Source organism: Candidatus Thiodiazotropha endoloripes (assembly GCF_001708965.1).
In the GTDB taxonomy this organism is placed as follows: domain Bacteria; phylum Pseudomonadota; class Gammaproteobacteria; order Chromatiales; family Chromatiaceae; genus Thiodiazotropha; species Thiodiazotropha endoloripes.
The window spans coordinates 1,206,932-1,437,617 of sequence record NZ_LVJW01000006.1 but is presented as its reverse complement, the minus strand read 5'-3'; the positions used below and the strand labels follow the sequence as shown (position 1 = coordinate 1,437,617).

Genomic DNA, 230,686 nt, shown 5'->3' with positions numbered 1-230,686 from the left:
CTAACCAGTTGTCAAATTTAAGTCAGTTTACCGAGGCTTCAGGCGCCTCTTGTTTTACAGTTTTCTTATTCTGAGATTTGAGTGTAGCAACCTTTCCGGCAAGTTCAGCCAGTAATCCGTCCATTCCCTTGGTTTTCACCAGGTTTCTGAATGATGTGCGGTAGTTACTGACCAGACTCACTCCATCCACTGCCACATCGTAAGCATACCAGTCATCATTCCGATAGCGTAACTTGTAACTGACCGGCAGCTCTTTGTTCGAGGCCACGATATAGGTCTGAACATTCGCCAGCTTACCCTTCAGACGCTCACGCCCCATGCGCACCTTCTGGTTGTTATAGCTGTCCATAGCGGAATAGTAGGTCTGTTCGAGCAATTCACGAAACAGTGTAATGAACTGTTCTCGCTGCGCTGCCGTGGCCTTACGCCAGTTGGCCGCCAATATCACCTGGGACATCGACTCATAGTCGAAGCGCGAGCGGACGATGCTTTTGACCATGTCGCGACGCTCTCCCTTATCCAGGGCCTCATCCTTAAGGATTTCGAGAACTTTTTCCACCGTCTCCTTGACCCGCTCTGATGGCGTTACCTTGGCTGCAGCAGGCAGACTGGTGGTAAATGTCAGCGTCAGTAGCAATATTGAAATCAATCTCATCATCGATCTTATCCCTTATTATTTGGCTGGTTGTTGAGACAACGGAATTCACGAAAGGTGCTCGGACGATGCTGTCGAGGATGCAAGGCAAATCCCCTCTGCAGGCAGCAAAATAGTGCAAGTTGCCTGACTGTTACCTCTATTCCCCTGTCTCCTCATCAGAAATCGGCACGGTGTTTGGCACAATTGACAATTGTTGACGTTTTGAACTGCCGGTATATTGGTCGATACGCCAACAGATTGAGACCCGCCTGGCATCGTCACTGTCTTCCGCCCCGACAATATGACTGTACTGGAGAAGCACCAATTCTGAGTCGTCAGGCAGTACCAACCGGTAACTGATTTTGCTCGGCTCAATGCTGTTCTCAGCAAACAGGGTTTCGACCATCTCCCTGTCCTGAGGATGCACCAATTGCAGAAAGGATTCGGATGTGGGCGTGAACTCTTCCTCCTGCAGCCCCACGAGCGCAAACATATCCTCTTCCCAAACACATTCACCCTTGGCCGGATCCCAGGTCCAGGTGGCACAGGGTAGCACAGCGTTGGTGAAATCGATCTGTCGTCGCAGACCCTTGGTTCTGTTTCGATAGCGTTTGGTTTTATGCTTGAGCTCCATCAGCTTGTGTTTCAACAACTCTTCGCGCTTGCGCAGCCGTTTGATGGAGCGTCGGGTTTTACTACGGTGGTGTTCCAGGCCGCGCTTCGAACGTTTGTTGACGATCCACATCAGTATCAAACTCCAACTGACCAACAACACGCCCCACAACAGATAGAGAAAAAAGTTGGATGGGTTGGGCAGGGTCCGCTCAACCTCCGGCCAGTGGTTCCAGATCTCATGAAGCTCTTCCAGACTCAATCGATCGATCGCTTTTTGCAGCAGGCTGTTCAATGCCGGGGAGTTGGCATGGGTGACCAGTGCAACATCCATTGTCAGGTCGAGTTGCTGGGCGACTTTCAAACCTTTGAAGCGCCCCTCGGCGAGAAGATAGTCAACACTGGCGGTATCGCCCAAATAGACTGGCATCGTGCCATCGATGACCGATTGCAGGGCACTCTCCAGGGTTGCGAACGATTGAGTTCTAAGACCCGGGAGATAATGGGGCAACAGCTCCTCCCAGATCGTTCCTTCCAATACGGCAACTTCCTGCCCATCCAGACCGGCAAGCTGTTTGACGGTGAGCTTCTGTTTGGCGTAGAGGGCAGTCGGCAGGGTGATATAGGGACGAGAAAAGTGCAGATCGGAAGGGGTTGCGGCAGAGTGCACCATCGCACCGATCAGATCGATTTCACCAACGCGCAGTGCTTCCACCATGGCATCGACAGAGTTATAGCTCACCAGATCCAGATTGAGGCCTAGCTTGGCGGAGAGGGCGCGCAGGTAGTCGGCAGCCAGGCCCATTGCCTGTCCGGCCTCGATAAAGAGTATCGGCGGACTGATCTCGACCACACCGACCTTCAGATTCTGACGATCATCCAGCCAGGCTTTCTCAGCCAGACTGTATCGAGATACCTGAGCAGAACCCTGGCTGACCAGTAACAGCCCCAACAGACCCAGGCACAATTTAACCAATAACTTCCTTGAACTCACCGCGTAATTCACCCCAAAACCCCGACTGCTACAGACTATTTCATGAACAGAGAGCTCTGCCAAGAAGGATTTGCGGTTTTTTCGACTGAAACCCGTAATAACCAGCCGGCAGATGCCACCAGGTTTGCCGAAAAATCGATCGGCCATGCGAGTCACAGGCGCCTTCAGCCACCCGGCCGGATGGCAGCGACGCCTTTCTAAGACTGGCATTACTCCGTACAATAAAGTCTCACCTACAGCTGAATCTAGAACATTTGCAGTGGCACAGTTCATCCATCCCTGGCATCTTCGCCTGGCCCGTAATGTCATTCATGGGGGCGGGTTGATCGCCTACCCAACCGAGGCCGTGTTTGGACTGGGCTGCCACCCCCTGGATGGGGACGCGGTCGCCAGACTGTTGAAGCTGAAGCAGCGCCCACAAGCAAAAGGGCTGATTTTGATCGCCGACAGGCCTGAGGCTCTTACACCCTATCTGGGGGAGATCCCGAAACAGGCCTGGCAGCGGGTTGTTGAAAGCTGGCCAGGTCCGAACACCTGGGTAGTACCCGCTTCGGATACGACGCCTGAGTGGCTGACAGGCAGGCACGATTCGATCGCCGTACGAGTCACCGATCATCCAGTGGCTGCCGCGCTCTGCCGTATAGCCGACACCCCTCTGGTCTCCACCAGCGCCAATCTCAGCCAGCACCCCCCGGCACGGAATCCGTTACAGGTCACTCTGCGTTGTAATCCGGGTGTTGATCTGGTGATTCACGGCAGGACCGGAGGACTATCCCGGCCAACAGCAATCCGGGACGCCCTGAAAGAGACCCTGATTCGAGGTTGAACGGATTTTTAATGGATGCAAGAAAAAAAACCCACCCGGGGGATGGGTGGGTTTAAAGCGCTTATGTTTCAGCGCCGGAGGAGGATCGAAACCATCAAAACTTACCCATAATGACGGCTGCGCGGATAAAATCTTTAGCCATCTCCGGAAGTTAATTACCGAAAAGTGACATAAACCACTAGCTGTTTGTATTTACAACAATTTTTCCTAAACAATTTACTCGAATTTCACTGATTCACGACACCTGGACAACTATTAAGCATCGTCCGGGAGCCCCAGGCACAGAAACGCCTAAAAATCCCCCAGGTGTTCGACGACCCACTCCCTGATCCAGTGGCTGGCCCGGGAGCCGTGAAAACGCCCTTTCTCTTCCCCATCGACAAACAGAATGACGGTTGGAAATCCCCGCAGCCGATAGCGCCCGGCGAGCCGCATGTTGTCATCCACTTCAAGCTTTGCCAGCTGTATCCGACCCTCATATTCGCTGACTACACGCATCAGGGCTGGCGCCAGTGAGATACAGGGGGCACACCATTCGGCCCAGAAATCGACCAATACCGGCCCCTGCTGGGATCGTGTGATCACCTGCTCATCGAAGACCGTCTCATCGACATCGTAGATATAGGGAGGGGTCTGCTTTTTGTTGCTCATGAATACAGCCTGGCGTCTTGGATTTTTACCGTTTCCGGTTCATTACTACGGAAGATTTTCAGCCGATAGTACACTCAGACCGGCATCATAGGTTATCGTAGGGGTTTTTCCCAAACAGTCAGAGTCTCAAACATGACCAGCCAATATCGCCGATCACAATTTCCCGCCACACGAATGAGAAGAATGCGGCGTGATGAATTCTCCCGTCGTTTGATGCGCGAAAACCAATTGACCCCGGCAGATTTCATCTTCCCGGTTTTTGTTCTCGAAGGAGAGCAGCAACGGGAACCTGTGCCCTCGATGCCCGGCGTGGAGCGCATGAGCATCGACCTGTTGGTCGAGGAGGCGAAGACGATCGATGCCCTGGGTATCCCCGCCACGGCGCTGTTTCCAGTAACCCCGATGTCGGCAAAAAGTCTGGACGCCCGTGAAGCCTACAATCCCGACGGTTTGGCACAACGTGCGGTCAGGGCGCTCAAAGCCGCGCTGCCGGATCTGGGAGTGATCACGGATGTGGCGCTCGACCCCTTTACCACCCATGGCCAGGACGGTTTGATCGACGACAGCGGCTATGTAATGAACGATGAGACCAAGGCGGTTCTGGTCAAACAGGCCCTCTCCCACGCCGAAGCGGGCGCGGATGTGGTTGCCCCCTCGGACATGATGGATGGCCGGATCGGAGCAATCCGCGAAATCCTCGAGACCGAAGGACACATCCACACCCGGATTCTGGCTTATGCCGCAAAATATGCGTCGAGTTTTTACGGCCCATTTCGGGATGCCGTGGGCTCGGCTGCAAACCTGGGTGGCGGCAACAAATACAGCTACCAGATGGATCCCGCCAACAGTGACGAGGCGCTGCACGAAGTGGGGCTCGATCTGCAGGAGGGCGCCGATATGGTGATGGTCAAACCGGGCATGCCCTATCTGGACATCGTGCGCCGTGTCAAAGAGACCTATCAGGTACCCACCTTCGCCTACCAGGTCAGTGGTGAATACGCGATGCTCAAGGCCGCCTCACAAAACGGCTGGCTCGATGAGCAGGCGGTGGTGATGGAATCCCTGCTGTGCCTCAAGCGGGCCGGCTGCGACGCGATCCTCACCTACTTTGCCAAGCAGGCAGCACAGTGGCTGCAGGAGTGATTCGGTTCGTGTTAACAGTGCTAGAGCAGTAGATTCCTATGGATAAGTACGCAGTCATCGGCAATCCGATCGCCCACAGCAAGTCTCCGGAGATTCACGCCGCCTTTGCCCGTCAGACCGGCGAAGCTGTGAGCTACGAGCGCCTTCTTGGCGACAAGCAGAATTTTGCCGGTGATGTGCGCCGGTTCATGGCTGAGGGTGGACAGGGTCTGAATGTCACCGTGCCCTTTAAGGAAGAGGCCTGGCGATTGGCAGACGAACTGAGTGACAGAGCCCATACTGCAGGTGCGGTGAATACCCTGATCCGCCTCGACAACAACCTGCTGCGGGGAGATAACACCGACGGAGTGGGTCTGGTTCGCGACCTGACGGTCAATCAAGGGTTCCGCATGGCGGACAAACGTATCCTGATGCTGGGTGCAGGCGGTGCGGTGCGTGGCGTGATGCGCCCACTGCTTGAGCAGAAACCGAAGCGCATCATCATCGCCAACCGTACCGCCAGCAAGGCATACGCCTTAGCCAGTGTGCTTAACAACTATGGACAGGTGGCCGGCTGTGGACTGGAAGAGCTGCAAGGCATGCAGTTCGATCTGATCATCAACGGCACAGCTGCAGGACTCGATGGTGAAGTACCCAACATACCCGATGATGTGCTGGCCAAGGGGGGCTGGTGCTACGACATGCTGTACAGCAATCAGGCTACCCCCTTTCAGATCTGGGGAAAGGCCCATCAGGCCGCCCGTTCACTCGACGGTCTCGGCATGCTGGTGGAGCAGGCGGCGGAATCCTTCCGGCTTTGGCGCAGCATCCTGCCGGAAACCCCGCCGGTGATTACCATGTTACGGGGTTGATACGAGCGCCTGAGCGCCACTCCTGTCGCTGCCTGCTCACCCGGTGGAGCGTTCACCCTCGGGCAGTACGATATTCAGTTCAAGTACCTCGTGATGCTCATCATGCTCCAGGTTGACATTCACGGCGCCCGGTTCGACCGCGACATACTTGCGCAGCACCTTGAGAATATCCCGTTGCAGCTGCGGCAAGTAAGAGGGGGCATCCCGACCTGCACGATCGTGAGCCACCAGGATCTGCAGACGCTCCTTTGCAAGCGATGCTGAACCGGATGCGGATTTGGATTTGAAGTAGCTCAACAGACCCATTGCTTAACCCCCGAACAGCCGGCCCAAAAGACCTTTCTTCTCGATCTCAAGAAAGCGGTGAGGCAACTGCTCTCCCAGATAACGGGCTACCACATCACTGTAGGCCTGTCCCGCCGTACTCTCACCATCCATGATAACTGGCACACCTGAGTTGGAGGCATTGAGCACCGCTTGGGATTCCGGAATCACACCGATCAGATCGAGGGAGAGGATATCCTGCACATCCTCGACACTCAGCATCTCACCACGCTCCACCCGCTCAGGGGAGTAGCGGGTCAACAGCAGATATTCGCGGATCGGCTCCCGGTCCTCTTCGGCCCTTTGGGACTTGCTTGAGAGGATGCCGATCATACGATCCGAGTCGCGCACCGAAGAGACTTCCGGGTTGGTCACAACGAACGCATCATCGGCATAGTACATTGCCATCGTGGCACCCAGCTCAATACCCGCAGGTGAATCACAGACAATGTAATCAAAATCTTCTGACAGATCCGTCAGCACCTTACCCACGCCCTCTTTGGTCAGGGCCTCTTTGTCCCGAGTCTGTGACGCCGGAAGAATAAACAGGTTCTCATTCCGCTTGTCCTTGATCAGCGCCTGATTGAGACGCGCCTCACCGTGAATGACATTGATAAAGTCATACACGACCCGACGCTCACACCCCATGATCAGATCCAGATTTCGCAGGCCCACATCGAAATCGATCACCACTGAGCGTAAGCCACGCTCTGCAAGTCCCATTGCCAATGCTGCCGCAGTAGTGGTCTTACCCACACCCCCTTTTCCGGAAGTGACGACGATGATTCTACTCAACTCAATGCTCCCATTTTCAGCTATATAAACTTTCCAGACCTGTATTCAATCCGACTACAACTTTTTGAAGACCAAGGCATCCCCCAGCAAGGTGACACGCACAAGGCGCCCCATAAAACGGGCTTCAAGATCCTCACTCACTTTGTAGCGACCTGCGATTGAAACCAGTTCTGCTCTGAGGTCCTTGCAAAAAATTGCAGCCTGCTCATCCCCCCTCACCCCTGCCAGCACCCGACCACGAATGGAGGTGTAGGCATGAATGCTGCCGTTTGCCACCACTTCCGCACCACTGCTTACCGGCGCCAGCAGGACCAGATCACCCTGCGCATAGACCCGTTGCCCGGAGCGTACCGGCGTATCGACAACCTTGGTCGCTACAGGCATCGACGATGAGGGGGTACGGGATCTCTTTGTGGACTCTTTTTTTGCAGTGCGGCGGGTATCGGAAAAGACAGCCAGCTCCAGCAATCTCGCCTGTTCCTGAAACTCCTTGGAGCCACCCCGAACACCAACCGGTATCAATCCGTAACCGCGAATCGCCCCGACGGCGACCGCCAGATCGCTACCCGCCATCTCCATCTCACTCTCCGTAAGGTCGATCACTATTGGTGTGTTACGAAAGAAATCGGGCGCTTTGGCAATACGTTCGCAAAGCAGACCATCAATGGCATCGGTATCCAACTCAGGCATGCATAACTTCAACAAAGTGAATGCACCCGCCTTCAATTCGACCTTAGAACTCTCTGCGGTGAAATCTGTTGTTGTCGTCATCCGTCAAACACCTTCAGGAAAAAGGTAGATCTGTTGTCGGATTGAATTTTCATCAACCCGTTATCCAAAGAATTCAGGAATTACCTTATCGCGAAAACCAACCTTAAACCTACAGGCCACGCACAGAGTTGCATATGGTCAGTTATTGCTCAAGGCTACCCGAACACTGTTAAAAAAATAAAAATCATTTTTAACAGGCCCACCAGATCGTAAATGAAATTTCGTGGGACGCCTTATCCCAATCCGGATCCTGTGAACTGGTACTGATTTCAAAAATTTTAATCCTTACCGACCGCAAAAACCGGCGAAAAAATCCAATGCTCCTCGGGTTTTTTTATAACACCGATTAATTACTAGGGCGCCATTACCCCTGAACAGCCTAGACACGAAACATCCGACCCGTCCTGACACATTTGTAAAAAGTAACAAAATTTTAAGATAAAAATGGAACGCCACTGCCAGGGGAACCCCTAGCCAGATATCCCGACCTATCCCCGCTCTTATCCCACTTCATCTAACGAACCGTTTCGAAAAGGAGTTTCGTAAAAAGGTCATAAACCCTGCAGACCAGGCTATAACCCCAAGGTCGAACCGCATACAAATGCCTGCACTTCACGATTCCTGACAATGATAAGAAGTAACGCCATGTTATCTCTATCCCTGAGTCTACTTCTGGTTACTGAAAACGACACACCAACACGATATCTTTGCATCAAACCCAGCACCAATAAAAAGTGTGATAGCTGGGTCTTCTATCAGGGCAACTGCAGTTTGAATCATTCAGTCAACCCCTCATCTTCTGACAAGGGGAGTAAAATCAAGCAGCGAGAACATAGGAGCACAATAGCAAAGCTAACTCTTATCTGTAGGGATAACGCAAAGATGAAGATCATTTCGCCCTCTTCCCTGTAAGAGAGCGAAAAAACTTATAGCATCATCCTATGCCGTTTTGATAACTGACTCGCCACGACATGGTTAGCTTTTTACTCACACCAAGGCGACGAAATCAAAAAACAGGATAGAGATTACTGAACCTTGTTGACTTGATTCCGGTTTTTGCTGGAATGACGAGATTTTAATCAGCCGCCTCCCGCCACTGATTACTACCTTTCAAGTCATACCCAGCAAGTGATTACAAGTAAAATTGATCCGTCAGAACATTCGGTATTTAAAGTCTGCGGGCATCTGTAAGAATCACAAAACTCATTCAGTCATTTCCAGTGATTCGGAAAAACAGACCCTCTTATCATGGTGGCGCTTCGCTTTGTACATGGCGATATCGGCATGCTTCAATAAATCACTTACCTGCTGATGATCTGGATAGAGAGAAACACCGACACTCGCATCCACAGAGCATTGATTACCTTGGATCTGAATCGGCTGATTCACTGCATTGATGATCTTATCGGCAACAGAGTTAACAGCATCAACATCATTCAAATCCCTTAGCACAACAACAAACTCATCACCCCCCAGGCGGGCCACCGTATCTCCCTCACGCACCACTGCCGAAATCCTCTTGGCTACTTCCTGCAGAAGCAGATCACCAACCTCATGACCGAAACTATCATTGACCAACTTGAATTTATCCAGATCAATAAACAGGACGGCAACCATCGAGTCATTTCGCCGTGCATAGCTGCATGACTGCTCAAGTCGATCCTGTAGCAGAAGCCTGTTGGCAAGCCCGGTCAAGGGATCATAAAAAGCAAGTCGCTCCAGTTCCACTTGCTGGTTTTTACGCTGTGTTATTTCAGTAAAGATTCCAACATAATTGGAAAGATCGCCATTCTGATCCAATACAGCACTGATACCCAACCATTCGACAAAGACCGCGCCATCTTTTTTTCGATTCCAGATCTCACCTTGCCAGAAACCTTTGGTTTTGATCTCCGACCACATGGCCTGGTAGAAATCCCCTGGGTGCTTGCCCGATCTCAAAAGGGTCGGTTTCTCACCAATCACCTCCTCAGCAGAGTAACCGGTGATCTCGGTGAAGGCATTATTCACCGAGACAATATTCTCCTGCTGATCAGTTATCATAATTCCTTCCGTTGCACACGCCATCACCTGATGACTCAAGCGTAACTGCTCCTCCGATTTTTTCCGCTCAGTCACATCCCGGATGACACAGACTGAGTGCTTTTGATTCTGCAGTGGCATCGAGGCAATTGACATTTCCAGGGGAAACTCATTTCCCTGCCGATCTATGCCAATCTGCTCGATCACCCCATCGCCAATCTGGGTTTCATTTTTCATAAAACCGATCAGACTCTGATCTCTCTCTTGATGATTACCGGTAGCACGAACAAGATCGTAGATCGTTCGTTCGAGCGCATCACCCTCCAGGTAGCCAAATATACGTGTGGCTGCAGGATTCCAGCTCTCTATTTTTCCCTGTTGATTGGTGGTTATGATGGCATCCTGAGCAGACTCACTCATGGCACGAAGCCTCAACTCTTTCTCTGCCAACTGATCCTGGAATTGCTGCCGCCGCCTGACATCGAATCCCGCTCTGGTTGCAACAATCAACAGCAGGATCAGAATAAATAACGACAGGCCGTGACTCAATGATTTGCCATGCCTGATCAATGTCAGCAGGGCTCGATTGTCATCTGTTATGTCATAGTAGAGTTCGAAGGCGCCAAGAAACTCCTGGCCATTCATCATTGGAACGTAAATTTCCACTACATCCCGGGGAACCGTCTCACCCTCCATGCTCATTGTCTGCTTGGTTACCAGTTTGCTGTAGGTTTCACCAACCGCAACCTTCTCATGAAAATAGCTGTATTTGTTATAGTTACCGATATCTTTAGCCGCTGTTGAGTAGACAGTCAATCCATCGGCATTGAACAGTTTCGCTTTCCACAATAAATAGTCCGCTTCCAACATCTTGATATGGTGTTCAAACATTGGGTCGACCACATCGGGGGCTATGGGATTATTACCCAGGTTCAGCATATTACGCATATGGCCGGCAGACAGCTTGGCATTGCGCTCAACGACCGTGATCAACAACTCAGAAAATTTCGGCTGCAGATATTGAGAGGAGAGAACTGGAAAGGCCAACACGGCGCTCACAGACACAAGCAGGCCATAACGGATGAATGGCACCCGCCAAGCAGCAATTAAGTTGGCCCAAATCTCGCTCACCTGACAGCCCACCGGTATCTATGACAAGTTTCACAAAAGTAGCGTAGCCCCTATAAATTCCTTCAGACGCTTAAAATGATGATCGGCATTTTTTACAGCTACTTGAGAGATATTCGCCACGATCATTCCAGAATGAGAACATGAGCAATCAAAGTGTCACCGCCAACAGAGCTCCAACCATCAAAAACAGTGTAATTTACTAATATTATCAGAAATATAGACTTTTTAGCCGATCACACACAATCGACAGGAGTGACTGCCAACACCAACCGATCATAGATTGCATCGATATGGCATCAGCCCTCTGTAACACCGATGCTTGCTGTTTCAATACCCTGTGAAAACGTGGGTAATGAAATAAATTTAATAGTTTTTATTTCAATAACAGCGTGTAAGAAAGGAGCTTTGGCTGCAGAATCCCATGAAAAAAGGCAAATTACAGGATTTGCCTGACGGCCCGCGTACCGGTTTATCACTGATTTCAGAGCCTGTTGAGAGAAACCCAACCACTCAGCCAACGCCTTCTCGATGCCGTGAAAACCCGACCAGACCCAACAGAGCGGATCCGAACAGCCACATCGCCGCGGGAATCGGTATTGGGGCAACTTCCCTGGAAAAGGTACAACTGGCATCCATACAGGTAGTCCGAAAACCGAACAACTCCTCGACGATGGAGTTACCCGAACCATCCCAACCCTGCACAGAGAGACCCAAACCTGCGGTATGGAGTTCGTAGATTCCAGGTTCAGCGCCATCCGCATCGGGGATTAACTGATAGAGCAGAAAATCCGCTCTATCTCCCGGGTTCATGGTCCCGTCAAACGTGAACCAGGCGTTGGCAGTCGGCACACTGAAACTGTACTGGGAACCGGCATCACCACAATTCAGGGTAAAGGTATCGCTGCAGGTCCGGGTGGTATACAACACAGCCCTTTCGTAGCTGGCAAATGGCGCCCCATTGGCGTCAGTCGGAAAATCAGCCTCCTGCCAGCCATAAAATGGCGGACTCGAACGGTCATAACTCAATGGATCCGAACTCTCCTCCAGGGTGAGGGTAACCCAGACATCGATGATCTCGTTGGCCGCGACAGTCGCTGTCGGCTCGGTAAAAACCAGCGAGCCCATCACCGCCGGATAGGCCGGAGCACTCTGCAGTGCAGCTATAGTCAAGGCGGCCATTCCAATGGAACTGTGTAACTTCATGTTAACACCTCATCTATATTTCAAACGGCCTCGCTCTGTCGAGACCGATTGAAGCTTACACGATCCAGTCTCTCAATATTGCGACAGCTTCCAAAAAGCAGGATAAGCTCCTATCCCGCTGACCCTGCTAGCCAGCATGGCGCTGCGCAAGCGTCACATAGTGTTCAGCGGTATAGGCAATGACCTCGCGCTCTTTCTCTGTCAGAACCCTGACCCGCCTGGCAGGACGACCCAGCCAGAGGTACCCCCCCTCCAGGGTTCGGCCCTGAGGCACCAGTGACCCGGCTCCCAGCATCACACCCCGCTGCAGAACGGCACCATCAAGAATGGTCGATCCCATGCCGATAAAGCAGTCATCGGCAATCTCACAACCATGCAACAGAACCCGATGCCCCACTGTAACGCCTTCGCCAATCACCAGAGTGCGGCCACCGGGCAGATAATAACTGTCGTGGGAGACATGCATAATTGAACCGTCCTGGATATTGGTACGGGCGCCGATTTCGATTTTATGTACGTCTCCCCTGACCACGCTCATTGGCCAAATGGAGGCTTGTGAGGCAATATTGACATTGCCGATGACCACGGCCGTCTCGTCGATCCAGGCATCGTCTGCGATTTGTGGTTGATGGGATTCAAATGGGCGAATATTCGTCATAGCTATTGGAGGTTCCTGAACCGATGGAAATTGCGTTTTTTGTATTGATTGGTGCCGCCGTTGTTATCCTCATATACGGCGTTATGATTTACAACAACCTGGTGCGTCTGAAACACGATGTCAACAAGGCCTGGGCGAATATCGATGTGCTGTTGAAACAGCGCCACGATGAGCTACCCAAGCTGGTTGAGACCTGCAAACAATACATGAAATTCGAGCAGGAGACCCTGGAAAAGGTGATGAACGCCCGTGCTGCAGTCAACCGGGCCATGCAGCAGGGGGATGTGGGCGCGGTTGGTGCTGCCGAGGGGCAGTTGCGGCTGGGCCTGGGCAATCTGTTCGCAGTGGCGGAGAACTATCCGGAGCTGAAAGCCAATGAGACCTTTCTGCACCTGCAGAGCCGTATCACCGGGCTGGAAAACAGCATCGCCGACCGGCGTGAGTTTTATAATGAAAGTGTGAACAATAACAATGTGCGCATCGAGCAGTTTCCCGATATCATTCTAGCCCGACAATTCTCCTTCAAAGCCGCCGAACTGCTGGAGTTCGACGAGTCCGAGAAGAGTGACGTGGATATGGGTACATTATTTAGTTGATGCAGGAAATCGCCAATCTGGGAACAGGGGCTTTTTTCTTCTGGAGCGCCCTGTTGATACTGCTGTCGCTGGCAGCGCTCTATTTCTCTTTCTACCATCTCCATCGAGCCCGCCTGATCGAGGACACCCCAACCTCGCGCATACGCTCCGCCCCCCAGGGCTATGTCGAACTGATCGGTGAGGCCGATATGATGCAGGGTGAAGCGGTGATATCACCTCTCAGTGCGACCCAATGCTGCTGGTGGCGCTACAAAGTCGACCGCAAGGATGACAAGGGCTGGCACGCAGTACGCAGCGAAAAGAGCAACGCCCTTTTTCTGATCAAAGATGAAACCGGCGAATGCATACTCGATCCGGAGGGTGCCACAGTAACCCCCAGTGAACGCAATATCTGGTATGGCCCCAACTCAACCCCCTCAGCAGGCCCTGACCGGGGGATCGGCACCACCCATAGCCAGTTCAACCGCTTCGGCTTGCAGATATCGATCAACACCACTTTCGACGGGGACTATCGATATACCGAGGAGCTGATCATGCCTGGTGACCCGCTGTATGCCATCGGTCTGTTCAGCTCACTGGGCGAAATCGACAGAAAAGCGATGCGTGACGACATGGTCAAAGAGCGTCTGCGTCAATGGAAGAGCGACCATGCCAGTCTACTCGACCGCTTCGATCTGAATGGGGATGGAAAAATTGATCTCGACGAGTGGGAAACCGCCCGCAAAGCGGCCAAACAGGAGGTCACCAGGGAACAGCTCAAGGAGGACCAGCAGCCCCTGCATACACTCAGCACAACCGGTTCTCGCCGTCGCCCGATGCTGATCTCGACCAAGGAGGAGTTTGATCTGGTCAGACGCTTCCGCTACTACTCCTTCTTCACCCTGGCAGCCTTTTTCGCCCTGGGCTCAGGCAGTGTATGGTTCATTGCCGCTCGCATGATATAAGATAACCCCTTCGACTTATTAATCCGGCAGCTTAATAACGATAAGCCCCGGTCTGCCGCCCGGAATGAAACAACAGGAAACCTTCCATGACCCTGAAAACCATTTGGTTGCTACTTTTTGTAGTACTCATTGCCACCCCGGCCCTGGCCAGGGATATTGTCCTGGATGATCCTATCGATGATGAGGAGTACGACGTACCTGACAAGCCTAAATGGCAGGAGGGTGAGATTCAGGTTCCGGACAGCATAAACAGTGGTGATCTGCAGGAGTTTCAGGTTGCCGCCAATGAGTCGGTATTCCGCTACTATGTGGAACGAAATTCGATTCAGCATGACTCAGACGGTGCGGTACGCTTCACCCTGGTGATACGCTCCAGCTCCGGCGCTGCGAATAGCTCCTACGAAGGATTTCGTTGCCGGGAACGCCTTTACAAAGTCTATGCCTATGGCGGAAGCGAGCGCCTGACGCCAATGCCAGGCGGGGAGTGGGAGCCCATACCAAAAGATGAATCGACAGACTATCGAGCCACCCTCTATGACGACCTGCTCTGTAACCTGCAGATTGGCGAACCCAATCCGATAGAGAAGGCCATCGAAGCCATGCGGAACAATAGGAAGGTAGGCAGAGACTAATAAACACGGCTGACATAATCCCTCAGCAACCCAGACAACAGCCTTTGTATCGGCTGACTGATTAACCCTGATTTTTGATCCGGGAAAATTCCCATTGGATGCATTCCAACAACCGCCCATCCAACAGCGGTAGCAACCGATACGCTTTGTACAGAATAAAGACCCAGGAACAGCAAAATGACCAATGCCCTGCTTGACATGACCGGACTGCCACCCTTCAGTCGGATTGAGCCTCCCATGGTGGAACCCGCCATCGACACGCTGCTGCAGGAGAATCGCCAGACCATGGAAAGTCTGCTCAGCACCATCTCCGATCCAGGCTGGCACAATTTTGTCGAGCCCCTGGAAATTGCCGAAGACCGGCTCAGCCGAACCTGGTCACCCGTCAGCCACATGAACTCAGTGGTCAATCACGATGAACTGCGCGAGGTCTACAATGCCTGCCTGCCCAAACTGAGTGACTACGCTACCGAGGTCGGACAGAACAGCCGGCTGTGTGAAGCCTACAAAAAGGTTGCTGAACAGCAAGACCTGGACAATGCGCAAAAAAAGATGCTCGAAAACACCCTGCTGGAGTTTCGACTCTCAGGGGTCGATCTGCCGGAAGACAAAAAACAACGCTTTAAGGAGATCAGTCAGAGCCTCTCCAAACTGACCACCAAATTTGAGGAGAACCTGCTCGACGCGACCAATGCCTGGAGCAAGTTGATCACCGATCCGGAGCAGCTGGCCGGCTTGCCGGAGTCTGCCATGGCACTGGCCAAACAGACCGCGGAGCAGCGCGAGCAACAGGGCTGGCTGCTGACCCTGGAGTTTCCCTCCTACTTTCCGGTGATGACCTATGCGGATCAACGGGAGCTGCGCAGAGAACTCTACGAGGCCTACGCCACCCGGGCGTCGGATTGCGGCCCTCATGCGGGTCAGTGGGACAATAGCGAGGTCATGGAGCAGATCCTGGCGCTGCGCCATGAGCAGGCGCAATTACTCGGCTACGACAACTACGCAGAGCGCTCTCTGGCACGCAAAATGGCCCGCAACACGGAAGAGGTGATGAGTTTTCTGACCGATCTGGCACAGCGCTCCAAGGCCCAGGCGGAACGGGAGCTGGCCGACCTGACACAATTCGCCAGTGAAAACTACGGCATCGATCAGCTGGAGGCCTGGGATATTGGCTACTACTCGGAAAAACTGCGCCAACATCGCCACGCCATCAGCCAGGAAGAGCTGAAGCCCTATTTTCCAGAAACCAGGGTGATACCTGGCATGTTTGCGGTGGTGGAGCGTCTCTATGGGATCCGCATCCAATCCGTTGAAGGGGTCGATACCTGGCATCCGGATGTGCGATTTTATGAGATCCGCGACAAGCAGAACCAGCTACGCGGACAGTTCTATCTCGACCTCTATGCACGCCCGAAGAAACGCGGAGGCGCCTGGATGGACGAGTGCGCAACCCGATTCTTCAGCGATTCAGTGGATCAGGTTCCGGTCGCCTACCTGACCTGTAATTTTTCGCCACCGGTGGGTGACCAGCCGGCGCTCTTCACCCATGATGAAGTGGAAACCTTGTTCCATGAATTCGGTCATGGGCTGCATCACATGCTGACCCGCATCGACTATCCCTCCGTCGCAGGGATCAATGGTGTGGCCTGGGATGCGGTGGAGCTGCCCAGCCAGTTCATGGAAAACTGGTGTTGGGAGCAGCAGGCACTGGAGCTGATCTCCGGTCATGTGGAGAGTGGTGAACCGATCCCCGACGAACTCTATCAGCGACTGCATGGGGCGAAAAATTTCCAATCCGCGATGCAGATGGTGCGTCAACTGGAATTCTCGATCTTCGACTTCCGCATACACCAGGAGTACGACCCGGAACAGGGGGGAAGGATCTATCAGATTCTCGATCAGGTGCGCGAGCAGGTCTCGGTGATCTCACCACCTTCCTGGAACCGTTTCCCACACGGTTTTTCACACATCTTTGCCGGTGGTTATGCCGCAGGTTACTACAGCTACAAATGGGCCGAAGTGCTCTCAGCCGACGCCTTCTCCAGATTCGAGGAACAGGGCATCTTCAGTCAGGAGGCGGGACAGGCCTTTCTGCAGGAGATATTGGAACAGGGTGGCTCGAAGGACGCCATGGAACTGTTTGTCGCCTTCCGCGGCCGGGAACCGCAGATCGAACCTCTGTTGAGACACAGCGGTATCAGCGGATGATTTATATTCAGTCCGCGAATAAACGCGATTAAGATTTGCTAGGGCCTGTTAACACGGATCCAATAGGCCCTGAGTCGAAATTGTTGAGATTGATAATAGGCGATAAAAAAGGCTGGAGAATGAAACACACAAAACAGTTGCGTTTATTCGCGTTCAATTGCGGACAGAAAAAAAACGGGTGACGCAAAGCGTCACCCCGTGGTTGGCAAGTCAGATGCCAAGGGCATCGATACCCCAACCAACACCACCTAGCTCAACTTCAGGATGCTGTTGTCGAATCGAGCGTTCGACTTGTGAAACCCGCCAGCGCGGCAGATCAACCAACAGCAGGAATTCTCCATGTTTCAACGGCACATCAAAATCGTCGATATGGGCTTGTTGCACCTGACCTGAGTAGTAGTAACCCAGTAACGCGGAAGCGAGCAACAGAGTCAGGCAGCCTGCCACAAGCAACCATTCGGATGCCCAAACACCGATCAACAGAATCGCAATTGCCGCGAAAAACAGCAGCAGGTTGATATCCCAGAACCAGCTATCGAGCTGTGCTGTAAAACCGTCTCTTTGACGTATCCTTGCTGCCGGTAGCCCCTTCAGGTACGCAGCCGATCTGGCCACGGTGTGGATGCGTTGTCGATTCACCCTGGCGACCATCAGGTCTCTGACCACTTCCTCCGCATGGTGTCTGGAGGGCACCAACATATAGATACGCCGTAATATCATCGATTAGCCCTCAGCCACATAATCATCCGAATCGTTACCACAGATCACTTTGTGACCTTCAAACTCCATATCCATGTACAACCGTTTCGTCTCTTCATTTTCAAAATAGATCTCAACTCCATTTTCACCATCGCCTTCATAGAGGCAGGGGTGATCATCTGGATTGGTAACATCGCGCAGTGTGATTGGATCCATGGTTGTTCTGATATTCAATGTGCTGTGTGCCTCACTGTTTTAGGGAACCCATCAAGACATGCTCTGATCTTGAGTATGAGCAACCAGCTGTCGCCCGGATTGAAAGCCAGTGAAATCCGTGTCGGCTACTACTCAGAATTCACTGTTACAAGGCTGCACTGAACAGTGATACCTTAAGCTATAGAAATACCTAGCAAAACAATCAAGATTATCGGCCATCTAAATCTGACGAGGAAATTGGGGGATTGTTGCCGAGAGAGGTGGATTTACCCGGCAAAACGCCCCAGGGCCTGATATCACGAATCCAATCTGTCCTGTTGCGAGGGGAGTGTGCCGGCAGCTTAAGCGGTGGTGAAAAGATCAAAAAACAGCCAGTAGACCAGACTGGCGAGGATCAGACCGAAGAACATCACCGGGATGCCGGTTTTCATCCAGATCAGTGGGGTTATCCTCGCCTCAGGCATGCCGCTCTTTTCAGACTCACTGACCGCGATGATATTGGCTGTCGCCCCCAGGTGGGTACCATTCCCCCCCAGACCGACACCAAGTGCCAGAGCCCACCAGAGGGGCGCGATATTCACCCCACTGCTCTCCAGCCCCATAATGATTGGAATCATGGTGACGGTAAAAGGTATGTTGTCCACCACCGCACTGAGAACTGCGGCCACCCACATCAGCAACAAACCGGTGATCAACAGCATTTGCGGATCTCTGGCGAGCCTGGCCAGCTGATTTCCCAACAGATCGAGCAGTCCCGAGGCCTCCACCCCGCCAACGATCATGAACAGGCCGGCAAAGAAGAACAACACCGACCAGTTGACCGTACCGAAAATCTGCTCCATATCGGGCTTCAGCATCAGCAAAGCCAGACAGAGGCCGATAAAAGAGGCATAGGCGGGCAGGATGTGCAGATTGTGGTGGATGAAAAAGAGCACCACCACCACAGCCAGGGAAAACAGGGTGCGCTTCAGCCCCTTGGCATCCTTGATGGCATGGGTATCGACCAGGGTCCGGGGGGCCTCGCCAACATCGGTCAGCTGTTCACGAAACAGAAACAGCATCAGCGCCACCGTGCCGACCCATACCACCAACACCGGAAATCCCATATGCACCAGGAAAGAGTTGAAACTGATATCGGCAGCACTGCCGATCATCAGGTTGGGAGGATCACCCACCAGGGTAGCGGCGCCACCGATATTCGAGAGCATCGCCTCTGCCATCAGATAGGGCATGGGATTGATCTTCAACAAGCGACAGATCAGTACGGTCAACGGTGCAAACACAATAACCGTGGTGACATTATCCAGGATCATGCTGATCAGACTGACCGCCAGACTGAGATAGATCAGCAACAGCTTCGGGCTTCCCTTGGCCCAGCGGGTAATGTGCACAGCCGCATAGTCGAAGGCCCCGGTGGGACGCAACAGTGCAACCAGCATCATCATCGCCGCCAACAACAGAATGGTGTTACCGTCAACCGCCAGCAGCGCCTGCTCCTGACTGTAGAATCCCATCCACATACCCACACCGATCATGGTCAGGGCGCCCAGCATGGCGGCTGTAGTGCGATGCAGTATCTCTGTGAATATCAGGATGTAGGCACACAACAGCAGAAGTGCCGAGACCCACATCTCGGTAGTTATCTGTTCCAACATCAGTCGATGCAACACTCTTTGGTTACAATCGCCGCGGCAACACTCATGCGTGTCACCACCCCCTGATAATCCTCCCCTTCCGTGACAAACAGATACTCCGTGTTGTACTGCTCCATAATGGCCAGCGCCTTGATGGCTTGAAAATTGGCTGACAGACGAACCGTGTCCGGATAGATGAAATCATCCACACTCCGAGCCATTAAATCCTCCGCTTTGATATGGGGAAAATCGAGATGGTCGATATCATCCCCAAGCAGATGGGCGCCTTGAATGATGTCATCGGGAATACAGCAGATACGGAACATATGCCTTACCGAGAAGCGTCCGCTGATCGCACCACTCTGATCGACATAGGGAATACCGGGAACCCTTTTAGTGACACACTCGGTCATCACTTCACCGACACTCATACCCGGACGGGCGACCTTGGTGGGAATTGAGATATGTTTAATTTTCATGGCGGCGCTTCATCCATCATCGGTTTCATGGCATGCAGCATATTGGCGAACAGGTGACGATTGCTGCGCTCCTCCCGGGCCAACAGCTGTTTCATGTAGGCGCGCTGGGTCGGCTTGGTGAAACAGGCCGGACAACTGTCGGGAATGATCGGCAATCCCGCCTTCACGGCAAACTCACCGGTCTGAGTCTCACGACAATAGACCAGCGGTCGTATGATGCGAATATCCCCTGCATCATTCACATAGTGGGCTTTCATGGTACGCATCTGGCCACCATGAAACAGGGACATCATCAGGCTCTCCGCCAGGTCGTCCAGGTGCTGAGCCAATGCCAGAACATTATAGCCCTGGTTGCGGCAGGTGCTGTACATGATGCCCCGTTTCATACGTGCACAATAGGCACAAAACGAGTCACCCGACATATTCTCCCTGGCCTCCTCCATAATCGGCTGTTCGGCGTAGACCCAGGAGACACCCAATGCCTCATAGTAGGCTTTCAGCGGTGCCGGGTCGAATCCCTCGATCTCAGGATCCACGGTAATCACGCCCAGTTCAAATTCGACCGGCGCATAACGTTGCAGATGGGAGAGTACTTGTAACAGGGTAAGGGAGTCCTTACCTCCGGATACGCCGAGCAGGATACGATCCCCATCGCGAATCATCTTGAAATCCGCAATCGCTCTGCCTACTTTGCGCATGATTGACTTCGGGGGTTTGATTGAATCGTTCATAAGGCCATTTTGACACGAAGCCTGTTGCGCACCAATGCCGGAAAAAGCGTAAGCTTGGCCTGATTGGTGGATGTCTCAGCCGCAACCGGGTAACCGCTGAGTTTATATGACTTTTTCAACCACATGCGCAGGGGTTGGTACTGACTCAGGAGATTTCTTCTCATCCCGGACTTGATTCAAAACTGATCTGAGGTCATAAAGGTCTATGCGGGAGTAGATGGAAGCGCTGCTGCCGGAGGAATCAATCACAGTCATGTCATCATGGGGGCATACAAATGGATATTTTTGTTCTGGTTTTTCTTGTTCTTGCTGTGGTACTGGTCGCTCTGGGCGCGAAGCGTGTACCCCAGGGCAATGAGTATACGGTGGAACGATTCGGCCGCTATACCAAAACCCTGCGTCCCGGCCTCAATCTGATTGTTCCGGTGATCGATCAGATCGGCCGGAAGATGAATATGATGGAGCAGGTACTCGATGTCCCCTCGCAGGAGGTCATTACCAAGGACAACGCCATGGTCACCGTGGATGGTGTGATCTTCTTCCAGGTGCTGGACGCCTCACAAGCCGCCTATGAGGTGAATAACCTCTACGGGGCGATTCTCAACCTGACCATGACCAACATCCGTACCGTGATGGGATCGATGGACCTGGATGAATTGCTCTCCCAGCGGGACACGATCAACACCCAGTTGCTCACTGTGGTGGATGACGCCACCACACCCTGGGGAGTCAAAGTCACGCGCATTGAAATCAAGGATATCTCACCACCAAGAGATCTGGTCGATGCCATGGCCAGACAGATGAAGGCCGAACGGGAAAAACGTGCCGCCATCCTCGAAGCGGAAGGCTTGAGACAGGCAGAGATACTCAAAGCGGAAGGTGAAAAACAGGCCGCCATCCTGGAAGCTGAAGGTGATAAGGAGGCTGCATTTCGTGAAGCAGAGGCAAGAGAGAGGCTTGCAGCAGCCGAGAGCAAGGCGACAACCCTGGTATCCGAGGCGATTGCCAAAGGTGATGTAAATGCCATCAACTATTTCGTTGCCCAGAAATATACCGAAGCATTACAAAATATCGCCTCAGCAGATAATCAGAAACTCATCATGATGCCCCTGGAGGCTTCCAGTCTGATCGGTTCGGTAGCCGGTATCGGAGAGATTGCCAAACAGGCCCTTGCGAGCAACAGCAAGGAGAGCAGTCAATGAGTTGGTTATCTCATCTCGACTACTGGCATTGGTTCATCCTGGCGGTTGTATTGATCATCCTTGAGGTTTTTTCTCCAGGTGCTTTTTTAGTCTGGATGGGACTTTCCGCGGCCATTACCGGCCTGGCACTGCTACTCTTTCCGGAACTTGCCTGGCAATTCCAGCTGATCTTTTTCGCGGTCTTCAGTGTCGCCGCGATTGTCCTGGTTCGACTGTTTCTGCAGCATCGCCCCATCGAGACCGACAGCCCCCATCTCAACCGGCGCGGTGAACAGTATATCGACCGGGTTTTCACCCTGCAGGATCCGATCATCAACGGCGTGGGGAAAATCAGTGTCGACGACAGCACCTGGAAAATCCATGGTGACGATTGCCCTGCAGGAACCAAGGTTAAAGTGGTTGGCGTTCAGGGTGTGATACTGATGATCGATCAGGCTGAATGAGCGCAGAACTTTAATTCCGTTTCAATACAATTAACCACAGAGGTACTACACTCTGGTTAAGTCGAAGTAAACACAGAACAAAAAATGATCAGCTTGATAAGCTTCTGTTTGCATCTCCCGTTATCCGGCAGGCGACCAACGGCTCTCAAGAGTCCTTTAGAGGTGATTGGAGCGTCGAAACAAGTGGGCATCACCTCCAATGAAACTATTTGACACAAACCATATTCTGTTCGTTGATAGTGACCGGAATCAGCTTGAAGCTCTAAAAAGAATTCTCAGGGATCACAACGACCAGTGGCAGCTACACTTTTGTGACTCATCCACCAGTGCATTGGAGCTGTTGCAGCAACAGCCCATGGCGATCATTGTCACTGAGACCCGCTTGGGCAGTAAGAGTGGCAGCGAACTCCTGAAGCAGGTACAACAACACTATCCGAGCACCACCCGCCTGCTGTTTTCCGGCCAGGCTCTACGCACACCCGCCCAGGAAATTGTTCATCACGCCCATCAGTTCATTGCCAAACCCTGTGACACCCAGACTCTGATTGTCATATTGGAGCGGGTCATTCAGCTTAGAGATCTACTGAATAATCCCGCCATGACGGAGATGGTTAACAGCCTGGGATCACTTCCCAGTCTGCCCGCCAGCTATCAGCAGATGATCGAGGCGCTGCAATCGGACAACACTTCATTGGCGGAGATCGGTGAGATCGTCGCCAAGGATCTGGGGATGTCCGCCAAACTGCTGCAGATGGTCAACTCCGCCTTTTTCGGCCTACCTCAGCAGATCTCATCGCCGCAACACGCGGTAACCCTGCTCGGTATCGAGACTGTCTCCAATCTGGCACTGGGAGCAGCCATTTTTTCACGTCTCGATCAGACGCTGATCGATGAATTCAAACTTGAGCCCCTGTGGCAACACAGCCAGTCGGTGTCCGGTCTGGTCAGGCAACTGGGCATGGCGATGGGGATGAGCCGCCAGGAGCTGGAAACCCCGGTTATGGCGGGCATGCTGCATGACCTGGGAAAACTGATTCTCGCATCCCAGAACCAGGACGAGTATCGCCGTATCGTCAAACAGGCGAATCAGGAATCCCTGCCTCTATTCGAAGCTGAAGCTGAAGCCCTATGGTGCCATCATGCCGGTATCGGAGCCTATCTGATGGGTTTATGGGGATTACCCTTCTCTGCAGTCGAGGCGGTCGCGCATCATCATAACCATGAATATCAATCGATCGATCGTAAGGATTGCTTGTTGGTCTACGGTGCCAATCTGCTGCTGCACTGGTTAAGCGACAAGGAGTACAAGCAACACTACGATCCCCAGTCTCTACAATCCCTGCTCGGTGATGAAGAGTTCAACCGTTGGCAGAATATTGCCCAGGAGTACCTTGATGGACAAACCACCTGAAAAAGTTTTAATGGTGGACGACGACCGTAACCTGCTCGATTCTTTTCGCCGACAATTTCGTAAACGTCTGAATCTTGAAACAGCCACCAGCGGTGCTGACGGGGTTCAGGCTGTAAGAGATGGAGGCCCATTTGCCCTGGTGGTCTCCGACATGCAGATGCCGAATATGAACGGGGTGGAGTTTCTGTCCAAGGTACGGGAGCTGTCACCCAACACGGTACGCATCATGCTCACCGGCAACGCCAACCTGGATGTAGCCATCGACGCGGTGAACGATGGCAATATCTTCCGTTTTCTGAATAAGCCGGTAGAAACAGAGGTTCTCTATCAGACCATAACAGAGGGTATCAAGCAGTACCGCCTGATCACCAATGAAAAGGTGTTGCTGAACAAAACCCTGAAAGGGGCGGTTGATCTACTGGCGGATGTTCTCAGCATGGTCAATCCGGAAGCATTCAGTCAATCTTCCCGTATCAAACATCATGTCAGAAGCATTGTCCGAAGCCTTTCACTGGAAGATGGCTGGCACTACGACCTTGCGGGTATGCTTTGCCAACTGGGTTACGTCAGCCTACCTGATGATCTGATTCAAAAAGTCATGGCAGGCGATGAAATAAGCAAGACGGAAACGGAGCTCTATAACTCCCACCCAGAGATGGGGAGCCGACTGCTGAAACATATACCCCGGCTCGAAATTGTTGCCGCCATGATCGAGCATCAACTCGACGATATCGGCAAGATTGATATTCAGGGAAAACTGAACAATGAGCAAAAGGCGATACTCGGTGGACAGATTTTAAAGGTCGCTATCAACTACGATAAACTGCTCAACCTGGGAAAATCAGAGGATGAGGCGATCGAATACCTACGGGATAATCCTGAGCACTTCGATCCGGCCCTGGTTGAGATACTCATCCAGGGATCGATGAACCGCAAAGTCGAGATACTGAATCTGCCCCTTGATCAACTCGAACCTGGGATGATTGTCGACCAGCCGATCAAAACCAATGCAGGCGCTCTGCTCCTCGCCAAGGGGCAACCACTGAGTCAAGCCATGGTGTTCAAGTTGAAGGTGGCTTATGAACGGGAAGTACTGCCAGATACCAGTTTCAGAGTGTTCCGGATAACACCGATTGACTAGGCTCTGTTAACTTCAATCACAATCCATTGCGAATTCAGCCAGCTCCGGCCTGCACATCGGACCATACCGCATACTCATTGCCGTTTGGGTCGCAAAAATGGAAACGCCTGCCTCCAGGAAACTCAAACACCGGGACTTTGATACGTCCTCCGGCATCGACAATCTTTGCCTGAGTCTTCTCCAGGTCACGGCTGTAGAAGACGATCAGCGCACTGCCTCGTTCAGCCGCAGTGGTCAGTTCAGAGTGGTAGAATCCGCCATCAAGTCCCGCGTTGGAAAATGCGCAATAGTCCTCACCGTAGTCCACAAAATCCCAACCGAAAACCTGTTTGAAAAACACCTTCACCACTTCCAGATCCGAGGCCGGAAACTCAACATAATCTATGGATTCGTGATATCTCATGCCAGCTTACCTGAAAGATACTCCATGGCTTATCTGTTATAGAGCGTCCGAGCAGCCAAGCCGGTCTGTCAGTGCCGGCTTTCCTTCAGACGCGGAACCTCAGCAACAGCAACCAAAGATATACTCACTGCAAACCCTGTGTCTGTTTCTGCATTTAACTATAGAGCAAACCATTGGTGTACTGCCTGGATAATCGCTTACATTGGATCCGGTTATTGATAATCAAGTCACGCCTCAGAGCTCAACACAAGCTTTCCGATCATTCCACCCTGCTCAATCAGCCGATGAGCCTCCGTGGCTCTCTCAAAGGGCAGAACCTGATTCACTGCGACTTTGAGACAGCCACTGTCGATCATCTCGGCGCAATCACTCAGAATGGCTACCTGATTGATCCTCGCCTGGGGAAGATGACGCAACATGGGTGTCAGCATCAAAGTGAACCCGATACGCAGATTCCGATTGCGCGCCTCTTTCCACTCGATACCGGTTCCTGGATCGAGCAACGTCACCAGATCGCCATAGTGGGCGGTGGCTGCAATGGAATCACTGAACACGGCCCCGCCAACACTATCCAACACCATATCGGCGCCACGACCATCAGTCAGCCGCATAACTTCATCGATAAAACCACCCTGTGTGTAATTGATCACCTCATCGGCACCCAGCTCTGTGACAAACTCCTGCTTCTCCTGATTACTGACCGTGGTCAAAACCCTTATCCCTGCCTGTTTTGCCAGTTGAATCGCCACATGACCCACACCACCTGCCCCGGCGTGTACCAACAGGGTCATGCCATCGGTCATTCGCCCACGGCCGAATATCGCCTCCCAGGCGGTAATCAACACCAGAGGGCCGGCAGCCGCATGGGCGAAGTCCAGAGAAGCGGGTTTTCTGCAACAGACAGTCTCATCCAGTACGGCATACTCTGCATAGTTTCCCTGCAGCCCCCCCAATCCACCATTACAGTACCAGACCTCGTCACCGGGTCGGAAATGGGTCACAGAATCACCACACTCAACGACGATACCTGCACCATCACAACCAAGCACAGCAGGCAGACCACTGTCGGTGAACACTCCTCGCTGACGTATTTTTGTATCGACCGGATTGACTCCGGCCGCCATAATTCTGACTTTGATCTCCGTCGGGTTTTCGATGGCAGGCTCAGGGATATCTTCAACTTTCAACACCTCCGGCTCCCCCAGCTCCCTCAACACCACTGCTCGCATTGAATCCTCCTAATCGGCGGTTTGCCCTCGATAGCAACAAACTAAATACCGATTTATATTTTTGTGATTTGTTTGTATTCGATTGGTACGTCCATATTCAGCCATGCATGGATATGTAATTATAGTTTTTCTGGCTGAAATAACTGTTTGCCACGCTTGAGGCATGTTTATGGTAAAAGTTAAGGCTGGAGATTCATAGTTTATCCAGGGCCTGTTTAGATGACTCAACTCGAACTGCTTCAGGCACACCAGCAAAAACTCAGCGCATGCCGTCTCTGTCAATCCATGGTCGGGCCCGTGGTAATGGGCAACGCCACAACCTCGCCAATACTGCTGATCGGACAAGCACCTGGTGATAAAGAGGGGAGTGCGGGAAAACCCTTTGCCTGGACAGCAGGAAAGACCCTCTTCAAATGGTTTGATTCGATCGGGTTATCCGAATCGCAATTCCGTAATCGGGTATACATGGCAGCCGTCTGTCGTTGCTTTCCAGGTAAGAATCCGAAGGGGGGCGACCGGGTGCCCAGTAAGACGGAAATCGCCAACTGCAGGCGTTGGCTGGATCGGGAAATTGAGCTTTTACAACCCAAGCTTCTGTTACCCGTGGGCAAACTGGCAATCAGTCAGTTTCTCGATGTCGACAAATTGGCTGATATCATCGGCAAACAACATCGTCTCGGCCTGTCTCATGGGGATACGGACCTGATCCCACTGCCTCATCCATCCGGTGCCTCAACCTGGCATAGAACGGAACCGGGTAAATCGTTATTGGCTCAAGCCCTGAATCTGATCCGGCTCCACCCGGCCTGGCAGGTTCTATCTGACTGACAAGGCGATCAGCCGACAGGCTGTTTGCACTCTATTGATGAATCTGGCGGAGAGATAAACAATTTACATCCTATCGGTTTTATTACATTGTGCGTAAACAATAACTCACTGACAGGTTGCATCAGATCCTGTTAGCCCTAAACACACGACGAGGAAAATCCAATGACAGAAGAAGTTGGGCGATTCACCATCCATCTGGAGCAGGAAGAGGATTACGCTTTCCGGGTGAAATTCGATCTTAAGAAAGCAGAGGATGTCATCATGGACGAACCGCCACCCCTCGGAGAGCGCAACGGACCCAACGCCTCGCGTATGCTCGCCGCTGCAGCCGCCAACTGCCTCAGTGCCAGCCTGATGTTCTGCCTGGCCAAAGAGGATGTACCTTCAAACGAAGTTACCACGGAAGTCACCTGCACAATGGTGCGAAACGATAAAAAACGTCTACGGGTCGGTCGGCTTGATGTAAAGATAACGGCTGGAGATGAGCTTTTGAGTTCGAAAAAAAGCGACCGCTGCCTGACGCTGTTTGAAGACTTTTGCGTGGTAACCGCCAGTATCAGAGAGGGTATCCCAGTCGGTGTGGAAGTAGTCAACCAGGCAGGAGATCTATTGCATAAAGCCGAATAGCCACCAACTCAACGGAACAGATGCCACAAGTCGACAGGCTTTCGGTTGACCACAGGTTTAGCTTGTAGCTGACCCGAGCGGTAACGACCCAGGACCAAGACCGCAAACAGCAGCAACAGGGTTAAAACGAGGGCAATGAACAGCCACAGGTTTCGCTGCGGTAACAACAGTGCCTGTTGCTGCTCCTCGGTCATCACCACCACCAACCGGTAACTATGAGTAAAACCACTGGAACCGTAAGTGACCGTGCGAAAGCTGAAAATCCCCTCCGGCCTGCTGATCTGTCCCGATGGGGTCTGCTGCATCATCGCCCACAAATCCGGGTAGCTTTCATTGAACTGCCGTGTTTCAGTGGATGATTCTGGAAACATGAACTGCCACTCCTGATTCCTGCTGAATCCGCGCAGATAGTTCCCCGATTCATCAAGCAGCAGCAGTCCACCATGCACCAGTCTGGCATGCCGCTCCAGGTCGCCAAAGATATGGCTGGCCAGGGCATTCACCACCAGCAGTGCCTTGATCTCACCATCCACATCCAGCGGAGCCACCAGGCGAATCATTGGCTTATAGGGAATCTCTACCTCTCCCTGTTCCACATTCAGATCGATCGGCGAGGCATAGATCGCACCGGCATCTATCGCCAATCCCTGCTGAAAGTAGTAGCGATTGGATTTGTTCTGCAACTGATCGGCGGATACCCGACTCGCACCATGGGAAGTCAGATCGACCCGCAGACGCTCCATACCACTCAGATCGATCAGGCGCACTTGATCATAGAGACGTTTTTCGGAAACAAACAGCTCCCAGTCAGAAGCAATCCGGTTCAATACCAACTCATCGTAGTAGAGGATGGCCCTGATAAGATCCGGATTGGATGCCAGCAGCTTCAAGTCCGCCCTCAAATCGTTGCGCCTTCGTTCCAGGGTATAGAGTGTGCTGTCGGCGGAGAGATCTGTCAGATCCCGCCACACCTCTTTCATGTTGTCAGCACTCAGTCTGTAACCCACCCAGAGCACCAGATTGGCGAATACCAGCATCATTAAAACCAATAATGAGGCTCTGCCAACAAGGTGGATATGCGGGTGATTTTGCCGTGTTAGATTTGAAATTCGCATTCCATGCGCACCAAAGTTGAGAGGTCTCCACTGATTAATTAAATCCCAAAGGCGACTGTCCAGATCTTTTGGAATCCCTATCTATAGACATAGCACATCGAGAGAATATTTAAATCCATGCGGATACGAATATTTGACATTTCCTGCTTGCTGGATCGTCTGGCAGAACGTACACCACTACAATCGGCTTAACGGTCCGAGGCGTACTTTAGCGGTTCAGAATGGGTGATTCTCATGCAGGATAACAGACACCGGTACCACCCAGTCCACAGTATCCGGCAGGATTCTTGGCCAGATATTGCTGATGATAATCCTCGGCATAATAGAACGGTGGCGCATCCATGATCTCTGTGGTGATCGGAGCGGATGTCACCTGTGCCAGTGCATGTTGATAGTGCTCCCGGGTAGCCTGGGCCAGTGCCCGCTGATCATCGTCGAATGTATAGATTCCAGAGCGGTACTGGGTACCCACATCATTCCCCTGTCGCATACCTTCGGTGGGATTATGAGCCTCCCAAAAGGTCTTCAGCAGTGTTTGATAATCGGTTTTTGCTGGATCATAGACCACGAGTACCACTTCATTGTGGCCGGTCATTCCGGTACAGACCTCCTCATAGGTCGGATTGGGCGTGGTTCCCGCCGCATAGCCCACAGCGGTCGTATAGACCCCGTCCAGACTCCAAAAACAGCGCTCCGCCCCCCAAAAACAACCCATTCCAAACATGGCTGTTTTCATACCCTGCGGAAATGGCGGCAAGACCCTGTGACCGTTAACGAAGTGCTCAGCTGTGGGCTGAATCGGTGTTGCACGGCCCGGCAACGCCTCATCTTCTGCAGGCATTTTGGTTTTGCGTCCAAGTCCAAACATGGGAGGCTCCTGTAAACTGTTGCCACAAACCGGCTCTGTCTGTCAGGTAGACAGATGAATCGCCGTTTTGTTTGATCGCACTGACAGCGCTTGCCGGGAATCGTTGAATAGTGATCAATATAACCTCGAACCGGACACTGCCAACCCCACACCCTGTGCGATTTATCGGCTTCAGTTAATAGAGCCCTGTTCAACCGAGCCTGGTTAGGGCCGGTAACCGGTCAGAGCAGATAGTAGGCAGCACCGGCCGAGGCGGCCAGCAAGGCTCCCAACATGACCCATATCGCCTTGCCGGCTGCGGGCTTCTCATTGACGACAGTCTGTTGGGCCAAATGCTGTTCCAGCATCTGCTCAACCGTCTCGGTTGCAACGGAGTTCGCAACCTCCTGGGATACCTGTGTGGCAGTCTCATGCACATGGGCCTCCAGAGATCCTTCTGTGATCACCCTGATATGCTCAATCATGTCGTTCTTTTCAGGAACCTGTTCGAGAATGCGCGCTTCCTGCTGTTTGAGGCGGTCGGAAAACTCATCCCTCGTTTCGTTGATCTGGGTGAAAGTGGTGGCCTGGATCAGCTCTTCAACATTGCGCTGGCTGAGCTGTCTGACAAAATCCTCGATGCTGCTGTTAACCTCCTCGACCACATCCTTTTTCAGCTCCTCCGTATCGATCTCCGCAGGCTTCACACTCTCTGACTGCTGCTGTTTGAGCTCAGCCAGCATCGGTTGCAGCTTCTGCTCCAGATAGTCGTCAACAAGTCCGGCCAGGCGCTGATCGAGGGAGTCGGAAACCGCCTGCTCGACAATCTCGCGGACAACCAGTTCTGCACTCTGAATGGCCGCCTGCTGGGCAATACGCTGTATTTCCGCTTCAGAGAGCCCGACCGGCGCAGCCGGGCCTGGCGTCGCCCCTGCCTCGACCAGATCCACTGGCAGCTCCGCCTGCTGCTCGGCAGCATCAACCTCTGCAGCGGCACTCATCGCCACTTCGCGTTGATGCTCTTCGATCAGGTCAATAATTACGCCAAGACTCTCTTCTGTCGGTGGTTTTGCCAGGATGCCAAGGGCGCCATGATCGACGGCAGCGCGAACATACTCGTCCCCCTCATTGGCGGTACACATTACGATCGGTGTGGCGTCGAAACGGGAATCCTTCTTTATCTCGGTAATGGTCTCCAGCCCATCGATACCCTCCATCAGGAAATCCACAAAAATGGCATCGGGTGTGAGTGTCTTCAGGCGCTCCAAAGCCTCCTCTCCCGATTCCGCCATCTCCACGCCGTCAAAACCGCTTTTTTTCAGCATACGACTGAGAACAATACGTGCAGATTTTGAATCATCTACCAGAAATGCTTGTTTTGACACTATAATTTCCTTTTCAGAGCTTGGTATTCAAGGAGTCGACTGCAAATCAGCTAGTTGTTGTTAATGGCTTTATTTGGCTTTTTATAGATTATCGCCAGGAGAAAGAACAGAAAATCCGCCCCCTCATACGAATCCTATAACCCACCCGTTTCATCCGCAACCGGATCATCGTTCATATATCACAAAATCAAACAACAACCCTTCTGCCGGCTGTCTGAGCAAATGGCAACTCGCCTAGAACCGGCCAGAGTCCTATAATTGGCGACCGTTTACCCTAAAACCTTGAGTAGCTGATGGTCGCCAAAACCCTGAATAACCCTGTTCATCCTATTGAATCCCTGCTGCAGCAACGCATCCTGATCCTCGATGGAGCAATGGGTACGATGATCCAGCGACACAAGCTGAGTGAGCAGGATTATCGCGGCGAGCGCTTTGCCGATTGGCCCTCCGATCTGAAGGGTAATAACGACCTGTTGTGTCTGACCCAGCCGGAACTCATCCATGACATCCATCAGCAGTACCTGGAGGCGGGTGCCGATATCCTCGAGACCAACACCTTCGGTGCCAACAGCGTCTCCATGGCGGACTATGATATGTCCTCCCTCGCCTATGAAATGAGTGAGGCGGGGGCCCACCTGGCCAGACAGGCAGCCGACCAATACAGCTCCCCGGAGAAGCCCCGCTTTGTCGCCGGGGTACTCGGCCCAACCAATCGGACCGCCTCCATCTCCCCGGATGTCAACGATCCAGGTGCGAGAAACATCCATTTTGACGAGCTGGTCAGCTGCTATGCCGAGGCGGCCCGGGGGCTGATTGCCGGCGGCAGTGACCTGCTGCTGATCGAGACCATTTTTGACACCCTGAATGCCAAAGCGGCCGCCTTTGCCTGTGAATTGGTCTTCGAAGAGGATCAGGTCCGTCTGCCGGTGATGATCTCCGGCACCATCACCGACCAATCCGGGCGCACCCTCTCAGGCCAGACCACCGAGGCCTTCTACAACAGCCTGCGTCATATCCGCCCCCTCTCGGTCGGGCTCAACTGCGCGCTGGGCCCGGATATGCTGCGTCAGTATGTGGAGGAGATGTCACAGATATCCGAGTGCTTTGTCTCAGCCCATCCGAACGCAGGTCTGCCCAACGAATTCGGCGAATATGACCTGGATGCCGCCCACATGGCCGAGTATCTGGGCGAATGGGCGGACTCTGGCTTTGTCAACATCGTCGGTGGCTGCTGCGGTACCACACCACAACATATTCAGGCGATTGCCCAGGCCCTGCAGAGTAAGCCACCACGCAACCGCCCGGAGATCGAAAAACAGTGCCGTCTGGCCGGTCTGGAGCCACTCAACATCGGCCCGGACAGCCTCTTCGTCAACATCGGTGAACGGGCCAATGTGACCGGATCGGCCAAGTTCAAGCGCCTGATTCTCAATGAGGAGTATGACGAAGCCCTGGATGTCTGCCGGGAACAGGTGGAAAACGGGGCGCAGGTGGTGGACATCAACATGGACGAGGCGATGCTGGACGGTGTTGCCGCCATGCAGCGCTTTCTCAATCTCTGTGCCGGTGAGCCTGAGATCGCCAAAGTCCCGGTGATGATCGACTCCTCCAAGTGGGAGATCATCGAGGCCGGTTTAAAGTGTGTGCAGGGCAAACCCATCGTCAACTCCATCTCCCTGAAAGAGGGAGAGGAGAAGTTCTTCCAGCAGGCCAAGGCGTGCCGCCGCTATGGCGCGGCCGTGATCGTGATGGCCTTCGATGAGCAGGGACAGGCTGATACCTACAACCGCAAGGTAGAGATCTGCAGCCGCGCCTATCGGCTGTTGACCGAACAGGTCGGCTTCCCCCCGGAAGATATCATCTTCGATCCCAACATCTTCGCCATCGCCACCGGCATCGAAGAGCACAACAACTACGGCGTCGACTTCATCGAGGCGACCCGGCAGATCAAAGCGAGCCTGCCCCACGCCATGGTCTCCGGCGGCGTCTCCAATGTCTCCTTCTCGTTCCGGGGTAACAACCCGGTGCGGGAGGCGATCCATGCGGTCTTTCTCTACCATGCGATTCGTGCCGGTATGGATATGGGCATCGTCAATGCCGGACAGCTGGCCGTCTATGACGACCTGCCTGAACAACTGCGCACCACCGTTGAGGCGGTGGTCCTGAACCAGGATCCGGAGGCGGGTGACCGACTGGTCGACCTGGCCCCGCAATATCTGGGAGACAACAGCCAGACGACGGTCAAGGAAGATGCCGAGTGGCGCTCCTGGCCGGTCAACAAGCGACTGCAGCACGCCCTGGTCAAGGGGATCACCGAATTCATCGAGGCGGATACCGAAGAGGCGCGCCAGCAGGTGAACAAGACCCTGGAGGTGATTGAGGGTCCCCTGATGGACGGCATGAACCAGGTCGGGGACCTGTTTGGCGCCGGCAAGATGTTCCTGCCCCAGGTGGTCAAGTCTGCCCGGGTGATGAAAAAATCGGTAGCCTATCTGGAGCCCTTCCTGGAAGCTGAAAAGGCGGATTGCGATAGCCAGGCCCAGGGAAAGATACTGCTCGCCACGGTCAAAGGGGATGTGCACGATATCGGCAAGAACATCGTCGGTGTGGTACTGCAGTGCAATAACTACGAAGTCATCGATATCGGCGTGATGGTGCCTGCGGATACCATTCTGCAGAAGGCCAAAGAGGAGCAGGTGGATCTGATCGGTCTCTCCGGCCTGATCACCCCCTCCCTGGATGAAATGGTCCATGTCGCCAAGGAGATGCAGCGTCTCGGCATGCGCCAGCCGCTGATGATCGGTGGCGCCACTACCTCCATCGCCCACACGGCGGTAAAAATCGAGCCCCAGTACGATCATCCGGTGGTCTATGTTGCCGACGCCTCCCGGGCGGTGGCCGTTGCCTCCAATCTGCTCTCCGAAGAGCTGCGGGCACCCTATATGGCGCAATTGCGCGAAGAGTACCAACAGGTACGGGATCGCCGTGCCGCGGCGAATCAATCCCGTAATCTGATTCCACTGACCCAGGCGAGAGAGAATCCAACCCCGATTCCGTGGCAAGCGTACCAACCCACCACACCGAACATCTGTAAAGCGGACTATCAACCCGCTGCCGGATGCCGGATTATCCGCCTGGCGGAATCGGACCGGTCGGAACAACATCCGGCGAGTATGGTGCTGCTTGAGGATATCCCCATCGCCGAGCTTATTGACTATATCGACTGGACCTTCTTTTTCCATGCCTGGCAGCTGAAGGGGCGCTATCCGCAGATTCTTGAAGATGAGGTCAAGGGTGAAGAGGCTGGCAAGCTGTTCGCCGATGCCCAGCAGATGCTGAAACAGATCGTGGAAGAGAAGTGGCTACGGGCCTCGGCCCTGGTCGGCCTGTTTCCGGCCAACGCGGATGGAGATGATTTCAATCTCTATCGTGACGATCAACGATCAGAGCCTCTGGCCAGGTTGCACAACCTGAGAAAACAGGGTCGCCAACCGAACGGAAAATATAACGAATGTCTGGCTGATTTCGTCGCCCCGCAGGACTCCGCCGTCAAAGACTACCTGGGGGCCTTTGCCTGTACTGCCGGGATTGGCATCGACGCCAAGCTGGAAGCCTTTGAAAAGGAGCATGACGACTATCGGGGAATCATGCTGAAAGCACTGGCGGATCGCCTGGCAGAAGCGCTGGCCGAGTGGCTGCATCAACGGGTGCGCCGGGATTTCTGGGGCTATGCAGCGGAAGAATCCCTGAGTAACGATCAGTTGATCGCCGAGGAGTATGCGGGGATCCGTCCCGCCGTGGGCTATCCCGCCAGTCCGGACCATACGGAGAAGGATCTGCTCTGGTCCCTGCTCTCAGCAGAGGAGCATACCGGCATCTGGCTGACTGAGAGTATGGCGATGGTACCGACCGCCTCGGTGAGCGGCCTCTATATCGGCCATCCCAGCTCCCGCTATTTCGCAGTCGGCAAGCTGAATCGTGACCAGGTTGAGGACTATGCGGCACGCAAAAAGGTGCCGTTGGACGAGATGGAGCGCTGGCTGGCACCAAACCTGGCCTATACGCCTACTGAAAGCTAGACGACCATTAACCTCGAGTGGATGCCAAGGTTCGCTAATATTTAAGAGAAAACAGTCCGCAAAGGAACGCGAATAAACGCAAATTGTTATTAATCAGATCTGAATGGTGCTTACTCAAAGCCTATTTGATGGGGCATGGCCCCACCCTACGACTGTTAATCGGATTTGAGGGCTCAGCAGTTCTTAGTCCCTTTATTAATAGGCCATTGCTATCTCACTGACTCATAATCAGCCAAGGTGATGCCTAAAAGCCCCTCTCCCTTGATGGGAGAGGGGTTGGGGAGAGGGTGAGCATCAAGCATTTGATGCAATTGAAGTGTGAACTGTACTCACCCGGCAATCTTTGTTTTTGGTGATTGTTGGAATTGGTGAGAGTGCTGATGGGTACTCCCCCTCTCCCCCGGCCCCTCTCCCACAAGGGGAGAGGGGAGCGACTCTCTCCGTCTGTTTGGCACGCTGATGATTCGCGTCCCTATGAGGTTTGAATTATTCACTCCAGTTCTATCCGACACAGCACAACAATTTGCATTCATTCGCGGACTGATTGCTTCATCTAATTACGCGACCTATCTCAGGCCCAACCAGCCCGAAACAGCTCAGCGGTTCAGGTTGAAGCTGCCCTGTCTGTCCAAGGGGATTTTGATATCGCCAATCAATGGGGTATCGCCGCTTGCGTCGAGCATACCGCTCAACTCGTAGGAGAGTCCCCGGCCACCCATCAGGGCGCTATAGAGTCCACTGCCCGCTTTTTGCAGATCGAGGGAGAGGGGCAGACGGACTCTGCCCTTGCCTTGCTTATCAATGTTCAGGCTTTGTGCCGCCGCACCCTGCCCCACATCGATATCGTTAAGTTTAAATTGGTAATCGAGCCGCTGCAGGATCAATGCAAAACGGTTGGGATTCTCAACCTCCAGCTCAAGCATCAGATCAATGGCTTGCAAACTCATTCGCTGCACATCGATCCGACTGACCCTGACATCGGGTAGCTTGGGAACCGGCAGACGCCCCTGATAACTGATCGGTAACCGCACCCGTCCCAACAGAGGCACATCGACACCCAATCCAAGATCCAACTGATAGGGCACATCATCATGTTTACTCAATTCACTGTAGTGCTCGAGCAGCCGCTCAAACTCCATCCTGACCGGCAGTTCGACCTGACTCTTGCCATCCGCAGCCAGACTCATACCCATAGCCTGCTGACCTTTCAGGAAGCTCCGGTTGAGCAGTTTCAGGTCATAATCGAGCCCGTCCAGGGAGATCGCCACCGGATTAGGGTTATCCACCTCCACATCAAACAGCAGATCGATGCCCCTAAGATCAAGGCCTGACAGCTTGACCCCTTTGACTTCACCAGCAGGCTGGATTCCGGTCATCAACTGTTCGGCCTGCTGCAGAGATGAGCAGCCCTGAAACAGCAAGATCAACAGTAGCAGGATGATTGTTTGTCTGTGCATAAGCGTGTTTCCAGGGCCTATTGTTGAGCCGAATCAATCGGGCAAGCAAAACGAACAGTATCATGCTCAAGCCCATTGCGCCGCCACCACCGTGATAGTAATCATCCCCATCACGATAACTGTCCTCGAGGGGGAGCGCACGGAGGTCCCGGTCATCATAGGGTCCGTACTCGACCAAAAAGGCATCATTGTCAGCATCATACAACTCGATCAGGACATCATAATAACCACTTGGGTAACCATCCAGTAAACGGGTGACAACCTCATAGTCATCATCCGAATCGTCCCGATCAATCGGGAAGCTCTCAGTCGTGTAGTAGCGATTCCACGGGCCGCCTTCCAGGCTCAGATAGAGCTCAGCATAGACCCAGGCCCGGCCACTGATTACATCCGCATCAAAACTGACACTCAACCGATGGTAGTAGCCATCGTCATCATCATCACGGCTGATCACGGTTCGGGCATCAAATATTGAAAAATCCGGATCGTGATAAGTACGCACATCGGAACGATTCAGCTGCTTCAGACGACTACCGGTAACAACCATCGGCTGCTGGATATCGATCTCCGCCTGGTCGAGCTGCCCTTTCCAATCCAGTTTGGCTACCGGACCTTCGACAGACTGGGTCAAGCGTTCAACAGACTCATTCGCCTGCAACAGACAAGCAGGTATCAACAGCGCCGAAAAAACCAATATCTGTGTCATCTTCATGAGAAATCTCCCGCAGAGGGCCGAAAGGAATCGAGCCTGCTGATCCTAGCGGTCCCGGTGACGTCGACGCCGGTCATGGTGGTGACGATCACGGTCACGGTCACGATGGCCATGCTTATGCCGGTCACGATGACGGTATCCATGACTGTCACTGTGACGATGACTGGGATAGGAATCACGTCGATGGTCATGGTAGTGGCCATGGTGGAAATGGAGCCCAAGCAACACGCCGCCCAATAGACCATAAGGCAGATCATGGGCCTGCGCGGTTGGAGTCAAGGTTATGGATGTGGCCAGGATTGCACCGAGTGCCAGGGGTTTGAGTCTGTTGTTCATGCTTATGCTCCATAAGGTTGCCTGACCTAAAGCTTATGGAGGCTTTGCTGAACGAAAGCTGAATGGCGCTGAAAGCGGCCTCAAAGAGTAGCAGGTAGTGCACCTGAAAGCGGCGTGTGCGCTTCGGGCTCGGTCAATCCGATGTCATTCGAGCCGAACGGTGATAGTACCGACAGGTTCTAGGCCTGTGCCTCTTCAGGCATCAGCCCATTGCGACGCAGCACAGTAGCGATCTTCCTCGCCTTTCCTGCCAAACGGGAGAGATCGGCAAAACCGGGTACCACACCCTGATCCAGTTTGGCCTCCCACTCATCCAGCTCACTCTCAAGGTAGATAAGCAGCTTGCCGGAACAACCGTGACAGGATTCACCACAGCGCTCCTTTTCGCTTAAATCAAAAGGAATCTGTGTACGGATCTGATCAATCAGCTGCCGCATGGCAACTTGAGTATTGGGTTTACGCTCAACCACCTGACAACAGAACTTCCCTATTTACACTTCTTGCTCAATTCATCACGGCGCTTGGTGCCTTTTTTATGTTGCGCCTGGACGATCTTCAAATCTGTTTTCAGACGCTTGTATTTTTTCGAGTCTTTCTCTCCATCCAACTTCTTTATTAGTCGCTGCTCTTTTTTCTTCAACTGATCCAACAGTTCATCGATCCGATCACACTTGGCCTTATCAGAAAGCTCCGCTTTTTCCAGACGTTTTTTCAGATTCTCAAGCAGGTCATTTATTTTCATGGATCAAACCTTCTGTAAGCAAAACCATTTCATATCGAGCTTTGTAAGTAACGCCAGGCTCCGATGCGCAAACCACTCAGTATTAATCTTCTTCCACCTCTTCGGGAGGAATCACCGTCTTTGCCATGCGTTTTGCAAAATAGTAGATACGTTTCTGTTTTTCGATGATGTCGACCTCAGTGGTGTAGGCCGCAATCCGATTCGGCTCTTCCACAACCAGGCGGGCCGCCTGGTGCTGCGCGGCGGAATCGGCCAGGGAAGTAATCTCATCTTTCATCGCAACCACCGCATGTGCCACTTCGGTGTTGATCTGGGATACGGATTGTACCGCACCATCCACCGCCCGGATAATCACCCGATGAAAGCCCTCCAGTACCTGCTTGGTCGGCTCACTGATCGAAAAACCGATACTGATCCGCTCATGGCCAAGCGAAACCAGATTGGTCTCGATGGTGTCACCGATATTCTCCAGATCACCCACAGCCTCCATCAGACTGAGCAACTCTTCCGTCTGTCGATCGGTCAAGCTCTGCTTACTGATTCTGCCCAGGTAGTCGAGTATCTGCTCATAGAGGATATCCACCTCATCATCGAGTTGCGCCACCGCATTCAGGGATTCATGACTGCCACCGATGATTGCCGGCATGATCTGGTCAAGCATCGCCTGAACCCGCTCACCCATATGCAACACCTCAAGCCGAACCCGGTCCAACGCCAATGAAGGCGTGCTGAGCAGCTCCTCATCCAGATACTTGGCACTGACGGCGATACCCTCCTCCTCGATCAGACGATCGGGCAACAACCACTCCACAATGCGGGCGATATAAGCGGTAAACCAGATAAACACCAGAGTATTGGCGATATTGAAGACGGTATGAGCATTGGCGATCTGCCTGGGTGTCTCAGCCCCCAGGCGCTCAATCCCAGAGAGCTCCGGATGGGATGGGGAGAAAGAGACCACGAAATCCGCCAGATGGGGGATGAACATAATCCACAGCAACACCCCGGAAATATTGAAGATGACATGCACCATGGCGGCCCGGACCGCCTCTCTCGGTTTACCGATGGAGGCAAGCATGGCCGTCACACAGGTACCGATATTGGCGCCAAAGGCGAGTGCGATACCGGCAGGCAGGGTAATGAAGCCCTGACTCGCCATCACGATCACAATACCGGTAGTGGCCGAGGAGGATTGAATCAATCCGGTAAAGGCGGCTGCCACGACAATACCGATCAACGGACTCTCCATGCTGATCATCAGATCGAGAAAAGGCTGATAACTTCTCAGGGGTTTCATGGCATCACTCATGACACTCATGCCGAAGAACACCAGACCCAGCCCCATTATCATGCCGCCATACTGTTTGACACTCTCATTTTTCGAGATGAACAGCATGCTGAAGCCGACACCGATCATCAGCAGTGCCGCTTTGGTCACCTTAAACGCAACAATCTGAGCCGTGATGGTGGTACCGATGTTGGCCCCCATGATGATGCCGATCGATTGGCTGAAGGTCATCAGGCCGGCGGTGATAAAACCGACCACCAGTACGGTGGTTACCGAGGAGGATTGGATCACCGCCGTGACGAAAGCACCGGTCGCCGCTCCCATGAATCGATTACTGGTGAGCTTGGCAAGAATACCTTTCATGCGATCACCGGCAACCGCTTTCAGGGCATCCGCCATCTGTTCCATGCCGAACAGAAACAGGGCAAGTCCGCCAAACAGCTTCATGCCCATCACACCCCATTCGATGCTCTGTTCTGCGGTTGCCCCCAATGCAGGCAAGGTGAAGAGCGCTAGAACACCGCCAAGGCAGAGCAGTATCAAGGGTCTGGTGATAAATTCATTGTTACTGCAGGTAGTCTTAAAAATCATAGTTTTTCTCGTATGGCAGCGAACCTGCAACTGCGATCAGTGATTGATCAGATTACCTAAGAAGACACACTGCAGCGTGTGACTCCATAAGCGATACACCCCCGATTTATATCTACACAGGCTGCCATCGTCAGTTTTATTCAGCCACTGACTTCTAAGGCATGGTTCTGTAGGACCCTGGCCGTGATAATTATTCTAGTCGGTGATGCCCTATGGCACTCAAAAACCATGGGTACAGGCGTAGGGTCCAGATCCAGACATCTTACGATAGACGCTCGATTCTGACTTTGACAACCGAGCGCTCATCCGCTTCAACGACGGTCAGCCGATGCCCCTGTTCCTCAATGCTGTCCCCTTCCACAGGAATATGGCGAATACGACTGATCATCAAGCCGCCGATGGTTAGCGCCTCTTCCACTGGAAACTGTACATGCAGAATGTCGTTGATCTCCGAGATCGGTGTGCGGCCGCTTACCAGATGAGAGTTTTCATTCTCATGCTCGATATAGATCCGCCGTTTCGGATGATACTCATCGAAGTCGTAACCCACATCGATCTCACCCACCACCTCTTCAAAGACATCTTCCATGGTGAGGATACCAACCGCCGAGCCGAACTCGTCCACCACCACCGCCATGTGATCTTCCCGGGCCTGCAACATGGGTAACGCACGATCGATGGTCTGACGCGGAGAGAGGTAGAGCACCGGACTGATGAAATCGGAGATCGGGCGACTGTCCAGATCCGGCTGCATCAGATCCCAGGTATCGAGTGTCAGGATACCCTTCACATTGGTGATATTGCCCCGATAGACCGGCAGCCTGTTGTAGCCATGCTTCATCACCAGCCTGACCGCCTCCTTCATGTGGCGCACTTCATTGAAGCCCACCACATCCGGCAGAGGGATCATCGCCTCACCCACGGTGGTATCGGCGAAACGGATGATGCGTCGGATACGTTTCCGATCAATGGTCTGGGGATCGGAGGTGGTATCGGAAATATCCAGCAGCACTCTCAACTCTTCGCGGGTGATGAACATGTTCTGCGGCACACTGCCGCCGCCGACGATGCGGGTTACCAGACGGGCAATGCGACTGAATATGAAGATCACAGGATAGAAGACATAGGAGAAGAAGCGCAGCACATAGATCAGTCGGCCAACCAGACTGTCCGCCTCCTGCTGAAACACACTCTTCGGCACCACCTCACCGAATATCAGCAGAATCGGGGTCAGGATGATCACTGAGATCAGGTCGCCTGCCGCACCGAAGTGTTCGATACAGACCAGCGCACCCAGAGTGGAGATGATCACGGTAGCCAGATTGGTTCCCACCAGGGTTGTACCCAGGATCACATCGGGGGTCTTGAACAGCTTCAGCACCAACGCCGCGCCCCGATTGCCAAGCTTCGCCAGATGCCTCAACTTCAACTTGTCGGAGTTGACCATGGCGATCTCGGAGCCGGAGAAGAACCCTTTCAGCAACAGGAAGATGACGATGATGAGTAACTCAACGCTCCAGCTCATCTTGCACCTCCTTAGTTAAGGGTCTCTTTTTATCAGCAGCGGAGTCAGCATCCTGCCCACTGGTATCACCATCCGGCTCCAGTTCAGTGCTCTCATCCAGACTGTTAAGGGATTCATCATCCGCCTCGTCTGATTCAGACTGGTCGTCACTTGACTCCTCCGTCCTCGCCTCATTGGCGACGATCTTGCGCACTTGAATCTTGCTGATTCTTAAACCGGTCACTTCCCGTGCAATAAACTCATAACCCTCATAACGGACCTTGTCGCCCTCTTTCGGCAGACAGTCAAACAGACGGAATGCCACACCGGCAATGGTGCTCATGACAGGATCTTCGATATCGAAATTGGTCAGATTGTAGAAGTCGCTCAGCCGCATATCGCCCGGTACGACATAGCTGTTGTCATCCTCCTCCTGATAATACTCAAGCCCAACCATCTTGCCGCTGATCTCGCCGAAGATGAAGGTCAGTACATCCTTCATGGTAACGATACCCAGCACCTCGCCATACTCACCGAGTACGATTGCCACCCGGGTATTGTGGGCCTGGAAGTAGTCGAACATCTCATCGACTTTCTTGGTCGGCGGTACAAAGTGGGCGGGTTTGATGATCATCTCCAGGGTCACCTGTTCCAGGTCTCCGCCACCCTGTATCAGGCGCAGAATATCCTCGGAGTGGATGAAACCGATAACATTGTCCCAATGCCCCTGGTAGACGGGAATTCTGGGGTGCTGGTACTCTCTGAATTTGTCGATCAGTTCAGTGACCGGCAGGTCCGCATCGAGAAACCGAATCCGCGGACCCGGTGTCATGATGCGGGAGATGTCCGTTTCAGAGGCTTCGATGACGTTATCGATCAACACCCGCTCAGTGGCCTCAATGACACCGCTCTCCTCACTCTCCTCCAGCAGGGTTCGCAGCTCATCCGCATGCAGGATGTTCTCCCGGCTGACCGCCTCACCCACCACCAGAGTGGTAATCCGATCGGAAATCTGTCGCACCACTTCCCTGAGCGGGGTAATCAAAACAATCCAGCGCGGTAGGATCCGGGCCGTCAACCGGGTGGCAAATTTGACCGGAAAACTGACGGCAATGGTCTTCGGGGTAACCTCACCAATCAGCAGCAGCAAGGGCACCATAATCAGAATATTGAACCAGCCGACATCCTGCTCGCCAAATAGCAGCAGCAGGATCGCCGCCATGTTTGCCGCAGAGGCGATATTGACCAACTCATTGCCGCACAGAATCGAGATGATCAAACGCCTCGGCTCATCAAGCATGGCGTGGATATTCTCAGAATGCTTGTCGCGGCTGTGTCTGAGTTTTTGCAGATCGATGCGGCTGAGGGAAAAGAGCGCTGTCTCAGAGCCGGAGAAGACAGCCGAGAACCCGAGCAGCACCACCTGCAGGCTGACCCGCAGGATTAGCTCCCAGTTCACGTCCCCCATGCCAAGGGAATCGTATAGTGTTCTCAACTCTTCCATCAATTAAACCCATCTCTCTAACGCGTAAACTGACAGCACTACAGGTCAATACAGAGCTTCTACCATCGAACGGCTATGGACAGTGTCACGTACAATCTACGGCAGCTCTATACAGTATTGGAGCAGCCCGCCAAAACCTGTTTGACGATCTGTTTGTAAAAGCTTTAGTCACGACATGATTGATGACTCAATCAATCTGCAACCGGGCTTTAACCTTCAAATGTCGACGGCAAGGAGAATGAACAGGCCGAAACCGACCAGTGCCATCAAACATCCTAATAGCGAAAACTCCTTTGAGAACAAACAGATTTAAGGCGTAGCAGCAAGCATTGTCGATCTGAATCCGGTCCTCTACGGCCTGGTCATCAGTTACAACAAGCCTTGCGGAATTCCACCACCCATCGTGCGCCAGCCGGTTGGCGCCAATCCAATGAATCCGCCTTGAGGCAACATCAAGAGGATACTGCTCAAACCCTAATTATTACATATAAGATAAGATCTTATAACTTAGGCTATAAATTTAATGACAATAGAATAAACATCGCGTCACTCAACCGGATCTCCCTGAGCCACAGTAGTCCGGTATTGGCGGGCTCAACCATGGCAGCTAAGGGGTGTATGAGATGCCTCCCGAGAAATTGATCGATAAACTGTTTCGTCTACTTGATCCCGGTCGCAAAAAGCTCAAAAGTGAACGTATCAGAGACCTGCTGAAGAAGATGAAAAAGCAGGAAAGGGCGACCAAATCCAAGCTGAAGAAGACCAAGGAGAGAAGTAAACACAAGCGGCTTGCCACTAAAATCAAGATACTGCACACACAGAGAAAAAAGGCCGTCAAACGCTATCGACAGCTTAAGAACAAGTGCTGACCGATCAGTGCGGGTTAATCATCCGATTCACTCTGATCCGCTTCATACTGCGCCACGGCCTGACGCAATCGATCTGCAATCTCAGCTCTCAACTCAGGGGGAGAGACCACCTCCACATCGGCGCCATAACGCATCAGATCCATGATCAGCTCCGCTGTATGGGCATATGGCAGCACAAGCTCATAACGACCATCCTCCAGCCAGCGACTCTGCTGCCGGGGGTGCCAGCTCTCTTTGGCGACCCACCTGGCACGATGCCTGGTGAATCGCAGTATCGCCTGATGACTCGCTGAACCGGAGAAGATGCCATAAGCCTCTGAGAAGTGGGCATCGAGCTGCTCACCCGGCAACTCGATCGCCGCTTGATCGCTGTCACGAACATCGGAGATCGCATCCAGGGCAAAGGTGCGCAAACCCTCGCGCATATGACACCAGGCATCCAGATACCAGTTGTCCCGATAGAGGGTCAGACGTTGCGGGGAGACCTCACGTTCGGTCACTTTATCGCTCCCGCGATTGTAGTATTTCAGGCTGACCCGGTGTCTGGCTGCCAAGGCTGAGGCAAGCTGTGTCAGATAGGGACCGGCGGGACGGGCGGCCGCCCTTAACAGCCGAATGTGGCGTGAGACCGGTTCAACCTGGCCTGGTTGACGACTCAACAGCTGATCGATTTTACGCCTCAGAGGTTGCAGATGACTCTCCAACAGGCCGGGCTGAATCTCAGCCAGCAGCTGTTGAACCGTCAATAAAGCCTGAAGTTCGGAAGCGTTGAACCAGAGCCCGGGAAGCTGATACATCTCCCCTTCTGCGGCGTCATAGTGGTAGCCGTTACGTTTGCGGTCATAGACAACCGGAGCATTGAGATAGAGCCTCATCTCTTCGATCAGACGCTTTACCGTTGCCCTGGAGCACTCCAGCTCCTCTTCCAGACGCTGACGGGAGACCGGATAACGGGCTGACTGAAATATTCGGTTGAGCTCAAAGATCCGATCGAACCGATCCATCAATCAGATCCTAGGGCCTGTTAAATTGAATCCAATACGTCCTGCTGGGCGCAAAAACAGACCCAGCTCCCTGTTTGATATCGTAATGAGGGGTTGCGCCTGAAAAAGCGCCATGAACCGTTGCTCGTCGCTCATTTGGAACAACCAAACTACGCTCCTCGCACCTTGCTTGGCGCTTTTGCGGGCACAACAGGACATATTGGATTCGTGTTAACAGGCCCTATTTTGATTCCTGGCTCTGGCCGCTGTTCGTCACTTCATCCACAGACCAGAGCCGCTCCAGATGATAGAAATCCCTGACTTTCGGTAACATCACATGCACCACCACGCCATTCAGGTCGACCAGCGCCCACTCGCCATCCTCGACGCCCTCGGTTCCCAATGGCATCTCACCGGCTTGTTTGGCTTTGAATTCGACACTTTGTGCAATCGACTTTACATGACGATCCGAGGTGCCGCTGGCGACGATCATGATATCCGTGATGCTGGTCTTGCCACGTACGTCCAGTACCACCACATCCTTCGCTTTCATGTCGTCGAGGATCTCCAGGACGATATCTCTAAGTGCTTCTATCTGCATTGAGTCTCAGTTTGTTTGCTGTAACAGGCTGTGTCCATTTTATCGGGTCTTGCCAACAAGCATAACCCATCATCAGGAATTATTTGTTGAATCACCCTCTTCCGGCTTAATAACGGAGCCAATCAGAGTCGTGATGACTCAGCAAGCATTCAATCCCGATAGAGTCCTTCAGCGTGAATAATCTGCAAAACAGCCTCTGGAAGCAGATATCTCGGGCTTTCATCCTGTTTGATCATTTTCCGGATCAGGCTGGCTGAGATATCGAGCTGGGTAACAGTCTGGATTTGAATTTCCCCACCAATTTCCAGGTTGAATTGACTCTCCACGGGAATCTCATGCCTCTGCAGAAGCTCCCTTGCCGCTTCTGAGAGTTGTGACTCACCCGGACGTTTCATGACGACAAGGTGGGCAAGCTGCAGGATTTCATCCGGTTTGTGCCAATCGGGGAAACCGTTGAATGCATCCATCCCCATCAGCAACAGCAGGGGATGCTCGGGAAAATCGTGATGCAAATCGCGCAGAGTATCCACCGTGTAGGAGTCACCGGCACGTCTCAGCTCCCGCTCATCAGCGACAAAGCCAGGCTGTTCCGCTATGGCGGCCTCAACCATCCTCAGGCGCAGCTCGGCGGAGGCCTGGGGCTGGTCCCGATGAACCGGACCATGCAGTGGAATAAATCTTAGCTGCTCAAGGCCAACCACCTGCATGACATCCAGTGCAGTGCGTAAATGGCCATTGTGTATGGGGTCGAAGGTGCCCCCCAGGATACCGATCATGTTGCGCCTAGCTGGAATGGCACTGACTCACGTGCATTTGCACTGTATCAGTATTGTAATAGCGGACCATTGGTATGTGACGAGCCGCCGAGTGACGCCAACAACCGCTAATCAACGCCAAAAGAGGCTCTATCGTTCGAGCTATTTGGGGCATGTTGCGATGATTGGCGTCCATTTGCGGTCTATTTCTGATAATAGAAGTCGTGATTTAAGCCTAACTGCGGATATGCCCATCCCCAAGCACGATATATTTGACCGACGTGAGTCCCTCCAGGCCAACCGGCCCACGGGCATGGAACTTATCCGTTGAAATTCCGATCTCCGCACCCAGGCCATATTCGAAACCATCCGCAAAACGGGTCGAAGCATTGACCATCACCGAACTGGAGTCCACTTCCGTGAGAAAACGTCTGGCGCGGGTGTAGTTCTCGGTAATAATGGCATCGGTATGTTGGGAACTGTGGGTGTTGATATGATCAATCGCCTCGGCCAGCCCCGGCACAACCCGGATCGACAGGATAGGCGCCAGATATTCGGTATCCCAATCCTCATCCGTGGCACTGGTGCAACCCTCAATCAGCTCGCAGCTGCGAGCACAACCACGTAACTCAACCCCTTTTTCATCCAGTGCCGGAGCCAAACGGACGAGGGCTTGGGCCGCAACATCCTCGGCAACCAGCAGAGTCTCCATGGTGTTACAGGTGCCATAACGTTGGGTTTTGGCATTCATCGCCACGGCATAAGCCTTGTCCAGGTCAGCCTGATCATCGATATAGACATGACAGATGCCGTCCAGATGCTTGATTACCGGCACCCGGGCATCCTGACTGATCCGCTCGATCAATCCCTTACCTCCCCGGGGTATGATCACATCCACATAGTCCGGCATGGTGATCATGGCGCCAACCGCCTGACGGTCCGTGGTGGCAACCACCTGAACAACCGTCTCCGGCAGACCGGCCTTGTTCAAACCGGCAGCGATACACTGGGCGATCGCCTGGTTGGAATAGTAGGCTTCAGAGCCGCCTCTCAACACCGCTGCATTGCCTGATTTGAGACAGAGCGCCGCCGCATCGGCGGTAACATTGGGACGGGATTCATAGATGATCCCCACCACACCCAGAGGGACCCTCATACGCCCGACCTGGATGCCACTGGGCAGATACTTCATATCGAAAATCTCGCCCACCGGATCGGCCAGGGCCGCAATCTGGCGCACCCCTTCGATCATGCTGTCGATACGAGCCGGGGTCAGTTCCAGGCGATCGAGCAGGGCACTGTCCAGGCCTTTCTCGCGCCCCTTCTCCAGATCCAGACTGTTTTCACCCATCAGCTGTTCTCTGGCCCCATCCAGCTCTTCTGCAATCGCTTCGAGTGCCTGGTTTTTCTGGGCCGTCGGCACACCAGCCAGTGTTCGCGAGGCCTGGCGGGCCTGCTGACCGAGCTGTTGCATGTAACCGGCGATATCGGAGATCTTGTCTAACATTGTTTAAATGGTGCTCATCAGAAAATATTACGATTGTTTAACTTTACCAAACCCGAGCTGAAATGGCCCGGATTCCTGGCAACTTGAGGCAATATCTGCATCCAATCCCTGTTTTGACCGTAACTATTCTAAGGGTTTTCATTCACCGGCTTCAAAGTAAAAGGTTTAAAGTTAAACCCATATCTACCGATCTAATAGGCAAGGAATTCACCGAACAGATAACGGTCCGGAAATAATGAACAGACTCATTTTAAGTTTAATCTTATTGATGGCTTGTAGCGGCCAGCTGTGGGCAGAGCCGTCGCTGTTTGATGTTCCGATGCATTCCAAAGGAGCCAATACCTTCTACATCTCCGGAAAGATCGGCAACATGGCGCCAACTGAATTCATGGTCGACACCGGCTCAAGCTATATGACCATCAATGAAAACACCTTGGCTGAACTGCAGGCCGTAGGCAACCCCCGCTATTTGAGAGACCTGAAAGGGGTGCTGGCCAATGGCGCAGAGATGCTGGTACCAGTCTATACCATCACCGATGTACTGATTGGTGAGAAGTGTCTTCTGGAAGAGGTTGAGGTAGCCGTTTTTCCCGGCAAAACCAGACAGATTCTTGGTCTGAGTGCGCTATTGAAAACAGCACCCTTCACTTTCTCCGCCGAACCTCCACAACTGCAGTTGAGCAACTGCAATTTACTGGAGATGGCTACCGACAACCAACAGCAGACACAGCTGGCTGCCGGTATTTCAACCCCTAACTAGGGATACCATCTAAAAGCGGAGCCGGCTTATTTGGTCTCTGCAGGCATCACTTTTGCTTCGAAAGCACTGAATTCAGCTGCGTCAACGCTGCCGTCCTGATTGGCATCAGCAGCTTCCCAGCCTTTATAGAGCGCTTCGTTGGCGGTTGCTTCTTCTGAAGAGATACTGCCATCAGCATTGGTGTCCAATGCAGTGAAGGCATCCTCACCGGCAACTGCAGCCGTAACAAATCCAGCGGTAACCAGTGCCAAAGCGGCCAGTTTAATGGTTTTCGTATTCATCATGTTCTCCTTAACGAATTTTATGGTTATGCCCAGAGATCCCTATCTACAGCCTCGATCATCTGGTGGCCCCTATAAGACACCCCAGACAGAAGAAATGCGGTGATAGGAATCACAGTTCCACTAATTAAATTCCTTTTAGAAACTCAGAAAGTTACTAATGGACCGGCATCTACTATCGCGATCAAGTCCCTGTGATTGGCCAGCGACCAGACCAATCTGGTCACTGGTATTCCACCCAAAACTCATTCAGAGTTGTTCAACTATTTAGCCTCTGGTGCAGCCTCAAAAGCACTGAATTCGGCTGCATCAACCTGGCCGTCAGCATTCGCGTCAACCTTTGCCCAATCCTTGTAGAGTGCTTCATCAGCGGTGGACTCTTCAGCTGAGATGTAGCCATCGGCATTCACATCCAGCTTGGTGAAGGTACCCTCATCCGCTGCGTTGGCCACTGCAAAAAAACCGGCTGCTGCCAAAGCTACAACGCCTTTTTTAATTGTCATGGTTTTCATTGTCATTCTCCTTTCAATGATTTGTTTTAAAAGCAAAGCCCTCTGACTGAGGTCTCTGTAGGCGATAAGACAACGATGAGGAAAAAAATTGGGTGACAGAAGTCACAAATAAAAAGGAACAGCTTTCCCAGGCACTTAGTTACTAATACAGGTTGTGCTGCCGATCACAAGCAGGCAATTCCGGAAACACCTTGCGCAACATTTTTTAAGGCCAGCCAGGGGTCTCCCGAATTCAGACCCTTGATCATACGATCAATATCTGAACACCGTATAAGCAGCTTTCTCCAATATTTGGCCGAACCCTTGGAGAGCGCCTTACTGACCACGGGCTTACGCTTATCCCAAACCCGATAGGCGGCCATTACCTGGTTGCTGTTACGCCCCTTTTCCAGCTCATTGGCCATCTCCGCCAGAGCGCGAATCTCACGGCTCAGAGCCCACAACACCACAGGCGCCGCCACACCCTCCGCCTTCAATGAGGACAACATACGCAAGCCCTTGGCTGTCTGACCACTCATCAGGGTATCGAGCAGGCCAAACACATCGAAACGGGCACTGTCCGCAACGGCCTGCATCAACTGATCCTGGGTCACCACCCCTTCCCCCTGCAGCAGTAACAGCTTCTCTATCTCCTGGTTGGCAGCGAGCAGATTGCCCTCCACCCGATCCATCAGCATCTGCACAACCCCGGCCTCCGGGATCAGTCCGGCCTGGCGCAGTCGCTGCTCGATCCACGGCATCAGCCGATTGCCTTCCACCGGCCAGACCTGAATGACGACTCCCAGCTGATCGATCGACTGCAGCCACTTGCTCTTCATCTGGGACTTTTCCAGCTTCGGCAGGGTGATCAGCAACAGGGTATCTTCGGCAGGACGCTCACAGTAGGCCATCAGCGCCTTTGCCCCCTCATTGCCGAGTTTGGCGCTGTTCAAGCGCAGCTCAAGCAGCCGCCTGTCTCCAAACAGGGAGAGACTCACCGCCGCCTGATTGAGCGCAGACCAGTCGAAGCCGCTGACCTGATCCAACACCTCTCTTTCACTGAACCCCTGCTGTCGTGCAGCCTGGCGTATCTGGTCAGCCGCCTCCATCATCTGCAGCGGCTCATCACCACTGAGCAGATAGAGTGGCGCCAGATCACGTTTCAATTGGGCGCTGAGTTGGTCGTTACGGAGTCTCATGCTTTGCTGTGCGATCTATCTCAGTCCGGCTTCCATTCTGCGAATGATCTGTGCCGCAAGATCGCGGCGCATATCATCCATCATCAAGGCGGTCTCATTCCTTTGACCCAGTTCGTCACTGCCGCTGAAGCTGAGCTGTCGTACCAGTTCCAGTTGCTCTTCATGGGGCTCCATTCCGGTCCGGGCGGTGAGCCGGACTTTGGCCCGCAGACGCAGCTCATTATCCAGCGCCTTGCCATTGGCATCCACGGAGAGCACCCGGCTGGAGAACTTCTCTTCCACTACCTGAAAGAGATATTTCGCCGCCTCCCGATCGGGGGAGAGGATCACCCCACCGCCGAGCAGCTCTCTCTGCAGCACACCGGCAACCGTGTCGATTCGGTCACCCGCAACGATGTAGAGCCCATTCAGCGCCGCCGAGGGCTGAGCATAGCCTTTCAGATGAAAGCCGCAGCCTGACAGCAAAAGCAGCAGGACCAGAGCCAGCCAGGGAGCTGGTAAGCGCCACCGGTGGAGACTATTTGGCAACGACATTGACCAGTTTGTTCGGCACCACGATGACCTTCCTCACCGTCGCCTCACCGATGAAGCGCTGCACATTGTCATTTGCCAAAGCAATCGCCTCGACGGCGGCTCTATCCGCATCCGCGGGCACCTGGATGTTGGCGCGCACCTTACCGTTGACCTGCACCACATAGGGCAGACTCTCCTGTACCAGCGCCGCCTCATCCGGTTGCGGCCAGTCGCTTGCCAGGATCTCATCACCGAAGCCGAGTTGCCGCCAGAGATGATGGGAGACATGGGGCGCGATCGGCGCCAACAGTCTCAACACCAGAGAGAGTCCCTCTTTCATAATCGTCAGATCCTGATCTGAGCCATCCAGTTTATAGAGGATGTTGGTCATCCCCATACTCGCGGAGACCACATTGTTGAAGCGTTGCCTCTTGTAGTCGTAGAGCGCTTTTTTCAACAATTCATGCAGTTCCCGTCGTGCCGCTTTCTGCGCCTCATCAAAGTCAGTCACCTCGGCAAGGGGCTGACTGAGCTGCTGCTGATGGCCATCAGCCAGCGCCCAAAGGCGTTTGATGAACCGGTAAGCCCCTTCCACACCATCATCACTCCACTCCAGGGACTGGTCGGGAGGTGAGGTGAACATGGTATAGAGCCTGACGGTATCGGCGCCGTATCGGTCGATCAGTGTCTGCGGATCGACCCCGTTGTTCTTCGATTTCGACATCTTCTCGATGCCGCCGATCTGCACCGCACTGTTATCCGCTTTGAGCAGTGCAGACAAAGGCCGCCCTTTGTCGTCACTGCTGACATCCACCTCAGTCGGGTTGTACCAGTGCTTACTGCCATCCTCTGCTTCACGGTAATAGGTATCGGCTACCACCATGCCCTGAGTGAGCAGACGGGTGAACGGCTCATTGCTGCTGAGCAGCCCCGCATCCCGCATCAGTTTATGGTAGAAACGGGCATACAGCAGATGCAGCACCGCGTGTTCGATGCCGCCCACATACTGGTCCACCGGCAACCAGTAGTCGGCCCGCTGGTCCAGCATGCTGTCCGCGCCGGGACAGGCATAGCGGGCGTAGTACCAGCTCGACTCCATGAAGGTGTCGAAGGTATCGGTCTCGCGCTGTGCCGCACCGCCGCACTCGGGACAGGTCACATCTGAAAACTGCGGATTGTTTTTGATCGGGTTGATGGTGTTTTCGTCATAGACGATCTCTTCCGGCAGACGCACCGGCAGATCGTCCAGGGGTACCGGCACGATGCCACAGTGGTCACAATGTATCATCGGAATCGGCGTACCCCAGTAGCGTTGCCGGGAGACACCCCAATCCCTGAGCCGGTAGTTCTTTGTCTTACCTCCCTTCTCCCGCGCCTGCAGCCACTCGGCAATGGCGTCGAAGGCTTCTGCAGAGGTTTGGCCGGTAAACGGTCCGGAGTCGATCAGCACACCCTTCTCAATGTACGCCTCAGCCTGAATATCCAGCACTGAACCATCCTCCGGCTGAATCACCTGTTTGATGGGAATACCATATTTTTTGGCAAAGGCGTGGTCCCGCTCATCGTGACCCGGCACCGCCATCACCGCACCTGTGCCATAGGTCATCAGGACAAAATTCGCAGCATAGACCGGCACCGGCTCACCACTGACCGGATGGATCGCGTCGATGCCGAGCGGCATGCCCCGCTTCTCGATCGTCTCCAATTCCGCCTCGGAGGTACCGCCCTGGCGGCACTCCTCGATGAATCCGGCCAGTTCAGGCTTGTCGGCCGAGGCCTCCAGGGCCAATGGATGTTCCGCCGCAACCGCCACGTAGGTCACCCCCATCAGGGTATCCGGGCGGGTTGTATAGATGGTCAGTCCCTGCTCAGCCCCTTCGATGGCGAAATCCATCTGCACGCCATAGGAGCGGCCGATCCAGTTACGCTGCATGGTACGGACCTGCTCCGGCCAGGCCTCAAGCCCGTCGATCTCATCCAGCAGTTCGTCGGCATAATCGGTAATCTTGATGAACCACTGGGGGATCTCACGCCGCTCCACCAGCGCCCCGGAGCGCCAGCCCCGACCATCGATCACCTGCTCATTGGCCAGCACGGTCTGGTCCACCGGGTCCCAGTTGACCTGGGCATTCTTGCGGTAGACCAAGCCCTTTTTGTAGAGTTCGGTGAACAACCACTGCTCCCACTTATAGTATTCGGGTTGACAGGTAGCCAGCTCCCGCTGCCAGTCGTAGCCGAAGCCGAGCCGTTTCAACTGGGCCTTCATGTAGTCGATATTCTGGTAGGTCCAGGCCGCTGGTGCGACCCGGTTTTTCAACGCCGCATTCTCCGCCGGCAGGCCAAACGCATCCCAGCCCATGGGCTGCAGCACATTCTTGCCCAGCATCCGCTGATATCGGGCAATCACGTCACCGATCGTATAGTTACGCACATGCCCCATGTGGAGCTTGCCGCTGGGGTAGGGAAACATGGAGAGGCAATAGAATTTCTCCTTCTGCGGATCCTCCGTGACTTGAAAGATCTTTGCGTTTTCCCAGTATGACTGGACCTCAGCCTCAAGCTGGGCTGGATCGTATTGATTCTGCATATTCAGGCCTGAAATTGTGATTATCTAGGATAATCGCGGAAGCATACCGCAGCAGGCTGCCGACAGAAAGGCTCTCGACTGAAACTCTTCACCCGGCGGCGAAATAGTTCGCTTTCAACCGCGGCAGTGCGGCATCGATACACCGCTGTGGCACTCAGACCGCGAGTTCGCAGCATGAAGTCTTTTGAGGGGATTATTGGGAGGCGGCCATCCCGACCATGGAGCTTTCCGGGTACATGAGGCTGACAACCGTCTCGATCGCCGCCTCCCAGGCCATTTTTACCTCAGCGTCATACTCGTCATCATAGCGCTCGATGGTGCTCAACAGGGCATACTTCCACATCTCAAAGTGACGCTGATCCACTTTCAGACGGGTGTGGATACGACCCAGCATCTCCAGATAGAGCACCACACCTGGTTTGCCCATCAGAGCATCCTCAACCATCTGCAGAGTCTCTTTCAATTTGCCCTTCAGCTGATCCATGTCCCGGGCATGAAAAATCGCGGCGATCTCATCCGATTGAGCGATGAAATGGTCATAGAAGGTATCGTAGAAACCCTGTTTCAGACTGATCCGACGTAGACTCTGTTGAAAGCGCTTTAAGTTGGTTTTAGTGATCGTAGACATATTATTGGCCAATTGCTCGCCCAACTTAACGGCAGATCCGCAGAAAACTTTCAGAACCAGTTAACACTATTCAAACAGTATTCACATAATTCTCGGCACGCAGACTCCTCAGCTGATTCATGCATATGGTTCAACAAGTGGTACTATTAGCCGGTCTGAACCAAAGCTGCAGCGCAACCGCATGTCTTGGCAGGCCTGGAGAGAGCGGAATAAAAACCACCAAGAGCTTAGGCAATGAAGCTGATAATACAGATCCCCTGCTATAACGAAGAAAAAACCCTGGCCGTGGCGTTGGCGGAACTTCCCAGAGAGGTACCGGGATTCGATCAGGTCGAATGGCTGATCATCGATGATGGCAGCACCGACAACACCCGCCAGATTGCACTGGATAACGGTGTTGACCATGTGGTCGGATATACCAAAAACCAGGGACTGGCGAGAGGTTTCATGCTGGGACTGGACGCCTGTGTGAAGCAGGGTGCGGATGTTATCGTCAATACCGATGCGGATAACCAGTACAACGCCAGCTACATTCCTGACCTGACCAAACCCATTGTCGACGGCAAGGCGGACATGGTGATCGGCGCCCGCCCGATTCAGATGATCGAACACTTCTCTCTGACCAAGAAAATGCTGCAACATCTGGGCAGCAGCGTGGTACGCAAAGTCAGCCATACCAATATCCCCGATGCGCCGAGCGGATTCCGCGCTTTCAGCCGGGAAGCGGCGATGAAGCTGAATGTGTTCAACGAATACACCTACACCCTGGAGACCATCATCCAGGCAGGCATGAAACAGATGGCGGTCACCTCGGTGCCGGTGGAGGTCAATGAGGACCTCAGGCCATCCAAGCTGGTGAAGAGCATCAGCAGCTACATCAAGAAATCGATCATCACCATTCTGCGAATCTTCGTGGTCTACAAACCGTTTCGCTTCTTTCTGGCGATCGGTCTCGCGCTGTTCAGTCTGGGTATGGTGTTGGGCTTACGCTTTCTCTACTACTACCTGACCGGGGACGGGCAGGGCCATGTGCAGTCGGTGGTACTCGCCGGCGTGATGATGGGCATCGGCTTCCAGACCTTCCTGGTGGCCTTCATTGCCGACCTGTTGAGCGTCAACAGAAAACTGCTGGAAGAGGTGCAATACCGCCTGAGAAAGCTGGAATCGGAGCCGCGGCCGAAAAAGGAGTGACAGCCGGGGTCTGTTTCAGCCATCGGCCTGCTGACTAACGGTCAGTCCCTGCTCCAACCTGCCACTCGAGATAGGTCAGGGGGAGATAGGCGAGAACAGCCAACACGGCTCCCCAAGCGGAATATTCAGAGGCCAGCCAGGCCAATGGGGTCAACCAGCCGAGATTGATCAGCAGACCAGTCAGCACCACCCAGCGGTGGGCTTTGGCTCGCGCCTTCTCAGCAGACAACCCTTCAGCCTGGAACCGGGCGAGCCGTTGACGGGCGAGGATCTGATAGGCGTGTTTGGCATGAGGGCGATACCACTGCTCACCATTCAGCATCCGTCTCACCAGGGTCCAGCTGGCATCCACCACGAACAGCCCGAGCAGTATCACCCAGCTCCAGAAATCGATCTCGAAGTGCAGGGCGGTAAAACAGGCAAACACCCCCAGACTGAAACCCAGGAAGCCACTGGCCGCATCACCCATGAAGATCTTTGCCGGGGGCCAGTTCCACACCAGGAAACCGGCCACGCCACAGCAGAGCAGGATCTGCCAGAGGACGATCAGCGAACCGGAGTGATTGAGGAGCAGGATCAAGGAGGCGCTGCAAAGCACGCTGATCGCCTGCAGGCTGGCAATCCCATCGATGCCATCCATAAAGTTGTAGAGATTCAACAGCCAAACCAGCAACGGCACAAACAGGATCCCAAGCCACCACCCTTCGGCGGTCAACCAGGGACCGAATGAGACCGCAGGCGTGCCGATCAATCCGACAGCCAAGATCGCCGCAAGCAGATGAACCATGAACCTGAGACGTGCCGACAGATCCCGATGGTCATCGATGAAACCGATCAGCGCCACCAGGCCGCCGCCGATCAGCAACACCCAGGCCAGTGGTTCGATTCCCTGCAGCTGTGCCGGATCGAACAGGGTTGACCACAACAGCAGCCCCAGATAGATCAGCACAAACGCCAGGCCACCCCCCCGGGGGGTGGCCATCAGGTGGGAACTGCGGGCGTTGGGATTGTCCATCAAGCCCCGCTGCAGGGCGTAGTGGCGTAACAGCCAGGTCAGCAGTGCCGAGAGTATCAGAGTCAGTCCGCCCAGGTGGATCCACTGCATGGCTCTAATCCATTCCTCCGATCATATCCCTGAGTCCCGCTGCGACAGTTCGCTTGGGTGTCCAGCCCAACAGACGCCGGTTTTTATCGAGATCCACCTGAAGGTCGCCACACAGCCGGTCGACGGCAGCCGATCTACCACTCAGCCTGCCCAGCAGATGTAACATCATCTCCGGCACGGGGAAGAGTTTCGCCTTCACCCCCATCGCCTCCGCCAGCATGCGGATCAGCTGGGGAGTGGAGAGATCCTCACCATCGGCCACCAGAAACGCTTCTCCGGCGGCCGCAGGATGCTCTATACAGAGCTGCAGAAAATCGAGCAGATTATCGATCCCAACCAGGCTGCGCCGGTTATCCACCCCGGCCAATGGCAGTGGCACACCCTTGCGGATCCAGCGCACCAGGCTCTGCAGATTGCCCTTCACACCAGCTCCGTAGACCAGCACCGGCCGAACGATCACCAGCTCCGTATCACGATCTGCCAAGCAATCCCTGAGGGCCTGCTCTGCCTCCCATTTGGATTGACCATAGGCATCCTCCGGCCTGGCCGGATCATCGGCAGCCAGAGGCCTCACCGAACTGCTCTCCCCGTTGACCTTGATACTGCTCAGGTAGACGAAGCGCCTGACCCCGGCGGCCACCGCCTGTTCCGCCAGCCGCAGACTGCCCGCCACATTGACCTGACGGAACAGACTCAGTGGATCGTCTCTACTCTCCCGCATCACATGGGCACGACCCGCCAGGTGGATCACACTATCCACACTCTGCAGGGCCTGCTGCCAATCGCTGTCGGCGGAGATATCCCCCACCACTGTCTGTTCGCCAACCGGCCACTCCGTTTGTCGGCTGCGTAGCGCAGCGCGCACCGAATAGCCCTGATCGACCAGATAGGGGCAGAGATGCGTGCCGACAAATCCATTCGCGCCGGTAACCAGGATCTTTTTCATGAATCGAGCGCCTGCCTGTAGATCGACATGTGCTGCTCAATCACCTGTTCGATGGAAAACTCGGACTCAGCCATCTGTCGGCCACGCTCACCCATCGATTGACGCAGTGCTTGACGATTGATCAGCTTCTCCAGCGCCTCAGCGAGCGGCTCACTTTGACGAGCTGGCACCAACAGACCATTTTCACCATCAATCACCACTTCGCGACAACCCGGCACATCGGTAGTGACAATCGCCCGGCCGCTGGCTACCGCCTCGAGCAGCACCTTCGGCAATCCCTCACGGTATGAAGGCAGGCAGATGATGTTGGCGCGCCGAAACACAGCGGACATATCCTGGCGGTTTCCCCACCACTCCACATCACTCTCCCGCGCCCATTCAGCCAGTTTTTTAGCCGGCACCGATTTCGGATTACTCGGATCGATGCCGCCGACCAGGGCAAAGCGGGCCTTAACCCCCATGGCGTGCAACTTCTGCGCAGCCGCTACAAATTCACCAACCCCCTTGTCCCAGAGCATCCGCGCCGGCAGGACCACCAACGGCACCTGAGCAGTTTCCGGGGTCATATTGAATTGGGACAGATCGACCCCGGAGCCCCGGATCAGCTCGATCTTCTCCTGGCTCAGGCAACCCTCATCAAGCAGATAGTGGTAGTCATCATTGTTCTGCACAATGACCCACAGGCGATCCCTGGAAAAGAGCCAGCGATAGCTGTTCAATACCGCCACCCGGGCCAGGGAGCTGAACCAGCCACGGGCGAGAAACACAAAGCCAAGTCCGGATATCGCGTTGACAACGGCAGAAACCCCGGCCAGGCGGGCAGCCAGGGTGCCATACAACACCGGCTTGATGGTGACATGGTGAACCAGGGTCGGCTGCAGCTCTTTATAGAGCCTGTAGAGACCGAGAATTGTCTTGATCTCGGCCAGTGGATTGGCACCGCCCCGACTCAGGGGGACGGCGTAGTGCCTGAAACCCTCCGCCTCGACCTGTCCCACTGCATCCGAAGTGGGTGTCGCAACCGCAACCTTATACCCCTGATCCCGCGCCGCCTGGGCCAGGGGTAACCGGTGAGAGAGAAAAAAACCGGCATCGTTGACGACAAATAGTACAAGCTGCTGCTTCATGTATCGGAAACCACTTTCTTAAGATTGCCTATCGCTGAAATCCACATATTCAGAGCCGGCTCAACTACGCGGCTATTGCTCTTTTGCCGATTGTCTGATTGCTGAAACCAGCCGCCCGGTCATCACCGCCAGTGAGTAGTGCTGCTCTACCTTGGCACGGCCTATTCTACCCATCTCCTGCCTGAGTGGCGCACTCTCGATCAGACTGATCAGCGCCGACTCCCAGGCTGCAGCATCCTCAGCCAGATAACCATCCACCCCATGCTCGACGATCTCCCGGTTGACCCCAATCGGTGATGCGATCACCGGCAACGCGCAAGCCATATACTGGATCAGCTTATAGCCACATTTTCCTTTTTCCCAAAGCTGATCCGTCAGCGGCATCACCCCCACATCGAACTGCTGGATCAGCTCTGCCTCTCGCGCTTCCGACCAATCGACACACTCCACCGGCAGACCGGCAATCGGTTCGATCCGGGCACCGACCACCATCAGTCGGACCGGGTGCTTTTCTGCAACCGAACAGAGTGGCTCGCGGAGCAGATCCAGATAGCCGGCAGTGGTGGGAGAACCGATCCAGCCGACGGTAAAAGGTGAATGCTCACTTACTGTCTTAGGCTTATAACGGTCCACATCCAGCACCGTCGGCAGCCGCATCACCCGGGGTGCGCCTGCCGCTTCCGCCCGCTTCGCAAGATAGTCATTACCGGCCGTGACCAGGGCTGCACTGGACATCACCCGATCGATCTTTTGTCCCAGCAGGGTACGCACCAGGGCGGATCCGGATTGATCGTAACGGTGGAAGATTGCATCATCGTAGTCGACCAACAGCTGAAATCCCAAGCGTTTGAGCAGCTGCTCGACAAATGCGGGCATCCAGGGGAACAACTCCTTTTCCACCCATAACAGGTCGAACTCCCGCGCCTTGAACAGCTGTTTCAATCGCACCCAATAGGCCGAGAACAGGGCGGCAGGCCGCTTTTTTCCCGATCGATAGAAATCTTCCAGATAGGCCTCTGAAAAGAGTGGCGAAACAGTCACCTCGATGCCATTGCCGGCCAGTCCCGGCAGATACTGATAGGACCGCAACCGACTGCTGGCACCAAGCCGCGGATACCGACTGAGCAGCAACACCTTCATTGTGCCGGCCTCAGATGCAGCATGCGCAGCAGCCAGTTGCGCTCATTCTGTTGCAGCACCAAGCGCCAGACAAACAGCCCGAACAACAACAGCAACAGGGAACTGAAGAGAAATTTGATCAACAGGCCATCCAACTGGGCGGTGAGCAGAAACAGCATCACGGCGCCCCCCATGGAGAGCATGAAACGGCGGATCGAAGTGCGGCACTCCGGAATCAACAGCAACGCCATCACATACAGGGCGAGCGCATCGACAAAGGCGCGCAAGGTCCAGACCACGGCGGCGCCTAAAATCCCATAGGCCGACAGCGCCCACCACAGGGCCGCCAGATAGAGGGGCAGCTCCAGCAAGTGCAACTTGGCAGACCAATCAGGATGGCCTGCAGACTGCACCAGATTGAACGGCACCAGGGAGAGGCCGTAGAAGAAAACCCCGACCGCCAGCCACTGCATCACCAGATAGCCGTTTTCGGCAAACTCCCCGCCAACCCACAGATTCAACCCGTCATAGGAGAAGGCGATGATCAGGATAATCAGTGGAAACAGGGCGATGGAGATATAACTCAACCCTTTGTTGAAGAGTCGCGCGGAATGCTCCCGGTCTTCGATCCCACCCCTCGCCAGTGTGGTCGATTGGGCAGGCAGCAGTACCGAAACCACCGCAACGGGAATCACCAGCAGGCGGGAGACAATCTCATAGGGCGTGGTATAGAAGGCCACTGCGGTAACCGTCAATACCGCACCGATAACAAAGCGGTCCATCGAGACCATCAGTGGCACCACCATGTTGCTGACCGTCATCCAGCCGCCAAAGCCCAGCAATGGGCGGGTCTGACTCTTGTCGTAGTGATAACCCTGCCGAACCTCGGGCACGATACGAAACAGCAACAGCAGATGGGCAATGGTGGCCAGCAGTCGTCCGGCGACCAGCACCCCGACGATCGGATAGAGACTGTTTGAGAAGGGCAGTACCGCGACTGGGCCAAGAAAGGTCAGAATACCCATCGGAATGCGGATCGCGGTAAGCAGATCGAAACGCTGATAGGCCGCGATCACCCCGCGCAGACCGACCGTGGTGATCACCAGGGGTATGGATGCCGATAACAGGTAGAAGGCCTTGAGGGTTTCGTCTTGCAGCTGAGCAGGCACATTCAATACCGTGCCGACCAGCCAGGGCGAAATGATCAGGATGATGATGAATCCGGCAACACCGAGAATGGCCATCAGGGTCAGTGCGGTCCAGGTCAGGGCCGGGATATCAGCCTCCCGCTCCTCTCCAAGACACTTCGCCACCAGTACCGTCAGCGCACGTCCGAGACCGAAGTCGAACAGGCTGAAATAGCCGACGAACATCCAGCTGATGGCCAACAGACCAAAGCGCTCCTTACCGATCTCATCGATGAGGATTGGAATGGTAACGATAGCGACCAGAAACGGAACCGCCACACTGAGTAGATTCCAGATGACGTTTTTCGCCAACCGGTTACCGCTTGTGAGTTCTTTCTGTCTATCGTTCATAGGGCGCTTGTCGATTTTTTCATTGCCCCGGCTGATCTGCTCATCAACCACAGGGCAAACCGAGCGTACTCGCTCAATCCGGCTTTTTCGCCCACACCGTCATACGCCCGGTCTGACCGAAGATGGCCGCAACACAGGCAAACGGATAGAGCAACTGATACAAACGCACTTTATCAGAGGGACGACCGACAACCCAGCGCTCCAGCCGATGCCAGCCGCGCTCCTGCAGCAGATAGCCCAAGCTGGAGAAGAGACTGCTGAGCACCCGCTGATGGTGCACGGCCTCAACTTCCCAGCCAGCCTGCTGGAGCAGTTTGGTTATGGTCTCAGGGGTGAAGTGGTAGAGATGGTTGGGCAGCTGCAAGGCAAACCAGCGGGATTGAAACAGCTTGAATTCGAGGGATGCCGCATTCGGTACCGAGAGGGCAAGATAGGCGCCGGGTTTTGCCCAGCCATAGAGTTTTTTCAATCCCATGAGAGGATCATGAAGATGTTCGAGCACCATCCAGCCGGTGATCAGGTCAAGTTCTGACGCGTCGAGGTCGACCGATTCCAGGGATCCGGTATGGACCTGATAACCGTTCTCTCTGGCGGATGCCGCTGCCTGTGGTGAATACTCGATGCCTTTTACCTGCCAGCCCTGATTGGCCATTTTATGCAGATAGTTACCGGAAGCGCAGCCCACCTCGAGCATTCTGCCCGGTTGCAATTCAGGGATTGCCTGAGCCTTGGTATCGAGCAGGGATTTTATCCAGCGCTTAAGCCCTCCGGAGCCATTGCGGGATTTTACCTGCGTGCCCAGATAGGGAGGATAATCGTCCGGATAGTAGAAACCCATGCTGGCTGGTGTCGGTCGGGGATCCGTTCTCAACAGGCCGCAGCTGTCACAACGCACCACCTGAAACTCGCCGGGCAGATTGTTGATCCGGTCATGTCCGGTCAACACCGGCTGATCAGCCGAAGGACACCCCAGCGGACAGGGTCTGGACTCCAGTTCGATTGTGTTATTGGCCACCTGAGTCTATCCGGGCCTAAGCCCATCGCCAGCCATGTATGTGGTAGAAAATGAAAGCCGATTTGGCAAACATCAGGATATGCTTCAGCCCCTTCTTCGAGGCATTGCCACCACCGTGCACGATCCGTACTTCGGGCACATAGGCGATGATCGATTGTTTGGCGATCCTGATCGAAAGATCAAAGTCCTCGAAGTAGACAAAGAAATCGGGTGAAAAACCTCTCACCTTATCGAGCACACTGTGGCGCACAAACATGAAGCAACCGCTGGCCATAACCTCCTTACTCAGCGCATGCTGATCCATTTCATAGCGCATCTCATACTCCTGCAGACGCTCTGAAAAATAGCGCTTCACGGTTCGTGGTGCAAAACCGCGCAGGAAAAGATCAAGCACCGCGGGATAGCGCTTGCAAAGATATTGCTTATGCCCATCCGGATCTTCCGAGTAGGGAGACAACAAACCCACTTCCGGGTGTTTTTCCATATAATTGAGGGCTTCACTGAAGGCATCCTGCACAACCTCCACATCCGGATTGATGATCAGATGGTAGTCACTCTCCTGGTTGAGGATCACCAGATTATGCGCTGCCCCATAGCCGATATTGCCACCGGTACCGATTACCATCCATTGATACTTACGTGCTCCGACAACCTGCCCAACCAGCTGTTTGACCTTGCTGAGGATACTACCGTTATCGACCACCACCACCGTCGCTTCAAGATCGCTTCTTTCAGCCAGGGTGTAATCGAGGGCGCTGACGATGCTCTGCAGGGTATCTCTCAAGATATCCAGTCTACTGTCATAATAAACAATGGAGATAACCAGTTTCATATATGAATCGTTCAGTAGAGTTGCATCATTTACCCGACGACAGGGAAAACATTTATACCGACAAAAGCCGGCCTACCCCTGATCTGTCGCTTGCTTCTTTATCTTCTGTATATTTTCAACCTGATTGCTGTAAGTATCGACCAGCTTTTTCACCCCACTGGGCTTCAGATAACCCTCGTTACCCGCATGGATATAGGTAGCATAAGTTGCTGAAGCAGACATCAAGGCCGCATTGACCATTTGCACCGGTTTGCCTTCATCCTTCATCTTATTGGCGAGCTCGACAAAACGGCTGGCCAGTGCTGTAAACTCTTCGATATCGGCTTTTTCAGACATCTCGTTCAATCCTCTTCGACCCCTTTCCAGTTCAGAGAGAAATCCTCTCCACACCGGGTCAGGTTCGGGTTATAGGCTGGATCCCGCTCAAGCAAGGGACCGTACTTATCCAACATGTATTGCGCTTCTCCGGAGAAGCGGCGCTGTTTCTCCGGCGTATCCTCCGCACCACGGGAGGCTGACTCATGGTGGTAAAACTCAGCATAGGGTGTCCAGAGGTTGTTGTACCCCTGCTGATAGATACGGATACAGATATCCACATCGTTGAAGGCAACCGCAAGGTTCTCCTCATCGAAACCGTCAACGGATTCGAAAACCTCTCTTCTGACCAGCATGCAGGCTGCGGTAACCGCGGTGTAGTTCTGCACCAGCACAGAACGCCCCATATAGCCACGATTCTCCTCAAAGGTGTATTTCATGGCATGGCCCGCCACGCCACCCAGACCCAGCACCACACCACCATGCTGCAGGCGGCCATCCGGATACCACAAGCGGGCACCGACGGCGCCGATCTCAGGACGCACACCCTGACTGACCATCTCATCCAGCCAACCGGAGGAAATCACTTCGATATCATCATTCATAAAACAGAGCAGTTCGCCTGTTGTCTGTTTTACCGCAAAATTGTTGATCGCTGAAAAGTTGAAGGGGTGATCGTATCGAATCACCTTCACTCTATCGACCGACGCCAGTTGGGAGAAATATTCCAGGGTCTTGGGATCATCACTCTGATTATCGACGATCACAATTTCATAGTTTTTGTAATCGGTGCGATTTTTGATGCTTTCGATACACTGGCGAACCAGTGCTTCACCATTGCGTGTCGGGATGATAATCGACACCAACGGCTGAACTTCCGGCAACGGATACTCAACTCTTATCATGCCGGCGATCAGTTTTGACTCGCTGACCTTGGCCTCGATACCACGACTCTCAAGATCATCCTTGACCGCATTGATCGCCGCCTTCATGGCATAGGATTTTGCATCGGCACCGGATGCGGTGCTCTCAGGAATGGCACGCCAATGGTAGAGAATCCAGGGTATGTGCCGCACCTCTTTGCGGGTATCCAACTCACGCAGGCAACGCAGCGCAAGATCGTAGTCCTGGGCCCCTTCATAACCTTCCCGAATACCACCCACCTTCTCCAGCAGTGAACGTCGGTAGACTCCGAAATGGCAGATCATGTTATGCGAGCGCATCAGGTCCGGATTGAAATCGGGTTTGAAATAGTGGTCGTATCTCACATCTTCACTATTCAGCTTATCCTCATCCGAATAGAAGACGGAGGCATCCGGATGAAGGATGATCTCCTGGGCAACAAAAAACAGGGCGTGCGGTGCCAATACATCGTCGTGATCCATCAAACCGACGAACTGGCCGGTTGCCAGCTCAAGCGCAGAGTTGGTCGCCGCTGAGATATGCCCATTCTCTTCCCGATAGACTACCTTGATTCGCTTGAAACGGGTTTCATACTCCTTCAATACCCGTTTGATATGGGTTTTCGTCGAAGCGTCATCCGCAATACAGAGCTCCCAGTCATCGTAGGTCTGTGCCAATACGGAATCGATCGCTTCACGTAACCAGGCCTCTTCCACATTGTAGACCGGCATGACAATCGAGATCAGAGGACGACCCTCCCACTCGTTCAGCGCTTCGATCGATTCAAGTTTTGGCAGCCCAACCGGCTCCACATCCTTGATCCATAGGGAGTAGGTATAGGTAGGCGAGGCATGATCGGTCAGCCGATTGCGGATCGCGGTGAGCCCGCCGGCTTTGTAGAGACGCTTGCCCTCTTTGACCCAGGTTGCCAGCATTTTTGGGTTTTTGATCAAGCCGCCAATGGCCGGCTTGAAGCGCCGGAACAGACTCAGCGGCAACATCAGTTTTGTATAGACACGCCAGCCGGTACTGTTGGTCACATCGTGTAGATGCTGCTTAGCGCTCTTCAACCGATGTTCCACCGCATCCTTTTCGTGACCCATCGAGCGAACGGCCCGCTCACTCATTTTATATTGATGGGATAGCTCATCGTTTTTCGCCTGTTCGTCAGTCAGTTTGGCCTGGGTTTCATGAAGAACCCTGTTCAGCTCCTGTTGTTGATTCACCAGCTGATCACGCACCTCGATCAACCCATGCATCTCATCTCGCTGCTGCTGCAACAGCTGATCGCGCTCATTCACCATCTCAAGACGGGTCGCCGCCGTCTCTCCGGTCTGATGCAGTTGATCGTAGAGATTCCGGTAGACCTCGATCGAGGACTCCATCGGTTTGTCAGTCAAAGCCGGAAAATCCTCGATGGATACCAATTCGTCCGGATGAGCCGTGACGATGAACTGAAACGCCGCCGCCTCAGGCGTATGAAACATCCCCAGCGCTTTGTCTGAAGCGCTCAGTCCCAGATTCTCAAGGCGACGAACGATCTCCGTATCCGCCATGTCATGAAATGTGTACGAAAGTTCATCCACCCGGAAACCGCTGCGAACGAACAGCTCTCGCAATGAATGGTAGTTGAAGAGATGAAGATGGGTCCGGTCGAGAAGACCGGTATCCTCGTAACTGAATCGCCCCTCGAGTAACTCAAGTCGCAACGCCGCATGAGCACCATTCGGCAGAGAAGCGAGCAGGCGCCCATCCTCTTTCAGATATTTCGGTAGTTTTTTAAGCAGAGAGATCGGATCTCTCAGATGCTCCAGAATATCCGCACAGGTGATGATGTCGAAGGGTTCGTCACCCAGTGACTTCAACCAGTTATCCTTCTGCACATCACCAACGATCACCTGGTCGCAGTGCTGCTTCGCCTTCTGCGCCATGGCGCGATCATACTCCACACCGACCACATAACAGTCGAGTTCCCGGCGCAGGTATTCAGACATATAGCCGGTCGCACAACCCAGTTCCAGAACTCGACTACCCTTTGGAATTCGCTTGACCAGCTGAGTATGGGAGTTGTTCTCCACATTCAGATCAAGCTTAAAATCGTACTCGGCCACAGAATTTTTAACTCAATTACTCTTTGACAGGTTGCTGCTTATCCAGATCCTCGAGACGCTTGGCAATATACTCTTCTACCAGATCCTCATAGATTGCCGCATCGTTGCTCTCCAACAGCTGATCGAAGTAGGCTTCACGTCTGTTGCGAATATAATCTTTGGTCAACTTCTCAATAATGCCCAATTTCACCTGTTCGAAGTTCTGCTTTTGCGGCGGGAACTTCTTAACCAGCTTGACAATATGAAAGCCAAATTCACTCTCAACTATATCACTGATCTCACCCGGCTTATTCATATTGAAAGCCGCCTGCACCACAGGCTTGACCATGGCGCCCCGCTTGAAAACACCCAGGGTACCCTGGTTGTCCTTGGATCTGGGATCTTCTGAATAGATCGGCACCAGATCTTCAAAAGTTCGCCCCGCATCGAGCTCGGCCTTGACCTTCTTGATAATCTTCAGAGCCTCTTCCCGAGTATGGTGCTGAGCCAGCCGGTCTGTGGTCGAGATCATAATATGTTTAGCATCCACTTTTTCAGGAATACTGTACTCATCCGGATTCCCAAGATACTGCTCCTTGGCCGCATCTGCGAAATCGGGGATCGGCTGTTCGTCAATCTGTTTCAACCGCTCCAAATAGAGCATTCTCTCCTGCTGACGTCTGATTTTCGCCTGTAATAGTTTATTGTCAGCCAATCCCTGCTGTTTGTACTCATCAGCCAGTGCCCTGATCAGATAGGTTTGGCGGAGTAGTTGCAGAATCTGTTTCTTGCTCGCCAGGACATCCTTCTGCGCTTTAGCCGGTCCATCGACAAGCAAGGCGTCCAGATCAATTCGTTCAACCTTGATATCACCACCAAACATTAAAACATCCTCCTCAGCGGAGAGTGCTGGCGCCAAAAGAACGCCCAACAGACCAACAAGGAACAAACGCATTACACACCTCGAGTAACATCAAGCAATCATCAATAAAAAGGAGGCAATTATACTCATCCGTCAGGTTTTCTGCACATACCTGACAATCTGAGTGACTCACCAGAACAAATCTTCAAACATAGAGTATTTAACTGCCGTTAAAGTTCTCTATCCAAGTATCAGAAGTAGACCCAGTGGAAAAAATCGATCAAAAAAAAAGGCAGGCCCGAAGGCCTGCCTCTCTACAAGATCGCCTAAGCGATTTGTATTAGTTGCGGTTTACGCTACGGATCAGGTCAACAGTCTCACCGATCTGAGCAGGACCGACATCAGCAGCCATGGCGGAGAAGCCGATGGCAGGAACGCCAGTGAAGACGCCAGCGCCAGCAGCGTTGATGCCACCAGCAGCTTCAGTCAGGTTGGCGATACGGGTGTCGGTGTTGTAGTCGTAGTTAGACATACCGATCATGACCCAACCAGCCTCGAAACCAGGATCGAGAGTCCAGTTGAAGACGTTCGCGGCAGGTGTACCCAGTACAGAAGCACTGGAACCGTCGTTACGCTGAACACTAATCACGTTTACTTCACGCTCCAGAGCGATGACGGTAGGTGCGTCGATCGGTACAGGAGAGAAGTCATCGCTACCAGCAACTACAGCAGCAGTCTGCTCTTCGTAGTCGTAGTAGGTCAGGCTAACCTGAACGTCAGGAGTGCTGCTAGCAAAACCAGCGTTGGTACAAATGGTGCCAGCACCGTCATTTGGATAGTCGTTACCGGTAGTACCAACGTTAGGAATGGCAACAGATGCACCATCGTCAACACCGTCATTCAGGGTACCGACACAAGCTGCAGCAGTAGCGTCCAGCTGGTTGGTCAGGATACCGCCGTTGTAGACACCATGCTTACGCATTGGGAAGGTCACAACGATGTCGGTACCGCCGTTGATGCCAGCTTCGGTGAAGTATGGCGCAGCAACTGCGTCAGCACTCAGAGCCACAGCAATCGGGAATGGGTTGGAGCCCATTGGGATTGAAGGGTTAGGAGTGATGTCGTTGACAGAACCGGTGTCATACTCGGTCAGGCTCATAACACCAGTGGACTTAACAGCAGTCGCATCAGCGTTCAGCATTTCAGCAGTTAAAACGTCACCAGATGACAGAGAAGGCAGCAGGTAGTTGGCTGGATCGTTTGAACGATAGTGCTGAGGAACAGTGGCATACGCATCGATGTGGGTGCCCTGCTCAACGAAAGCAGCACCGTCAGCGGCGTTGATCATGATAGCGTAAGCATTGATGCCACCGCGATCAGCTGCAGTGTAGACCAGACCGGCGTTGATGCCGCCAGCTTCATATGGGTCAGCTACGTTGGCATCAGCAGCGATGCCTTCAGTAGTCATTGTACCTGGGGTGAAACCGTTGATGCCAGCAGCGCCAGCAGTCCAGGCGTCACTTACAACAGAGCAGTCAGCAGGCATGCCGGTCGCATCATGCAGAATGCCTGCAGGGATGGAGCGATCATTGGTAGCCGCGGTGATAGTACCGTCAGCGTCTACAGCGCCACCGTCGATTTCAGCAGTCTCACCGCCGTCGGTCGCAGGACCAGCACCATCAGCGATGGTACCCATCTCGATAACCTCAACGTAACCTTCGGTCAGGTCTTCGTCGGTAGTAGCATCGTAGATGTTACGGAAGTCAACACCAGCCTGCAGCAGAGCTTTGTCAGGGAAAGTACAAGACTCGTCTTCGGTGATGATGTTGGCAACACCAGAAGCAGCATTCAGACGAATGGTACCGTTCCACACGTCATAAGGAGACATGTAGATGTTGAAGTCGAGCACGTCAGCAGAGATGCGAGACTCACGGAAACGAACCTTGACCACTTTGTAAAGATCAGTGGTGTTGGTGATGTTGATGTTGGTGAGGATATTGTTGTTTACATTGTAGTAAGGAAGCAGCGCAACCTGGCCAGTACCGTCAGTATTGACGAAAGCCGCATTGACTCCGGCTGTAGCAGTAGCCATCAGCATGGCTGCAGCGATCTTAGATTTTCTCAACACAGTTGTGTCTCCTATTTTCTTGCGTGTTAACACTAAAAAACTAACTGAGCCTGTTATGCGGCCAGCTATAAGCCATGAGTCCAGGCACTCCGCAGAGGATTATCGACTCAAACCCATGACCTTTCAAGGGAATGATCATTCCTTTGTGAGGAAAGTCTCAGGCCACAAACAACCCATAAGTCCAATCTCACGCCAGAAGTCTACCATAAATCTGCAAGCTAACAAGCAGAATTGTAGCAAAAAAATGAAAAAATGTTGCATATTTACAAATGATATCGATAACCTATTGTAAATAAAGCAAATATTTATTTCCAATTTTGTCACAAAAATCGAAACGCTTGCACAGTCCAGGTTGCCCACAAGCATTAATTTTCCTGTTAAGTGCTTGCTTTAATGCAAAATAGTAGACAACTCAAGAATAACCCACCATAACATTCTGTAATTATAGGGATTATTTAAAAATGTATCATAAAAACAACAGAAACATTTTTGTTTATCACTTTACCGTGGGAAGAAATCCCCAAACTCCGTCCTTATCCCTAAGCCATTGTTCAATAACAACACTTTCGGTACGAGCCGGCGATCGCATCATCGGATGACGAATCTCCATCTGAATCTTGATATCGGCCTTACAGACATCTTCTTTACAATTAACTTTCTGAACCTCGGCAGATTTCCACAAACCCACCCCTTTTACCGTCTTCATGTAGTGGGAATAGGGTGTGACCAGCCGATATCCAGCGGAAAGATAGTCGTAAGCGGACTCCACACGCCCATCAACCAGCAGATTCCATCGCTCCTGGGCGCGTGTTGCGACAATCTCCTCGTCCTTCTGAGCCTGAATTTCCGGATTGGTGGCGCATGCGCTCAATAACATCACCAGCACAAGCAGAACGCTTTTTCTCACAATCACAGGCTCCTGACACAACTTATGTTCATTAAAAGTCCAAATTCTACGCAATCAGCTGACAGCCATCAATTGACAGATCGATGGTCGGCGACCGATCAGACCTCTCCCCAGTACATGGGCAGTGCCTGCCACTGCCACCAGTTTCCCGGATTTTGGCGAATTCGCTGCTCGATATCACTCACCAGGAGAGCCAACAGCGCTTCGCTGGATCGACCCTCCACCTCCACAGGTTTGTGGAAATTCAACTTAACCCCACGACGATGCTCATCCACACTGAATGGCTGAATCACCGCACCGACCCGCTTCGCAATCTTGATCGGCCCTTCCGGAAAATAGCCATCCTGTCCGAAAAAAGGTACCGATACCAGACCGGGACTCCCCTTTCCGTACGGCACATCGAGAAGAATCGCGATCGGCCGCTCCCGCAGGGCCTCCAGCAGGGGCCGCATATTGGAGACCCCCGGGGTGACAAATTCACTGCGATAGCAATCCCGCAAGCGGGAGAGTTTCAGTCTGCGGTACTGGAACTCCGCTTCCGGCAGCCCCCATGTATTACTCTCTTCATCATCCCGGGCCAGCGCACTGGTCGGAATACCATACGCCGCAGTGGTGACGCCCAGCATCCAGAACCGCCCCAAATGGGCCCCGGCAAAGATGATCGGCCGCCCCTCCCGACGATAGGAGAGCACCGATTCAAAATTCTCCACTTCGATGAAGCGGCCGACCTGCTCCGCACTCATCAGGCCAGGATAGTACCAGGTATCCAGTATTTCACGCTGTTGCATAGCGTAGAAATAGCGGGACCACTGCTGATAGGCCTGATCCGCCAGGCCGGGTATTCCCCGTCGCATCTGATGGGCGATCTGAGTGGCCATCTCTTCATTGCGGCGAAACTCACCCCGGCCATACAGGCTGGCCAGACGATATGAGAGATACCGGGGCAGATGAGACAGAGCGGGGAAAAGCACTCTGTATTTGAACCGGAGATCCCACAGGCTCAATCTCTCAGCCACCTCTATTCAACCTCAACATTCATATCATCACATGCCATCACATCATAACAACTCGCCGGCCCGGTGAAACGGTAATATTCACACTAGGGCCTGTTAACACGAATCCAATTGACCGACCATGGTGTGATTGCGGTTCATGTAATAGGTTCCCACTGATGACTCATTTTGACGATTCCGACCTCACTGGTCTCATGACGCACACGAAATTGACAACAGACCGGACGGGAATCGTAAACATGCAGTCCGCTGCGGTCGATCAGCCAGGCCTCGAGGGCGTAATCCCCGGACATCAGATTGATCGGATCAAAGACCAGCCTAACCCCGTAACGTTTATCCGCGATCGGGTAGAGAGCCAATTGATCGATCAGGGTTGAAACACCGTACACCTGGAGTCCGTCATTACGGATCAACACCAGACCGATATGCACATCATCCGCCGGCCGGGAACCGATATCGGCCTCGACCCGAATCGCAAAATGGTCCCCGGTTTGATAGAGCGGTATGTTTTCCGGTGTGTCGATGCCACCCTCCAGAACCACCTCTGTCAGATAGACATCGCCGGCCGCCTCAGCATCCGGATCGGTACGATCACTGTTACCCGCTTTTTGCCGCTGTCTGACGGAATCCTGGTAGTCATCCACCACCTTGGCAGACTCACCCATACCCATCACCACGCCGTTCTCCAACCAGACCGCCTTTTCACACAGCTCCTTCACTTGATAGAGATTATGAGAGCAGAATACCAGCGTTCTGCCCTGATCCCGAAACCTCATCATTCTGTCCATACTCTTTTTCTGGAACAGGGCATCACCGACGGAGAGGGCTTCGTCCACAATCAACACATCGGGATCGATAGAAGTGATCACGGAAAACGCCAGCCGTACGAACATCCCGGACGAGTAGGATTTGACCGGGCGATGGATGGCGACGCCCAACTCGGAAAACTCAATGATCTGCGGCGTTCTTTCGGCCGTTTCATCCGCAGAGAGCCCCAACAGGGAACAGGCCAGTTGGATATTCTCCAACCCGGAAAACTCCGGATGAAAACCTGATCCCAGCTCAAGGATGGCAGATTTTCTGCCTTCGATATGCAGACTGCCGGTGGTTGGCGTCAATGTCCCCGCAAGTAATTTAAGCAGCGTAGATTTACCCGCCCCGTTATCGCCGATCACACCAAAGGTTGTGCCCTTGGGGATGGTCAAATCGATCGGCGCCAAAGCGTCGACCTGATTATGAAACGGCTTACGCAGCAGCCACTCCTTGAAGAGATCGATCGGTTTGGCGTACTGTCGGTAGCTCTTCGACAGCTGTCGGGCTTCGATCGCAGTCACAGGAAATCCTTCGCCCGATGCTGTAGGCGGCTGAACAGTGCCCCTGTGACAATCATGATGATCATCGCCGAGAGTCCGACGATCAATAGATTATCCACCGGCCAGGACTGCTCAAGAATGACTGAGCGATAGGCCTCAACCAGCCAGGTCAGGGGATTTCCTTCAATCAACGGACGAAAACTCTGCGGGATCATCTCCACCGGATAGATGATCGGGGTGGTGAAAAAGAGCGCCATCATGATCATCGGCAACACCTGACCGACATCCTTGATGAAGACCGACAGGATCGCCACCAGGGGCGCCAGGGAGAAGGTCAACAACAACCGGAGGGCGATCAGTGCAGGAAGCAGTATCAGGGTTTTACCGGGTGGATAGCCCATAATCCAGGCCGCGAAAACCAAAATGACCAACCCCAGAACTTCCTGAATCAAAGTGCCAAAGGCAGCAATTGCCGGAAACACAATCGCCGGCATCTGGGTCTTCAACAACAGATCGCGGTTGTTGGAGAGGCTGCTGCTTGCCTGCTGTAGACCATCCTGCAATGCACTGAAGGGCATCAACGCGGCAAACAGATAGAGCGCAAAATCCCCACTGCCGCCGTCAGGCCGGAAGCTGATTTTCAGAATCCCAGAAAAGACAAAACTGTAGACCAGCAGCAGAAACAGGGGCTGCGCCAGCAGCCACAAGGGCCCCAGCAGGGTACCTTTTATTCTGAGCAGGGTATCGCGCCGCACCATCAGCATGACGCTCTGGCGATGCCGGTAGAGGTCTCGATAGATCTTGAACAAGCGCCTTCAGTTTCCAGTCTAGGGAAGAAAAGGCGCTATGATACATCAGATGCCGATGATTGCCGAGCCAGGCCCACAACTGCCTTTTACAACCCAAAAGTGAGCAGCGAGCATCTGGCCGTGAATGGAGGCTCATCACCGCATATGCTCACCAATGACAAAACCGAATTTACTGTATGGCCCACCAGGGCCTGTCGATTTTGCAGTTCGGTTCATGCTACCGTTCCAGAACTCTATTGATCAGGAACATCCCTTGTCCCTGTCAATACTATCCACAACAGCTAGCAAGGTTGATTTGTGCCGGTTCGACAAAACCTGATCACCGCAGCCCTACTGTTCGGCCTGGTGGCACTGACTTTTTTCCTCAATCAAAGCGCCCTTTCAGGAAACTGGCGTTTCGATGATGGCTGGCTTCTCGACTATGCCAGCCGTTTTTCCCCCTTCGACTATTTTTTCAACCCGGCAATCACCCGGGGTTACTCGCTGAATAACCTGACCCCGACAAATCCACTAATTTTCGATCTCAACCTATGGCTGTTCGGGTTTGATCCAAAGGGATTCTACATCCAACACCTGGCCACCCTGGCTGGTTGTGCAATTGCCAGTTACCTGCTGCTACGCTGCTGGGTGAGTCCCCAGTTTGCCTTCATCGGCGGGGCACTCTTTCTAATCGGCACGCCGACACAGTTCGTCGCCCAGCAACTGATGGTCGGCCACTATGTCAGCGGACTGCTGTTTAGCATACTTGCGATCTATGCGTTTCAGCTCAATCTGAATAGAAGGCACTGGTTACTGACAATCCTGACAACTCTGTTCTATGTGATTGCCACTACCTGCAAGGAAGTCTATTTCCCCCTGCCTTTCGTGTTGTTGCTGCTGCCGGGCCAATCACTCTCAGTCCGACTCAAACTGGCGCTGCCGATGCTGATCTGGTCTGCCGCCTATATGTTCTGGCGACTTGCCGTGCTGGGATCATTTGTCGGTGGATACGATGCAGGTGGTCAGGCATTTTCATTGAGCAAGGCGGTGCAATCCTATGGCGCCATTCCGGAACTGCTGTTTGCCACACCCTACCTGCCTTGGTTACTGAGTCTGATTTTCATTGCACTGATCGCCACCCTGGCACTCAGAAAACGACTCAATATTCCACTGATGGTCGTTGCGCTGCTTGCGGTACTGCTGCCTCTGCTTCCCCTGACCCAGCACCCCGGGATCACCGAGGCCAACCGCTATCTGCTGCTTCCCTGGTGGCTTTTCACGATGACACTGATCATCGCCCTGGCAAACACGGACTCCCTGAACATTGGTTTGAAATCTGTGATCCTGCTGATCTTCATGGCTGCGGCGGGAACTCAGGCATGGCAGGCACAACAGGCCATGCAATCCAGAATCAGTCGGTTCGACGCTGTGTATGGGTTCTTTCTGCAGCCGCCGACCGGCGGGATATTTTACGCCAAGGAGATCAAGGACGCTTACTATCTGGACACGGTACTCAACGGCGCCAGATACGCCCAGGCCAGAGTATCGGGAGAATCGACCGAGAAACTTCCCCTCTTCATGGATTCCCGCAACCTGAGGTCAATCGACACCGAACAGAAAAGCATCTGGCGTTATGACACCGATTGCCAATGTGTACGCAATATTTCGGATCGGATAAAAAGTGGAAAAAAGCCGAAGCCAAAAGCGCCGAAAATCCTCACCGTTGCCATCTCGCCTCCCTATCCCCCACTGTTCGAAGCAGGCCCGGGATCAATCAGTATGAGGTTACCAGGTGAGCAAAGTTTGCAGATTCATGGGCACTCCGTTCACCCGGCCGATGATCTTGAGCATCAGATCATTCTCATCACCCCGCAAAAGCCGAAACGTATCAAAAGCAAGCTCGCAGCCGTTGAAGCTGGGTCGGCAGACCATTATCGCTTTACTCTGACGCTCGACTATGGGGATCGCAACAGCCGGGATCTGGCAGCCGAACAGAGCTGCCTGCTGATCCGCTCCGCCTATTCACCAATCCGCCTGTTGCCCAATCAACAGGCTACCGCCTGCAACGATTTACTGTCTATAAAACCATGACCACCAGTCTCATCAAAACCCTGCTAAACAAGGTATTGAGCCAACAGTTTTTGAGATATCTGCTGGTGGGTGGCGCCTCCTGGTTGGTGGACTTCCTGGTTTTCTTTCTGACCTACGCCCACATCGGTATCGTACCCGCACAGACTGTGGCAAGGATTGTCGGTGCTCTGGTCGCATTCGCCGGGCACAAACTCATTGTTTTCGAGGATCGGCAATTCACCCCCCAGGCGATACGCCAGCAACTCATACAATATCTGATACTGTGGCTTGTTTCGTACACCCTCAGCATCATTCTGCTTTTGGGTTTTATCGATCTGCTGCAGCTCCATCCCGTGGCCGCCAAGCTGATCACCGAGGCTATTATCATAGTGATTAACTTTGTTACGATGAGACGCTACATATTCGCCTCAAAAGCCGGAGCCTGACATGTTGATCTCCTTGGTTGTTCCCATCTATAACGAGCAATCCGCTCTGTCGGGATTCTGGCAAAACCTGGAACAGTGCCTGGCTGGCAGTGACACGCAATTTGAGGCCGTGCTGATCGATGACGGCTCGACAGACAGCAGTTGGGCGGCGATCAAAAGTCTGGCGAACGACAGCACCATTCCGATCAAAGCGATACGATTCAGCCGAAACTTTGGCAAGGAGGCGGCGATACTGGCTGGCCTTCGCGCAACAACTGGTCAGGCTGCTGTCGTGATGGATGCGGATTTGCAGCATCCCCCAGCCCTCATCCCGCAAATGATTGAACACTGGCAGAGTGGAAAAATCAAAGTGGTTGAGGCGGTGAAACGCAAACGCCAGGACGAATCAGCCCTAAGACGCCTGGGTGCACGACTCTACTATCGGCTGTTCAATCTCTCCAGTGGCATGAAACTGGATGGAGCCAGTGACTTCAAACTGCTCGACCGGGCGGCAGTCGATCAATACATCGCACTACCGGAAGTGGGCCGTTACTTTCGCGGCCTGACAACCTGGCTCGGCTTTGAGGCGATCGCTGTCGAATTCGATCCACCATCCCGCAATGCCGGAGAGAGTCATTGGGGTGCGGGACACTTGCTGCGGCTGGCCCGCTCCACCATCATCAGTTTCTCCTCATTACCTCTCAGGATTGTGACCTGGTTTGGATTAGCCGGCCTGATTTTCAGTTTGGCACTGACCATACAGACCTTATGGTATAAATGGCAGGGTTACGCCGAAGCCGGTTTTCCAACAGTCATTCTGCTGATACTGGTGATGGGCAGTATGATTCTGCTTGGGCTGGGACTGATCGGAGAGTACATTGCAGAGATCTACAGAGAGGTTAAACGACGGCCACTCTATATCATTGCCCAATCACTCCCATCCCCAGGAGATATCGACGACACAGACAGAAAACAGGGATGATGGCACTATCGAACTATTGTTATCATCAGACTGTCTGAGTAGACGCTTTATAACCAATGAGCCTCTGAGTATTCCCATTTTCGTCACTCCGACGAATGCCGGAATCCAGGAAAATCAAGCCGATGGATTCCGAAATTCGCCACAATGACAGACTCATCAGAGGATCCTTAAATCCAAACAGGTAAAATTTCAAGACTATGAAAAACAAGTTTCTGATCTTCTTCAGTTTACTACTCTGCTTTGCACAGACCGGATTTGCTGTCGAACTGAACACCCATAAACAGAAGTACAGTTATGCCATTGGACTTCAAATCGGACAGATGCTGACGGCTCAGGACATTCGCGAAGTCGATGCGGATGCTTTTGCCGCAGCCGTAACCGACTTTCTGGAAAAAAAGCAGCCTCAACTCAGCCAGGAAGAGATGCAGGGCGCACTCAGAAAATTCTATGCGGATGCCAAAGCGGCTCGCGCGGAACTGGCCAAGGAGAATCTTGCCAAAGGTGCCAAATTTCGTGAGGAGCACGCCAAGCGTCAGGGTGTGACGGTCCTCAAAAACGGTCTTCAGTATGAGGTAATGTCCCCGGGCAATGGGGCACACCCGAGTGGGGATCAGCGGGTCGAGGTACACTACACAGGCAAACTGATCGACGGCACCGTCTTCGACAGCTCCCACTCAAGAGGAAAACCGACGCAGTTCAATCTCAACAGTGTTGTGCCGGGATTCCGTGAAGCCATCACCAGAATGCAGCCTGGTGGGAAGTGGATTGTTGTGATGCCACCGGAGCTGGCCTATGGCGAGAAAGGTGCCGGCAAAAAGATCGGCCCCAATGAAACCCTGACTTTCGAGATCGAGTATATCGGCCCGGTTGCTGCAGCTCAGCCGAAATAATGACTCAGTCATAATCTATCGGGTTGTACTCAGTGCGTTGTATTTCTCAACGAGCTTTGGCTCACTGACAATACACCACTGAGTACAACCTGGTCGATCAACGGTCAAGTCATCTACAGCCTCTTGCTTACTTAACCGGCACATAGATCGAAGTTACTATTTCATTTGTGTGACCGACTTCGTTTGGATCATTCTCATAGAATTCAAAAGAGGCGGCCTTCTTCTGTGGCTTGATCTTCTGCATCTGCAGGTGGCTATAGGCTTGATACCAAGCCAGCTCAAGAAACTGATAACTCCCTTTCATACTGGTTTTATAATAGCGGCCAGCCGGAAAATGTTTCTGCTTGAACCCGGATTGAGTCACTTCCTGCTTGACCGGCAGAGCCATATCACACTTGAAATAGATCGTCTGCAAGTCAACTTCATGGTAACAGGTGAAGGGACAGCCGCTGATCAACTGCTGATTCTCCGCAGCAAATTCACCCAGCTTCGAGAATCCTTCCGCCATCGCGGTTTTCATCGTCTCCAGGTCACCTTCAAATGGAATGGTCAAGGCCGTTTGTGCAGGCAATTCGACAATACCTTCAAAGCTGAAACTGGGATACTCCGCACCAGGCTCAAGTACGCCACGTAACATCGCCAGGCCGGTATCGTAATCCTTGCCCACATATTCAGCGATTTTTTTTGTCATGAAGCGGAACAGAAAAGGCATACTGCCAGACATATTCCAACGTACCAGTGTGTTGCTATCATCCAGTTGTTCCAGTTCCCACCAGACCTGACTGACCGATTTAAACGGGCGCAGGAACTCAATCTTCTGCTCTATTCTGTTTGAGTCTGAAAACTTCAAATGGGTCAAACGCCCGGCGCCAACCGTCTCGCCATCCCAGCTGTACCAACCACCCTGTTGATTCGGTGCATCTGAATACTCAAGACGGGTCTCAGGTTCATGCATCAACCAGGGACTCCATTCCGGCCAACTTTTGAAGTCTTTTATTTTTTCAAAAACCTGCTCCCGAGCAACCCCGATCGCCAGACTTCGACTCACAATAAATTCACCTTTCAAGGTTGACAGATAGATCAGGGGAACAGCGAGAATAACGACAAATATCACAATCAATACTGTGGCCATAGCGCTCTCCATTAGTGATCATCTTGAGTAACAACTACTACCAGTTAAGCATACGCTCCAGCAGCAAACCCGGTTTAAGTGAGATAGAAGCTCCAACAGCTGCAGACAATGAGCATATCAGTGGCGGCAAATGGGCACCAATCACAGCAAAAACCTGCAAATATCAATGTTGTAGAGGGGGTTGTTTTACGAAAAACAGATACAATGCGTTAAAACGATGAAAGTCGCTCCGCACAATGAGTACAAAGCCAGGAGTCCAGTAATCTGACTGACCATGTCCGGTTATTGGTTGATTCTCTTTTCAACCCGTTTTTTCAGATTGAGTAGATTGACTGTCTCCAGTGTCGGCATGATCTGCAAACCACTGAGACGGATTGATGTCATGTAGATTGGATATTTACTGTCGCTTTTTCTTAAACTGTTGATGTACTCAGCGACTACCGTATAGAGCGCATCACCATACTCCATATGAGTGAACTCCCGTTCACCACAGATCAGTGAGACCAGTTTTGCATCCGCATCGGTGCCGTCAGCCACCAATACAACCTCCATGTAATCATCCGAGCTCTTCAGCGGTACACGGCGCTGATTGATCCGCCACTGACCGCTTTTTCCCAGAATCAACTCATAGAACTCCGGTTCAGCCAGCAGATCACTCTCGCTGCTTAGTACCAGATTTCTGAGCTGTTGCAGGCTATTCAGAAAACGCCGCTGCTGCAACATCAAAAAGCGCGGGCTGTCGGCTTTCAGGGACTGTTTAAACAGAGAGCCTTGCTCATCAAGAATATGGATATCGATGCCATGAGGTGTGACCTGAAAAAAGAGCTGAATCAAATCCGGTTTGTTACATTCATAGAGTAGTGGATAGGGACTCTCCTCAAGCACTTCCGCATCGAACCCCAGAGGGCGGAATACCTGTTGTGGCTGCATCAACTCCTCCAACAGACTCTCAAACGACTCAACACTGCGCCAGATAAACTCTTTCTGTTTTTTCTGAACTATGTAGAAATCCGAACCCATTCTGAAAAGGTAACGACCATAACTGAAAGACTCCTGCCTGAATTTTTTTATGACATGTTCAAACAGTTCATTGACCCGGTAGCCGATCTGACTGCCACGCACACCAGAAAAACTGAAGGCGCTTATTGTTGGCAGTTTATCCATCTCATTGCTCGGCATATTCAACACGCTGCACAGCGCATCCATCAATCCTTCCGGTCCCTCATGCCGGGTTACCAGGATTTCCCCCCAGCTGGTCAACACCATCTTTTCAAGATTGATCACCAGATTGGACCTGGCAGAGGCAAAGCTCAGAGGATCGTGACGCTCACTGGTCAGCTGTTTGCCCTCTCTGGTTAAAAACTCCATGGGATCGGTACCGATATTGAGAAACAATCCTACGGAAACCGCATGGGCAGGCATCGCTAGTGTTTTCATCCCCGCTGAAGGCGGCATCAGGTCAGGAAACAGTTTGGCAATACTGCGTTGCAGAGAGAGCAGTTCTTTTCTTGTCAGCTCGGAGTCTCCTGATACCAGAACAATTCGGGTATGCTTTGACCAGACCTGATTGACATGACTCCACACCAGAATTTCTATCAGATTGGTGGAGATTTTGATCGGCCGCTGTTCAAACAGATGCTCATCTTCGATATTACCGCGATAGAGCATCCAGGCCGTACTGCCATCCCGGGCAGGCCGGTAACTGAGCGTGAGATAATCCTCAGAAAGATTCTTCGAGATACCCGGATTGATATGATCAATTTTACCCGGTCGATGATCCAGGGCTGTATAGAGTTTTCGCCCCAGCAGATTGAGTTCATGGGGGTCAATATGACTCTCTTTGGCAAATTTTCTGGCGAAGTCGGTAAGCAACCGATAGCTGCGGGTCAATACACTGACCAGTGCATTCCGCTCTTTGATCACTCGGTCAATTTTCCATTCCGACCGGGTGTCGAGCATCTGCAGTTGAGTCTGACTCCAGCCCCACTGCCGGGTCAGTTTGAGCATCATGCGACCGCGCCAGTTACCCTGCCCCTTCCTGACCTGACTCAGATGCTCTCCAACCTTGAAATAGAAACAGCGACGGGCCAACTCCAACCTGTCGGTATCTTTGTTAGCCTTTAAAAATTCTTCGACCTTCTGATAGAGCAGGATATAGGCATCCAGCATATCGATATCGGTTTCACCGGCATAGATCGCCTCTTTTGCCTGCTGGGCCAGCCATTTCGGATGGGGATAGTGGTGGCTGTACGCCTCCATGAGAAAAATCTTCAGGATCGATTTGTAGGGAGAATCGATGCCTTTATAGAGCTGCCACAGCGCAGCGCCGAAGAACTCCCCAGCCTGAACCCGATTCAAACCTCCCAGGTCAAACACCTCTGTGGCCTTGACGAAACGATGGGACAGCAGGTACTCGACATAGGTTTGATACTCCTCCTCCTGTTCAGGCGGCACCAGCCACCAGAGTGGGTAACGTCCAGCCAACAGTACCGCACTGCGATAGAACTCTTCGAGTAGCAGGTGGTGCTGGGTTGTACCAGTGCTCTCCCGGGACAAGCGGGACTTCTCGCCGCGCCGGAAACGCTCCGGATCGATCAGAAAGATATGCAGCTCCAGGCTCAGTTCAGCCGCCTCCTTTTCGATCAGCTTTACCTTCTGCTGCAGTTGATCCCGCTGATGTTTATTCAAAGCCGGATCGTGACAGAGCCAGAGATCGAAATCACTGCCAAACGATTGGCCAATGGTCCCGGTGCTGCCCATCAGATAGAGCCCATGGATACGGTAGACCCGCTGGGCCCGCTTTTTGTATTTAAAACTGCGGCTCAGTTTTGCCGCCGCATCCAGGGATTTTTTCGAGGGACTGTAGTCGGGTATGCCGGTTACCGTGTCACTGCTGACAAAACCCGGCAACATGGGATGATTGATGTGGAACAGCAGCGGCAGCAGATCGAGAAACTCCTGCTGACTGGGTCGTAACTCCAGATGAATCCGCCTCAGACGTGCCCGGTGCAGACGCATGAAACGTTGCCGCACCTCATTGAGCTCTTTCCGGCTAATGCCGTTGTCGAAACTGATTGCTTGAGTATCAGGCATTCAACCTCCGTTGCAACCTGCCCTGCCTGAACCCTCAATCACTTAAGGCCCGTCAGTTCACTACCATTCAGATCGATTCAATCGTACGGGTAATCAGGCGTTGCGGATCATCACCCTTCATCCATTCGGAGACACCGAATTTCAAAACCGGCACAGGATGACCGGCCAGATCCTTGAGCGCGCCTTCCTGACACTCCTGGACGATCTGCTGAAGTAGGTTTTCGGCATCTTCAATACTGGTTTCCGGCATCACCAGCAGAAACAGCTGGTTCTCAAAACGACCGATCACGTCAGCCCATCTCAGCCGCTCGCGCAGATATTGTGACATCACCAGTATCGATTGATCCGGTAGAGACTGATCCGCACCATCCGGATGAGTCAAACGCATCGCACTGAGGGTAAGGAGATTGCCATAGCGCCGGCTGCGGGTTACCTGTGCATCCAGAGCCTGAATGATGGCTCTGCGGTTGGACATCCGGGTCAGTTCGTCAGTGATGGTGAGATCCTCGACCTGCTTCCGCAGCTCCTCACTCTCACGTTGGGCCATGACCTGCTGACTGACATCCTGATAGAAATGGAGCCAGAGGGTCGCTTGTGAGCCGTCTTCCACCTGCCGGACATCCCGTCGCAACCATCGCTCACCATCACCGTTGAGAGAGAGATGCAGCATATCTGTCTCATCGAACAGAGCATGCAGCCCCTCGGGCAGCGTGTTTTTATCTTTTCCCACGAGCTCATCAACCGAGAGGTTTAGCATCGTCTCCAACGCAGGATTCATCCAGCGTATACAGACATCCTCATCGATTGCCAACATCCCGGTCGGACAAGCTTCAAAAAGGGCTTGATTGAAACTGATTTCAGCCATTTTTCGATTCCCTAGATTCTCCATGATAGACGCTCTAAAGAGCGACATACCATTATTATCGGTCTCTCTGATGTTTACGATGGCAGAGCCATGCTACAGCCTGTAACAGCGACCGGTTTCACAATTTCTTTAGTGATTTTGCAATTCAGAGGGGGGTAGATAGCGAGCTGGGACAGAGGGACCTCCGTCAGCCCATGACAGAACTGACAAAGCTTCAATATAAACCTAGAAAATCAACACGATAGCGCGCCACCACAAAGAGTGTCAGGGATCAATCTTAGCGCACCCGGGTGGGGCCGATGATGGGTAATAAGGATCAGTTATAGACCGCGGTGATACGCCAGTTGGTACCCTGCAGGCTCAAGTGGGCATGAACCGGGCTCTCATCCAACTCACCGATGCGCAGAAGCAATCTGTCGGGGCCGTCAAAAAAAGCGTATGTCAGCTTATCGTAGACGCCCCCCTTGTCATATCGGGGATTGTGGGTTCGTAACTGCCTGACAACCCAATCCAGATCGACCATTTCATCCACAGCATTTGAACCCAGACGCTGAATCCCGCTCTGCAACCAATCGATGAAGCCGTTGGAGACATCCCCGATATTGCTTTCAACGTTCTTGTTGAGCTTCCGCTTGATCTGCTCCCGTACCGCCGCCACATCGATCATCTGCTGCAGCGCCTGATGGTCATCATGAACCAGTGCCTGTTCCAGACGATAGACCGCCGTGTATGGCCAGGCCAGGAAGACGCCCAGAATCAAAGTGATAAATAGGAGTAACGCTTTCATGATAATACCGATCCAAATCCTGCACGAAAAACTGCAGCGGCTAATTATAGTGCATATGGATCAGTATCTGGCAAGGACGGGGCTCAGACCCAACGAAACCTGCTGCTGGATAATCAACCCGGAAATTGATCAGAGTCGGCTTGCACGCCCCTGAAAACGGACGCAGCATCCACTTGGAGCAAAGCCATAGACTCTTTGCCCAAAAGTCAGCGGATCTAGCGGCTTCAGCGGATCGACACGAATCAACCAGGGCCGAATCAGTGTCACATCAACCGCTGTAATTCACCGAATCCATGAAACCGGCCTGAGCCTGACGAGGCCAGACATCAGGCATTATGTATAACTAATGCTTCTGATGACTGCGCTGAGGTCGTTCCTCACGAGGCTTCGCCTCATTGACGCGCAGACTGCGTCCCCCCATCTCTTTATCGTTCAGCGATTTGATCGCTGTTTCCGCATGGTCTGTATTTGGCATTTCAACAAAACCAAATCCTCTTGAGCGGCCTGAAAACTTATCCATAATGACATTGGCGGCTGAAACATCACCAAACTCTGAGAACAGCGTTCTCAATTCGTCATCCTTAACGCTCCAAGGCAGATTTCCAACATAGATGTTCATCATCAACTCTCAAAAAACGTGCATGTATCAAAATCTACGCGCAGCGGCCATACCATGCACTAAAACAACCGGGGCGTGGGGTCAATCACTGACCATGTTTCTGTCAAAAAAAACCGAGTATTTGAACAGAAACCCTTCCTTTCTGAGTGACACTTTAGTCCTTTTCTTCGCTTTGTACAGCCTCTAATTGCTCACTGGTCTCGAGCCAGCGTTCTTCACAATCGTTCAATTTACTGTCTACATCGCGTTTTTCCGCTAGCCAACGTTTCAATTCCTCTTTACGCGACTCATCGTAGAGCGAATTATCGCCCAACATGAGTTCGATATCCTTTTGCTTTTGTTGCAATTGTTCAATTTGATCTTCATATTTCCCCAAGGCCTGCCTGAGTGGCTGCAACCGCTTACGCTGCTCGGCCTCCTGCCGTTTACGCTCTTTTCGGGTGACGGCGCTGTGATCACTGGATGTGGTCTGTTGCGACCGACTGTTTACTTCCCGCCGCTCTGAAGCCAACCAGTTCGGGTATGCATCCAGGTCACCATCAAACAAGCCGACCCGATTCTGATGTACCAGCCAGAGCTCATCCGTTGTAATTCGCAACAGATGGCGATCATGAGAGACGATCACCATCGCTCCCTGAAAATCCTGCAGTGCCTGCCCAACCGCATGACGCATCTCCAGATCAAGATGGTTGGTGGGTTCATCCAACAGCAGCAGATTCGGCTTTTGATAGACCAACAGAGCCAGCACCAGACGCGCCTTCTCCCCTCCGGAGAATGGGGCCACAGGATCGAGCGCCTGGTCACCGTGAAAACCGAACCCCCCCAGATGGTTCCGCAGTGCCTGTTCACTCGCCGCCGGATCCAGCCGTTGCAGATGCAGCAGTGGGCTGGCTTGTGCATCCAACTGCTCCAACTGGTGCTGAGCGAAATAACCGACACGCAACCCTTGCGCCTGATCATATTCACCACTGAGCGGTTTCAAACTGCCCGCGAGGATTTTAATCAGGGTCGACTTGCCCGCCCCATTGGGCCCCAGCAAGCCGATCCGGTGTCCGGGTTCCAGTATCAGACTGACACCATCCAGAATCGGTCTGTCCGCATAACCGGCAGCGACCAGATTCAACTTGAGTAGCGGATGGGGATTCTTCTCAGGCTCGGCGAACTCGAAATGGAAAGGCGAGTCCACATGGGCCGGACCGATCTGAACCATACGCTGCAGTGCCTTCAATCGACTCTGCGCCTGTCTCGCCTTGGTCGCCTTGGCGCGAAACCGGTTCACATAGCTCTCGATATGGGCAATCTCTCGCTGCTGCTTTTCATAGGCCTGCTGCTGATTCGCCAGTCGGGCCGCCCGAATCTGCTCGAAGCCGCTGTAGTTGCCGTTGTAGAGCTCTGCCTTCTGCTGTTCCAGATGGACAATATGGTCCGTTACCTGATCGAGAAAATCCCGATCATGGGAGATCATCAACAAGGTGCCTTGATAGTTGCGTAACCAGCTCTCCAGCCAGATCACCGCATCAAGATCCAGGTGATTGGTAGGTTCATCCAGCAGCAACAGATCGGAGCGACACATCAAGGCCTGAGCAAGATTGAGTCGTATTCGCCAACCACCGGAAAACTGGCTCACCGGCAGCTCGAAATCCTCACTGGAAAAGCCCAGACCGTGCATCAATTCACCAGCCCTGGAGTTGGCCCGGTAACCATCCACCGCATGCATCGCATCGTGCAGCCTGGCGACCGCCACGCCGTCACCATCAGCCTCGGCCTGATTCAGCTCAGCTTCAAGTTTTCGGTATTCGGAATCCCCATCGATGACATAGTCGATGGCGCTGCGTGAGAGTGCCGGTGTCTCCTGAGCCACATGGGCGATGGCCAGACCTGGCGGCTGGCTCAGATCGCCGTGATCGGCCTGTAGATCACCGATGATCAGGCTGAAAAGAGTCGATTTGCCGGTACCGTTTCCACCGGTGACGCCAACCTTCCAGCCAGCATGCAGGATGAAGTCAGCACCCTCAAACAGCAGCTTGCTGCCCCGCCGTATTGCAAGTTGATTAAAACGCAGCATCTCGTGTCAACAGCCTAATATTTCCGCAGTTGAATCTTCTGCTGCTGATCTTCCCAGCCCAAAAGCAGATGATCCGAGGCGATTGCCTGGATTTTCCACTGACCCAGCTGATCACCGATAACCAACAGCCGGCTCTTTTTGCTCTTCTCTTCCATGATCATTGCGGAAGCTGGCTGACCCTCCGTGAGGATCACTCCAAGCAGTCTGATTTTCGGTACGGCCGGGCGGCTGCGCTGATTGGTTGCCTGCGTCACCTGGGTCTCAAAACCCTGCCGGTCGGAACGGAACAGGGTGTGCTGTGCGATCAGCCGATACTGTTCCGCCTGCTGCCTCAATACCGGTCCACCGTCACGCTCGAGACCCGGCTGACTCTGTATGCCTTCAGCCGCGGTTACCCTCACCGCCTGTTGATGGCGCTCAGGCCAACTGAGCCATGTGTAAGCAATCGAACCGAGCAGAAGTAGCACCAGAGCGCCAGCCAACATTTTCATGACGTCTCTTTCCAGAAGTAGCCGTAAACGTCAAAACGGATATCAAGCTGTTCTGCCTTATCGGACTTGGACTTGGCCGGGGCAGCAATGGTCAGGCGCTCAAAAAACAGCAGAGGATTGCGCTGCTCAATCGCCTGTACCAGCTTCTGCAGGCTGTAGCTGTCACCCTGCATCCGCACTCTGACAATAATTTTTTCCGCCGACTCCTGTTCCGACTGAGGCTCCTGAACCAACTGGGTACTGAGGGCGACACCGCCAGCCGAACCGATGATCTCTTTGATCTGCTGCTGTAACTCCGCATAGGCGATTCCCGGCGCCTCCGCAGTCAGATAGTTCTGCTTGATCAGCGCCGTCAGCTTGGCCGATCCCAACTCCGATCGTGCCGTTGTCTTACGTTCAGCCACCCGCAGATAGTGCGCCGTTCGATGGCGGGCATCCTCCGCCACCTCCTGATAGCGGCTCATCAGACCCTGCCAGCTCAGATAGAGTGTCAGCAGCACCAGCAGCATCAGCAGAAAACTGCCCAGCAACACCAGGTTGCACTGCCTGTTACTCCACACCGGCGGGGTCATGACTCTGGCCCTTGGATCAGATCCATGGTGAGATCGAACTTCTCCTTACCGGATCTTCTGTCCCTCACCACCGGAGATTTAAAGCGTACAGAGACAAACATCGGTGAGGCCTCTAGCCGGGCAATCAGTGCCGAAGCCTGGTCCGACACACCACTGACGATCAGGCTGTCTGAGTTAAGATTGACTCGCTGCAACCAGCTTCCGTCCGGGATCAGACGGGTCAGCTCCAGCAGAATGTCGGATACGGCCAGGTAGTCCTGACGCTGGGCAGAGACCATTCCGATCGCCTTGCGCCGGGCTGTCAGTTGCTCTTCAAGACGCATACTCTGCGCAGCCTGCTCCCGGGCCGCCTGCATTTTATGCTGCAGATCGATGGCAATCTGTCGCTGCTGCCATACAACACCGCCGGCAGTCACCACCGAGAGCAGCAACACAGCCGCCCAGAGCAGCATAGCGGCGCTTCCGCCACTACGGGTGACACCGCTCTGGCGCGGTTTCAGCATCATCGGCAGACTCTCACCGACCAGGCTCACCCGGCCAATCGCCAAGCCCAGCTCTGAGAGCATCCGGTACCAGGGGTCCAGCCGCTGTTTTTGTACCACGGTAAGCTCTCCTGCCAGCCACTCCGTCCCCTGTTGTTCTGTTTGCGGGGTGAAATGGTAATAGACCTGATCCGCCTCAAAGGGTGACAGGCGGTCCATTTCATAACCAAGCACGTCAACAAGATTCCGTTTCGCCGCCGACGGCAATCGAACCTGACGTGACATCACCAGCCGAGGATCGATTTCGATCTGCAGCTCGGGTTTGTCACCAAGGTTGTCGCGATGCAGGAGGGCATTAAGCTTGGCCCCATCCTGTTTTGGTGAAGTGAGCTCGATGGTCAATTCACCATCCGTCGAAAAGAACTCGGCGCCACCGGGTGTCAACCTGAGCTTACCGCCGCTCCTGGCTGCCCCGCCGAAGCGGGCAGCCAGGCAGGATTTCACGGGATCAATGAATTGATCCTGCAATCGCCTGAAAACATCCGCCCCAGCCAGTGCCGCCAAGTCGCTTACTCCTCACTCATCATCAAGCGGCCACGCGGCCGACGAAACCCCGTAGTTTATCTTATCCAGCCTCAGTCTGTCCTTAGATTGTCTGACCAGTGCTTGCGCATAGAAAGGCTGTTTCTCTCTCAGCACTTTTACCAACACCCAGAGCCTACGGCCCTGATTCAGACCGGACGATTTACCGAAACCACTGGAGAGGGGCGAGGCAATCCCTCCCCCTGCAACGCTGCCGACAGAGAGATATGGCAACAGGCTTGTTTTCAGGTCCGCATCGATACCGAGGATCAGACCGATCTCATCCACGCTGCTGAAGGGGGCGTCTTTAGCCCCATAAGGCATTCCGGCCCGCTCATAGTGTTCATCTTCCGCACCATTGAGCCGATGCAGGGAGTCCCTGTCCCGCCAGTCGAGAATGGCATCAACCACATGAGCATAGTGCTCGGTATCCAGTTCGAGCGCTTCCAGAACCGACTTCAGCTGTTGGCCTGTCGCACGGTTCAGGTCGAGTCTGATCCGCTCCTTGAGCAGTCTGATTTCCATCTCGACCCCTTCAAACTGCCACTCATAGGTAATCCCATCGGTGAGCCAGGCGGTCTCCACATCGGGATCGTATCCCCGGGCAGCGCCATAGTGGAATGCCGCATCGGTCAAGGCACGCAAACGGGTCTGATCCAGTTGATGGTGAGCCAGTGTGGTCTCGGTATGCACTGAGGATGAGACCGCAGAGACGATCACCAGTAACAGCACCAGTGCCCAGAGCACCAGTACCAGCACCAATCCCCGCTGTCTGCGCCTCATCGCTGCGCCCCCCGAACCATCACGGTCAACGGCGGGTAGTTCTGTTGCTTGCCGCGCAGAACCAGGCGGATCATCTGCGGCAGTTTTTCACTCTCCTGCCACTCGCTATGCCACTCATCCGGCACCCCGCGTTGAAGCGAGCCATAGTAGGAGAGCTGCAGATCGCTCAATTCAGGCAGCAGCAGATGCTCACTGTAACGGATAGGATCAACCTCCTGATCAGCCGGTTGCCACACCTCCGACAGCGCTGCACGCCAGTCCCGCCCCGCCTCGGGCTCCTGTTCCAGCACCTCCGGATGGTAGAGCCAGCGCTTCAACAGCAACACCTTTTGCTCAGCTTCCCCCAGCAGTTCCAGGCGAAACAGGGAGGCCCCACCCAGACCGGCCTGGGATGCGGTGGGAGCAACCCAGCGGAGCAGCTTTTGATCGCCGTAAAAGAGCGGCTCCGGCCCATCCTCCGTATCGAAGCGTTCATTGAGCATGCCGCCGAGACTCTGCTTCAGATAGTCGAACGCCAGTCTTTGATCGGATTGCCGTGTGGTGGCTTCGGCGGTTGAATGCCAGCTGCGTCGCCCCAGGTCCAGACCGGAGAAGAGCAGCACCATGATCAGGCTCATCAGCACCAGGGCGATGAGCAATTCAACCAGGGTGAACCCGCGACTGGGAGAGCCTGCTGCTGGCCGTTCAGTAGCGCAAACTGGACAACACATAGCGTCTGCCGGTTGCGGTCTCCCCCCAGGAGACCTCAGCTGTAACCAGAAAAGAGGACTCCTGGTAGACACCAGTCTCCAGTGAATTCTCTTCAATCTTAAGTTGCCACTCGTAACCGCTCTCAGAGATACCTTCGGTGCTGGAGACTTGTAACGGGATCGTCACCCCCGCTTGCGCGATCAGCGACTCCGCCAGGGTGGCGGCATGGGAGTGCTGTGCCGCGATCGCCAGACCACGGCTGTTGCTGGAGAGGGTTTGCATCATCACCCCCAGCGTGACCGCCAGCAGGGTGAAGGCGACCAGAACCTCCAGCAGTGAAAAGCCCTTCTGTCGAAAGCTAATGGACAAGAGAGACCCTGCCAGTCAGCCAGTCCACATCGATCCGATGGGATCTACCAGCGTCGCTGAGTGTGATTCTGCCACCGCTGGAGCTACCATCGGGAAAAAAGCGGATGCCGCCCTGTTGCTCGCCATCTGCTTCATCACTGGCGGCAACCAATTTCAACTCGGCATCCTGGGGAATCTCGTAGACCTTCTCTCTGGGTGTGATGGTGTAGTGCTTCTGTTCCAGGTCGAGTAGAAACACGCCCTGCTCACCCTGTGACACAGACCAGCCACGAAGAAATCTGATCGCCGAGGCCATCTCCTGACTGGCCCCTTTCAGCTTCACGCCAGGCAACACTCGATTGATCGCCGGGGGAACCAGCGCCACCAGAGCCGCAGCGATAACCAGCACGATCAGCAACTCCAGCAGGGTGAAGCCTGCCGGTTTCAGGGATGACCCTGCCCGCTCACTCCCAACCATTGATATCCTTGGACTCTCCCTCTCCCCCTTCAACCCCATCCGCACCGAGGGAGTAGAGGTCATAGTCACCATGCTCACCGGGATAGCGATAGATGTAGGCAGCACCCCAGGGATCTTTCGGCAGTTTGGTTTTTTTCAGGTAGGGGCCGTTCCAGTTATCCAGACCGTCCACACGCTGTACCAGCGCTTCCAGCCCCTGCTCGCCCCGGGGGTAGTTACCCGTGTCGAGACGGTAGATATCGAGGGCCGCCGAAAGCTCTTCGATCTGAACCCGGGCGGTTTTACTCTTCGACTCACCGAGTGCACTCATTACCCTGGGCCCCACCAGACCGGCCAGCATGGCAAGAATCGCCATCACCACCAGCAGTTCGATCAGGGTAAAGCCTCTTGCAGAAGCGCGTTGATTCTTAACATTCATCATTCAATTTCTCTTGCGGCCTGTTAACATTTTCTGACAGAGGGATTGAGTCGCTCTGAATCCCCCCACGTTAATCACTATCCACGGGCAGCACAACCATTTGCTGCCTCACATCGATCAGAAAGCCAGATCGTTGACACTCAGCATCGCCAGCAGGATGGAGATGATAATACCCGCGACGATCAATCCCAAGCCGACAATCAGCACAGGCTCGACCAGGGTCAGCAAACGCTGCACGCTCTCGCGCACCTCGCGATCATAGACATCCGCCACATCCGTCAGCATGGTATCGATTTCACCGGACTCCTCACCAACCTGGAGCATTCTTATCGCCAGCTCCGGCAACAGCTTCTGCTCGATCAGCGGCGCCGACAGACCCTTACCCTGCTTCAACTGCTGAGCCGCCTGCTCGATACCCTGGGCAAGATAGCTATTGTTCAGCACCTCCTGGGAGAGCTTTACCGCATTCAGCAGGGTCAGACCATTGTTCAGCAGCGAGGCCAGAGTCCGGGAGAGGCGTGCGGTCTCCACCTTCAGCAGCAGATCGCCAATCAGGGGCAGGCCGAGCAGCCAGCGATCCAGACGGTATTGGTTATCCCCCTTCTCCAGCCAGATACGGAACAGGGCGATGCCGAGGAAAACCAGGGCCAGCAGCAGCCACCAGTAGCTGGTCAGAAACTCTCCTGCAGCTAGTATGATTTGAGTGGCCACCGGGAGTTCCCGCCCCATGTCCTCGAACATCTGACTGAACTGGGGTACCACAAACACCAGCAGCACCATGATGGAGACGACTGCCACCAGCAGCAGAATGGTCGGGTAGATCAGCGCCGACCGGACACTCTCACGCAGCGCCTGAGAGCGCTCCATATAGTCAGTGATGCGCTCCAGGGCCTCCCCCAGCATGCCGCCGGCCTCACCCGCCTTGATCATGCTGACAAACAGCCTGGGGAAGATATCGCGCTGTCTCTCCAACGCCCGGGAGAAGGTGGCGCCGCCTTTGATCGAATCATTCAGCTCATCGATCACATTGGCCATCTTCTGGTCGCTGTTCAAACGGGCCATCAGGGAGAGTGCTCCCTCCAGCGGCATACCTGCCTTGAGCAGGGTTGCCAGCTCTTTGGCAAAGGCAAGAATCTGTTTTTGGCCGACCTTCTTCTCCTGGCCGCTGCGGTAACCAAGCAATCCTCGCAGTCCGGTGACCCGCTTCACCTCAATCGGTATCAGCTGTTCACGCTGCAGCTCGATGATCACCTGGCGGCTCTCTTCAGCCTCCATCTCACCCTGCAGGGTCTCTCCCAGCGAATTACTCGCCCGATAGCTGAACAGCGCCATTACTCATCCTCTTCGCTGACCCGCATCAACTCTTCATAGGAGGTCAGCCCCTGCAGCACCTTGGCCAGACCGTCGCGATACATGGTATCCATCCCCTCCTCGATCCCCTGCTGCTGGATGGTGGATGCGGTGGCCCGTTGAGTCACCAGCTGTCGCACCTGTTCACTGATCAGCAGCACCTCGGCAATATTCATCCGACCGCTGTAGCCGGTTTGCGCACAGCTTTCACAGCCTGTCGGATGATAGAGCGTGACCGGCTCCCCCTCATTGACCAGTCCGGCCTGGATAAAACGTTGCGCCAGGGTCTGATCGGCGAGATAGGATTTTTTACAATGGTTACAGAGTCGCCGGGCGAGACGTTGTGCCACGATGGCATTGACCGTGGAGGCCAGCAGGTAGGGCTCGACCCCCATGTCCAACAACCGGCTGACAGTTCCAGCCGCGTCATTGGTATGCAGGGTGGAGAGCACCAGATGTCCGGTCAGCGCGGCCTGCACCGCAATACGCACCGTCTCCGCATCACGCATCTCACCCACCATGATGATGTCCGGATCCTGCCGTACGATGGCCCGCAGGGCATTGGCAAAATCCATCCCCACCTGCGGTTTGACCTGGATCTGATTGATCCCCTCCAGTTTGTACTCGACCGGATCCTCAACCGTGATGATCTTCACCCCGGGTCGGTTGAGCTGACTGAGGGCGGTGTAGAGCGTGGTGCTCTTACCACTGCCGGTGGGACCGGTAACCAGAATGATGCCATTCGGTTGCTGCAGGGATTGCTGCAGCCGGGTCAACGAAGTGTTACCGAAGCCGAGCCGGTCGAACTCGAAACTGATGCTCTTTTTGTTGAGCAGCCGGATAACCAGACTCTCGCCGTAGAGGGTGGGTACGGTTGAGACACGTAGCTCCAGCTCGTTACCCTGGATCTTTACCGAAATCCGCCCATCCTGAGGCACCCGCTGTTCAGCGATATTGAGCTTGGCCATGATCTTGATCCGGGAGATGATCGCCGCCGTGGAGTGGGCCGGCGGGGATTCGGCCTCGGAGAGAATGCCATCGATCCGATAGCGCACCATCAGGGTCTCCTCGAACGGCTCGATATGGATATCCGAGGCATCCGCCTCAACCGCCCGTTGCAGGATATGGTTCACCAGGCGGATGATCGGCGCTTCACTGGCCAGATCCTTCAAATGCTCGATGCTCTCTTCCGACTCCTGCGCATCGTCCAGGTCATCGACGATCTCACCCATCGCGCTGCGTCCGGCCCCATAGGCCCGCTCCAGGGCCGACTCGATCTCTGACAGGCGCCCCACTTTCAGCGTGACCGGACGGTCGGTGATCAACTGCAGACCTCGACTGATGTAGGACTGTCCGGGGTCGGCCACCGCCACAACCATCCGCTCCGCCTCCACGACAAGGGGTATGGCTTTGGCCTCTTTCAGAAAGCGAAAAGTGATCGCCTGGCTGTGAACCGGCTCTTCCGGGTACTCAGCGGCATCCATGACGGCTGACAGATCATAGATCTCAGTCAGCACCTGCACCAGGTCGCTCTCAGAGATCAAACCCAGATGGATCAATGTCTCGGCTTCACTCTCACCGGTCTCGCGGGAAAAATTCTCAGCCCGGCCATGATCTTGCGGAGTCAGACGACCTGTACCCCTGAGGTAGGTCAATACGCCGGTATCACCAGGCTGAAACTCTTGATCGATTGTGGATAGTGACGACATTGACTCTATGAGACCGGATCAAACTTTAATAATTCTCTGTTACTCAACAATAGTTCACCGGTATTGTGAATTGAGCCGCACCCGGTGATCGATGCTCTATCGCTGCCCGGAATTGTAGCGCTTTTAAAGCAGGCTTCTGGCACTGAGCGGCGTTGACTGAGATTCAATCCAGGGCCTGTACACAGGTTGCTCAGCAAAGCAGTTGGCGCATTCTAAAGAAACCGTAACAGGAATAATAGCCAAAGCTAATCAAACACCCAGGCAGTCTTGATACGACCGACGGATCATCCGCTTGTCCCCCCACAATAGCCCCCACAGCTGCTGACACAATACCGCAAACAAAGAATTTATGCCTTCAAATCAGCTTGTTACATGCTGCCCAACCTGATCAGGCAGGAGCTTGCAGGGGACACAATACCCGATTCTGCCAACTCACTTCGTTCTTCAACCTCAGCACAGCCGGCAGAATGGGTTAGAATGCCCGGCGAACTAGGGCCTGTTAACACTAATCCAGACCCAGCAGGGCGTATTGGATTAGTGTTAACAGGCCCTAAACCAGCAATTTGTGCAGAGGGCCCCAGGAGTGGTTGCATGAGCCGACAGATCTTACCGCGTCATTTACGATCCCAGGGGGTCGCCCTGGCTCATGACGTGCTGATGGTGCCGGTCGCCTGGTTTCTGGCCTTCTGGTTCCGCTACAACCTGGAGGTTGTGCCTGTCTCTTTCTATCAGGATGCACTGCAGGCCCTGCTCTACATACTCCCGGTTCAGCTGGCCGCGTTTCTGCTGTTCGGCCTCTACCGGGGCATCTGGCGATTTGCCTCCCTGCCCGACATCATGCGGATTCTCAAAGCGGTGCTGGTCGGTACCGTGGTCGGGGTGGCGTTACTGTTCGTCTTTACCCGGGCCGGCGGCGTGCCCCGTTCAGTCCCGGTGATTCATGCCATTCTGCTGGTGATGCTGCTGAGCGGACCGCGCTTGATCTATCGTCTGCTCAAGGACAGACACCTGGATCTGGCGCCGGGTAAACGGGTACTGATCGTCGGTTCCGGCAAAGCCGGCGAGATGCTGGCCAGAGACATCCTGCGCAACCGGCGCGGTGACTTCAGACCGGTGGCCTTTGTCGATGACAAACAGCGACGCCAGGGGCGGGAGATTCACGGCCTGCCGGTGGCCGGCACCAGTGAGGATATCCCGGCACTCTGTGAAGAGCTGAGTATCGATATCATCATGCTGGCGATCCCTTCCGCCTCATCCTCACAGATGCGACGGGTGGTCGAGTTTTGTGAATCCGCCGGCGTGCCTTTCCGATCTGTACCCCAGCTCAACGACCTGATGTCGGGGAATGTACAGATCAACCACCTGAGGCAGGTCTCGATCGAGGATCTGCTGGGCCGCAACCCGGTCTCCCTCGACTGGCAGGCGATCGATGCCACACTGGCCGGCAAGGTGATCCTGGTCACCGGCGCCGGTGGCTCGATCGGTTCTGAGCTCTGCAGACAGCTTGCCAAGCTCAAGCCCGCCAAGCTGGTGCTATTGGAAAACAGTGAATTCAACCTCTACTCCATCGAGATGGAGCTATTGAACAGCTATCCGGAGTTGAACCTGGACTGTCATCTCGGCGACATCACCGACCAGGTCTACGTGGAAAACCTGTTCGATGAATACCGGCCTGAAGTGGTGTTTCACGCGGCAGCCTACAAACATGTGCCGATGCTTGAAAACCGGATTCGTCAGGCAGTGCGCAACAATGTGCTCGGTACCCGGGTGGTGGCTGAAATGGCAAACCGATACGCGACGGGCGTGTTCGTCCTGGTCTCCACCGACAAAGCAGTCAATCCGGCCAATGTGATGGGGGCCAGCAAGCGCGGAGCGGAGATCTTTTGCCAGAATCTCAATGCCCATTCAGATACCCGCTTCATTACGGTCCGTTTCGGCAATGTACTGGGCTCTGCAGGGAGTGTGATTCCGCTGTTTCGCAAGCAGATCGAAGAGGGTGGGCCGGTGACCGTCACCGACCCCAGAATGGAGCGCTATTTCATGACCATCCCGGAGGCCTGTCAGCTGATCATGCAGACCGTGGTGATGGGGGATGGGGGCGAGATCTTTGTTCTCGATATGGGAGAGCCGATCAAGATCAGCTACCTGGCCGAGCAGATGATCCACCTCTCGGGGCGCACCCTGGGGCAGGATATTCAAATTGAGTACATCGGCCTGCGACCTGGAGAAAAGCTCTACGAGGAGCTGTTTCACGAGAAGGAAGAGCTCGCCAAGACCAGCCATGAAAAGGTCCTGCTGGCCCACCACCGTCAGGTCGACTGGGAGTGGCTGAACGGTGTCATGCAACAGATGACCACTGCCACAGAGGCGCTCGACAGTCAGCAGTTGCGGGCGTTACTGGGTCTGCTGGTTCCGGAGCATGAAAATCAGAGCAAGCCGGAAGCGTCGAACAAGGCCAGCGCCTGACACAGCACCACTCAGCCATTCAAGTCGGTTACAAGCCAGCCATCCGTTCAGCGCTTGAACTGCATCACCAGATTATCGAGACGCTCAATTGCTTCCGCCATCTCTTCTGTGGCCTGCACACTCTTGTGCGCACCCTCGGAGGTGCTGTCAGCCACCTGGTTGATATTGACGATATTCTGATTGATCTCCTCAGCCACCGAACTCTGCTGCTCTGAAGCGGTGGCGATATGGTGATTCATATCGGTAATGCTATCGATCACCCCGGAGATGCTCTGCAGCGCATCGCCAGCCTTGGCCGCCAACGTGACACAGGACTCTGCCTGCGAACGACTCTGTTCCATCACCCCGACAGCCTGACTGCTGCCAGCCTGCAGACGCTCGATCATCTCTTCGATCTCCTTGGCAGACTGGGTGGTTCTGCTGGCCAGGTTACGCACCTCATCGGCGACTACCGCAAAACCCCGGCCGTTCTCTCCCGCCCGGGCGGCCTCGATCGCTGCATTCAGCGCCAGCAGATTGGTCTGCTCCGCAATGTCTTTGATCACTTCAAGCACACCCACGATATCCGCACTCTGTTTTGAAAGTCGATTGATCACACCCGCCGCCTGCTGAACATCCCCGGAGAGGGCATTGATCGAATCGACCGTCTGCTGCACAACCTCCTGCCCGGAACCACTCTTTTTCTGGCCAGAGCGGGTGGCTTCTGCGGCAAGCACAGTATTGCGGGCAATCTCTTGAACGGTTGCCACCATCTGTGTCATGGCAGTGGCCACCATGGAGAGCTCCTGTTGCTGCTTCTCAACCCCCTGGTTGGCCTGCACCGAAGTACCGTAGTTCACCTGGGCCAGATCCGACAGTTTGGATGTGGTGTCCGAGAGGCGGCCGACAATCGCATTGATCTGTGACGATTGCATTTTCAGTGCCAGCTGAATCTGACCGAACTCATCATCCCGGCCGGTATAGACCTGACGCATGGCTGGCTGATCGTAGACCTCGGCTGCCTGGCTTGCCAGTTTTTGCAGGGGACTCAACAGCAGAGAGTTTACCCCGATCATCAACAGCCCGGTGATGGCAAAACCGAGCAGACCGAGGGCCTCCGTCTCGGCCGACAGGCCAAGCACCAGGGCAGGCAGCAGCGCCAGCAGATTACCCAGAATCAATTTTTGACGCACTCCAATACGCGCCAACAGGCTGGTCTTCAACCCCTTGCCCTGCTGCAGTCGCTGATAGATCCGCTCGGCCCGCTCAATCCACTCACGTTTCGGTTTGTATCTGACCGATTGATACTCGAAGGTCTCACCGCCTTTCAGGATCGGCATCACAAAAGCGTCCACCCAGTAGTGATCACCATTCTTACAACGGTTTTTAACGATTCCCATCCAGGGATTGCCCTTTTTAACCGTATCCCAAAGGCTTTCAAAGGCCACAGGAGGCATATCGGGGTGACGTACAATATTATGATTGTGACCACACAGCTCACCATTGTCGAAGCCGCTGATCTCAATAAAATCCTGATTGACGTAGGTGATGGCGCCTTTCAGGTCGGTGGTCGAGAGAATGTTTTGATGTTGTTGAACTTCCTTTTCCCGGTTGGTCACAGGGTGATTGATCTTCATTACGTTGAGGCCCTCAAAATCTCTGCGAAGTTGGGTTATTGGGACGGGATTTTCACTGAACAATAGAGGTTTTAATGCTCACTACATCGACTGAACTCATCATTTCTGAATCAGAATAAACCATAGGCAGAAAATAGACAGGCTTAAATATACCAGCCATATCGAATAGAGATATGAAACAAAAAGTAATACTCATTATTTGATTACAAGCTGTACAATCAGCTGTAAAGAAATAGCCCCCTCTGTCGATCAACAGTAGAGACAACCAGGGAATCTGATGGAGGCAGGGTGGTTATGAAAAACGGGATACAACCGACGAACAGGGAGGTATTGGTCAGTGAGCGCGATTTTATCGTCTCAAAAACCGATACCAAGGGGAGAATCGTCTACGCGAACAGGCTGTTCATGAAGATCAGTGGCTATCGGGAAGCAGAGTTGCTTGGCAAGCAACACAATCTGTTGCGTCACCCGGATATGCCCCGTGGTGTGTTCCATCTGTTGTGGAGCAAAATCATGCAGGGCCATGAGTGTTTTGCCTATATAAAGAATCTCTGCAAAAACGGCGATCACTACTGGGTACTGGCCAACGTCACACCGGACTACGATCCAATGGATCAGATCATCGGGTATTTTTCGGTACGACGTAAACCGAGCAGAGAGGCGGTGGATTACTTCAACGGACTCTATCAGCAGATGCTGAGCACAGAGACCCGTGCCGGGCCGAAAAACGCGGTTACCGCCTCAACTGAGCTTTTGAACCAAGCCATAAACGACCAAGGCTTCGAGAACTATGAAACGTTTGTATTTGGCCACCAGACTTAAGATCTATGTTCTGATATTTGTTCTGCTGAGCATCGCATCTGTCTTCTCCTCATGGTTGAGCGAGGGTTATCACCACTGGCAGTGGCTGTTCCCCCTGGGCACCCTGATCATTGCCGGCATCATCTCTCAGCGCATGAAAATGCCATTCCGGGTGATGAAACAGACCGAACAGGTACTCGACGAAATGCTCGACGGCCAGTTCACCTCACGCATCACCGAAGTCCCCTGGATGGGGGAAGCCGGACACATCGCCTGGAATCTGAATGAATCCCTGGACCAGCTTGAGACCTTCTTTCGCGAGGTCAAAACCAGTTTCGAACTGGTATCCCGTGGCCGCTACTATCGGCGCACCATGCCCACCGGCCTGCATGGCGAACTGGCGAAAACCCTGGAGCGGATCAATAAATCGCTGGATGCGATGGCAGACAACGCCGCCTATATCATGCGCAACGAAAAGGCGGCCGAGCTGCAGGCGCTCAATACCAGCCAGACCATGAGCAACCTGCTGCTCAGCCAGCACGACCTGACCCGCATCACCGACGAAATGCAGAAGGTCTCCCATATCGCCACCGACAATATGGAGAAGGCCAAGAGCAGTCAGGTCTCCGTATCGCAAGTGGTAGAAGCGCAAAACCGCACCCTGGGGATGATCGAACAGAGCCATCAGACCATGCGGCAGCTCAACACCATGAGCGATGAGATCACCGGTATCCTGGGGATGATCAGCGAGATTGCAGACAAAACCAATCTGCTGGCACTCAACGCTTCGATCGAAGCCGCTCGGGCAGGGGAACATGGCAGAGGCTTTGCGGTGGTGGCGGATGAGGTGAAAAAACTGGCGGAAAGCACAAAAAAAGCCACCGATGAGATTCGCGATGTGGTCAATACCTTCCAGAAGGAGACCGAGGTCATGCAGAGCAACTCCAACGAAATGCTCGACATGGCGAATGACGTTCAGACCTCAGTGGAAGCGATGAGCAGCAACTTCAATCAATTTGCCCAACACGCACAGGACACCTACACCTCCGTCGATTTTGCCCATGACATCTGCTACGCCTCGTTGATCAAGGTCGACCATATGATCTATAAACAGAAGGCCTACAAATCCTTCCATGCCGGCACCGACAACGATGACGCCAGGGCGGTCAAGGTCGATCATCACAGCTGCCGTTTGGGTAAATGGTATTACGAAGGCTTTGGTAAAGAGTCGTTTGGCCATCTGATCGCATTCAGAGAGCTGGAAGAGCCCCATAGCCAGGTTCACAACGCTGGCCATAAAGCACTGGAACTCCTTTCCAAAGACTGGGAGAAAGACCGCACACTGTTACAGAATATTCTCGAAAATTACCGGCATATGGAGGACGCCAGTGACCGCGTGATGGACCGCATAGACGCCATGATCACTGAAAAACATAGCTAGGGCCAGAGTTGACTAACCCGATAACCCCGCTGTGTCTGAAATGCGCCTGACTAGGCGCGGGGAGTTTCCATGAAACCCAATGTCACACCGACGAACAGGGAAATCATCATGGATGAGAACGATTTCATCGTCTCAAAGACAGACCTCAAGGGACGGATCACCTACGCCAACCGGATCTTTATGAAGATCGCCGGTTATGCCGAACATGAGCTGTTGAATGTTCAGCACAATATCATCCGCCATCCCGACATGCCGCGCGGGGTATTCCGGCTGCTCTGGAACGTGATAGAAACGGGCCAGGAGTGCTTCGCCTATGTCAAGAACATGGCCAAGAGCGGTGACTACTATTGGGTGTTTGCCAATGTTACAGCCGACTATGGCCAAGATGGCAAACCCATCGGCTATTTTTCGGTACGCCGCAAACCCAGCCGTTCCGGCATCGAAGTCATCACCCCGATCTACCAGGAAATGATGCGAATCGAGCAGCAGGCAGGCCCCGGTAATGCCCCCGACGCCTCACTGGAGTGGTTGCAGGGAGTATTGCAGAGCAAGGGGACGAGTTATGAGGAGTTCATCCATACTCTAGGCCACTGACAACACAGAACCAGAGACAAAACTGAACAATATTTAATAAATATTTACAAACAAAACAGTTAGTTAATGAGTAGAATGCCGCCTAGGAACGACCCCAAACCATCAAGATTTCACAAACCCAGTCGCTAACCCTGACTGAGCGACAACTCCAATGGGCGCAGGCCAGCCAGGCCTGACTCAGCAGGCAATCACCATGGATAGCCGGATAAACGACATACTCGATAACGATTTGGCTGAAGCCATTCTGCACACCACAGAAGATGGCATCCTGATAACGGACAACTCAGGCCTGGTGGTCAAATACAACCGGCGTTTTACTGAACTGTGGCGCTTACCCTGGGAACTCAGCGAGGAGACAACCCTTGACGATTTTCAGGATCATATGCTGGGTCAGCTAACCGATCAGCAAAGTTTCCTGAACAATCTGGCGCTCTACCGAAATCAACCGGAGACAAAAGGTTTTGAGACCCTCTATCTGAAAGATGGCCGTGTCTACGAACAATTCAGCCAACCGATGTATCGCAATGGGGAGGTCACTGCCCAGGTCTGGAGCTTCAGGGATTTCACCCTGGCTGAACGGCTGCAGAAAGAGCTCTATAAAGAGACCAGTTTTCGTGTTGCGATACTGAATACCCTGCCCGATCTGATCTGGTTGAAAGACACACAAGGTGTCTACCTCGCCTGCAATGACAGATTTGAGGATTTCTTCGGCGCCAAGGAGATCGAGATCATCGGCAAGAGTGATTACGATTTTGTCGATTCGGAATTGGCGGATTTTTTCCGGGCGCATGACAAAAAGTCGATGGAAAAGGGTGGCCCCTCAGTCAATGAGGAGTGGATATCCTTCGCCAATGATGGACACAAAGAGCTGTTGGAGACCACCAAGACGCCGCTCTACGACCACCAGAAAAAACTCATCGGCATCCTCGGTATCGGCCACGACATCACCGAAAGAAGAGCGGCTGAAGAGCGGCTCAGGGAGAGTGAGGAGCGTTTGTCACTCGCCATGCGTGGCACGAATGACGGCCTCTGGGACTGGAACCTGGTCAACGATGAGGCCTACTACTCACCTCGCTGGAAAGAGATGCTCGGTTATCAGAATGATGAATTGCCGAACCACCTGGAGACCTGGAAACAGCTGGTCCATGCCGAGGATAGGGATCGGGTGCTGAAAGAGGTTACAGACTATATCAATGGCAGTTCGGATTCACTGGAGATCGAAATGCGCATGCACCACAAGGCCGGTCATGATGTGCATGTGCTGTCCCGTGCGATTCGTCTCTTCCAGGAGCCTGACGGAAAACCGGTACGCCTGGTCGGTACCCATGTCGACATTACCGAGCGCAAGCGTGTGGAAAGACACGACGAAAGAAACGCCGAAATCCTCGAGATGATCGCAATCGGCAGACCGGCCGCAGAGATCTACGATGCCATCGCGCTGATGTATGAAGCGCGGCATCCGGGGATGCGCTGCTCTCTGCTGGAACTGCACAAAGGCAGACTCCTGCATGGCGGCGCACCAAGCATGCCGAAGGCCTACTGCGATGCGGTGCACGGCCTGGAATTCGGCCCGGACATCGGCTCCTGCGGTACCTCCACCTATACCGGCCATCGGGTCATTGTGGAGAACATTGAAACCGACCCGAAGTGGGCAACCATCAAGGATGCGGCCCTGCCCCATGGTATGCGTTGCTGCTGGTCCGAGCCGATCAAAAGCTCCACCGGAAAGGTATTGGGCGCATTCGGCATGTACTATGACTACCCGGCGACCCCGAATGAGGAAGAGTCCAACGACCTGAAAGCGGCCGCACGGCTCGCCAGTATCGTGATGGAGCGGGACCAGAATCAAAAAAGGATTCATCAACTGGCCTACACCGATGAATTGACCGGCCTGGCCAGCCGACCCCACTTCTTTCAAAGCCTGGATGAATTGATCAAAACATCGAAACGGCATCAGCGTCGTTTCAGTCTGCTCTACATCGACCTGGACAACTTCAAGAATGTCAACGACACCCTGGGGCATGACGTGGGCGACCAGTTACTCAAGGTGATCGCAAAGAGGCTGAAGAAGTTTGGCCGGGATGTGGATTTTGTCGCCCGCCTGAGTGGTGATGAATTCTGCATCCTAATGGATGATGTATCCGATGATTACATCACCGCCAACCTGGCCAAACGCTGCCTGGAGCTGATCGCTCAACCGCTTGAATTATCATCCCGCTGGCATACACCGGCCTGCAGTATCGGTATCGCCCACTATCCGGATGACGGCACAGATGCCTCGCAACTGCTGAAGGCTGCAGACACCTCCCTGTATGCAGCCAAGGAGCATGGAAAGAATCGCTTTGCGTTCTACAATCAGGAGCTGACGCGCAAGGCCGAGTACCGTTTCCAGTTTGAACAGTATCTTCGTGAAGCCATAGAGTCTGAACAACTGACCCTGGTCTATCAGCCACAACTCCATCTGGCCACCGGACAGATCATTGGTGTCGAGGCGCTCTCCCGCTGGCATCACCCGGTCATGGGGCAGGTTCCACCAACCGAGTTCATCCAGGTTGCGGAACAGATCGGCATGATCAAGCCACTCACCAAAACCATCCTCTGCAACGCCTGCAGACAGGCTGTCAGTTGGCAGCAGCAAGGCCTGCCCCTGTTGCGCATGTCCGTCAATATTTCCCCCTCCCACTTTCTCGACGAACAACTGGTGACCCTGATCGATCAGGTGCTGGAAGAGACAGAGATGGATCCCACACTGCTCGAACTGGAGGTCACCGAGACCGCCGTTCAGACAGATCGGAAAAACATCGCCATCTTCAGCCACCTCAAAGAGTCGGGCATTCAGATCGCCATCGATGACTTCGGTACCGGCTACTCCTCCATCGCCTCACTGAAACATCTGAAAGTGGACAGCCTCAAAATCGACAAATACTTCATCAACGATATGCTGCTGGATAAGAAGACCCAGTACCTGGTCAATACGATGATCGAGATGGGTCACAATCTTGGCCACACCATTGTCGCTGAAGGCATCGAGACCAAAGCACAACTGGAGTTGCTGAAACGGCTCAATTGCGACACCGCACAGGGATATCTGTTCAGCAGACCGGTGTCTGCTGAAGCGATACCCAAACTGGTGGTGAACGGCATCCCGACCTGAGCGGCCACAAGCCAGGAGCGACTCGACCCTCCCCCGCCAAACGACCGCTCTTCCGGTCTATTGATGAGGCTCCATGGAGATGATCCTGAAATGGTTGTCCCGTCCCTTCTTGAGGGTGAAATGCACCTGGTCTCCAGCCTTGAACCGAGTCAGATCAACCCGTTTGGTGACCGGCAGATCCATGGTCATCTCCGGCCAGTTCAGTGTCGGGATAGGCTGATGAGTGAGGTTGACCATCTTTTTATCCGCATCCACTTGATGCAGAACACCGCTACCCATCGCCTGATTGGCATCGCCACCCATCATCGAATGGTCATGCATGTTGTGGCCCTGATGGCTGGCCCCATACGCAGCTGCCTGGATCAGCAGCCCGAAGATCAATACAGTAAGTTTTCTAACAGACATTTTCATACCTCTTGTGGTTGTTGGGATAGATCGTTATCCCCAGTGGAATTTTCAGTCGAGAGGGGTAGCCTGCGTGACTCCCAGATCAGATAGATGACCGGAATCACGATCAGGGTCATGACGGTGGTACTGAGCATCCCGCCCACCATCGGCAGGGCAATACGGCGCATCACATCCGAACCGGGCCCCTCGGTAAAGAAGATGGGTAACAGACCGGCGATGATCACCGAAACGGTCATCAGTTTCGGACGCACCCGCCGTACCGCGCCCGCCATGATGGCGGCAAACAGGGTTTTATGGTCGACCGGAGGAAGCTGGCGTACCTGCTGATCGATGTAGATCAACATCACCACCGCCGTCTCCACCGCAATGCCTCCCAGTGCGATGAAACCCACAGCAACGGCGACTGAGAGGTTGTAGCCGGCCAGATAGACCGCCCACAGGCCACCCACCAAGCCGAACGGCAACGCCGTCATCACCATCACCGTTCGGTCGGTGCGGCCAAAATGGATCATCAGCAGCACCAGGATGATCGCAACGGCTGCAGGTATCGCAACCTGCAGTCGTTCCCGCGCTTCAAGCATCTGCTCATACTGCCCGGACCAGGTGATGGCATAGCCCGGTGGCAGGTCGACCTGCTCGGCAACCCGCATTCGCGCCTCATCCACATAACTGCCGATATCCCGCTCGTCGATATCGACAAACACCCAGCCGGTCAATCGGGCATCCTCCGATTTGATCATCGGCGGTCCCGGGGCATATTCGATGGTAGCCACTTCCCCCAGCGGAATGTGCATACCACCCGGGGTTGGTACCAGGATGTCCGAGAGCTGATGTATCGATTCCCGGAATGGCCGGTCGTAGCGCAACATGATGTTGTAACGCTCCCTTCCCTGTACGCTTTCCGCAACCTTCATACCGCCGAGCGCGGTCTGGATAATGGATTGGAACAGACCAAGATCGATATTGCGTCGCGCCAGCTCATCACGGTTGGGGATGATCTCCAGATACTTGCCCCCGGTGACCCGGTCGGCAAAGGCGCTGCGGGTGCCCGGCACCTGCTTCACCACGGCTTCCACATCCAGTGCGATACGTCCGATCTGATTCAGATCCTGACCGGAGATCTTAATCCCCACCGGGGTGCGGATACCGGTTGAGATCATATCCATGCGGATTTTGATCGGATAACCCCAGCTGTTGACCAGCCCGGGCAGATTGACCCGCTCGTCAAGCTGCTTGGTCAGCGACCCCACAGTCATCCCTGGCCGCCACTCAGGCTTCGGTTTCAAGCGTATCCAACTCTCGATCATCGAAATCGGTGCCGGATCAGTCGCCGTATCGGCCCGACCCACCTTGCCGAATACCTGATCGACCTCAGGCAGCGTAAGGATCAACCGGTTGGTCTGGGCCAGAATCTCTTTTGCCTTGGAGATGGAGACTCCCGGCAGGGTGGTGGGCATGTAGAGCAGCTCACCCTCATACAGCGCCGGCATGAACTCGGTACCCAGCTTGTTGTAGGGGTACCAGAGACTGGCGATACCGGCGATGGCAACGGCCAGGGTAAAAACACGCCATTTCATGGAAAACTCCAGAATCGGCTTGTAGAGCGCGACAAAGAAACGATTCAGTGGATTACTCTCCTCGCGGAAGATCCGTCCTCGGATCAGCCACAACATCAGGATCGGCACCAGGGTGACCGAGAGCAGGGAAGCAAAGGCCATCGCATAGGTTTTGGTGTAGGCCAGAGGGGAGAACAACCGATAACTTTCACCGGTGAGCGCAAACACCGGCAGGAAGGATACGGTAATGATCAGCAGGCTGAAAAACAGCCCTGGCCCCACCTCCTTGGCCGACTGCAGGATGGCGGCATTTTGCGCTTTGCGTCCAACCGACCCGGGCATATCGCTCAACCGCCGGTGGGCATTCTCCACCATCACAATGGAGGCATCCACCATCGCCCCGATCGCGATGGCGATACCGCCGAGCGACATGATATTGGCCGTGATACCCTGCGCCGACATCACCATGAACGCCCCCAGCACTCCCAGCGGCAAGGTGATTATGGCGACAAAAGCGGAACGCACATGGAGCAGAAAGATGAAGCAGACCAGGGCTACCACCAACCCCTCTTCCAGCAGTTTATGGTTCAGGTAGTCGACCGCACCCCGGATCAGTGGCGCTCGATCGTAAACGGTCTGAATCTCCACCCCGGCCGGCAGCCCCTGCTGCAGGGCCTGCAGCTTCTGCTCCAGAGCCTTGATCACATTCAGCGCATTCTCACCGGAGCGCATCACCACGATACCGCCGACCACCTCCCCCTCACCATTCAGCTCCACCAGTCCCCGGCGCAGCTCCGGACCTTCGATCACCCGCGCCACATCGGTCAGCAGTACCGGGGTGCCGTTTCTCGCCTGCACCACCACCCGCTGAAGATCCTGCAGCGAAGTGATGTAGCCCCGGGAGCGGATCATCAGCTCGGTCTCGGCCCGTTCGATCACTCGCCCACCGACCTCCATACTGGCTGCCTGAACCGCCTGGCGCACCCGCACCAGGGGAATATCGAAGGCGCGTAGTCTGTTGGGGTCGATCAACACCTGATACTCACGTACGAACCCACCCACCGAAGCCACCTCCGAGACCCCGGCTACCGTCGCCAGCTCAAAGCGCAGAAACCAGTCCTGCAGGGCACGCAGCTCCGCCAGGTCATGTCGGCCGCTACGATCCAGCAGCGCATATTGGTAGATCCAGCCCACCCCGGTGGCATCCGGCCCCAGTCTCGGGGTGGCGTTCTGCGGCAGATCCTTCTGCACCGTGGCCAGCGCTTCAGCAACTCGGCTCCGGGCCCAGTAGTCATCAACCCCATCCTGAAAGATCACATAGACGAAGCTGGTGCCGAACATGGAGAATCCCCTCACCGCCTCGGTTTTCGGCAATCCCAACAAGGTTGCTGAGAGGGGGTAGGTGACCAGGTCTTCAACGATCTGTGGCGCCTGACCGGCAAAGTCGGTGCGAATGATCACCTGGGTATCCGATAGATCGGGTATCGCATCGAGCGGGGTGCGCTGCAGGGCGAGCAGCCCGGCTACCGCCAGACCCGCAGTAAAGATCATTACGATCAACTGATTCCGCACCGACCAGGCGATCACCTTGGCGACAAACGAGCGGGCGGGATCATCCCCGACGATGGATTGCTGTTCAGACATGGGTAATTCCTCTATTCATCTTCAACAACCTCACTCGACCAACTCGCCGTCAGCAGCACCATAGGGGTTGACCGGCTCACCCGCCAGCTGCAGCCAGAGCTGTTGCGCCTGTTGATCCTGATAGAGCCGCACACCCTGCTGTTGATAGTGATCCCGACGACCGTTGAGCACCCAGGGTTGAAGCTCACTCACCAACTGATGCAACGCCTGCTGTAGGGCACTCTCGGTGCGTGCCTGTTGGGCCAGTTCAATTGCCTCGGCAGCACCCTGCATGATTGGACCCAGGCGAGTGGCGCCGAAACCGGGCCATAACAGATCACGAATCTCACGCGCCGGTTGCAGCTGATCCGGGCTGATATCGTAGCCATCCACCAGTGCTTCATGGATGTAGAGCGCCGCATCGATCATGTGATCCAGCATCGCCAGCTGCTGCTGACTCAGGGGCAACTGATCCAAGCCCAACTTGATACGCTGCAACTTTTGAAACGACTCCCTGAGGGCACTTTCGGAGTCGATCAGAAATTGCCCTGAGACAACGATCAGATCCTCACTGTCGACACCTTCAAGGATCTCGGTAAATCCCCCACTGCTCCGTCCGGTTCGAACCGAGCGGGGTTGAAACCGTCCATCACCCAGTGCCACCACCAGATAGGGACCTGTCTCACCAATCAACAGAGCACTCTCCTCAACAGCCAGCCGACGCGCCAGATCGATCTCAAACAGAACATCCGCATAGGCGCCGGGGCGCAGCCGTCCCGCTTGATTCGACAGGGCCAGCCGAACCCGGCCGGTGCGGCTGTCCGGATCGACGGTGGGGTGGATATAGTCGATCTGACTCTCGATCACCTGACCCGGCAGATTTGGCAGAATCACCTGCACCGGTGTTTCCATGCTGACCTCAGACAGATCCTTTTCCGCCACCGCCGCATTGATCCACACGGTGCTGTAGTCCTGTATTACCGCCAACGTCTCACCCGGTCGAACATAGGCCCCCTCTCTGACCCGCAGCTCGCTCAAGGTACCATCGGTCACCGCGTAAAACGGCACCCGGTCGACAACCTTGCCCTGCTTGCGCAGACTCTTTATAAAACCTTTGGAGACTCCCAATGCCTCGAGACGAACCGCGGCAGAACGGATACGTTGTTGGTTGCCACCCTGTAAGGCACTGACATAGTCCCGCTGGGCAGCCACCAGATCGGGACTGAACAGTTGATAGAGCAGATCACCCTTTTTGATCGGATCACCGACGGCCGTGACCGACAATCTCTCCAACCAGCCAGCCACCCGGCTGGAGACTTCACTGCGCAACCGCTCACTCTCTGCCACCACCCCATAGGCTCGCACCCGACTGCCAAAAGCTGTCATCTCCGCCCGGCCGTACCGCACCCCCATGTTCTGTATCGTTTCCGGGGCAATGGTTACCACGACCCGCTCTCCGGCTTCAGTCTCTGCCGACGGCATCGATCCAGCCGTCTCCAGCGCGACCAGATCCATCCCGCAGATTGGGCAACTGCCCATGTCTGTGGCGATGTAGTGGGGGTGCATCGGGCAGGTGTACTGAGTGGCCTCTTCCGCCCAGCTGTAGTGGCTGAACAGAATCAACAGCAGTAATGGATAGATTGCTTTTGTACGGATGGAACTCATCGGTCCTCCTCCACAAACATGGCGTTGATACGTGCTGCGGCGATGGTTCGCTGCAGCTCTGTCCGGGCCAGATCCAGCTCCACTTCAGCCAGTTTCAGGGCCGGTCGGATGACACCGTCAAGATCCAGGTCTCCCGCTTCATAGCGACGCCGGTTGGCAGCTTCCAAGGCCTTAAGGCGCTCCTGACGCCGTGCCATGGCAGCGAGTAGCCGTTGCGCCGTTTGGTAGTTGGACAGGGCACTCTGATAGTCACTGGTGAGCTCCCTCAGCTGCTGCTCCTGCTGGGCCATCAGTTTGGTGACGTTGGCCTCTGCCGCTTTCAGTTTCGGCGTCTGATTGGCAGTGGACCAGAGTGGCAGGGTGGCACTGAATTTCAATGTGAACCAATCATCCCCATCGAAATTCTCACCCGACTCCCGCTGTTGCCAGGCAGCGCTGATCGCATAGTCCGAATCGAAAGCGGCATTCCGCTCCGCCACCTCGGAGTTGGCTACAGCCAGCCTGCCCAGTTCGATCTGAATCTTCAGCAGTGCCTGCGGGTCACCCGACCAGCGTTTCGGTTGAATCTCCGGCAGAATCCCCTCGGGCGGAACCAGATCGATCAACGATCTCAGTTCGGCCTGCCAGCGCTCAGCCTCACCGGCGAGGCTGATTTTCTGTTCATCGATCTCCGCCCGCTTCACATCCAGCTCATCGAACCGGCCGTAGACGGCAGCCCCCGAGGCCATCTCCCCCCTCAACCAGCGCTCCCGCTCCATCAGCAATGCCATCTGCTGATCCAGCGCCTCATTGGCTGCATGGATTCTGCGCCGTTGCGCCAGTGCGGTGACCAACCTCAACTCCAGTTCAGCGAACGCCAGTTGACGCTGCAGATCAGCCAGCGCCGCCCGCGCAAGATGGCTATCCCGCCGTGTTTCTCGAGTGCTCAAACCGGGTATCATCTGCTTGAATTCCAGGCTGCGGCTACTCGGCAGATAGCGGTCGAAGCTGGTCGGTTCATTCACCGGCAGATTATTCAAACCCAGTGTGATGTTGGGATCGGGCAGACCCATTGAGCCATCCGCATTGGCCTGCCAATGGGAACGCTCCGCCATCGATACCCTGAGGGTTGGATGCTGCTGCAGACGAAGCAGCAGATTCTGAAAAGCCGGCGAAGTGATCTGTTCAGTCGCACAGATCTCTCCCAACGCAATTATCCACAACGGTAAGAGTCGCCCGGTAAATGACCGGACGCTCCCAACTAATCGGCGAACCATGAAAAAACTCCCACAGCCAGATCAACGGCCTAGACCAAGGCCGATGCAAATAAAAAATATCCAATCAGGCCGGAAACGGCCTAAACGAGGAGGGAGTTGATGGGAGGTTGTAATTCAACCGGCTGTTCAGGCCTTGGGGGGGCTGGAACCCGACCCTCACCGATATAGAGGATGTGAGAGACGGTAAAGGTGACAGGCTGCACCTGGAGCTGGACGGTAAAACCGCAGAACATGCAGTGCATCGACTCACAATCGGCCAGTTCGACAGCAGCATCCATATCATGACAGTGGTGCTGCATCGTCTCACTCATCCCGCTCATCGGGGAATCACCCGATTTCGCACAGGCCATTGACCAGGCCATCACCAGCGGCGCCTGGATCAGCAACAGGACCAGCATCAGGATTTTGACGGTGTTATGCCTTTGAGCCATCTGGTTAAGCGTACGGGTTAGCTATCGGAACGTCGTTAAAACATTTAAACAATCCACGAGATAGACTGCAAACTCGGCGTTGCGTTCATTCATTTTTAGCAGACAGCCCACATTAGATCAATTCAAAGCCCCTTTTGACTAATCCTTTAGGCGCGGGATGCCGTTCGCCTATCGACCTATCCAGAGGGACAGACCGATCACTCCGTGGCCCAGACCATCTCGGTCAGATAGGCCCGGTATTGTACGACCCAGATCACCAACGGCAATACGGATGGCAGAATCAGATAGCCCAGCTGATAGCCAAGGGCGACACCATCCATCGCCAAGGGGGTAAACGCCAGCTGTGCCGAAACGTCCGGTCCCAGGGTGAAGAGCAGTGTCTTCAGGCCATCGAAACAGACGCCCCACACCTGGAACAGAAACAGCAGCGGCAATCCCCACAGCCATTTGTTCCATTTGAGATCCTCATCCCTGGCATCTCCGGGTGTTGCAATCGAAAGCGCGGTATAGAGGGGTAGACCGTAGCTGTAGAGCAGTGGATTGACGGTAAAGACCAGGTCACCGCTGACCCCGGGCTGCTGACCTCTCAGCAGCTCAGCCGGCATCGCCAGCAGGGTGACGAAGTCGAGACGATCCCCCTGCTGCTCGACCCCCTGGAAGATCTGCGGAAACAGTACAGTCAGAATCCAGTCGCTGAGTAGCCCCACAGGCCAGACCAGACTCGGCGCCAGATAGTACCAGCCCGCCAGGCAGACCGGCAGCCAGAACACCACCTTGATAATGAAGGCGGCGACCGGGTTGATCGAGCTAAGCCGAAGCATGCTCAGGCCCGTGATGCGGCTTCACTCTCGGCAGGTAGCGCAACCAGATCAGAAACACCACCAGCACATCGAGTATGATCAGTGACTGCCAGATGTAGAGATGGGCCCACTCAAACGCGGTCTGATTCCACTGCCCCAGATAGAAGAGACTGATGATTCTGAGCAGGTTCATCGCCTGGATTGCCAGGATTCCGATCGCGATCCCGATCAGTTTCATCCGCAAACTCGCTGGGAAGGCGAACATCGCCGCAATCAGTACGATACTCGCCTCGATACCATTGCATCCCGCCTCGATGGAGACCGCAAAACCACTCGCCTTGTCCAGCAGCACAATCCCGTAGGCGTGCACCCCATGATCAAACAGCTGAATCAGCCAGGCACTGATTTTCGCAATAAAGGCGGTGAAGGGAATGACCACCCACTGCTGCCCGAAAGGCATCAGTTCCAAGGTAAACAGGCCGATGAGAATGGCGGTAAAAAGCAGTGCAAATCGAAGCATTATTCAAATGCCTTCATCGAATGAAGGTATTAACATGTACTCTATTCAATGTCAGTCCGGCCATCCGGGAGACAAGCCATACTAGCGGGTTCTGTCATGACTAGCTGATCACATTGTTAGCGAATGAAGCAAGACCATGAATGCCGGTCTGTTCAGTTTCAACCGATCAGGGGTTCAACACAAGAGTGCCACGATCGGCAAGCCGAAAACAATTTACAATTTTAAGCTTTTGCAAACCACTCTTACGATGTTTAATATTGCTCGATTAGCATGTTGCTTGCACGGTAAATCGAGGGACTGGGACGCTCACAAGCATCAATACCAAATAACGATCTATAGCAGGGATGTTCAAATGAGTATCCTGTATGAATCTAAACACCCTGTCTTTCGTCTCTGCCCTGATAGATCGCCTCAGAACATCCCATAACAGATACCGCGCCCAGATACCCCCAGCCTACTTGGCACTCACTCTGTTGATGCTGCCTGGTCTGGCAACCGCCACCACCACCATCAACCATCTGTTCAACCCGGCGACCATCAATCCGGGCGACACGCCGACCTACCGCATCGAGATTGCCAACGACGCCCTGGTCAGCCTGACCGAGGCGGAAGTCACTTCGCTGCTGCTGCCCCAGATCACCATCGCCAACCCGGCCAACATCACCAACACCTGTGGTTTTACCGGGATCACCGCCGTGCCAGGCACTTCGAGCATCGTCTTGACCAACGGCACCATCCCGGCACGGGTGGGACTGACCGATGGCCAGTGCTTTTTCGAACTCTCCGTTACCTCCACCACGCCAGGCACCTACATCAACAATATTCCCGCGCTGCTGCCGCCAGCCAGACCCGATGCGGTGACCGCCGGCTATTCGGCACTTGAAAATGGCGTGCGGGTCTCCAATGCGACTCCGGCCAACGCCACCCTGGTGGTCAGCACACTGCTCAACCCCACCGGCAACAAGACATTCAGCCCATCTCCGGCCATCGCCGGTGATGCCACGACCCTGAGCATCGTACTGAGCAATCCCAATGCCGGCGCAACCCTGCCACTGACCACATTTACCGACACCTTGCCTGCCGGCATGGTGGTGGCCACGCCGGCCAATACCTCGATCGCCTGCAGCGGTACCGGGGCTTCCAATGGTGCGGTTACCGCAACACCGGGGACGGACACGGTAACCCTGACCGGCGGAATCATCGGAGAATCGGGCAACTGCACCATCGGGGTGGATGTGGTGGTGCCCACCATCGCCGGCACCAGCCAGTTGTTCAGCAATACCCTGCCGCTGGGATCGATCGGCAATACCCGTGGCCTGACCAGCCCTGCTTTCAACCGGGACCTGACCGTCAACACCCCGATTTCGCTCTCGAAAACCTTCAACCCGGATACCATTCCAGCCGGGCAGCCCTCTCTGCTGACCATCGTCATCAACAACAACAGCACCGACAACACACTGCCGATCACCAGCTTTCTCGACGACCTCACCGCCACCACCTTGTCGATTGTCGATACCTCCACCGTTGCACCGGCAGACCCAACGGTGGTCTGTGATGGGACCGGTTCCGTCAATGGCAGCTTGACCGATGCGGGCAGCAACCCCCTGGATCAGGGCGACACCGGCATTCTGCTGAGTGGCGCCGTGGCGGGTGTGCGCTCCGGGGTCAACGGCAAATGTACGATCACTGCCTATGTGACCTCCACCACCGATGGCGCCCACACCAACACCATCCCGGCTGATGCAGTGGTCAATCCAACCGGCCACGCGAGTCCGACAGCCAGTGATGTGATCAACATCAATGCTCAGCTGACGGTGGATAAAACCGTATCCATCAACGAGGTTGCACCGGGTCAGTGGACCGATTTCAGTGTCACCGTCAACAACTGGTCCGGTGCGGATGTCACCAACCTGAGTTTCCGCGACACCCTGCCCAACAACGCGGGCAACCAGATGGTACTCGACGATTCGGCCGGCATACCAGTCTCCAACACCTGTGCCGGCGGTGTCTACACCGGTGTGGACGGAGACAGCGAACTGCTCTGGAGCGGCGGCACGGTACCCGCCGGTGTCGGCGCCACACCGGGTACCTGTACCCTGGTCTTCCGGGCACGACTGCCGGTCACCGCCACCCTGGGCATGATCTTCACCAACCAGATCCCCAGTTGGGACGGCGTCAACGGGGTTGGCGGAACGGGTAATGGCCCAGGCGGCAATGTGGTCAATCCATCCCCCAGCCCGGCGGTCAATGTGGCGACACTCGATTCTGTGGAGGTGACCAAAAATTTCCTCCAGAACCCCATTGCTGAGGGCCAGACATCCACCCTCAGACTGCGTATCCGCAACCGTACCCTGAATCCGCTTACTGCAGTCAATCTGACAGACAACCTACCCGCCGGTCTCGCCCTGGCGGCCAATCCGGCCGCCGTCAATGAGTGCGGCGGCACGTTGCAGGCTTTCCCCGGGGATACGACACTGATCCTCACCGGCGGCAGCCTCAGTCCGCGACCCGATGACCAGATTCAGGCCACCTGTCAGATCCGCGTGCAAGTCACCGGCTCCACCCCAAACACTTACCTGAACACCATCAATCCGGCAGATTTCAGCAGCAGTGGCGGCACCATTCCTTCTGCGGTATCCGATACCCTGACCATCACGGCGGGGATCACTGGCAGCAAGAGTTTCAGTCCGACCAGCGTGAGCTCCGGAGGCCGCTCCCGGGTCACCATCAACGTGGTCAATATCTCCTCCGGTGAGCTGACCAACGTCAGCATCGACGACAGCACCTTCTCCGCCGGTCTGAGCGTGGCCAATCCGGCCAATGCCAGCACCTCCTGTGGCGGCGCCACCACCCTGATCGTCAATCCGGGCGCCAGCAGCGCTCAGCTGCAGGGCGTTACCCTGCCGGCCGGGGCCAACTGTGACTTTGCCTTCGATGTCACCACCAGTGGTGCTGGTCCCTGGAGCAACACCATTCCGGCCGGCAACATAAGTAGTGCGGAAGGCTCGTCCAACAGTTCACCGATCACCGCCACGCTGACCTCGGCGGTTGCCGATATCGGCATCAACAAGGCCTTCAATCCAATCATCGTCACCGGCGGTCAGCCCTCACTACTGACCATCGATGTGATCAACAGCTCCGGCGCAACCATCCACGATGTGGCCTTTACCGACATCTTCCCCGAAGGCATCGTGGTCTATCCGGTACCGGATGCCAGCACCAACTGTCTCGGCGGCACGGTGACTGCGGTCGCTGGTGCGGGCAGCGTCTCCATGGTAGGCGCCACCCTGCAGCCCAATGACATCTGTCAGGTGTTTGTCACCACCACATCGTTACGCTTTCTCAATCTGACCAACTTCATTCCCGCCGGGGTGATCTCCAGTGAAGAGGGCTATACCAATGCCCTGGGAACCCAGGCCTCCCTCTCCACCCTGCAGGGCCTGGGACTGACCAAAGGCTTCGCGCCTGCCTATATCCCGCCAGGCGGCACGGCCCGTCTGATCCTGGAACTGATCAGTACCTTCGATCCGAATGCGGTCTCGCCGGTCACCCTGACCAGCGTCAGTTTTACCGATCCATTGCCAGCAGGCCTGGAGTTCGCGGCTGTACCCAATGCCGCCACCACCTGTGCCGATGCCACACTGACAGTCAACACCACCACCCAGGCACTGACCATCTCCGGCGGCACCCTGCTGCCAGGTACCGCCTGTCTGATCGAAGTGGATGTCACTGCACCTCTGGTGGGTGTCTATGACAATCTGATTCTGCAGAATGCGATCACCACCGATCAGGGCGTGACCAATGGCGAGGATGTCTCTGCGGAATTGAATGTGATTCTTGAGCCGACGGTGGCAAAAGCCTTTGCTCCGGCTACGGTGACGATCGGTGAACGCTCCACCCTGACGGTGACGATCACCAACAACTCGGCGATCGATCTCACCGGTACGTCACTCACCGATACGCTACCCACCGGTGTAACAGTCTATTCAGCCCCGAGTACGGCGACCACCTGTGCCGATGCCAGCGTACTGGCCACCGCGGGTGACAACGAAATTACCATCACCGGCGCCACCATACCCGCCAGTGGCAGCTGTACCTTCAGTGCCGATGTGGCTGCGAATACCACCGGCACGTTGACCAATACGGTTGGCGCCAATGCCATCACCACCGATCAGGGCGTGAGCAATCCGGCACCGGCCAATGCGGACCTGGAAGTACTCTCGGCACCGTCTGTCAGCAAGGCTTTCGCACCTGCATCGATCAATACCAACGGCACTTCGACCCTGACCATCTCTCTGGGTAACGCCAACACCGACCCGATCACCCTCACCAGTGAACTGGTGGATGCGCTACCCGGGGATGTGTTGGTGGAGACCCCGAACGGCCTGGTCACCACCTGTCCGGGTGTGGTCACCGCCACCCCGGGAGACATCCAGATCAGTTATGCCAATGGCGCCACGATTCCGGCCGGAGGCTGTACCATTTCGGTGGATGTCACCTCGGCACTGGATGGTAGCTACGTCAACACCATCGCCGCCGGGCAGATGACGACTTCCGCCGGCAACAACCCTCAGCCTGCGGTCGCTACCCTCGGGGTCGGCGCGCTGTTCGATGCCGCACCGGGAATCACCAAAGCCTTTGCACCGACCACCATCGACGTCAACGGCATCTCCACCCTGACCCTGACCCTGGAGAACCCGAACGCCACCGATCTGACCCTGGATGCGGATTTCACCGACAACCTGCCAGCCGGCGTAGTGATCGCCAATCCCAACAACCTGGCAGGCAGTTGTGTGCTGGGCAGTGTCACCGCCACACCCGGCAGCAGTCAGGTCATCTACGCCAATGGTGCCCTCATCCCTCCGGTCAGCTGTAGCATCGTGGTGGATGTCACTTCGGCCAGCGCGGGCAGCTACAACAACACCATCGCGGCAGGGGACCTCTCCACGGCCACCGGTGGCAGCAATCCCCAACCGGCAACCGCCAGCCTGATTGTCACTGCACCGATGCCACCCACCCTGAGCAAATCGATCACGCCGATCACCATCAATCCGGGTGAGGCCTCGAGACTGACCATCACCCTGGGTAACGACAACGCCATGGCGGCAACCCTGGGGGCCGACCTGGTCGACAACCTGCCGGCCAACACCGAGCTGGCCACCCCGGTCAATCTGCTCACCGACTGCCCGGGAACGGTTCAGACCACCGTCAGCAGCGTTACCTATACCAATGGCTCGACAATACCTTCCGGCGGCTGTTCGATTGCGGTGGATATCTCCTCAAGTGTCTCCGGCGGCCCCTGGACCAACACATTCGCTGCGGGTGACCTGCAGACCGATCTGGGTAACAACGGAGCGCCCAGCAGCGCCGATCTGTTCGTCAATCCGCCCCAGCCGCCGAGTGTCAGTAAGCAGTTCTCACCGACCACCATCTCTTCCGGCGGCCTGTCGACCCTGTCGATCGCCTTCGGCAACGGCAATGCAACGGTGGCCACCTTGACCGCCGATCTGGTAGATAACCTGCCGGCTGGGGTGGAGATCGCCGCCACCCCCAATATCCAGGCATCCGCCGGTTGCGATCTGGGCAGTGTGGTGGCTGCACCGGGCGGCAATACCCTGACCTATCTCAGTGGTGCAACCATTCCCGCCAACGGCGGTTGTTCGATCAGTGTGGACGTCACCTCCGTTGCACTGGCCACTCACACCAACACGATTCCGATCAATGGTCTGCAGACCGATATTGGCAACAACATTGTCGCCAGCTCCAGCGATCTGACGGTGACACCGATACTGCCGGGACTGAGCAAGAGCATCACACCGAACAGCATCAGACCGGATGGGATCGCTACTCTGACCATCACGCTGAGCAACAGCAATGCGGTCGCGGCCGTATTGACCGGTGATCTGACCGATAGCTTTCCTGCGGATCTGCTGGTGGCTCCGGTACCCAACATACAGGTCAGTGCAGGCTGCACCCTGGCCAACGTGGTGGCGATTGCCGGTGGCAACAGCCTGGTCTATCAGAATGGGGCAAGTATACAGCCCGGCGGCTGCACCATCGCTGTCGATGTCACCTCGAGCGTGGTCAACCTCTATACCAACACCATCCCGGTTGGCGGGCTGACCACCGATCTCGGCAGTAATCCAACTCCCGGTACGGCGGATCTGAATGTCACCTACGAACCGGTCGCGATCCCGGTGATGCCTCACTGGGGTCTGCTGTTGATGGCTGCGCTGCTGGGGATGATTGCCGCATCAAGACTTGTTGTTAACCGGCCATAAGTGAAGACAACCACAAAAGAGTGCCAATCACCGCGAATTGAGGCAAATTGCTTTAGCAATAAAGCCTCTTTTGCGGCGATTGGCGGGCTTATTTCCACTTCCACAAATAGGGATGTCTCGCCAGGTTCTCCCGGATGGCGGTTTTGTGCAGCGCCTTGGCCTCTTTGATATTCAGATAGGAGCCGATTGAGACAACAAAACTCTCCTCGTCTTTCACATCCGGCACCACCCTTGCGTTGTAGCCCCGTTTCTTAAGGCCCTCCGCCTGTCTTACCGCATCCCTTTGTTGATCATGGGAACCGACAATCACAAACCAGGCGTTTGAGATCTTTCCGGAGATTCCGTACCAGATCAGGTTGCCGGTGGAGGGGCTGTCGTGTCTACCGATCATCATGTGTTCATCGGCGTGGGCGCTGCCGATAAAGAATGACAGTACGCCCTCAATCATGGAGGAGGTGCTCTGTGGCGGCTCGATGGCAACCGACTCACGCTCACCCAGCTCAGTCTGCAGTTCATTGATCTCCAGATTCGCCTCGTTGAAATTATTCGCATTCAATGCACCGACCACCAGGGCCGGGGCCATCAGACCCAGCTGAAAGGCCTTCTTGTAATCACGCTCTGAATTGACAAACACCACAAACGCCCCCAACGCCATCAGACCGGCCGCCTTGATCACATATCCGATAATAATCGCCGGAACAAGCACCTTGACGATCAGCGAGGCATCCACACTGACCAGACTCACCAGCAACGGTGTGATTCCTGCGAGTGCACCAATGGTGCAACCAATTTTTTGTTCCCGAGTCATTGCAGTTCTCCGTATCAGATGGACAGAGGTAAACCGGTGTAAAAATCCATTTATGGTTCTACTGCTTCAAAACTTTTTTATTTTTCAGCCCAGGTTGCCTGATAAAGGCAAACATCGACTCTTTACCGTCCTCATGACTATAGAATTAGAATAGTTTTTTAGTTCCTACCAGAGAATTATTCACATCGACACCTGGCCTGTAAAATGCTAGATAAAGCACGACAACCACCTGGGCCACCCGATATAGCCAACTGATTTTCCTAGAGTTTCGAATCAATCAGGGAGTCTAAATCGAATTCTATGCTATGATCACGCGCTTCGATCCCAACAGGTGCAACAACCCCTTTTTATCAACCGACATGCTCAATCAACTGACCGACAGATTGCTGAAAAAAGAATGGTCTGAAGAGACGATAGAGCAGCTCGTCGGTGATTATCTCCATCTCTATCACGCCTATGCCGAAGATCCACAAGTACGGCGCAACGCGGCATCCGGAGGGGTTGGATCCGCCCTGCTGATCGAACTGATCAAGGCCGGAGAGATCGACGGTGCTCTGGTCTGCAATAGCCGCATCGAGGCCGGCAAGGTAAGGGCGCATTTCACCATCGCCACCACCGAACAGGAGATACTCGAGGCCCAAGGCAGCAAGTATGTGGAAACCGCCTTCATGAAAGAGGCGCTACCCCTGATCCGCGAGTTCGATGGCAGGGTGGCCGTGGTCGGACTGCCCTGCGACATCACCAACCTGCGCCGCTGGCTGCAGAAGGACGAGGTTTTGGCCGTCAAGGTCAGACTCACCATCGCCCTGGTCTGCGGACACAATTCGAGAACCCAACTGGTCGACGGCATTACCGTCAAGCTGGAGAATCTGGCCGGTGGAAAACTGCAAAGCTATCGCTTCCGCCGCGGCCACTGGCGTGGCCAGCTGGAGGCCGCTTTCGACAACGGCGCAACCATTCAGAAACCCTTCTCCTATTTCAGCCTCTATCAGAATCTGTTCTTCTATTCCGAAAAGAAGTGCCTGGTCTGTCATGACCATTTCGGTTATCAGGCCGACATCTCACTGGGGGATGTCTGGGCCTACCGTTTCAAAGACGATCCGATCAAAAAGACCGGCGTGATCGTTCGCACCGCCGCCGGGGAAGAGGCCTGGTCCGCCGCTCTGCAGAGCCAGCAGATCAACAGCACAGATCTCGACATTACCGACATCCTTGACGGTCAGGCCAGAGCAGCCCCATACCACTACAACGTCAGTGCACGAAGCCGGGTGGCCCACCTGCTTGGCTACAAGGTGCCGGACAAGACAAACAGCCAGGTCTCCTGGCACCAGTGGCTCAGTGCCTTCATGGCACTGTTCAACATGCGCTGGAGTGAAAACAAACGCTGGCAGGGTCTAATTTTCAAACTGCCCAGACCGATTCTCAAACTCCTGCTCTACTTTCGCAAAGGACTCGAATCCCTACCATGAAGTCTGTTTCAATCATCGCCGCCACAATCAGTGGTAACCGCGGCGCCGAAGCCATGCTGTGCACCACCATCGGAGAGATACGCCAGCGTTATCCTTACTGCCGATTCAATGTCTTCTCTTACTATCCCGAACAGGACAGGCACCTCAACCGGGATGAACGGGTAACGGTCTACAGTGCCACACCCCTCTCCATCGTCGTCCTGCTGTTTCCGTTTTCGATTCTGTTTGCGCTGTTCAAACTGCCTTTGCTCAACAAGCTGTTAGGTTTGTTTCCTGCCCCCCTGCAGGCACTCAACCAATCCGATGTCTTGATCGATCTCGCCGGAGTTGCCTTCATAGACGGACGGGAGAAATTTCTCCCCTACAATGTACTGACTCTGGTGCCCGCATTTCTATTGAATACACCAGTTGTAAAATTTTCCCAGGCACTCGGCCCGTTCGAAAATCCACTCAACCGGATTCTGGCACTGGCCACCTTGAAACAGTGCAAGCAGATCTTCGCCAGGGGTCAGGGGACACATCAACACTTGCAGAAGCTGAAGCTGAGCAATCTGTTTGCCTCACCGGTTGCCGACGTGGCCTTCCGCCATCAGTCCGACTACACTCTCTCCGAAGAGAGTGAGCGTGATGTGGCGGAGCTGGGCGAACAGCTCAAAGCAGAACAGCGGCCATTGATCGGCGTCTGCCCCAGCAGTGTACTGGCTGCAAAACAGGCCCCAGATGAAGCCGACTATACGCAGAGCCTGACCGATCTCTGTCAACAGCTTCTGGATAGAGGTTACGCAATCCTGCTGTTTCCGAATGCCACCCGCAAGCAACAGGGAGAAAAACTGAGGAACAACGATCTACCGGTGATTCAGCGCATCGCCCAACAGCTTGCCCACAACAGTAATCGGGCCGGGTCTCTCTATGCAGTGGATTTCGATATCAATACCAATGGCATCAAATGTCTGATGTCCGCCTGCCGGATCGTACTGGTTTCAAGATTTCATGCCATGATCGCGGCACTCTCAGCGAAACAGCCGGTTATCGTGATCGGCTGGAGCCACAAATATAAGGAAGTGATGGACTCATTCGAGTTGGGCGATCAGGTGTATGACTTCAAACAGGCAGAGATGGCCAGGATTTTACAATCGATCGTCACGATTACGGAAGATGACGGGGAGGTCAGAGAGAAGCTTCACCAACACCTGCCCGGCATCACTGAATCTTCAGCACAACAGTTCGAGTATCTGTTTACCCATCTGGACTAAGGCTGTGCAACAGAGAGTCAAATCCCTATTGAAGTTGATCTGGTGGCTTCTGGTACTCACCTTTGTCAGCCTGTTTCTTTATAAGAACCTCAACGCCACCTTGGAGATTGTCAGCAAATTGCCACTGATGGTTATCACGGTTGCATTCCTGGCCATTGTTGTTGCTAAGGTGCTACTGGTCCTGGTGATGCATCTGGCACTCTCCCGCTATCGGATCGACCTCGGCTATCTTCGCTGCTTCACCATCTATAACATCACCCAGCTGGGAAAATATATTCCCGGCTCCATCTGGCAGTATGTTGGCCGGATCACACTCTACAAAGAGGCGAAGATCGATAATGCCGATATCCGAGACACCTTGCTGCTCGAGACTTTCTGGGTGGTATTCAGTGCATTGATGATCGGCGTCTGCCTGATACTGCTTACCCAGCACAGTCTGATCATCGAGTTGATCGAAAAACTGCCGGGATATCTGACCCATCCGCTAACCCTCGGTTTGTTTGCCGCACTGATCATCTTGCTGGCTGCGTCGTTTCGGAAAACAGTACAGCACTATGCAAAACAGTTCATGTTCAGCCCCATCGCCGCTCTGGTGGTCAGTACTCTCTGGTTATGTCTCGGCTTCTCCTTCTGGATTACCCTGTTACCCTACACCTCGCAGGAAATCTCTTTCATCTATATTGTCGGCCTCTATGCCTTGAGTTATGCACTCGGTTTCGCAGTACCCTTTGCACCGGCCGGCATCGGTGTCAGAGAAGCACTTCTGGTGATGGGACTTCTACCCTATCTCGATGCCAATACGGCCATTGTTCTGGCAACGATCAATCGCCTCTTCTATATCATTTCGGAAATCCTGCTGGTGTTGATATCCAATCACCTGACGGCCCGTATAACTAAGGAAGGTTTGACTTCATGAGCAGTATCTCCCAAAAGCTGGCACCCTATCTTTTCCTGATCATCAGTTCGGTGGTGATTCTGGGCGCCAATCCATTTGCCGGCGAAACTGTCGCTCCGACGGATATACTAACCAATCAACCGGGCTGGCAGAATCTCGATATCCGGGTACCAACAAGACACCCGGCACGAACCGACATTCTCGACGCCAGAATGCCCAGATGGATACATGCCAAGCAGGAGCTACGAAACGGTAACCTGCCAATCTGGAACCCAAGTCCGATCAATGGTATTCCCGGCATGCAATGGCTTCCTGCTGCGATCATCACCCCGGCGTTCGCCGTGTTCGCCTCCATTGAAGACAACGCAACTGGCTACTATTTCGCCATGCTCACCAATCTGGTGATTGCGGCAATCGGCATGTACCTGCTACTGGTGTCGATGACAAAGCATCGATTGGCCGCAATCTTTGGCGCCATGGTTTTTGCCTACTCCGGCTTTCATGCCGCCTGGTTCTTTTGGGCTCATGTAACGACAAGTATATGGATACCATGGCTTCTTTGGTTAAGTTACAACTATCTGACGAACCACAAACTCGTCTATCTGCCCTGGCTCTCGATTATTGCCGCACTGATGATATTTGGTGGATTTCCAAGTATTGCCGTGTATGGCTTTATGGCTATGGCAATTCTGTTTGCCGTGCATACCCCATGGAAGCAGAGCATCGCCACGGCTACCCGCCAGGCAGTACACCTGGGACTGGCAATAGTGATGGCTTTTCTGATCAGCTCATTTGCCACCCATTCACTCTATGAAATGCTGCAGTTCACTCAGAGCATGGAGACCCGCCATGGCGGTACACCGCTTAGACCCCACCACATTCTCAACTATATAAAACCAATATTCAGAGACTATGCGGATGTGGAAAGGTCAACCTATATCGGCGTTCTTCCATTAGTGTTTTTAACGCTCTCCATATTGCTTCTTATCTGGCGTAAATCCACCACAAACCTGATCTATGCCATCGTCCTGCTGGCTCTCTCAACCTTGATAGCTTTTGCCATACTCCCCAAGGGCCTGATCACCATCATACCGACATTCAGCAGCAACAACTGGGGAAGAATGACCATCTTGTCCGCACTGGCATTTGCTGTGATTTCAGCCGAATTGATCTCCCTGCTTTTGCGTTCCGAGATTGGCAAGCAAAAATCGAAACTGATTGGCAGCCTGGTTGTGCTGTTCATTGTGATTCAGCTATTCGACATGAGATGGTTCTTCCGTGAATTCAACGGACCGGTACCGGCAGAGTCATTTTTTGCCTCCACACCCACCATTGAATATCTTCAGGATAATCTGCAACCGATGCAAAGTACCATTGCCGATCGCTCCTACATGGTTTCCGGTATATTCAGCAACTATGGTATTCCGGAGTGGTTCGCCCATGGCTTCAAGACGCAATCCGAACGCGCGCTGATGGAAAGCAAACTGGCTCCCAATGCGCACCGCAGCAGAACTGCAGCTGCCGTCTATTGCGAAGACATCTTTATTGACTCCAATATACTCAACCTGCTTGCTATCAAATACATTGCCTGTCATAAACCCATTTCCACAGGCGGTATGCAACGGACCGTGCTGGCCACCTCAGGACCAAGGCCCAAAGCTTCCGGCTTAATCACACCCGAGAAACCTCTGATACAACACTTCGCACTACCCAAGGTTCTGCAGTTCGATGTGATTTCACTCAAACTGGCCACACATGGTCGTGCAGAAGGACACACAGATTTAAAACTGCGTCTCTATCATGACGATCAACTGCTGGCAGAATCAATGGTTAAATCAACAGCTATTTCCGACAACAGTTGGGTGGAGTTCTTCTTTCCCAGAATGATTGAACTGGAGACACAAAACAATCGCCTTGAGCTGCATGCCGAAACAACTGAACAAAAGGGTAAACTCAGCGCCTGGCTCTATCCGATACAGGCTGATGACGTATTCATTGAGCATAATGGGAATCATCGGTCTGCCATGATGGCAGCAAAGTTTTTCAGAACAATACAACTGCCGGATTCGATTGTATCTCATCGAATCGAAGCCAATCTGGTCCTACTTGAAAACAACAATATCATTGGCAGCGGCTACACTCTTCCCAGCCTGGATGAAGATCTGCAACCGGATTTCAGTCAAGTGAATCTGCTGGCTGGCAGTGCCACTTCCTACGAGCTTGAATATACCGGCCGTGAACCCGCCTGGATGGTGTTACCGATCCGCTACTACCCTTATTGGCAGGCAACCATCGACAACCAACCCGTTGAGGTTGAAACTTTCATGGATATGCTCCCTGCGATAAAGGTCACCCCTGGGGCAAAGGTCAGCTATCGATATAAACCACGACCGTTCTATCTATTATCACTTTTAAGCCTGACATCCCTGGGTCTGGTTCTGTTTCTCGCCTACCGTTACAGAAAACAGTGAGGCCTGGTCGATCGACAGCCTCTATTCCGGCAAACACAAATAACAGCTCACCTTTGGGCTGTTGTTTGATATAGTGCAATTTGCCTCGAATCTTCGGGCCAGCCGTGGTGTGCGATTGTAATTGAATGACGATTCAACTCATCAACATATGAAATTAGGACTAACCCAGCCAACCCTGATGGCACTGCTTATCATTCTGACCCTCTCCGCCTGCGGTCAGAAAGGTCCGCTGCATCACCCGGCTGATCAATCATCACAACCTTCTGCTGAGAACGGGTCATCATGATAATCAAATTCACCAAAATGCATGGCCTCGGCAATGATTTTGTGGTTATCGATGCGGTTAACCAGCAATTTACTTTAAGCGAGGATATCTGCCGCCATTTTGCCGACAGACGCTTTGGCATAGGTTGCGATCAGATTCTGTTGGTGGAACCGGCAAAACTGCCCGAAACCGATTTTCATTTTCGCATCTTCAATGCCGACGGCAGCGAGGCCGGCGCCTGTGGCAATGGCGCCCGATGCTTTGCCCAGTTCATCAGACGCAAAGGGCTCAGCGAGTTACAATCTGTCCGTGTCGGCACCAGCACGGCAATCATCATTCTGCGGTATTTGGATGACAATCAGATCGAGGTCGATATGGGCGTACCCTCATTCGATCCGGCGACCATCCCGTTTGTCGCAGAACAGCAGGCTGATCAATACCCACTGCAGATCAATGGCGAACAATACGCCATCTGCGCCGTGTCGATGGGTAATCCCCACGCCGTGCTGATGGTCGGTGATACCGATCTCGCCCCGGTGGAGCGGCTCGGTCCATTGATCGAGAGACACGAACGATTTCCCCAACGCACCAATGTTGGATTTCTTCAGGTGATCAGTCCCAACGAGACCAAACTGCGGGTTTTCGAACGGGGCAGCGGTGAAACCCTGGCCTGCGGCAGTGGCGCCTGCGCGGCTGTTGCCGCAGGTCGTCTGCTCGGGCTGCTGGAGGAGGAGGTGGTTGTGCACCTACGCGGAGGCGATCTTGTGATAAAGTGGAGCGGACAAGGCAGCACCGTACTCATGCGAGGTCCAGCGGAAACTGTGTATGAAGGAGCCATCGAAATATGAGCCATAAAGCCCCTAACGACCCCATCAAGGTTGATGGCACCGATCAGCAGATTGCTGACTATCTACGTGACAATCCAGGTTTTCTGCTGCGCCACCCCGAGCTACTGGCTGAGATGGAGATCCCTCATGCAAGTGGTGATGCCGTCTCGCTGATCGAGCGCCAGGTGGATGCGTTACGCAAGCAGCTGAAAGATACCCAGCAGCAACTGGCCAATCTGGTCGAGGTCGCCAGAACCAACGATCAACTGCAGGCCCGCATGCATCGATTGACCCTGGAACTGATCGATGCCGCCACCTTTGAGGAGGTGCTGAATGCCCTGGAGGACGAGCTGCATGATGACTTCAAGGCTGACGCCGTGGAGTTGAGACTCTTCTCCTCAAGCCAGCTCGATGACCACCTGCAGGACTCCCTCAACGGGCAGGTCGCCACATTTGAGCAGTTTTTCAATCAGAACCAGCCGATCTGCGGCAAGATGGATCAGCAGCAGCTTGACTATATCTTCGGCACCGAAGGTGATCGCATCGCTTCGACCGCGCTGATCCCGTTGAAGAGCGAAGGGGTACTCGGACTGCTGGCAATCGGTAGCTGTGATCCTGAACGGTTTGCTCCGGACCATGGTACAGAGTTCCTCACCCGCCTGGGTGAGATCATCAGCAGGACGCTTCAGGCAGTATCCCTGCCCGGAATCTGAGCCCGCATGGCTGTGCCGAATAGCCAGCAGATAAGCGAATCGGTCGAGTCGTTTCTCGACCACCTGACTCACGAGCGCCGTCTCTCTCCCCGAACCCGTGAAAGCTATGCCCGGGATCTGCGTGCTGCCGCAGCCTGGCTGGCACAGCAGAAGATCGCCAGCTGGGGTCACTTCACCCAGCAGCAGGTACGCCACTATATCGCCAGCCGGCATCGCCAGGGGTACTCCCCCAAGAGCCTGCATCGGGAGCTCTCCAGTCTGAGATCCTTGTACAACTATCTGCTCAGGGAGAATCGGGTAGAGGCCAATCCCGCACTGGGCGTCAGGGCCCCCAAGGTACGCCGCAAGCTGCCCACCACCCTGGATGTTGACCAGCTCAACCAGCTGCTGTCCATTGATGACAACTCACCCATCGGCCTCAGGGATCTGGCGATCATGGAGCTGTTCTACTCTTCCGGGGTGAGGCTTGCCGAACTGATTGCACTGGATATCAACCATCTCGACCTGAATGAACAGATCGTGGAGGTGACCGGCAAGGGGGCGAAAACACGTCTGCTGCCAGTGGGCCGAAAGGCAGTCGAGGCAATTCGCGCGTGGCTGAAAGTGCGTGGCGAGCTTGCCAGGGATGAGGAGACCGCCCTGTTCGTCGGTGTACGGGGCAGACGCATCAGCCGCAGCACCATCCAGAAGCAGCTGCATGAGTGGTCGGTTCGTCAGGGAGCGCCGAGAAACGTCCACCCCCACCTGCTGCGCCACTCTTTTGCCAGCCATCTTTTGGAATCCTCAGGGGATCTGCGCGCAGTACAGGAGCTGCTGGGCCATGCCAATATCAGCACCACCCAGATCTACACACACCTGGATTTTCAGCATCTGAGTGAGGTCTATGACAAGGCCCACCCAAGGGCTAAAAAGCGCTCAGACTGAATCAATCACGGTCTTCAGTCCGGGTTTGCGAATCAGTCTTGAAGACAAAATCGGGTCTCAACCAGTAGACCACCAGAGGCAACACCATCAAGGCGATCAGCACGTCCATGATCAACGCCTCTGAGATATAGAGACTGACCGACCAGAGATTGGCCAGCTCGGTATTCATCAGCGGGATGAAACTGCCCAGCAGCACCACCATGGAGATCACAATCGCAGAGCCTGTGGTCTCCAGGGTTTTCTGCAGAGCCTGCTGCCAGTCCCTGGCCGATGCCTGAACCTCCTCCCGCAGGCGGGAGACCATGTAGACCCCGTAATCCACCCCGAGCCCCATGGCGATACTCAATGCGACCTGGACATGGAAGGCAAGATTGGCCGACCACTCCTTGATCGAGGTCATGTAGGCCCCCAGGCCATACTGGGTCATCAGGGTGATAAAGCAGAGACTGATCAGAATCAGGGCGATGGTCCAGGAGCGAAACATGATCAGGGTCATCAGAAACACCGTCAGCGAAGTGGCAACCGGAGCGTTCAGCCACTCTTTGAACGCCACGTCACGGGTCGCTTCAGTTACCCCGAGAAAACCGCCTATGGGCGCTTTGTCGGACATGGAACGATCGGTCACAACCCGCTCCTCCGGTTGATCCCCGCTACCCTTCAGGACAACCTCTTCCCCGGGCTTCACACCGACGGTAATCAGCGCCATCCCCGGATCATCCTGGTGCCTCTTCAGGTAGCCCTGTATATCGAGGATGGTCTGATGGGTCAGTTTCGGATCCATGGTATTAACAAATCCAACGATGATCCCCTCATCCCAGGTACGGGTGTTGACGAAGGCATCCAGCTCACCGGTCGCCGCACTCACCTGCAGCATGCCGTTATAGAGGGGGATGATCTCCTGTGGATCCGGCAGACGACCATCCGGCCCGGCCCGGTAGGCATAGCGGTTCTGCTGCATATGCTGCAGATCAGGGATCGCATAGAGATTCATATGCGCCATCGGCAGCGCCCCGAACGGGGCATTCAGCATCATGTTCAGGGTTTTCACGAACTGCACATAGGAGGTGGTATAACCGATATGGGGATGGGCACGCAGCCAATCCTCGAACTCCGACAGGGCCCGCACCACTTCCGCATTATTGAAAATACCCTGGGGCGGATCGATCATCTCATCGTAGCAGCGGTCAGGCCCGATCACCCGTTCACCCCGTAGATTCCAGGCATCCAGGCCACAATGGGGCAGAGTTCCCGCCTTCGAGCGAATCACGATATTGGCGGTAATCACCCCGGGCATCATCTGCGACAGGATCTGCAGATCGGAGATCGCTTCAACCTCACCCCCCGCTTCCGTCAGCTCACCAAGCAGGTAGTAATCCTTGTAGGCCGCCCTGGGGTAGTGAATGCCCTTCTCAACCCCCGGCATGATATCGAACTCATCCTGAATGCGGGCCACTTCCGGATCGGCCCGGCCCGCCTCACCGGACAACAGAGCTGAGAAGCCTTTGTCGAGCTCAGCCATCGATGCGGATGCCAGCCAGAGCCCGATCACACCCACCAGCGGCAGCCATTTCATTGGTCCGGTGAGCAGGCCGGTTACTCCTTTGGCCAGCCGCAGCTCCCAACCCCGCTCATGTTTTCTGTCACGCAGCTTGGGCGGGAAACTCACCATCATCAGGGGAATCAGAGTGGTGGTGGTGAGAATCAGGGTCGACATACCGAAGATGCCGAAGTAGGCATAGGCTTTGTAGAAAGAGATATCGATGAATGAGATGGCAAAGAAACCGTGCAGATCGGTACCGATGGAGAGCACTGCCGGCACCACGGTATGGCGGATCGAGGTGAATGCCGCCTGCTCCGGGTCCTGGGTGGCGTGCAGCTCCTGCATGAAGCGTCGGGTGATCTGCATCGAGTGGCCGATGCCGATCGCCAGCAACAGCATCGGCGTCAGGGCCATCATGGTGGTGAGCTTGAACTGGGTATAGCCCATCAGTCCGAGGGTCAGAATGATGGTCATCCCCACCCCCACCAGTGGCAGTACGGCACAACTCCAATGGCGGAACTCATACCAGAGCACCAGCAGAATGATCAGCAGGGAAATGGCGAACAGCCAGGCCTTGTCCCACAACTCCTCGACCATCGAGGCCAGAAAGTAGGGCTCACCCGAGATGTAGAACTCCACCCGCTCCCCATAACGGGTCTCGTAATCCTCCATCAGCTGGCGAACGTCGGCAATCCAATCGAGATGGTATTGTTTCAACTGATTGCTGAAATCACCGATGATAAAGGTACCCGTTGCCCGGCAGCGCTCATGTACCCGGCCGATCGAGGCGTTCGAGATCAGGCCGTCCTCACCGAGGATGTCGCACTTCCGACCCTGGCCATCCTGGTAGTAGACCAGCAGTGGCTCGAGCACAATGTGTTTCTCAAGACCGGCACGCAGATAGTTGATCTGGTGCTGCTGCAGTCGCGGATCATCCGATAAACCGGCCGCCGGCAGCAGCCGACTGAAATCGAGACTGCCGTTTGGGGTGATGCCCAGATTGCGCAGTTTGGATGAGGGCAGGCCGACAAAGTTGGCCACATTGGCAAACGGCAGTTCGCTGACATCCCGATAGAAGTCCTCAACCATCTTGATGAACCAGGGCTGATAGATATCCCCCTGTTTCAGCTTCATACCCCAGACCATCAGATTGCCCATGCCATAGGTCTGATCGCTGTAGAGATTGGTCGCGATATAGGGATTGGAGAGGGGCAGCAGTGAATCCGGGTCGTTGCGCAGATTGACCTGATCGACATAAAACAGGGCTGTCAGGGTTGCCGCAAACAGCAGCAGAATGGTCAAACGGCGATGTCTGAGCACGAACCTGGCGTAGTCTGCAGCGTAGTCCCGCCGCCTGGCACTCATCGACTCACAACCTCTCGCATTGCTGCAGCCCGGTAGCCGCTCGATCCAAGACTATTTTGCATAACCCTGCAGGGTCTCTTCAGACCAGTAGCTGTCGTCCAGCTCAACATTCAGGGAGATGGTGTTGCGCGGAACGAAGACCATACTGTCCTTGCCATCCTGATGGCTGATGGCATAGATATAACGGGGATAGCTGATACGTGGATCCGGCTGATCAAGCGATTGCCAATCCACCGAGACGGTTTTTATCTTTTCGCCCTTCTTGTAATAGACCGTGCGATAGACCGCAAAGGTTCGCTGATCGATATCGCTGATGTGGTAGTCGTACCACCAGTTCTTGAACCGGGTTGTGCTTTTCAATCGATAGACCGGTTTGCCGATGTGGGCGCACTGGGGTCCGGGCAGTCTCAGGGTGTAGCGGCTCCTCTCCCAGGGCTCCAGCTGCATCACCTCCAGGCAGTTCTCAATCCTGCCCAGCCCGAGCAGTTCATGAATCTCATCCTCCGGGGTGCGCAAAACCAGCTCACCATAGGTCAGGTTGGTGCCGAACCAGACGTCTTCATAGGAGGGCTCATTGATGCGCCGGATCTTGCGCAATGCGGGCAGCCACATCGACAGAGTCGCACTCTTCTGCGGGTCTGCATAGCGGGTCAACAGCACACCGGTCCCCTTGGTCTTGCCGGAGGTCAATATCGCCATCTGCAGGGATTTGATCGCCGGATCGGAAGGCGAATTGTTGACATAGGTATCGAAGGTCTGGACGCCGGGCTTGCGTCCCTGGGTACGCATCGCCAGTGGTGCCCGATTGACCACCACGGAAACATCCCGGCCCTGACGCCGGCTGAGGGCATTGTCCAGCAGGCCACCATGGGCGGCGGTATAGGCCTGCTGCGCAATCTCATCCGCATCGTTCAGCGGCTCCGATTGAGGCACGAAATCAGCAGCCAAGAGTCGATCACCAAACAGCCAGATCAGACCTGCCAGAAGACAATATGGGCATTTTCGATACATGGTCCTGACTCTGCCATGGATGACCACAGCAGACAAGCGAGTGAAATCCCTAATCATGTTGCTTCCCTCTAACAATCCATTGCACAGCCGAAAGGTAGACCTTGAATCCCGCCAGAGCGTGGATAGAAACAAACCGAACAGCGATCACGCAATGGCTAATCACAATTGAAACCGATTTTTCACCGGCCCGCCCCTCAGGTACAATTGCCGGCTCTCTAGTCAAGCATTCAGGATAGAAGTGGAAAATTTCAGAGGCACCACAATTCTCTCCGTCAGACGCGGCGGTAAAGTCGTGATCGGCGGTGACGGCCAGGTCTCCCTGGGCAATACGGTCATGAAGGGCAATGCCCGCAAAGTCCGTCAGCTGCACAAAGGCCAGGTGATTGCCGGGTTCGCCGGCGCCACGGCTGATGCATTCACCCTGTTTGAGCGGTTTGAGGGTAAACTGGAGAAACACCAGGGCCATCTGACCCGTGCAGCGGTTGAAATGGCCAAGGATTGGCGAACCGACCGGGCACTGCGTCGATTGGAGGCACTGCTCTGCGTGGCAGACACCAAGGCCTCTCTGATCATCTCGGGCACCGGCGACGTGATTGAACCGGAACAGAGTCTGATGGCGATCGGTTCCGGCGGCAGCTTTGCCCAGGCAGCCGCCCGTGCCTTATTGGAAAACACGGAACTCAGTGCCCGTGAGATCGTCGAAAAAGGGCTTGGTATAGCCGCTGACATCTGCATCTATACCAACCACAACCGGGTGCTCGAAGAGCTGGATAGCGAAACTTAATCCAGATGAGCCCGAACCGAGCTGCGTGGTCGGCAGAATCAAGCACACCCCTGTCGACAGGCAGCGGGGCGGAAACTGTGTTGATCAGCCGCGACAGCGCTTAAAAACCATATTCGATAAGTCGCCTTGAGGATACTGTAGATAAACCAAGGCGGAGTAAAAACAGGCTTTATTTCATGTCGCAAATCACACCCCAACAGATTGTTGCCGAACTGGATAAACATATCATCGGCCAGAACGATGCCAAGCGCGCGGTAGCTATTGCGCTGCGTAACCGCTGGCGCAGGGCCCAGGTGGATGAGGCCCTGCGGAATGAAATCACACCCAAGAACATCCTCATGATCGGCCCTACCGGGGTAGGAAAAACCGAGATTGCCCGCCGCCTGGCGAAACTGGCCAATGCACCTTTCATCAAGGTGGAAGCGACCAAATTCACCGAAGTGGGCTATGTGGGTCGTGAAGTGGATTCAATCATTCGCGAGCTGGCCGATTCGGCGGTGAAAATGGTCCGCGAAGGGGAGATGGATAAGGTCTCCGAAGAGGCCAGCCATGCCGCGGAAGAGCGCATACTCGATGTGCTGTTACCGGCCCCCAAACCCACTGGGTGGGACGACAACGAGAGCGGCAGCAGCGTCTCCAGCTCAACCCGGGAGAAGTTCCGCGATAAGCTGCACAGCGGCTCGATGGACGACAAAGAGATCGAAATCGAGGTCAACACCACACCGGTGGGTGTTGAGATCATGGCGCCTCCCGGCATGGAAGAGATGACCAGCCAGCTGCAGGGAATGTTCCAGAATCTGGGTAGCGGCAGAACCCGTCGGCGCAAGTTACGAATCAAAGACGCCTTCAAGGTGCTCAGCGACGAAGAGGCGGCAAAGCGGATCAATGAGGAGGACCTCAAGCTACGCGCCCTGGAGACCGTGGAGCAGCATGGCATCGTGTTCATCGACGAGCTGGACAAGGTCACCAGCCGGGCAGAGGCCAGTGGCGCCGACGTATCCCGTGAGGGGGTACAGCGGGACCTGCTGCCGCTGGTGGAAGGCTGCACCATCTCCACCAAGCACGGCATGGTGAAGACCGATCATATCCTGTTCATCGCTTCCGGCGCTTTCCACCTCAGCAAGCCCTCGGACCTGATTCCGGAGCTGCAGGGACGGTTGCCGATCCGGGTGGAACTGTCGGCCCTCAACACCGATGACTTCACCCGCATTCTGACCGAACCCGATGCCTCGCTCACCGAACAGTACCAGGCCCTGCTGGATACGGAACAGGTACGCCTGGAGTTCACCGAGGGAGGAATCAAGCGGATCGCGGAGACCGCCTGGCAGGTCAATGAGCGAACCGAGAACATCGGCGCCCGGCGATTGCACACGGTCATGGAGCGACTGCTGGAGAGCATCTCCTATGAAGCTTCGGAGCAGTGCGGCAAAACCATCGTCATCGATGAGGCCTATGTCGACAGTCAGCTCTCCCAGCTGGTGGCGGATGAGGACCTGAGCCAATATATCCTTTAGCGACCAGCAACAGGCGATCGACAGCTGCTTGACTGGGACAAACCCTGTTTAAAGCCTGCTTATGGGTCACCGGATCCGATATAAAGTGGCCGCGCCCAACAATTGAATAACAGATGAATTGAGAGAAAACCATGTCACACCCCAATCCGACAGAGATCCACCTGCATAAGCAGTCCCGTGTCCTGGAAATCAGTTTCGATGACGGTAACAAATACAGCTATCCCGCTGAGTATCTGCGGGTCTTCTCCCCCTCAGCAGAGGTTCAGGGCCATGGTCCGGGACAAGAAGTGTTGCAGGTTGGCAAGGAAGAGGTGAATATTGCCCATATTGAACCTGTGGGAAATTATGCCATCTGCCTCCATTTCGACGATGAGCACAACACCGGAATCTATTCCTGGGATACCTTGTATCAGTTGGGCGTCAACTACGAGCGCTACTGGCAGGACTATCTGCAACGACTGCAGGCGGCAGGTTACCAGCGCAAGGAGCCATCGGCTTAAGGCGCTCTTTGATTGAAACAATTGGTGATGCCATGAAGGATGAGAAGACGACACATTTCGGCTATCAGGATGTGCCGGTCAGCGAAAAAGCGGGACGGGTTCGGCAGGTATTCGATTCCGTCGCCAACAAATATGACCTGATGAACGACCTGATGTCATTCGGCATTCACCGGCTGTGGAAACGCCAAACCATCGAAATGTCCGGTGTCCGTCAGGGACAGCGGGTTCTCGACCTGGCCGCCGGCACCGGCGATCTGTCAGCCCGCTTCAGTGGCCTGGTCGGCAATGAGGGGGAGGTGGTCTTCTCCGACATCAACGCCGCCATGCTCTCCCAGGGCCGGGACCGGATGATCGACGAGGGCCGGGTAGCCAATGTCCGATATGTTCAGGCGGATGCCCAATACCTGCCGTTTCCCGACGACCACTTCGATTGTGTCACCATCGGCTTCGGTCTGCGTAACGTCACCAACAAGCAGCTGGCGTTGAATGCCATATTCCGGGTGGTCAAGCCCGGCGGACGTCTGCTGGTACTGGAGTTTTCCAAACCGGTCCTTCAGCCACTGCAGAAAGTCTACGACCTCTACTCCTTCACGCTGCTGCCGAAGATCGGCAAATTGGTCACTCAGGATGAGGAGAGCTACCGCTACCTGGCGGAATCGATACGCATGCACCCGGACCAGGAGACCCTCAAAGGTATGCTGGAACATGCCGGCTTCGAGCGATGCGACTACTTCAACCTGACCGGTGGGGTGGTCGCCATACACCGGGGCTATAAAGTCTAACGCCATGACCATCACAGCCGCCCTGTTCGCCAGCCTGGAGCAACTGCTCAACCAAGCCATCAACCTCGACCCTGAGGCCGCCAATCGACTGGCCCCGATGCAGGGCCGGGTCATCCAGCTGGACCTGCTGGGAACCGGGCTGAATCTCTATATGATCCCCGAACCTCAGGGATTCCAGGTCCTTAGCCATTTCGAAGGCGAAGCGGACTGCCTGCTGCGCGGCACCCTGCTCGACCTGGCAGGCATGCGCAACTCCAGCAACAGTGCCGATCAGTTATTCAACGGTTCGGTCACCATCGAGGGGGATACTGCCCTGGCACAACGTTTCGGTGAGTTCTTCCGCAGCCTCGATATCGACTGGGAAGAGCAGCTCTCCCGACTCACCGGTGACATCGCCGCCCATCAGATCGGTAGCATGGCACGGGGCTTCCTGGGGTGGGGTAAAGAGCTCAATGATACCGCCAGCCTCAACCTGAAAGAGTATCTTGAGGAGGAGTTACGGCTGATTCCCGGACGCTACGAGATGCAACCCTTTCTGCAGGACGTGGATCGCCTGCGTGACGATGTGGAACGTCTTGAAGCCCGCGTTCAGAGGCTCTCCCGCCGTGACGACCAAGAGGACAAAACCTCGTGATTCGTCCCTCTCAAGCAATCCGTCTGATCCATATCAATCTGGTGCTGCTGCGCCACGGTCTGGATGAGGTGATCCTTGCCACACACCTGTTCCGGCCAATCCGATTTCTGATCTATCTCTCTCCCTGGTACTGGTTTCGCAAGGACCGTGGAAGCTACCCGGTGCGGATACGCCGGGCACTGGAAGATCTGGGGCCGATCTTTGTAAAATTCGGCCAGATCCTCTCCACCCGCCGCGACCTGCTGCCAGACGACCTGGCCAATGAACTGGCCAAACTTCAGGATCGGGTCCCCCCCTTCCCTGGTAGCCAGGCGAGAAAAATCATCGAAAAGGCGTTCGGAAAGCCGATCGATGAGTTGCTTGAGGCATTCGATGAAAAACCACTTGCCTCGGCCTCCATCGCCCAGGTGCACACCGCCCAATTGAAGGATGGGCGCAAGGTGGTGGTGAAGGTTTTGCGACCGAACATCGAAAAGACCATCCGCCGGGATGTGGATCTGCTCTTCACCATCGCCCATCTGGCGGAAAAGTACTGGAAGGAGGGGCGCAGACTCAGGCCGGTGGAGGTTGTACAGGAGTATGAGAAGACCATTTTCGATGAACTGGATCTGATGCGGGAAGCGGCCAACGCCTCCCAGTTGCGGCGTAACTTCCTCGACAGCGAAACCCTCTATGTACCTGAGGTCTATTGGGACCTGACCCGGCAGAATGTGTTCGTCATGGAACGCATCAGCGGTACTCCCGTCGGGGATATCGACACACTGCGCCAGCAGGGCATCAGTATGAAACTGCTTGGAGAACGGGGCGTCGAGATCTTTTTCACCCAGGTCTTCAAGTACAACTTTTTTCATGCCGACATGCATCCGGGCAATATTTTCGTCGAACCCGACGGACGTTATATCGCGGTGGATTTCGGCATCATGGGAACGCTCACCGAAGAGGATAAGCGCTACCTGGCTGAGAACCTGCTCGCCTTCTTCAACCGGGACTACAAACGGGTCGCCCAGCTCCATGTGGCCTCCGGCTGGGTACCCAAGGGAACCCGGGTGGAAGAGTTCGAATCGGCGATCCGCACCGTCAGCGAGCCGATCTTCGAAAAACCCCTTAGCGAGATCTCCTTCGGTCACTTTCTGTTGCGCCTGTTCCAGACCGCACGGCGCTTCGATATGGAGGTCCAGCCACAACTGGTGCTGCTGCAGAAGACCCTGTTGAATATTGAGGGTCTGGGTCGTCAGCTCTATCCACAACTCGATCTCTGGACCACCGCGAAACCCTTCCTCGAACGCTGGATGAGTGAACAGATTGGACGTCGGGCATTTGTCGGCAAACTGAGAAAGAACCTTCCCCAGATCGCGGAAAACCTGCCGGATCTGCCCAATAAACTGAATAAGATCATCGATGACGCAGCGGCAGGCAAGCTGACCCTCAACTGGGAGTCGCAAGAGCTGCAGAAACTGCGCCAGCAGATGCAACACAACCACCTCAATACTCTGACCACCATCTCCGGCAGCGCACTGCTGCTCAGCGGTTCATTGCTACTGGTGTTCGGCAGCGGCGGACTGATTCCGGTCACCCTGGCCACCGCGCTCGGCTTCGGCCTGGGCAGCGGCGGCGGTATCCTGCTGCTGAGGAGCTGGATCAAAGCCTCCGGTTAAGAAGAATAATCAGTCCACGAATGAAAGCGAAGAGTATCAGGTCTGAATGGTACTTACTGAAGTACCAAGACACTCATTGCGCTTAGTATAAGCAAAGGCTGTTGGTGGGGCAGGGCCCCACCCTACACCCTCAATTTACAGTAGGGTGGGGCCTTGCCCCACCAAATACTGCTTAAGCTAAGTGCCATCCATATCAGGCCATGGTTTGCTTTGTTGCAATATGAAGCGCCTGCACTTGTAACACGATACTCTCATAACATTTGCGGACTTTATTCACATCCTGCGACTCCGCTTGGCGCAACTGAAAAATTGATCCATGATTAAACTATGGTTCAGCGTAGGAGAGAAGCATGACAGAGACCCCCCAAGATCCGATGGAACGCCTGGCGAAAGCCTACGACAAGATGTTGCACGAAGTACACGAAGCCGTCGAATCGGCCCGGGAGAACACCCTGCCCGGCCTCAAGGATTATCTTGAAGAGGCACGGGAAAAGATGATCGAACTGGGTGAATTGAGCCGGGAAGAGGCTGAAAAGGTCTCCACCTATGTGGAGCGGGATATGAAAGATGCAGCCAACTATCTGTTGGAGACCGGTGAACAGCTCTCAGCCTGGTGGCGCTTCGATGTACAGCAGGTGGAAGAGCGGATGCTGGAGATGTTCACCAGCGTCGCCGATCAGACCAAACTGGAGTTGGCCAAACTGGCCCAGCGGGCCAATACCGCATCCCTCTACCATACCGGCGAGGTTACCGGACCGGGTACCCTGATCTGTGCCGCATGCGGCAAAGAGATGCACTTCAAGAAAACCGGCCACATCCCACCCTGCTCAGGCTGCAAGGGAACCGACTTTCAACGTTCCGGCAGTTAAACTCCAGGCTGGGGATATGGCGAATTTGCGGATTGATGAAAGCGCCATCAGACAGATGGCGCTCAATATATGGGAGTCAACCACAAATAGAGTGTGAAAAGAACAAAGTCCACTAGGTTGTACCCCCAACTTCATCCGCAAAGTTGGGGGGTACATGTTATCGCTACGCAGCATAGCGGGCCTTGGCCTCCCTGGCCGCTTTCGCCTCTTCCTCACTGTAGGCCTTGCCCGACCACAGCATCTCATAGGCGATCTCCTCGTTACCGTTCTCACAAATCGCCACGACCCGTTTGAACAGGGGCTGAAAGGTCTCACTGCGATGCGACAGCTCATGCTCTTCAAAGCTTCGCCAGAAAGTCACGATCAAGGCTTCCCGGGCTTTCAGCTCACTTGATACCGGCTGACCGATGGTCGACCCCTCATTGGAGATCTGGCCGCTGTTCAGTGCTACAAAGCCGCCGATGAAACCGCTCTCGGAGTGATAGGTCTTGACGTTCTCACACAGCTCGGCAACCCGCTCCTGCAGATCATCCACCGTATAACCCGGCTTGAGGATCACACGATTCACTGTCACCACACCATCATAAGGAAAGTCAGCAATCAAACCGTTCATGGCTACCTCCAGTATTTCCTAATATTCTAAATATCTGACTTAAATACTCGGAAATAGTTCTGGACCGATATCCTTATGTTTTATATAGAATTTCCAACATTCAGATCAGGCCGGCTCAGGGAATCACCCAATATTGGACATCCTGGTTCTGCAGAAACTCTTCTGCATCTGGCCCCTGCAACAGCGCCATCGTGGCCAATAATCCGGCTTCGGTACAGCTTGCCGCCGCAACGGTAACCGAACGTAAGCCCCCCTCAACAGGCCAGCCGTTTTTGGGATTCAGCACATGACCATAGCGCTTTCCCTGATGCAGTAAATAGCGTCGGGTATCACCACTGGTTGCCAGGCCTCCTCGACGGATCCTCAGCACACCCTTTGGTGAGTCGGGGTGACTGGGGTGCTCAAGGCCGACCGACCAGGGCAGATTGGACTGCCTTGCCCCGCCTGCACAGATATCGCCACCGTAGTTGATCAACAGGGCCTGATCGGTCTGTTGCTGCAACAGTTGTAACGTTCTGTCCACCGCATACTCTTTACCGATGCCGCCAAAGTCGACCTGCATGCCTGGGGGAAGGGTCAGGTAGGGCCTTTCCCAAGTCAGTTTATGCCAACCCACCAAGGGCAGAATTTGATCCACCTGCTGCTGACTGGGCAGTCGATGTCCACCATCAAAGTGCCAGATCCGCCTCAACACACCGGAAGTGATATCGAACATCCCCTCGCTCAGCTGCCAACAGGCCTGAGCAAAATCGAGCAACTGGCCAACCTCCTCATCAACCTCAACCGCTTGCCCACCACTGTTGTTGATCCGATCTACCGGATTATCACTCACATAGCGACTGAACTTGGACTCTATGCGCCAGGCTTCTCTGGCCGCGATGTTAAGCAGCCTGTTTGCCAACGTCTCATCATCGACCTCCATGAACAGCTCACAGGGGCTTGCCATGGCCTCAAACGAACCGACCCAATAACCATCTGCAGCATTCAGTTTGACTGGACGATCAATCACTGTTGCGACGCCAGATCAGCAGCATCTCGATTGCTTAAAACTTATAGCTGAACTGGACAATGATCGCCTCTACATCGGGATAGAGTTCCATATCATTGAGTATCCCAGGAATCACCGACTCGGTGTTGTGGTTGCTTTGCAGATAGTATTCCAGACGCAGGCTCAGCTGCTGCTCATTACTCAAAGCCATACCATATTTCATACCAATGGTCAGCGCACTCATACTCCCCAGCCGATAATCGGCAGAGACCTGGTCGGGCAGACTTTCACCCTGAATGAAAAACCGCCGATAGAAGTCCGCTTCACTCTGATCATAGTAGCGGATATGGGGCTCCAGATATTGCCGTCCACCCAGCATCCAACGATATCGCAGGTCGATGGTGTGGGATGTGATCCCCCAGTCATCCCAGAAATAGCGATACGAGAGGTCGATGATATCCGCTTCAAACTGGTGTTTCGCCTGCCAGTAGAGGCTCTGTTTATTGCGTGAATCCGGTCGCTGTTCGTAGCGATACTCAAACGGACGCCCATCATCACCGACAATGCTGACGATTTTATAGGGATCGGTCAGATAACCGGAGACATCACTGTATGCGTAGCTCACCTGCATGATGGTATTGCGGTCGATCACCTGAGTAAGGCCAAAGATCAGATCCAGGGTATCCTTGTTATCCTCACCCTCACCCCGGGTCGTGTTGAACTCAGACCGATAATCCGCTTGACCGGTATTGATGACCATGCTCGACAGACCAACCGGTATATCGCCCTCCGGACTGATCGTATCGTAGGCAACCGAGAGGCCTGCATTCAATGTGGTGTTACGCTTGTTGAAATCCCTGGACAGGTTGGCATTGGCGCTCAATGAGCTGTAGTCATATTCTGTAGAGAAATTGATACCGAACCCTGTCCGGTATTCCCGGTTGACGGCTTGTTCCCACTGGGAGCTGAGTGCGAATCGATTGTCTTTGAATGTGTCATCCAGAGGCGTCTCTTGCGCCTCACTGGCGTAGCTGCCCCGACCCGAAGGGCGGGTGAAAGTCTGCGGCTGATCACTCGGCGTTGCACCGTTTGCCGAGGCCCCGGTCAAGGTATCGAAAACCAGTTTCAGGTTCAGCGCCTTCTCATCACCAAAATCCCGCGTGGCGCTGATTACCGGTTCCACGGCGCTCACTCTGTCCACCTCGGAGTAGTAGAGTACCGCGCTATCGAATGTCCAGTCCCCCTCCTCGCCCAAACTCTCACTACTGTTTATCCCAAGCAGACTGCAGGTTGCCGCAGTCAGTGCATGGCTTATCTTTTTCTGTTTCTTCAATTGCACCCACAACCCCCTCCGGCAAAACCCCGGCCACCACTCGATGCCTCTTTACTGAAATAGATATGATCATCAAGACCGGAACTGACCGGATCCTCAATCAACTGCATCTCCGGTTTCGCGAGAATATTGCGCTCCCAGGGCTCTACTCCCAGATTCGCGCAACCTGACAGTAACAACACGACAAATAGTGTTACCAGGTGCAACTTGACTGACATACGTTGTTCATCCTCAGCGTGCTGGACCAAAGCCAGAAACACTCATTATGATATAGTTTTCTTTCACCAAGCTTAATACTGAAGAGAGATTTAGCATTTTAGCTAGAGTCTAAGCGCCTGTCTGATCTCCAACTCTCGCTGGTGTGTCTCGGATTTAAAGAACCCGGTATGAGTGATCAGAAGCCTGCCCTTCCTGTCGAACAGATAGGAAGCTGGCATACCCTGAAGATCGTAACGTTTTGCCAACATGCCTTCAGGGTCATAGTGAAGCGTAAATTCAGCCGGCGTGTTGGCTAAAAATTGATCCGCCTCTTCACGGGACAGATCGAGATTGATGCCAATGACCTCCAGACCAAGCCCCTGATATTTTCGCTGCATCGCATTCAGCCAGGGAAAAGCTTCACGGCAGGGGCCACACCAGGAGGCCCAAAAATCGAGCAGCACCACCTTGCCTCGATACGCTTCGAGATTGAATTCAGCTTTCCCGCCCCCTTCAACGGACCGTTGCTCAGCGCTTGTCTCAGCCGTAAATAAAAACAGGACTGGGGTCAGTATGACGGCAATAAGAAGTATTTTGATCTGTTTCATATTCAAGGCCCAGAGTGCTGCTACATCAATATACGAACAAGATGATTCAGGTTTCCACATAAAAAATAGTCTAACCGATACAAACGGTCTTGTTGATTACTGTCAATCCATATCCCAATCACCCATCTGCCAAATCTTAGCAACTGTTGCAAAGCACTTAGTCCAGTGAGATTTGAACAGGAGAGATTGAGCTGTAGGCAAATAACAATGTTTACAAAGTTTCTTTAAAGAGAACTTGATAAACGCTGCATAGAAACAGCCCAGTTATATGACACTGTTTGACTTGACGAAATAAAACAATGACCAGTAACTACTCATCACGAACAACAAACGCTTTATGGTGGTGAACCTCGAAACCCTGCTATATACTCCAGTGAAGATAATTCACATCCAGATAGCCACAATCGTTCAATTGTCTCATGTCGATAAAGGAGTATTGTCATGCTTAAAAGGCTCTCCATCCATTTTTCAAAACTCGCTTTCGTTGTTGGACTGGGCCTCTGGTTTAGTGCCGCTTCCGCAGCCCTTCTTTCCCCTGGCACCACCATCACGCTCAATGGTACAACATCCACCATTGACGCGGATCTCGCGGGCACGGTGATGCATGAAAACCTAATTGGATTTGAAGTGACAGATCCCAGTGGCGCCACACTACTAACCGGCCACTACCTGGATAGAGTCGTCAGGTCCACCAATACCAATCAACTTATATTTTCAGGACGCATCCATGACCTGGCTGTCACCAGTGAGAGCAATCTCGGGATATATGATTGGTCGGTAACAGGATTCAGCGGCTATCTGACCGATGTAGAATATCGCCTTGATGGCCTTGGCGATTTAGGTCCTGATCTGGCAACCAGATCAAATGATGGGAATGATCTGATATTCGATTTCCCCACCGAACTGGAGCCACCCGAATCCAGCCGATTCTCATCGATTACTACCGATGCCGCTCTGTTTGATCTGACAGGCACAGCATTTTTTGGCATTGAGGATTTCATTAATGGCGAGGATTATCTTGTCGAGCTCGATGGTATCGCCGCCCCCTCTCCTGTTCCACTGCCAGCCGCTTTCTGGATGTTCGGTTCGGGATTGATTGGCCTGATCGGATTTCAGAGGCAACACCGTAAGGGCTGATGGATTTATGGCCGCTTGAACAGCGGCCTGATCCGTTAATCACTTTTTCAATTTTTTCTTAAGCGTCTGTTTGGAGGCGCTTCTCTTCTTCCTGGTTGCAGCCTTTTTCACCAACGACTTTTTCCCTAATTGTTTCTTAGCTCTCTTTGCCGATACCTTTTTAACCTGAGAGGCCTTGGCCTTTTTCGTTGAGATTTTTTTCTTGGCGGCAATAGTTTTTTTGCTTGCCGAGCTCCTGGCTGTTTTTGCAACCTGCTTTTTCACTGTTTTCTTGGCAGCAGACTTTTTCTTAAGCAGTTTTTTTCTACTGCTCGTGTTCGCTGCCTGAAGCTGTTTTTTCACAACCTTCTTGTTTGATGACGCGGCTTTTTTCCGGCTTGCAGATGGTTTGCTTTGCTTGACGCTCTTTGCAGCGGATCTGGTCTTTACACTGACCTTTTTCTTCGATGGCGTTGTCGGTTTACGCTTCTTGGCAACAGACTTTTTCACAACCTTTGCCGTAGAACGGCGCTTGGTTGTGATCTTTTTCTTCGTTCGAGCGATTTTTTTGCGGCTTGCTACCGGCTTACCTTTCTTGCTGGTTGATTTTTTGGCAACTTTTGCCTTACTGCTGATTTTTTTCTTTTTCTTTACCTGAGCTGACTTTTCAGATGAGGGTTTTGCACGCTTCATAGCCGGCTTGGCACTTCCCTTGGATTTGCTCTTCGGCTTGCTCGTTTTGGCCTTTGTTGTCCCGCTCGGTTTGGCACTCTTCTGTGGGGGATTTTTCGAAGCTTTGGCCGCTTTAGCGGCTCTCTTTTTCTGGGTAGTCTTTTTTGAGGCCTGTTTGGATGGGCGCTTATCTGATTTCACCGGTTCGCTAGCCCGCTTCTCATCCCTCGCTTGGATTTGCTCCCCGGGTTCGGCCTGAGACACTGCCTCAGCCTGCGTCACGGCCTGGGAACCTGACATCTGCGCAGGGGGTTCAATTCCATTGTTTGCCGTGTCTGATGTTGCAGCTGTGGAACTCTGGGCATCTTCAATCGCCTGGATCAAGTGCCCGAAAACCGCCTCAAGGCTACCATTGCCATCCACCCGAGCCAACCGGCGACTCTTTTCATAATGAGTGATGAGCGGCGCGATCAGATGATCGAAAACATGAATCCGGCTGCTGACAGTCTCCTCATTGTCATCTGAACGTTGGTGCAGTCGGCCACCGCAGCTATCACAGACCCCATCGACAATGGGTGGATTGCGGTAGACATTATAGAGCTGGCCGCAGCTGCGACAGGTCCGCCTGCCAACCAGGCGCTCCATCAGGTGGTCATTATCGATATCGATCAACAACACCAGATCCAGTGGCTGGCCGATCTCCTGCAAAAGCTCATCCAGGGTAAGTGCCTGTAACAGGTTTCTGGGAAATCCGTCGAGAATGAATCCATCCGCCATGGCAGGAAGCAGCAGTTGCTCCCGTAGCAGTCCAAGAATGATATCTTCCGTTACAATCCGTCCCGCATCCTGCAGCGCCTTCACCTCCAGGCCCAATTGGCTCTCTTCAGCGATCGCCTGCTTGAGTAAATCACCCGTGGTTACGATGGCAAGACCAAGCTTTTCTGCCAACAGAGCGGACTGGGTTCTCTTACCGGCTCCAGGCGCCCCGAGTATCACGATACGCATTCCTTACAATTCCCCCTTGGCCAGATCACATTATCGTAAAATCCCTTGCTAAACAGCAATTTAGCCAGCCTGACCCCGTTTGAATCAGGATCAAGGCAGATGCCTGATTAGCTGCACTGTACATAGAATTTTTAGTTTTGTATTCAGGTTGTTAGTTAAACCTTGGCCCTGGGCACAAAGGATGTCTACTGCATGATACATAGGCTCTACGAATCGAAATGTACGAATTGCCGGGTTGCGTTCACTGATTTCAACTGACTAACAATTAAGAAATTCCATGGCTCCATCCAACTTTTGGATTAGCCGAATCTGGTTCGCTTGGTTAAGCTAATCCAAGATTTCCTGTAAAGTCAACGGACTTTACCAACCAGACATAAGGATCCTGACACTCTGGGCTACAGCAAAGACTCAGATAGAGACGTAACTCGCAGTTAATAGGCGGCCCCCGGTCTGCCGCCGTCCCAACAGGTTGAGCCATTCATCAATCCCCAATCCTTGGGTATAGAGTGACAGCCCGCCGGGTGTAGAACCCGGACTGCGTGACTAAAACCGGCATTGCCCGTGCGATGGCGCCATCTTGATGGCTCGCCGTGCGCCAATACCCGGGGCATGATCGGGATACCATGGTCTGGTCAGTATGTACTAAAAGGGTCGATTAGATTATTCTTCTCTGCCTCAGGAAGTGACTGTATGCAGAGTAACCTCATGTCTGAAATACCAGACATTACAGATTCTGAGCTCTGGATCATCGAAACCACTTTGACCGAGCGATATGGTTACAAGGTGGAGACGCAGATCGCAGACGCTGAGATCCGTCTGATGCCTTCGGACCGGGAGCTGAGCAGCTGCCCGGCCGTCTATTGGAATCAGGAGGGGTGTAACTTCATCATTTTCAAAACCGGCAGCCGAAAATACCGCTGCCAGTTCTTTTACCGTGGGTATCAGCAGTACGGTACCGGGGTGCGCGAATACGACGACCTGACAGAATGTGTGGTGTCACTGCTGCAGACCCAAGCGGATCATTCGGCTCGGGAAAAAGGTGATATCCAAGCGACCGAATAAATTTATAAAATATTTCAATATCAATAACATAAGGGGATCATCAATGACAGCAAAAAATGCTTTCTATGCACAATCAGGAGGCGTAACCGCAGTAATCAACGCTTCCGCCAGCGGTGTGATCGAAACAGCCCGTAAACATCCTGACCAGATTGCCAATGTCTACGCCGGCCGTAACGGCATCATCGGCGCACTCACCGAAGATCTGATCGATACCAGTCAGGAGTCTGCAGAAGATATCGCGGCACTCAAGCACACCCCCTCCGGCGGCTTCGGCTCCTGCCGTTTCAAACTGAAGAGCCTGGAAGACAACAAGCGTGAATATGAGCGCCTGATCGAGATCTTCAAAGCTCACAACATCGGCTACTTCTTCTACAACGGTGGCGGCGACTCTGCGGATACCTGCTACAAGGTCTCCCAACTCTCTGAAAAAATGGGATTTCCTGTACAAGCCATCCATGTCCCGAAAACCGTCGACAACGATCTGCCGATCACCGACAACTGCCCGGGTTTCGGCTCCGTGGCCAAATATATCGCCGTCTCCACTCTGGAGGCCTCCTACGATGTTCGCTCCATGGCAGCCACCTCCACCAAGATCTTCGTCATCGAAGTGATGGGGCGCCATGCGGGCTGGATTGCCGCCGCAGGTGGATTGGTCGAAGACCAGGGCATCCCGGTTGTGGTACTGTTTCCTGAAATCGAGTTCGATCAGGAGAAGTTCCTTGCCAATGTGGATGCCAAGGTTAAGGAGTTCGGATACTGCACCATCGTGGTATCCGAGGGTTGTCACTGGCCCGACGGAAAATTCCTCGCCGAACAGGGTACCCGGGATGCCTTCGGCCACGCTCAGCTGGGCGGTGCCGCTCCCGTTGTCGCCAATATGATCAAAGATGCCCTGGGACACAAATTCCACTGGGCGGTTGCAGACTACCTGCAACGGGCAGCTCGCCATCTCGCTTCTGAATCTGACGTGGAACAGGCCTATGCCCTGGGTCAGGCCGCTGTGGAGAAGGCACTGCAGGGTAAAAACTCCATCATGCCCACCGTGGTTCGTGAATCCTCCAATCCTTATAAATGGTCCATCGGTGAAGCGCCGCTCAGCGAAGTCGCCAATGTGGAAAAAATGATGCCAATGGAGTTCATCACTGAGGATGGCTTCGGTATCACAGAGGCCTGCAAAGAGTACCTCTACCCATTGATCAAAGGGGAGGCCTACCCCCCATACCTGGATAACGGCATGCCTGACTATGTCACCATGAAAGGGGCAGCAGTACCGAAAAAACTAGACGTTTTCGAACTATAGATAACGACAAACAGGGGCTGCTTCAGCCCCTTTTTTTGTGCTCAGCAACCGGTAACGATTGCCCCGGAGAATCAATCGTAGTGGAGGTCGGTCAAAGCTGGGCAAACGAAATGCATCAAGTTTTATTTTTTTAATATCTCAGGAGGATCTATAAAGTGAATACAGAACTGATCTTTGCCCTAGCCTGTGCCGCAGCTGCACTGGCTTACGGCTTCATATCCGTCAAATGGATTCTCGCGCAGCCGGAAGGCAACGAAAGAATGCGTGAGATTGCCGGCGCTGTGCAGGAAGGCGCTCAAGCCTATTTGAACCGCCAGTACACGGCGATCGGCTTTGTCGGTATCGTGGTTTTGGTGGTGATCTACTTCGGCCTGGATAGTGCCACCGCCATCGGGTTTGCGATTGGCGCCATCTTCTCCGGCCTGGCGGGCTATATCGGCATGAACATCTCGGTTCGCGCCAACCTGCGTACCGCTGAAGCGGCCCACGACGGCATCAATGCGGCACTGCAGGTCGCCTTCCGTGGCGGCGCCATCACCGGTATGCTGGTGGTTGGCCTGGCATTGCTGGGTGTTGCCGGATACTACTACGTCCTGAACATGATGGGTGTCTCCGACAGCCAGGCCCTGCACGCCCTGGTCGGTCTCGCCTTCGGCGGTTCACTGATCTCCATTTTCGCCCGACTGGGTGGCGGCATCTTCACCAAAGGTGCGGATGTGGGCGCCGATATCGTGGGCAAGGTAGAGGCCGGTATCCCGGAGGATGATCCACGCAACCCCGCGGTCATCGCCGACAACGTAGGTGACAACGTGGGTGACTGTGCCGGTATGGCCGCTGATCTGTTCGAGACCTATGCGGTAACCGTGGTTGCCACCATGCTGCTCGGCAGTCTGCTGGTTACGGGCGCCAGCAATGAAGCCGTCATCTATCCGCTGGTGCTGGGTGGAGTCTCTATCATAGCCTCTGTCATCGGCACCTACTTCGTCAGGGCCAAGGACAGCGATACCAACGTGATGCCTGCCCTCTACAAGGGACTGATTGTCGCCGGGGTACTGGCCGCTGTCGCCTTCTACTACGTCACAGACTACATGATGGGCAGTGTGGTGCTGACCGCAGGTGACACCACGGTTTCCGATCCAGTCATGGCGCTGTTCGGCTCTGCCATGATCGGCCTGGTTTTGACCGCTGCCATGGTGGTCATCACCGAGTACTACACCTCCACAGAGTACAATCCGGTGCGTTACATCGCGGAAGCCTCCACCACCGGTGACGGCACCAATGTCATTGCCGGCCTGGGTATCTCGATGAAATCCACCGCTGCCCCGGTACTGGTGATCTGTGCGGCGATCTGGGGTGCCTATGATATGGCTGGCCTCTACGGTATCGCTGTGGCAGCCACCTCAATGCTCTCCATGACCGGCATCATCGTTGCACTCGATGCTTACGGTCCAATCACCGACAACGCCGGTGGTATCGCTGAGATGGCCGAGCTGGACGAGAAGATCCGCAACATCACCGATCCACTGGATGCGGTTGGCAATACCACCAAAGCGGTCACCAAAGGCTATGCCATCGGCTCTGCCGGTCTGGCTGCGCTGGTACTGTTTGCCGACTACACCCACAGCCTTGAGAGCCATACCGGTACAGCGATCAGCTTCGATCTCTCCAATCACATGGTCCTGATCGGCCTGTTGATCGGTGGCTTGGTGCCCTTCCTGTTCGGCGCCATGGCGATGGAAGCCGTGGGTCGTGCGGCCGGCGGTATCGTCAACGAGGTACGTCGTCAGTTTCGTGAGAAACCGGGCATCATGGACCACAGCGAGAAACCGGAGTACGGCAATGCCGTGGACATGCTGACCAAAGCCGCGATCAGGGAGATGATCATCCCGTCACTGCTACCGATTGCCGTACCAATACTGGTCGGTCTGTTCCTCGGCGCACAAGCCCTGGGTGGTCTGCTGATCGGCACCATTGTCACCGGCCTGTTCGTGGCCATCTCAATGACCGCTGGCGGCGGCGCCTGGGACAATGCGAAAAAGTACATCGAAGATGGTAATTTCGGTGGTAAAGGATCTGATGCCCATAAAGCGGCTGTCACCGGCGACACCGTCGGCGACCCCTACAAAGACACCGCTGGTCCTGCGATCAATCCGTTGATCAAGATCATCAACATTGTCGCCCTGTTGATAGTGCCACTTCTCTAAAAGAGCACAGCAACAAAACTTCAAGGGGAGCCTCGGCTCCCCTTTTTTATAGCCTAAGACCATTTTGTAACTATGGTTTTAGCTCAAATCCTTCAAGCAGACAGATCTGAATCAGACGACCTGAATACATATCATTGAAAAATCAAGGTTTATCAAGGTCTCTACAGAAATGCAGACGACCCCTTACCGGGCGCTTGACCACGCCAAATAGGGCATTCCAACAACCCCCTCGCCGTTGTCAGGATAATCTACGCAACGATACGACTCTCGGGTCAAGCCATCAGGCCGGCTCATACTGGACACCCGCTCTGGTAATCCGTACCCTTCACATCTCACACCACCGGCCTACTGGCTGGATTCGATCACCGCTGTTTTTCACTGCAAGGTAAGACAAATGAACCTAGACCGTGTCTCTTCAGGAAAGAGTATTCCTGACGAAATCAACGTCATAATTGAAATTCCCTCGAACGCCGACCCTGTCAAGTATGAAGTGGACAAGGAGACCGGCGCGATGTTCGTCGACCGCATCCTGCGCACAGCTATGCACTACCCGGCCAACTACGGTTACATTCCCCATACCTTGTCAGACGACGGTGATCCCTGTGATGTGATGGTCCCCACGGCATTTCCACTGATTCCCGGTTCCGTGATCCGCTGTCGTCCTGTCGCGGTATTGAAAATGACGGACGAATCGGGCGACGATGCCAAAGTGGTTGCCGTACCTGTGGACGATGTCTCCAGCCGCTGGACCCACGTGAAATCCTATGATGACATGCCGGAAGAGCTGATGGAGCGTATTGCTCATTTTTTCGAACACTACAAGGATCTCGATGAGGGCAAATGGGTTCGTGTATCCGGCTGGGAAGGGGCTGAAGCGGCTAAAGAAGAGGTCAGCAACTCGGTACAGATGTTCCAGGATGCACCGGAAAAACCACACTTTTAAATCGGTCAGGGTGCCAAGCTGTCTGGCCAGGAGTGAAGTATGAAGGTCTGTATCGTATCTGACAGTCATGACCATATTCCGCTGCTGGATGCGGCAGTGGAATCGGCCAAGGCCGATGGCGCTGAGGCGGTACTTCATTGTGGTGACGTCGTCGCCCCAAGCACCCTCCACTGCCTGCAGAAATATGGCCTGCCTGTACATGTGATTCACGGCAATAACAGCGGTGATCTCTATACCCTGGCGCGGTTGGCCAACAATGATGACAGCCATATCCACTACCACGGTATGGATGCCGGGGTGGAGCTGGCCGGGCGGAAGATCTTCCTGGTCCACTACCCCCACTACGCAAGGGCCATGGCGGCTACCGGTGACTGGGATCTGGTCTGTTGCGGACACAGCCATAAGCTGAGTTTCGAACAATTCACCAATATCAAAGGGGGCACCACTCATCTGGTCAACCCCGGAACAATCGGTGGTGTTGGAAAATCACCGGCCACCTTTATCATGGCAAATCTGCAAGAGATGACCTTCGAAGCCCGGGAGGTTTCCAAACAAATTGAGCGGGAGGCGGGTTACTGATGGCGGAATTCACCCATTTCAACGCCTCCGGCGAGGCCCATATGGTGGATGTGGGCGACAAGGCCTCAACCCGAAGAAAAGCGGTGACCGAGGGCCACATCTCCATGCAGCCGGAAACGCTCGAAATGATCGTTGAGGGTCGCCATAAAAAGGGGGATGTCCTGGGAATCGCCCGGGTTGCCGGCATCATGGCGGCGAAAAAGGCGCCGGATCTGATTCCCCTATGCCACCCGCTGGCGATCACCAAGGTCGAAATCGATCTGCAAGCCGACGCCGAAACCAATACCATCCACTGTCGCGCCCATGTTGAGACCATTGGTCAGACCGGGGTCGAGATTGAAGCCCTCTGTGCCACTCAGGTCACCCTGCTGACCATCTACGACATGTGCAAGGCGGTGGACCGGGGAATGGCGATCCACCAGGTCCGCTTATTGGAGAAGAGTGGTGGAAAATCGGGAACCTGGGAAAGGGTCGATTAAAGTTTATTTTAGGCCTGCCGTTTAAGTTTGTGCATTTACGTGAAGCCTGTCACAATCTAACGCCGCTAAGTTGACAGACTATTAGTAACTTTCTGAGTAGTAAGGATGCACAAATGGGTAAATTCGTAGAGTGGTCCGATGCCTTGAGCGTCGGTATCGAAGAGATCGATGAACAGCATAAGATGCTGGTCGATCTGGTCAACAAAATGCATGAGGCGATACATCAGCGCCACGGCAGTGATGTGGTCAAAAGCATCCTGACCGATCTCGCAGATTACACTCGTATCCATTTTGCCGTGGAAGAGAGCCTGATGCGCATCCTCAACTATCCTGGCTATGAAGAGCATAAGGAGGTGCACGAGGAGTTGCTAGGGTCTGTCGCGGATCTGCTGGATAAAGTAGCGGCTGGCAAGACCGCCATCGGTTTTGAGCTGATGCACTTCCTCAAGACCTGGCTGACCAAACACATCATGGAAGAGGATATGCAGTACAGCGGCTTCTTCCTGCAGGCAGGCGCCCAACCGAAACTGGGTAAAAAATCCTGGATTCAACGACTCTGGGGCTAGTTGCCTAATACCCATACAGGCTAAAATCGAGGGTTCATTGAGCTTAGGAAGACCATGAACCCTTATTACCACCGGGCCCACTTTCTCAAAAGTGCCGCCAAACTCTCCCAATCCCCCATCGACGAGGGCTACGAAGTCGCTTTTGCCGGCCGCTCCAATGCTGGCAAATCGAGCGCTTTGAATACCCTATGCAGCCAGAAGTCCTTGGCGCGTACCAGTAAAACGCCAGGTAGAACCCAGCTGTTGAACTTCTTTGAACTGGATGAACAGCGCAGACTCGTTGACCTGCCCGGTTACGGTTATGCAAAGGTCGCAGAAGCGGTGAAAAAGCAGTGGCAAAGGAGCCTGGCAAACTATATTGAGCATCGCCAGTGCCTCAGAGGGTTGATCCTGTTAATGGATATTCGGCATCCACTCACCCAATATGACTTGCAAATGCTGCAGTGGAATACCCACCACGGCCTTCCCACCCATATTCTCCTGACCAAGGCGGACAAACTTAAAACCGGAGCGGCAAAGAGCACTCAGCTACAGGTGCAGCGAAGCCTGAGCGATCACCCAGAAATTTCCGTTCAACGCTTCTCTTCTCTGAAAAAAGAGGGCATAGAGACATGTCATCAGGTTCTGGACAGTTGGTTCGAATTGCCAGATCTGCCTCATACGTGAGTGCATTTAAAACCCTCTCGAATTCACAAAAGCCTTAAGCCCGGTTGAGGAACCCTCGCCATTGCCATACGTTCTTAGGATTGATCTCCACAATCAGCTTAACCTCGAACCACTTTGCGAAGGTCATGCAGTGACAAATTGTCAGACAATTAATTCGTAAACAGGATAAGGACTTATCCAAAATAAGAGTGGCTCAACCTGTCAGATTGACAGTCATCTGAATCTGCAGGCAGGCATCCTGAGAAGCATTCCTGAGCACGTTCTCATCCCATCACACGCTTATCAGCAACCAGCTAACCCCTTGATAAATTGATATAAGTAGCGTTCTACCAAGACAATTCCTGACCCGCTCACGCCTCTCAGCCTAAAAGTTGGTGCACTTATTGTATGGAGAGTCTGTTTACTGCGACTTATAAAAAAACTATTGAGGGAGTAAATCACCATGAAACTCAAAAAAACAGCCCAAGCCATGATTCTCGTACTAACCAGTGGAATGTTGAGTATTCCTCACGTGCACGCACAAATGAGTAATAACCAAATGTCCGGCATGAGCGGGATGTCCGGCATGGGTGGCATGAGCGGGATGTCCGGCATGGGCGGCATGAGCGGGATGTCCGGCATGGGTGGCATGAGCGGGATGTCCGGCATGGGCGGAACGTATGGAACTTACCGTGTGACACCTCAAGGAGTTCAACTCTATCCAGCCGGCATGAGCGGAATGTCCGGTATGGGTGGCATGAGCGGAATGTCCGGTATGGGCGGCATGAGTGGAATGTCCGGTATGGGCGGAATGTCCGGCATGGGCGGAATGTCCGGCATGGGCGGGATGTCCGGCATGGGTGGCATGAGCGGAATGTCCGGTATGGGTGGCATGGGCGGAATGTCCGGTATGGGCGGCATGAGCGGAATGTCCGGTATGGGTGGCATGAGCGGAATGTCCGGCATGGGTGGCATGAGCGGAATGTCCGGTATGGGCGGCATGAGCGGGATGTCCGGTATGGGCGGAATGGGTGGCATGAGCGGGATGTCCGGAATGGGTGGCATGAGCGGGATGTCCGGAATGGGTGGCATGAGCGGGATGTCCGGAATGGGCGGTATGAGCGGGATGTCCGGTATGGGCGGCATGAGTGGAATGTCCGGGATGTCCGGAATGGGTGGCATGAGCGGGATGTCCGGCATGAGCGGCATGAACGGGATGTCCGGAATGGGTGGCATGAGCGGGATGTCCGGTATGGATGGAATGAGCGGCATGGGCGGCCAGCAGAGTCGCGCCTGGTATCGGTTCTGGTGATAGGGCGGAACGCTCCCTACTGAGTTACTGAAACAACATGGCTGCCATCGGATTTACGATGGCAGCCTATTCATTCCAATAGCACTAAACAGTGCAATCTTTTGGCGGACTTATCGACAATAGAATGTTAGATAGCTCAAAAGAGAAGCAAAAAAGCGAGACTCAATGTGAGGCCTGCCCGATCCGCAGCATGGCTTTATTTAAACGCGTTCCTCAGGATCAACTTGGACATACTCAGAATCACCGCTCTTCGCAACTCACCTATGAGGCAAAATCACATCTCTACCATGAAGGAGAAACCAGCACTCACGTTTACACGCTTTTCAGTGGTTGCGTGAAATTATACAAGACACTAAAAAACGGCAAGATCCAGGGACTGCGGTTTGCTACACCAGGGGATTTTTTAGGTTTCCAGGGCGACCTGGAAGGTACGATGCATCATGGTGCTGTTGCCCTTACAGATATCACGGTGTGTGCGTTTTCAAAGGATGAAGTTTACAGAATGATCTGTGAGCATAAAGATATCGCTTCAGAATTAATTATGAAAAACGCCAAGATGATGGCTTTCTGTCAGGAGCATTTAGCCAGCACCGGAGCCAAAAGCGCTGTAGAGAGCATTGCTTTTACACTGGTTGAATTCAACCATCGGCTTAAACAACTCAATAGAACCAACACACCACCCTATGACAACCGTCCGATCGACTTACCTATCACCCAAGAAGACCTTGCAGATGCAGTTGGTTTGACGGCTATCCATGTAAACAGAACACTCAGACAACTCAAACAGGACAATTTAATTGCTTGTGGCAAAGGAAAGATACAGGTTCTGAATGAAGAAAAACTCAAATCATTGGCTCATTTTGATCCAAATTGCCTGCATGTAAGCAACATTCTTTAATCACTTTAAGTTCAGCCCACGTCATTGCACAAACCACTCCTGTTATCCTCAATTTAGGTTTTGTAGCACTTCGATTGAAAACCTACTTAAGTAACAAGCCAACCATCAAAACACTTTTAATAGTGTGGCCATATCGCCATCATATTTTCGAAAATCATTAACATAAGTTAATTACAACCAGCGCACAGAACAATAGCATTCACTCGTGTCAGAAAAGTCTCGCACTATGAGAACCTCACAAAAATAAGCTGACCCATCGTTTCACAAGCATTATTAATACTTTCAACAGCAGCTTGGTTGTCTGGTTATACAGTATCTACTGAATACTGATGATCATTGCGTTACCGACAACCGGCACAATAACGAAATCGCTGTTACTTATACATTGTATGAGTAGATGAGGAGATTGCTATGAAACAAAGCCAAACGGCACTGATATTGCTGCTCATGAGTTTGATGCTTTGTGTTACACAGATCCAGGCAAATGAAGTAGAAGACCCGGAGCATGACTATCTTGGCTCCCGCTGGGACCCAATTCACTTCAAACCCGCCATCGACCAGGCCAGTGATGAGCAGTGCCTCAACTGTCACCAGGAAATTATTCAGAGAAAGTCTCGTAGCGAATCGCCAGCAGGAATCAAATCAGAAGAGAGTATTGCCTGGTATCAGGCAAATCCGAACTATACCGGCCCTCAAGAGACATTTCATCGTCGCCACCTTATAACCCCTGAAGCCAGACGCTTCATGCAATTCAAATGCATCACCTGTCACCAAGGACATGACCCAAAAGATGAAGTTTCAGGCAGCTCAGAAACATCACAATCCGGATTGATTTTGCGTAAGGCCGTTGATCCCGACATCTGCCTTATGTGCCATGGGAGATTCGATTACAAAGTGATGTCAGGTCTATCCGGCGATTGGCCTGAAGTCGCAGAAAAATTTGAAAATGATTGTGTTACTTGTCACAAGGAATACAGGACAGTCCGTCATAAATTGAACTTTCTTAATGAATATGAAATTGAAAACCTGCAAGCCAACGAAAGTGATCTTTGTTACGGCTGCCATGGTGGACGCGCCTGGTATGCCATTCCCTATCCCTACGTAAGACGTCCCTGGTTGCAAAGAATGCCAGGTGCATTACCTGAGTGGGCAAAAAATCGTCCAACGGAATACGATTCTCGTTTCACGAATTAGTCTCTTTTGCCAACACTTACAGAGACAAAAACCGGAACAGTGACGATGATAAAGAAACATGCACTAACAAAGCTGATCAACAACTCCCTGAATCAGGAACGCAGAAATTTTCTCAAGGTATCAGCAACTGGTTTTGCAACATTGGCCGCAGGCGGGCTTGTCAAAATCAATAAAGCTACTGCACAAGCTTATCAACCCTATCCTACCGACAACCAATTGGAAACGGTTGTCACCAGTTGCGCCCATAACTGTGGTTCACGTCATATGCTGGTAGCTCATAAACAGAATGATGTGATTGTGCGACTCTCTTCGGATGATGGACGCTACCAACGGGATGGTTGCTATGGCAAGGATACGGATGAGGAACCGCAACTCAGAGCCTGTCTTCGCGGCAGAGCCTATCGAGAACGCATCTATTGCGCCGAAAGATTACTCTATCCGATGATGCGTGTTGGCGAAAGAGGTTCAGGTAAATTCAAACGTGTCTCCTGGGATGAAGCACTGGATTTCATCGCCAATAAGCTCATCGAAATAAAAGCCCAGTATGGATCACAAGCCATACTCGATCAGAGCTATGCTGGGGCCTCTTATGGTGTCTTACATAAATCAGATCAAATCGAAGGTTTGCAAGGGCGTTTTCTGGGAATGTTTGCCTGTCGCACGAGTTGCTGGTCCGTTCCCTCCTATCAGGGTACTACCACAAGTTCACGTTGGACCTTCGGTACCATTGAAGACGGCAATGAAGATGATACTTTCGCCCATTCGAAACTATTGATCATGTGGGGCTGGAATCCAGCCTACACATTTCATGGCGGAAATACCATCTACTACATGCGTAAGGCGAAACAGAATGGCTGTAAGTTCGTCGTAATCGATCCCTTATACACCGATACAGCAGCCACCTTCGATGCTTGGTGGATTCCAATCAAGCCCAATACCGATGCAGCAATGATGGCTGGTATGGCACATTACATCTTTACCAACAATCTACAGGACCAGGCATTCATCAATAAATTTGTACAAGGTATGGATGCAGACACCATGCCTGAATGGTCAAAAAATTCACCCAACGGCACAGAAAATTTCAAAGATTATATTCTGGGCAAGTATGACGGTCAGCCTAAAACACCGGAGTGGGCTGAAAAGATCTGTGGCGTCAAGGCAGCAGATATCAGAAAACTTGCTGATATGTATGCCACAACGAAACCAGCCGCACTCAAAGCGTGCTGGGGCCCTGGACGAAACGACTACGGTGAACAGTATAATCGAATGGCAGCCGCACTACAGGCTATGACCGGTAATATCGGCATACTCGGCGGCTGTGCCGAAGGTGTAGGTAAGGCCTGGCATGCAGAAGGGGTGGCCCACCCATATGATGATTATTCCAATATCTGGTTCTCCTCGATCAAATCGGATCGTTGGGCTCATATTGTCAACAACTACCCCAACGTAACCCGCCAGGAAGCTGGTCTCTGGCCACGCGATGACAATCTTGACGGTGTGATCCCGAATATCCGTGGCATATTCTATCAAGGATCAAACTGGTTCAACCAACTCACCAATATCAATGCAGAAATCGAAGCCATCAACAAGTTGGATCTGGTGGTTTGCCTCGACCAGACGATTACAACCTCCGGTCTCTATTCTGACGTATTGTTACCGATCTGCACACACTTCGAAAGACATGATGTAGCCCTTCCCTGGTACAAGGGTCATTACTATATACACAGACCTAAAGTGATCGAACCATTGGGTGAAAGCAAGTCTGACTTTCAGGTGTTTACGGAACTTGCCTACCGCTTAGGTAACATGACAGGTATCGGCGATAAGTTTGGCCAGGCATACAACCCGAAAGCCACGCGTGACTATTGGAACAACCCAGACCCGGTCGATGAGGAGTATCTGCGTACCTGGTGGGAAGAGCGGGTAATGCATCACCAACATGTGGAAATGCCCTGGACGGAGTTTAAAAAGCACGGTGTCTACAAAGTAAAACTTGAGCGTCCGCACATCGCCTTTCAGGATCAGGTGGAACTTGGCCTACCGTTTCAGACACCTTCAGGAAAAATTGAAATCCTGTGTGACGAACTGGCTCGCATCAACGACTGGACCAAAACACGTTATGGCTACCATATTCCTTCAATTCCAAAATGGATTGAACCTTTCGAATCCCTGAACCACCCAACCAAAACAGAAAAGTATCCATTTCATTTGATCACGCCACATCCAAGACATAGAACACATTCAATTTTCAATAACAGCGCCATCCTGCGAGAAACCTATGATCAGGAGATTACAATCAATGCCGGTGACGCGAAAAAGCTCGGTATCTCTACAGGAGACAAAATTGAAGTATGGAACGATCGTGGCAGATTGGTGGTTCCGGCTTATGTGACCCAAAGATGTCTGCCTGGCGTTGTCGCCATCCCCGAAGGGGCATGGATCGATTTGGACAGCAAAGGCATCGATCGTGCCGGTAATCCCAATATGCTCAGCGCTGACACACCGAGTCCAGCAGGATCTTTTGCCTACAACACCATTCTCGTAAACATACGTAAAACAACACTACAACATCGTGCAGGCTGGGATGAAACATCCATATCCAGAACCCATGTCTTTGGCCGCGACATCTAGTCGATCAACTGGAGTTCATTCGTATGAGCAAAACCATGGACAAATCAAAAATAAAAGCAGCGGTCAAACGGCGTAAACAACAGGTTTACACACCTGTTGATCCTGATCAACAATTAGGCTTCATACATCATAATGTTGATTGTATTGGCTGCCGTGCCTGTGAAATAGCATGTAAAGACAAAAACGGGCTTGCGCCGGGACCACGCTTTCGCCGAGTAAGCTACATTGAGGGAGGTGATTTTCCCGATGTCTATGCTTACAAGGTCAACATGTCTTGCAACCACTGTGCACAACCTGCCTGCCTGCCGACCTGCCCAACAGGCGCCATCTTCAAACGTAAGCAAGACGGCATTGTCGACATTGACTCCTCACTTTGTATCGGTTGCAGACGTTGTGAAGCCGCCTGTCCATACGGCGCACCTCAATTCGATCCCAGTGATAATCTGGTTAAAAAATGCAACATGTGCGTCGATGAGATCGATGCCGGACGCAAACCATACTGTGTTATGGCCTGTATGATGCGCGTGTTGGATATCGGCCCAATCGATCAACTCGATAGCGGCAATTTCGATACAACAGCGATTGGACCAAATGAACAGCCTGTCAAACAGGTCAAGAACATGGCTGATCCAAAACTAACCAATCCCTCGATTCGTTTCATTGCCCACTCTAAAGGCAACGTAGATAACGATAATTCTTAACATAAAAGTTGAACCGATAACCCAGGAGTCAATGAATGCTGCTTAAAACTGTATTGATACTCTTACTATTACTACCAAATCTATGTCAGGCTTTGAATATCGAGAATGGCAAACGGATTAACAGGAGCTGTGCACTCTGCCACGGTGACTATGGTCAGGGAACTCCTGGCACCATGTCTCCCAGATTGGCCGGCTTACCCGCCGACTATCTGGAAAAGGAACTCAAATTCTATCGTTCCGGTGAACGAAGTTATGCTCCTATGGTTATCGCTTCGTCCATCAAAAAAATGACCGATGACGATATCAGGGACATTTCGGAATACCTCGCAGGGGTCAACTTACGCAATCTCAACCTGCCAAAAATCCCTGAATACCCTAATGGCAAACCCGACAAAGGCAAAGAAATATTCAATGATGTGTGCAAATCCTGCCACAAGAAATCAGGTTTGGGAAAACCTAAAAAGGACATACCACCGGTAGCAGGGCAATACGGCAGTTACATCTTTAGCCAAATCAAAAAATTTCAGGATAAACAACGTCACCATGACGACGATCCTGAAGACGAAACATTCGATGACTATGCTGACTCTGAAATCGATGACATTATCGCCTATGTCACAACTCTACCTGCTCATCCACCTCTTCCTGAAACAAATGACTTCTCGGTAGGCATGTCCAGCATGATGGACAGTATGAGTATGGTCGGTATGGTACAGGGAGGCGATCAGGACGATCTCAATATATCCGGCCAATTCAGAGTCACACCTTCCGGCGATATTGTTCTCAAGCCGCTCAATCAGGATATGCGTTCTATCGCTGGTCTATCCGGCAACTTCAGAATCACCCCAACAGGAATACTGTTCATGCCCAATTAATGCAAATCACCTTTCCATCAGGCAGATAACTAGTAAAACTATTTCGGAAGCGAAATGATCTGCCTGCATATTCATCGACTATGGGGAGACGATCATGAAATTATCTACCAAATATAATCTCTGCTTCTTAGCTTTCTTACTCCTTACATTCAACCTGTCCGCCGGTGAAGATCCTGAGGTAGAGATTGCTGACATCTATCAATCAGTCATTAAAATGAGCCTTGCCAGCGGTGTCAGCCTAGCCGACGCAGGTGACGCCATGACATCCAAAGCGGCAGAATTGAACCTGCGCCTGGTTGGACGTCAGAAGGTGCATGAAGAGGTACGAGCCCGAGGTTTGAAATCCCCCCATCTCGAGATTCTGCAGTTCTGCGATCCGGAAGACGCCGTACAGATGGTAGTCAGTGATCCTCTCTATTCAGCCTACATGCCATGCCGTATATCTCTGGTGGAAGATCAGCATGGAAAAGCCTGGCTCTATATGCTCAACCTCGACATGTTGATCAACAGCACCTCCCTATCGCCGGAACTGCAGACCATCGCAATTCGTGTCAACCAGGCCATGCTTGCAGTAATGACGGCGGGTGCCACTGGAGATTTCTAAATAACAACAACAGACAAATTGGCCAGTGCCTCAGTCAACGTAGAAGACCGATACCAGGAACGCCTGAACAGATACCGGATTACTCGATGGAACAATGGATAAAAATAGTCGCTCAGCAGTTAGCCAACAAAACGGAGTGGTATGGACTGATTGTCGCTTTTCCCGAATATCGCCCAGATCTATTCAAAACCCTGGCACATGAACTGAACTATTCATTTTACGATTATCGTGAAACCGAGATGGCACCTCTCGGCATGAAGGCTGCAGACCTGACCCTTGCTGAACTCGATCGCACTCTGTTCGAGACGATGCAGGCAGGACCAACAGTACTACATAATATTGAATCGTTGCTGGTCTCAAAACAGAATCAGTCAGTGATAACCTGGCTAACAGAATTCAGCACCAAACCCTGGGGACATAATGTGGTGCTGCCCGTTGTCATTCTGGCCGATGCAGCACTCAAGCTACAACCGGATGCAGTCGTCGATCTCACTCAAACCACATTCCCTGAACAGTCACTGATCTCACGCCTCATGCACTGATTTGGGTTATCACAGAGAGCTCTCGACAGATGCAACAGATCCGTGCGCTTACAAATACCTTACAAAATATGCGTATTGGAACAGGGCAATCCTGTCCGTAAGAGATCTAAGAAAATCAATACCATATAAAAAAGTGGCCCCATCAGCCTAAGGGGAGAGACTGACGGGGCCGGATCTTCCCGGATGGGGTCACCGGGAAGGGGTGGGTCGCAAAGGGAGGAAAAGCGACCCGTGCCGTACGACTTACAGAACCTCTGACTGGGCTGCCCGGAAAAAGTTCAGCAACCTACTCAACTATTTTGCATCTGCCTCAATGGGCCTCGTCCCAATTGTCACCCACACCGACATCCACCAGGAGTGGGACATCGAGTAGAGCCGCCCCCTGCATACGCTCCGTCAGCACTGTCGTGGCCTCTTGCAGATACTCCGGTTCGACCTCGAAGACCAACTCATCGTGTACCTGCATCAGCATCTGCACTGGCGGTTTCTCCCCTTCAATCCACTGATCGACCGAGAGCATGGCCCGTTTAATGATATCCGCCGCTGTACCCTGCATGGGCGCATTGATGGCGGTGCGCTCAGCGGCTGTACGGCGCTGATGATTGCGGGCATTGATATCGGGCAGATAGAGGCGACGACCGTACAGGGTCTCCACATAGCCCTGCTGATGGGCCTGCTCACGGATTCGATCCATAAACTCAGCCACGCCGGGGTAGCGATCGAAATAGAGGTCGACATACTCCTGGGCTGCCTTCCGCTCGATACCCAGCTGTCGTGCCAGACCGAAGGCCGACATTCCGTAGATCAAGCCGAAATTGATCGCTTTGGCAGAACGGCGCTGCTCTGAACTCACCTGCTCCAGCTCGGTGCCGAAAACCTCTGCTGCGGTAGCGGTATGGATGTCCTTACCCTCTGAGAAGGCCTGTAACAGCCCCTGATCCTGTGACAGATGGGCCATGATGCGCAGTTCAATCTGGGAATAGTCGGCTGCCACCATTTTCCAGCCGGCTTGAGGCACAAAGGCCTGTCGGATACGACGCCCCTCCTCGCTGCGAATCGGGATATTCTGCAGATTCGGGTCGGTTGAGGAGAGTCTGCCGGTGGCGGCGACAGCCTGATGATAGGAGGTATGCACCCTTCCTGTGGTCGGATTGACCATCTCGGGCAGCTTATCGGTGTAGGTGGATTTCAGTTTAGCCAATCCCCGGTGTTGCAGGATCACCGACGGCAGTTCATGCCCCTGATGGGCCAATTCGACCAACACCGACTCGGCGGTGGATGGGGCCCCTTTCGGGGTTTTGCTGATCACCGGCAACTGCAGCTCATTGAAAAAAACCTCACCGATCTGTTTCGGCGAGCCCAGATTGAAGTTGTGGCCGGCCAGGCTGTAGGCCTGCTGCTCCAGCTCATGAAGCTGCCGGGCAAAAGCGTCACTCTGCTGACGCAGCATCGTGCTATCGACGCTGACCCCGTTACGCTCAATGCGAGAAAGCACCGGAACCAGAGCCACTTCCAGTTCATTGAAGAGCTTTGTTAGTGAAGACTCACTTTCTAGTTTCGGCCAGATTTCCTGGTGCAACCTTAAGGTTATATCCGCATCTTCGGCAGCGTATGGCGAGGCCTGATCCAGCTCGATCTGATTGAACGTGAGCTGTTTTTTGCCCTTCCCGGCGATATCCTCAAAGTGGATCGTGGCGTGGTTCAGATAGTTTTTCGCCAACGAATCCATATCGTGGCGGGTTGCCGTGGAATTGAGCACATAGGACTCCAGCATGGTGTCAAAGGCGATACCCTGCATCTGGATGCCATAGCGGGCCAGCACGCTCATGTCGTATTTCAGATTCTGACCCACCTTTTTCTGCTCAGGGTCTTCCAGCAGGGGCTTGAACTGCTCCAACACCCACTCCAGAGAGAGCTGTTCCGGAGCCCCCGGATAGTCATGGGCTAGGGGCACATAGGCCGCCTCACCGGGCGAGATGGCAAAGGAGATACCCACCAGTTCGGCCTGCATGTAATCGAGGCTGGTGGTCTCCGTGTCAAAGGCGAACAGTTCACTGGAACTGAGTCGTTTCAGCCACTTGAGCAGCTCCGCCTGGCTGAGAATGGTCTGATAATCTGCCTCGACAGCGGCCTCTGCCTCCGCTTGCGGCGCCTCCTGGTCGGTACCCTCAAGGCTCGCCAGCAGCCGATTGGACTCCATGCGCTGAAAATGGCTTCCCAGCAGTGACGTGTTCTGGTCTCCGATGCTGTGATCCTTGGGCGCCTGATCGAGCGCCACATCCAGCTTAATTGTCGCCAATTTTCTCGATAATGGTAGCTGTTCAAGACTGGATCGAAGATTTTCGCCTATTTTACCACCAATTTCGTCTGCATGACTGATCAGCTCATCCAGCGTTTCGTAGCTTTTAAGCCATTTTGCTGCGGTTTTCGGACCACATTTCGGTACCCCCGGTATATTGTCCGCACTGTCACCCACCAGGGCCAGATAGTCGATAATCTGGTCCGGTCTGACACCGAATTTGTCCATTACCCCCTGCTCATCCGTGGTGGTCTCGGACATGGTATTGACCAGGCTTACCGAGGGATTGACCAGCTGAGCCATATCCTTGTCTCCCGTGGAGATCACCGTCTCCAGGCCGGCTTCCGTCGCCTGCACAGCCAGGGTGCCAATCACATCATCCGCCTCAACACCGGCCACCATAACCAGCGGCAGCCCCATGGCCTGAACGATTTCATGCAGGGGTTCGATCTGACAGCGCAGATCCTCCGGCATCGGCGGCCGATTGGCCTTGTAGTCGGGATAGAGTTCATTGCGGAAACTACCGCCCGGCGCATCGAAGACCACCGCCATATAGTGCGGCTGATAATCACCGATCAGACGACGCAGCATGTTGAGCACCCCGACGATCGCTCCTGTCGGCTCCCCCTGTGAGTTACTGAGGTCCGGTAGGGCGTGGTAGGCCCGAAACAGGTAGGATGATCCATCAACCAGAACAAATGGCGGCTTTTCTGACATAACTTATTGTTTATCCTATGAATACTTTACCATGGAAGGCGATCCAGGCTGCTCATGTTAGCGGAAAACAGGCGGCTTTGTCGCCTTTCCACAAGGTTTGAACAAGCCTAAACAACATTCCTTACTATTTTTCTTGGTCTTTATCCAGATCTGATCTATCTTTAAATGCGTGGGGCACAAAAACCCAATAATACGACCACGAAAAATACAACCACCACCACTGGAGAATACCAATGCCTGAGATGAATCCTATGGCTGTGGAGAACAGCAATACGCCCGAGGGCTTCGAGGATTGGACTGAGGAACAAGCCATTCAGCTTGCTGCCGAAGAGAATATCGAACTGACCGATGCCCATTGGGAAGTGATCCACTTCCTACGCAGTCACTGCGAACAGAATGGCGCCACCTGTAGCGCCAGACTGGTACTCAAAGCCATGACCGGACAGGTCAAAGACCGGGGTGGCAAGAAATATCTCTATAGCCTCTTCCCAAGAGGACCGGTTGTTCAGGCCTGCAAGATTGCCGGCATTCCCCTGCCACCCTACTCGCTCGATCTCTCATTTGGCAGCGTGCACTGATCGATCAATCTCTCGTGAGGGGCTGCTACAGCCCCTCCCCACTCCCTATTTTCTACCCACAACAGCCCAACAGCTAGGGCTGGACTCAAGACCATTCGCTCTGGTACCAGGCTGAACAATGCCGCTACAATAAAACAGAGCTGATCTCTCCGGCAAAAGAGAGGGTGTTCAACAATGCCTGAAGTTTCTCGCCAGTGTGCTGGAGAGATCAGAGATCAAAGCCTGTTCGTTTGCACTGGAGCGCATTGATTTCGAGATGCGTGGACTTTCACATAGGGAAACCTGAAGCTGATCGATACCAATGCAGTGCGCCTAATAACCTCCCTATCCCGTGTATCCATATCGACGGTAAAAGTCATCGCCTGTTCAATCCTGCTGATTGGTATCGGACTGCAGGCGGATGCGGCAACAGCAACCCAGCCTCTCGACCGCCCGGTGATCGGTCTTGTGCTAAGTGGAGGCGGCGCACGGGGAGCTTCACATATTGGGGTACTGAAAGTACTCGAAGCGCTCCACATCCCCATCGATGTGATAACCGGCACCAGCATGGGCGCCATCGTCGGTGGCCTGTATGCCTATGGCTATACGGTGGAGGAGATTGAGCAACTGCTGGCTGAAACCGATTGGGATGCCGCATTTCAAGATCAACCCCCCAGGCAGAACCGGAGCTTTCGCCGCAAACACGATGATTACGATTTTCTCATCAAGCAGGAAGCCGGGATTGAAGACTGGAACCTCGTCATACCGAAAGGACTGCTACAGGGTCAGCAACTTAGCCTCAGACTTAAATCACTGACTCTGCTGGCGCCAGATGATTTCGATCTGCTGCCAATCAGATTTCGTGCCGTAGGCGCCGATATAGAGACCGGTGAAGCGGTCACACTGGCTAACGGCCCTCTCTCAACCGCCATGCTTGCGAGCATGGCGATCCCTGGCGTTTTTGCACCAGTCGATTGGCACGGCCGGTTACTGGTCGACGGCGGATTCGCCAATAACCTGCCAGTTCAGCAAGCCCTTGATCTGGGTGCCGACAGATTGATCGTGGTTGATCTCAGTACCAAGCCACAAAGTCGGGAAGGGCTTTCATCGCCACTGAGCATACTCAACCAGATTCTGGGCTTTTCCACATTGAGCAATACGCAACAGCAACTGGAAAAACTCACTGACAAGGATATTTTGATAAAGCCGGACCTAGGCAACCACTCGTCCACTGACTTCTGGCGTGCCGCTGAAATGATCGACAACGGTATGACCGCAGCAAACCAAATGGCGCAGCAGCTGGCACAACTCTCTCTATCGGAAGAGTTGTATGCCGCACACATGACCTCACTCCGACAAAGGGAGAGCGCAACGCCGCTTATCGACCAGATCAGCTTCGAAAACCATTCGCCTCTGAGCACGGATGTACTGCAGGCAAACATTTCGGCAAGCGAGGGCGAAAAACTCAATATCGCGAAACTGGAGGAGGAGATCAATCAGCTGTATGGCATGAACATCTTTGAACGGGTCGATTACAATCTTCTGCAGAAGGATCACCAAAACGAATTGAAGATTCGTGCAACAGAAAAGGAGTGGGGGCCTAACTACTTAAGATTCGGCCTGACCATGGAGACCAATTTTGATGGATCCGGGATTTTCAACCTGGCCTCAAGCCATACCATGACACCCATCAACAGTATGGGGGGAGAATGGCGTACAGAAGTGCAGATCGGCCATGATCAGCGGATCACCACAGAGCTGTATCAACCCATCGACTATAACCTCAGATACTATTTTCGAACTTTGCTGGGTTACTACGAAACCCATGCCGGGGTATTTGAATCCGGTCGCCAGGTGGCTGACCTGAATGTGAACTACTCCAATTTTTTACTCGCCGGTGGACGTCAATTTGGCAATTGGGGCCAGCTCGAGATCGGCGCGTATGCAGGCTCAGGTGATGTCAGTCCATACATTGGCGATCTGTCGACCTCCTCGGAAGAGATCAAATTCGGCACTTGGGTCGTAACCTTTACTTACGACCAATTGGATAGCATCAATTTTCCCCGTCACGGGCTGATGGCAAACCTATCCTGGTCGGCCAGCAGAGATGAGCTTGGGGCTGAGGAAGAGTATGACACATTCAATATCAATGGCCTGTGGGCAAATACCTGGAACAAGAATACCCTTATGCTGTGGGCTGGCGCTGCCGGAGTGACCAATACAGATGGACCGGTAAACACTGGATTTTCCATCGGTGGTCTGTTCAATCTCTCCGGCTATCAGGAATCAGAACTCGCCGGGCGTTACGCCGGACTCATACGATTGATCTATTTAAGAGAACTGGGCGACAGTCGATCGGTTTTAAAAATACCGGTCTATGCGGGAGTCTCGTTAGAAGCTGGCAATGTCTGGGATGAGCGGGATGATATCGCCATGGATAGATTAAGAACGGCAGGCAGTATCACCCTATCGATGGATTCACCACTTGGCCCAATATACCTGGCACGGGGTTTTGCAGAAAATGGCCGCACTGAAAATTACCTATACCTGGGTCGTACCTTTTCATTTTTCTGAATCGCTTGCTTGCCGATTTCGAATTTCGGATTTCTTGGCAGAAAATGGTTAAAGACAACAGATGCCCGGCGGCATGACCCGCCGAGCTCAGTCCGGCTTGAGCCTCGATTGAATTCTCGACATTTGCGTTTTTAAACGCCACCGGTTGCCGGGATTACCATACTCCCTGCACTTGGTCGTTTACGGATTGCTGGCGGCCCCGCCTCCAGACTCGCCAGTGTCATCGGACCGACGATGCCATCGACCGCCAATCTACGGCTTGCCTGATATTGTCTGACCCGACTATCCGTCTTAGGCCCGAAGATACCGTCGACCCAAAGCGGGGGAGGGGGCATTCGTGCATTTAACAGATTCTGCACATAGGCAACGGCCAGGCCTGAAGTACCTTTTTGCGGATATTTTTTTCTACCGTAGTGCTGGTTACCTTTATCCCCCAGGTCCGGTAGATCTGCCTTTTCCATCGTTTGTCTCCTTGCGGGTATCGATTTTATTAGCCAGCCAGCAATGCTTTGAGCCAAAACAAGCAGATGTGTTATAGCGGCAATAATTCTCTTCTTGTGTGATTCAAGCTGAATATCCTTTCAGCAATACAGGGCACTTTGTCAGCCTATTGAACATAAGAATATATGATAGTGTTCAATAAAAAAGGTGAATAAGACACCAAGGAAAATGCGTAATATTTACTTGTTAGAATAGCAATCCAGAAGCGCGTACCGATCAGACCATGAATTTCAATATGCTCAGCCTTTAGTGCTGCAGACGATCATAGGTTGATCGTTTTCAGGCTGACTACCCGTTCGATCCAAGGCAAAGTGGTGTTGCTTCTCTCCTAGGGTCTGTTTGGGCGGGAAAATTATCGGCCGTCCACTACTTGCACCAGCGATCAACATCCGCCTTTAACCGCTGCATATGGCTTTTACGTTCAGCCTCGCTGAGATAACTCCTATCCCCATCCTTCTTATAGTTGTAAATTCCACGAGCCCTGTTATGCGAGTTATATCGGTCTTTGGCATAGATACACTTTTTCTTTCTTTTTTCCCGCTCTTGTTTTGCTTTCTGCTTGGCCTCTTTCTTTTCGCTACGCTCCTCTTCAAACGCATCGAGCATTTTGCGCATCTTCTGCTGTCGTTGCTGAGGGGAGTCGCCAGTGGAACCGGAGGAGGGGGTCTGTTTGATCTTCACCTCAGTGGAAGATTCGGAAACAGGGCGATCACTGAAATGGACCCGTCCATGCTCATCGGTCCACTTATAGACACCCGCATAGAGACTGTGCGAGAAAATGGCGCTGATCACGACTGCCCGAAGCAAAACATTCATTGTCAAATCCTTGAAATGTAATTAAGTATCCATCACTAAACCATTCCCGCCAAGCCGCTCGCTGTTGCGGCTCATGGGGGGCCATTCATCCAAACAACCACTGATTGAATACTAATTCAGACAGATGTTGCTATCCAGCCGCCTGACTCTCTGAACGGGTCACTTCGCACTTTAGTCCAGCATGCGCCGGGATGTTGTAGAGAGGAATAATCAGTTGTTCCTGAAATAGACTATCAAAAAAACAGCGTAGAAAATATTCGGGCGTATTGGATTAGTGTTAACAGGCCCTAACAGACCTGATAGGCATTCATTGGCTGACCTGAAGAACAAAAAAAAGGGCGCCGAAGCGCCCTTTTTACCTTGTAGTCAATCCCATCAATATGAGATTAGAGTCCGGACCCCCTATTACCAGTGAATTCCGGATAGGCTTCCATGCCGCATTCCCCGAGGTCGACGCCTTCGTACTCCTCCTCTTCGCTCACACGGATACCCATGATCGCTTTGAGGACCAGCCATACGATGAAGCTGGCGATGAAAGTCCAGGCGAAGATCACGCCGAGACCCAGGAACTGTGCACCAAAGGCGGCATCGGTATTGGAGAAGGGCACGGCAATCAGGCCCCACATGCCAACCACACCATGCACCGAGATCGCACCAACAGGATCGTCGATCTTGATCTTATCCATGGTGATGATGGAGAAGACCACCAGGATACCGCCGATGGCGCCAACAATGGTTGCCCAGAGTGGGGTCGGTGCCAAAGGCTCAGCAGTGATCGCCACCAGGCCAGCCAGTGCGCCATTCAATGCCATGGTCAGATCAGCCTTGCCGAACAGGGCGCGGGCGGTCAACAGGGCCGCAATCACACCACCGGCAGCTGCCGCATTGGTGTTGACGAATACGGCAGCTACCGCATTGGCCTCACCGATGTCAGAGACTTTCAGTTCGGATCCACCGTTGAAGCCGAACCAGCCCAACCAGAGAATGAATGTACCCAGGGTCGCCAGAGGCATGTTGGCACCAGGAATGGCGTTAACCCGACCGTCAGCGGAGTATTTACCCTTACGAGCGCCGAGCAGGATGACACCGGCCAGAGCGGCAGATGCACCACACAGATGCACCACACCGGAACCGGCAAAGTCATTGAAGCCGGCCGCATCCAGGAAACCGCCGCCCCACTTCCAGTAGCCCTGCAGGGGATAGATCACACCGGTCATCGCCACAGCGAAGACCAGGAATGCCCACAGCTTCATACGCTCAGCCACGGCACCGGATACGATCGACATGGCGGTAGCCACGAAGACCACCTGGAAGAAGAAGTCTGACATACCGGAATAGTAGGTATCGCCATTGCTGGCCAGCACGTCTTCAACACTGTTGTCGCCACCGAACATGAAGCTCAGATCCAGCGCAGGGATGATGCCGTTGCCGTCAGCCGGGTACATGATGTTGTAACCCATCAGCATGTACATGATACAGGCGATGGCAAACAGGGCGACGTTTTTGGTAAGGATTTCGGCAGTGTTCTTAGCTCGGACCAGACCGGCCTCGAGCATGGCGAAACCTGCCGCCATCCACATTACGAGTGCACCAGACACCAGAAAATAGAAGGTGTCCAGTGCGTAGCTTAAATGTGTAATCGCTTCCACGATACTCTCCAGAAAGTAGTTACAAATCGGTTACAGTGCTTCAGAACCGGTTTCACCAGTACGCACACGGACCACCTGTTCCAGCGTGGTGACAAAGATCTTGCCGTCACCAATCTTGCCGGTCTTGGAGGCATTGGTAATGGCTTCGACGACCTGGTCGACAATGCTGTCATCCACCGCGATCTCAACTTTGATCTTGGGGAGAAAATCGACCACGTACTCGGCGCCACGGTAGAGTTCGGTATGACCCTTCTGCCGTCCGAATCCCTTCACCTCGGTGACGGTTATGCCGGCCACACCGACGTCAGAGAGCGCTTCTCTGACATCATCAAGCTTGAATGGCTTGATGATTGCGGAAATCATTTTCATGCTGTTACTCCTCAGTTATCGAGTCCGCCCGTAGGCGGACGTATGATTAGTCACGAAAAAAGGTCGCTTAGAACTCTTTTGAGTAAGAGACGAAGAAACGCATATCGGAGTCTTCACCCGGAGCGTCGGTATCATCCAGGTCGGTGTCAGAGAGACTGAAGGTCACATCACCAAAGTCACCGGCTGACTTGCTCAGGTCGATCTGATAGTGGGTGTAGTCATCCGCATCGGCATCATCATCGCCATCAGGTTCGACAAAACCAACGGTCAGGCCAATAGAGAAGTCTTCGGGAAGATCGAAGCCTGCGCCGATGTAGAAATAGAGATCCTCTTCAACTGCCTCCACGGCATCTTCAGCAGAAATCACATAGGCAACACCTGCTGAGAGGAAATTCCATCCCACATTGGCATTGACTTCAGCAAAGTCAGACTCCGAATCACTTGAGTAGGAGTAGTAGATCAGACCAGCGTCATAGCTGACGCCAGAAATTTCACCACCGTAGCCGCCATAGAAATCCAACTCGTAATCATCCCAAGCCTCAGAGATCCAGGTACCGGCATAGAGGCCACTTTCGTGAGAATAATCAATACCACCGGAGAAAGCGGTACTGTTGGCAGACTGGGTCAGACCACGCCAGACGTAGTTACTGGTGACACCGATGTTGGCACTGATATCAGCGGCAGCGATAGATGACAGCCCCAGCATAGCAATACCACAGGCCAGAGCGATTTTGTTCATTTTCATGGTTTTCAATTCCTCTACTAAACGATCATGACAAAGTTGAAATATTGGGTTCAGCTATTTCATGTAATAAGCCGAATGTGGCATTTACTAATCAGACTTCGTGCCAACCATTGCAACCCTCTGTTTATCAAATAAATTTCCTAATAATTCACTTTTTTGTTACAGCCAGGTAAAAAAGCTATGCCTTATTTGGATTCACAAAAAGCGGGCATGCACTGCTCTGGTGCACCAAAGCAGTGCATATATTTCAAACTGGGAGCGGGTTCACAACAGCGTCTCGTCAGAACCACATAGAGCGAAACCGTTGTAATAAAGCGACACTAAATCCGACTCAGAGGGCCTCTGGACAAGCGGACCAACACTGGCTATTGTCTGCTGCATGATAGATTCAAAACTGATTGACGACCTGGCCCAACGGCTCTCAAACACTCTGCCTGCAGGCATTCAAAGCATGCAGGGGGATGTGATGAAAAACCTGCGTGCCGGACTCGAGTCCGGACTGGCCAGGCTCGACCTGGTGAGCCGAGAGGAGTTCGAGGTGCAGGCCGCTGTCTTATCCCGCACACGGGAGAAGCTGAAACGCCTGGAGGAACAGGTCAAAGCGTTGGAAGAACAACAACGCTGAATTGCCCGATTCTGTCGCCCTGTCAAACCGACAGGGAAACTCGGAAAAGATTAACGCACCATTATTGTCACGTCGATACCGGAACCATCGACCTGCTACACCATGGAAGGAAGCCATGTCACTCGCCATCCTCTATTCCCGCGCCCAGGAGGGCATCAACTCACCCCTGGTGACCGTTGAGGTTCATCTTGCCAACGGACTCCCTGCACTCTCCATCGTCGGCCTGCCGGAGATGGCAGTACGGGAGAGCAAGGATCGTGTCAGGGGCGCACTGATCAACAGTCAGTTCGAATTTCCCGCCCGCCGAATCACCATCAATCTGGCTCCGGCCGACCTGCCGAAAGAGGGGGGGCGTTTCGATCTGCCGATCGCCCTGGGCATTCTCGCCGCCTCAGGGCAGATCCCGAAACAGGCCCTGGATCAGTATGAGTTTGCCGGCGAGCTGGCACTCTCGGGGCAGTTGCGCCGGGTACACGGCATCCTACCCGCCGCCCTGGCAGCCCGGGATGCGAAGCGGGCACTGATTCTGGCCGAAGATAACGCGGCGGAAGCCGCTCTGGTCGAGGGTCTGACCTGCCAGCCCGCCGACCATCTGTTACAGGTCTGCGCTCACCTAAAAGGCCTGGAGACCCTGCCGACCCAGCAAAAGGCCCTCGTCGAGTCGACACCCGAGCAGCCCGATATGGCTGACGTTATCGGTCAGCAGCAAGCGAAACGGGCGCTGGAGATCTCAGCGGCGGGTGCTCACTCTCTACTCTATATCGGTCCGCCCGGAACCGGGAAATCGATGCTGGCCGCCCGACTGCCCGGCATCCTGCCACCGCTGACCGAACAGGAGGCCCTGGAGAGTGCGGCGATACGCTCACTCGCCCAGCAACAGCCGTTTGATTCAAGCTGCTGGAGCCAGCGACCTTTCCGGGCTCCGCACCACACAGCCTCTGCGGTGGCGCTGGTCGGTGGTGGCAGTCATCCAAAACCGGGCGAAATCTCCCTGGCCCACCATGGGGTACTGTTTCTCGATGAGCTGCCCGAGTATGACCGGCATGTACTGGAGGTGCTGCGTGAACCGATGGAGAATGGCTCGATCACCATCTCCCGGGCCAATCGTCAGGCCGACTACCCGGCCCGCTTCCAGCTGCTCGCCGCCATGAACCCCTGCCCCTGCGGCCATCTGGGAGACGGCAGCAACCGCTGCCACTGCACCATCGAACAGATCAGCCGCTACCGCAACCGCATATCAGGCCCGCTGCTGGACCGCATCGATATGCATGTGGAAGTCCCCAGACAACCGATCCCGATCGGTGGTAGACAGAGCAACAGCCGGGAGGAGGGGAGTGAGCAGATTCAAGCCCGCATCCTTGCCGCCAGGAGACGCCAGTATCAGAGGCAGGGAAAGACCAATCAGGCCCTTGCCGGGCGTGATATCGAGACCTATATCCAGATCGACGGGGCGGGGCAGAAACTGCTGCAGAAGGCGGTCGATCAACTGGGGCTCTCGATGCGCGCCTATCACCGCATCATCAAAGTGGCCCGCACCATTGCCGATCTCGAAGCCAGCCCGGAGATCCTCACCCAGCATCTGAGTGAGGCGATTGGTTATCGGCGGCTGGACCGAAGACAGGAATACTGAGCAGCCACTTAGAAAGAGCCTTTCAAACCCTGTAGCTTGGCTCGGAAGGATTCAACCACCTGGCGATTGTCAGTTGAATCGAATACAACGGTCGGGACAAGCACCACCACCAGTTCTGTTCGTTTACTGAAACTCGACTCCTGACCAAACAGCCAGCCAATCAACGGCAGCTTGCTTAAAAACGGCAGACCGGAGGTGCCTTCGTTATCCCGATCTGTGATCAGTCCTCCGAGTACCAGAACTTCTCCATTTTTCACCGCTACGGTACTGTTGATCTTGCGGGTCGAGATGGTCGGCGAGCCCGATGTGCTGGAGGCCACCACGTCAGAGACATCACTCACCTCCTGAGTCACATCCAGAGTCACCAGGCCACCGGGATTGACCCGCGGTGTTACTTCCAGCATCACACCGGTTTCACGATAACTGATGCTGTTGATAATGGGTGAATCGGAATCTGTGGTGGACTGACGCTGCTGATCGACAATCGGGACTTCATCACCCACCTGGATCGAGGCGGTTTCATTATCCAGCACCATCACAGAGGGCGAAGAGAGCACCCGGATCAGAGAATCTTCGGCCAGGGCATTGAATACCGCCCTGACATCCGACGCTGAACGCAGAACAGAAAAGTTGAAGCCGGGCAATGTATTGCCCAATAGAGTGGATGTGCCACTGCTTAGCACCCCTTCACCAAGATAATTTGAACCCACATCCGAATTGAAAGCCCACTGTAATCCATATTTGAACTCATCCTGCAGGGCCACTTCGATGATGGTCGCCTCCACCATCACCTGAAGCTGGCGCACATCCAGTTTCTCCAGAGCATCCAGCATGTTGGCATATTGTGAGGGGGTTGCTGTGATCACCAGGGAGTTATGTTTATCATCTGCGACAACCCGGATCTCGCTCTTGCTCTCATTACCCCCGGCACCAAAAAAGGTCATGCGAGCCACTGAGGTTGTGGATAGGCTCTTCGACTCACTTTCGGTTGAACTGCTGAGAGTCTTTTTCGTCTTGCCTGGAGCTACCTGAGCGGATTTGCTCTTTTTCTGAGTTGCCCCTGAAGCTGAGAAGAGCTGTTGCAGCATATCCGCAAGCTCCACAGCTTCCCCATTCTGTACCCGATAGACATAGAGCTTCTGCCCAGTTCCCGACTCCTGGCTGTCGACCCGGTCGAGCCTCGGTATCCACTCCGCCACCCGATCCAGATAGCGCTTCTGCGGGGTAACCACCAGAATCCCGCCGGCTTCATCCACGGGCACCACCCGGAACATACCCTCGAGGGGGTTGGTATCGATGCTGCCGACGATCGCCTGCAGCTCCTTGGTCACGCTGGAGACTTTGGCGTATTTGAGAGGGAAAAAACCGACCGACAAACCCTCCATCCAATCCACGTCGAACAGCTGAATGGTCTCCAGCAGTCCGGCCAGTTCACCGCCGGTTCCACCCAACACCAGCAGGTTACGGGTGGCATCGACCCGGATCACACTGTTGGCTGGTGCCAGGGGCTGGAGAATCTGGGCCATCTCCCGTACACCGATATATTTCAACGGCACCACCTGCAGAGCGTAACCCGCCGGTATCGGTGCGCTGCCATCCGCCAGCCTGGGAACCTGCTGACCCTGGATCGCTTTGCTCAGAGGCAGGATCCGGTAGATCCCGTCCACCAGCACCATCGCAGCCCCATTCATTCGCAGCAGGGTCTCGAGGGTTGGCAGCAGATCGGCTCGACGCAGGGATTTTCCTGTCTGGATGGTCACCTTACCCTTTACTGCCGGATCGAGAATATAGCTCTCGTTGAGTAACTCACCAAGTACGGTCTGCACCACTTCCCGCAGATCCGCCTGCTCGAAATTCAGGGTGATATCACCGGCCGCTGACTCTGCAATACCCTTGCGACCGCTGGCCCGGCCCTGTTTGACAAACCTTCCGGTACCGTAATAGAGCTCCGGTTTCTCTGCTTTGGGGCTGGCCTGTGATGGCCGCTCCCGGCCAAATGCCTCAACACCGGTATCCTTATCCTCCTTTGGCCTGCCAGGAATCAAATGGCCGGGGGGGACTTCACTTTTACCGAGGGTCGGATCTTCACTGTCGGAGCGACTGTTGAGGTTGGCACAACCGGTAACGAAGACCAGCAGCAGAACGGGGAAGATGGTGTTAATTGACATCAGATGGTGTTTGTCTGCAAAAGATTACTCTTGGAAATAGTCTGCCAGGATAGGCTAACTACCGGGCAATCGGACATTTTAGCCTGAATGGGCCCGCCGGTCACTTGAGAGTGTAAATCCTGCTGGAGAGTTCCATCCGAACCGGGGCTGGTGCAGGTTGTGAGCCTGCACCAGCTGATGTTCCGCCTGGTGTTTTTTGACAGTGATCGATTGCAACGATGGAGGCTTATCGGCAAAGCCCCCGTTCCACTTCATTACGAATCTCCCGGCCCTTCAACTGCTCGATCAATTCCAGGGCAAAATCCATGGCGGTTCCCGGCCCCCGGGAGGTGATCACCTTATCGTCGCTGATCACGGCATCCGACATCACAGCAACCTGCGGCAGGTTCATACCGTCGAGCACGCCCGGATAGCTGGTCGCCTGGCGCCCATCCAGTAGACCCGCACCGGCCAATACCTTCGGTGCAGCACAGATCGCAGCGGTATATTTACCCTGCTGATGCAGCTGCTTGAGGATTGCATGAATCCTCGGATCCGCATCGAGATAGTCGGCGCCAGGCAAGCCGCCAGGCAGCACCACCATATCGAATTCATCGGCATTCACATCGTCAAGAGTGGTATCGGGTAGCAGTGTCACGCCACGTGACGCCTTGACCGGATTCTCATCGAGCCCGGCGGTGACCACCGTCACACCGGCCCGGGTCAGCAGGTCGGTGATGGTGACAGCTTCCAGCTCTTCACACCCTTGCGCTAGGGGGACGAGGACGCGTGCCATTTCAGTACTCCAACAGGCTAATATTGATAGACTCAGAGCCACCCAAAGAGGCCCAGTCATGGCGCCGTCCGCAGGCAATGGCTATCCCATTGTCAAGGACGGCAACGCCGAATGGGCCTATTTGGGGGGCTCCCTTCGGGCGAGGCGAGAAGCGGAAATCTGCGTTGTTGTGCTCCTTTGAATTAGCGACTGCTAGTCCTGCGCTCGCACGCCTAGCAGCTTACCGCTTCTCGCCTCGCTGAGTCTATCAATTTTAGCCTGTTGGATTACGAAACTCCTGTGTTTGATGATTTCAGAAACCGGGACCAGTTCGATCCCCTGCTGTTTAAGTTTAGGCAATTCTTCCTGCAATACAGCCAGGGTCGCCCCATAGGGGTGACCGATTCCAATCGCTTCACCCCGCTCCCGGGCGATCGCCACCAACTTCTGGAGCTGCAACCTGATGAGTGACTTTTCCGGCACATTGTCGAGAAACACATCCCGACGTCCATTACTGATCAGATGGCGCTGCGCCACCCTTTCGGCCACGGTCAGTTCGGTAGTGCGGCTGTCGATGAAATAGAGCCCCTGACGACGTAACTCCGACATGATCCAGCGCATCGCCGTGGGATCCCGGGTGAGCAGGCTCCCCATATGGTTGTTGACTCCGGCAACATAGGGCACCGAGGCGAGATTGCGCTTCAGGGTTGCGACAAAGTGGGATTTGGGCATCGCCAGTGTCAGCGCCCCATTCCCCAGAGGATTACCCAGATCGGACTCCATGGGCAGATGCAGCATCACCTCTTTGTTGAGCTCATGGGCGCGGGTCGCCAAATGCCAGGTAAAGGGGGTTTGCGGCAAAAAAGCGTAAGTCACCGGGCCCGGTAGATTGATCGCCCGTTCTCCCGCGGCTTTCTGGTTGCCCAGATCATCGATGATCAGGCCGATCCTGACCGGGTGTTCCAGTTGAGGATTCTGCTGAAGCTCAGCCTTGAGGGTAGGGGAGAAGGCGATAACTATCCATAGCCCGATCAGAAACAGTCTGCTCATCGGATGTTTGGCAAAGGCCGGCCGTCACCGCTGCAGTACACCCTGACCTGGGTGCTGTGCGAGCCTCTGATGTCACGCTTTAGAATCGGATAGTGCACAAGTTATCGGTATTTTACCCCGCCCCTTTTCTGGCATTCAGAATGGCAAGACCCTTCAGCAGATTCAACGCCTCACCCAGTTGATAATCTTTAGCGGCCACCGACTCATCCCCTTGATCCGAATCGGATGGCTGGTTTTCCTCACTCTCCTCGTTGCCGTTCTCCAGGTGACCGGTCAGATTCGACTCCTTGATCGGTCCAACCTGATCTTTCTTCACCTTTGAGAGGGTAAAGTCCTCCAACTCGATATCCGGTTTGATCCCTTCCGCCTGAATCGAACGACCGGATGGGGTGAAGTAACGTGCCGTGGTCAGCTTCACTGCGGCGGTATCGGTGATCGGAATGATGGTCTGGACAGAACCCTTACCGAAGGTCTGGCTGCCCATGATGACGGCGCGCCCATGATCCTGCAGCGCACCCGCCACAATCTCCGAAGCGGAGGCGGAGCCTTCATTCACCAGCACCACAATCGGCGCCCCTTCGAGCACATCATCCGGCGCCGCTTCGAAACGCAGCTGGGAGTCGGTCTCACGGCCCTTGGTATAGACAATCAGGCCATCTTCGAGAAAGGCGTCACTGACCGAGACGGCGGCATTCAACACCCCGCCCGGATTGTTGCGCAGATCCAGCACCATGCCCTGCAGATCCCCCTCGGATTCACCTTTCAACTTGCGCAGCACTTTCAGCATGTCTCTGGCGGTATGGGTTTGAAACTGAGAGATCCGTAAGTAGGCAAATCGATCATCCAGCAGGCGGCTCTTGACGCTGGCAACCCGGATCACGTCCCGCACCACGGTGATTTTGATTGGCTTCTCTTCCCCTTCACGGATGATGGTCAGCTCCAGGGGCGTACCCGGTTTGCCGCGCATCAGGGCAACCGCCTCATTCAGGCTCATGCCCTTCACCGGTGTCTCATCGAGGCGCACAATCAGATCACCGCTGCGGACACCGGCCCTGGCCGCCGGCGTGTCATCGATCGGCGCGATCACTTTGACAAAGCCGTCTTCCATGCCCACCTCGATGCCCAGGCCACCGAACTCACCTTTGGTTCCGACCTGCAGATCCTTGTAGTCTTCCGCATCCAGATAGTTGGAGTGTGGATCGAGCCCGGAAACCATGCCGCGGATGGCATTTTCCAGCAGTACCTCATCATCCACCGGTTCCACGTAGTTTGCTTTGATACGCCCGAAAATGTCCGCAAAGGTTCTCAACTGCTGCAGCGGCAGGTTGTTCTTGGACTCCCCATCCTCTTCCGCGGGCAGTGCAAAAGGTATCAGCATTACAGCCATCACTATCAGGCTGAAACCCAGTCGGTTATTCCGCATAACGGCTTTCATCATCTGCTTTTCCTACATTCGTGCCGCTACTTGAGTAGCAGGCTCATGATTCGATGCGGCCGGATCATCTCCAGAGGGCCAGCCAATGCTCAACCCGCCGCTTGAAACGCGCTGCTGACCGATCTCCATCCGAGATCCTCAGCGTGACGCCAATCTGTCGCTCTTTGTGTTGTGAGTAACTGGATAAAAAGATAGTTCCTTCACAGCCTTACCCGCAATCACCCGCCCCCGGATCCGACGACACCATTGGGTTGGGTTTTTCGGCTTTCCGTTATGCCGAATGCCAAAATAGACCCCCGATGAGGCGCGACCCCCACTGTTACCCACCTGAGCAACCACCTCTCCAGGCTCCACCCACTCACCGGTCTCTTTGAAGAGGCTCTGATTGTGCCCGTAAAGACTCATAAAGCCTTCACCGTGATCAATGATCAACAACAAGCCAAAGCCTCGTAACCAGTCGGCAAACGCCACTCTGCCGTGGTGAATCGCTCGCACCTCCTGTCCTTCCGGTGCGGAGATCAGCACCCCGTCCCATTTCAATTTACCCACCTCCCGGGTGGAACCGAAACGGGCCTCCAGCTTGCCGCTGGATGGCCAGGGCAACTTACCTTTGCGCTTTTGGAACGAGACATGGGCCGTTGGATTGATCGGGATATCCACCAGCGCCTGTTGAATCTCCTCCAGCAGAGACTGCAGCTGTTTCTCGTCTGTTTTCAGACTCTCTAACTCCTGACCTTTGTTTTTCAATCGGCTGTTGAGACTGGCGATGATCCTTTTACGCCCGGACTGAGCCGCTTCGAGCTGTTTTTTCTGCGTCAGGTTTTTCGATTGGAGTTGTTGCAGGCGTTGCTCCTCCCGAGCAATTTGCTGTTCAATCTTGTTCAATTTCTGCAGATTCACCCGAATCTGCTCCATCTGTTTCAGGCGGGCCGTATTAAAGTAATCGTAATACACCATCACCCGACTGACTACTGCTGGATCTTGTTGATTGAGCAGGATTTTCATTTTTTCCTGCCGCCCCATGGCGTAGGCGGCGCGAAGCTGTCTTTCAAGCGATGAGCGGTGTTGATCCAGACGCAGTCGGGCATCGGCCCGTTCCCCTTCCAGCTCCGACAGACGACGCTGTTGACGTTTCAAACTCTGCCTGGTGACCCGAATCCGGCGGGCCAGCGTACCGATCTGCGTTTCCATCTCCTGCAGCGCATGACTCTGCTCCTGCCGTTTGCCTTCGGTGTTGCGTAACTGCTGCTGCAGCGTCTGAATCTTGCGTTTGACCTGTTCGAGTTTTGTCTTTGCCTCCTCTTCAGAGGCCTCCGCTGCTACCTGCATCGCCATCAAGGCGAGACAGCATCCAACACAGAGCGCCGCAAGGCGACTCAGACACAACACAGATTAGGCCTCATCGAACTCAATCAGAGACCGCCCCTTCATCTCATCCGGTTGTGACAACCCCATGATCTTCAGCAGGGTTGGGGAGATATCGCAGAGTGCGCCGCCCTCAAGCAGCTGGGCATTGTGCCTACCGACATAGACCAGAGGCACCGGATTGGTGGTGTGAGCCGTATGAGGTTGATGGTTGATATGATCCTCCATCTGTTCCGCATTGCCGTGATCGGCGGTGACCAGCATCTCGCCATCGACCAGATGGAGCGCCTTGAGCACCCGGCCCAGACAGTGGTCCAGGGTTTCGATGGCCAGCTTGGCCGCCTCGAACTTGCCGGTATGCCCCACCATGTCACTGTTGGCGAAATTACAGATGATGGCGTCGTATTTACCGCTCTCGATGGCCTCGACAAGATGGTCCGTCACCTCCTCCGCGCTCATCTCCGGCTTCAGATCGTAGGTCGCCACCTGGGGTGAGGGCACCAGAATCCGGTCTTCACCTTCAAACGGTTTCTCTCGCCCGCCATTGAAGAAAAAGGTCACATGGGCATACTTCTCCGTCTCTGCGAGACGCAGCTGCAGCAGACCCTGTTTGGCGATGTATTCACCGAATACATTGCGCAATTTCTCGGGAGGAAAGGCGACCGGGATATCAAACTGCTTATGGTAACGGGTCAGGCTGACAAACTCCGCCAACGCCGGAACCCGCTCTCGCTTGAACGCGTCAAAGTCAGTCTCAACGAAGGATTTGGTCAGCTGTCGTGCCCGATCCGCCCGGTAGTTGAGGAACAGCATCACATCCCCATCTTCCACTCTGGCTGGGGATGCGCCGGGCGGGGTTACCGAGGTTGAAGCCACAAACTCATCGGTCTCACCCCGTTGATAGGCATCCTGCAGTCCGCTAATCGCATCTTCCACCTGATAAGCCGCTTTACCGTCCACCAACAGATTGTAGGCCTGCTCCACCCGCTCCCAGCGGTTGTCCCTGTCCATCGCAAAGTAACGTCCGATCAGGCTGGCGATGCGGCCCACACCCAGAGATTCGAACACCTCAGTCAGGGCGACCAGGGATGCTTCGGCACTTTTCGGCGGAGTATCCCGACCATCCAGGAATGCATGGAAATAGACCTGTTTGGCGCCACGCTCGACCGCCAGTTTGGCCATTGCATGGATATGCTCCTCATGACTGTGCACCCCGCCGGGAGAGAGCAGCCCGAGCAGATGCACGGTCTTGCCGTTCTCGACCGCCTTATCGACGGCTGTGGTCAAAGTCTCATTGGTGAAGAACGAACCGGTGCGGATTGACCGGGAGACCCGGGTAAACTCCTGGTAGACGACTCTGCCGGCCCCCAGATTGAGATGACCCACTTCAGAGTTGCCCATCTGGCCACCAGGCAGCCCCACGGCAGCCCCCGCCGTGGTAATCAGGGTATGCGGATGCTCACGCCACAATCGATCCCAAACCGGAGTACGGGCTTCTGTGATGGCATTTACTTCTGTGTCTTCACTATAACCCCAACCATCCAGAATGGTCAGGACGACCGGTTTAGGTCTGTCGCTCATGTTGATTCTCTTCAATAAAGACTATTTAGCGCGGTAAGCGGTGATAAAGGGTGGTCAAAAAAACTGTCTGACATTCAGTCGCCAATTAAATCACCAAATACCTGACCAGACCAGAAAACCAGTACCATTTCATCAATCTGAAATAAAGATTGATGGTTTTTCTTTCAGTATGTGTGATAAATGGATATTCCCTTTATACTGCAAGGCTTTTAATGGCTACCGAACCCCATTGAAAGCAAAAAATGGATAAAAAGTAACCAGATTAAATAAAGGGGTTCTCATTGCCACGAAAAACAGCGTATTATTGTATTAGTTACTAGTAAAAGGCTGGACGTATATGGAACACAAGTACAGTAAAAGCGCCCAACCCCTGGAGTTGAATGAACCCGAGGGCATGAATAATCTGTTTGCCACAGATGACGATGTTGACCGCGCCTCCCGCTCTCTGAAGGCCATGTCACATCCTCTGAGGTTGAAGATTCTATGCACCCTTGGCGCTCAGGAAGTCAGCGTCCAGGAGATTGTCGAACAGGTGGGCACCTCTCAGAGCAATATCTCGCAGCATCTTGCGATTTTGCGGGATAAAGGCATTCTCGCTTCACGCAAGGATGCCAACCGGGTCTACTATCGGGTCAGCGATTTCCGCACCTTGAAGTTGATCGGCATGATGCGGGAAGTCTTCTGTACCCACACGCCCTGAGAGCTCAGCAGCAAAACCACCTTCTGCTGCTGCCCCGTAGAATCAAATAAACTCTCCCATGGCTGTGCTCTGCACAGCCAAATTCACCAGCTCTGGCCACACACCCCTTAACCATTGCTGCTGGCTGGTATAAACTCCGCTCCCTGTAGAACAATCAGCTGCACATGAGGCGCCGAATGGAACAACTCATCGAATTTGCGATGAATCACTGGGTACTCGTCACGTCCTTTTCACTGGTCACGGGCCTTTTGATCTTCAATCTCTCTCACACTGACAGGAGCGCTGTCGGGCCCTCTGCCGCAACAGAATTGATCAACAACCGTGAAGCGGTGGTGGTCGATGTCAGACCGGCAGCGGACTTCAACAAAGGCCATATCATCAATGCCATCAATATTCCCAGCAATGGCTTCGCCAGCCAGATCGGGGCGTTGAACAAATATAAGGACAAACCGATCATCGTCAGCTGTCGGTCCGGTGCCCAGTCATCCGCCGCCTGCCAACATCTGAAGAAAGCCGGGTTTGAAGAGGTGTTCAACCTAAAAGGCGGTATACTCGCCTGGCAGAGTGACAACCTGCCTGTCACACGTAAGAAAAAGTAGTCTCACCACCAGGAAACCAACATGACCGAAGAAGCCAAGCAAGACGCGCCGAACCGAGAATTTGCCGTTCAACGCATCTATACCAAGGATATCTCTTTTGAGACCCCAAACTCTCCGGCTGTTTTCCAGCAGGAGTGGAAGCCGGAAACCGGGGTCAATCTGAATACCGAAGTCAATAAACTCAACGATGATGTTTTCGAGGTGACCCTGACGGTCACGGTCACCACCAAACTGGGGGAGCAGACCGCCTATCTGGCGGAGGTCAAACAGGCCGGGATCTTCACCGCCAAGGGCTTTCCGGAGCAAGAGATGGGCCCCCTGCTCGGCGCCTTCTGCCCCAACCAGCTGTTTCCCTATGTGAGGGAAGTGGTCTCTGACCTGATCACCAAGGGCAGTTTTCCACAGATGGTATTGCAGCCGGTCAATTTCGACATGATCTACGCTCAACATCAGCAGGAGCGGGCGAAACGCGCAGAGACAGAGGCTGAAGGCCAAAGTCAGCATTAATGGGTGACGCCAGGGAACAAGCCGTTGCGGTTCTGGGTGCCGGTTCCTGGGGAACCGCACTCGCCATACTGCTGAGTAGCGAGGGACAACCGGTACGGCTTTGGGGGCATCTCAAAGCCGAAGTCGATGCACTGCTCGAAGATCGGGAGAATCGACAGTTTCTACCTGGCGTCCCGCTGCCCCCCTCACTCACCCCGGAAGCTGACCTGCAGCGAACCCTGGAGCAGGCTTCGGAGGTGATCATCGCAGTACCCAGCCACGCCTTCAGCGCCGTTACCAAGGCCATCGAACCTCTGCTCGACGGCAATCCCGGAATAGCCTGGGCCACCAAAGGGTTTGAACCGGGCAGTCAGCGACTGCTCAGCGAAGTGGCCGCCAGCCATCTGCCTGGCCGGGATCTGGCCGTGATCTCAGGTCCCACCTTTGCCGGTGAGGTGGCCCGAGGATTGCCGACTGCCATTACGGTTGCCTCTACCAACCCGGCACATGCCGATCGCCTGGCCAACAGGCTGCATACCTCATGGTTTCGCGCCTATACCAGCAGCGACATGATTGGTGTGCAGGTAGGCGGTGCAAGCAAAAACGTGCTGGCGATCGCCGCCGGCATCGCCGATGGGCTTGGATTCGGCGCCAATACCCGTTCCGCACTGATCACCCGTGGCCTCACCGAAATCATGCGACTGGGGCTGAAACTTGGTGGAAAATCGGAAACCTTCATGGGGCTGGCTGGATTGGGCGACCTGCTGCTGACCTGTACCGACAATCAATCCCGCAACCGCCGTATGGGCCTTGCCCTGGCCGAGGGCCAGACACTCGAGAGCGCGAGAGCGAAGATCGGTCAGGAGGTTGAGGGTGTGCATACCGCCAAAGAGGTTTACGCCCTGGCTCAGCGGCTGCAGGTCGAGATGCCGATTTCAGAGCAGGTCTACCGGGTGTTGTATGAGGATCTGAATCCGAAAACAGCCGTCCACAACCTGCTGGACAGAAGCCAGAAAGCAGAGGGTCTCTGAGCTACGCCCCAACCGGGGCATACTGAGACCGAATGGTGCGGACTTAACCAGTCATTGGTGGGGCATGGCCCCACCCTACACTCTGAATTCAACAGTAGGGTGGGGCCATGCCCCACCAAAAACCCTTTGATACGCTCAATGCAATGTGTCTCTTGGCGCTTAAGTAAGTGCCAATCGTGCTGAGACCCAATTAATCATTTACCACCGAGATAGTCACACTGCCGCCAGGCCTCATACAGGATCAATGCCACAGCGTTGGAGAGATTGAGACTGCGACTGTGAGGCTTCATCGGAATGCGGATACGCTGCTGGGGATCCAGCGCCTGTAGGACTTCTGCCGGTAGACCCCGGCTCTCAGGGCCGAATAGCAGGGCATCGCCAGGCTGATAGTCGACGGCAGCATAGCCACGTTGGCCCTTGGTTGTACAGGCAAACAGCCGCTCTGGCCTCACATCGGCAAGAAACTCATCGAGCGAAGCATATTCCCCAACATCGGCCCATTCATGATAGTCGAGACCTGCCCGCCTTAAACGTTTATCATCCAGCTTGAAACCCAGGGGGTGAATCAAATGCAATTTGCTGCCACTATTGGCACACAGGCGTATGATATTACCTGTATTCGGTGGGATCTCCGGCTCATAGAGTACGATATGAAACACCCCACCCTCCTAACTGAAGATTATATAAAGGTTCATGAGCAGCAATAGCCAGCCAACATTGAATACCGATTTTTGTGGTATGTCGTTCAACAGCCCCATTGTTCTCCTCTCCGGGTGCGTCGGATTTGGTGAAGAGTACACAAGGGTAAACGGGTTTAGCAATCGGGATGTGGGGGCTGTCTGCCTCAAAGGAACCACCCAGGATGCCCGTCTCGGCAATCAACCCCACCGGGTCTACGAAACACCCCAGGGCATGCTCAACGCCATCGGGCTGCAAAACCCCGGGGTCGACCACGTAGTCAATCAAATACTGCCCAACCTGGACTTTACCGAGACCCGCTTCATAGCCAATGTCTCAGGATCGAGTGTGGAGGAGTATTACGAGGTAACCCGCCGCTTCGATGACTCACCCATCGATGCCATCGAGATCAATATCTCCTGCCCGAATGTGAAAGAGGGGGGGGTGGCCTTCGGCAACGATCCTGCCATGTCCGCCAAGGTGGTTGAGACCTGTCGTAAAGCGACAGACAAACCATTGATAACCAAACTCTCCCCCAATCAAACCGACATAGCGTCCAATGCAAAGGGGTGTATTGAAGCCGGGAGTGATGCCTTTTCAGTGATCAACACCCTGATGGGCATGGCGATCGATATCGAGAGCAGAACGCCCATCATCGGCAATAACCAGGGAGGATTGTCAGGTCCTGCAATCAAGCCTGTAGCACTGCTCAAGGTTCATCAGGTCTACCAGGTCTGCAAAACCCATCAGATCCCGATCATCGGCCAAGGCGGCATCACTTCGGCTGAGGATGCTCTGGAATTCATCATTGCAGGCGCCAGTGCTGTCGGTATCGGAACCGCACTGTTCTACGATCCTTTGGTGTGCAAATCGATCAATACGGGTATTACTGAGTATCTTAAATCCCATCAGCTCTCCTCTGTGGATCAGCTGGTTGGAACACTCCAGATGAATCAATCAAAACCCAGCAAGTGTGGCTGTTGATCATCGAGAAAGGAACAATGAGTGAGACTATGAGCCATCCATCACCTGAAATCCTAAAACAACTTAATCCACTGCATCATCTGTCCGATGATCAGCTCGAACTCCTGAGTCGCTCGCTCAAGACCTATACAGCCGGCAAAGGATTGATGATCATAGAGCTGGGTGACACAACGGAATTCAGCCTCTACCTGCTGAAAGGCAGAGTGCAGCTCTATTCAGAGGATGGACGCATCAGTGAAATCAGTGCAGATACGCCTAAAGCGCAAAATCCCATCGCCAGTCTGATTCCCCGTCGCTACAGTGTCGAGGCGATCTCTCCAGTTGAATATCTGATGGTGGACAACGCCCTGATCAAAGGACTCATCTCTGATGATGAGGAGGGGATAACCGCCACCGAAATCGATGGGGAGATCAAACCCTACGACAAAGACAGTGCGGAGAACAGTCTGACCGAGGCACTGTTGGCGGATCTCGATGAGGATAAACTTGTACTGCCCAGTCTGCCGGATGTTGCGGTGCGTGTCGGCAGGGCGATGCGGGACGAAAACACCAACGCACGTAAACTGGCAGAAATCGTACAGACAGATCCCGCCATCACCACCAAACTGATCCGCGCGGCAAACAGCCCGCTGTATGCCGGCGTCACGCCGGTTGACTCCTGTGCTGCCGCGATTGTCCGGCTCGGCGCCGACACCACTCATAAACTGGTGCTGACCTTTGCGCTGCGCGATCTGTTCAATACCCGCTCCAGTATCTTGAAGGATCACATGCGAGATCTATGGACACACAGTGTCAAGGTCAGTGCCGTCTGCTACATCCTCTCCAAGGTCACCAAACGCTTCAATCCGGAGCATGCCATGCTGGCCGGACTGCTACATGACATTGGTAACGTGGCGATTCTCAGTTATGCCGAACGCTTTCCCGAAGTTGCCAATGATGCTGAAAAGCTCGATCAGGTTGTAGCGGATATGCGTGGCAGAATCGGCAGTGTCATCCTGCGTAACTGGGGTTTTATCGAGGACTTGATTGAAGTCACCATACATGCGGAAAACTGGCTTCGTGAAATCGAGGGCGAGGCAGATTACGCCGATCTTGTGATCGTGGCGCAGCTGCATACATTCATCGGCAGCCCCGCGATGAGCAGCCTGCCAAGTCTCGATCAGGTACCGGCCTTTGGACGGCTCAATCTGGGTGAATTAACACCCAAACTAAGCTTGAAGATTCTTGATAAGGCCGATGAAAAAATCGCCCACGCTGAAGCGATGCTGATGGGCTGATTGCACGCAGGGATTCAATTCAAAACGTCCCCCGGATAGCCGCTGGTCATCAAATACCAGCGATTACCGGGATGCGATCACTCAAATGGGTCTACCCACCATTTGAGTTAGGGCCAGTGATGACTGCTGATTCAAGCTGACTTGAGATAGCGTCTCGCACCGATACCCAGCAGACCCAGCCCCATCAACAGGAATGTCGAAGGCTCAGGCACTGAAACACGGGGCAGACCTCCTTCTGTACCAGGCCCTCCTGAGATACCTGAAACCAGAGATGAATCCGAAGCAGCAGCCGGGTTAACCGATGAAACTGCGGTCAATAACAATTCAGATCTGAACGAGGAGGACCGGTCGCCTGGCTGATGCCCGTTTAATCTCGTCACATTGTCCGCTGACAGGGTGGTACCAATTTCCCATTTCGACATGTCACTGTAGATATAGAGGCCGCTGGAGCCGAGAGAGTCAGAGCTGCCGAACAGGGAGACTTCACCAAAACCCTCGTCCAACAGACCATTCCGATAGGCTGAGTTTGAATAGCCACTACCGCTCCATGGATCGTCACTACCCCGGCCCGGATAGAGGCCCTGCACCAGGTCAAACACGGATGACTCTACCAGTTCGACATGAAAGCTATCGTGGAGGATGTAATTCTCGAGTGCGCCAGGAGCGTTCTGCATGCCGGGAAAAATCCTGTCCTGATCTTCAACGATCTCACCATTCGGCCCGGTACGGGTACCCTGCCGGTCTTTGTCGATCATGAAAGTGAATGACACACTGTCACCTGCACCCAGGCCTACATCCCCTAAGAAACCCGACTGATCGGAAATTGGATAAGCGGCTACAGTGCCTTCAAAAGAGTAATAGAGAGGAATCGCCTGTGCCGATCCGAGATAGAGCAGTGATGCTAGGCCCGTGGCAATGAGGTGTGGAATTCCAAATTTCATGAGTAATACTCCCTTTTGTAATGATCGTATCCTTGAGCAAAAAATGGGCCAAACGCTTTTATTTGCCAAAAACAATGAGATAGAAAAAACCGACTAATGCGTTGTGTAAATTATCCCGACACTCTTCAGGACAACTAAACAGCGCCTAATTAATTTGCCTCTGACTAGACCCTGTTTAGTCGGATCGATCCGGTGCAAGGAAGAGCCAATCAGGCCCGTCTATCCTGGCTCAATTCACAGAATTGCAACACACAGGATAAAGCGCCGTCAATTAAAAAAAATTAAACAACACCTTAATAAATAGCCCTTTACCACACCAATCACTGTAGGAATTGAGATCCGTTTTTCAACCAACCTGACCATATCAGCTTCTCAACGTGAAGCCTTTTAGATCGCCATTTCAAACATCCCGAGAGGATACAGCGACAGCCTAAGCGCCATTTAGAACATCAATATCCCAAGCCGCAACATGTCATGGTCATCTTTCACACTTGTTCGGGATACTACTCAACTGAATGAGAGACTTTGGTTTCTCGATAACGACCTTTTTCCTCTACCCATGGATTAAGCCGGCTCTGTAACATGATGGAAATAGAGCAGAGAGCCAGACGCCACCTCCCCTGAGGCAGTCTACGCAGAGGATGATACATTGCACAGAGCTTGAGATCTTGATCAACTGAAAACTGATGAACTTCACTAATCAAAGCTTTACAAATATAATGAGTCTTTATAGGTGTAGACAGATCACAACTCTGGTACACATCTCAACAGCGACATCAAAGTTGCCAAAACCCTATGCTGTTATACATATTTCTTTTCCTCATTGCAGCAGACTATGCTGGTCTAGGTACCTTCGTACCTGCCTTTAAAGCACTTCCGTTTACACTGGTCATTTCGACCCTTTTGTTTCTCTATCTGATATCTAAAAACAAGATTTCAGAACTGTTTCAATATAAGACGGTCATCTACACCTTCATCTTTGTCCTGTTAACAGCATTTGCCGGTATCCACGGCTTGATAAAGAACTATGCCATTGAACCGCTGAAGGTACAGATCGGCTATTTTATTTTCATGTTCATCTGTATCTATCTGGTGACCAACCTCAAGCAGTTCAGGTTGTTCACTCTGGTATTCACTCTCGTTCACGCGGCACTGGTCGTATTGAATCTTGACAAAGTCGGAGGCGAACGGGTCGGCTTCTACATCGGTGGTTTCTTTCTCGGTGACGGCAATGATTTCGGCTGGTCTCAGAATGTTGCCTTTCCACTGGCCATTCACCTCGCCTTCACGACCAAGAACACCCTATTCAAATATGGCTATGTCGCACTCGCTTTAATCATTCTGATCGGAATCGTCGGCACCCAGTCAAGAGGGGCTTCACTTGCGCTCGCAGCGGGAATGCTCTACTACCTCAGTTTCATATCAAATAAAAGGGTCGCCGGGTTTATTCTCATCGGCATCATAGGCATTGGGGTTATCGCATTTTCCCCGACAAGTTATTTCTCAAGGATGGGGACCATTGTCGACTATCAGGAGGACTCTTCTGCAATGGGACGTCTCAAGGCCTGGCGTACGGCCACAGAGATGGCGATCGACAATCCTATACTGGGAGTCGGCGCAGGCAGTTTCAATTCAGCCTACGGTCGGTTTTATAAAAAGCCGGATGATCCGGCGAGATGGATCTCAACCCACAGTGTCTATTTCAAGGTACTGGCAGAGTATGGCTTTCCCGGAATCATCATATACATACTGAGTATCCTGCATAATCTGAAGATCAATCGGGAAACCCAAAAACTGATCGCAGAGAATCAGCAGCGGCTCGAAATAACACCTTTTTGGCCGCAGGCCCTCAACTGGGCGACCATCTCCTGGGCTGTCTGCGCCATGTTCCTTACCGGATATGTTTACCCACATCTGTTTCTGCTGATGGGACTCACGATTGCTGTGCATCGAATCGTAGTGAAAGAGTTGGAAAACAGTGCTGAGCCCACCGAAGAGGAGTCGGCACCGGCCCGACCACGATATTTCTAATAGGTTTTATTCACGTCAACCGGCACGGCTAATCTCAAGGGCGAAAAGCTTGAAAGGATTGTCGGTAGATAAACCGGATTACGACTCCATCATTGAGTTGTATAACTTTTCATAGTTGTCTGCCATCTGCTGAACGGTAAAGTTATCAGCAAACCGCTGTTTTGCATTTTCACCAAATGTGCGTCTCAATTCACCATCCAACAGCAATCTCTCCATGGCATCAGCGAGCATCTCTGCTTGATTGGGAGGTACGATCAAGCCACAGGAATCGTGCTCGATCACAACACCGTTTTCACCAACTTCCGTAGCGACAATCGGCTTTCCAGCAGACATGGCTTCAAGAATCACCATCGACATGGCTTCCCATTTTGAGCTTTGTACAAAGACATCAAACTTGGGTAGCAGATTGACATTGGCATCCCTTACCCAACCGGTAAACTCAATGATCTCAGAAAGATTTTTCTGCTCACACAGCTGGAGCAATTCATCCATCATGTAGCCATCACCGGCAATGATGAACTTGGATCGACCGGGGTGCCTCTTCTCCAATATTTCAACAGCATCGATCAGTACAGGTATGCCTTTCTGTTCAATCAGCGTACTCAGTGAACCGAACAGGATGGGGCGATCCGGGTCTTGTTGTTCAACCTTTGCAGGTTGAGAATCCAATGCATGTACACCGTTGTAGATTACCTGTAATCGATCTGCCGGATATTTATAGGTATCTCTTATTGCGTTTGCCTGTTTGGTTCCAACAGCGATCAGGACATCAATGAACTTGGTAAACAGTTTCTCAAAATAGTAAATCTTCTTGTCGATATTGGGGTAGTTGCCGAAATGAAATGTATAGACAACTTTGACACTCGGCATCAGTAACTTGACCTGTGATGCATTCATCATCGAGTGGATATCATGGGCATGAATCAGGTCAATATTGTGCTCCTTCACAAACTTTCTCAGATCGAGGAAATTGAGATAGTTTCGATTTTTTCGCTCGGCATTTTTGATTTTAACAACCTTGATGCCTTTCTCCTTCAACGCTTCACCGCGATCGCCACACTCCTTGTAATAACCACAAATGACCTCATATTTTTCCCCCAGCAGCTCGCACAAATGTTCTACGACGTGCTCAGCACCACCACCTGTAATCGAGGATATTGTTATCAGAACTCTCTTTTTGTTGGGCATGCTTTAATTATCCCTCGTTACATAAAGGGCCAGTCAACTCAGAACCAATCTTCGATAAGCGCTTTTCTGGAGCATCTTGGCTGAATGGCTCTGTGCTATCAGACCCTAGATCATTCTACGGTTACCGATTTGGCCAGATTCCTGGGCTGATCCACATCCGTACCTTTCAAAATCGCAACATGATAGGCAAGCAGTTGCAGTGGAATACTGTAGACAATGGGTGATGTGGATGGATAGATATCAGAAAGCGTCAGATTTTGATAATGATCCAGCCCGATCTTCACACTGTGATCACTGAAGAGAAATAGCTCACCGCCACGGGCGCGAACCTCCTGTAAGTTGGAGATGACCTTCTCCAGTAACGGGTCATCCGGCAGGGCACAGATCACCGGCATTTCTGCATCAACCAGCGCAAGCGGACCATGTTTCAGTTCACCGGCCGGGTAGGCTTCGGCGTGAATATAGGAGATCTCCTTAAGCTTCAGCGCACCTTCCATCGCAATCGGATAGAAACAGCCCCGGCCAAGAAACAGGGCATGATGGCGTTCCGCAAAGGCATTCGCCATCGACTTGATCTCGTCGTTCAGTTTAAGAATCACTTCTACCTGACGGGGTAGGGCATGCAGTTCGTTGACCAGTTCCTGTTCTCTCTCATCTGACATACCACGACGTTTGGCCAAGGCCAGGGTGAACAACCTCAAGGCAACCAGCTGGGTGGTAAAGGCCTTGGTCGAGGCCACCCCGATCTCCGGCCCGGCACGGGTCATCAGGGCAACATTTGATTCACGCACTAGTGAGCTTTCCGGTACGTTACAGATCACCATACTACCCAGATAACCTTTCGACTCCGATCCTCTCAAGGCCGCCAGAGTATCTGCCGTTTCACCGGACTGGGAGATGGTGACAAACAGGGTGTCGTCCGGAACAACAACCTCCCGGTAGCGAAATTCACTCGCCACTTCGACACTACAGTGAATACCGATCTCTTCAAGCCAGTATCTGGCAACCAGGCCGGCATGAAAGCTGGTTCCGCAGGCTACGATATGAACGTTGCGGGTTTTATCGAGTAATGTTTTCGCTTCATGCCCGAATGACTCTTCCAGCAGACGACCCTTGTGAATCCGCCCCTCGAGCGTCTCGGCTATGACAGCTGGTTGCTCAAAAATCTCCTTCAGCATGTAGTGGCGATAGGGACCTTTTTCAGCTTTCGCGGCGGAAACCTGTGAGGTACGGACTTCGCGCTCAACCGGTTGACCATGGAGATCGGCAATCGCCACTTTTTCGCGGGTGATATGGGCCAAATCGCCCTCTTCCAGAAAGATGAACTGCTGGGTAACAGGTAGCAGGGCAAACACATCGGAAGCAATGAAGTTCTCATCATCACCCAAACCAATTACCAAAGGGCTACCGGCACGGATCACCACCATCTGGTCCGGATCTTCAGGGCTGACCACAGCCAGGGCATAGGCACCAATCAGTTTGTTTGAAGCCAGACGTACCGCCTCGACAATATCTGTCTGACTTTTCATGATATCGGCCAGCAGATGTGCGATTACTTCCGTGTCCGTTTCTGAGGTGAAAACAAAGCCTTTATCGGTAAGCTCTTCTCGGAGGTCGGCGTAGTTTTCAATAATGCCATTGTGCACTATGGCAACCTGCTCACCACTCATATGTGGATGAGCATTACGCTCAGATGGCATACCGTGGGTGGCCCAGCGGGTATGGGCTATGCCCAGTTTGCTGCTCAAATCAGCCTGATCGATCAAACCTTTCAGACTGGAAACCTTGCCAACCGAGCGGATCCGTTGCAGATGCTGATTCTCATCGAGCACCGCCACACCTGCTGAATCATAGCCGCGATATTCCAAGCGCTTCAGCCCTTCCATGAGGACCGGTACAACATCCCTGTGTGCGATACCGCCTACAATGCCACACATAATGAAATCTCCCGTTCCTTGCTTAATCTTTCGCTTTTTTGACTGGTCGTACCCAATTATCGATGCTGAACTGCATGGCACGACTCAGGGTCAGTTGTTCCGCCGGGGTGTCCTTGGTAATCGTTGAACCTGCTCCAATGGTTGCACCCTCTCCAACGGTTACCGGCGCAATCAGCTGGGTATCGGAACCGATAAAGGCCCGATCGCCGATCACCGTGCGAAACTTGTTCGCACCATCATAATTACAGGTGATCGTACCCGCACCAATATTGACCTTGCTACCAACCTCAGAATCGCCAATATAACTGAGATGGTTGATTTTACTACCATCTGCAACCTGGCTCTTTTTGATTTCAACAAAATTACCGACATGAACCTGATCGGCAAGCTGAGTTTCCGGTCTCAAGCGGGCAAAAGGACCAATCCGACAGCCACTACCGACTTCACAATCCTCCAGCACACTGTTTGCGAGAATCTCCGTATCTACTCCAATGGCACAGTTTTTCAGCACAACGTTAGGCCCGATAGAGACCCCGTCTGCCAGACTGACGCTACCCTCGGTAATGACGTTACAGTCGATGAATACATCCTGTCCCGTCTTCAATTCACCACGGATATCAATTCTGCCGGGATCGGCCAGGGTAACACCCGACTGCATCAACTCATCGGCCCGGTTCCTGTGATAAAAGCGTTCAAGATAGGCGAGCTGCTTGCGGTCGTTGACACCCATTACCTCTTCTTCGTTGTGAGGATGTACTGCCTGGATGTTTACCCCGTCAGCAACAGCCAGAGCGATGATATCGGTCAGATAGTACTCATTTTGTGCATTGTTATTGTCGACCCGTGACAACCAGGTCTCCAGTTTGTCCCGGTTCACCGCCATGATGCCCGTGTTGATTTCACTGATCTCAAGCTCCCGTGCAGAAGCGTCTTTCTGCTCAACAATCCGGGTAATACGATCGTCACGGTCTCTTACGATCCGGCCATAACCTGTGGGGTCTTGCAGATCCACCGTCAGCAGTGCCAGGTCACTGCTATGCAGACAACTCAAGAGACTCACCAGCGTGGGTCCACTGATCAGGGGTACATCTCCATAAAGAATCAACACCTGATCCACCTGCTGAAGATGGGGCAGGGCCTGAATCACGGCATGGCCGGTACCAAGCCTCTCCTTCTGTTCGATCCAGTTCAGATCGTCCGCCGCCAGATGGTTTTTAACCGCTTCTCCCCCATGACCATAGATCACCGAGATTTCATCCGGATTGATTGTTCGCGAGGTCTCGATTACATGGGAAAGTAGTGGCTTTCCAGCCAATGAGTGCAGCACTTTCGGAAGCTTGGAGCGCATTCGCGTCCCTTCCCCGGCAGCTAGAATCAGTGCACCAAGATGCATCCCTATCTCCCCTTAATGATAAAAGTATTTACGGTTTACCCGGCCCTGACAGCCGTTATACAAACCGTATTTCAGCTCACGACGACGCATAGACTGACTAAATGTCCAGCCTACAACAGTCTTACCAAACTTAAAACTTCGAAAAAGAGATTTTCCCTGGAATCTTCCCTGATAGATCTTGCAGATTAGTTGATGGTTTGTGACTGGCCCGGCATGCCAACTTGCAACACATCTTCCTGGGTGGCATCCCTGACTTGCAGAATCTTAACTTTCACCTGTAGCGACTTTCCAGCCAGAGGATGATTACCATCAACCGTCAGCAAACCAGCTTCAATTTTAGTCACATAGAAACTTTTAACATCACCGGCATCATTCTGCATCTGAACCTCGGCACCAAGTTGGCGAAGTTCGGCAGGTACATTTTCAATTTCATCGGTAATGATCAAATTGGGATCGTAATCACCAAAACCGTTTTCCGGTGAAATGGTCATGGTCACCTCTTCACCCTGAGCCTTGCCGAGTACAGCCTGGTCCATTCCGCCAATCAGCTCGGTCTCTCCACCATGGATATAGCTGACCGGTAGGTCACTCTGCTCGAGCACATTGCCATCCATATCCTGGATCGTGTAGGCAAGCGATACAAATTTACCCGACTTGATCGTCTCTTTTGACATGATGGATAGGGTAGTGGGTCTGTCTCTACAGACCCACTATAAGTAGGAGGGATTAACCGCGCTTGCCTTTGCGAATGCGTTCTATCGCGCGTAACTGGGCTACTGCCTCGGCAAGTTCCGACTGGGCTTTTGCATATTCAAACTCTGCACTGCGATCAGCCATTGCCTCTTCGGCACGTCGCTTGGCTTCCTGAGCTGCAGCTTCATCAAGATCGGCTGCACGAATCGCAGTATCTGCAAGCACAGTCACCACATGAGGCTGAATTTCCAGAATGCCACCTGAGACATAGAAGTGCTGCATATCCTTGCCGCTGCCGGTATCGACCCGGACTTCACCCGGCTTCAGCTGAGTAACCAGGGGGGTATGACGGGGCGCAATACCCACCTCACCCATGACAGCCGGAGCATAGACCATTTCAGCTACACCACTGAAGATCTCGCCTTCCGCACTGACGATGTCCACATGAATGGTCATGGCCATCTTTAATCTCCCGGGCTATTAGCCCTTGCCGCCTTGCTCAGCTGCCTCATCGATGCCGCCCACCATATAGAAGGCTTGCTCTGGCAGATGATCGTACTCACCTTCAACAATTGCCTTGAAACCGGCAACGGTGTCCTTCAGAGAGACGTATTTACCTGGGGAGCCGGTAAATACTTCAGCGACGAAGAAGGGCTGAGAGAGAAAACGCTGGATCTTACGAGCACGTTGTACAACCAGCTTATCCTCTTCGGAGAGTTCGTCCATACCCAGAATCGCGATGATATCCTTCAGCTCTTTATAGCGCTGCAGGGTTCCCTGAACATTCCGCGCCACACTGTAGTGCTCCTGACCAACCACGTTGGGATCAAGAATACGGGAGGTGGAATCGAGGGGATCAACCGCCGGATAGATACCCAGCTCGGCGATCTGACGGGAGAGTACCAGAGTCGCGTCCAGATGGGCGAAGGTGGTGGCCGGTGAGGGGTCGGTCAAGTCATCCGCCGGTACGTATACCGCCTGGAATGAGGTGATCGAGCCGGTCTTGGTGGAGGTGATACGCTCCTGCAGAGCACCCATCTCCTCAGCCAGGGTCGGCTGGTAACCTACCGCTGAAGGCATACGACCCAGCAGCGCGGATACCTCGGTTCCCGCCAGGGTGTAACGATAGATGTTGTCAACGAACATCAACACGTCACGACCTTCGTCACGGAAGTTCTCGGCGATGGTCAGACCGGTCAGTGCCACACGCAGACGGTTGCCCGGGGGCTCGTTCATCTGACCGTAAACCAGGGCCACTTTATCGAGTACGCCACCCTCTTCCATCTCGTGGTAGAAGTCGTTACCTTCACGGGTACGCTCACCAACACCGGCAAATACCGAGAAGCCGGAGTGCTCAACCGCGATGTTACGAATCAGCTCCATCAGGGTTACGGTCTTGCCTACGCCGGCGCCGCCGAACAGGCCGATCTTACCACCCTTGGCGATGGGCATGATCAGATCGATAACCTTGATACCGGTTTCGAGAATCTCTGTGGTAGCCGCCTGATCTTCCAGCTTGGGGGCCTCACGATGGATCGGCATCAGCTTATCAGCCTTGACTTCACCAGCCTCGTCAACAGGATTACCCAGTACGTCCATGATGCGACCTAGCGTGCCCTGACCTACAGGAATACTGATCGGCGCACCGGTGGCCTCTACCGCGACACCGCGTTTAAGTCCGTCGGTCGAACCCATGGCGATGGCTCTTGCCACACCGTCACCCAGTTGCTGCTGTACTTCCAGGGTGAGGTTCGCCTCGTCGATCTTCAGTGCCTCGTAGACCTTAGGCATCTCGCCACGGGGAAATTCCACGTCCACCACAGCGCCGATGATTTCAACTACTTTGCCCGAACTCATTTCTGGTTCCTCTTGCCGCTCGAGGCGACTCTCAAAAAGATAAAAAACAAAATTCTGTTACTGATCCTGCCATCAAACGGCTGCTGCACCACCCACGATCTCGGAGATCTCCTGGGTAATCGCTGCCTGACGGGCCTTGTTGTAGATCAGCTGCAATTCGTCAATCAGGTTCTTCGCATTGTCGGATGCGGATTTCATCGCAACCATTCGTGCCGACTGCTCACAGGCGCCATTCTCAACCACCGCCTGATAAACCAGAGACTCGACATATCTACCCAGTAGGTTGTCGAGCACTTCCTTCGAATCAGGCTCGTAGATATAGTCCCAGTGATGTTTCAGATCCTCTTCCATCGTGGATGGAATGGGTACCAACTGTTCAAAGGTGGGACTCTGCGTCATGGTGTTGACGAAGTTGTTGTAGGCGATGTAGATACGGTCGATCTTACCTTCCGCATAAGCATCCAGCATGACCTTCACGGTACCGATCAGATCCTCGATGTGCGGCATGTCACCCAGGTGTGTTGCCTGACTGACAATGTTGCCACCGAAGCGCCCGAAGAAACCCAATGCCTTATTCCCGATGGTACAAAAATCGACCTCGGTGCCGGCATCCCGGTGTTCCTTCAACTCTTTCACTAGCTTGCGGAACAGGTTGTTGTTCAGACCGCCGCACAGACCCCGGTCTGAAGAGACGATGATGTAGCCAACCCGTTTCGCTTCACGCTCAATCATGAACGTGTGCTTGTATTCCGGATGAGCATGAAAAAGGTGACCGATAACATTACGCATTTTTTCCGCGTAGGGGCGTGTCGCCGCCATGCGGTTCTGCGCCTTACGCATCTTGGAAGCGGCCACCATCTCCATAGCCTTGGTGATCTTGCTCGTATTCTTGATACTGCCGATCTGTGTCCGGATCTCTTTTGCACCCGCCATAGCTTAAACCCTATTTCGTGATTGCCCGACGTTTACCAAGTGTGGTTGGCCTTGAAGTCTTTCAGAGCATCGTGAAGTGCCTGCTCGATCTCGGCATTGTAGTCGCCGGACTCATCGATCTTGTCCATCAGCTCTTTCTGATTACTCTTCATATAGCCCTGAAGCGATGCTTCGAAGTCCACAACTTTGTTCGCATCAACGTCATCCAGGTAGCCTTCGTTGGCGGCAAACAGTGAGACACCCATGCCAGATACGGAGAGTGGTGAATATTGCGCCTGCTTCATCAACTCAGTTACACGCTCACCACGTTCCAGCTGCTTACGGGTCGCTTCGTCAAGATCGGAAGCAAACTGAGAGAATGCCGCCAGCTCACGATACTGTGCCAGGGCCAGACGAACACCGCCACCAAGCTTCTTGATGATCTTAGTCTGAGCAGAGCCACCCACACGGGATACGGAGAGACCCGCGTTGATCGCAGGTCGGATACCCGCGTTGAACAGATCCGCCTCAAGGAAGATCTGGCCATCGGTAATCGAGATTACGTTGGTTGGTACAAATGCGGATACGTCACCAGCCTGAGTTTCGATGATCGGCAGCGCGGTCAGTGAACCGGTCTGTCCTTTCACCTTACCGCCGGTGTGTTTCTCCACATAGGCGGCGTTGACTCGTGCCGCACGCTCCAGCAGACGGGAGTGGAGATAGAAAACGTCACCCGGATAGGCTTCACGACCTGGCGGACGACGCAGCAGCAGGGATACCTGACGATAGGCCCAAGCCTGCTTGGTCAGATCGTCATAGATGATCAGTGCATCTTCACCCTTGTCGCGGAAGTATTCACCCATGGTGCAACCGGAGTAGGGGGCGATGAACTGCATGGCTGCAGATTCTGCCGCCGGGGCTGCCACGATGATGGTGTGGTCCATGGCGTCATGCTCTTCGAGCTTGCGCACCACCTGGGCGATGGTTGAGTTCTTCTGGCCAACCGCCACGTAGATACATTTTACGCCGGTACCCTTCTGATTGATGATCGCATCGATGGCTACCGCAGACTTACCGGTCTGACGGTCACCGATGATCAACTCACGCTGACCACGACCGATCGGCACCATGGCGTCGATCGCCTTGATACCGGTCTGTACCGGCTGGTCAACCGATTTACGCTCGATAACGCCTGGGGCTACCTTCTCAATGGGTGAGGACTCATCGGCCTTGATGTCGCCTTTGCCGTCCATCGGATTACCCAGGGAGTCGACAACACGTCCCAGCAAACCTTCACCAACCGGGACTTCCAGAACACGACCGGTACATTTTACTGCATCGCCTTCACTCAGGTGCTTGTAATCACCCAGCACCACGGCACCGACTGAGTCACGCTCCAGGTTTAGTGCCAGACCGTAAGTGTTACCCGGGAACTCCAGCATCTCGTAAGACATGACATCTTCGAGACCGTGGATGCGGGCAATACCATCAGTCAGACTGATGATCGTACCCTCGTTACGGGCTTCGGTTTTAAGATCGAATTTTTCGATCTTGCTTTTGATCAGTTCGCTGATCTCGGATGGATTGAGTTGCATGATGGCTTCTCGCTTAGATTCCCAATTCGTTAGCCAGTTGCTGAAGTTGACCACGGACGGAGCCGTCGATCACCATATCCCCGGCGCGGATGTGAACACCACCGATCAGGTCGGTGTCCTTCTCGCTGGTGATGGTGATATCGCGTCCCAACTTGGCCTTCAAGGCATCGGCAATAAGTTTTTCCTGCGCGGGCTTGAGCGCATAAGCAGTGGTGACGTGGACATTCATCACCTTCTCTTTATCTGCTTTGAGCTCAGCAAAGAGTGCATTGATCTCAGGTAAAACCTGAAGACGGCGGTTCTGAACCAGTACACGGATCAGGTTACTGCCTTCATCGGTTACCCGGCCGCCGGCAATTTCCAGCAGCAGCTCAGTCAATGCCGGCTGATCGATCAGTGGGTTGCCGACAACTTTGGCAACCGCTTCATCCTCTACGACAGAGGAAAGAAAGGTCAGCATCTCATGCCACAGCTCGAGCTTGCCCTGCTCATCGGCATGAGCAAACACGGCTTCCGCGTAGGGGCGGGCGATTGTGGTAGCTTCACCGGCCATAGTCCTGCCCTAAATCTCTTCGGCCAAGGCCGCGACTATGTCCTGATGTGCGTCGGCGCTGATCTCTTTCTTGAGAATCTTTTCAGCACCGGCCACAGCAAGCATTCCGACCTTTTCGCGCAGCTGTTCGCGTGCGCGATTGGCTTCCTGCTCGATTTCAGACTGTGCAGCGGTGAGGATACGGTCGCCTTCTACGCGAGCTGTATCCTTGGACTCATCGACGATTTCGGCTGCGCGCTTTTGAGCCTGGGCTACGATCTCCGCAGCCTGTGCCTTGGCTTCATGCAGCACATCCTTGGCCCGTTCCTTGGCAAGCTCCTGCTCGTGCTGGCCTCGCTCGGCTGCTGCCAGTCCGTCGGCTATCTCCTTTTTACGGGTTTCCAGCGCTCCCATGATCGGGGTCCAGACATACTTCATGGTGAACCACACGAACACCGCGAAAGAGAGCAGCTGACCTATAAGAGTCAGATTGATGTTCATCCCGGAATTACCTCTCGTTGGACGAGATGAGAGAGAGTTCGCTCAAGGCTTATTAAGCTACAGCGAACAATACGTACATGGCCAGACCCACAGCAATCATGGGTACGGCGTCTACCAGACCCATGACGATGAAGAACTGGGTACGCAACATGGGGATGAGTTCAGGTTGACGAGCAGCGCCCTCGAGAAAGCGGCCACCCAAAACGCCGATGCCTACCGCAGCGCCCAGGGCACCCAGGCCCATCATGATCGCGCCGGCAATGTACAGCAGTGCTTGTTCCATTATTGGTCTCCCGTTTAATGAACTAGATAGTTAAGAAAAAAGTGATCAGTGTTCGTTGTGCGCCATATCCAGGTACACAATGGTCAGGGTCATAAAGATGAACGCCTGCAGTGTGATGATCAAGATATGGAATATGGCCCAACCCAGCTGTAGAACGCCACCGAACAGACCGAGAATCAGCCCGGCATTGTACATGATGGCGATCAAAATAAAGATCATCTCGCCAGCGTACATGTTACCGAACAGACGCAGGGCAAGAGAGATTGGTTTGGCAATCAGACTGACAAACTCAAGAATGAAGTTGATCGGGATGAACAGCAGATTGACCACAGGATTCGTGGAAGAGAAGGGCTGCAGAGTCAGCTCACCGGCGAAACCGCCGACACCTTTAATCTTAATACTGTAGAAGAGAACCAGCAGGAAGACCCCGATAGCCATACCGAAGGTGGCGTTGGGATCGGTTGAAGGCACGACCTTCATATAGTGTATACCGAGCAGTTTGGCGAGCTCGGGAATGACATCAACCGGCACCAGGTCCATCAGGTTCTGCAGGAAAATCCAGACAAAGATGGTCAGCGCCAGCGGGGCGACCAGAGCGTTTCTTGATGAGAAGGATCCCCGCACACTGGTGTCGATGAACTCGACAATCCATTCGACGAAATTCTGTAGACCACCAGGTACACCCTGGGTGGCGGTTTTTGCCGCTTTGGCAAAGAAGAAGAGAAACAGCACACCAAGGGCTATGGACCAGAACATGGTATCCACATGAATTGCCCAGAAACCCATCTCTTTGGCTTCAGCAGCACTATGTGCAATACCCCAACTGCCGTCGGGATGCTGACCAAAGGTCAGATTGGTCAGGTGATGTTTGATGTACTCACCAGAGGTAAGGGCGTCGCCAGCCATATTTCCTGTACCTATGAATGCTGTCTGTCTTGATAAATCAACACTATCAATGGAACCGCTACTTGTACGATCAGATAGCAGCCCAATAATAAACCGATATTGACTGAATCGAAGTTGACAATTGTCAACCCGAACAAAATACCGGTCATGACCATCTTCTGGATTTCGGCGCCAAACAGTCGCCCGGCTATTTTTTCCGGCTGCTGCGCACGATAGTGCACAAAAGACCTGAAGGCGAAATAGCCATTTGCAGTCGCGGCGATAAAAGCGCCAATGAAGCCTGACAATGCGGCGTTTTTACCGAAATACAACAAACCCAGACCGAGGATTAGCGATGCTCCTATTTGGAGCACTACGATGGTGCGAATCTGGCTGTTTCCGGTAAGCTGCATGCCGGTTTCCCGGAACCCCTATACGAGCCTATCCAGCAAGGAGGGAGGAGTATAAGGGGTCTGGAATATAAGGTCAAAGGATAGATGCATAAATTTTTTAATAGACAATATCTATAAATGGCTATTTTTTGCTTTTGAACGGTGCTTTTTGGTTTAAAACAGCGGCTTACGGGCACTGCTCACGATCAACCACCCCGCGAGCGGGTTGCGCGTCTCAGAGATGGGGATCAATCTCAGTCAGACAATTCCTAACGGCGCCAGAATAACCGGTCAAGTGACGCCTGGCCAGCACCGTGACGGATCAGATAGAGCAGTGCGATAGCCCACCACATATGCACATTCCAGGCATCCGGATAGACAAACAGCTGAATCACTACCGTCATGCCCAACAGGGAGAGGGCGGCGAAGCGGGTGAACAGGCCGAAAACCAACAGGATGGGAAACAGATGTTCCGCATAAGTCGCCAGGTGGGCGGCCAGCTCATGGGGGATCAGCGGTACCTTGTACTCATGCTCAAAAAGGAAGTAGGTCGATTGGGAGATGTCGAGAAATCCTGACACCTTGGTGCGGCCCGAACTCCAGAAGGTATAGGCAACGGCCCCCCGGGCAAGCAGGGCGATCAGCCAGTCGGGAACCAGCTTTGCAATCAAGTCGAAAAGAGAGATCAGACCGTTAACTATTGTATTCATAATGTCACTACTTGGTATCGTTATTGATTAGGGAACCTCTGGATAAACCACCGGCTGCTGAAGGCGGTCGTGCATCGGTTCAAAACGCCCGCTATACCGGGATGGCGGTCGTCGAATCGATCCGAGCTTCCCGAGTTGTACTCACATGGCAGAAAAAGTCCCATCAAACAGATGACGGGCGAAAAACTGCCCCAAATCGAATTGTGGATCCATCTGATTCGCCGCTTCGAAGGCCTCACCAATGGTTGCCGAGGCATGAAGCCTTTTGACAAACTCGAACTCACCTTCCTGGACAACCCGTACCTGGACCTCATTGTCCGGTCTTACCACAATCAACCAACAGGCTCCCTCATCCAGCGAGATCAGCTCATCCTGATCATCGGTCTGATTGACCGACCAGATCCGTTGGATGGGAAAATCGGAGGCCAGAAGCTGCAGCGAAGGGTGGGGGCGAAGCGGCAGCCTGGCAAACGCCTCTTCAGACAGATTCTGCAGCTGATCCGGCTGCAGAGGGAGGGCATCCTCCGCGTGATAGGCCGCAGTCCAGGCAAACTCAAGCCGGGCAACATCACTCAGGTAGGGCAGACCCGACAGCTCGGGTATCGTCTGCAGAAAGCCGGCAAACAGGTCGCCATACAACAACAGCGTTCGATCCCTGGGGGGATGCTGCCGTACATAGGCGGTTGCCAGCATACGAAAAGCTTCATCTCCCACCAGACGTTTCACTACCGGGAACATATCCGCCAATGCATCACCATTGAGCACGATGAAATTGTTTCGGTAGACCTGGAATCTCTGCAGTGCCAAATCGTCATCCTGCAACATTTCCAACAGGGCGCCGTCCGGCGCATCGGCGGTTCTCAGGGCGTCACAAAAGCTTCTTTGCAATTCAGCCAGTAACGACATGCCGGACCTCCGATTCAGCAACACGATCCATCAGACTCTGAGCTGAAGATACCTCCTCCAGCAGTTGTGGAAACTGGGGAATGTTGCTGTCCCACTCAATCAGGGTTGGTGCCAAACCGAACTGGGATATGAACTGCTGATAGAGACTCCATACCTCGGAACAGACCGGTGAACCGTGATCGTCGATCCTCAAGGTGCGGCCTTCGACCTGCTGTACCGAATGCCCTGAGAGGTGGATCTCCCCGATCAGCGGGATCGGTATCTCTGACAAATAGTCATCGATGTTCCAGCCATGATTGGTGCAGGAAACAAAAACATTGTTTACATCTACCAGCAGGCCGGCGCCGCTCCGTTTGGCCGCTTCCACATAGAATACCTGCTCAGGCATTTCACTGGCCTTGAACTGCAGATAGCTGGAGGGATTCTCGATCAGTATCGGCCTCTGCAGATACTCCTGAACCTGATCGATGTGTTCAACCATGAGCTGCAGACTCTCTTCCGTATAGACCAGAGGCATCAGATCGTGGGTATACCATTCGTAACCATGGCTCCAGGAGAGATGCTCTGAAACCAGACCGGGTTCAAACCTCTCCACCAGGGCCTTCAACTGCTGCAGATGCTGCATATCCAAGGGCAGATGACTGCCAAGGGAGGTACCGACACTGTGCAGCGAGATGGGATAGTCCTGGCGTATCTTTTCCAGATAGCGCAAAGGTGGTCCACCCCGACCCATATAGTTTTCAGGATGAATCTCGAACCAACCGATGTCTGGCTGATCCTCGATCACGGATTGATAGTGCTGCGGCTTCAGACCCGCCCCGGCCCTGATCGGTACCGGGGTGGGTTTTCTACCGGACTTGTGGATCGTTTCCATATCAGGTCCAGCAGCTCAGCTTACTTGGCAGTCAGGCTGCCACCGACGATCTTTTCGCAGGTACCCTCAAGCACCAGCATCCAGGCATTACCCTGTGCGTCACTGGTAGAAGTACCTGCACAGCTGGTACCCGGACCAGCGGCACAATCGTTTTTACCTGCCTTGGCTACGCCGAAACACTTTTCAGTATCAGCCGCGTTAGCCACGCCGACAGGAGAGAGTGCCAAAGCAGTGGTAATTGCGCCGGCGACGAGTGCAGAAGTGGTCGTTTTTTTCATGATTAACTCCTCCGAGAGAGTGTTGTTTTAAAAAATCGATAGTGATGCGATTACCGCATTTCGTTAAATCGAGCATGGAGAATGAATCCCTTGTGTGTGTAATTACGTCTTCAACACTTTTTCGGATTCACTTTTCCATCTCTTTTTTACAAATCCCTTCGTTTAATTCATCAGTGAAATTGTGGTTAAACATGAAGCCTCAATCCGACCTTTCAATTAAACGGCGGTAACACAACAGAGATCAGATATCTGCTTGTGTTGTTTACAACATAGCATCTGTCGCTGGGATAGATATTAACGAAAGTATCACAGTGTATAGGGGCTTTATGCGGCGTAATCCCTTTCAATCAGACAACTCAGTGACTGGTTTCGGAGATCAGGGAATGGACTAACACATTGATAAAATGACAACTCATCCACAAGCTGCTGTTAAGGCCAACAACCCATGGTGTGTCAATTCATGTGATTTGCAATTCGCCGTTTCCTAATTTTTCTATCACACGACAGATGAAACGGCAGCTCTACCGCTCTTAAGCGCAAAGAAGATGATGAATATGGCTGAGCGCCATAGGTGTTTGGTCATCCAGTAGGTCGGTTCAATCGGCCGACAAATAAGCTGGGTTAGCTTATCATCCAAAATATTGAAGCCCGGCCAGCAGGCGCTGCTGACCTCATGGTTAAGTGGCGAAGATTGGATTTGATTTAAGGCCTGCTGACAGGCCCTAGGCAAATGACCACTATTTTATATGGTCCAGGATTCCTTCCAACTCATCCAGACTGTTGTAACCGATCACCAGTTTGCCTTTACCCTTGGAACCCTGTTGCAGATCCACGTTGGCACCCAGCTTCTCCGACAGATCGGTGACCAGGCGCTTGATGTCCGGATCGACCTGCTGGGCGGCACGCTTGGGTTTTGGGTTTTCAGCCTCATTCTGCATCCGTCGCACCAGACGTTCGGTCTCCCGCACCGACAGCCCCTGGCTGACCACCTGGTTGGCGGCTCTGGTCTGATCATCACCTTTCAATCCGAGCAGGGTGCGGGCATGGCCCATCTCGAGTCGGCCCGATTCGACCAGCCCTTTGACCTCTTCATTGAGCTCCAGCAGACGCAACAGGTTGGTTACCGTGGTACGCGATTTACCCACTGCTTTGGCCACTTCCTGGTGGGTCAGTCCGAACTCATGCAGCAAGCGGCTCAGGGCATTCGCCTCTTCCAATGGATTGAGATCCTCCCGCTGGATATTCTCAATCAGCCCCATCGCCATGGCGGCCTCTTCGGTGACCTCTTTGATCACCACCGGGATCTCATCCAAACCGGCCTGCTGGGCGGCCCGCCAGCGTCGTTCACCGGCAATCAGTTCGTAGCGATCATTCTCCACGGCACGAACTACCACCGGCTGAATCACCCCTTGAGCGGCAATCGAGTCGGCCAGCTCGCGCAGACTGTCCGGATCGAACTCACGCCGCGGTTGATAGCGACCACGTTGAATCAGATCCACAGGCAGCCGAGACAGGTTGTCCCGCTTGCTCTCTTGACCACTGCCACTTTTACCGCTCTCGGTTGATGCAACTTCCTTTTCCGTGTCAGCCTGCATGCCACCTAACAGGGCATCCAGTCCACGTCCTAATCCTCTTTTCTTTGCCGCCATGTCTCTTTTCCGTTAATAACTATTTAGAACAGTCCTAAAAAGTGCGATTTTTAGGACTGACCAAAGGGGAGAGTAAGACTTCTCCCCTTTGGAAACCCCAAAAGCTGGGGTGTAACCATTCAGTTGGCCCTAAATACAGGGCCTCCTGAATAGGTACTTCTGTTATACCATTTGGGCTTCGCTTTGACGCATGCGATGCCGGCGTATCAACTCACTGGCCAGAGCCAGATAGGAGGTTGCGCCTCGGGATTGTTTATCATAGATCAACACCGGCAAACCGTGACTCGGCGCCTCGGCCACCCTGACATTGCGTGGAATGATGGTGTTGAACACGGCGTCCTTGAAATGGGCCAGCAGTTGACCGGACACATCAATGGCAAGATTGTTTCGAGGGTCGTGCATGGTGCGCAGGAATCCTTCGATCTGCAGATTGCGATTGAGGTGGGAGCGTATCTGCTCAACGGTATTCATCAGTGCCGACAACCCTTCCAGTGCGTAGTACTCCGTCTGAATGGGGATCAACACACCATTGGCTGCAACCAGGGCGTTGAGGGTCAGCATATTCAATGAAGGGGGACAGTCGACCAGAATATAGTCGTAGTCCTGCTTGGCAGGAGCGAGGGCGATATCAAGACGCTTTTCCCGCATCGAAATGTTCATCAATCCCACTTCGGCCGCCGTCAGATCCGCATTCGAGGGTATGACGTCGAACCCCCCTTCAGGGGAGGTCATCAGGGTTTCTCGCAGGGTGGCATCCCCGAGCAACAGCTCACAGCTGGTGTTTTCCAGATTGTGTTTGTCGATACCACTCCCCATACTGGCGTTGCCCTGGGGATCCAGGTCCACCAACAGGACACGCTTTTTCATGGCGGCCAGGGAGGCGGCCAGATTCACCGTGGTGGTCGTCTTGCCGACGCCGCCCTTCTGGTTGGCAATGGAGATGATGTAACCCATGTTGGTCTACTTGATTCCACAGTTGCAGGAAGGGCCTATCATAACGGCACAGCCGCCGAAGGTGGTAACTTTCTTGGCAAAGTGCCCCTTGAAAGCTCCGTCAAAGGGAATTTTCCACCTTCTCTGGCTCTCTGACTGAGACCAGACAGCGCTCCCCGTCGGTAAAGGGCACACTCAGGGGCATCACATGGCACACGTAATCGGCTGAAAGCTCATCGAGCTCCTGCTGCGGATTTCGCCCTTTCATCGCCAGCAGCAGACTCTCGCGATCGCGCAGGTGCCGACTCACATCAAGCAACTCGGAAAGGGTACTCACCGCACGGGCCGTCAACACTTGAAACGGGGCTTGCGACCGATAGGCCTCGAGTCGACTGTGCAGCGGATGACAGTGATCCAGCCCCAGCTCCATCACCACCTGGCGTAGAAAGCGAACCTTTTTACTGTTGCTGTCGAGCAGGGTGAACTGCATATCCGGGCGCATGATTGCCAGTGGAATACCCGGCAGACCTGGGCCTGTACCCATATCGAGACAGCGCTCCCCCTGCAGGTAGGGCAATAAAACCAGGCTGTCGAGCAGATGTCTGGAGACCATCTCCAGTGGATCGCGCACTGCGGTCAGATTGAAGGCCTTGTTCCATTTATGCATCAACGCCAGATAGTCGAGCAGTTGTTGCTGTTTGTCGTCCTCCAACACCAGGCCCATCAATACGGCACCTTCCGCAAGTCGCCGGCCACAAGCGGCTCTGTCGAATCCGGCCATGATCAGGCGGAACGCTTTTTCAGATGGATCAGCAGCAGTGAGATTGCGGCAGGGGTGACACCGGGTATCCGGCCCGCCTGTCCCAAGGTCTCGGGCCGATGCCGCTGGAATTTCTCCCGCACTTCGGAGGAGAGACCCCGGACATTGGTATAGTCCAGATCCTCAGGCAGCAGGACCGATTCGTTGGCGCGCTGCTTTTCGATCTCTCCCTGCTGACGGGCGATATAGCCGGCATACTTTGCCTGCACCTCCAGTTGCTCCACCTCTTGCGGCTCCTGCAGGCCCGGGCCGAGCCTGGGTATGGTCATCAGCTGCCGGTAGCTGACATTCGGTCTTGCCAGCAGATTGTGGGCACTGGCCTCTTTCGACAGGTTGCCTCCCAGGATGCTCTCCGCCTGCTGCGAATCCACATCGGTGGGGCGCAGCCAGATATCCTTCAACCGCTGCTGCTCCCGTTCGATATTCTCCCGTTTACGACAGAAGACCTCCCAACGCTGGTCGTCGACAACCCCCAGCTGGCGTCCGGTTTCGGTCAGCCGCAGGTCCGCATTGTCTTCTCTCAGCAGCAGCCGATACTCAGCCCGGCTGGTAAACATCCGGTAGGGCTCCTGAGTTCCCTGGGTGATCAGGTCATCGACCAGAACACCCAGATAGGCCTCATCCCTTCTCGGCGACCAGGGCTCCAGCTGTTTGCTGAAGCGTACCGCATTGATACCGGCCAACAATCCCTGGGCTGCCGCCTCTTCATAACCGGTGGTGCCGTTGATCTGTCCGGCAAAAAAGAGCCCCTCGATGTATTTTGTCTGCAGCGAGGATGTCAAATCTCTCGGATCGAAAAAGTCATATTCGATGGCGTAGCCGGGACGGGTGATATGGGCGTTTTCAAAACCCTTCATCGAGCGCACCAGCTGATACTGGATATCGAACGGCAGACTGGTGGAGATACCGTTTGGGTAGATTTCGTGGGTATCGAGACCTTCAGGTTCGATAAAGATCTGGTGCGAATCCTTGTCGGCGAAGCGTACGATCTTGTCCTCGATGGAGGGGCAATATCTGGGGCCGACCCCCTCGATCACACCCGCATACATGGGCGAGCGGGCGAGCCCGCCGCGAATGATTTCATGGGTCTGCTGATTGGTATGGGTGATATGACAGCTGACCTGTGGGGGATGCTGTTCACGTTTGCCAAGAAAAGAGAATACCGGTGTCGGAGTATCGCCGGGCTGGGCCTGCAGTTGAGTGTAATCAATGGTGCGGCCATCAATTCTCGGCGGGGTTCCGGTCTTCAGCCGTTCCACCCGAAACGGCAGATCCCTAAGACGCTGTGAAAGTGCATTCGAAGGAGGATCACCGGCCCGGCCACCCTCATAGTTGGAAAGCCCGATGTGGATCCGGCCACCGAGAAAGGTACCCACGGTCAGCACCACCGCATCGGCTCGGAATTTCAGGCCCATCTGGGTCACCACCCCGGTGACGCTATCCTGCTCGACCAGCAGATCGTCCACCGCCTGTTGGAACAGTTGAAGATTGGCCTGATTCTCCAGCCGATGACGAATCGCAGCTTTATATCGCACCCGGTCCGCCTGGGCTCTGGTGGCTCTCACCGCGGCCCCTTTACGGGAGTTGAGAATACGGAACTGGATACCGCCGAGATCGGCTGCCTGGGCCATGGCACCGCCCAGTGCATCCACCTCTTTCACCAGGTGTCCTTTACCGATCCCGCCAATTGCCGGATTGCAGCTCATCTGGCCCAGGGTTTCGATATTGTGGGTCAGTAGCAGCGTCCGGGCACCCATCCGTGCCGCCGCGAGGGCCGCTTCCGTACCGGCATGGCCACCACCCACCACAATCACATCAAACTTATCGGTAAACAACATTGTCATAACTATTCGCGGATCCGCCGCTTGCCTGTGTAGCCGATCATCGAACCGCTGCAGCGGCAAGCAAGCTGAAACTAATGTATCGAACCCGGCATTTTAACTGATTCATCCCGCTAATGAGACGATTTATCAAACGCCATCGGCTTCACTATAGTCATATATCACTCGGGAATCGCAAATTCCCCCCAATTTATACAGACATCTTTGGAATGATGATCCCTAAATCAGTCAATAGACCGAACAAGCGGGCCAATGGGCCATAAGCTGATATATGTACAATCGTTTCTAAACCTGAAGTGGCAGCCTGCCGATCAAGTAGGCTGATACTTTTTTAAAATCTACAATCAGCCCGATACAACAAGAGGAACAACCATGGGTCCTGAATTAGCTGAGGCAATCAAAGCGGCGGGGAATATCCTGCTGGGCAAACAGGAGGTGGTGAAACTCTCCCTGACCTGTCTGCTCGCCAGAGGACACCTGTTGATCGAAGATGTCCCCGGTGTGGGTAAAACCACCCTGGCCCATACCCTGGCACATCTGTTGGGACTCAACTATCAGCGGATTCAGTTCACCAGTGATCTGCTGCCTTCGGACATCATCGGGGTTTCGGTGTTCGATACCAATCAGCAGAACTTTCAGTTTCACCGGGGACCGATCTTCGCTCAGGTGGTGCTCGCCGATGAGATCAATCGGGCCACACCCAAGGCTCAGAGTGCCCTGCTCGAAGCCATGGAAGAGCGGCAGGTCACCACCGACGGAGCAACCTACAACCTGCCGGAACCCTTCTTTGTCATCGCCACACAGAATCCGAGCCATCAGGTCGGTACCTTTCCCCTGCCCGAATCCCAACTCGATCGCTTTTTGATGCGCATCAGCATCGGCTACCCCGGTCGAAGTGCGGAGCGTGATCTGTTGGCCGGAGGAGATCGCCGGGCCGTACTGGGAGATCACCCGGTGGTTCTCGACAGTCAGCGACTCTCCGAATATCAGCAACAGGTGACCAAGGTACATGTGGCCGATGCCCTGATCGAATATTGTCAGGATATCCTGGCACATACCAGAAACATGCCCGACTACCGCCTCGGTCTCTCCCCCCGTGCCGGACTGGCACTGCTGCAGGCCGCTCGGGCCTGGGCCTTCCTCGAGGATCGCGACCTGGTGTTGCCCGAGGACCTGCAGGCGATTCTGCCGGCAACCATTGGTCACAGATTACAGACCTCCGGTGAGAAGATGTCGATTTCCGGAGATGGTCTGGTCAAAGATCTGTTGAACAAAATACCGCTACCCTGATCGGCTACATGACCCGCTCATCACTCTATCGTTGGTTAAGACAGTTCCGCCGCCAGGCCAGGCCCGATACCCAGGGTGGTGTCACCGTCAAGGCCAGGAGTATCTATATACTGCCCACCAAACAGGGACTTCTGCTGGCGGTGGTGCTGTTGGCGATGCTGGTTGGTTCGATCAACTACGGCAGTAATCTTGGCCACCTGGCGACCTTTCTCCTAGGTGGCATCTGGATCACCAGCATTCTGCATACCTGGCGTAATCTGTTGGGCCTGAGACTTCAGCCGCATCATGTGGATTCGGTGTTTGCCGGAGAGTCGGCGGATTTCTGCCTCTCACTGATCAATCCTTCGAACCTCGACCGTTTTGCGATCACCCTGAAACAGAAAAAAAATTTTGGTGACAGTCTCGATATTCCAAACAATGAGCAGCTACCGATCCATCTCCCTCTGGTAAGTAAAAAGCGCGGTCTTTTCAAACTACCGCAAATCACTCTGCACACCACCTATCCGCTGGGTCTGTTTCATGCCTGGACCTATGCCGAAATCGATCTCGGCTGTCTGGTCTATCCAAAACCGGCGGAACGGGGTGAACCGCCTGTTACCGAGAGTTACACCAAAAGCAGCAGTGGTGATCGGGGAGTTGGCAGCGATGACTTTGTCGGACTGCGAACCTTTCGCACCGGTGACTCACCGAAACAGATCGATTGGAAGGCCTATGCCCGACAGCAGGGTTTGTTGAGTAAACAGTTTGGTGGCGACCGTCATCTGGAGATCACTCTCGATTGGGATCTGATACCGGAGCAGGAACCTGAACGACGGCTCAGTCTGTTATGCCGATTCATTCTACAGCAGGAGGAGTTAAGACACGCCTATGCAATGAAAATACCTGGTCTCTCCATCGCCAGTGGTCTTGGCAGCGGCCATATGCAGAAGTGCCTCAGCGCCTTGGCCCGATACGGAATAGCCAATGCAGATCGCTGATCACAGTCTGACGGCACGGCAGCATCTGATGGTTACTCTCTGTGCCGGGCTGGCGATCGTGCCGCATGCCCTACACGTGCCACTTCCGATCTCTCTGTTTCTGATCGTACTCTTCGTCTGGCGACTTGTTGCGCTTCGCTATCCACAATTCCAACCAGGTCGATGGTTGCTGGTAGTGGCAACCCTGGGTGGTGTGATCCTCACATTCAGCCAATACCACACGCTGATCGGCCGGGATGCAGGCGTAGGTCTGCTGACGGTAATGATGATGTTAAAAATACTGGAGGTGCAAAAACGTCAAGACCTCTATGTCGCCGTCTTCATCTCCTACTTTGTGATCATTACCCACTTTCTGTTTGATCAATCGATGATGATGGCGCTCTATCTGTTGTCGGTGATGGTCTGTTTGACCGCGTTGCTGATTGAGATCAATCGCATCAAGCCATCCGCCACCACACTGGATCCCTTCGTCAGAACCGCAATCATCACTCTGCAGGCGATTCCGATAGCCATCGTGCTGTTTGTTATTTTTCCCCGTTTGAACCAACCCCTTTGGAATCTGGGCATCGGCAGCAGTGGAACCACCGGTCTCAGTGACCGGGTAACACCGGGGCAGATAGCCGAGCTGATCGAATCACCGGAGGTTGCCTTCCGGGTCAGCTTCGACAGAGAGGTACCACCGGTAGAACAACGTTATTGGCGTGGCCTGGTGATCTGGGATACGGACGGCCTTAGCTGGTTCAACCGAAAGGAGCAGGTGGTTGAACGACACATTCAACTGAAAGCCCATGGCGAACACAGTTACGAGGTATTTCTCGAAGCACATCAGAAGCGCTGGTTGTATGCCCTCGATCTGCCGGTCAGTAGCAAGCAGAATTTCAGGCTTTCACAGGATCTTATCCTGCAGAGAAGAGAGCCGGTGAGACAATCATTGACCTATCAGGTTCGTTCCACCACCGAGCAGCAGAACAGGGTCGTTCTACCCGGTATGCTGCAACGGGCATTGGAGCTGCCGGACAATGTCACCCAACGGCAATTCGAGTTGGTTGAAGGGTGGCGCAGAAGTGCCACGACATCCAGAGAAATTGTCGATCTTGCATTGGCCCACTTCAATAACCAACCTTTTGTCTACACCCTCACACCTCCCCGTTATCTGGATAACCCCATCGATCAGTTTCTTTTCGATACTCAAGAGGGATTTTGTGAACACTATGCAACCAGCTTTGCTCAACTGATGCGCATCGCCGGCATACCCACCCGTCTGGTGTTGGGTTATCAGGGGGGGGAATTCAATGAGTTGGGTGACTACTACATCATCCGGCAATACGATGCCCACGCCTGGACGGAAGTCTGGTTGGAAGAGAGCGGATGGTTGCGCGTCGACCCAACAGCAGCCGTTGCGCCGGAACGCATACGCTTTCAACTGAGAAATGATTTTGGCGCAGAGGGTTCGCCGGCAATGTTTCAGCTCGATGAACTGGGAATGGTCGGTTCAAGCCTGCGGCGATTCGCCCATATGCTGGATAATGCCAATATCCAGTGGCGGCGCTGGATCATCGGTTACAGCCGTGAACACCAGTTTTCAATGATGCGTAATTTTGGCTTCGATAGGCTGACGCCACTCCAGTGGAGTCTGATAACCATCGGACTGATCGCGATACCGCTGCTGCTGGTTGCTCTGCGACTGGTGCTGTCGGGAAGAAAACAACCGCTTGCTGAGATTGTTGCCTACAACCAGTATTGCAAAAAACTCGCCCGTCTGGGCATCAGCAGGAAAACCTATGAAGGTCCGATGGACTACGCGAAACGGGCAATTGCCGAACGGCCCGATCTGACCGCACCGATCAGCAGAATTACGGCACTCTACATCAAATTGCGATATGGACCCGATGCCGACAAAAGCCAGCTCAAAAAGCTGCTTCAACAGGTCAGGCAGTTTCGTCCAGGCCGGCAGAAACCTGGTGCCTGAACGAATTTAATAACCCGGCGACTCAATCGTGGAGTATGGCGTACAACTTGTCTTTCAGTAACAGACGCCTTTTTTTCATCTCTTCGATATGAAAATCGGAGACCGGTGTACTCAACTCCTCCAGATTACGAATATGGGCGTCCAGCCAATCGTACTCATCCATCAGATTGTGAAACACCTCATTACTCTTCCGCAGATCCGCAATTTTTTCTGCGTACTCGGGAAATTCATGCAACAGATCGTGTGACTCACCCAGCATCATTCTCTCCTCTTATTCGGAATCTCTATTTCAACACCTTAAGGCGACTCTGGCTACGGCAACAATGTACTGAATCAAAAAAAGTTATGATTTTTTGCAACCTCAGCCGTTTGTCTATGAACTTGATTGATCGGATAGCCAATATCCAACGGATATCCATAAAGCTACTTGCCAATACAAAAACTTGAAAAAATCCGGCCCAATAGATCGTCTGCGGTAAACTCCCCGGTGATCTCCGAGAGGGCAAGCTGGGCAACTCTGAGATCTTCAGCCAGCAGTTCACCAGCCTGGTCCCGTAGCAGACTCTGTTGACCATGCTCAAGATATTGCATGCCCCGCTGAAGCGCATCGAGATGACGACGCCGGGCGATAAATTCGCCTTCATGCTGATCATGATATCCGGCACACTGCTTCAAGTGGTCATTCAACAGAGACATTCCCTCACCCTGTTTTGCAGACAGACAAATCTCCACCCCATCCTCAATCTGATGGAGTCCCGGCGATTTTCCGGTCAGGTCGATCTTGTTGCGTATCAGGGTTACCGGTACCCCCTCGGGCAGGGTGCTTCTGTCCAGCGCCATTGGATCCGGGTCGCTTCGATCATCAAACACCCAGAGCACTCTGTCAGCCTCAGCCATCTGTTCTCTTGCCCGGCGTACACCCTCAGCTTCGATCGGATCATCACTCTCACGCAGACCCGCCGTATCGATGATATGGAGAGGAATGCCTTCAATGGTGATACGCTCCTTGAGCAGATCCCGGGTTGTGCCCGGGATCTCGGTGACAATCGCGGATTCACTGCCCGCCAGAGCATTGAGCAGGCTCGATTTCCCTGCATTGGGTCTGCCGGCGATCACCAGCGTCAAACCATCCCGCAACACTCTGCCGCTTTGCGCGGATTGAAAAGTCTTTTCAACCAGTGACATTATCGAGAGTAAACGCTCACTTACGTGGCCGTCATTGAGAAAATCGATCTCCTCTTCCGGGAAGTCGATTGCCGCCTCAACATAGAGCCGCAACTCAATCAGCTGCTCAACCAGTGTGTGAATACGTTGGGAAAAGTGGCCCTGCAGGGTGCGGCTGGCCAGTCGGGCCGCTGCATGACTCTGGGCATCGATCAGATCGGCGATGGCCTCAGCCTGTACCAGATCGAGTTTGTCATTCAAAAAAGCCCGCTCACTGAACTCACCCGCATGAGCTACTCTGGCTCCGGCCTGCAGTGCTGCCTGGAGCAACAGATCCATCACCAGCGGACCACCATGACCCTGGAGTTCCAGTACATCCTCACCGGTGAATGAGTGGGGTGCTGGAAAGTAGAGTGCGATTCCCTGGTCGATGAGCTGCTGTTGCTGATCGGTGAAGTCGACCAGCTTGGCGACTCTCGGGGGTGGAAGGCTGCCGATCAGGGATTCAGCAATCTGCGGACAATTGGCGCCACTGATTCGCACAATCCCAACCCCACCGCGACCGGGTGGGGTTGCGACTGCGGCGATGGTATCCCGCGCTGCCATTCAGCCTCAGGTTGCAGCTTTCTCAATCTGTCGGGTGATATACCACTGCTGGGCAATGGAGATCAGATTGTTGACCACCCAGTAGAGTACCAACCCGGCCGGGAAGAAGGCGAAGAAGATGGTAAACACAAACGGCAGACTCATCATGATCTTCGCCTGCATCGGATCAGGTGGAGCCGGATTGAGCTTCTGCTGGACAAACATGGAGACACCCATGATCAGCGGCAGAATGAAATAGGGATCTTTCTCCGACAGACTCTCTATCCAGAGAATCCAGGGTGCATGGCGCAACTCCACACTCTCCAACAGCACCCAGTAGAGGGCGATGAATACAGGAATCTGGACCAGAATCGGCAGACAACCGCCTAGTGGATTGATCTTTTCTGTCTTATAGAGCTCCATCATGGCCTGCTGGAACCGCTGCTTGTCATCCCCGTAACGATCCTTCAGCGCCTGGACTCTGGGCGTGAATTTACGCATGTTGGCCATCGATTTATAACTGGTCTCGGAGAGTTTGTAGAACACCGCCTTGATCAGAATGGTCAGCAGGATGATTGCCCAACCCCAGTTACCCACCATATTGTGAATGGTCTTCAGCAACCAGAAAATCGGTTTCGCAATTACGGTAAGCCAGCCGTAATCGACGGTCAGCTCCAAACCTTCCGCAATCTTCTCCAACTGATCCTGTAGTTTTGGGCCAACATAGAGCTGACGACTGATCTTTTCGGTATGTCCATTTTCAACCGTAATCGATGGGGAATAGCTGCCAAGCAGATACTTACCGCCACTCAGTGCATTTGTGTAGTAGTGCTCAACCTGATCCTTGGGTGGGATCCAGGCACTCAGAAAGTAGTGCTGAATCATCGCCAGCCAGCCCCGATTCGTATCGATATCGAGCTTTTTACTCGCCATATCGTCGAAGTCGACCTTCTCGTATTTGTCCTTCGGGTTGTAATAGACACCACCAGTGTAGGTATAGGTTGTGAAACCATTACCGTCACCATCCGGCTCCACCCGTTGCAACTGGCCATAGTCACGGGCGGCCCAGCTCTCACCAGACTGGTTTTCGATCAGGTAGTCCACATCGATCAGATAACTGCCGCGATTCAGGGTGAACTGTTTGGTGACAGTCACACCATCACTGCTTTTCCACACCATGGGAATAATCAGCTGATCCTGATTCTCACCCATCTCGTAGCGAGTCTGCTCACTCTGATAGAGAGCCTCATGGCTCGGAGCCTGACCTTCCTCAGATCCGATCAGCCCGGATTGGGCAATATAGAGGTCGGCTCCGTAAGGGGAGAATAGTTCCACCTTCAGATCAGGGGTATCCAGGGTCTCAAAATATTCCAGCAGGTTAGCCCGCTGGACCGTACCGCCTTGAGTGGAGATCTCCAACTTCAGCAGATCGGTCACCACATGGACCACCTGTCCATTGAGGCCACTCTGCATATCACCGGGTACCGCACTGCCCGCCGCCGCCTTAGGCAGATCCGCTTTAACCGCTGCAGTCGGTACCCCGGAATCCTCGCCGCCCTGAGGTGTGGCTGGCGTACCGCTCTGTCTGGCCGCCTGCTCAGCTTCCAGTTGCGCGGGTACTCCATAATCCTGTTGCCAGGCTTGATAGATCAACAGCCCGAGAAAGGCCAGAGTAAAGAAGAGAATCAGTCTTAGATTATCCATGGAACTGCTTTTTTTGAGGTTCGGGTACCGGGTCCACCCCACCTTCATGCCAGGGGTGACAACGTGAAATTCGTTTCAGAGCCAGCCAGAATCCGCGCAACGCCCCATGCTTCTCAATCGCCTCGAGAGAATAGGCTGAGCAGCTGGGATAAAAACGGCAGTGCTGGCCGACAAAGGGGCTTAGTATAGTTTGGTAGAGCCTGATCAGAAAGATCATTATTTGGCGCATTGCTCTGCAATCCTATGCCAATGGTGCTGTAGTGAATTGAGACAAACTCGATTATCCGCACGTGCTGCGCCATGTCTGGCGACGACTACTAGATCCAAACCAGCCAATTGCGTCTGGTTGAGCCGGAAACTCTCGCGAATGATACGCTTGATACGATTTCTGTCCACTGCTTTTCGGCAATGCTTTTTGGCAACCGCCAGGCCTAAGCGTCCATGAACACATTGGTTCGGATAGGCCAGTACCAAAAAGAAGCGATCACTGGAACGCCGACCTTCACTAAAAACCCGACGAAATTCGTCGGGTTTAAGTAATCTTCGGCTTCGGGGGAAAGCCCCTTCAGATATTGGCAATGAACCCTGGCTCAGAGAGCAATACGGGCACGACCTTTGGCGCGACGCGCCTTCAACACTTTACGGCCATTGCGAGTTGCCATGCGCGCACGAAAACCATGGGTGCGGGCTCGTTTTAAATTACTGGGCTGAAATGTTCTTTTCATAGCTGCTTACCGGTAAATCCGCCAATGAAGTATGGACGAAAAAAAGACGCGTAGCCTAGACCTAAACACCACTACTTGTCAATAGAAAACAGCTGTAAACCGGCAAAACAAATTCGTTTTTAACTGTGGATAACTCTGGCCACCCAGAGTAGACTTGCATGTTCCAGCCATTACCGATATTTCCACATGGCCTTGTCAGTGGAAGCTGGAATTTCTTCTGATTTAAATACCAAGCTGATATTAGACCCTCGCTGGAGAGTGAAATTGGACCTTTGGCACCGCTGCACCGAGCACCTGGAGCAAGTACTCTCACCACAGCAATACAACACCTGGATCCGACCACTGCAAATCATTGAAGATGCCAAGCTGCTGCGACTGCTCGCACCGAATCGGTTTGTGCTCGACTGGGTCCGCAATCACTACCTGGACATGATCCAGAACCATCTCAATGTGGTGTGCAACGGGGAGGCACCCAAGGTTCTCATAGAGATCGGTTCAAAAATCCGGCCACAGAAGAAACAGCAGATTACGCCACCTCAACCGATTACCGTCACCTCCGGTGGTGAGAATACCACGCCGATTCAGAGCAATCTCAACCAGAGCTTTATATTCGATACCTTTGTCGAAGGTAAATCCAATCAGATTGCCCGTGCCGCCTCCATACAGATCGGCGAGAACCCGGGTAAAGCCTACAACCCACTATTTATATATGGTGGAGTGGGTCTGGGCAAAACCCACCTGATGCACGCCGTCGGCAACATGATGCTGAAAAAGAATCCACAGGCGCGTGTTGTCTATCTACACTCGGAGCGATTCGTTGCTGAGATGGTCAAGGCACTTCAGCACAACACCATTGAACAGTTCAAAAAGAAGTACCGCTCCGTGAATGCTCTGTTGATCGATGATATTCAGTTTTTCGCAGGTAAGGAGCGCTCACAGGAAGAGTTCTTTCACACCTTCAATGCACTGTTCGAATCCCAGCAGCAGATCATTCTATCCAGTGACCGTTTCCCGAAAGAGGTAACCGGCCTTGAAGAGCGACTAAAATCGAGATTCGGCTGGGGACTGACGGTTGCCATCGAACCACCGGATCTGGAGACCAGAGTCGCCATCCTGCAGAGTAAGGCGCTACAACTGAATGCTGAGTTACCCACGGAAGTTGCCTTCTTTATGGGCAAGCGTATCCGATCCAACATTCGTGAACTGGAAGGCGCATTGAGACGGGTTATCGCCAACGCAACCTTCACCGGTCGGGAGATCAGTCTGGATTTCGCCAAGAATGCACTTCGGGATATGCTTGCTGCACACGACAAACAGATTACCATTGAGAATATTCAAAAGACGGTGGCTGAATATTTTCAGATCAGAACATCAGATCTGGTCTCTTCAAAACGAAGTCGATCGATCGCAAGACCGAGACAGATTGCCATGACTCTGGCAAAAGAGTTGACCAATCACAGTCTTCCGGAAATAGGCAGCGCCTTTGGTGGCAGAGATCACACGACTGTGATACACGCTAACCGAAAGGTTAAAGAGTTAAGAGAGAGTGACCCGAGAATATCGGAAGATTATTCCAATCTGTTAAGAACACTGAGTAGTTAGTGTGGATAAAATGTTTAAAAAAAGCGCAAAATTTAGTCTGCTTAGTTATCCACAATCCGTTAACACCTATTCAGCAGGATTCGAGGCGTTCAAGACAGCGAAAATAACCAGAAAATTCTCTTAAAAAACAAATAGATATGAAAAATATACTTAGATATCTACAGGCCTAATAATAATAACAGGTCTATATATCTAAAAATATACTATTAAGATACTGAGTGGATAACATGAAAATCAGCACCGAACGAGAAAACTTGCTTGGACCACTACAGAAGATTGCAGGTGTTGTCGAACGCAGACAGACACTACCCATATTGGCAAATATTCTGGTAAACGCTAACAATGGCCAATTAAACCTCACTGCAACAGATTTGGAAGTTGAACTGAAAACAGAGACTGAGGCGGAATGTGACGGAGATGCTGACTTCACCATACCGGCAAGAAAACTGCTCGATATCTGTAAAGCGCTACCTGAATCAGCCAAAGTGACTTTGGATATCAGTGAAGACAAAGTGAAACTGCAATCGGGAAGAAGTCGGTTCTCACTCAGTGTACTACCAGCTCGTGACTACCCGGTCATTGAACCAACACCCAGTAGCACCGTATTTACAATCAAAGAATCCATACTCAATACACTGATCGAAAATACCCAATTTGCCATGGCGCAACAGGATGTTCGCTACTACCTCAATGGCATGTTGCTGGAACTCACCGGTGGTGACATAAGAACTGTTGCGACAGATGGACATCGACTGGCCATGAGCCAATCACTGAAAACCATTGATGAGAAAACTAACCTCCAGGTTATCCTGCCAAGAAAGGCGGTCATTGAACTCAGTCGACTGCTTGGTGACAACGATAATGACATTAAGGTTGAACTCAGTAACAACTACATCAAGGTTCTCTTGGAAAATACTGTCTTCACTTCCAAACTGATCGATGGAAGATTTCCAGAGTATCAACGTGTCATGCCGACAGGATCAGACAAAGAAGTCGAAGCCGAAAAGAGTGCCATCAAACAATCACTCACAAGAGCCTCCATACTTTCAAATGAAAAATACCGAGGCATAAGATTTCATCTCTCGAATAACCTACTAGAGCTACAGGCACACAACCCGGAACAAGAGGAGTCTGAGGAAGAGTTGGAAGTAAACTACCAGGGAGATGAACTCAAAATCGGTTTCAACGTTGGTTACATCCTCGATGCTATTTCAGCGATTAAAGAGGAGACGATTATCATCGAATTGAAAGACACCAACAGCAGTGCACTGATCTACGGTAAGGACAACAAAGACAGTAAATATGTTGTCATGCCAATGAGAATATAGTAGCTAAAAAAGCACATTGCATCTGCAAAGACTCAAGATACAAAATCTCCGCAATATTTCGGATGCGGAGATATTTCCATCAGAAAATCTCAATATCATTACCGGAGCTAACGGAGCTGGTAAAACCACCCTCCTTGAATCCATCTACCTGTTGGCACGTACCCGCTCATTCAGACAGAGTCAAAATAGAACACTCATCAAGACAGGTGAACCATCACTGACAATATTTTCTGAACTACAAAGTCAATCAGGAACAAAGTACAGAATTGGTCTCAGTAAAAGTAGAGAGGGAACCACAGTACATAAAGATAGAAAAAAAATAACAAAATTGTCAGAACTGGCAAAATCAATTCCGCTCACCATTATCACCCCAAATATCCAGAGACTCGTAGAAGAAGGTCCAGTACACAGAAGAAAACTTCTGAATTGGGGAATGTTCCACGTGGAACCTTTTTATGCACAATTGGCTCAACGTTACAACCAAACTATCGCCCAAAGAAATCGAGCGCTCTCAGGAAATCGTGTTGATCTGAAAGTCTGGACAAGTCAGTTGGTTGATTTGGGTAATCAACTAAACCGTCTACAAAGAGACTATCTCGAGGAGTGGAATAAGGCGATTGCAGAGTTATTTGCGAGTCAGCAGAGTGGATACCATTGTAGACTAGAGCTCTACAATGGGTGGAGAAAGGGAGTCAGTTTCGAAGATGCATTGGATGAACTTACCCAGACGGATCGCGAAAGAGGTTTCACCTCAGCTGGCCCACATAGACTGGACGTGAGAATTGTAGTGGATGAGCGGGGAGTGAAAAACTACTTCTCCAGGGGACAGAATAAATTGTTGGCATTGAATCTGATGCTGGCTCAAACGAAGCTACTACAGACAAAACAACAGGAGAGGCCGATTCTTCTGGTAGACGATATTCAATCAGAACTTGACCATTCACATTATCTCCAGGTTCTTAAAGCCATGGCAGACTTAAACATACAAACCTTCATCACGGACCTCACAAAAAATATTGGTGAAACCTTCGAAAAGGATGAATTTAAAATGTTCCACGTGGAACATGGTCAGTTCGCTGAGATTTAAATCGGTCGTATATCTGGTGAAAGTGTAGGTATAATAGGCACTTTTAACCAATATAGGTTTTCTCCACGGAAAAATTAATGAGTTACGATTCCTCGAATATCAAAGTGCTGAAGGGTCTTGATGCTGTCAGAAAGCGTCCAGGTATGTACATCGGTGATACAGATGATGGTACAGGGCTTCATCACATGGTTTTCGAGGTGGTGGATAACTCAATCGACGAGGCACTCGCGGGTTACTGTGATGAGATCAAAGTGACCATCCACTCTGATCAGAGCGTTACGGTGAGTGATAACGGTCGAGGCATTCCGGTAGATGAGCATCCTGAGGAGAAAAGATCCGCTGCAGAAGTGATCATGACCGTTCTCCACGCGGGCGGTAAATTCGATGACAACTCCTACAAAGTATCAGGTGGTTTGCACGGTGTAGGTGTTTCTGTGGTCAATGCCCTGTCTGAAGAGCTCAAACTCAAGATCAGAAGGCAGGGGAAGGTTTGGGAGCAGACCTATAAACATGGTGTACCCGTCTCAGATCTTGCCCCGGTCGGTGATACTCAAAGGAGTGGTACCAGCGTAACGTTCATGCCGAGCAGCGAAACTTTCAGTAATATCGTATTTCATTACGATATTTTGGCAAAAAGATTAAGAGAGCTCTCATTTCTGAACTCTGGTATCAAGATTATCTTGAAGGAAGAGTCTACAGGGAGAGAGGATATCTTTGAGTATGTTGGCGGAATACTTGCCTTCGTCGAGCACCTGAATCGCAACAAATCACCACTGCATGAGAGAGTGTTCAGCTTTTCTGATGAGCGTAATGACATTGCCGTGGAGATTGCCATGCAGTGGAATGAGTCCTATCAGGAGAGTATTTTCTGCTATACCAACAACATCCCTCAGCGGGATGGCGGTACCCACCTTGCCGGTTTTCGTGCTGCACTGACGCGCACTCTGAATCAATATATCGAGCAATCAGGCTTATCAAAAAAGCAGAAGGTCAATACATCCGGGGATGATGCCCGGGAGGGCCTTACCGCTGTATTGTCCGTCAAGGTTCCGGATCCCAAGTTCTCCTCTCAGACTAAAGACAAACTGGTCTCTTCTGAGGTGAAAGGGGTTGTCGAGAATCTGTTAACCGAAAACCTGAACTCTTTCCTGCTGGAGAATCCGGGGGATGCCAAGAATATTGCGGGTAAAATGATTGAGGCGGCCAGAGCCAGGGAAGCGGCACGCAAGGCGAGGGAGATGACCCGTCGTAAAGGTGCACTGGATATCGCCGGCCTACCCGGAAAACTGGCCGACTGTCAGGAGAAAGATCCTGCACTCTCTGAACTCTACCTGGTGGAGGGTGACTCAGCCGGGGGCTCTGCCAAGCAGGGTAGGGATCGAAAGTTTCAGGCGATATTGCCGCTGAAGGGTAAGATTCTCAACGTTGAGAAGGCACGCTTCGACAAGATGCTATCCTCTGCGGAAGTCGGAACCCTGATTACAGCACTGGGTTGTGGTATCGGTCGGGAGGAGTTCAATCCGGACAAATTGAGATACCACCGCATTATCATCATGACCGATGCGGATGTGGATGGTGCGCACATCAGAACCCTGCTGCTGACATTCTTCTATCGGCAGATGCCTGAGCTGATCGACCGGGGGCACGTCTATATTGCTCAACCGCCACTCTACAAAGTGAAGAAGGGTAAACAAGAGCAGTACCTGAAGGATGATCAGGATCTGAATAACTACTTCCTGCAATCGGCCCTGGATAACGCAGCGCTGATCGTTACCTCTGGGGCACCACCACTCTCCGGTGAAAGTCTTGAGACCATGGCCAGATCTTTCCTTGCGGTGATGGCCAGTATCGGTCGTCTTTCGCTTCGTTACGATGGCGATCTGTTGGAAAAGCTGATCTATATGCCAAAGCTGGATGAGCAGATGATTGAGGACAAGAGCGGTATCGAATCCTGGATCAAAGAGCTTGAATCGAGATTGAATACGGACCTGGGCATTTCAGAGTCCTGCACTCTGGCGCTGCTGGATGAGAACAATGTTGAGGATGCCGGACTGTTGTTGACCAGAAAAGTGCATGGTATCGGTAATGAAAAAGTGATTCCCTTCGACTTTTTCAACAGCGTTGAATATAGAAAGATCGTTGAGCTGGGCAGTCAGCTCAGCGGTCTGTTGAGTGACGATGCAGTGATCAAAAGAGGTGAAAAGGAGCAGCCGGTCAGCAGCTTCAAACAGGCTCTCGATTGGCTGATGGATGACGCCAAACGCGGACAGCATGTTCAGCGCTATAAAGGTCTGGGTGAGATGAACCCGGAACAGCTTTGGGAGACCACCATGAATGCGGACAGCCGTCGCCTGCTACAGGTCAGTATCGAGGATGCGGTGGCTGCAGATCAGATCTTTGCAACCCTCATGGGGGATCAGGTAGAACCCCGTCGGGACTTCATCGAGACCCACGCTCTGACGGTTGAAAACCTCGATGTGTAGTCTTGAAATTGGCGATGTAAGTGAGTGTTTACTTTCTCTGTAAGGGTTGCTGTTAAAGAACCTTAGCTTTTTTCATTCGGTAAGCTGTCGACGGTTGATTCGATCCACTCTTCAACCTCCTTGTTGATTTCTGTGGATGATTTTCCCGCTGTCTCGATGAGTGGACCGATCACGACATCGATCACCCCTGGGTATTTGCGCAGATCCCGTCGGCGCCAGAAAACCCCCGCATTGTGTGCGACCGGGAGCACCGGATAGCCTGATTTCTCTGCCAGAATTGCACCGCCGATTCCATAGCGTTTACGGGTGCCCGGAGCTACCCGGGTACCTTCGGGAAAGACGAATACGTGGTTGCCGGATTTGAGTCGCTCAATACCCTGTTCGATAATCTGTTCCACGGCTTTACGACCGGATTTGCGGTCGATGGCGATGGGTCGGAAGTAGACCATGATCCAGCCAAAGAATGGTACGAACAGTAACTCCCTTTTCAAAACCCAGGATTTGGCACCGGGTATGACACTGATCAGGGCAATGGTCTCCCAGGCTGATTGATGCTTGGCAAAGATGATGCAGTTGTTTTCCGGCAGATTCTCCATACCTGTGACCCGATAGGTCAAGCCACAAAAGAATTTCAGTGCCCAGAGATTGAGACGGCTCCAAGTGGTATCGAAAAAATGAACATATTTTCTCGGTAATGCCCAGGCGACCAGACTGCCAACGGTGGCAATGACGATGGTGGTAATCACCAGAAAAGTGAAATAGAGAATCGATCTAAGCAGGATCATTGGGGGTCCATCTCATTGATGAGTTGTAGCGCGTAGCTGTTTAGGTTTTCGTAGACTGGTGTTTGTGCCAGCTTACCTGAAAGTTGTTTGACGGTTTTCTCGCCATTGCCGCTTCGTACCAGTATGGGCTGCGCGCCGACTTTGGCGGCAGCTTCAAGATCTCTCAGAGAATCACCGACTATCGGCACATCCCTCAATCCTGTCTGGCTGCGCTCAGCGATAGCCTCATAGAGTCCGCTACCGGGCTTGCGGCAGTCACATCCCTCATCCGGTCCATGGGGGCAGAAAACAATAGCTTCGATATGTCCTCCGACCTGCTGTACCGCGTCGACCATTTTCTGATGAATCCGATTCAACGTCTCAATATCGAACAGACCCCGGGCCAGACCAGACTGATTGGTTGCGACAAATACCCGGTAACCAGCACGGCTCAGCCTGGCGATGGCATCGAGGCTGCCGTCAATTGGCTGCCACTCGTCCGGATGTTTGATGTAAGCGTCGGAATCCTGATTGATCACCCCATCCCTGTCTAGAATTATCAGTTTCATGAAGTAAGTGCTTACTAGCAGTCTTGATCTCTGAATTCAGAGACTCGCACTCGTCCGTTGATCATTCGGGAATCCCGTTTATCGAGCTTAGCGAGCTTCTCCCAGAACGCCTTGTTGAGGTCAAAATCCTGGGCAATGGCAGTACCCATTACCAGGATCAGCAGATCGGCTACCTCTTCTGCCAGCTCGCTTTTCGGTTTCCCCTTGGTGACACAGGCGGAGACCTCCCCCAGCTCTTCAGCCATCAGCGCTACCCGGTAGTTCATCTCTTCACCACCAGTTTCACGAAATCGATGTTTGTCGTGAAAGGCCTGTACCGCTGCCAGCATCTGCTGGTAGGAGTCCTCATTCATGACTGGTTTTCCTGTACCTGCAGACGGGTGATGTCTGCGACAGAGAGAAACAGTCTCTCCAGTTGGGAGAGCAGTGACAAACGGTTGGTACGTATCTTCTGATCATCGGTCATGACCATCACCTGATCGAAGAAGTTGTCCACCGGTTCTCTCAAACCCGCGAGTATCTGCAGCCCTTTGGCATACTCACCTTTTTCGAAAAGCGGTTGTGCCAAGGGTGCCAGTTCATCCATTTTTTGAGCGAGCTGATGCTCGGCCTGATCCTCATAGAGGGCTGGGTCAGCTCTATCCGCCAGCGGATCATTGCTCTTCTTCAGAATATTGCGTATACGTTTGTTTGCCGCTGACAGACTTTCCGCCTCCGGCAACTTGCTGAAGGCCTCGATGGCCCACACCCGTTGATCGAAATCGGCGAGGGTCTTGGGCGAGACGTCGGCAACGGATTGAAACAGATCCACGCTGATACCCAACTCACTGTAGATGCCTTTGAGACGCTCCAACATGAACTGATAGACGGATGCGGCCAGCTTCTCCTCAGTCAGCTTGTCACCTAATGATTCTACGACTGATTCAAGTAGTGCTGGCAGGTCCAGTTTAAGTGAGTGCTCACGTATGATACGCAGTGCACCGAGTGCAGCGCGTCGCAGGGCGAACGGATCCTTGTCGCCGGTAGGCTTTTGGCCGATGCCGAAGATACCCACCAGGGTATCGAGTTTTTCGGCTAATGAGATGGCGATGCCTGTTGCAGTCTGCGGTAGTTGATCTCCGGAAAATCTCGGCATGTAGAACTCGTCCAGCGCCTGTGCCAGCTCATCGGGTTCCCCATCACGCTGAGCCTGATATCGACCCATGATGCCCTGCATCTCGGGGAACTCGTAGACCATGTTGGTCATCAGATCGCAACGGCTCAGCAGTCCGGCACGATAGGCCAGCTCACTGTCACCACCACTCTCCTCAGCAATGCGTTTTGCCAGTTCGGCAACCCGCTGTGATTTGTCGTACATGCTGCCCAGCTGATTCTGAAAGACCACATGTTTGAGGGATTCCTGGTGATCTGCGAGGGATTTTTTGCCATCCTGTTCCCAGAAAAACATGGCATCCGCCAGGCGCGGTCTGATTACCCTTTCGTTACCCTCCCGGATCAGTTCCGGTTGAGGGCTGTCGATATTGGCGATGGTGATGAAATGGTTCATCAGCTGGCCGTCACCGGTGAACAGTGGAAAGTACTTCTGGTTGCCTTTCATGGTGGCGACCAGGGCCTCCTGAGGTACCGCCAGAAACCGCTCTTCGAAGCTGGCGGTAATCGGTAGTGGCCACTCATTGAGTGCGGTGACTTCATCCAGAAGATCGGTATCCAGATCGGCCACGCCATCAAGCTCGGATGCACTCTGCTGTACAGATTCCGAGATTTTCTGTTTACGGAGTTCGAAATCCGCGATTACGTAGCCCAGATCTTGCAGTACGGAGGCGTAATCCTGAGGGTTGTAGATGGTGATTGCATTGGGATGGTGAAAGCGATGACCATAGGTCAAGCGGTCCGCTTCTGCATCGAGCAGTGTGCAGGGTACCACCTGATCTCCGAGCA

General features: G+C 53.5%; 208 protein-coding genes and 1 pseudogene (1 of these 209 only partly in view). 78 read left to right on the top strand and 131 right to left on the bottom strand.

The features are described 5' to 3' along the window. Nucleotides 1-22: 22 nt before the first annotated feature. Entirely contained in the window at nt 23-658 is a 636-nt protein-coding gene (locus A3193_RS17130) for an MlaC/ttg2D family ABC transporter substrate-binding protein (RefSeq protein ID WP_069003035.1), read from the bottom strand. Nucleotides 659-794: 136 nt separating this feature from the next. Then, the gene (locus A3193_RS17125) at nt 795-2,225 is read right to left on the bottom strand and encodes a transporter substrate-binding domain-containing protein (RefSeq protein WP_162273663.1); all 1,431 of its coding nucleotides are present in this window, start codon (nt 2,223-2,225) and stop codon (nt 795-797) included. Between the two features lie 277 nt (nt 2,226-2,502). Between A3193_RS17125 and tsaC the strand changes: the two genes are divergently transcribed. Further along, nucleotides 2,503-3,069, top strand: a complete 567-nt coding sequence (tsaC, locus tag A3193_RS17120; protein WP_235615025.1) for an L-threonylcarbamoyladenylate synthase type 1 TsaC — start codon at nt 2,503-2,505, stop codon at nt 3,067-3,069. A gap of 291 nt (nt 3,070-3,360) precedes the next feature. On the opposite strand, the gene A3193_RS17115 is transcribed toward tsaC, so the two are convergent. Further along, nucleotides 3,361-3,720, bottom strand: a complete 360-nt coding sequence (locus tag A3193_RS17115) for a thioredoxin family protein (RefSeq protein WP_069015364.1) — start codon at nt 3,718-3,720, stop codon at nt 3,361-3,363. 132 nt (nt 3,721-3,852) lie between these two features. Between A3193_RS17115 and hemB the strand changes: the two genes are divergently transcribed. Next, entirely contained in the window at nt 3,853-4,863 is a 1,011-nt protein-coding gene (gene hemB, locus A3193_RS17110; protein WP_069015363.1) for a porphobilinogen synthase, read from the top strand. Between the two features lie 38 nt (nt 4,864-4,901). Then, nucleotides 4,902-5,714, top strand: coding sequence for a shikimate dehydrogenase (gene aroE, locus A3193_RS17105; protein ID WP_069003039.1), 813 nt, complete (start codon nt 4,902-4,904; stop codon nt 5,712-5,714). A 36-nt stretch (nt 5,715-5,750) separates the two neighbouring features. Here aroE and minE read toward each other — a convergent pair whose 3' ends face one another. The 6 genes from minE to A3193_RS17075 form a co-directional block, all read right to left on the bottom strand. Beyond that, a complete protein-coding gene (gene minE / locus A3193_RS17100) occupies nt 5,751-6,020 on the bottom strand; it encodes a cell division topological specificity factor MinE (RefSeq protein WP_069003040.1) in 270 nt (89 codons plus the stop codon). A 3-nt stretch (nt 6,021-6,023) separates the two neighbouring features. Beyond that, nucleotides 6,024-6,833: a septum site-determining protein MinD gene (gene minD, locus A3193_RS17095; RefSeq protein WP_071938102.1), complete on the bottom strand. Its 810-nt coding sequence runs from the start codon at nt 6,831-6,833 to the stop codon at nt 6,024-6,026. Nucleotides 6,834-6,887: 54 nt separating this feature from the next. Further along, complete coding sequence (gene minC, locus A3193_RS17090; protein WP_069015361.1) at nt 6,888-7,604, bottom strand: septum site-determining protein MinC; 717 nt, start codon at nt 7,602-7,604, stop codon at nt 6,888-6,890. Nucleotides 7,605-8,807: 1,203 nt separating this feature from the next. Further along, the gene (locus A3193_RS17085) at nt 8,808-10,757 is read right to left on the bottom strand and encodes a diguanylate cyclase domain-containing protein (protein ID WP_141694798.1); all 1,950 of its coding nucleotides are present in this window, start codon (nt 10,755-10,757) and stop codon (nt 8,808-8,810) included. Between the two features lie 510 nt (nt 10,758-11,267). Then, nucleotides 11,268-11,960, bottom strand: coding sequence for a hypothetical protein (locus A3193_RS17080; RefSeq protein WP_069015359.1), 693 nt, complete (start codon nt 11,958-11,960; stop codon nt 11,268-11,270). A gap of 127 nt (nt 11,961-12,087) precedes the next feature. After that, entirely contained in the window at nt 12,088-12,618 is a 531-nt protein-coding gene (locus tag A3193_RS17075) for a gamma carbonic anhydrase family protein (protein ID WP_069015358.1), read from the bottom strand. 23 nt (nt 12,619-12,641) lie between these two features. On the opposite strand from A3193_RS17075, the gene A3193_RS17070 reads away from it, so the two are divergent. From A3193_RS17070 to prlC, 4 genes are all read left to right on the top strand, one after another. Further along, complete coding sequence (locus A3193_RS17070; protein ID WP_069003046.1) at nt 12,642-13,214, top strand: LemA family protein; 573 nt, start codon at nt 12,642-12,644, stop codon at nt 13,212-13,214. Continuing rightward, on the top strand, nt 13,214-14,158 hold the full coding sequence (locus tag A3193_RS17065) for a GIDE domain-containing protein (protein WP_069003047.1): 945 nt from the start codon (nt 13,214-13,216) through the stop codon (nt 14,156-14,158). Before A3193_RS17070 ends, A3193_RS17065 begins: the two co-directional genes overlap by 1 nt. 86 nt (nt 14,159-14,244) lie before the next feature. Next, nucleotides 14,245-14,790, top strand: coding sequence for a CNP1-like family protein (locus A3193_RS17060; RefSeq protein WP_069003048.1), 546 nt, complete (start codon nt 14,245-14,247; stop codon nt 14,788-14,790). A gap of 177 nt (nt 14,791-14,967) precedes the next feature. Further along, nucleotides 14,968-16,998, top strand: coding sequence for an oligopeptidase A (gene prlC, locus A3193_RS17055; protein ID WP_069015357.1), 2,031 nt, complete (start codon nt 14,968-14,970; stop codon nt 16,996-16,998). A gap of 210 nt (nt 16,999-17,208) precedes the next feature. On the opposite strand, the gene A3193_RS17050 is transcribed toward prlC, so the two are convergent. The 6 genes from A3193_RS17050 to A3193_RS20605 all read right to left on the bottom strand — a co-directional run bounded on the left by A3193_RS17050 (nt 17,209) and on the right by A3193_RS20605 (nt 20,921). Next, entirely contained in the window at nt 17,209-17,718 is a 510-nt protein-coding gene (locus A3193_RS17050) for a hypothetical protein (RefSeq protein WP_069003050.1), read from the bottom strand. Nucleotides 17,719-17,721: 3 nt separating this feature from the next. After that, entirely contained in the window at nt 17,722-17,913 is a 192-nt protein-coding gene (locus A3193_RS17045; RefSeq protein WP_235615024.1) for a hypothetical protein, read from the bottom strand. Between the two features lie 341 nt (nt 17,914-18,254). Continuing rightward, nucleotides 18,255-19,568, bottom strand: coding sequence for an ArsB/NhaD family transporter (locus A3193_RS17040; protein WP_069003052.1), 1,314 nt, complete (start codon nt 19,566-19,568; stop codon nt 18,255-18,257). After that, nucleotides 19,568-20,026 (bottom strand): CBS domain-containing protein, encoded by a 459-nt coding sequence (locus tag A3193_RS17035; protein ID WP_069003053.1) that lies wholly within the window; start codon nt 20,024-20,026, stop codon nt 19,568-19,570. The genes A3193_RS17040 and A3193_RS17035 overlap by 1 nt, the downstream gene beginning before the upstream one ends. Beyond that, a complete protein-coding gene (locus A3193_RS17030) occupies nt 20,023-20,724 on the bottom strand; it encodes a tRNA 2-thiocytidine biosynthesis TtcA family protein (protein ID WP_235615023.1) in 702 nt (233 codons plus the stop codon). Before A3193_RS17030 ends, A3193_RS17035 begins: the two co-directional genes overlap by 4 nt. A 29-nt stretch (nt 20,725-20,753) precedes the next feature. Continuing rightward, a complete protein-coding gene (locus A3193_RS20605; protein ID WP_155523060.1) occupies nt 20,754-20,921 on the bottom strand; it encodes a hypothetical protein in 168 nt (55 codons plus the stop codon). A 111-nt stretch (nt 20,922-21,032) separates the two neighbouring features. Between A3193_RS20605 and A3193_RS17025 the strand changes: the two genes are divergently transcribed. The 5 genes and pseudogenes from A3193_RS17025 to A3193_RS17010 all read left to right on the top strand — a co-directional run bounded on the left by A3193_RS17025 (nt 21,033) and on the right by A3193_RS17010 (nt 24,954). Then, the gene (locus A3193_RS17025) at nt 21,033-21,959 is read left to right on the top strand and encodes an SPFH domain-containing protein (RefSeq protein ID WP_069003055.1); all 927 of its coding nucleotides are present in this window, start codon (nt 21,033-21,035) and stop codon (nt 21,957-21,959) included. After that, nucleotides 21,956-22,402, top strand: coding sequence for an NfeD family protein (locus tag A3193_RS17020; RefSeq protein ID WP_069003056.1), 447 nt, complete (start codon nt 21,956-21,958; stop codon nt 22,400-22,402). Before A3193_RS17025 ends, A3193_RS17020 begins: the two co-directional genes overlap by 4 nt. 199 nt (nt 22,403-22,601) lie before the next feature. Further along, entirely contained in the window at nt 22,602-23,813 is a 1,212-nt protein-coding gene (locus A3193_RS17015) for a response regulator (protein WP_069003057.1), read from the top strand. Beyond that, nucleotides 23,752-24,138, top strand: a pseudogene (locus tag A3193_RS21130) (response regulator); the annotation flags it as partial. The gene A3193_RS17015 and the pseudogene A3193_RS21130, both read left to right, overlap by 62 nt. Nucleotides 24,139-24,192: 54 nt before the next feature. After that, a complete protein-coding gene (locus tag A3193_RS17010) occupies nt 24,193-24,954 on the top strand; it encodes an HD domain-containing phosphohydrolase (RefSeq protein WP_414630420.1) in 762 nt (253 codons plus the stop codon). Between the two features lie 34 nt (nt 24,955-24,988). Here A3193_RS17010 and A3193_RS17005 read toward each other — a convergent pair whose 3' ends face one another. Together A3193_RS17005 and A3193_RS17000 are read right to left on the bottom strand one after the other, a co-directional pair. After that, nucleotides 24,989-25,357: a VOC family protein gene (locus A3193_RS17005; RefSeq protein WP_069003059.1), complete on the bottom strand. Its 369-nt coding sequence runs from the start codon at nt 25,355-25,357 to the stop codon at nt 24,989-24,991. Between the two features lie 227 nt (nt 25,358-25,584). Continuing rightward, on the bottom strand, nt 25,585-26,586 hold the full coding sequence (locus tag A3193_RS17000; protein ID WP_069015355.1) for a zinc-dependent alcohol dehydrogenase family protein: 1,002 nt from the start codon (nt 26,584-26,586) through the stop codon (nt 25,585-25,587). Nucleotides 26,587-26,805: 219 nt separating this feature from the next. Here A3193_RS17000 and A3193_RS16995 point away from each other — a divergent pair, with 219 nt between their 5' ends. Next, nucleotides 26,806-27,414 (top strand): uracil-DNA glycosylase family protein, encoded by a 609-nt coding sequence (locus A3193_RS16995; RefSeq protein WP_235615022.1) that lies wholly within the window; start codon nt 26,806-26,808, stop codon nt 27,412-27,414. A 162-nt stretch (nt 27,415-27,576) separates the two neighbouring features. Next, nucleotides 27,577-28,041, top strand: a complete 465-nt coding sequence (locus A3193_RS16990) for an OsmC family protein (RefSeq protein ID WP_069003061.1) — start codon at nt 27,577-27,579, stop codon at nt 28,039-28,041. Between the two features lie 8 nt (nt 28,042-28,049). Here A3193_RS16990 and A3193_RS16985 read toward each other — a convergent pair whose 3' ends face one another. From A3193_RS16985 to A3193_RS16975, 3 genes are all read right to left on the bottom strand, one after another. Next, entirely contained in the window at nt 28,050-29,078 is a 1,029-nt protein-coding gene (locus A3193_RS16985) for a cache domain-containing protein (RefSeq protein WP_069003062.1), read from the bottom strand. 310 nt (nt 29,079-29,388) lie between these two features. After that, entirely contained in the window at nt 29,389-30,024 is a 636-nt protein-coding gene (msrA, locus tag A3193_RS16980) for a peptide-methionine (S)-S-oxide reductase MsrA (RefSeq protein WP_069015354.1), read from the bottom strand. Between the two features lie 221 nt (nt 30,025-30,245). Further along, a complete protein-coding gene (locus A3193_RS16975) occupies nt 30,246-31,388 on the bottom strand; it encodes a response regulator (protein ID WP_069003064.1) in 1,143 nt (380 codons plus the stop codon). A 293-nt stretch (nt 31,389-31,681) separates the two neighbouring features. Here A3193_RS16975 and metH point away from each other — a divergent pair, with 293 nt between their 5' ends. Further along, entirely contained in the window at nt 31,682-35,467 is a 3,786-nt protein-coding gene (gene metH / locus A3193_RS16970; RefSeq protein WP_069015353.1) for a methionine synthase, read from the top strand. Nucleotides 35,468-36,063: 596 nt separating this feature from the next. On the opposite strand, the gene A3193_RS16965 is transcribed toward metH, so the two are convergent. The 8 genes from A3193_RS16965 to A3193_RS16930 form a co-directional block, all read right to left on the bottom strand. Further along, nucleotides 36,064-36,924 (bottom strand): LEA/WHy family protein, encoded by an 861-nt coding sequence (locus tag A3193_RS16965; protein ID WP_083218826.1) that lies wholly within the window; start codon nt 36,922-36,924, stop codon nt 36,064-36,066. Next, entirely contained in the window at nt 36,818-37,636 is an 819-nt protein-coding gene (locus A3193_RS16960; RefSeq protein ID WP_069015351.1) for a choice-of-anchor H family protein, read from the bottom strand. The genes A3193_RS16965 and A3193_RS16960 overlap by 107 nt, the downstream gene beginning before the upstream one ends. Nucleotides 37,637-37,681: 45 nt before the next feature. Continuing rightward, a complete protein-coding gene (locus tag A3193_RS16955; RefSeq protein ID WP_139116874.1) occupies nt 37,682-37,972 on the bottom strand; it encodes a hypothetical protein in 291 nt (96 codons plus the stop codon). Between the two features lie 179 nt (nt 37,973-38,151). Beyond that, nucleotides 38,152-38,442 (bottom strand): hypothetical protein, encoded by a 291-nt coding sequence (locus tag A3193_RS16950; protein ID WP_235615021.1) that lies wholly within the window; start codon nt 38,440-38,442, stop codon nt 38,152-38,154. A 17-nt stretch (nt 38,443-38,459) separates the two neighbouring features. Then, entirely contained in the window at nt 38,460-38,714 is a 255-nt protein-coding gene (locus A3193_RS16945) for a hypothetical protein (RefSeq protein ID WP_069003070.1), read from the bottom strand. A gap of 82 nt (nt 38,715-38,796) precedes the next feature. Continuing rightward, nucleotides 38,797-40,593 carry a Na/Pi cotransporter family protein gene (locus tag A3193_RS16940; RefSeq protein WP_083218824.1) on the bottom strand — a complete coding sequence of 599 codons (1,797 nt, stop codon included), beginning with the start codon at nt 40,591-40,593 and terminating at the stop codon, nt 38,797-38,799. A gap of 262 nt (nt 40,594-40,855) precedes the next feature. After that, nucleotides 40,856-42,118, bottom strand: a complete 1,263-nt coding sequence (locus A3193_RS16935) for a hemolysin family protein (protein ID WP_069015350.1) — start codon at nt 42,116-42,118, stop codon at nt 40,856-40,858. Beyond that, nucleotides 42,102-43,601: a hemolysin family protein gene (locus A3193_RS16930; RefSeq protein ID WP_083218822.1), complete on the bottom strand. Its 1,500-nt coding sequence runs from the start codon at nt 43,599-43,601 to the stop codon at nt 42,102-42,104. Before A3193_RS16930 ends, A3193_RS16935 begins: the two co-directional genes overlap by 17 nt. A gap of 623 nt (nt 43,602-44,224) precedes the next feature. Here A3193_RS16930 and A3193_RS16925 point away from each other — a divergent pair. After that, entirely contained in the window at nt 44,225-44,470 is a 246-nt protein-coding gene (locus tag A3193_RS16925; RefSeq protein ID WP_069003073.1) for a hypothetical protein, read from the top strand. A gap of 14 nt (nt 44,471-44,484) precedes the next feature. Here A3193_RS16925 and A3193_RS16920 read toward each other — a convergent pair whose 3' ends face one another. From A3193_RS16920 to A3193_RS16900, 4 genes are all read right to left on the bottom strand, one after another. After that, nucleotides 44,485-45,474, bottom strand: a complete 990-nt coding sequence (locus A3193_RS16920) for a helix-turn-helix transcriptional regulator (RefSeq protein WP_069015348.1) — start codon at nt 45,472-45,474, stop codon at nt 44,485-44,487. Nucleotides 45,475-45,694: 220 nt separating this feature from the next. Continuing rightward, complete coding sequence (gene rsfS, locus A3193_RS16910; protein ID WP_069003076.1) at nt 45,695-46,054, bottom strand: ribosome silencing factor; 360 nt, start codon at nt 46,052-46,054, stop codon at nt 45,695-45,697. Between the two features lie 149 nt (nt 46,055-46,203). Then, on the bottom strand, nt 46,204-46,830 hold the full coding sequence (gene nadD / locus A3193_RS16905; RefSeq protein ID WP_069003077.1) for a nicotinate-nucleotide adenylyltransferase: 627 nt from the start codon (nt 46,828-46,830) through the stop codon (nt 46,204-46,206). 214 nt (nt 46,831-47,044) lie between these two features. Further along, complete coding sequence (locus tag A3193_RS16900) at nt 47,045-48,316, bottom strand: glutamate-5-semialdehyde dehydrogenase (protein WP_069003078.1); 1,272 nt, start codon at nt 48,314-48,316, stop codon at nt 47,045-47,047. Between the two features lie 319 nt (nt 48,317-48,635). On the opposite strand from A3193_RS16900, the gene A3193_RS16895 reads away from it, so the two are divergent. Continuing rightward, nucleotides 48,636-49,076: a retropepsin-like aspartic protease gene (locus A3193_RS16895; protein WP_235615020.1), complete on the top strand. Its 441-nt coding sequence runs from the start codon at nt 48,636-48,638 to the stop codon at nt 49,074-49,076. Between the two features lie 26 nt (nt 49,077-49,102). Here the strand turns inward: A3193_RS16895 and A3193_RS16890 are convergent, their stop codons facing one another. The 6 genes from A3193_RS16890 to A3193_RS16865 all read right to left on the bottom strand — a co-directional run bounded on the left by A3193_RS16890 (nt 49,103) and on the right by A3193_RS16865 (nt 54,775). Further along, on the bottom strand, nt 49,103-49,357 hold the full coding sequence (locus A3193_RS16890) for an EF-hand domain-containing protein (protein ID WP_069003080.1): 255 nt from the start codon (nt 49,355-49,357) through the stop codon (nt 49,103-49,105). A 263-nt stretch (nt 49,358-49,620) separates the two neighbouring features. Beyond that, on the bottom strand, nt 49,621-49,869 hold the full coding sequence (locus A3193_RS16885) for a hypothetical protein (protein WP_069015346.1): 249 nt from the start codon (nt 49,867-49,869) through the stop codon (nt 49,621-49,623). Nucleotides 49,870-50,033: 164 nt separating this feature from the next. Then, nucleotides 50,034-51,047, bottom strand: coding sequence for a DNA polymerase III subunit delta (gene holA, locus A3193_RS16880; RefSeq protein ID WP_069015345.1), 1,014 nt, complete (start codon nt 51,045-51,047; stop codon nt 50,034-50,036). A 15-nt stretch (nt 51,048-51,062) separates the two neighbouring features. Beyond that, on the bottom strand, nt 51,063-51,575 hold the full coding sequence (locus A3193_RS16875; protein ID WP_162272447.1) for an LPS-assembly lipoprotein LptE: 513 nt from the start codon (nt 51,573-51,575) through the stop codon (nt 51,063-51,065). Continuing rightward, nucleotides 51,565-54,147 (bottom strand): leucine--tRNA ligase, encoded by a 2,583-nt coding sequence (leuS, locus tag A3193_RS16870; RefSeq protein WP_069003084.1) that lies wholly within the window; start codon nt 54,145-54,147, stop codon nt 51,565-51,567. The genes A3193_RS16875 and leuS overlap by 11 nt, the downstream gene beginning before the upstream one ends. Before the next feature lie 193 nt (nt 54,148-54,340). Beyond that, nucleotides 54,341-54,775 (bottom strand): globin domain-containing protein, encoded by a 435-nt coding sequence (locus tag A3193_RS16865; protein WP_069004074.1) that lies wholly within the window; start codon nt 54,773-54,775, stop codon nt 54,341-54,343. Between the two features lie 234 nt (nt 54,776-55,009). On the opposite strand from A3193_RS16865, the gene A3193_RS16860 reads away from it, so the two are divergent. Next, the gene (locus A3193_RS16860) at nt 55,010-55,966 is read left to right on the top strand and encodes a glycosyltransferase family 2 protein (RefSeq protein ID WP_069015343.1); all 957 of its coding nucleotides are present in this window, start codon (nt 55,010-55,012) and stop codon (nt 55,964-55,966) included. A gap of 34 nt (nt 55,967-56,000) precedes the next feature. Here the strand turns inward: A3193_RS16860 and A3193_RS16855 are convergent, their stop codons facing one another. The 15 genes from A3193_RS16855 to A3193_RS16780 form a co-directional block, all read right to left on the bottom strand. Then, entirely contained in the window at nt 56,001-57,071 is a 1,071-nt protein-coding gene (locus A3193_RS16855; protein WP_069015342.1) for an MraY family glycosyltransferase, read from the bottom strand. A 4-nt stretch (nt 57,072-57,075) separates the two neighbouring features. Next, complete coding sequence (locus A3193_RS16850) at nt 57,076-58,017, bottom strand: UDP-glucose 4-epimerase family protein (protein ID WP_069015341.1); 942 nt, start codon at nt 58,015-58,017, stop codon at nt 57,076-57,078. Further along, nucleotides 58,014-59,144, bottom strand: coding sequence for a glycosyltransferase family 4 protein (locus A3193_RS16845; protein WP_069003088.1), 1,131 nt, complete (start codon nt 59,142-59,144; stop codon nt 58,014-58,016). The genes A3193_RS16850 and A3193_RS16845 overlap by 4 nt, the downstream gene beginning before the upstream one ends. A gap of 72 nt (nt 59,145-59,216) precedes the next feature. Further along, nucleotides 59,217-60,284 (bottom strand): glycosyltransferase family 4 protein, encoded by a 1,068-nt coding sequence (locus A3193_RS16840; protein WP_069003089.1) that lies wholly within the window; start codon nt 60,282-60,284, stop codon nt 59,217-59,219. Then, nucleotides 60,281-61,801: a flippase gene (locus A3193_RS16835; protein WP_141694796.1), complete on the bottom strand. Its 1,521-nt coding sequence runs from the start codon at nt 61,799-61,801 to the stop codon at nt 60,281-60,283. The genes A3193_RS16840 and A3193_RS16835 overlap by 4 nt, the downstream gene beginning before the upstream one ends. Before the next feature lie 73 nt (nt 61,802-61,874). Beyond that, nucleotides 61,875-62,816 carry a class I SAM-dependent methyltransferase gene (locus A3193_RS16830; protein ID WP_069003091.1) on the bottom strand — a complete coding sequence of 314 codons (942 nt, stop codon included), beginning with the start codon at nt 62,814-62,816 and terminating at the stop codon, nt 61,875-61,877. 16 nt (nt 62,817-62,832) lie between these two features. Beyond that, the gene (locus A3193_RS16825; protein WP_069015339.1) at nt 62,833-63,648 is read right to left on the bottom strand and encodes a glycosyltransferase family 2 protein; all 816 of its coding nucleotides are present in this window, start codon (nt 63,646-63,648) and stop codon (nt 62,833-62,835) included. Between the two features lie 72 nt (nt 63,649-63,720). Then, entirely contained in the window at nt 63,721-63,984 is a 264-nt protein-coding gene (locus tag A3193_RS16820; protein ID WP_069003093.1) for a DUF3144 domain-containing protein, read from the bottom strand. Between the two features lie 5 nt (nt 63,985-63,989). Then, nucleotides 63,990-66,977, bottom strand: a complete 2,988-nt coding sequence (locus A3193_RS16815) for a glycosyltransferase (RefSeq protein WP_069015338.1) — start codon at nt 66,975-66,977, stop codon at nt 63,990-63,992. Nucleotides 66,978-66,993: 16 nt separating this feature from the next. Next, the gene (locus A3193_RS16810) at nt 66,994-67,911 is read right to left on the bottom strand and encodes a peptidylprolyl isomerase (protein ID WP_083218131.1); all 918 of its coding nucleotides are present in this window, start codon (nt 67,909-67,911) and stop codon (nt 66,994-66,996) included. A 247-nt stretch (nt 67,912-68,158) separates the two neighbouring features. Then, nucleotides 68,159-69,943 (bottom strand): hypothetical protein, encoded by a 1,785-nt coding sequence (locus A3193_RS16805; protein WP_141694795.1) that lies wholly within the window; start codon nt 69,941-69,943, stop codon nt 68,159-68,161. Between the two features lie 499 nt (nt 69,944-70,442). After that, the gene (locus A3193_RS16795) at nt 70,443-70,853 is read right to left on the bottom strand and encodes a hypothetical protein (protein WP_069003098.1); all 411 of its coding nucleotides are present in this window, start codon (nt 70,851-70,853) and stop codon (nt 70,443-70,445) included. A gap of 98 nt (nt 70,854-70,951) precedes the next feature. Next, a complete protein-coding gene (locus tag A3193_RS16790) occupies nt 70,952-71,869 on the bottom strand; it encodes a lysophospholipid acyltransferase family protein (RefSeq protein WP_069015335.1) in 918 nt (305 codons plus the stop codon). Nucleotides 71,870-72,003: 134 nt separating this feature from the next. Further along, a complete protein-coding gene (locus tag A3193_RS16785) occupies nt 72,004-73,200 on the bottom strand; it encodes an ABC transporter ATP-binding protein (protein WP_069003100.1) in 1,197 nt (398 codons plus the stop codon). Beyond that, nucleotides 73,197-73,988, bottom strand: a complete 792-nt coding sequence (locus A3193_RS16780; protein WP_069003101.1) for an ABC transporter permease — start codon at nt 73,986-73,988, stop codon at nt 73,197-73,199. The genes A3193_RS16785 and A3193_RS16780 overlap by 4 nt, the downstream gene beginning before the upstream one ends. Nucleotides 73,989-74,285: 297 nt before the next feature. Between A3193_RS16780 and A3193_RS16775 the strand changes: the two genes are divergently transcribed. The 4 genes from A3193_RS16775 to A3193_RS16760 all read left to right on the top strand — a co-directional run bounded on the left by A3193_RS16775 (nt 74,286) and on the right by A3193_RS16760 (nt 78,334). Continuing rightward, complete coding sequence (locus tag A3193_RS16775; RefSeq protein ID WP_069015334.1) at nt 74,286-76,058, top strand: hypothetical protein; 1,773 nt, start codon at nt 74,286-74,288, stop codon at nt 76,056-76,058. Continuing rightward, on the top strand, nt 76,055-76,483 hold the full coding sequence (locus tag A3193_RS16770) for a GtrA family protein (RefSeq protein WP_069003103.1): 429 nt from the start codon (nt 76,055-76,057) through the stop codon (nt 76,481-76,483). Before A3193_RS16775 ends, A3193_RS16770 begins: the two co-directional genes overlap by 4 nt. A gap of 1 nt (nt 76,484) precedes the next feature. Beyond that, entirely contained in the window at nt 76,485-77,444 is a 960-nt protein-coding gene (locus tag A3193_RS16765) for a glycosyltransferase family 2 protein (RefSeq protein ID WP_083218816.1), read from the top strand. Nucleotides 77,445-77,641: 197 nt separating this feature from the next. Beyond that, nucleotides 77,642-78,334, top strand: a complete 693-nt coding sequence (locus tag A3193_RS16760; protein WP_083218134.1) for an FKBP-type peptidyl-prolyl cis-trans isomerase — start codon at nt 77,642-77,644, stop codon at nt 78,332-78,334. Between the two features lie 127 nt (nt 78,335-78,461). Here the strand turns inward: A3193_RS16760 and A3193_RS16755 are convergent, their stop codons facing one another. From A3193_RS16755 to gspE, 16 genes are all read right to left on the bottom strand, one after another. Then, nucleotides 78,462-79,466: an SRPBCC family protein gene (locus A3193_RS16755; RefSeq protein ID WP_069015333.1), complete on the bottom strand. Its 1,005-nt coding sequence runs from the start codon at nt 79,464-79,466 to the stop codon at nt 78,462-78,464. A 282-nt stretch (nt 79,467-79,748) separates the two neighbouring features. After that, nucleotides 79,749-82,559: a class I adenylate cyclase gene (locus tag A3193_RS16750; RefSeq protein ID WP_069003105.1), complete on the bottom strand. Its 2,811-nt coding sequence runs from the start codon at nt 82,557-82,559 to the stop codon at nt 79,749-79,751. Nucleotides 82,560-82,626: 67 nt separating this feature from the next. Continuing rightward, entirely contained in the window at nt 82,627-83,424 is a 798-nt protein-coding gene (locus A3193_RS16745; protein WP_069015332.1) for a sensor domain-containing diguanylate cyclase, read from the bottom strand. A gap of 316 nt (nt 83,425-83,740) precedes the next feature. Continuing rightward, nucleotides 83,741-84,211: a DUF2939 domain-containing protein gene (locus A3193_RS16740; RefSeq protein WP_069003107.1), complete on the bottom strand. Its 471-nt coding sequence runs from the start codon at nt 84,209-84,211 to the stop codon at nt 83,741-83,743. A 343-nt stretch (nt 84,212-84,554) separates the two neighbouring features. After that, nucleotides 84,555-84,830 (bottom strand): RNA recognition motif domain-containing protein, encoded by a 276-nt coding sequence (locus tag A3193_RS16735; protein WP_069003108.1) that lies wholly within the window; start codon nt 84,828-84,830, stop codon nt 84,555-84,557. 154 nt (nt 84,831-84,984) lie between these two features. Further along, complete coding sequence (locus tag A3193_RS16730; protein WP_069003109.1) at nt 84,985-86,895, bottom strand: ATP-binding cassette domain-containing protein; 1,911 nt, start codon at nt 86,893-86,895, stop codon at nt 84,985-84,987. Between the two features lie 14 nt (nt 86,896-86,909). Then, on the bottom strand, nt 86,910-87,386 hold the full coding sequence (locus A3193_RS16725; protein ID WP_069003110.1) for a type II secretion system protein N: 477 nt from the start codon (nt 87,384-87,386) through the stop codon (nt 86,910-86,912). Then, complete coding sequence (gspM, locus tag A3193_RS16720; protein WP_069003111.1) at nt 87,383-87,958, bottom strand: type II secretion system protein GspM; 576 nt, start codon at nt 87,956-87,958, stop codon at nt 87,383-87,385. Before gspM ends, A3193_RS16725 begins: the two co-directional genes overlap by 4 nt. Next, nucleotides 87,955-89,004, bottom strand: a complete 1,050-nt coding sequence (locus A3193_RS16715) for a PilN domain-containing protein (protein WP_069003112.1) — start codon at nt 89,002-89,004, stop codon at nt 87,955-87,957. Before A3193_RS16715 ends, gspM begins: the two co-directional genes overlap by 4 nt. A gap of 12 nt (nt 89,005-89,016) precedes the next feature. Continuing rightward, nucleotides 89,017-89,805 (bottom strand): type II secretion system minor pseudopilin, encoded by a 789-nt coding sequence (locus A3193_RS16710; RefSeq protein WP_069015331.1) that lies wholly within the window; start codon nt 89,803-89,805, stop codon nt 89,017-89,019. After that, on the bottom strand, nt 89,802-90,515 hold the full coding sequence (locus tag A3193_RS16705; protein ID WP_071932351.1) for a prepilin-type N-terminal cleavage/methylation domain-containing protein: 714 nt from the start codon (nt 90,513-90,515) through the stop codon (nt 89,802-89,804). Before A3193_RS16705 ends, A3193_RS16710 begins: the two co-directional genes overlap by 4 nt. Next, nucleotides 90,490-90,864: a type IV pilus modification PilV family protein gene (locus tag A3193_RS16700; RefSeq protein WP_162272448.1), complete on the bottom strand. Its 375-nt coding sequence runs from the start codon at nt 90,862-90,864 to the stop codon at nt 90,490-90,492. The genes A3193_RS16705 and A3193_RS16700 overlap by 26 nt, the downstream gene beginning before the upstream one ends. Beyond that, nucleotides 90,854-91,321, bottom strand: coding sequence for a GspH/FimT family pseudopilin (locus A3193_RS16695; protein ID WP_069003116.1), 468 nt, complete (start codon nt 91,319-91,321; stop codon nt 90,854-90,856). The genes A3193_RS16700 and A3193_RS16695 overlap by 11 nt, the downstream gene beginning before the upstream one ends. Then, nucleotides 91,308-91,742, bottom strand: a complete 435-nt coding sequence (gene gspG, locus A3193_RS16690) for a type II secretion system major pseudopilin GspG (protein ID WP_162272449.1) — start codon at nt 91,740-91,742, stop codon at nt 91,308-91,310. Before gspG ends, A3193_RS16695 begins: the two co-directional genes overlap by 14 nt. 114 nt (nt 91,743-91,856) lie before the next feature. Beyond that, on the bottom strand, nt 91,857-93,071 hold the full coding sequence (locus A3193_RS16685) for a type II secretion system F family protein (RefSeq protein ID WP_069015330.1): 1,215 nt from the start codon (nt 93,069-93,071) through the stop codon (nt 91,857-91,859). Further along, nucleotides 93,071-94,798 (bottom strand): type II secretion system ATPase GspE, encoded by a 1,728-nt coding sequence (gene gspE / locus A3193_RS16680; RefSeq protein WP_069003118.1) that lies wholly within the window; start codon nt 94,796-94,798, stop codon nt 93,071-93,073. Before gspE ends, A3193_RS16685 begins: the two co-directional genes overlap by 1 nt. A gap of 591 nt (nt 94,799-95,389) precedes the next feature. Here gspE and A3193_RS16675 point away from each other — a divergent pair. After that, the gene (locus A3193_RS16675) at nt 95,390-97,264 is read left to right on the top strand and encodes a polysaccharide biosynthesis protein (protein ID WP_069015329.1); all 1,875 of its coding nucleotides are present in this window, start codon (nt 95,390-95,392) and stop codon (nt 97,262-97,264) included. A gap of 47 nt (nt 97,265-97,311) precedes the next feature. On the opposite strand, the gene A3193_RS16670 is transcribed toward A3193_RS16675, so the two are convergent. Then, a complete protein-coding gene (locus A3193_RS16670) occupies nt 97,312-98,880 on the bottom strand; it encodes a methyl-accepting chemotaxis protein (protein WP_069015328.1) in 1,569 nt (522 codons plus the stop codon). A gap of 294 nt (nt 98,881-99,174) precedes the next feature. Here A3193_RS16670 and A3193_RS16665 point away from each other — a divergent pair, with 294 nt between their 5' ends. The 4 genes from A3193_RS16665 to A3193_RS16650 all read left to right on the top strand — a co-directional run bounded on the left by A3193_RS16665 (nt 99,175) and on the right by A3193_RS16650 (nt 104,870). Continuing rightward, nucleotides 99,175-99,702, top strand: a complete 528-nt coding sequence (locus A3193_RS16665) for a PAS domain-containing protein (RefSeq protein WP_069015327.1) — start codon at nt 99,175-99,177, stop codon at nt 99,700-99,702. After that, nucleotides 99,671-101,122 carry a methyl-accepting chemotaxis protein gene (locus A3193_RS20975; RefSeq protein ID WP_069015326.1) on the top strand — a complete coding sequence of 484 codons (1,452 nt, stop codon included), beginning with the start codon at nt 99,671-99,673 and terminating at the stop codon, nt 101,120-101,122. Before A3193_RS16665 ends, A3193_RS20975 begins: the two co-directional genes overlap by 32 nt. 69 nt (nt 101,123-101,191) lie before the next feature. Continuing rightward, on the top strand, nt 101,192-101,716 hold the full coding sequence (locus tag A3193_RS16655; protein ID WP_069015325.1) for a PAS domain-containing protein: 525 nt from the start codon (nt 101,192-101,194) through the stop codon (nt 101,714-101,716). A 193-nt stretch (nt 101,717-101,909) separates the two neighbouring features. Then, the gene (locus tag A3193_RS16650) at nt 101,910-104,870 is read left to right on the top strand and encodes a bifunctional diguanylate cyclase/phosphodiesterase (protein WP_071934337.1); all 2,961 of its coding nucleotides are present in this window, start codon (nt 101,910-101,912) and stop codon (nt 104,868-104,870) included. A 57-nt stretch (nt 104,871-104,927) separates the two neighbouring features. Here the strand turns inward: A3193_RS16650 and A3193_RS16645 are convergent, their stop codons facing one another. From A3193_RS16645 to xrtH, 7 genes are all read right to left on the bottom strand, one after another. Further along, entirely contained in the window at nt 104,928-105,275 is a 348-nt protein-coding gene (locus tag A3193_RS16645) for a copper-binding protein (protein WP_069015324.1), read from the bottom strand. 2 nt (nt 105,276-105,277) lie between these two features. Next, a complete protein-coding gene (locus A3193_RS16640) occupies nt 105,278-108,478 on the bottom strand; it encodes an efflux RND transporter permease subunit (protein WP_069003125.1) in 3,201 nt (1,066 codons plus the stop codon). A 30-nt stretch (nt 108,479-108,508) separates the two neighbouring features. Further along, on the bottom strand, nt 108,509-110,122 hold the full coding sequence (locus A3193_RS16635; protein ID WP_069015323.1) for an efflux RND transporter periplasmic adaptor subunit: 1,614 nt from the start codon (nt 110,120-110,122) through the stop codon (nt 108,509-108,511). Next, nucleotides 110,119-111,309 (bottom strand): TolC family protein, encoded by a 1,191-nt coding sequence (locus tag A3193_RS16630; protein ID WP_069015322.1) that lies wholly within the window; start codon nt 111,307-111,309, stop codon nt 110,119-110,121. Before A3193_RS16630 ends, A3193_RS16635 begins: the two co-directional genes overlap by 4 nt. A gap of 149 nt (nt 111,310-111,458) precedes the next feature. Continuing rightward, on the bottom strand, nt 111,459-111,809 hold the full coding sequence (locus A3193_RS16625) for a hypothetical protein (protein ID WP_139116876.1): 351 nt from the start codon (nt 111,807-111,809) through the stop codon (nt 111,459-111,461). A 197-nt stretch (nt 111,810-112,006) separates the two neighbouring features. After that, nucleotides 112,007-112,630 (bottom strand): exosortase H-associated membrane protein, encoded by a 624-nt coding sequence (locus A3193_RS20305; RefSeq protein WP_083218138.1) that lies wholly within the window; start codon nt 112,628-112,630, stop codon nt 112,007-112,009. Then, nucleotides 112,617-113,129, bottom strand: coding sequence for an exosortase H (xrtH, locus tag A3193_RS16615; RefSeq protein ID WP_069003129.1), 513 nt, complete (start codon nt 113,127-113,129; stop codon nt 112,617-112,619). The genes A3193_RS20305 and xrtH overlap by 14 nt, the downstream gene beginning before the upstream one ends. 365 nt (nt 113,130-113,494) lie before the next feature. Here xrtH and A3193_RS16610 point away from each other — a divergent pair, with 365 nt between their 5' ends. Further along, complete coding sequence (locus tag A3193_RS16610) at nt 113,495-119,410, top strand: beta strand repeat-containing protein (protein ID WP_069015321.1); 5,916 nt, start codon at nt 113,495-113,497, stop codon at nt 119,408-119,410. A gap of 88 nt (nt 119,411-119,498) precedes the next feature. On the opposite strand, the gene A3193_RS16605 is transcribed toward A3193_RS16610, so the two are convergent. Next, nucleotides 119,499-120,218, bottom strand: coding sequence for an SPOR domain-containing protein (locus A3193_RS16605; protein WP_069003131.1), 720 nt, complete (start codon nt 120,216-120,218; stop codon nt 119,499-119,501). A gap of 305 nt (nt 120,219-120,523) precedes the next feature. On the opposite strand from A3193_RS16605, the gene A3193_RS16600 reads away from it, so the two are divergent. From A3193_RS16600 to xerC, 8 genes are all read left to right on the top strand, one after another. Continuing rightward, complete coding sequence (locus tag A3193_RS16600; RefSeq protein WP_083218139.1) at nt 120,524-121,687, top strand: Coenzyme F420 hydrogenase/dehydrogenase, beta subunit C-terminal domain; 1,164 nt, start codon at nt 120,524-120,526, stop codon at nt 121,685-121,687. Continuing rightward, nucleotides 121,684-122,940 carry a polysaccharide pyruvyl transferase family protein gene (locus A3193_RS16595; protein WP_069015320.1) on the top strand — a complete coding sequence of 419 codons (1,257 nt, stop codon included), beginning with the start codon at nt 121,684-121,686 and terminating at the stop codon, nt 122,938-122,940. The genes A3193_RS16600 and A3193_RS16595 overlap by 4 nt, the downstream gene beginning before the upstream one ends. A gap of 4 nt (nt 122,941-122,944) precedes the next feature. Further along, the gene (locus A3193_RS16590; protein ID WP_069015319.1) at nt 122,945-123,856 is read left to right on the top strand and encodes a lysylphosphatidylglycerol synthase domain-containing protein; all 912 of its coding nucleotides are present in this window, start codon (nt 122,945-122,947) and stop codon (nt 123,854-123,856) included. Further along, on the top strand, nt 123,853-126,306 hold the full coding sequence (locus A3193_RS16585; protein WP_069015318.1) for a glycosyltransferase family protein: 2,454 nt from the start codon (nt 123,853-123,855) through the stop codon (nt 126,304-126,306). Before A3193_RS16590 ends, A3193_RS16585 begins: the two co-directional genes overlap by 4 nt. A 148-nt stretch (nt 126,307-126,454) precedes the next feature. Next, nucleotides 126,455-126,592, top strand: coding sequence for an LPS translocon maturation chaperone LptM (gene lptM / locus A3193_RS21050; RefSeq protein WP_083218140.1), 138 nt, complete (start codon nt 126,455-126,457; stop codon nt 126,590-126,592). Then, a complete protein-coding gene (gene dapF, locus A3193_RS16580) occupies nt 126,589-127,419 on the top strand; it encodes a diaminopimelate epimerase (RefSeq protein ID WP_069015317.1) in 831 nt (276 codons plus the stop codon). Before lptM ends, dapF begins: the two co-directional genes overlap by 4 nt. Further along, a complete protein-coding gene (locus A3193_RS16575) occupies nt 127,416-128,111 on the top strand; it encodes a DUF484 family protein (RefSeq protein WP_069003137.1) in 696 nt (231 codons plus the stop codon). Before dapF ends, A3193_RS16575 begins: the two co-directional genes overlap by 4 nt. A gap of 6 nt (nt 128,112-128,117) precedes the next feature. After that, the gene (xerC, locus tag A3193_RS16570) at nt 128,118-129,035 is read left to right on the top strand and encodes a tyrosine recombinase XerC (RefSeq protein ID WP_139116878.1); all 918 of its coding nucleotides are present in this window, start codon (nt 128,118-128,120) and stop codon (nt 129,033-129,035) included. Between the two features lies 1 nt (nt 129,036). On the opposite strand, the gene A3193_RS16565 is transcribed toward xerC, so the two are convergent. Together A3193_RS16565 and A3193_RS16560 are read right to left on the bottom strand one after the other, a co-directional pair. Further along, nucleotides 129,037-131,940 carry an efflux RND transporter permease subunit gene (locus tag A3193_RS16565; RefSeq protein ID WP_069015316.1) on the bottom strand — a complete coding sequence of 968 codons (2,904 nt, stop codon included), beginning with the start codon at nt 131,938-131,940 and terminating at the stop codon, nt 129,037-129,039. Nucleotides 131,941-131,991: 51 nt separating this feature from the next. Beyond that, nucleotides 131,992-133,008 carry an outer membrane lipoprotein-sorting protein gene (locus A3193_RS16560; RefSeq protein ID WP_083218141.1) on the bottom strand — a complete coding sequence of 339 codons (1,017 nt, stop codon included), beginning with the start codon at nt 133,006-133,008 and terminating at the stop codon, nt 131,992-131,994. A 181-nt stretch (nt 133,009-133,189) separates the two neighbouring features. On the opposite strand from A3193_RS16560, the gene hslV reads away from it, so the two are divergent. From hslV to A3193_RS16525, 7 genes are all read left to right on the top strand, one after another. Then, a complete protein-coding gene (gene hslV, locus A3193_RS16555) occupies nt 133,190-133,735 on the top strand; it encodes an ATP-dependent protease subunit HslV (protein WP_068994662.1) in 546 nt (181 codons plus the stop codon). 176 nt (nt 133,736-133,911) lie between these two features. Beyond that, nucleotides 133,912-135,249: an ATP-dependent protease ATPase subunit HslU gene (gene hslU, locus A3193_RS16550; RefSeq protein WP_069003140.1), complete on the top strand. Its 1,338-nt coding sequence runs from the start codon at nt 133,912-133,914 to the stop codon at nt 135,247-135,249. A 131-nt stretch (nt 135,250-135,380) separates the two neighbouring features. Then, nucleotides 135,381-135,749, top strand: coding sequence for a gamma-butyrobetaine hydroxylase family protein (locus A3193_RS16545; RefSeq protein ID WP_069003141.1), 369 nt, complete (start codon nt 135,381-135,383; stop codon nt 135,747-135,749). 32 nt (nt 135,750-135,781) lie between these two features. Beyond that, entirely contained in the window at nt 135,782-136,531 is a 750-nt protein-coding gene (ubiE, locus tag A3193_RS16540) for a bifunctional demethylmenaquinone methyltransferase/2-methoxy-6-polyprenyl-1,4-benzoquinol methylase UbiE (protein WP_069015517.1), read from the top strand. A 4-nt stretch (nt 136,532-136,535) separates the two neighbouring features. After that, nucleotides 136,536-137,165 (top strand): ubiquinone biosynthesis accessory factor UbiJ, encoded by a 630-nt coding sequence (locus tag A3193_RS16535; RefSeq protein WP_069003142.1) that lies wholly within the window; start codon nt 136,536-136,538, stop codon nt 137,163-137,165. Next, a complete protein-coding gene (ubiB, locus tag A3193_RS16530) occupies nt 137,162-138,820 on the top strand; it encodes a ubiquinone biosynthesis regulatory protein kinase UbiB (protein WP_069015315.1) in 1,659 nt (552 codons plus the stop codon). Before A3193_RS16535 ends, ubiB begins: the two co-directional genes overlap by 4 nt. A 350-nt stretch (nt 138,821-139,170) precedes the next feature. Then, entirely contained in the window at nt 139,171-139,689 is a 519-nt protein-coding gene (locus tag A3193_RS16525) for a zinc ribbon-containing protein (RefSeq protein ID WP_069003144.1), read from the top strand. A 163-nt stretch (nt 139,690-139,852) separates the two neighbouring features. Here A3193_RS16525 and A3193_RS16520 read toward each other — a convergent pair whose 3' ends face one another. The 5 genes from A3193_RS16520 to A3193_RS16500 all read right to left on the bottom strand — a co-directional run bounded on the left by A3193_RS16520 (nt 139,853) and on the right by A3193_RS16500 (nt 143,429). Beyond that, a complete protein-coding gene (locus A3193_RS16520; protein WP_069003145.1) occupies nt 139,853-140,302 on the bottom strand; it encodes a ligand-binding protein SH3 in 450 nt (149 codons plus the stop codon). A gap of 115 nt (nt 140,303-140,417) precedes the next feature. Continuing rightward, complete coding sequence (locus A3193_RS16515; RefSeq protein WP_069015314.1) at nt 140,418-141,311, bottom strand: FAD:protein FMN transferase; 894 nt, start codon at nt 141,309-141,311, stop codon at nt 140,418-140,420. 34 nt (nt 141,312-141,345) lie between these two features. Beyond that, on the bottom strand, nt 141,346-142,629 hold the full coding sequence (locus A3193_RS16510; protein WP_069015313.1) for a DUF3570 domain-containing protein: 1,284 nt from the start codon (nt 142,627-142,629) through the stop codon (nt 141,346-141,348). Beyond that, entirely contained in the window at nt 142,620-142,841 is a 222-nt protein-coding gene (locus A3193_RS16505) for a DUF4266 domain-containing protein (protein ID WP_069004083.1), read from the bottom strand. Before A3193_RS16505 ends, A3193_RS16510 begins: the two co-directional genes overlap by 10 nt. A 102-nt stretch (nt 142,842-142,943) precedes the next feature. Further along, nucleotides 142,944-143,429, bottom strand: a complete 486-nt coding sequence (locus A3193_RS16500; protein ID WP_069015312.1) for a TlpA disulfide reductase family protein — start codon at nt 143,427-143,429, stop codon at nt 142,944-142,946. A gap of 441 nt (nt 143,430-143,870) precedes the next feature. On the opposite strand from A3193_RS16500, the gene A3193_RS16495 reads away from it, so the two are divergent. Continuing rightward, nucleotides 143,871-144,566 (top strand): VPLPA-CTERM sorting domain-containing protein, encoded by a 696-nt coding sequence (locus A3193_RS16495; protein WP_069003149.1) that lies wholly within the window; start codon nt 143,871-143,873, stop codon nt 144,564-144,566. Between the two features lie 39 nt (nt 144,567-144,605). On the opposite strand, the gene A3193_RS16490 is transcribed toward A3193_RS16495, so the two are convergent. Continuing rightward, a complete protein-coding gene (locus A3193_RS16490; RefSeq protein WP_069015311.1) occupies nt 144,606-146,222 on the bottom strand; it encodes an adenylate kinase family protein in 1,617 nt (538 codons plus the stop codon). A 705-nt stretch (nt 146,223-146,927) separates the two neighbouring features. Here A3193_RS16490 and A3193_RS16485 point away from each other — a divergent pair. The 16 genes from A3193_RS16485 to A3193_RS16410 all read left to right on the top strand — a co-directional run bounded on the left by A3193_RS16485 (nt 146,928) and on the right by A3193_RS16410 (nt 162,760). Then, nucleotides 146,928-147,284: a hypothetical protein gene (locus A3193_RS16485; protein ID WP_069015516.1), complete on the top strand. Its 357-nt coding sequence runs from the start codon at nt 146,928-146,930 to the stop codon at nt 147,282-147,284. Nucleotides 147,285-147,327: 43 nt separating this feature from the next. Next, entirely contained in the window at nt 147,328-148,584 is a 1,257-nt protein-coding gene (locus A3193_RS16480) for a 6-phosphofructokinase (RefSeq protein ID WP_069003151.1), read from the top strand. Nucleotides 148,585-148,739: 155 nt separating this feature from the next. After that, nucleotides 148,740-150,788 (top strand): sodium-translocating pyrophosphatase, encoded by a 2,049-nt coding sequence (locus tag A3193_RS16475; RefSeq protein WP_069015310.1) that lies wholly within the window; start codon nt 148,740-148,742, stop codon nt 150,786-150,788. A gap of 394 nt (nt 150,789-151,182) precedes the next feature. Then, nucleotides 151,183-151,731 carry an inorganic diphosphatase gene (gene ppa / locus A3193_RS16470; RefSeq protein ID WP_069003153.1) on the top strand — a complete coding sequence of 183 codons (549 nt, stop codon included), beginning with the start codon at nt 151,183-151,185 and terminating at the stop codon, nt 151,729-151,731. A 39-nt stretch (nt 151,732-151,770) separates the two neighbouring features. Further along, entirely contained in the window at nt 151,771-152,310 is a 540-nt protein-coding gene (locus tag A3193_RS16465; RefSeq protein WP_069003154.1) for a metallophosphoesterase family protein, read from the top strand. Continuing rightward, nucleotides 152,310-152,789: a cyclic pyranopterin monophosphate synthase MoaC gene (gene moaC, locus A3193_RS16460; RefSeq protein ID WP_069003155.1), complete on the top strand. Its 480-nt coding sequence runs from the start codon at nt 152,310-152,312 to the stop codon at nt 152,787-152,789. The genes A3193_RS16465 and moaC overlap by 1 nt, the downstream gene beginning before the upstream one ends. A gap of 113 nt (nt 152,790-152,902) precedes the next feature. Beyond that, complete coding sequence (locus A3193_RS16455) at nt 152,903-153,355, top strand: bacteriohemerythrin (RefSeq protein ID WP_069003156.1); 453 nt, start codon at nt 152,903-152,905, stop codon at nt 153,353-153,355. Nucleotides 153,356-153,409: 54 nt separating this feature from the next. Next, on the top strand, nt 153,410-154,021 hold the full coding sequence (yihA, locus tag A3193_RS16450; RefSeq protein WP_069003157.1) for a ribosome biogenesis GTP-binding protein YihA/YsxC: 612 nt from the start codon (nt 153,410-153,412) through the stop codon (nt 154,019-154,021). A gap of 523 nt (nt 154,022-154,544) precedes the next feature. Then, the gene (locus tag A3193_RS20825) at nt 154,545-155,312 is read left to right on the top strand and encodes a hypothetical protein (protein WP_235615019.1); all 768 of its coding nucleotides are present in this window, start codon (nt 154,545-154,547) and stop codon (nt 155,310-155,312) included. A gap of 124 nt (nt 155,313-155,436) precedes the next feature. Then, on the top strand, nt 155,437-156,210 hold the full coding sequence (locus A3193_RS16440; RefSeq protein ID WP_069003158.1) for a Crp/Fnr family transcriptional regulator: 774 nt from the start codon (nt 155,437-155,439) through the stop codon (nt 156,208-156,210). 411 nt (nt 156,211-156,621) lie between these two features. Beyond that, entirely contained in the window at nt 156,622-157,404 is a 783-nt protein-coding gene (locus tag A3193_RS16435) for a cytochrome c3 family protein (RefSeq protein WP_069003159.1), read from the top strand. A 45-nt stretch (nt 157,405-157,449) separates the two neighbouring features. Next, nucleotides 157,450-160,038, top strand: coding sequence for a molybdopterin-containing oxidoreductase family protein (locus A3193_RS16430; RefSeq protein WP_069015309.1), 2,589 nt, complete (start codon nt 157,450-157,452; stop codon nt 160,036-160,038). 23 nt (nt 160,039-160,061) lie between these two features. After that, nucleotides 160,062-160,739, top strand: a complete 678-nt coding sequence (locus tag A3193_RS16425; protein ID WP_069015308.1) for a 4Fe-4S dicluster domain-containing protein — start codon at nt 160,062-160,064, stop codon at nt 160,737-160,739. A 35-nt stretch (nt 160,740-160,774) separates the two neighbouring features. Further along, nucleotides 160,775-161,614 (top strand): c-type cytochrome, encoded by an 840-nt coding sequence (locus A3193_RS16420; RefSeq protein WP_069003162.1) that lies wholly within the window; start codon nt 160,775-160,777, stop codon nt 161,612-161,614. Nucleotides 161,615-161,708: 94 nt separating this feature from the next. After that, nucleotides 161,709-162,218 (top strand): DUF302 domain-containing protein, encoded by a 510-nt coding sequence (locus A3193_RS16415; RefSeq protein ID WP_069003163.1) that lies wholly within the window; start codon nt 161,709-161,711, stop codon nt 162,216-162,218. Nucleotides 162,219-162,304: 86 nt separating this feature from the next. After that, nucleotides 162,305-162,760 (top strand): hypothetical protein, encoded by a 456-nt coding sequence (locus A3193_RS16410; RefSeq protein ID WP_069003164.1) that lies wholly within the window; start codon nt 162,305-162,307, stop codon nt 162,758-162,760. Between the two features lie 310 nt (nt 162,761-163,070). On the opposite strand, the gene polA is transcribed toward A3193_RS16410, so the two are convergent. Beyond that, nucleotides 163,071-165,776: a DNA polymerase I gene (gene polA, locus A3193_RS16405; protein ID WP_069015307.1), complete on the bottom strand. Its 2,706-nt coding sequence runs from the start codon at nt 165,774-165,776 to the stop codon at nt 163,071-163,073. 233 nt (nt 165,777-166,009) lie between these two features. On the opposite strand from polA, the gene A3193_RS16400 reads away from it, so the two are divergent. Continuing rightward, nucleotides 166,010-166,354 (top strand): TusE/DsrC/DsvC family sulfur relay protein, encoded by a 345-nt coding sequence (locus tag A3193_RS16400; RefSeq protein ID WP_069003166.1) that lies wholly within the window; start codon nt 166,010-166,012, stop codon nt 166,352-166,354. A gap of 306 nt (nt 166,355-166,660) precedes the next feature. Further along, nucleotides 166,661-168,907 (top strand): patatin-like phospholipase family protein, encoded by a 2,247-nt coding sequence (locus tag A3193_RS16395; RefSeq protein WP_141694553.1) that lies wholly within the window; start codon nt 166,661-166,663, stop codon nt 168,905-168,907. A 131-nt stretch (nt 168,908-169,038) separates the two neighbouring features. Here the strand turns inward: A3193_RS16395 and A3193_RS16390 are convergent, their stop codons facing one another. The 5 genes from A3193_RS16390 to A3193_RS16370 form a co-directional block, all read right to left on the bottom strand. Next, a complete protein-coding gene (locus tag A3193_RS16390) occupies nt 169,039-169,368 on the bottom strand; it encodes a peptidoglycan-binding domain-containing protein (RefSeq protein ID WP_069003167.1) in 330 nt (109 codons plus the stop codon). Nucleotides 169,369-169,774: 406 nt separating this feature from the next. Further along, on the bottom strand, nt 169,775-170,224 hold the full coding sequence (locus A3193_RS16385; RefSeq protein WP_068994685.1) for a DUF4124 domain-containing protein: 450 nt from the start codon (nt 170,222-170,224) through the stop codon (nt 169,775-169,777). Between the two features lie 386 nt (nt 170,225-170,610). Beyond that, nucleotides 170,611-171,873 carry an ammonium transporter gene (locus tag A3193_RS16380; protein WP_069015306.1) on the bottom strand — a complete coding sequence of 421 codons (1,263 nt, stop codon included), beginning with the start codon at nt 171,871-171,873 and terminating at the stop codon, nt 170,611-170,613. A gap of 30 nt (nt 171,874-171,903) precedes the next feature. After that, on the bottom strand, nt 171,904-172,242 hold the full coding sequence (locus tag A3193_RS16375) for a P-II family nitrogen regulator (protein WP_069003169.1): 339 nt from the start codon (nt 172,240-172,242) through the stop codon (nt 171,904-171,906). 67 nt (nt 172,243-172,309) lie between these two features. Then, nucleotides 172,310-172,987: a TorF family putative porin gene (locus tag A3193_RS16370; RefSeq protein ID WP_069003170.1), complete on the bottom strand. Its 678-nt coding sequence runs from the start codon at nt 172,985-172,987 to the stop codon at nt 172,310-172,312. A gap of 379 nt (nt 172,988-173,366) precedes the next feature. Between A3193_RS16370 and ubiK the strand changes: the two genes are divergently transcribed. Both ubiK and A3193_RS16360 read left to right on the top strand, forming a co-directional pair. Next, a complete protein-coding gene (ubiK, locus tag A3193_RS16365; RefSeq protein WP_068994689.1) occupies nt 173,367-173,612 on the top strand; it encodes a ubiquinone biosynthesis accessory factor UbiK in 246 nt (81 codons plus the stop codon). 115 nt (nt 173,613-173,727) lie between these two features. Next, nucleotides 173,728-175,242 (top strand): YifB family Mg chelatase-like AAA ATPase, encoded by a 1,515-nt coding sequence (locus A3193_RS16360; RefSeq protein ID WP_069003171.1) that lies wholly within the window; start codon nt 173,728-173,730, stop codon nt 175,240-175,242. 8 nt (nt 175,243-175,250) lie between these two features. Here the strand turns inward: A3193_RS16360 and gspD are convergent, their stop codons facing one another. The 6 genes from gspD to gpmI form a co-directional block, all read right to left on the bottom strand. Further along, the gene (gene gspD, locus A3193_RS16355; protein ID WP_069003172.1) at nt 175,251-177,410 is read right to left on the bottom strand and encodes a type II secretion system secretin GspD; all 2,160 of its coding nucleotides are present in this window, start codon (nt 177,408-177,410) and stop codon (nt 175,251-175,253) included. A 226-nt stretch (nt 177,411-177,636) separates the two neighbouring features. After that, on the bottom strand, nt 177,637-178,185 hold the full coding sequence (locus A3193_RS16350; protein ID WP_069003173.1) for a DJ-1 family glyoxalase III: 549 nt from the start codon (nt 178,183-178,185) through the stop codon (nt 177,637-177,639). 192 nt (nt 178,186-178,377) lie between these two features. Then, entirely contained in the window at nt 178,378-179,214 is an 837-nt protein-coding gene (locus A3193_RS16345; protein ID WP_069003174.1) for a divergent polysaccharide deacetylase family protein, read from the bottom strand. 112 nt (nt 179,215-179,326) lie between these two features. Then, a complete protein-coding gene (locus tag A3193_RS16340) occupies nt 179,327-180,652 on the bottom strand; it encodes a S41 family peptidase (protein ID WP_069003175.1) in 1,326 nt (441 codons plus the stop codon). Nucleotides 180,653-180,787: 135 nt separating this feature from the next. Then, nucleotides 180,788-182,038, bottom strand: a complete 1,251-nt coding sequence (locus tag A3193_RS16335; protein WP_071932352.1) for a murein hydrolase activator EnvC family protein — start codon at nt 182,036-182,038, stop codon at nt 180,788-180,790. A gap of 3 nt (nt 182,039-182,041) precedes the next feature. Further along, complete coding sequence (gene gpmI, locus A3193_RS16330) at nt 182,042-183,595, bottom strand: 2,3-bisphosphoglycerate-independent phosphoglycerate mutase (RefSeq protein ID WP_069003177.1); 1,554 nt, start codon at nt 183,593-183,595, stop codon at nt 182,042-182,044. A 394-nt stretch (nt 183,596-183,989) separates the two neighbouring features. Here gpmI and A3193_RS16325 point away from each other — a divergent pair, with 394 nt between their 5' ends. The 4 genes from A3193_RS16325 to A3193_RS16310 all read left to right on the top strand — a co-directional run bounded on the left by A3193_RS16325 (nt 183,990) and on the right by A3193_RS16310 (nt 186,411). Continuing rightward, the gene (locus A3193_RS16325; RefSeq protein ID WP_069004087.1) at nt 183,990-184,295 is read left to right on the top strand and encodes an ArsR/SmtB family transcription factor; all 306 of its coding nucleotides are present in this window, start codon (nt 183,990-183,992) and stop codon (nt 184,293-184,295) included. A 176-nt stretch (nt 184,296-184,471) separates the two neighbouring features. After that, nucleotides 184,472-184,894 (top strand): rhodanese-like domain-containing protein, encoded by a 423-nt coding sequence (locus tag A3193_RS16320; protein ID WP_069003178.1) that lies wholly within the window; start codon nt 184,472-184,474, stop codon nt 184,892-184,894. 21 nt (nt 184,895-184,915) lie between these two features. Next, nucleotides 184,916-185,401 (top strand): protein-export chaperone SecB, encoded by a 486-nt coding sequence (gene secB / locus A3193_RS16315; RefSeq protein ID WP_069003179.1) that lies wholly within the window; start codon nt 184,916-184,918, stop codon nt 185,399-185,401. Continuing rightward, entirely contained in the window at nt 185,401-186,411 is a 1,011-nt protein-coding gene (locus A3193_RS16310; protein ID WP_069003180.1) for an NAD(P)H-dependent glycerol-3-phosphate dehydrogenase, read from the top strand. Before secB ends, A3193_RS16310 begins: the two co-directional genes overlap by 1 nt. A 194-nt stretch (nt 186,412-186,605) precedes the next feature. Here A3193_RS16310 and trmL read toward each other — a convergent pair whose 3' ends face one another. Continuing rightward, the gene (gene trmL, locus A3193_RS16305; RefSeq protein ID WP_069003181.1) at nt 186,606-187,070 is read right to left on the bottom strand and encodes a tRNA (uridine(34)/cytosine(34)/5-carboxymethylaminomethyluridine(34)-2'-O)-methyltransferase TrmL; all 465 of its coding nucleotides are present in this window, start codon (nt 187,068-187,070) and stop codon (nt 186,606-186,608) included. Between the two features lie 34 nt (nt 187,071-187,104). Between trmL and A3193_RS16300 the strand changes: the two genes are divergently transcribed. Both A3193_RS16300 and A3193_RS16295 read left to right on the top strand, forming a co-directional pair. Beyond that, the gene (locus A3193_RS16300) at nt 187,105-188,073 is read left to right on the top strand and encodes a dihydroorotate dehydrogenase (RefSeq protein WP_069003182.1); all 969 of its coding nucleotides are present in this window, start codon (nt 187,105-187,107) and stop codon (nt 188,071-188,073) included. 29 nt (nt 188,074-188,102) lie between these two features. Next, a complete protein-coding gene (locus A3193_RS16295; RefSeq protein WP_235615018.1) occupies nt 188,103-189,350 on the top strand; it encodes an HDOD domain-containing protein in 1,248 nt (415 codons plus the stop codon). 131 nt (nt 189,351-189,481) lie between these two features. Here the strand turns inward: A3193_RS16295 and A3193_RS16290 are convergent, their stop codons facing one another. After that, the gene (locus A3193_RS16290; RefSeq protein WP_069003183.1) at nt 189,482-190,291 is read right to left on the bottom strand and encodes a PEP-CTERM sorting domain-containing protein; all 810 of its coding nucleotides are present in this window, start codon (nt 190,289-190,291) and stop codon (nt 189,482-189,484) included. Nucleotides 190,292-191,086: 795 nt separating this feature from the next. Between A3193_RS16290 and A3193_RS16285 the strand changes: the two genes are divergently transcribed. Further along, nucleotides 191,087-192,322, top strand: coding sequence for an O-antigen ligase family protein (locus A3193_RS16285; RefSeq protein WP_069003184.1), 1,236 nt, complete (start codon nt 191,087-191,089; stop codon nt 192,320-192,322). A 78-nt stretch (nt 192,323-192,400) separates the two neighbouring features. On the opposite strand, the gene A3193_RS16280 is transcribed toward A3193_RS16285, so the two are convergent. From A3193_RS16280 to mnmG, 21 genes are all read right to left on the bottom strand, one after another. Beyond that, nucleotides 192,401-193,510, bottom strand: a complete 1,110-nt coding sequence (locus A3193_RS16280; RefSeq protein ID WP_069019575.1) for a glycosyltransferase family 4 protein — start codon at nt 193,508-193,510, stop codon at nt 192,401-192,403. Between the two features lie 110 nt (nt 193,511-193,620). Then, nucleotides 193,621-195,447 (bottom strand): glutamine--fructose-6-phosphate transaminase (isomerizing), encoded by a 1,827-nt coding sequence (gene glmS, locus A3193_RS16275; protein ID WP_069003186.1) that lies wholly within the window; start codon nt 195,445-195,447, stop codon nt 193,621-193,623. 22 nt (nt 195,448-195,469) lie between these two features. After that, a complete protein-coding gene (gene glmU, locus A3193_RS16270) occupies nt 195,470-196,840 on the bottom strand; it encodes a bifunctional UDP-N-acetylglucosamine diphosphorylase/glucosamine-1-phosphate N-acetyltransferase GlmU (protein WP_069015304.1) in 1,371 nt (456 codons plus the stop codon). A gap of 185 nt (nt 196,841-197,025) precedes the next feature. Continuing rightward, nucleotides 197,026-197,514, bottom strand: a complete 489-nt coding sequence (locus A3193_RS16265) for an FKBP-type peptidyl-prolyl cis-trans isomerase (protein WP_069003188.1) — start codon at nt 197,512-197,514, stop codon at nt 197,026-197,028. A 52-nt stretch (nt 197,515-197,566) separates the two neighbouring features. After that, nucleotides 197,567-197,995: a F0F1 ATP synthase subunit epsilon gene (locus A3193_RS16260; protein WP_069003189.1), complete on the bottom strand. Its 429-nt coding sequence runs from the start codon at nt 197,993-197,995 to the stop codon at nt 197,567-197,569. Nucleotides 197,996-198,013: 18 nt separating this feature from the next. Beyond that, a complete protein-coding gene (gene atpD, locus A3193_RS16255; protein ID WP_069003190.1) occupies nt 198,014-199,390 on the bottom strand; it encodes a F0F1 ATP synthase subunit beta in 1,377 nt (458 codons plus the stop codon). Nucleotides 199,391-199,462: 72 nt separating this feature from the next. Beyond that, nucleotides 199,463-200,323, bottom strand: coding sequence for a F0F1 ATP synthase subunit gamma (gene atpG, locus A3193_RS16250; protein WP_069003191.1), 861 nt, complete (start codon nt 200,321-200,323; stop codon nt 199,463-199,465). Nucleotides 200,324-200,355: 32 nt separating this feature from the next. Further along, entirely contained in the window at nt 200,356-201,897 is a 1,542-nt protein-coding gene (gene atpA / locus A3193_RS16245) for a F0F1 ATP synthase subunit alpha (protein ID WP_069015303.1), read from the bottom strand. A 13-nt stretch (nt 201,898-201,910) separates the two neighbouring features. Further along, nucleotides 201,911-202,450, bottom strand: coding sequence for a F0F1 ATP synthase subunit delta (locus A3193_RS16240; protein WP_069003193.1), 540 nt, complete (start codon nt 202,448-202,450; stop codon nt 201,911-201,913). A gap of 9 nt (nt 202,451-202,459) precedes the next feature. After that, nucleotides 202,460-202,930, bottom strand: a complete 471-nt coding sequence (locus A3193_RS16235) for a F0F1 ATP synthase subunit B (protein WP_068994712.1) — start codon at nt 202,928-202,930, stop codon at nt 202,460-202,462. Between the two features lie 52 nt (nt 202,931-202,982). Beyond that, nucleotides 202,983-203,213, bottom strand: coding sequence for a F0F1 ATP synthase subunit C (atpE, locus tag A3193_RS16230; protein WP_068994713.1), 231 nt, complete (start codon nt 203,211-203,213; stop codon nt 202,983-202,985). 45 nt (nt 203,214-203,258) lie between these two features. Continuing rightward, on the bottom strand, nt 203,259-204,119 hold the full coding sequence (gene atpB / locus A3193_RS16225; protein WP_069003194.1) for a F0F1 ATP synthase subunit A: 861 nt from the start codon (nt 204,117-204,119) through the stop codon (nt 203,259-203,261). 11 nt (nt 204,120-204,130) lie between these two features. Beyond that, a complete protein-coding gene (locus tag A3193_RS16220) occupies nt 204,131-204,511 on the bottom strand; it encodes an ATP synthase subunit I (protein WP_069003195.1) in 381 nt (126 codons plus the stop codon). 248 nt (nt 204,512-204,759) lie between these two features. Continuing rightward, the gene (locus A3193_RS16215) at nt 204,760-205,200 is read right to left on the bottom strand and encodes a DoxX family protein (protein ID WP_069015302.1); all 441 of its coding nucleotides are present in this window, start codon (nt 205,198-205,200) and stop codon (nt 204,760-204,762) included. 141 nt (nt 205,201-205,341) lie between these two features. Continuing rightward, nucleotides 205,342-206,106 carry an HvfC/BufC N-terminal domain-containing protein gene (locus A3193_RS16210; protein ID WP_069015301.1) on the bottom strand — a complete coding sequence of 255 codons (765 nt, stop codon included), beginning with the start codon at nt 206,104-206,106 and terminating at the stop codon, nt 205,342-205,344. Then, nucleotides 206,090-206,980 (bottom strand): MNIO family bufferin maturase, encoded by an 891-nt coding sequence (gene bufB, locus A3193_RS16205; RefSeq protein ID WP_069015300.1) that lies wholly within the window; start codon nt 206,978-206,980, stop codon nt 206,090-206,092. Before bufB ends, A3193_RS16210 begins: the two co-directional genes overlap by 17 nt. A gap of 20 nt (nt 206,981-207,000) precedes the next feature. After that, a complete protein-coding gene (locus A3193_RS16200) occupies nt 207,001-207,258 on the bottom strand; it encodes a BufA1 family periplasmic bufferin-type metallophore (protein ID WP_083218144.1) in 258 nt (85 codons plus the stop codon). Nucleotides 207,259-207,995: 737 nt separating this feature from the next. Continuing rightward, nucleotides 207,996-208,907: a ParB/RepB/Spo0J family partition protein gene (locus A3193_RS16195; protein WP_069003199.1), complete on the bottom strand. Its 912-nt coding sequence runs from the start codon at nt 208,905-208,907 to the stop codon at nt 207,996-207,998. A 162-nt stretch (nt 208,908-209,069) separates the two neighbouring features. Next, nucleotides 209,070-209,861 carry a ParA family protein gene (locus A3193_RS16190; RefSeq protein WP_069003200.1) on the bottom strand — a complete coding sequence of 264 codons (792 nt, stop codon included), beginning with the start codon at nt 209,859-209,861 and terminating at the stop codon, nt 209,070-209,072. Nucleotides 209,862-209,961: 100 nt separating this feature from the next. Further along, nucleotides 209,962-210,621: a 16S rRNA (guanine(527)-N(7))-methyltransferase RsmG gene (rsmG, locus tag A3193_RS16185; RefSeq protein ID WP_069015299.1), complete on the bottom strand. Its 660-nt coding sequence runs from the start codon at nt 210,619-210,621 to the stop codon at nt 209,962-209,964. A 2-nt stretch (nt 210,622-210,623) separates the two neighbouring features. Next, a complete protein-coding gene (mnmG, locus tag A3193_RS16180) occupies nt 210,624-212,498 on the bottom strand; it encodes a tRNA uridine-5-carboxymethylaminomethyl(34) synthesis enzyme MnmG (protein WP_069015298.1) in 1,875 nt (624 codons plus the stop codon). Between the two features lie 375 nt (nt 212,499-212,873). On the opposite strand from mnmG, the gene A3193_RS16175 reads away from it, so the two are divergent. The 3 genes from A3193_RS16175 to A3193_RS16165 are packed head-to-tail and all read left to right on the top strand — an operon-like array spanning nt 212,874 to nt 216,737. Next, nucleotides 212,874-213,791: an AAA family ATPase gene (locus A3193_RS16175; RefSeq protein ID WP_069015297.1), complete on the top strand. Its 918-nt coding sequence runs from the start codon at nt 212,874-212,876 to the stop codon at nt 213,789-213,791. 8 nt (nt 213,792-213,799) lie between these two features. Further along, nucleotides 213,800-214,768 (top strand): DUF58 domain-containing protein, encoded by a 969-nt coding sequence (locus A3193_RS16170; RefSeq protein WP_069015296.1) that lies wholly within the window; start codon nt 213,800-213,802, stop codon nt 214,766-214,768. Next, entirely contained in the window at nt 214,755-216,737 is a 1,983-nt protein-coding gene (locus A3193_RS16165) for a transglutaminase TgpA family protein (RefSeq protein ID WP_069015295.1), read from the top strand. Before A3193_RS16170 ends, A3193_RS16165 begins: the two co-directional genes overlap by 14 nt. A 22-nt stretch (nt 216,738-216,759) precedes the next feature. On the opposite strand, the gene A3193_RS16160 is transcribed toward A3193_RS16165, so the two are convergent. The 6 genes from A3193_RS16160 to rpmH all read right to left on the bottom strand — a co-directional run bounded on the left by A3193_RS16160 (nt 216,760) and on the right by rpmH (nt 220,915). Continuing rightward, nucleotides 216,760-216,996 carry an HP1242/YdcH family protein gene (locus A3193_RS16160; protein WP_069003206.1) on the bottom strand — a complete coding sequence of 79 codons (237 nt, stop codon included), beginning with the start codon at nt 216,994-216,996 and terminating at the stop codon, nt 216,760-216,762. Nucleotides 216,997-217,160: 164 nt separating this feature from the next. Then, nucleotides 217,161-218,507, bottom strand: a complete 1,347-nt coding sequence (mnmE, locus tag A3193_RS16155) for a tRNA uridine-5-carboxymethylaminomethyl(34) synthesis GTPase MnmE (protein WP_069015294.1) — start codon at nt 218,505-218,507, stop codon at nt 217,161-217,163. 6 nt (nt 218,508-218,513) lie between these two features. Further along, nucleotides 218,514-220,190 (bottom strand): membrane protein insertase YidC, encoded by a 1,677-nt coding sequence (yidC, locus tag A3193_RS16150; RefSeq protein ID WP_069015293.1) that lies wholly within the window; start codon nt 220,188-220,190, stop codon nt 218,514-218,516. Then, nucleotides 220,183-220,419, bottom strand: a complete 237-nt coding sequence (yidD, locus tag A3193_RS16145) for a membrane protein insertion efficiency factor YidD (RefSeq protein ID WP_069003209.1) — start codon at nt 220,417-220,419, stop codon at nt 220,183-220,185. The genes yidC and yidD overlap by 8 nt, the downstream gene beginning before the upstream one ends. Next, nucleotides 220,407-220,769, bottom strand: a complete 363-nt coding sequence (gene rnpA, locus A3193_RS20155; RefSeq protein ID WP_071932353.1) for a ribonuclease P protein component — start codon at nt 220,767-220,769, stop codon at nt 220,407-220,409. Before rnpA ends, yidD begins: the two co-directional genes overlap by 13 nt. Nucleotides 220,770-220,780: 11 nt before the next feature. Then, on the bottom strand, nt 220,781-220,915 hold the full coding sequence (rpmH, locus tag A3193_RS20150; RefSeq protein WP_071892818.1) for a 50S ribosomal protein L34: 135 nt from the start codon (nt 220,913-220,915) through the stop codon (nt 220,781-220,783). 264 nt (nt 220,916-221,179) lie between these two features. Between rpmH and dnaA the strand changes: the two genes are divergently transcribed. The 4 genes from dnaA (at nt 221,180) to gyrB (ending at nt 227,415) form a co-directional block, all read left to right on the top strand. After that, the gene (gene dnaA / locus A3193_RS16140; RefSeq protein ID WP_069015292.1) at nt 221,180-222,517 is read left to right on the top strand and encodes a chromosomal replication initiator protein DnaA; all 1,338 of its coding nucleotides are present in this window, start codon (nt 221,180-221,182) and stop codon (nt 222,515-222,517) included. A gap of 227 nt (nt 222,518-222,744) precedes the next feature. Continuing rightward, the gene (dnaN, locus tag A3193_RS16135) at nt 222,745-223,845 is read left to right on the top strand and encodes a DNA polymerase III subunit beta (protein ID WP_069003211.1); all 1,101 of its coding nucleotides are present in this window, start codon (nt 222,745-222,747) and stop codon (nt 223,843-223,845) included. A gap of 16 nt (nt 223,846-223,861) precedes the next feature. Further along, entirely contained in the window at nt 223,862-224,932 is a 1,071-nt protein-coding gene (gene recF / locus A3193_RS16130) for a DNA replication/repair protein RecF (RefSeq protein WP_069015291.1), read from the top strand. Between the two features lie 77 nt (nt 224,933-225,009). Next, nucleotides 225,010-227,415 carry a DNA topoisomerase (ATP-hydrolyzing) subunit B gene (gene gyrB / locus A3193_RS16125; RefSeq protein WP_069003213.1) on the top strand — a complete coding sequence of 802 codons (2,406 nt, stop codon included), beginning with the start codon at nt 225,010-225,012 and terminating at the stop codon, nt 227,413-227,415. 62 nt (nt 227,416-227,477) lie between these two features. On the opposite strand, the gene A3193_RS16120 is transcribed toward gyrB, so the two are convergent. The 4 genes in view from A3193_RS16120 to glyS are tightly spaced (at most 14 nt apart) and all read right to left on the bottom strand, a layout consistent with a single transcriptional unit that may run on beyond the window. Beyond that, nucleotides 227,478-228,200, bottom strand: coding sequence for a lysophospholipid acyltransferase family protein (locus A3193_RS16120; protein WP_069015290.1), 723 nt, complete (start codon nt 228,198-228,200; stop codon nt 227,478-227,480). Continuing rightward, nucleotides 228,197-228,748 carry a D-glycero-beta-D-manno-heptose 1,7-bisphosphate 7-phosphatase gene (gmhB, locus tag A3193_RS16115; RefSeq protein WP_069015289.1) on the bottom strand — a complete coding sequence of 184 codons (552 nt, stop codon included), beginning with the start codon at nt 228,746-228,748 and terminating at the stop codon, nt 228,197-228,199. Before gmhB ends, A3193_RS16120 begins: the two co-directional genes overlap by 4 nt. A 14-nt stretch (nt 228,749-228,762) precedes the next feature. Beyond that, a complete protein-coding gene (locus tag A3193_RS16110; RefSeq protein WP_069015288.1) occupies nt 228,763-229,101 on the bottom strand; it encodes a nucleoside triphosphate pyrophosphohydrolase family protein in 339 nt (112 codons plus the stop codon). Then, on the bottom strand, nt 229,098-230,686 hold the 3' portion of the coding sequence (gene glyS, locus A3193_RS16105; RefSeq protein WP_069015287.1) for a glycine--tRNA ligase subunit beta. Its footprint extends 502 nt past the window's final position; the window shows 1,589 of its 2,091 coding nt (coding positions 503-2,091); its start codon lies off the right edge, out of view — the gene reads right to left on this strand; its stop codon occupies nt 229,098-229,100. Before glyS ends, A3193_RS16110 begins: the two co-directional genes overlap by 4 nt.

Bases quoted from the DNA above. Each gene is read 5' to 3' on its own strand.
- A3193_RS17130 (WP_069003035.1), bottom strand. From the start codon at position 658: ATGATGAGATTGATTTCAATATTGCTACTGACGCTGACATTTACCACC.
- A3193_RS17115 (WP_069015364.1), bottom strand. From the start codon at position 3,720: ATGAGCAACAAAAAGCAGACCCCTCCCTATATCTACGATGTCGATGAG.
- hemB (WP_069015363.1), top strand. From the start codon at position 3,853: ATGACCAGCCAATATCGCCGATCACAATTTCCCGCCACACGAATGAGA.
- aroE (WP_069003039.1), top strand. From the start codon at position 4,902: ATGGATAAGTACGCAGTCATCGGCAATCCGATCGCCCACAGCAAGTCT.
- minE (WP_069003040.1), bottom strand. From the start codon at position 6,020: ATGGGTCTGTTGAGCTACTTCAAATCCAAATCCGCATCCGGTTCAGCA.
- minC (WP_069015361.1), bottom strand. From the start codon at position 7,604: ATGACGACAACAACAGATTTCACCGCAGAGAGTTCTAAGGTCGAATTG.
- A3193_RS17080 (WP_069015359.1), bottom strand. From the start codon at position 11,960: ATGAAGTTACACAGTTCCATTGGAATGGCCGCCTTGACTATAGCTGCA.
- A3193_RS17075 (WP_069015358.1), bottom strand. From the start codon at position 12,618: ATGACGAATATTCGCCCATTTGAATCCCATCAACCACAAATCGCAGAC.
- A3193_RS17070 (WP_069003046.1), top strand. From the start codon at position 12,642: ATGGAAATTGCGTTTTTTGTATTGATTGGTGCCGCCGTTGTTATCCTC.
- A3193_RS17065 (WP_069003047.1), top strand. From the start codon at position 13,214: ATGCAGGAAATCGCCAATCTGGGAACAGGGGCTTTTTTCTTCTGGAGC.
- A3193_RS17060 (WP_069003048.1), top strand. From the start codon at position 14,245: ATGACCCTGAAAACCATTTGGTTGCTACTTTTTGTAGTACTCATTGCC.
- prlC (WP_069015357.1), top strand. From the start codon at position 14,968: ATGACCAATGCCCTGCTTGACATGACCGGACTGCCACCCTTCAGTCGG.
- A3193_RS17050 (WP_069003050.1), bottom strand. From the start codon at position 17,718: ATGATATTACGGCGTATCTATATGTTGGTGCCCTCCAGACACCATGCG.
- A3193_RS17045 (WP_235615024.1), bottom strand. From the start codon at position 17,913: ATGGATCCAATCACACTGCGCGATGTTACCAATCCAGATGATCACCCC.
- A3193_RS17040 (WP_069003052.1), bottom strand. From the start codon at position 19,568: ATGTTGGAACAGATAACTACCGAGATGTGGGTCTCGGCACTTCTGCTG.
- A3193_RS17035 (WP_069003053.1), bottom strand. From the start codon at position 20,026: ATGAAAATTAAACATATCTCAATTCCCACCAAGGTCGCCCGTCCGGGT.
- A3193_RS17030 (WP_235615023.1), bottom strand. From the start codon at position 20,724: ATGCGCAAAGTAGGCAGAGCGATTGCGGATTTCAAGATGATTCGCGAT.
- A3193_RS20605 (WP_155523060.1), bottom strand. From the start codon at position 20,921: ATGAGAAGAAATCTCCTGAGTCAGTACCAACCCCTGCGCATGTGGTTG.
- A3193_RS17025 (WP_069003055.1), top strand. From the start codon at position 21,033: ATGGATATTTTTGTTCTGGTTTTTCTTGTTCTTGCTGTGGTACTGGTC.
- A3193_RS17020 (WP_069003056.1), top strand. From the start codon at position 21,956: ATGAGTTGGTTATCTCATCTCGACTACTGGCATTGGTTCATCCTGGCG.
- A3193_RS17015 (WP_069003057.1), top strand. From the start codon at position 22,602: ATGAAACTATTTGACACAAACCATATTCTGTTCGTTGATAGTGACCGG.
- A3193_RS17005 (WP_069003059.1), bottom strand. From the start codon at position 25,357: ATGAGATATCACGAATCCATAGATTATGTTGAGTTTCCGGCCTCGGAT.
- A3193_RS17000 (WP_069015355.1), bottom strand. From the start codon at position 26,586: ATGCGAGCAGTGGTGTTGAGGGAGCTGGGGGAGCCGGAGGTGTTGAAA.
- A3193_RS16995 (WP_235615022.1), top strand. From the start codon at position 26,806: ATGACTCAACTCGAACTGCTTCAGGCACACCAGCAAAAACTCAGCGCA.
- A3193_RS16990 (WP_069003061.1), top strand. From the start codon at position 27,577: ATGACAGAAGAAGTTGGGCGATTCACCATCCATCTGGAGCAGGAAGAG.
- A3193_RS16985 (WP_069003062.1), bottom strand. From the start codon at position 29,078: ATGCTGGTATTCGCCAATCTGGTGCTCTGGGTGGGTTACAGACTGAGT.
- msrA (WP_069015354.1), bottom strand. From the start codon at position 30,024: ATGTTTGGACTTGGACGCAAAACCAAAATGCCTGCAGAAGATGAGGCG.
- metH (WP_069015353.1), top strand. From the start codon at position 31,682: ATGGTCGCCAAAACCCTGAATAACCCTGTTCATCCTATTGAATCCCTG.
- A3193_RS16965 (WP_083218826.1), bottom strand. From the start codon at position 36,924: ATGCACAGACAAACAATCATCCTGCTACTGTTGATCTTGCTGTTTCAG.
- A3193_RS16960 (WP_069015351.1), bottom strand. From the start codon at position 37,636: ATGAAGATGACACAGATATTGGTTTTTTCGGCGCTGTTGATACCTGCT.
- A3193_RS16955 (WP_139116874.1), bottom strand. From the start codon at position 37,972: ATGAACAACAGACTCAAACCCCTGGCACTCGGTGCAATCCTGGCCACA.
- A3193_RS16945 (WP_069003070.1), bottom strand. From the start codon at position 38,714: ATGAAAATAAATGACCTGCTTGAGAATCTGAAAAAACGTCTGGAAAAA.
- A3193_RS16940 (WP_083218824.1), bottom strand. From the start codon at position 40,593: ATGATTTTTAAGACTACCTGCAGTAACAATGAATTTATCACCAGACCC.
- A3193_RS16935 (WP_069015350.1), bottom strand. From the start codon at position 42,118: ATGAGCTGGAGCGTTGAGTTACTCATCATCGTCATCTTCCTGTTGCTG.
- A3193_RS16930 (WP_083218822.1), bottom strand. From the start codon at position 43,601: ATGGAAGAGTTGAGAACACTATACGATTCCCTTGGCATGGGGGACGTG.
- A3193_RS16925 (WP_069003073.1), top strand. From the start codon at position 44,225: ATGCCTCCCGAGAAATTGATCGATAAACTGTTTCGTCTACTTGATCCC.
- A3193_RS16920 (WP_069015348.1), bottom strand. From the start codon at position 45,474: ATGGATCGGTTCGATCGGATCTTTGAGCTCAACCGAATATTTCAGTCA.
- rsfS (WP_069003076.1), bottom strand. From the start codon at position 46,054: ATGCAGATAGAAGCACTTAGAGATATCGTCCTGGAGATCCTCGACGAC.
- nadD (WP_069003077.1), bottom strand. From the start codon at position 46,830: ATGATCGGTATCCTGGGGGGCACCTTCGACCCCATACACAATGGCCAT.
- A3193_RS16900 (WP_069003078.1), bottom strand. From the start codon at position 48,316: ATGTTAGACAAGATCTCCGATATCGCCGGTTACATGCAACAGCTCGGT.
- A3193_RS16895 (WP_235615020.1), top strand. From the start codon at position 48,636: ATGCATTCCAAAGGAGCCAATACCTTCTACATCTCCGGAAAGATCGGC.
- A3193_RS16890 (WP_069003080.1), bottom strand. From the start codon at position 49,357: ATGAATACGAAAACCATTAAACTGGCCGCTTTGGCACTGGTTACCGCT.
- A3193_RS16885 (WP_069015346.1), bottom strand. From the start codon at position 49,869: ATGAAAACCATGACAATTAAAAAAGGCGTTGTAGCTTTGGCAGCAGCC.
- holA (WP_069015345.1), bottom strand. From the start codon at position 51,047: ATGAGACTCCGTAACGACCAACTCAGCGCCCAATTGAAACGTGATCTG.
- leuS (WP_069003084.1), bottom strand. From the start codon at position 54,147: ATGCAGAATCAATACGATCCAGCCCAGCTTGAGGCTGAGGTCCAGTCA.
- A3193_RS16865 (WP_069004074.1), bottom strand. From the start codon at position 54,775: ATGTCTACGATCACTAAAACCAACTTAAAGCGCTTTCAACAGAGTCTA.
- A3193_RS16860 (WP_069015343.1), top strand. From the start codon at position 55,010: ATGAAGCTGATAATACAGATCCCCTGCTATAACGAAGAAAAAACCCTG.
- A3193_RS16855 (WP_069015342.1), bottom strand. From the start codon at position 57,071: ATGCAGTGGATCCACCTGGGCGGACTGACTCTGATACTCTCGGCACTG.
- A3193_RS16850 (WP_069015341.1), bottom strand. From the start codon at position 58,017: ATGAAAAAGATCCTGGTTACCGGCGCGAATGGATTTGTCGGCACGCAT.
- A3193_RS16845 (WP_069003088.1), bottom strand. From the start codon at position 59,144: ATGAAGCAGCAGCTTGTACTATTTGTCGTCAACGATGCCGGTTTTTTT.
- A3193_RS16840 (WP_069003089.1), bottom strand. From the start codon at position 60,284: ATGAAGGTGTTGCTGCTCAGTCGGTATCCGCGGCTTGGTGCCAGCAGT.
- A3193_RS16835 (WP_141694796.1), bottom strand. From the start codon at position 61,801: ATGAACGATAGACAGAAAGAACTCACAAGCGGTAACCGGTTGGCGAAA.
- A3193_RS16825 (WP_069015339.1), bottom strand. From the start codon at position 63,648: ATGAAACTGGTTATCTCCATTGTTTATTATGACAGTAGACTGGATATC.
- A3193_RS16820 (WP_069003093.1), bottom strand. From the start codon at position 63,984: ATGTCTGAAAAAGCCGATATCGAAGAGTTTACAGCACTGGCCAGCCGT.
- A3193_RS16810 (WP_083218131.1), bottom strand. From the start codon at position 67,911: ATGCGTTTGTTCCTTGTTGGTCTGTTGGGCGTTCTTTTGGCGCCAGCA.
- A3193_RS16770 (WP_069003103.1), top strand. From the start codon at position 76,055: ATGACCACCAGTCTCATCAAAACCCTGCTAAACAAGGTATTGAGCCAA.
- A3193_RS16765 (WP_083218816.1), top strand. From the start codon at position 76,485: ATGTTGATCTCCTTGGTTGTTCCCATCTATAACGAGCAATCCGCTCTG.
- A3193_RS16760 (WP_083218134.1), top strand. From the start codon at position 77,642: ATGAAAAACAAGTTTCTGATCTTCTTCAGTTTACTACTCTGCTTTGCA.
- A3193_RS16755 (WP_069015333.1), bottom strand. From the start codon at position 79,466: ATGGCCACAGTATTGATTGTGATATTTGTCGTTATTCTCGCTGTTCCC.
- A3193_RS16750 (WP_069003105.1), bottom strand. From the start codon at position 82,559: ATGCCTGATACTCAAGCAATCAGTTTCGACAACGGCATTAGCCGGAAA.
- A3193_RS16745 (WP_069015332.1), bottom strand. From the start codon at position 83,424: ATGGCTGAAATCAGTTTCAATCAAGCCCTTTTTGAAGCTTGTCCGACC.
- A3193_RS16740 (WP_069003107.1), bottom strand. From the start codon at position 84,211: ATGAAAGCGTTACTCCTATTTATCACTTTGATTCTGGGCGTCTTCCTG.
- A3193_RS16735 (WP_069003108.1), bottom strand. From the start codon at position 84,830: ATGAACATCTATGTTGGAAATCTGCCTTGGAGCGTTAAGGATGACGAA.
- A3193_RS16730 (WP_069003109.1), bottom strand. From the start codon at position 86,895: ATGCTGCGTTTTAATCAACTTGCAATACGGCGGGGCAGCAAGCTGCTG.
- A3193_RS16725 (WP_069003110.1), bottom strand. From the start codon at position 87,386: ATGAAAATGTTGGCTGGCGCTCTGGTGCTACTTCTGCTCGGTTCGATT.
- gspM (WP_069003111.1), bottom strand. From the start codon at position 87,958: ATGACCCCGCCGGTGTGGAGTAACAGGCAGTGCAACCTGGTGTTGCTG.
- A3193_RS16710 (WP_069015331.1), bottom strand. From the start codon at position 89,805: ATGAGGCGCAGACAGCGGGGATTGGTGCTGGTACTGGTGCTCTGGGCA.
- A3193_RS16705 (WP_071932351.1), bottom strand. From the start codon at position 90,515: ATGTGTTGTCCAGTTTGCGCTACTGAACGGCCAGCAGCAGGCTCTCCC.
- A3193_RS16695 (WP_069003116.1), bottom strand. From the start codon at position 91,321: ATGGTTGGGAGTGAGCGGGCAGGGTCATCCCTGAAACCGGCAGGCTTC.
- gspG (WP_162272449.1), bottom strand. From the start codon at position 91,742: ATGATGAATGTTAAGAATCAACGCGCTTCTGCAAGAGGCTTTACCCTG.
- A3193_RS16685 (WP_069015330.1), bottom strand. From the start codon at position 93,071: ATGGCGCTGTTCAGCTATCGGGCGAGTAATTCGCTGGGAGAGACCCTG.
- gspE (WP_069003118.1), bottom strand. From the start codon at position 94,798: ATGTCGTCACTATCCACAATCGATCAAGAGTTTCAGCCTGGTGATACC.
- A3193_RS16675 (WP_069015329.1), top strand. From the start codon at position 95,390: ATGAGCCGACAGATCTTACCGCGTCATTTACGATCCCAGGGGGTCGCC.
- A3193_RS16670 (WP_069015328.1), bottom strand. From the start codon at position 98,880: ATGAAGATCAATCACCCTGTGACCAACCGGGAAAAGGAAGTTCAACAA.
- A3193_RS16665 (WP_069015327.1), top strand. From the start codon at position 99,175: ATGAAAAACGGGATACAACCGACGAACAGGGAGGTATTGGTCAGTGAG.
- A3193_RS20975 (WP_069015326.1), top strand. From the start codon at position 99,671: ATGAAACGTTTGTATTTGGCCACCAGACTTAAGATCTATGTTCTGATA.
- A3193_RS16655 (WP_069015325.1), top strand. From the start codon at position 101,192: ATGAAACCCAATGTCACACCGACGAACAGGGAAATCATCATGGATGAG.
- A3193_RS16650 (WP_071934337.1), top strand. From the start codon at position 101,910: ATGGATAGCCGGATAAACGACATACTCGATAACGATTTGGCTGAAGCC.
- A3193_RS16645 (WP_069015324.1), bottom strand. From the start codon at position 105,275: ATGTCTGTTAGAAAACTTACTGTATTGATCTTCGGGCTGCTGATCCAG.
- A3193_RS16640 (WP_069003125.1), bottom strand. From the start codon at position 108,478: ATGTCTGAACAGCAATCCATCGTCGGGGATGATCCCGCCCGCTCGTTT.
- A3193_RS16635 (WP_069015323.1), bottom strand. From the start codon at position 110,122: ATGAGTTCCATCCGTACAAAAGCAATCTATCCATTACTGCTGTTGATT.
- A3193_RS16625 (WP_139116876.1), bottom strand. From the start codon at position 111,809: ATGGCTCAAAGGCATAACACCGTCAAAATCCTGATGCTGGTCCTGTTG.
- A3193_RS20305 (WP_083218138.1), bottom strand. From the start codon at position 112,630: ATGCTTCGGCTTAGCTCGATCAACCCGGTCGCCGCCTTCATTATCAAG.
- xrtH (WP_069003129.1), bottom strand. From the start codon at position 113,129: ATGCTTCGATTTGCACTGCTTTTTACCGCCATTCTCATCGGCCTGTTT.
- A3193_RS16610 (WP_069015321.1), top strand. From the start codon at position 113,495: ATGAATCTAAACACCCTGTCTTTCGTCTCTGCCCTGATAGATCGCCTC.
- A3193_RS16605 (WP_069003131.1), bottom strand. From the start codon at position 120,218: ATGACTCGGGAACAAAAAATTGGTTGCACCATTGGTGCACTCGCAGGA.
- A3193_RS16600 (WP_083218139.1), top strand. From the start codon at position 120,524: ATGATCACGCGCTTCGATCCCAACAGGTGCAACAACCCCTTTTTATCA.
- A3193_RS16595 (WP_069015320.1), top strand. From the start codon at position 121,684: ATGAAGTCTGTTTCAATCATCGCCGCCACAATCAGTGGTAACCGCGGC.
- A3193_RS16585 (WP_069015318.1), top strand. From the start codon at position 123,853: ATGAGCAGTATCTCCCAAAAGCTGGCACCCTATCTTTTCCTGATCATC.
- lptM (WP_083218140.1), top strand. From the start codon at position 126,455: ATGAAATTAGGACTAACCCAGCCAACCCTGATGGCACTGCTTATCATT.
- dapF (WP_069015317.1), top strand. From the start codon at position 126,589: ATGATAATCAAATTCACCAAAATGCATGGCCTCGGCAATGATTTTGTG.
- A3193_RS16575 (WP_069003137.1), top strand. From the start codon at position 127,416: ATGAGCCATAAAGCCCCTAACGACCCCATCAAGGTTGATGGCACCGAT.
- xerC (WP_139116878.1), top strand. From the start codon at position 128,118: ATGGCTGTGCCGAATAGCCAGCAGATAAGCGAATCGGTCGAGTCGTTT.
- A3193_RS16565 (WP_069015316.1), bottom strand. From the start codon at position 131,940: ATGAGTGCCAGGCGGCGGGACTACGCTGCAGACTACGCCAGGTTCGTG.
- A3193_RS16560 (WP_083218141.1), bottom strand. From the start codon at position 133,008: ATGATTAGGGATTTCACTCGCTTGTCTGCTGTGGTCATCCATGGCAGA.
- hslU (WP_069003140.1), top strand. From the start codon at position 133,912: ATGTCGCAAATCACACCCCAACAGATTGTTGCCGAACTGGATAAACAT.
- A3193_RS16545 (WP_069003141.1), top strand. From the start codon at position 135,381: ATGTCACACCCCAATCCGACAGAGATCCACCTGCATAAGCAGTCCCGT.
- ubiE (WP_069015517.1), top strand. From the start codon at position 135,782: ATGAAGGATGAGAAGACGACACATTTCGGCTATCAGGATGTGCCGGTC.
- A3193_RS16535 (WP_069003142.1), top strand. From the start codon at position 136,536: ATGACCATCACAGCCGCCCTGTTCGCCAGCCTGGAGCAACTGCTCAAC.
- A3193_RS16525 (WP_069003144.1), top strand. From the start codon at position 139,171: ATGACAGAGACCCCCCAAGATCCGATGGAACGCCTGGCGAAAGCCTAC.
- A3193_RS16520 (WP_069003145.1), bottom strand. From the start codon at position 140,302: ATGAACGGTTTGATTGCTGACTTTCCTTATGATGGTGTGGTGACAGTG.
- A3193_RS16505 (WP_069004083.1), bottom strand. From the start codon at position 142,841: ATGTCAGTCAAGTTGCACCTGGTAACACTATTTGTCGTGTTGTTACTG.
- A3193_RS16500 (WP_069015312.1), bottom strand. From the start codon at position 143,429: ATGAAACAGATCAAAATACTTCTTATTGCCGTCATACTGACCCCAGTC.
- A3193_RS16495 (WP_069003149.1), top strand. From the start codon at position 143,871: ATGCTTAAAAGGCTCTCCATCCATTTTTCAAAACTCGCTTTCGTTGTT.
- A3193_RS16490 (WP_069015311.1), bottom strand. From the start codon at position 146,222: ATGCGTATCGTGATACTCGGGGCGCCTGGAGCCGGTAAGAGAACCCAG.
- A3193_RS16485 (WP_069015516.1), top strand. From the start codon at position 146,928: ATGTCTGAAATACCAGACATTACAGATTCTGAGCTCTGGATCATCGAA.
- A3193_RS16480 (WP_069003151.1), top strand. From the start codon at position 147,328: ATGACAGCAAAAAATGCTTTCTATGCACAATCAGGAGGCGTAACCGCA.
- ppa (WP_069003153.1), top strand. From the start codon at position 151,183: ATGAACCTAGACCGTGTCTCTTCAGGAAAGAGTATTCCTGACGAAATC.
- A3193_RS16465 (WP_069003154.1), top strand. From the start codon at position 151,771: ATGAAGGTCTGTATCGTATCTGACAGTCATGACCATATTCCGCTGCTG.
- moaC (WP_069003155.1), top strand. From the start codon at position 152,310: ATGGCGGAATTCACCCATTTCAACGCCTCCGGCGAGGCCCATATGGTG.
- A3193_RS16455 (WP_069003156.1), top strand. From the start codon at position 152,903: ATGGGTAAATTCGTAGAGTGGTCCGATGCCTTGAGCGTCGGTATCGAA.
- yihA (WP_069003157.1), top strand. From the start codon at position 153,410: ATGAACCCTTATTACCACCGGGCCCACTTTCTCAAAAGTGCCGCCAAA.
- A3193_RS20825 (WP_235615019.1), top strand. From the start codon at position 154,545: ATGAGTAATAACCAAATGTCCGGCATGAGCGGGATGTCCGGCATGGGT.
- A3193_RS16440 (WP_069003158.1), top strand. From the start codon at position 155,437: ATGTTAGATAGCTCAAAAGAGAAGCAAAAAAGCGAGACTCAATGTGAG.
- A3193_RS16435 (WP_069003159.1), top strand. From the start codon at position 156,622: ATGAAACAAAGCCAAACGGCACTGATATTGCTGCTCATGAGTTTGATG.
- A3193_RS16430 (WP_069015309.1), top strand. From the start codon at position 157,450: ATGATAAAGAAACATGCACTAACAAAGCTGATCAACAACTCCCTGAAT.
- A3193_RS16425 (WP_069015308.1), top strand. From the start codon at position 160,062: ATGAGCAAAACCATGGACAAATCAAAAATAAAAGCAGCGGTCAAACGG.
- A3193_RS16420 (WP_069003162.1), top strand. From the start codon at position 160,775: ATGCTGCTTAAAACTGTATTGATACTCTTACTATTACTACCAAATCTA.
- A3193_RS16415 (WP_069003163.1), top strand. From the start codon at position 161,709: ATGAAATTATCTACCAAATATAATCTCTGCTTCTTAGCTTTCTTACTC.
- A3193_RS16410 (WP_069003164.1), top strand. From the start codon at position 162,305: ATGGAACAATGGATAAAAATAGTCGCTCAGCAGTTAGCCAACAAAACG.
- polA (WP_069015307.1), bottom strand. From the start codon at position 165,776: ATGTCAGAAAAGCCGCCATTTGTTCTGGTTGATGGATCATCCTACCTG.
- A3193_RS16400 (WP_069003166.1), top strand. From the start codon at position 166,010: ATGCCTGAGATGAATCCTATGGCTGTGGAGAACAGCAATACGCCCGAG.
- A3193_RS16390 (WP_069003167.1), bottom strand. From the start codon at position 169,368: ATGGAAAAGGCAGATCTACCGGACCTGGGGGATAAAGGTAACCAGCAC.
- A3193_RS16385 (WP_068994685.1), bottom strand. From the start codon at position 170,224: ATGAATGTTTTGCTTCGGGCAGTCGTGATCAGCGCCATTTTCTCGCAC.
- A3193_RS16375 (WP_069003169.1), bottom strand. From the start codon at position 172,242: ATGAAAATGATTTCCGCAATCATCAAGCCATTCAAGCTTGATGATGTC.
- A3193_RS16370 (WP_069003170.1), bottom strand. From the start codon at position 172,987: ATGAAAATGAACAAAATCGCTCTGGCCTGTGGTATTGCTATGCTGGGG.
- ubiK (WP_068994689.1), top strand. From the start codon at position 173,367: ATGATAGATTCAAAACTGATTGACGACCTGGCCCAACGGCTCTCAAAC.
- A3193_RS16360 (WP_069003171.1), top strand. From the start codon at position 173,728: ATGTCACTCGCCATCCTCTATTCCCGCGCCCAGGAGGGCATCAACTCA.
- gspD (WP_069003172.1), bottom strand. From the start codon at position 177,410: ATGTCAATTAACACCATCTTCCCCGTTCTGCTGCTGGTCTTCGTTACC.
- A3193_RS16350 (WP_069003173.1), bottom strand. From the start codon at position 178,185: ATGGCACGCGTCCTCGTCCCCCTAGCGCAAGGGTGTGAAGAGCTGGAA.
- A3193_RS16345 (WP_069003174.1), bottom strand. From the start codon at position 179,214: ATGAGCAGACTGTTTCTGATCGGGCTATGGATAGTTATCGCCTTCTCC.
- A3193_RS16340 (WP_069003175.1), bottom strand. From the start codon at position 180,652: ATGATGAAAGCCGTTATGCGGAATAACCGACTGGGTTTCAGCCTGATA.
- gpmI (WP_069003177.1), bottom strand. From the start codon at position 183,595: ATGAGCGACAGACCTAAACCGGTCGTCCTGACCATTCTGGATGGTTGG.
- A3193_RS16325 (WP_069004087.1), top strand. From the start codon at position 183,990: ATGAATAATCTGTTTGCCACAGATGACGATGTTGACCGCGCCTCCCGC.
- A3193_RS16320 (WP_069003178.1), top strand. From the start codon at position 184,472: ATGGAACAACTCATCGAATTTGCGATGAATCACTGGGTACTCGTCACG.
- secB (WP_069003179.1), top strand. From the start codon at position 184,916: ATGACCGAAGAAGCCAAGCAAGACGCGCCGAACCGAGAATTTGCCGTT.
- A3193_RS16310 (WP_069003180.1), top strand. From the start codon at position 185,401: ATGGGTGACGCCAGGGAACAAGCCGTTGCGGTTCTGGGTGCCGGTTCC.
- A3193_RS16300 (WP_069003182.1), top strand. From the start codon at position 187,105: ATGAGCAGCAATAGCCAGCCAACATTGAATACCGATTTTTGTGGTATG.
- A3193_RS16295 (WP_235615018.1), top strand. From the start codon at position 188,103: ATGAGCCATCCATCACCTGAAATCCTAAAACAACTTAATCCACTGCAT.
- A3193_RS16290 (WP_069003183.1), bottom strand. From the start codon at position 190,291: ATGAAATTTGGAATTCCACACCTCATTGCCACGGGCCTAGCATCACTG.
- A3193_RS16285 (WP_069003184.1), top strand. From the start codon at position 191,087: ATGCTGTTATACATATTTCTTTTCCTCATTGCAGCAGACTATGCTGGT.
- A3193_RS16280 (WP_069019575.1), bottom strand. From the start codon at position 193,510: ATGCCCAACAAAAAGAGAGTTCTGATAACAATATCCTCGATTACAGGT.
- glmS (WP_069003186.1), bottom strand. From the start codon at position 195,447: ATGTGTGGCATTGTAGGCGGTATCGCACACAGGGATGTTGTACCGGTC.
- glmU (WP_069015304.1), bottom strand. From the start codon at position 196,840: ATGCATCTTGGTGCACTGATTCTAGCTGCCGGGGAAGGGACGCGAATG.
- A3193_RS16265 (WP_069003188.1), bottom strand. From the start codon at position 197,514: ATGTCAAAAGAGACGATCAAGTCGGGTAAATTTGTATCGCTTGCCTAC.
- A3193_RS16260 (WP_069003189.1), bottom strand. From the start codon at position 197,995: ATGGCCATGACCATTCATGTGGACATCGTCAGTGCGGAAGGCGAGATC.
- atpD (WP_069003190.1), bottom strand. From the start codon at position 199,390: ATGAGTTCGGGCAAAGTAGTTGAAATCATCGGCGCTGTGGTGGACGTG.
- atpG (WP_069003191.1), bottom strand. From the start codon at position 200,323: ATGGCGGGTGCAAAAGAGATCCGGACACAGATCGGCAGTATCAAGAAT.
- atpA (WP_069015303.1), bottom strand. From the start codon at position 201,897: ATGCAACTCAATCCATCCGAGATCAGCGAACTGATCAAAAGCAAGATC.
- A3193_RS16240 (WP_069003193.1), bottom strand. From the start codon at position 202,450: ATGGCCGGTGAAGCTACCACAATCGCCCGCCCCTACGCGGAAGCCGTG.
- A3193_RS16235 (WP_068994712.1), bottom strand. From the start codon at position 202,930: ATGAACATCAATCTGACTCTTATAGGTCAGCTGCTCTCTTTCGCGGTG.
- atpE (WP_068994713.1), bottom strand. From the start codon at position 203,213: ATGGAACAAGCACTGCTGTACATTGCCGGCGCGATCATGATGGGCCTG.
- atpB (WP_069003194.1), bottom strand. From the start codon at position 204,119: ATGGCTGGCGACGCCCTTACCTCTGGTGAGTACATCAAACATCACCTG.
- A3193_RS16220 (WP_069003195.1), bottom strand. From the start codon at position 204,511: ATGCAGCTTACCGGAAACAGCCAGATTCGCACCATCGTAGTGCTCCAA.
- A3193_RS16215 (WP_069015302.1), bottom strand. From the start codon at position 205,200: ATGAATACAATAGTTAACGGTCTGATCTCTCTTTTCGACTTGATTGCA.
- A3193_RS16210 (WP_069015301.1), bottom strand. From the start codon at position 206,106: ATGTCGTTACTGGCTGAATTGCAAAGAAGCTTTTGTGACGCCCTGAGA.
- bufB (WP_069015300.1), bottom strand. From the start codon at position 206,980: ATGGAAACGATCCACAAGTCCGGTAGAAAACCCACCCCGGTACCGATC.
- A3193_RS16200 (WP_083218144.1), bottom strand. From the start codon at position 207,258: ATGAAAAAAACGACCACTTCTGCACTCGTCGCCGGCGCAATTACCACT.
- A3193_RS16195 (WP_069003199.1), bottom strand. From the start codon at position 208,907: ATGGCGGCAAAGAAAAGAGGATTAGGACGTGGACTGGATGCCCTGTTA.
- A3193_RS16190 (WP_069003200.1), bottom strand. From the start codon at position 209,861: ATGGGTTACATCATCTCCATTGCCAACCAGAAGGGCGGCGTCGGCAAG.
- rsmG (WP_069015299.1), bottom strand. From the start codon at position 210,621: ATGGCCGGATTCGACAGAGCCGCTTGTGGCCGGCGACTTGCGGAAGGT.
- mnmG (WP_069015298.1), bottom strand. From the start codon at position 212,498: ATGTTGTTTACCGATAAGTTTGATGTGATTGTGGTGGGTGGTGGCCAT.
- A3193_RS16175 (WP_069015297.1), top strand. From the start codon at position 212,874: ATGGGTCCTGAATTAGCTGAGGCAATCAAAGCGGCGGGGAATATCCTG.
- A3193_RS16170 (WP_069015296.1), top strand. From the start codon at position 213,800: ATGACCCGCTCATCACTCTATCGTTGGTTAAGACAGTTCCGCCGCCAG.
- A3193_RS16165 (WP_069015295.1), top strand. From the start codon at position 214,755: ATGCAGATCGCTGATCACAGTCTGACGGCACGGCAGCATCTGATGGTT.
- A3193_RS16160 (WP_069003206.1), bottom strand. From the start codon at position 216,996: ATGCTGGGTGAGTCACACGATCTGTTGCATGAATTTCCCGAGTACGCA.
- mnmE (WP_069015294.1), bottom strand. From the start codon at position 218,507: ATGGCAGCGCGGGATACCATCGCCGCAGTCGCAACCCCACCCGGTCGC.
- yidC (WP_069015293.1), bottom strand. From the start codon at position 220,190: ATGGATAATCTAAGACTGATTCTCTTCTTTACTCTGGCCTTTCTCGGG.
- yidD (WP_069003209.1), bottom strand. From the start codon at position 220,419: ATGCGCCAAATAATGATCTTTCTGATCAGGCTCTACCAAACTATACTA.
- rpmH (WP_071892818.1), bottom strand. From the start codon at position 220,915: ATGAAAAGAACATTTCAGCCCAGTAATTTAAAACGAGCCCGCACCCAT.
- dnaN (WP_069003211.1), top strand. From the start codon at position 222,745: ATGAAAATCAGCACCGAACGAGAAAACTTGCTTGGACCACTACAGAAG.
- gyrB (WP_069003213.1), top strand. From the start codon at position 225,010: ATGAGTTACGATTCCTCGAATATCAAAGTGCTGAAGGGTCTTGATGCT.
- A3193_RS16120 (WP_069015290.1), bottom strand. From the start codon at position 228,200: ATGATCCTGCTTAGATCGATTCTCTATTTCACTTTTCTGGTGATTACC.
- gmhB (WP_069015289.1), bottom strand. From the start codon at position 228,748: ATGAAACTGATAATTCTAGACAGGGATGGGGTGATCAATCAGGATTCC.
- A3193_RS16110 (WP_069015288.1), bottom strand. From the start codon at position 229,101: ATGAATGAGGACTCCTACCAGCAGATGCTGGCAGCGGTACAGGCCTTT.